Annotated in this window: 209 protein-coding genes, 1 tRNA gene and 1 riboswitch (1 of these 211 cut by a window edge); of the genes, 125 read left to right on the top strand and 85 right to left on the bottom strand. The window is 50.7% G+C overall.

The window, feature by feature from the left end; genetic code table 11:
• Both feoB and CAG64_RS01035 read left to right on the top strand, forming a co-directional pair.
• Positions 1–874: the end of a Fe(2+) transporter permease subunit FeoB gene (feoB, locus tag CAG64_RS01040; RefSeq protein ID WP_161488463.1), read on the top strand. It extends 1,400 nt beyond the left edge of the window; the window shows 874 of its 2,274 coding nt (coding positions 1,401–2,274); the start codon falls outside the window, past its left edge; the stop codon is at positions 872–874.
• Positions 871–1,101 (top strand): FeoC-like transcriptional regulator, encoded by a 231-nt coding sequence (locus tag CAG64_RS01035; RefSeq protein ID WP_161488464.1) that lies wholly within the window; start codon positions 871–873, stop codon positions 1,099–1,101. The genes feoB and CAG64_RS01035 overlap by 4 nt, the downstream gene beginning before the upstream one ends.
• A 53-nt stretch (positions 1,102–1,154) precedes the next feature.
• On the opposite strand, the gene CAG64_RS01030 is transcribed toward CAG64_RS01035, so the two are convergent.
• Both CAG64_RS01030 and argS read right to left on the bottom strand, forming a co-directional pair.
• The gene (locus CAG64_RS01030; RefSeq protein WP_161454673.1) at positions 1,155–1,583 is read right to left on the bottom strand and encodes an HIT family protein; all 429 of its coding nucleotides are present in this window, start codon (positions 1,581–1,583) and stop codon (positions 1,155–1,157) included.
• Between the two features lie 82 nt (positions 1,584–1,665).
• Positions 1,666–3,399, bottom strand: coding sequence for an arginine--tRNA ligase (gene argS, locus CAG64_RS01025; protein WP_161454672.1), 1,734 nt, complete (start codon positions 3,397–3,399; stop codon positions 1,666–1,668).
• A 207-nt stretch (positions 3,400–3,606) separates the two neighbouring features.
• Between argS and CAG64_RS01020 the strand changes: the two genes are divergently transcribed.
• On the top strand, positions 3,607–4,206 hold the full coding sequence (locus tag CAG64_RS01020) for a VOC family protein (protein WP_161488465.1): 600 nt from the start codon (positions 3,607–3,609) through the stop codon (positions 4,204–4,206).
• Here CAG64_RS01020 and CAG64_RS01015 read toward each other — a convergent pair.
• A complete protein-coding gene (locus CAG64_RS01015) occupies positions 4,203–6,980 on the bottom strand; it encodes an insulinase family protein (protein ID WP_161488466.1) in 2,778 nt (925 codons plus the stop codon). The two genes, CAG64_RS01020 and CAG64_RS01015, sit on opposite strands and share 4 nt — an antisense overlap.
• 255 nt (positions 6,981–7,235) lie before the next feature.
• On the opposite strand from CAG64_RS01015, the gene sixA reads away from it, so the two are divergent.
• From sixA to CAG64_RS00900, 23 genes are all read left to right on the top strand, one after another.
• Positions 7,236–7,700, top strand: coding sequence for a phosphohistidine phosphatase SixA (gene sixA / locus CAG64_RS01010; protein WP_021703880.1), 465 nt, complete (start codon positions 7,236–7,238; stop codon positions 7,698–7,700).
• Between the two features lie 201 nt (positions 7,701–7,901).
• Positions 7,902–9,995 (top strand): flagellar biosynthesis protein FlhA, encoded by a 2,094-nt coding sequence (flhA, locus tag CAG64_RS01005; protein WP_161454134.1) that lies wholly within the window; start codon positions 7,902–7,904, stop codon positions 9,993–9,995.
• A 46-nt stretch (positions 9,996–10,041) separates the two neighbouring features.
• On the top strand, positions 10,042–11,520 hold the full coding sequence (gene flhF, locus CAG64_RS01000) for a flagellar biosynthesis protein FlhF (protein ID WP_161454133.1): 1,479 nt from the start codon (positions 10,042–10,044) through the stop codon (positions 11,518–11,520).
• Positions 11,521–11,532: 12 nt separating this feature from the next.
• Complete coding sequence (locus tag CAG64_RS00995; protein ID WP_021703883.1) at positions 11,533–12,420, top strand: MinD/ParA family protein; 888 nt, start codon at positions 11,533–11,535, stop codon at positions 12,418–12,420.
• Entirely contained in the window at positions 12,413–13,144 is a 732-nt protein-coding gene (locus tag CAG64_RS00990; RefSeq protein WP_040902227.1) for an RNA polymerase sigma factor FliA, read from the top strand. The genes CAG64_RS00995 and CAG64_RS00990 overlap by 8 nt, the downstream gene beginning before the upstream one ends.
• Before the next feature lie 45 nt (positions 13,145–13,189).
• A complete protein-coding gene (cheY, locus tag CAG64_RS00985) occupies positions 13,190–13,558 on the top strand; it encodes a chemotaxis response regulator CheY (protein WP_040902228.1) in 369 nt (122 codons plus the stop codon).
• Between the two features lie 50 nt (positions 13,559–13,608).
• Positions 13,609–14,325, top strand: coding sequence for a protein phosphatase CheZ (locus tag CAG64_RS00980; protein ID WP_021703886.1), 717 nt, complete (start codon positions 13,609–13,611; stop codon positions 14,323–14,325).
• 9 nt (positions 14,326–14,334) lie between these two features.
• Positions 14,335–16,527 (top strand): chemotaxis protein CheA, encoded by a 2,193-nt coding sequence (locus CAG64_RS00975; protein ID WP_161457668.1) that lies wholly within the window; start codon positions 14,335–14,337, stop codon positions 16,525–16,527.
• Between the two features lie 24 nt (positions 16,528–16,551).
• Positions 16,552–17,658: a protein-glutamate methylesterase/protein-glutamine glutaminase gene (locus tag CAG64_RS00970; protein ID WP_021703888.1), complete on the top strand. Its 1,107-nt coding sequence runs from the start codon at positions 16,552–16,554 to the stop codon at positions 17,656–17,658.
• Between the two features lie 10 nt (positions 17,659–17,668).
• Positions 17,669–18,445 carry a ParA family protein gene (locus CAG64_RS00965; protein WP_021703889.1) on the top strand — a complete coding sequence of 259 codons (777 nt, stop codon included), beginning with the start codon at positions 17,669–17,671 and terminating at the stop codon, positions 18,443–18,445.
• Positions 18,438–19,505, top strand: a complete 1,068-nt coding sequence (locus CAG64_RS00960) for a chemotaxis protein CheW (RefSeq protein WP_161489084.1) — start codon at positions 18,438–18,440, stop codon at positions 19,503–19,505. The genes CAG64_RS00965 and CAG64_RS00960 overlap by 8 nt, the downstream gene beginning before the upstream one ends.
• 38 nt (positions 19,506–19,543) lie before the next feature.
• On the top strand, positions 19,544–20,038 hold the full coding sequence (locus CAG64_RS00955; protein ID WP_021703891.1) for a chemotaxis protein CheW: 495 nt from the start codon (positions 19,544–19,546) through the stop codon (positions 20,036–20,038).
• Positions 20,038–20,523, top strand: coding sequence for a DUF2802 domain-containing protein (locus CAG64_RS00950; RefSeq protein WP_021703892.1), 486 nt, complete (start codon positions 20,038–20,040; stop codon positions 20,521–20,523). The genes CAG64_RS00955 and CAG64_RS00950 overlap by 1 nt, the downstream gene beginning before the upstream one ends.
• 224 nt (positions 20,524–20,747) lie before the next feature.
• Entirely contained in the window at positions 20,748–21,368 is a 621-nt protein-coding gene (gene ccmA / locus CAG64_RS00945; RefSeq protein WP_161454404.1) for a cytochrome c biogenesis heme-transporting ATPase CcmA, read from the top strand.
• A 2-nt stretch (positions 21,369–21,370) separates the two neighbouring features.
• On the top strand, positions 21,371–22,039 hold the full coding sequence (gene ccmB, locus CAG64_RS00940; protein WP_161457670.1) for a heme exporter protein CcmB: 669 nt from the start codon (positions 21,371–21,373) through the stop codon (positions 22,037–22,039).
• A 127-nt stretch (positions 22,040–22,166) separates the two neighbouring features.
• A complete protein-coding gene (locus tag CAG64_RS00935; RefSeq protein ID WP_161457671.1) occupies positions 22,167–22,919 on the top strand; it encodes a heme ABC transporter permease in 753 nt (250 codons plus the stop codon).
• Position 22,920: 1 nt separating this feature from the next.
• The gene (gene ccmD, locus CAG64_RS00930) at positions 22,921–23,127 is read left to right on the top strand and encodes a heme exporter protein CcmD (protein ID WP_021703896.1); all 207 of its coding nucleotides are present in this window, start codon (positions 22,921–22,923) and stop codon (positions 23,125–23,127) included.
• Positions 23,124–23,609, top strand: coding sequence for a cytochrome c maturation protein CcmE (ccmE, locus tag CAG64_RS00925; protein ID WP_021703897.1), 486 nt, complete (start codon positions 23,124–23,126; stop codon positions 23,607–23,609). The genes ccmD and ccmE overlap by 4 nt, the downstream gene beginning before the upstream one ends.
• A complete protein-coding gene (locus CAG64_RS00920) occupies positions 23,606–25,564 on the top strand; it encodes a heme lyase CcmF/NrfE family subunit (protein ID WP_161454406.1) in 1,959 nt (652 codons plus the stop codon). The genes ccmE and CAG64_RS00920 overlap by 4 nt, the downstream gene beginning before the upstream one ends.
• The gene (locus CAG64_RS00915; RefSeq protein ID WP_161457672.1) at positions 25,565–26,119 is read left to right on the top strand and encodes a DsbE family thiol:disulfide interchange protein; all 555 of its coding nucleotides are present in this window, start codon (positions 25,565–25,567) and stop codon (positions 26,117–26,119) included.
• Entirely contained in the window at positions 26,116–26,601 is a 486-nt protein-coding gene (locus CAG64_RS00910) for a cytochrome c-type biogenesis protein (RefSeq protein ID WP_161457673.1), read from the top strand. The genes CAG64_RS00915 and CAG64_RS00910 overlap by 4 nt, the downstream gene beginning before the upstream one ends.
• Positions 26,598–27,815 carry a c-type cytochrome biogenesis protein CcmI gene (ccmI, locus tag CAG64_RS00905; protein WP_161457674.1) on the top strand — a complete coding sequence of 406 codons (1,218 nt, stop codon included), beginning with the start codon at positions 26,598–26,600 and terminating at the stop codon, positions 27,813–27,815. Before CAG64_RS00910 ends, ccmI begins: the two co-directional genes overlap by 4 nt.
• A 73-nt stretch (positions 27,816–27,888) precedes the next feature.
• Entirely contained in the window at positions 27,889–28,644 is a 756-nt protein-coding gene (locus CAG64_RS00900; RefSeq protein WP_161457675.1) for an MlaA family lipoprotein, read from the top strand.
• Positions 28,645–28,688: 44 nt separating this feature from the next.
• Here the strand turns inward: CAG64_RS00900 and CAG64_RS00895 are convergent, their stop codons facing one another.
• The 4 genes from CAG64_RS00895 to CAG64_RS00880 form a co-directional block, all read right to left on the bottom strand.
• A complete protein-coding gene (locus CAG64_RS00895; protein ID WP_161457676.1) occupies positions 28,689–29,987 on the bottom strand; it encodes an outer membrane protein transport protein in 1,299 nt (432 codons plus the stop codon).
• Between the two features lie 292 nt (positions 29,988–30,279).
• A complete protein-coding gene (locus tag CAG64_RS00890; RefSeq protein WP_161457677.1) occupies positions 30,280–31,575 on the bottom strand; it encodes an outer membrane protein transport protein in 1,296 nt (431 codons plus the stop codon).
• 244 nt (positions 31,576–31,819) lie between these two features.
• Positions 31,820–32,545, bottom strand: coding sequence for a DUF3379 domain-containing protein (locus CAG64_RS00885; RefSeq protein WP_161453952.1), 726 nt, complete (start codon positions 32,543–32,545; stop codon positions 31,820–31,822).
• Positions 32,538–33,101, bottom strand: a complete 564-nt coding sequence (locus CAG64_RS00880) for a sigma-70 family RNA polymerase sigma factor (protein WP_161457678.1) — start codon at positions 33,099–33,101, stop codon at positions 32,538–32,540. The genes CAG64_RS00885 and CAG64_RS00880 overlap by 8 nt, the downstream gene beginning before the upstream one ends.
• Before the next feature lie 516 nt (positions 33,102–33,617).
• Here CAG64_RS00880 and fadI point away from each other — a divergent pair.
• The 3 genes from fadI (at position 33,618) to CAG64_RS00865 (ending at position 37,730) form a co-directional block, all read left to right on the top strand.
• Positions 33,618–34,925 carry an acetyl-CoA C-acyltransferase FadI gene (gene fadI / locus CAG64_RS00875; RefSeq protein WP_021703907.1) on the top strand — a complete coding sequence of 436 codons (1,308 nt, stop codon included), beginning with the start codon at positions 33,618–33,620 and terminating at the stop codon, positions 34,923–34,925.
• Positions 34,925–37,039 carry a fatty acid oxidation complex subunit alpha FadJ gene (gene fadJ / locus CAG64_RS00870; RefSeq protein ID WP_161488706.1) on the top strand — a complete coding sequence of 705 codons (2,115 nt, stop codon included), beginning with the start codon at positions 34,925–34,927 and terminating at the stop codon, positions 37,037–37,039. The genes fadI and fadJ overlap by 1 nt, the downstream gene beginning before the upstream one ends.
• Positions 37,040–37,181: 142 nt before the next feature.
• Positions 37,182–37,730 carry an NAD(P)H nitroreductase gene (locus CAG64_RS00865; protein WP_161453949.1) on the top strand — a complete coding sequence of 183 codons (549 nt, stop codon included), beginning with the start codon at positions 37,182–37,184 and terminating at the stop codon, positions 37,728–37,730.
• A 49-nt stretch (positions 37,731–37,779) separates the two neighbouring features.
• Here CAG64_RS00865 and CAG64_RS00860 read toward each other — a convergent pair whose 3' ends face one another.
• Positions 37,780–38,655 (bottom strand): LysR family transcriptional regulator, encoded by an 876-nt coding sequence (locus tag CAG64_RS00860; protein WP_040902254.1) that lies wholly within the window; start codon positions 38,653–38,655, stop codon positions 37,780–37,782.
• A gap of 283 nt (positions 38,656–38,938) precedes the next feature.
• On the opposite strand from CAG64_RS00860, the gene CAG64_RS00855 reads away from it, so the two are divergent.
• The 7 genes from CAG64_RS00855 to recR all read left to right on the top strand — a co-directional run bounded on the left by CAG64_RS00855 (position 38,939) and on the right by recR (position 44,610).
• A complete protein-coding gene (locus tag CAG64_RS00855; protein WP_040902232.1) occupies positions 38,939–40,039 on the top strand; it encodes a response regulator in 1,101 nt (366 codons plus the stop codon).
• Between the two features lie 166 nt (positions 40,040–40,205).
• On the top strand, positions 40,206–40,337 hold the full coding sequence (locus CAG64_RS23955; protein WP_021703912.1) for a hypothetical protein: 132 nt from the start codon (positions 40,206–40,208) through the stop codon (positions 40,335–40,337).
• Between the two features lie 54 nt (positions 40,338–40,391).
• Positions 40,392–40,757: a YbaN family protein gene (locus CAG64_RS00850; RefSeq protein ID WP_052035725.1), complete on the top strand. Its 366-nt coding sequence runs from the start codon at positions 40,392–40,394 to the stop codon at positions 40,755–40,757.
• A 146-nt stretch (positions 40,758–40,903) separates the two neighbouring features.
• The gene (gene apt, locus CAG64_RS00845) at positions 40,904–41,449 is read left to right on the top strand and encodes an adenine phosphoribosyltransferase (protein WP_161453344.1); all 546 of its coding nucleotides are present in this window, start codon (positions 40,904–40,906) and stop codon (positions 41,447–41,449) included.
• A 7-nt stretch (positions 41,450–41,456) separates the two neighbouring features.
• Positions 41,457–43,589 (top strand): DNA polymerase III subunit gamma/tau, encoded by a 2,133-nt coding sequence (dnaX, locus tag CAG64_RS00840; protein WP_161488705.1) that lies wholly within the window; start codon positions 41,457–41,459, stop codon positions 43,587–43,589.
• Positions 43,590–43,665: 76 nt separating this feature from the next.
• A complete protein-coding gene (locus tag CAG64_RS00835; RefSeq protein ID WP_021703916.1) occupies positions 43,666–43,995 on the top strand; it encodes a YbaB/EbfC family nucleoid-associated protein in 330 nt (109 codons plus the stop codon).
• A gap of 15 nt (positions 43,996–44,010) precedes the next feature.
• On the top strand, positions 44,011–44,610 hold the full coding sequence (gene recR, locus CAG64_RS00830; RefSeq protein WP_161453346.1) for a recombination mediator RecR: 600 nt from the start codon (positions 44,011–44,013) through the stop codon (positions 44,608–44,610).
• Between the two features lie 65 nt (positions 44,611–44,675).
• Here recR and aqpZ read toward each other — a convergent pair whose 3' ends face one another.
• The 3 genes from aqpZ to CAG64_RS00815 all read right to left on the bottom strand — a co-directional run bounded on the left by aqpZ (position 44,676) and on the right by CAG64_RS00815 (position 46,190).
• A complete protein-coding gene (aqpZ, locus tag CAG64_RS00825; protein WP_161488704.1) occupies positions 44,676–45,371 on the bottom strand; it encodes an aquaporin Z in 696 nt (231 codons plus the stop codon).
• Between the two features lie 184 nt (positions 45,372–45,555).
• Complete coding sequence (locus CAG64_RS00820) at positions 45,556–45,804, bottom strand: YkgJ family cysteine cluster protein (protein ID WP_021703919.1); 249 nt, start codon at positions 45,802–45,804, stop codon at positions 45,556–45,558.
• 137 nt (positions 45,805–45,941) lie between these two features.
• Positions 45,942–46,190, bottom strand: a complete 249-nt coding sequence (locus CAG64_RS00815; protein WP_021703920.1) for a GlsB/YeaQ/YmgE family stress response membrane protein — start codon at positions 46,188–46,190, stop codon at positions 45,942–45,944.
• Between the two features lie 174 nt (positions 46,191–46,364).
• On the opposite strand from CAG64_RS00815, the gene CAG64_RS00810 reads away from it, so the two are divergent.
• Both CAG64_RS00810 and CAG64_RS00805 read left to right on the top strand, forming a co-directional pair.
• Positions 46,365–46,805, top strand: a complete 441-nt coding sequence (locus CAG64_RS00810) for a YcgN family cysteine cluster protein (protein WP_021703921.1) — start codon at positions 46,365–46,367, stop codon at positions 46,803–46,805.
• A 221-nt stretch (positions 46,806–47,026) separates the two neighbouring features.
• The gene (locus CAG64_RS00805; RefSeq protein WP_161488703.1) at positions 47,027–47,527 is read left to right on the top strand and encodes a GNAT family N-acetyltransferase; all 501 of its coding nucleotides are present in this window, start codon (positions 47,027–47,029) and stop codon (positions 47,525–47,527) included.
• Positions 47,528–47,656: 129 nt separating this feature from the next.
• Here CAG64_RS00805 and CAG64_RS00800 read toward each other — a convergent pair whose 3' ends face one another.
• Positions 47,657–49,132 (bottom strand): Na+/H+ antiporter NhaC family protein, encoded by a 1,476-nt coding sequence (locus CAG64_RS00800; protein ID WP_161453349.1) that lies wholly within the window; start codon positions 49,130–49,132, stop codon positions 47,657–47,659.
• 18 nt (positions 49,133–49,150) lie between these two features.
• On the bottom strand, positions 49,151–50,494 hold the full coding sequence (locus CAG64_RS00795) for a glutamine synthetase family protein (protein WP_021703924.1): 1,344 nt from the start codon (positions 50,492–50,494) through the stop codon (positions 49,151–49,153).
• A 339-nt stretch (positions 50,495–50,833) separates the two neighbouring features.
• On the opposite strand from CAG64_RS00795, the gene CAG64_RS00790 reads away from it, so the two are divergent.
• The 9 genes from CAG64_RS00790 (at position 50,834) to CAG64_RS00750 (ending at position 61,622) form a co-directional block, all read left to right on the top strand.
• The gene (locus tag CAG64_RS00790) at positions 50,834–51,580 is read left to right on the top strand and encodes a gamma-glutamyl-gamma-aminobutyrate hydrolase family protein (protein WP_021703925.1); all 747 of its coding nucleotides are present in this window, start codon (positions 50,834–50,836) and stop codon (positions 51,578–51,580) included.
• A gap of 17 nt (positions 51,581–51,597) precedes the next feature.
• Complete coding sequence (gene puuR, locus CAG64_RS00785; protein ID WP_021703926.1) at positions 51,598–52,152, top strand: HTH-type transcriptional regulator PuuR; 555 nt, start codon at positions 51,598–51,600, stop codon at positions 52,150–52,152.
• A gap of 28 nt (positions 52,153–52,180) precedes the next feature.
• Positions 52,181–53,665, top strand: coding sequence for an aldehyde dehydrogenase (locus tag CAG64_RS00780; RefSeq protein ID WP_021703927.1), 1,485 nt, complete (start codon positions 52,181–52,183; stop codon positions 53,663–53,665).
• Positions 53,666–53,696: 31 nt separating this feature from the next.
• On the top strand, positions 53,697–54,974 hold the full coding sequence (locus CAG64_RS00775; RefSeq protein WP_161453543.1) for an NAD(P)/FAD-dependent oxidoreductase: 1,278 nt from the start codon (positions 53,697–53,699) through the stop codon (positions 54,972–54,974).
• 37 nt (positions 54,975–55,011) lie between these two features.
• A complete protein-coding gene (gene aguB / locus CAG64_RS00770; protein ID WP_161453542.1) occupies positions 55,012–55,878 on the top strand; it encodes an N-carbamoylputrescine amidase in 867 nt (288 codons plus the stop codon).
• Between the two features lie 11 nt (positions 55,879–55,889).
• The gene (gene aguA / locus CAG64_RS00765) at positions 55,890–56,972 is read left to right on the top strand and encodes an agmatine deiminase (protein ID WP_161453541.1); all 1,083 of its coding nucleotides are present in this window, start codon (positions 55,890–55,892) and stop codon (positions 56,970–56,972) included.
• A gap of 84 nt (positions 56,973–57,056) precedes the next feature.
• Positions 57,057–58,484 carry an NAD-dependent succinate-semialdehyde dehydrogenase gene (locus CAG64_RS00760; RefSeq protein ID WP_021703931.1) on the top strand — a complete coding sequence of 476 codons (1,428 nt, stop codon included), beginning with the start codon at positions 57,057–57,059 and terminating at the stop codon, positions 58,482–58,484.
• Positions 58,485–58,499: 15 nt separating this feature from the next.
• Entirely contained in the window at positions 58,500–59,774 is a 1,275-nt protein-coding gene (gene gabT, locus CAG64_RS00755) for a 4-aminobutyrate--2-oxoglutarate transaminase (RefSeq protein WP_161488247.1), read from the top strand.
• A 174-nt stretch (positions 59,775–59,948) separates the two neighbouring features.
• On the top strand, positions 59,949–61,622 hold the full coding sequence (locus CAG64_RS00750; RefSeq protein WP_161488246.1) for a mechanosensitive ion channel domain-containing protein: 1,674 nt from the start codon (positions 59,949–59,951) through the stop codon (positions 61,620–61,622).
• A 46-nt stretch (positions 61,623–61,668) separates the two neighbouring features.
• Here CAG64_RS00750 and CAG64_RS00745 read toward each other — a convergent pair whose 3' ends face one another.
• The 11 genes from CAG64_RS00745 to gap form a co-directional block, all read right to left on the bottom strand.
• A complete protein-coding gene (locus CAG64_RS00745; protein ID WP_337247429.1) occupies positions 61,669–62,067 on the bottom strand; it encodes a glyoxalase superfamily protein in 399 nt (132 codons plus the stop codon).
• Between the two features lie 72 nt (positions 62,068–62,139).
• Positions 62,140–62,445 carry a ribbon-helix-helix domain-containing protein gene (locus tag CAG64_RS00740; protein WP_021703935.1) on the bottom strand — a complete coding sequence of 102 codons (306 nt, stop codon included), beginning with the start codon at positions 62,443–62,445 and terminating at the stop codon, positions 62,140–62,142.
• Positions 62,446–62,561: 116 nt separating this feature from the next.
• Positions 62,562–64,139 carry an alkaline phosphatase gene (locus CAG64_RS00735; RefSeq protein WP_021703936.1) on the bottom strand — a complete coding sequence of 526 codons (1,578 nt, stop codon included), beginning with the start codon at positions 64,137–64,139 and terminating at the stop codon, positions 62,562–62,564.
• A 211-nt stretch (positions 64,140–64,350) separates the two neighbouring features.
• Entirely contained in the window at positions 64,351–64,710 is a 360-nt protein-coding gene (locus CAG64_RS00730) for a hypothetical protein (RefSeq protein WP_161453536.1), read from the bottom strand.
• Between the two features lie 304 nt (positions 64,711–65,014).
• Positions 65,015–66,637 (bottom strand): ABC transporter ATP-binding protein, encoded by a 1,623-nt coding sequence (locus tag CAG64_RS00725; protein ID WP_161488245.1) that lies wholly within the window; start codon positions 66,635–66,637, stop codon positions 65,015–65,017.
• A 33-nt stretch (positions 66,638–66,670) separates the two neighbouring features.
• Positions 66,671–67,165, bottom strand: coding sequence for a hypothetical protein (locus tag CAG64_RS00720; protein WP_161488244.1), 495 nt, complete (start codon positions 67,163–67,165; stop codon positions 66,671–66,673).
• Between the two features lie 132 nt (positions 67,166–67,297).
• The gene (locus CAG64_RS00715; protein ID WP_021703940.1) at positions 67,298–68,224 is read right to left on the bottom strand and encodes a ChaN family lipoprotein; all 927 of its coding nucleotides are present in this window, start codon (positions 68,222–68,224) and stop codon (positions 67,298–67,300) included.
• Positions 68,225–68,298: 74 nt separating this feature from the next.
• Positions 68,299–69,120, bottom strand: coding sequence for a 23S rRNA (guanine(745)-N(1))-methyltransferase (gene rlmA, locus CAG64_RS00710; protein WP_021703941.1), 822 nt, complete (start codon positions 69,118–69,120; stop codon positions 68,299–68,301).
• A 93-nt stretch (positions 69,121–69,213) separates the two neighbouring features.
• Positions 69,214–71,250 (bottom strand): methyl-accepting chemotaxis protein, encoded by a 2,037-nt coding sequence (locus tag CAG64_RS00705; protein ID WP_161488243.1) that lies wholly within the window; start codon positions 71,248–71,250, stop codon positions 69,214–69,216.
• 226 nt (positions 71,251–71,476) lie between these two features.
• On the bottom strand, positions 71,477–72,361 hold the full coding sequence (locus CAG64_RS00700) for a D-hexose-6-phosphate mutarotase (protein ID WP_161488242.1): 885 nt from the start codon (positions 72,359–72,361) through the stop codon (positions 71,477–71,479).
• A gap of 129 nt (positions 72,362–72,490) precedes the next feature.
• Positions 72,491–73,486 carry a type I glyceraldehyde-3-phosphate dehydrogenase gene (gap, locus tag CAG64_RS00695; protein WP_021703944.1) on the bottom strand — a complete coding sequence of 332 codons (996 nt, stop codon included), beginning with the start codon at positions 73,484–73,486 and terminating at the stop codon, positions 72,491–72,493.
• 337 nt (positions 73,487–73,823) lie between these two features.
• On the opposite strand from gap, the gene msrB reads away from it, so the two are divergent.
• The gene (msrB, locus tag CAG64_RS00690) at positions 73,824–74,243 is read left to right on the top strand and encodes a peptide-methionine (R)-S-oxide reductase MsrB (protein ID WP_021703945.1); all 420 of its coding nucleotides are present in this window, start codon (positions 73,824–73,826) and stop codon (positions 74,241–74,243) included.
• A gap of 115 nt (positions 74,244–74,358) precedes the next feature.
• On the opposite strand, the gene CAG64_RS00685 is transcribed toward msrB, so the two are convergent.
• A complete protein-coding gene (locus CAG64_RS00685) occupies positions 74,359–75,177 on the bottom strand; it encodes a DUF2989 domain-containing protein (protein WP_161449036.1) in 819 nt (272 codons plus the stop codon).
• Between the two features lie 101 nt (positions 75,178–75,278).
• Between CAG64_RS00685 and CAG64_RS00680 the strand changes: the two genes are divergently transcribed.
• The gene (locus CAG64_RS00680; RefSeq protein WP_021703947.1) at positions 75,279–75,563 is read left to right on the top strand and encodes a YeaC family protein; all 285 of its coding nucleotides are present in this window, start codon (positions 75,279–75,281) and stop codon (positions 75,561–75,563) included.
• Between the two features lie 59 nt (positions 75,564–75,622).
• Here CAG64_RS00680 and ansA read toward each other — a convergent pair whose 3' ends face one another.
• Together ansA and sppA are read right to left on the bottom strand one after the other, a co-directional pair.
• A complete protein-coding gene (gene ansA / locus CAG64_RS00675) occupies positions 75,623–76,636 on the bottom strand; it encodes an asparaginase (protein WP_021703948.1) in 1,014 nt (337 codons plus the stop codon).
• Between the two features lie 117 nt (positions 76,637–76,753).
• Positions 76,754–78,604 (bottom strand): signal peptide peptidase SppA, encoded by a 1,851-nt coding sequence (gene sppA / locus CAG64_RS00670; protein ID WP_161449038.1) that lies wholly within the window; start codon positions 78,602–78,604, stop codon positions 76,754–76,756.
• A gap of 204 nt (positions 78,605–78,808) precedes the next feature.
• Between sppA and CAG64_RS00665 the strand changes: the two genes are divergently transcribed.
• On the top strand, positions 78,809–80,812 hold the full coding sequence (locus tag CAG64_RS00665; protein WP_040902255.1) for an NADPH-dependent 2,4-dienoyl-CoA reductase: 2,004 nt from the start codon (positions 78,809–78,811) through the stop codon (positions 80,810–80,812).
• A gap of 59 nt (positions 80,813–80,871) precedes the next feature.
• Here CAG64_RS00665 and purU read toward each other — a convergent pair whose 3' ends face one another.
• Entirely contained in the window at positions 80,872–81,705 is an 834-nt protein-coding gene (gene purU, locus CAG64_RS00660) for a formyltetrahydrofolate deformylase (RefSeq protein WP_021703951.1), read from the bottom strand.
• A 296-nt stretch (positions 81,706–82,001) separates the two neighbouring features.
• Here purU and CAG64_RS00655 point away from each other — a divergent pair, with 296 nt between their 5' ends.
• From CAG64_RS00655 to CAG64_RS00620, 8 genes are all read left to right on the top strand, one after another.
• Positions 82,002–83,930, top strand: a complete 1,929-nt coding sequence (locus tag CAG64_RS00655) for an ATP-dependent DNA helicase (protein WP_161449041.1) — start codon at positions 82,002–82,004, stop codon at positions 83,928–83,930.
• Between the two features lie 12 nt (positions 83,931–83,942).
• Positions 83,943–84,644 carry a tRNA (adenosine(37)-N6)-threonylcarbamoyltransferase complex dimerization subunit type 1 TsaB gene (gene tsaB / locus CAG64_RS00650; protein ID WP_161449044.1) on the top strand — a complete coding sequence of 234 codons (702 nt, stop codon included), beginning with the start codon at positions 83,943–83,945 and terminating at the stop codon, positions 84,642–84,644.
• 41 nt (positions 84,645–84,685) lie between these two features.
• Complete coding sequence (locus CAG64_RS00645) at positions 84,686–85,000, top strand: hypothetical protein (protein WP_021703954.1); 315 nt, start codon at positions 84,686–84,688, stop codon at positions 84,998–85,000.
• Positions 85,001–85,028: 28 nt separating this feature from the next.
• On the top strand, positions 85,029–85,589 hold the full coding sequence (locus CAG64_RS00640; RefSeq protein ID WP_161449047.1) for a Slp family lipoprotein: 561 nt from the start codon (positions 85,029–85,031) through the stop codon (positions 85,587–85,589).
• Positions 85,586–86,446: an alpha/beta hydrolase gene (locus CAG64_RS00635; RefSeq protein ID WP_161449050.1), complete on the top strand. Its 861-nt coding sequence runs from the start codon at positions 85,586–85,588 to the stop codon at positions 86,444–86,446. The genes CAG64_RS00640 and CAG64_RS00635 overlap by 4 nt, the downstream gene beginning before the upstream one ends.
• 155 nt (positions 86,447–86,601) lie before the next feature.
• Entirely contained in the window at positions 86,602–88,290 is a 1,689-nt protein-coding gene (gene fadD / locus CAG64_RS00630; RefSeq protein WP_021703957.1) for a long-chain-fatty-acid--CoA ligase FadD, read from the top strand.
• 92 nt (positions 88,291–88,382) lie between these two features.
• On the top strand, positions 88,383–89,498 hold the full coding sequence (rnd, locus tag CAG64_RS00625; RefSeq protein ID WP_021703958.1) for a ribonuclease D: 1,116 nt from the start codon (positions 88,383–88,385) through the stop codon (positions 89,496–89,498).
• Between the two features lie 107 nt (positions 89,499–89,605).
• Complete coding sequence (locus CAG64_RS00620) at positions 89,606–91,222, top strand: peptide ABC transporter substrate-binding protein (RefSeq protein ID WP_161449053.1); 1,617 nt, start codon at positions 89,606–89,608, stop codon at positions 91,220–91,222.
• A 96-nt stretch (positions 91,223–91,318) separates the two neighbouring features.
• On the opposite strand, the gene minE is transcribed toward CAG64_RS00620, so the two are convergent.
• Genes minE through minC form a run of 3 tightly spaced genes read right to left on the bottom strand, consistent with a single transcriptional unit; the run spans position 91,319 to position 93,082 of the window.
• The gene (minE, locus tag CAG64_RS00615) at positions 91,319–91,582 is read right to left on the bottom strand and encodes a cell division topological specificity factor MinE (RefSeq protein WP_021703960.1); all 264 of its coding nucleotides are present in this window, start codon (positions 91,580–91,582) and stop codon (positions 91,319–91,321) included.
• 4 nt (positions 91,583–91,586) lie between these two features.
• A complete protein-coding gene (gene minD / locus CAG64_RS00610; RefSeq protein WP_161488241.1) occupies positions 91,587–92,399 on the bottom strand; it encodes a septum site-determining protein MinD in 813 nt (270 codons plus the stop codon).
• Positions 92,400–92,419: 20 nt separating this feature from the next.
• The gene (gene minC / locus CAG64_RS00605) at positions 92,420–93,082 is read right to left on the bottom strand and encodes a septum site-determining protein MinC (RefSeq protein ID WP_021703962.1); all 663 of its coding nucleotides are present in this window, start codon (positions 93,080–93,082) and stop codon (positions 92,420–92,422) included.
• Positions 93,083–93,274: 192 nt separating this feature from the next.
• Between minC and CAG64_RS00600 the strand changes: the two genes are divergently transcribed.
• The 4 genes from CAG64_RS00600 to CAG64_RS00585 all read left to right on the top strand — a co-directional run bounded on the left by CAG64_RS00600 (position 93,275) and on the right by CAG64_RS00585 (position 96,972).
• Entirely contained in the window at positions 93,275–93,559 is a 285-nt protein-coding gene (locus CAG64_RS00600) for a YcgL domain-containing protein (protein WP_021703963.1), read from the top strand.
• A gap of 29 nt (positions 93,560–93,588) precedes the next feature.
• On the top strand, positions 93,589–94,560 hold the full coding sequence (locus tag CAG64_RS00595) for a lytic murein transglycosylase (protein WP_161455167.1): 972 nt from the start codon (positions 93,589–93,591) through the stop codon (positions 94,558–94,560).
• A 47-nt stretch (positions 94,561–94,607) separates the two neighbouring features.
• Positions 94,608–95,555, top strand: coding sequence for a LysR substrate-binding domain-containing protein (locus tag CAG64_RS00590; RefSeq protein ID WP_161455166.1), 948 nt, complete (start codon positions 94,608–94,610; stop codon positions 95,553–95,555).
• Positions 95,556–95,772: 217 nt separating this feature from the next.
• On the top strand, positions 95,773–96,972 hold the full coding sequence (locus CAG64_RS00585) for a NupC/NupG family nucleoside CNT transporter (RefSeq protein ID WP_161451682.1): 1,200 nt from the start codon (positions 95,773–95,775) through the stop codon (positions 96,970–96,972).
• 68 nt (positions 96,973–97,040) lie between these two features.
• Here the strand turns inward: CAG64_RS00585 and folD are convergent, their stop codons facing one another.
• Complete coding sequence (gene folD, locus CAG64_RS00580) at positions 97,041–97,901, bottom strand: bifunctional methylenetetrahydrofolate dehydrogenase/methenyltetrahydrofolate cyclohydrolase FolD (RefSeq protein ID WP_161451679.1); 861 nt, start codon at positions 97,899–97,901, stop codon at positions 97,041–97,043.
• 202 nt (positions 97,902–98,103) lie between these two features.
• Between folD and CAG64_RS00575 the strand changes: the two genes are divergently transcribed.
• Positions 98,104–98,180: transfer RNA gene (locus CAG64_RS00575), tRNA-Arg, on the top strand.
• Between the two features lie 294 nt (positions 98,181–98,474).
• A complete protein-coding gene (locus tag CAG64_RS00570; RefSeq protein WP_161455165.1) occupies positions 98,475–100,640 on the top strand; it encodes a M9 family metallopeptidase in 2,166 nt (721 codons plus the stop codon).
• A gap of 49 nt (positions 100,641–100,689) precedes the next feature.
• Here the strand turns inward: CAG64_RS00570 and CAG64_RS00565 are convergent, their stop codons facing one another.
• The 9 genes from CAG64_RS00565 to CAG64_RS00525 form a co-directional block, all read right to left on the bottom strand.
• Positions 100,690–102,432: a hemopexin repeat-containing protein gene (locus CAG64_RS00565; RefSeq protein WP_161455164.1), complete on the bottom strand. Its 1,743-nt coding sequence runs from the start codon at positions 102,430–102,432 to the stop codon at positions 100,690–100,692.
• Between the two features lie 226 nt (positions 102,433–102,658).
• Positions 102,659–104,443 (bottom strand): aminopeptidase P family protein, encoded by a 1,785-nt coding sequence (locus CAG64_RS00560; protein ID WP_161455163.1) that lies wholly within the window; start codon positions 104,441–104,443, stop codon positions 102,659–102,661.
• A 2-nt stretch (positions 104,444–104,445) separates the two neighbouring features.
• On the bottom strand, positions 104,446–105,438 hold the full coding sequence (locus CAG64_RS00555; protein ID WP_161455162.1) for an ABC transporter ATP-binding protein: 993 nt from the start codon (positions 105,436–105,438) through the stop codon (positions 104,446–104,448).
• 10 nt (positions 105,439–105,448) lie between these two features.
• Positions 105,449–106,438 (bottom strand): ABC transporter ATP-binding protein, encoded by a 990-nt coding sequence (locus CAG64_RS00550; protein ID WP_161455161.1) that lies wholly within the window; start codon positions 106,436–106,438, stop codon positions 105,449–105,451.
• A 9-nt stretch (positions 106,439–106,447) separates the two neighbouring features.
• Positions 106,448–107,380, bottom strand: a complete 933-nt coding sequence (locus CAG64_RS00545) for an ABC transporter permease subunit (protein WP_161455160.1) — start codon at positions 107,378–107,380, stop codon at positions 106,448–106,450.
• 8 nt (positions 107,381–107,388) lie between these two features.
• Positions 107,389–108,309 carry an oligopeptide ABC transporter permease OppB gene (gene oppB / locus CAG64_RS00540; protein ID WP_021703974.1) on the bottom strand — a complete coding sequence of 307 codons (921 nt, stop codon included), beginning with the start codon at positions 108,307–108,309 and terminating at the stop codon, positions 107,389–107,391.
• 83 nt (positions 108,310–108,392) lie between these two features.
• On the bottom strand, positions 108,393–110,003 hold the full coding sequence (locus CAG64_RS00535) for a peptide ABC transporter substrate-binding protein (protein ID WP_161455159.1): 1,611 nt from the start codon (positions 110,001–110,003) through the stop codon (positions 108,393–108,395).
• Positions 110,004–110,224: 221 nt separating this feature from the next.
• Positions 110,225–110,986 carry a transcriptional regulator gene (locus CAG64_RS00530; RefSeq protein ID WP_161454020.1) on the bottom strand — a complete coding sequence of 254 codons (762 nt, stop codon included), beginning with the start codon at positions 110,984–110,986 and terminating at the stop codon, positions 110,225–110,227.
• 36 nt (positions 110,987–111,022) lie between these two features.
• Positions 111,023–111,685, bottom strand: coding sequence for a GntR family transcriptional regulator (locus CAG64_RS00525; RefSeq protein ID WP_161454021.1), 663 nt, complete (start codon positions 111,683–111,685; stop codon positions 111,023–111,025).
• Positions 111,686–111,862: 177 nt separating this feature from the next.
• Between CAG64_RS00525 and CAG64_RS23950 the strand changes: the two genes are divergently transcribed.
• Positions 111,863–111,991: a hypothetical protein gene (locus CAG64_RS23950; RefSeq protein ID WP_272924741.1), complete on the top strand. Its 129-nt coding sequence runs from the start codon at positions 111,863–111,865 to the stop codon at positions 111,989–111,991.
• 70 nt (positions 111,992–112,061) lie between these two features.
• Here the strand turns inward: CAG64_RS23950 and CAG64_RS00520 are convergent, their stop codons facing one another.
• From CAG64_RS00520 to CAG64_RS00495, 6 genes are all read right to left on the bottom strand, one after another.
• On the bottom strand, positions 112,062–113,084 hold the full coding sequence (locus CAG64_RS00520; RefSeq protein ID WP_161454022.1) for an alpha/beta hydrolase family protein: 1,023 nt from the start codon (positions 113,082–113,084) through the stop codon (positions 112,062–112,064).
• Between the two features lie 102 nt (positions 113,085–113,186).
• Positions 113,187–113,882 carry an ion transporter gene (locus CAG64_RS00515; protein WP_161488248.1) on the bottom strand — a complete coding sequence of 232 codons (696 nt, stop codon included), beginning with the start codon at positions 113,880–113,882 and terminating at the stop codon, positions 113,187–113,189.
• A 177-nt stretch (positions 113,883–114,059) separates the two neighbouring features.
• Complete coding sequence (locus tag CAG64_RS00510) at positions 114,060–114,608, bottom strand: hypothetical protein (RefSeq protein ID WP_161455158.1); 549 nt, start codon at positions 114,606–114,608, stop codon at positions 114,060–114,062.
• Between the two features lie 110 nt (positions 114,609–114,718).
• Positions 114,719–115,090 carry a VOC family protein gene (locus CAG64_RS00505; protein ID WP_161455157.1) on the bottom strand — a complete coding sequence of 124 codons (372 nt, stop codon included), beginning with the start codon at positions 115,088–115,090 and terminating at the stop codon, positions 114,719–114,721.
• 500 nt (positions 115,091–115,590) lie between these two features.
• The gene (locus CAG64_RS00500; RefSeq protein ID WP_161455156.1) at positions 115,591–117,111 is read right to left on the bottom strand and encodes an aldehyde dehydrogenase (NADP(+)); all 1,521 of its coding nucleotides are present in this window, start codon (positions 117,109–117,111) and stop codon (positions 115,591–115,593) included.
• Between the two features lie 12 nt (positions 117,112–117,123).
• Positions 117,124–118,125 carry a 4-hydroxyproline epimerase gene (locus CAG64_RS00495; RefSeq protein WP_161455155.1) on the bottom strand — a complete coding sequence of 334 codons (1,002 nt, stop codon included), beginning with the start codon at positions 118,123–118,125 and terminating at the stop codon, positions 117,124–117,126.
• A 111-nt stretch (positions 118,126–118,236) separates the two neighbouring features.
• Between CAG64_RS00495 and CAG64_RS00490 the strand changes: the two genes are divergently transcribed.
• From CAG64_RS00490 to CAG64_RS00460, 7 genes are all read left to right on the top strand, one after another.
• On the top strand, positions 118,237–119,493 hold the full coding sequence (locus CAG64_RS00490; RefSeq protein ID WP_161455154.1) for an NAD(P)/FAD-dependent oxidoreductase: 1,257 nt from the start codon (positions 118,237–118,239) through the stop codon (positions 119,491–119,493).
• Positions 119,494–119,618: 125 nt separating this feature from the next.
• A complete protein-coding gene (locus CAG64_RS00485) occupies positions 119,619–120,695 on the top strand; it encodes an ABC transporter substrate-binding protein (RefSeq protein ID WP_161455153.1) in 1,077 nt (358 codons plus the stop codon).
• A 46-nt stretch (positions 120,696–120,741) separates the two neighbouring features.
• A complete protein-coding gene (locus CAG64_RS00480; RefSeq protein WP_161457764.1) occupies positions 120,742–121,716 on the top strand; it encodes an ornithine cyclodeaminase family protein in 975 nt (324 codons plus the stop codon).
• A gap of 60 nt (positions 121,717–121,776) precedes the next feature.
• Entirely contained in the window at positions 121,777–122,691 is a 915-nt protein-coding gene (locus CAG64_RS00475; RefSeq protein WP_161455152.1) for a dihydrodipicolinate synthase family protein, read from the top strand.
• A gap of 80 nt (positions 122,692–122,771) precedes the next feature.
• Positions 122,772–123,917, top strand: a complete 1,146-nt coding sequence (locus CAG64_RS00470) for an ABC transporter ATP-binding protein (protein ID WP_161455151.1) — start codon at positions 122,772–122,774, stop codon at positions 123,915–123,917.
• Complete coding sequence (locus tag CAG64_RS00465) at positions 123,914–125,194, top strand: ABC transporter permease (protein ID WP_161455150.1); 1,281 nt, start codon at positions 123,914–123,916, stop codon at positions 125,192–125,194. The genes CAG64_RS00470 and CAG64_RS00465 overlap by 4 nt, the downstream gene beginning before the upstream one ends.
• Before the next feature lie 3 nt (positions 125,195–125,197).
• The gene (locus tag CAG64_RS00460) at positions 125,198–126,046 is read left to right on the top strand and encodes an ABC transporter permease (RefSeq protein ID WP_161455149.1); all 849 of its coding nucleotides are present in this window, start codon (positions 125,198–125,200) and stop codon (positions 126,044–126,046) included.
• 98 nt (positions 126,047–126,144) lie between these two features.
• Here the strand turns inward: CAG64_RS00460 and CAG64_RS00455 are convergent, their stop codons facing one another.
• From CAG64_RS00455 to katG, 5 genes are all read right to left on the bottom strand, one after another.
• Entirely contained in the window at positions 126,145–127,239 is a 1,095-nt protein-coding gene (locus CAG64_RS00455; RefSeq protein ID WP_161455148.1) for a PKD domain-containing protein, read from the bottom strand.
• A gap of 122 nt (positions 127,240–127,361) precedes the next feature.
• Positions 127,362–128,360, bottom strand: coding sequence for a DUF2860 family protein (locus CAG64_RS00450; RefSeq protein WP_237668174.1), 999 nt, complete (start codon positions 128,358–128,360; stop codon positions 127,362–127,364).
• A 106-nt stretch (positions 128,361–128,466) separates the two neighbouring features.
• Positions 128,467–130,107 (bottom strand): ATP-binding protein, encoded by a 1,641-nt coding sequence (locus tag CAG64_RS00445; protein ID WP_161455147.1) that lies wholly within the window; start codon positions 130,105–130,107, stop codon positions 128,467–128,469.
• Positions 130,108–130,842 (bottom strand): response regulator transcription factor, encoded by a 735-nt coding sequence (locus CAG64_RS00440; protein WP_161454845.1) that lies wholly within the window; start codon positions 130,840–130,842, stop codon positions 130,108–130,110.
• A 336-nt stretch (positions 130,843–131,178) separates the two neighbouring features.
• Complete coding sequence (gene katG / locus CAG64_RS00435) at positions 131,179–133,353, bottom strand: catalase/peroxidase HPI (protein WP_161455146.1); 2,175 nt, start codon at positions 133,351–133,353, stop codon at positions 131,179–131,181.
• 797 nt (positions 133,354–134,150) lie between these two features.
• On the opposite strand from katG, the gene CAG64_RS00430 reads away from it, so the two are divergent.
• The 10 genes from CAG64_RS00430 (at position 134,151) to CAG64_RS00385 (ending at position 145,794) form a co-directional block, all read left to right on the top strand.
• The gene (locus tag CAG64_RS00430) at positions 134,151–135,626 is read left to right on the top strand and encodes a protein adenylyltransferase SelO (RefSeq protein ID WP_161455145.1); all 1,476 of its coding nucleotides are present in this window, start codon (positions 134,151–134,153) and stop codon (positions 135,624–135,626) included.
• Positions 135,627–135,783: 157 nt separating this feature from the next.
• A complete protein-coding gene (locus tag CAG64_RS00425; protein WP_161455144.1) occupies positions 135,784–136,512 on the top strand; it encodes a response regulator in 729 nt (242 codons plus the stop codon).
• A 2-nt stretch (positions 136,513–136,514) separates the two neighbouring features.
• Positions 136,515–137,957: an ATP-binding protein gene (locus tag CAG64_RS00420; RefSeq protein ID WP_161457762.1), complete on the top strand. Its 1,443-nt coding sequence runs from the start codon at positions 136,515–136,517 to the stop codon at positions 137,955–137,957.
• Between the two features lie 139 nt (positions 137,958–138,096).
• Complete coding sequence (locus CAG64_RS00415) at positions 138,097–139,344, top strand: ABC transporter substrate-binding protein (protein ID WP_161455143.1); 1,248 nt, start codon at positions 138,097–138,099, stop codon at positions 139,342–139,344.
• 87 nt (positions 139,345–139,431) lie between these two features.
• Positions 139,432–140,355: a carbohydrate ABC transporter permease gene (locus tag CAG64_RS00410; RefSeq protein WP_161455142.1), complete on the top strand. Its 924-nt coding sequence runs from the start codon at positions 139,432–139,434 to the stop codon at positions 140,353–140,355.
• A complete protein-coding gene (locus tag CAG64_RS00405; RefSeq protein ID WP_021704001.1) occupies positions 140,352–141,209 on the top strand; it encodes a carbohydrate ABC transporter permease in 858 nt (285 codons plus the stop codon). Before CAG64_RS00410 ends, CAG64_RS00405 begins: the two co-directional genes overlap by 4 nt.
• A 5-nt stretch (positions 141,210–141,214) precedes the next feature.
• The gene (locus CAG64_RS00400; RefSeq protein ID WP_021704002.1) at positions 141,215–142,330 is read left to right on the top strand and encodes an ABC transporter ATP-binding protein; all 1,116 of its coding nucleotides are present in this window, start codon (positions 141,215–141,217) and stop codon (positions 142,328–142,330) included.
• Between the two features lie 363 nt (positions 142,331–142,693).
• Entirely contained in the window at positions 142,694–143,692 is a 999-nt protein-coding gene (locus CAG64_RS00395; protein WP_161454840.1) for a TRAP transporter substrate-binding protein, read from the top strand.
• A gap of 65 nt (positions 143,693–143,757) precedes the next feature.
• A complete protein-coding gene (locus CAG64_RS00390) occupies positions 143,758–144,429 on the top strand; it encodes a TRAP transporter small permease (RefSeq protein WP_161454839.1) in 672 nt (223 codons plus the stop codon).
• 3 nt (positions 144,430–144,432) lie between these two features.
• Positions 144,433–145,794, top strand: coding sequence for a TRAP transporter large permease (locus tag CAG64_RS00385; RefSeq protein WP_161454838.1), 1,362 nt, complete (start codon positions 144,433–144,435; stop codon positions 145,792–145,794).
• A gap of 332 nt (positions 145,795–146,126) precedes the next feature.
• Here the strand turns inward: CAG64_RS00385 and CAG64_RS00380 are convergent, their stop codons facing one another.
• Positions 146,127–147,464 (bottom strand): sigma-54-dependent transcriptional regulator, encoded by a 1,338-nt coding sequence (locus CAG64_RS00380; protein WP_161455141.1) that lies wholly within the window; start codon positions 147,462–147,464, stop codon positions 146,127–146,129.
• Positions 147,465–147,468: 4 nt separating this feature from the next.
• The gene (locus CAG64_RS00375) at positions 147,469–149,250 is read right to left on the bottom strand and encodes a sensor histidine kinase (protein ID WP_161455140.1); all 1,782 of its coding nucleotides are present in this window, start codon (positions 149,248–149,250) and stop codon (positions 147,469–147,471) included.
• Positions 149,251–149,822: 572 nt separating this feature from the next.
• On the opposite strand from CAG64_RS00375, the gene tig reads away from it, so the two are divergent.
• The 13 genes from tig (at position 149,823) to pyrF (ending at position 164,141) form a co-directional block, all read left to right on the top strand.
• A complete protein-coding gene (tig, locus tag CAG64_RS00370; RefSeq protein ID WP_161455139.1) occupies positions 149,823–151,124 on the top strand; it encodes a trigger factor in 1,302 nt (433 codons plus the stop codon).
• 105 nt (positions 151,125–151,229) lie between these two features.
• Positions 151,230–151,856 (top strand): ATP-dependent Clp endopeptidase proteolytic subunit ClpP, encoded by a 627-nt coding sequence (clpP, locus tag CAG64_RS00365; RefSeq protein WP_021704010.1) that lies wholly within the window; start codon positions 151,230–151,232, stop codon positions 151,854–151,856.
• A gap of 84 nt (positions 151,857–151,940) precedes the next feature.
• Positions 151,941–153,221, top strand: coding sequence for an ATP-dependent protease ATP-binding subunit ClpX (gene clpX / locus CAG64_RS00360; protein ID WP_021704011.1), 1,281 nt, complete (start codon positions 151,941–151,943; stop codon positions 153,219–153,221).
• A 131-nt stretch (positions 153,222–153,352) separates the two neighbouring features.
• Entirely contained in the window at positions 153,353–155,704 is a 2,352-nt protein-coding gene (lon, locus tag CAG64_RS00355) for an endopeptidase La (protein ID WP_021704012.1), read from the top strand.
• Positions 155,705–155,890: 186 nt separating this feature from the next.
• On the top strand, positions 155,891–156,169 hold the full coding sequence (locus CAG64_RS00350) for an HU family DNA-binding protein (protein ID WP_281169117.1): 279 nt from the start codon (positions 155,891–155,893) through the stop codon (positions 156,167–156,169).
• A 154-nt stretch (positions 156,170–156,323) separates the two neighbouring features.
• Entirely contained in the window at positions 156,324–158,177 is a 1,854-nt protein-coding gene (gene ppiD / locus CAG64_RS00345; protein WP_161455138.1) for a peptidylprolyl isomerase, read from the top strand.
• Positions 158,178–158,315: 138 nt separating this feature from the next.
• On the top strand, positions 158,316–158,612 hold the full coding sequence (locus CAG64_RS00340) for a ComEA family DNA-binding protein (RefSeq protein ID WP_202599476.1): 297 nt from the start codon (positions 158,316–158,318) through the stop codon (positions 158,610–158,612).
• 153 nt (positions 158,613–158,765) lie between these two features.
• Positions 158,766–159,446, top strand: coding sequence for a (d)CMP kinase (cmk, locus tag CAG64_RS00335; RefSeq protein ID WP_021704016.1), 681 nt, complete (start codon positions 158,766–158,768; stop codon positions 159,444–159,446).
• Between the two features lie 108 nt (positions 159,447–159,554).
• Positions 159,555–161,225: a 30S ribosomal protein S1 gene (gene rpsA, locus CAG64_RS00330; protein ID WP_021704017.1), complete on the top strand. Its 1,671-nt coding sequence runs from the start codon at positions 159,555–159,557 to the stop codon at positions 161,223–161,225.
• Positions 161,226–161,459: 234 nt separating this feature from the next.
• Positions 161,460–161,744, top strand: a complete 285-nt coding sequence (gene ihfB, locus CAG64_RS00325) for an integration host factor subunit beta (protein WP_021704018.1) — start codon at positions 161,460–161,462, stop codon at positions 161,742–161,744.
• 139 nt (positions 161,745–161,883) lie between these two features.
• A complete protein-coding gene (locus tag CAG64_RS00320) occupies positions 161,884–162,168 on the top strand; it encodes a LapA family protein (RefSeq protein WP_021704019.1) in 285 nt (94 codons plus the stop codon).
• A 19-nt stretch (positions 162,169–162,187) separates the two neighbouring features.
• On the top strand, positions 162,188–163,357 hold the full coding sequence (gene lapB / locus CAG64_RS00315) for a lipopolysaccharide assembly protein LapB (protein WP_021704020.1): 1,170 nt from the start codon (positions 162,188–162,190) through the stop codon (positions 163,355–163,357).
• 88 nt (positions 163,358–163,445) lie between these two features.
• Complete coding sequence (gene pyrF / locus CAG64_RS00310) at positions 163,446–164,141, top strand: orotidine-5'-phosphate decarboxylase (protein WP_021704021.1); 696 nt, start codon at positions 163,446–163,448, stop codon at positions 164,139–164,141.
• Between the two features lie 57 nt (positions 164,142–164,198).
• Here pyrF and miaE read toward each other — a convergent pair whose 3' ends face one another.
• Together miaE and CAG64_RS00300 are read right to left on the bottom strand one after the other, a co-directional pair.
• Complete coding sequence (gene miaE / locus CAG64_RS00305; protein WP_021704022.1) at positions 164,199–164,975, bottom strand: tRNA isopentenyl-2-thiomethyl-A-37 hydroxylase MiaE; 777 nt, start codon at positions 164,973–164,975, stop codon at positions 164,199–164,201.
• Between the two features lie 70 nt (positions 164,976–165,045).
• On the bottom strand, positions 165,046–165,810 hold the full coding sequence (locus tag CAG64_RS00300) for a hypothetical protein (RefSeq protein ID WP_021704023.1): 765 nt from the start codon (positions 165,808–165,810) through the stop codon (positions 165,046–165,048).
• A 340-nt stretch (positions 165,811–166,150) separates the two neighbouring features.
• Between CAG64_RS00300 and cysB the strand changes: the two genes are divergently transcribed.
• The 6 genes from cysB (at position 166,151) to CAG64_RS00270 (ending at position 172,907) form a co-directional block, all read left to right on the top strand.
• Positions 166,151–167,125: an HTH-type transcriptional regulator CysB gene (gene cysB, locus CAG64_RS00295; RefSeq protein WP_021704024.1), complete on the top strand. Its 975-nt coding sequence runs from the start codon at positions 166,151–166,153 to the stop codon at positions 167,123–167,125.
• 53 nt (positions 167,126–167,178) lie between these two features.
• Positions 167,179–168,381, top strand: a complete 1,203-nt coding sequence (locus tag CAG64_RS00290) for a methyltransferase (protein ID WP_161448680.1) — start codon at positions 167,179–167,181, stop codon at positions 168,379–168,381.
• Between the two features lie 157 nt (positions 168,382–168,538).
• Positions 168,539–169,504, top strand: a complete 966-nt coding sequence (locus CAG64_RS00285) for an ABC transporter substrate-binding protein (RefSeq protein WP_161448682.1) — start codon at positions 168,539–168,541, stop codon at positions 169,502–169,504.
• A 63-nt stretch (positions 169,505–169,567) separates the two neighbouring features.
• Positions 169,568–170,512 carry an ABC transporter permease gene (locus CAG64_RS00280; protein WP_161448684.1) on the top strand — a complete coding sequence of 315 codons (945 nt, stop codon included), beginning with the start codon at positions 169,568–169,570 and terminating at the stop codon, positions 170,510–170,512.
• On the top strand, positions 170,509–171,303 hold the full coding sequence (locus CAG64_RS00275) for an ABC transporter ATP-binding protein (protein ID WP_021704028.1): 795 nt from the start codon (positions 170,509–170,511) through the stop codon (positions 171,301–171,303). Before CAG64_RS00280 ends, CAG64_RS00275 begins: the two co-directional genes overlap by 4 nt.
• A gap of 131 nt (positions 171,304–171,434) precedes the next feature.
• Positions 171,435–172,907 carry a GGDEF domain-containing protein gene (locus CAG64_RS00270; protein WP_161448686.1) on the top strand — a complete coding sequence of 491 codons (1,473 nt, stop codon included), beginning with the start codon at positions 171,435–171,437 and terminating at the stop codon, positions 172,905–172,907.
• Positions 172,908–172,915: 8 nt separating this feature from the next.
• Here CAG64_RS00270 and dusC read toward each other — a convergent pair whose 3' ends face one another.
• Positions 172,916–173,875: a tRNA dihydrouridine(16) synthase DusC gene (gene dusC, locus CAG64_RS00265; RefSeq protein WP_021704030.1), complete on the bottom strand. Its 960-nt coding sequence runs from the start codon at positions 173,873–173,875 to the stop codon at positions 172,916–172,918.
• 198 nt (positions 173,876–174,073) lie between these two features.
• Between dusC and CAG64_RS00260 the strand changes: the two genes are divergently transcribed.
• The 4 genes from CAG64_RS00260 to serS all read left to right on the top strand — a co-directional run bounded on the left by CAG64_RS00260 (position 174,074) and on the right by serS (position 178,220).
• Entirely contained in the window at positions 174,074–174,688 is a 615-nt protein-coding gene (locus CAG64_RS00260; protein ID WP_161448688.1) for an SEC-C metal-binding domain-containing protein, read from the top strand.
• Between the two features lie 184 nt (positions 174,689–174,872).
• Entirely contained in the window at positions 174,873–175,469 is a 597-nt protein-coding gene (lolA, locus tag CAG64_RS00255; RefSeq protein WP_021704032.1) for an outer membrane lipoprotein chaperone LolA, read from the top strand.
• 2 nt (positions 175,470–175,471) lie between these two features.
• Entirely contained in the window at positions 175,472–176,821 is a 1,350-nt protein-coding gene (locus CAG64_RS00250) for a replication-associated recombination protein A (protein ID WP_161448690.1), read from the top strand.
• A 91-nt stretch (positions 176,822–176,912) separates the two neighbouring features.
• Complete coding sequence (gene serS, locus CAG64_RS00245) at positions 176,913–178,220, top strand: serine--tRNA ligase (protein ID WP_021704034.1); 1,308 nt, start codon at positions 176,913–176,915, stop codon at positions 178,218–178,220.
• A gap of 68 nt (positions 178,221–178,288) precedes the next feature.
• Here serS and CAG64_RS00240 read toward each other — a convergent pair whose 3' ends face one another.
• The 4 genes from CAG64_RS00240 to CAG64_RS00225 all read right to left on the bottom strand — a co-directional run bounded on the left by CAG64_RS00240 (position 178,289) and on the right by CAG64_RS00225 (position 181,466).
• Complete coding sequence (locus tag CAG64_RS00240; RefSeq protein ID WP_161448692.1) at positions 178,289–178,792, bottom strand: YchJ family protein; 504 nt, start codon at positions 178,790–178,792, stop codon at positions 178,289–178,291.
• A 126-nt stretch (positions 178,793–178,918) separates the two neighbouring features.
• Entirely contained in the window at positions 178,919–180,133 is a 1,215-nt protein-coding gene (locus CAG64_RS00235; protein ID WP_161448694.1) for an EAL and HDOD domain-containing protein, read from the bottom strand.
• Positions 180,134–180,192: 59 nt separating this feature from the next.
• Positions 180,193–180,927, bottom strand: coding sequence for a UDP-2,3-diacylglucosamine diphosphatase (lpxH, locus tag CAG64_RS00230; RefSeq protein ID WP_161448696.1), 735 nt, complete (start codon positions 180,925–180,927; stop codon positions 180,193–180,195).
• A gap of 44 nt (positions 180,928–180,971) precedes the next feature.
• Positions 180,972–181,466: a peptidylprolyl isomerase gene (locus CAG64_RS00225; RefSeq protein WP_161448698.1), complete on the bottom strand. Its 495-nt coding sequence runs from the start codon at positions 181,464–181,466 to the stop codon at positions 180,972–180,974.
• A gap of 202 nt (positions 181,467–181,668) precedes the next feature.
• On the opposite strand from CAG64_RS00225, the gene cysS reads away from it, so the two are divergent.
• Both cysS and CAG64_RS00215 read left to right on the top strand, forming a co-directional pair.
• The gene (gene cysS / locus CAG64_RS00220; protein ID WP_161447351.1) at positions 181,669–183,051 is read left to right on the top strand and encodes a cysteine--tRNA ligase; all 1,383 of its coding nucleotides are present in this window, start codon (positions 181,669–181,671) and stop codon (positions 183,049–183,051) included.
• A gap of 72 nt (positions 183,052–183,123) precedes the next feature.
• Positions 183,124–183,702 carry a thymidine kinase gene (locus CAG64_RS00215; RefSeq protein WP_161447349.1) on the top strand — a complete coding sequence of 193 codons (579 nt, stop codon included), beginning with the start codon at positions 183,124–183,126 and terminating at the stop codon, positions 183,700–183,702.
• Between the two features lie 70 nt (positions 183,703–183,772).
• On the opposite strand, the gene infA is transcribed toward CAG64_RS00215, so the two are convergent.
• The 3 genes from infA to aat form a co-directional block, all read right to left on the bottom strand.
• Complete coding sequence (gene infA, locus CAG64_RS00210; protein WP_001040192.1) at positions 183,773–183,991, bottom strand: translation initiation factor IF-1; 219 nt, start codon at positions 183,989–183,991, stop codon at positions 183,773–183,775.
• Between the two features lie 82 nt (positions 183,992–184,073).
• A complete protein-coding gene (locus tag CAG64_RS00205) occupies positions 184,074–184,772 on the bottom strand; it encodes an arginyltransferase (protein ID WP_161447347.1) in 699 nt (232 codons plus the stop codon).
• Positions 184,769–185,491: a leucyl/phenylalanyl-tRNA--protein transferase gene (gene aat, locus CAG64_RS00200; protein WP_161447345.1), complete on the bottom strand. Its 723-nt coding sequence runs from the start codon at positions 185,489–185,491 to the stop codon at positions 184,769–184,771. Before aat ends, CAG64_RS00205 begins: the two co-directional genes overlap by 4 nt.
• A 26-nt stretch (positions 185,492–185,517) precedes the next feature.
• On the opposite strand from aat, the gene CAG64_RS00195 reads away from it, so the two are divergent.
• Positions 185,518–185,973, top strand: a complete 456-nt coding sequence (locus tag CAG64_RS00195; protein ID WP_161447343.1) for a glycine zipper 2TM domain-containing protein — start codon at positions 185,518–185,520, stop codon at positions 185,971–185,973.
• Between the two features lie 137 nt (positions 185,974–186,110).
• Positions 186,111–187,391, top strand: coding sequence for a 3-phosphoshikimate 1-carboxyvinyltransferase (gene aroA / locus CAG64_RS00190; protein ID WP_161447341.1), 1,281 nt, complete (start codon positions 186,111–186,113; stop codon positions 187,389–187,391).
• Positions 187,392–187,474: 83 nt separating this feature from the next.
• Here the strand turns inward: aroA and CAG64_RS00185 are convergent, their stop codons facing one another.
• Positions 187,475–187,720 (bottom strand): YciN family protein, encoded by a 246-nt coding sequence (locus CAG64_RS00185; protein ID WP_161447339.1) that lies wholly within the window; start codon positions 187,718–187,720, stop codon positions 187,475–187,477.
• Positions 187,721–188,048: 328 nt separating this feature from the next.
• On the opposite strand from CAG64_RS00185, the gene topA reads away from it, so the two are divergent.
• The 4 genes from topA to CAG64_RS00165 all read left to right on the top strand — a co-directional run bounded on the left by topA (position 188,049) and on the right by CAG64_RS00165 (position 195,070).
• On the top strand, positions 188,049–190,676 hold the full coding sequence (gene topA, locus CAG64_RS00180) for a type I DNA topoisomerase (RefSeq protein WP_161455137.1): 2,628 nt from the start codon (positions 188,049–188,051) through the stop codon (positions 190,674–190,676).
• Positions 190,677–191,414: 738 nt separating this feature from the next.
• Positions 191,415–192,632, top strand: a complete 1,218-nt coding sequence (gene glgC / locus CAG64_RS00175) for a glucose-1-phosphate adenylyltransferase (RefSeq protein ID WP_161455136.1) — start codon at positions 191,415–191,417, stop codon at positions 192,630–192,632.
• Positions 192,622–194,079 (top strand): glycogen synthase GlgA, encoded by a 1,458-nt coding sequence (gene glgA, locus CAG64_RS00170; protein WP_161455135.1) that lies wholly within the window; start codon positions 192,622–192,624, stop codon positions 194,077–194,079. Before glgC ends, glgA begins: the two co-directional genes overlap by 11 nt.
• Positions 194,080–194,272: 193 nt before the next feature.
• Positions 194,273–195,070 carry an alpha/beta fold hydrolase gene (locus CAG64_RS00165; protein ID WP_161455134.1) on the top strand — a complete coding sequence of 266 codons (798 nt, stop codon included), beginning with the start codon at positions 194,273–194,275 and terminating at the stop codon, positions 195,068–195,070.
• A 3-nt stretch (positions 195,071–195,073) separates the two neighbouring features.
• Here CAG64_RS00165 and CAG64_RS00160 read toward each other — a convergent pair whose 3' ends face one another.
• The 5 genes from CAG64_RS00160 to torD form a co-directional block, all read right to left on the bottom strand.
• Positions 195,074–195,394, bottom strand: coding sequence for a putative signal transducing protein (locus tag CAG64_RS00160; RefSeq protein WP_161455133.1), 321 nt, complete (start codon positions 195,392–195,394; stop codon positions 195,074–195,076).
• On the bottom strand, positions 195,391–196,083 hold the full coding sequence (locus CAG64_RS00155; RefSeq protein WP_161455132.1) for a TVP38/TMEM64 family protein: 693 nt from the start codon (positions 196,081–196,083) through the stop codon (positions 195,391–195,393). Before CAG64_RS00155 ends, CAG64_RS00160 begins: the two co-directional genes overlap by 4 nt.
• 151 nt (positions 196,084–196,234) lie before the next feature.
• Complete coding sequence (locus tag CAG64_RS00150; RefSeq protein WP_021704052.1) at positions 196,235–196,825, bottom strand: TfoX/Sxy family DNA transformation protein; 591 nt, start codon at positions 196,823–196,825, stop codon at positions 196,235–196,237.
• Positions 196,826–196,938: 113 nt separating this feature from the next.
• A riboswitch (cyclic di-GMP riboswitch) is annotated at positions 196,939–197,023 on the bottom strand.
• Between the two features lie 156 nt (positions 197,024–197,179).
• Positions 197,180–198,184, bottom strand: a complete 1,005-nt coding sequence (purR, locus tag CAG64_RS00145) for an HTH-type transcriptional repressor PurR (RefSeq protein ID WP_161455131.1) — start codon at positions 198,182–198,184, stop codon at positions 197,180–197,182.
• 232 nt (positions 198,185–198,416) lie between these two features.
• Entirely contained in the window at positions 198,417–199,064 is a 648-nt protein-coding gene (gene torD, locus CAG64_RS00140; RefSeq protein WP_021704054.1) for a molecular chaperone TorD, read from the bottom strand.
• Between the two features lie 237 nt (positions 199,065–199,301).
• Here torD and torR point away from each other — a divergent pair, with 237 nt between their 5' ends.
• Entirely contained in the window at positions 199,302–200,009 is a 708-nt protein-coding gene (torR, locus tag CAG64_RS00135; protein ID WP_021704055.1) for a two-component system response regulator TorR, read from the top strand.
• 60 nt (positions 200,010–200,069) lie between these two features.
• On the opposite strand, the gene elyC is transcribed toward torR, so the two are convergent.
• Positions 200,070–200,891 carry an envelope biogenesis factor ElyC gene (gene elyC, locus CAG64_RS00130; RefSeq protein ID WP_161453285.1) on the bottom strand — a complete coding sequence of 274 codons (822 nt, stop codon included), beginning with the start codon at positions 200,889–200,891 and terminating at the stop codon, positions 200,070–200,072.
• Between the two features lie 114 nt (positions 200,892–201,005).
• Between elyC and cmoM the strand changes: the two genes are divergently transcribed.
• From cmoM to CAG64_RS00105, 5 genes are all read left to right on the top strand, one after another.
• A complete protein-coding gene (cmoM, locus tag CAG64_RS00125) occupies positions 201,006–201,797 on the top strand; it encodes a tRNA uridine 5-oxyacetic acid(34) methyltransferase CmoM (RefSeq protein WP_161453284.1) in 792 nt (263 codons plus the stop codon).
• Positions 201,794–203,131 (top strand): chromosome partition protein MukF, encoded by a 1,338-nt coding sequence (mukF, locus tag CAG64_RS00120; protein ID WP_021704058.1) that lies wholly within the window; start codon positions 201,794–201,796, stop codon positions 203,129–203,131. The genes cmoM and mukF overlap by 4 nt, the downstream gene beginning before the upstream one ends.
• Positions 203,112–203,834 (top strand): chromosome partition protein MukE, encoded by a 723-nt coding sequence (gene mukE, locus CAG64_RS00115; protein ID WP_161453282.1) that lies wholly within the window; start codon positions 203,112–203,114, stop codon positions 203,832–203,834. The genes mukF and mukE overlap by 20 nt, the downstream gene beginning before the upstream one ends.
• Positions 203,831–208,288 (top strand): chromosome partition protein MukB, encoded by a 4,458-nt coding sequence (mukB, locus tag CAG64_RS00110; protein ID WP_161455130.1) that lies wholly within the window; start codon positions 203,831–203,833, stop codon positions 208,286–208,288. Before mukE ends, mukB begins: the two co-directional genes overlap by 4 nt.
• 249 nt (positions 208,289–208,537) lie before the next feature.
• The gene (locus CAG64_RS00105; protein ID WP_161455129.1) at positions 208,538–209,545 is read left to right on the top strand and encodes a tetratricopeptide repeat protein; all 1,008 of its coding nucleotides are present in this window, start codon (positions 208,538–208,540) and stop codon (positions 209,543–209,545) included.
• Between the two features lie 59 nt (positions 209,546–209,604).
• On the opposite strand, the gene CAG64_RS00100 is transcribed toward CAG64_RS00105, so the two are convergent.
• From CAG64_RS00100 to CAG64_RS00075, 6 genes are all read right to left on the bottom strand, one after another.
• Complete coding sequence (locus tag CAG64_RS00100) at positions 209,605–210,585, bottom strand: alpha-L-glutamate ligase-like protein (RefSeq protein ID WP_021704062.1); 981 nt, start codon at positions 210,583–210,585, stop codon at positions 209,605–209,607.
• 3 nt (positions 210,586–210,588) lie between these two features.
• Entirely contained in the window at positions 210,589–212,094 is a 1,506-nt protein-coding gene (locus CAG64_RS00095; RefSeq protein ID WP_021704063.1) for an inactive transglutaminase family protein, read from the bottom strand.
• 8 nt (positions 212,095–212,102) lie between these two features.
• A complete protein-coding gene (locus tag CAG64_RS00090) occupies positions 212,103–212,846 on the bottom strand; it encodes an ATP-dependent zinc protease family protein (protein ID WP_021704064.1) in 744 nt (247 codons plus the stop codon).
• A gap of 331 nt (positions 212,847–213,177) precedes the next feature.
• Positions 213,178–214,149 (bottom strand): tRNA 5-methoxyuridine(34)/uridine 5-oxyacetic acid(34) synthase CmoB, encoded by a 972-nt coding sequence (gene cmoB / locus CAG64_RS00085; RefSeq protein WP_161453278.1) that lies wholly within the window; start codon positions 214,147–214,149, stop codon positions 213,178–213,180.
• A gap of 96 nt (positions 214,150–214,245) precedes the next feature.
• On the bottom strand, positions 214,246–214,974 hold the full coding sequence (gene cmoA / locus CAG64_RS00080) for a carboxy-S-adenosyl-L-methionine synthase CmoA (RefSeq protein ID WP_021704066.1): 729 nt from the start codon (positions 214,972–214,974) through the stop codon (positions 214,246–214,248).
• A 103-nt stretch (positions 214,975–215,077) separates the two neighbouring features.
• The gene (locus CAG64_RS00075; RefSeq protein ID WP_161455128.1) at positions 215,078–215,944 is read right to left on the bottom strand and encodes a DUF72 domain-containing protein; all 867 of its coding nucleotides are present in this window, start codon (positions 215,942–215,944) and stop codon (positions 215,078–215,080) included.
• 302 nt (positions 215,945–216,246) lie between these two features.
• Here CAG64_RS00075 and aspS point away from each other — a divergent pair, with 302 nt between their 5' ends.
• Positions 216,247–218,025, top strand: coding sequence for an aspartate--tRNA ligase (gene aspS, locus CAG64_RS00070; protein WP_161453276.1), 1,779 nt, complete (start codon positions 216,247–216,249; stop codon positions 218,023–218,025).
• Positions 218,026–218,146: 121 nt separating this feature from the next.
• Here aspS and CAG64_RS00065 read toward each other — a convergent pair whose 3' ends face one another.
• The gene (locus tag CAG64_RS00065; protein WP_161455127.1) at positions 218,147–218,845 is read right to left on the bottom strand and encodes a pseudouridine synthase; all 699 of its coding nucleotides are present in this window, start codon (positions 218,843–218,845) and stop codon (positions 218,147–218,149) included.
• A gap of 304 nt (positions 218,846–219,149) precedes the next feature.
• Here CAG64_RS00065 and CAG64_RS00060 point away from each other — a divergent pair, with 304 nt between their 5' ends.
• Positions 219,150–221,372, top strand: coding sequence for an NADP-dependent isocitrate dehydrogenase (locus tag CAG64_RS00060; protein WP_161455126.1), 2,223 nt, complete (start codon positions 219,150–219,152; stop codon positions 221,370–221,372).
• 65 nt (positions 221,373–221,437) lie between these two features.
• On the opposite strand, the gene cspD is transcribed toward CAG64_RS00060, so the two are convergent.
• On the bottom strand, positions 221,438–221,659 hold the full coding sequence (gene cspD / locus CAG64_RS00055) for a cold shock domain-containing protein CspD (RefSeq protein ID WP_040902247.1): 222 nt from the start codon (positions 221,657–221,659) through the stop codon (positions 221,438–221,440).
• A gap of 471 nt (positions 221,660–222,130) precedes the next feature.
• Here cspD and clpS point away from each other — a divergent pair, with 471 nt between their 5' ends.
• Both clpS and clpA read left to right on the top strand, forming a co-directional pair.
• Complete coding sequence (gene clpS, locus CAG64_RS00050) at positions 222,131–222,451, top strand: ATP-dependent Clp protease adapter ClpS (protein WP_021704073.1); 321 nt, start codon at positions 222,131–222,133, stop codon at positions 222,449–222,451.
• A gap of 41 nt (positions 222,452–222,492) precedes the next feature.
• The gene (clpA, locus tag CAG64_RS00045) at positions 222,493–224,766 is read left to right on the top strand and encodes an ATP-dependent Clp protease ATP-binding subunit ClpA (RefSeq protein ID WP_021704074.1); all 2,274 of its coding nucleotides are present in this window, start codon (positions 222,493–222,495) and stop codon (positions 224,764–224,766) included.
• A gap of 92 nt (positions 224,767–224,858) precedes the next feature.
• On the opposite strand, the gene CAG64_RS00040 is transcribed toward clpA, so the two are convergent.
• From CAG64_RS00040 to CAG64_RS00030, 3 genes are read right to left on the bottom strand one after another with little or no spacing between them, the layout of a single operon-like run.
• Positions 224,859–225,494: a YdcF family protein gene (locus CAG64_RS00040; protein ID WP_161453273.1), complete on the bottom strand. Its 636-nt coding sequence runs from the start codon at positions 225,492–225,494 to the stop codon at positions 224,859–224,861.
• Positions 225,487–226,335 carry an NAD(P)H-binding protein gene (locus CAG64_RS00035; protein ID WP_161453272.1) on the bottom strand — a complete coding sequence of 283 codons (849 nt, stop codon included), beginning with the start codon at positions 226,333–226,335 and terminating at the stop codon, positions 225,487–225,489. The genes CAG64_RS00040 and CAG64_RS00035 overlap by 8 nt, the downstream gene beginning before the upstream one ends.
• 4 nt (positions 226,336–226,339) lie before the next feature.
• Positions 226,340–227,218, bottom strand: a complete 879-nt coding sequence (locus CAG64_RS00030) for a LysR family transcriptional regulator (protein ID WP_161455125.1) — start codon at positions 227,216–227,218, stop codon at positions 226,340–226,342.
• A gap of 90 nt (positions 227,219–227,308) precedes the next feature.
• On the opposite strand from CAG64_RS00030, the gene CAG64_RS00025 reads away from it, so the two are divergent.
• Positions 227,309–227,737, top strand: coding sequence for a PACE efflux transporter (locus CAG64_RS00025; RefSeq protein WP_021704078.1), 429 nt, complete (start codon positions 227,309–227,311; stop codon positions 227,735–227,737).
• Between the two features lie 24 nt (positions 227,738–227,761).
• Here the strand turns inward: CAG64_RS00025 and CAG64_RS00020 are convergent, their stop codons facing one another.
• Entirely contained in the window at positions 227,762–227,995 is a 234-nt protein-coding gene (locus CAG64_RS00020) for a TIGR02647 family protein (RefSeq protein WP_021704079.1), read from the bottom strand.
• A gap of 414 nt (positions 227,996–228,409) precedes the next feature.
• Between CAG64_RS00020 and focA the strand changes: the two genes are divergently transcribed.
• Positions 228,410–229,252, top strand: coding sequence for a formate transporter FocA (gene focA / locus CAG64_RS00015; RefSeq protein WP_161457275.1), 843 nt, complete (start codon positions 228,410–228,412; stop codon positions 229,250–229,252).
• A 49-nt stretch (positions 229,253–229,301) separates the two neighbouring features.
• On the opposite strand, the gene CAG64_RS00010 is transcribed toward focA, so the two are convergent.
• Both CAG64_RS00010 and CAG64_RS00005 read right to left on the bottom strand, forming a co-directional pair.
• Positions 229,302–229,445 carry a hypothetical protein gene (locus CAG64_RS00010; protein WP_156008758.1) on the bottom strand — a complete coding sequence of 48 codons (144 nt, stop codon included), beginning with the start codon at positions 229,443–229,445 and terminating at the stop codon, positions 229,302–229,304.
• Positions 229,446–229,641: 196 nt separating this feature from the next.
• Positions 229,642–230,433, bottom strand: a complete 792-nt coding sequence (locus CAG64_RS00005) for an ABC transporter permease (protein ID WP_021707125.1) — start codon at positions 230,431–230,433, stop codon at positions 229,642–229,644.
• Positions 230,434–230,686: the final 253 nt, after the last annotated feature.

Genomic DNA, 230,686 nt, shown 5'->3' with positions numbered 1-230,686 from the left:
CTGGGTTCTGAAAAAAACGCTTTATCCGGGGGACAGTGACAGTTTGTTGATGGAAATGCCAGATTACGAACTGCCGACTATGCAGAATGTGATGATCAAAACCTGGCAAAAACTGAAGCGGTTTGTTCTGGGAGCCGGCAAAACCATTGTGGTGGTAGTGACAATCCTCAGCTTCCTCAACTCTGTGGGTACCGATGGCACTTTTGGCAACCAGGACAGTGAAAATTCAATGCTGTCTAAAGCTGCTCAGGTGGTCACGCCTGTTTTTGCTCCAATAGGGGTCAACCATGACAACTGGCCAGCGACTGTCGGGATCATTACTGGTATTTTCGCCAAAGAAGCGGTCGTGGGAACACTGAACAACCTTTACAGCGCGCCGACAGATGAGGACGCTGAGTTCGATTTGGCTGCCAGCCTCAAAGAGGCGGCATGGTCGATTCCACAAAACCTGAGCGACCTGAGCTTCAGTGATCCGCTGGGTATTGAAGTTGGCGATTTGAGTGACAGTCAGAGTGTGGCACAGGATCAGGAAGTGGATGCGTCCATCTTCGGCAATCTTAAAGCGCACTTTGCCAGTGGTCATGCCGCGTTTGCGTATTTGATTTTCATTTTGCTTTACACGCCTTGTGTTGCGGCCATGGGGGCATACGTTCGTGAGTTTGGTCACAAGTATGCCCGCTTTATTGCCGTCTGGACCATGGGGTTGGCCTACGCTGGGGCGACCTTGTACTACCAGGCCTCAATGCTCACCGAAACACCGATGCAAAGTACCATTTGGATTACCATTGTTATCGGCGGCAGTGGATTGGTGTATGTCAGCCTGAAACGCCAAGGGCGTTCGCAGCAAGCGTTGACTGAGGTGCCTGTGGCATGATTTTGTCTGAGCTGAAGCGGTACATCGAACAGCAGGGTAGTGCATCGCGCAAAGAACTGGCCAAGTGTTTTGCGCTCAGCGAAGATGGTGTGGATGCCATGTTGACGGTCTGGATACGTAAGGGGATCATTTCACGCACGATCGATACGAATCGTGCGGAGCATGTTACCCGGGTCCGTTACTCGGTGAATCGACCAGACGGTTTATCTTTGACGGTCAAACTGTAATCCAATAAAAAAACGCTCCTCAACCGGAGCGTTTTTTATTGATGATGCGTGGATTACGCTTTGCTGAACATGGAGCTGAGTGACAACACGTTCTGGATTCGGATCAGCATCGCCTGTTGCTCTGCTTCGTCACGAAACTCACCCTGGGTGTTACCCCATAGCGGTCCAGGCCAGGCGATGTCGTTTTTAAAGCGCGCAATATGGTGGATGTGCAGTTGAGGCACCATATTCCCAAGGGCACCCAAGTTTAGTTTGTCCGGCTGGAAAATCGCTTCGAGCGCCTGGCTGACGGCCTGTGATTCAAGCAAGAACTGGTGTTGCTCTTGCATTGGAAGGTGGTGAAGTTCTTTTAACTGAGCGCGTTTAGGCACCAAAATAACCCAGGGTACTGCGCTGTCTTTGTGCAGCAGCGCCACGCAGAGAGGAAAATGGCCGATCACGGTCGTATCGTTGGCTAACTGGGGATGAAGTTCGAAACTCATGCTTAAGGTTCCTTACGGTTAGATAAAAGAAAGGTTGGCTTATACTGCCAACCTTTGTCTTATTGGTATTGCGGTGATCGGATTACATACGATCCAGCGTATTGATGCCCAGCAGTGCCAGACCTTGCTTGATGGTCTTCGCTGTCAGTGCCGCTAGTTTCAGACGGCTCTGCTTCACGCTCTCATCTTCGGCACTCAGGATCGGGCAGGCTTCGTAGAAGCTTGAGAACTGACCAGCCAGTTCAAACAGGTAGCTACACATAATGTGTGGCTGACCTTCACGAGCAACGGATTGAACCGCTTCTTCAAACTGAAGCAACTTCGCGATCAGCGCTTTTTCTTTCTCTTCACTGATGGTGATGTCGCCCTGCAGATCATCCATGGCAATGCCGGCTTTGGCAAAAATAGACGCCACGCGAGTGTAAGCATACTGCATGTATGGGGCAGTGTTGCCTTCAAATGCCAGCATGTGATCCCAATCGAAAATGTAGTCGGTGGTGCGGTGTTTCGAGAGATCCGCGTATTTGACTGCTGCCATAGCCACCGTGGTCGCAATGTTGTTTTTCTCTTCCGCATCCAGATCCGGATTTTTGCTTTCGATCAGCTTGATAGCACGCTCTTGGGCTTCATCTAGCAGATCCGCCAAACGGACGGTGCCGCCAGCACGCGTTTTGAAAGGACGGCCGTCTTTACCCAGCATCATACCGAATGCATGGTGTTCCAGCGTGACTTCATCAGGCACGTAACCCGCTTTACGAACGATAGTCCATGCTTGCATCAGGTGCTGATGCTGACGTGAGTCAATGAAGTACAACACGCGGTCAGCGCCCAGTGTTTCGTAGCGGTATTTCGCACAGGCGATGTCGGTGGTGGTGTAAAGGAAACCTCCGTCGCGCTTCTGGATGATCACACCCATTGGCTCGCCGTCTTTGTTTTTGTACTCGTCCAGGAACACGACTTGCGCGCCGTCGTCTTCTTGTGCCAGGCCTTTTTCTTTCAGGTCGGCAACGATACCTGGCAGCATGTCGTTGTACATGCTTTCGCCCATCACGTCGGCACGAGTCAGAGAAACGTTCAGACGGTCGTAGTTACGCTGGTTTTGTTCCATGGTGACATCAACCAGCTTTTTCCACATTTCAGCACAGTACGCATCGCCACTTTGCAGTTTGACTACGTAATTACGTGCTTTGGCGGCAAATGCTTCGTCTTCGTCATACAATTTCTTCGATTCACGGTAGAAGCCTTCCAGATCCGCCAGTTCCATCGAAACTTCGCCCGATTCCTGTTGCACACGTTCAAGGTTCGCGATCAACATACCGAACTGTGTGCCCCAGTCACCGATGTGGTTGGCACGAATGACTTTATGGCCCAAAAACTCAAGGGTACGAACAACCGCATCACCGATGATGGTTGAGCGCAGGTGACCCACGTGCATTTCTTTTGCAACGTTTGGTGCTGAGTAGTCCGCAACGATGGTTTTTTGTGCTTCTTTGGTGACACCAAGACGGCTGTCTGCCAGAGCGGCGTCCGCTTGCTTAGCCAGAAACTCTTCGCTGAGGAAAATGTTGATAAAACCAGGGCCGGCGATTTCTGTTTTGCTGGCAATACCGTCCAGATCCAGAACATCCAGTACTTTCTGTGCAAATTCTCGCGGGTTTGTGCCTAGCTTCTTCGCCACGCCCATCACGCCATTTGCCTGATAGTCACCGAATTGTGGCTTTGCTGATTGACGCACTGCTGCAGGACTGCCTGCCGGTGCACCAGCGGCTTCCAGAGCCTGAGATACTTTGTCATTAATAAGTGCTTGGATATTCACACGCGCTTCCTTCAATTCTTGGGAATTGGTAGGTATGCATTTTATTCACCGAAGTTGGCTGAATGCATATCTCAATAAAGTTCATAATTTGGCGCACATGATACCAAGATTATTGCGCCTCTTATAGAGAGTGAAATGGGAATTTTTCTACTTTTCAGCGATAACTTGATAGTATTGCGGAAAAATCAATATTTTGGACGGTAGAAAATGTCAGATTTACTGTTGGAAGCAGAGTTGATGCCTGAACAAATGAAGGCGAGCCTTGAAATTTTTATGCATAAAATTCAGCATCTAAGCGATATTTTGCATATAGATTTGAGCCCATTTCAGGCAGACCATATTGCTCTGCGTATCAACCACACTGAACTTGCTAAACTGGCGCATCAGGAGTGGAAAAAAGAGGGGAAAGTTATCTCTCAGGCTAAGATTAATGGCCGTCCGATCATCGTGATTGAATTTACTGCGCCACTGCAGGCGAAAAACTGGTCATTTGAATGTCTGGAATTGCCATATCCGGCCCCGGGGAAAATCTACCCTCAACAAAGCTGGGAGCATGTCGAGTTTGTGATTCCGTCCGATGCGCACACTGCGGAACAATACCTGGCCGATATCCAAAGCCAGTTTCCCCAATTGGCGGCACAATGGCCGCACTTGAGTGAGCATGGCATCAAAGTTAAGTTGTCCAGCCCAAAAAGCGACGGCGAACGTCTCAACAACCCGACCGTCGCGTTTAAGTGGAACGGCGTGTGTATCAAACTCCACCCGCACTCACTGAAAGCGATAGTGGCCTCAGAGCAAGAGGTTTAACCCAGTTCGACGTCTTTCGGTCTGAGCTGAAATTCTTCGATTGAGCCGATTTCCTGCCCCACAACCAGAGGGGCAGATTCACTGTGTGCATTGCCTTGGGTATGCATGATCAGACGATTCGCTGTGCGTGGTTTCAGCTCGTTGACCACAAAACGGATCATGTCGCTGCGACTCAGTTCTTTTAACTCATCCAATACTTTTTCACGCTGATCAAAGCCGCGATCTTTATTGCCGATCGCTACCCATAGCCGCTGAGCCCGGCCACGTAAAGTGGTGTCCGGTGTGGCGATTTGATTCCATAATCCGCGTTTACTGCTGTGCCATTGGTAGTCATTCAACTCCAGCAACACCATATAAAATGCATTGAGAAATTCATCCATGGCTTTTAACAACTCAGCCGGAGCGGCATTGGGCGACTGAACGTACAGCACGATCCCCGGATGACGGTTGAGTGGCATATTGCCGGTGCCGACCATGTAGCCGAGCTGCTGTTTGGTCCGGATTTCATGGAAGAAGGTGGCCGACATCAGATGATTGGCCAGCGAATAGAGCGCGATGCTATGCGGATCGGTGGTGTCACACTGATAGTAGAGTACGATGGCGGAATCTTCCTGATCGCACAGCACTTCTTTTTGATATGTTCCGGTATCGCCCAGCATCACCAGAGGGCGCAGAGCTTCCTGATAACGCTGGTTTTTGACTCGTAAAGCGTCTTTGAGGGTTTCTCCCAGCGCCAGAGCTTCCTGCTGGCGCCAGTCACCGTAAACGAACATCTCGACATGCAGATTTGCGAGAATGGAATCGACGAACGCTGGTAACTCGTCCACTTCGATGGTTTCCAGCTCATCCACCAGCACCGCGTACGGTGGATTATTAGGCTGGAGGATACCAGTCATGGCATTAAAAAGCTGGGATATGGGACGATCTTGGGCGGAGTTGCGCCAGTTGCGCAGCAACTGTTGTTTTATCGACTGGTAACGCTGGTGGCTGAATTCACGCTTGGCAAAGCGCTCTAAAATCATTTGCAGTAGCTGGGGCTGCTTTTCGCTGAAGCCGGAAATGGTCAGCGTCACGCCACCTTGGTGGGCGTACATGTTATAGCCCATCCCCGCGATTTCTGCCTGATACGTCTCTTTCGCTAACGAGTCGAGGAACATTTCCACACACAAGCGTGTCATTACAATGTTGCGCGCAGTGGCCACGGCGGTAGGGCTGTCGATGGCCACATACACGACGCCTTTGGGTACCCGGAAGGTCGCATCCTGAAGATGCCAGAGACGAAAGCCATCCTGCTCTTCAATGATGCTTGGTACCGACTGTTCGCCATCGAGTGATTTGGGGTCGAGATCGTAGCAAATAAACGGGTTTTTCGGGGGCAGCGCCAAGTCGAGTTGAGTCTGAGCGGCGTGATAGCGCTGTAACTGTACTGCAGTAAGGGAGCGGACGGAATACGGCGTAAAATACCACTCTGCATGTTGATCGCATGCTAAGCCCTTGCTTACCAGGGTGACGCGTAAGTTTTCTGGCGAGAAGTAGCTCGCCAGTTCGCGCAGAACTTCCGGCTGATAACCGGCCATCATGTAATCGCCGTAGATGGTGTCGTCAGCGGCGTAGTGTTGCATGTTGATCACAAGGTGGCTGGCCAGATCCAGAGGGCGAGTGGGCTCCTGAAAACGAAAAGCCGATTCCAGCACGGCTTGTTTCTCCCGATAACGCCATTCGTCAAAGCCCTGTTCTTTGATCAGTGCAATGTAAGCAAACACAGCTTCGATGATCTCGTCAGTATGCTGTAGCCCTGATGGGGTCAGCGCGCAACTGATATTGAATTCCCGGTAATTGCTGCCACTGGCTCCGCCACCAGCGGACAGCGCATTGATCCAGCCTTCGTTTTTCAGCGCCAGCATCAGGCTGCCTTCGCCTTCATAGCCGAGTAAATGTGCGAAGTAGGACAAGGGCTTGGTCTGATAATACTTATCCATGCCCGGGAAAGTGAAGGTGAGCACCAACTTACGCAGGTCTTTAAGTGGCTCAACGTTAATCCACAAGCGGTTTTGCTTATTTTTTAGGTAGGGCTGCTCAATCTGTTTGCTCTTTAGCTGGTTGTTAGCGATGGCGCAGAACTTCTCTTCTGCCCAGTGTTGTAGTTCATCAAGAGACTGCGGGCCTACCAGCGTGAGGGTCATCAGGTCAGCCGAATATTGACGGGCGTGGAAGCTGACGACTTCCTGGCGAATCGATTTCCCATTGCGGTCATCCAGAGTTTCGAGGTTGCCCACCGAGAATTTGCTGAACGGATGGTCCGGATTGACGGTGGCCTTTTGCACTTGATAAAGACGACGAGAGTCATCGTTCAACTTTAATTTGTATTCAGAGTCAACCGCCTGACGCTCTTTGTCGAGGGCTTCTTCGTTAAACAGCGGCGCGCTGAAAAACTGAGCAAAGCGATCCAGCCCTTTTTCGAAACCATTGGGTGTTATATCGAAAAAAAAGCACGTATGTTCAGTACCGGTCCAGGCGTTATTGCTACCACCGTGCTGGCTGATATAGCTTTGAAATTCGCCTACTTTGGGGTATTTTTCCGTGCCCAGAAACAGCATATGCTCCAGATAATGAGCCAGACCTTGCCGATCTGAGGGATCATCAAAATGGCCAACATTTACGGCCAGTGCAGCGGCAGACTTTTGTGCGTGTACGTCTTGGATCACAAGCACTCTTAGGCCATTCGCCAGAGTTAGGTAGCGATATTGATTGTTATCGTTGGGGCTAAGATGCACAGGTGCTCTCCAGAGTTGAAGCATTTAAGTAAGTATGACCCTGAATAAGTGTGCTGCAAACACTTGGTCAGAGAAAGTGGAGCACTTTTGGATTATTTATGCTTTGTCTGTGCTCTGTTTAAAAGATTGTTAAGAAAGTCGAAGTCTTTGGCAAGGCACTTGATATAATTATTTTTATAAGCGGCCAGTTAAGTCGTGAATGATAACAAATAACGCACAGTGCTGACTGCCTGTTGATAGTAGTAGGAATTGAGAGTGAAAATCTTCATTATGCGCCACGGCGAAGCAGAACATTTTGCCGCCAGTGACGCAGAAAGAGCGTTGACCACGCGCGGCATAAGCGAATCGGTCGCGGTAGCCAGAGCCTGCAATGAGCAGGGCATCACCGAGTTTGATAAGGTACTGATCAGTCCATATTTGCGCGCTCAGCAAACCTGGCAGCAAATTCAGCCGATGTTTAAAACGTCTGCCATTAGCACCAGTGAAGACATCACGCCATATGGTCAGTCGGATCTGGTCTTTGACTACTTGTGCGCCCTGATCGAAGTGGAGCAGCCGCAATCGGTGTTGCTGGTTTCTCATTTGCCGTTGGTCGGCTATCTGACGTCAGAATTCATTACCGATATGGCGCCGCCAATGTTCCCGACCTCAGGGTTGGTGTGCATAGAGTTTGATCCACAGTCACGCAAAAGCGAGCTGTTGTGGCATATCCATCCCTAATGGGGACGGCCGGTGTGTATAGCGAGCGGCGGTTGCCGTGAACCGGCCGATCGACAACCCGTTCACGCTCTGTTGTCAGTCAAAAACGCAACGCGACTGAACGTGCGATATTGACAGTAATTTGACATAAATGCTGGACTGAATTTTGCATCAGGCAGCTAACTGCTTAATCAAAATGCAAAAATTAAGACACCCGAATCTATGAAGTTCAGCCTGCCTTTTGCGGACAAAATTCCGCCGATTCCTCAACGCGCCATGCCAGCCATTGGCGCGCCCGTGATGGTGCTGGCCACTCTGGCCATGGTGGTATTGCCGATACCGGCGTTTCTGCTTGACCTGTTTTTTACGTTCAACATCGCGTTGTCGATGGTCGTCCTGCTGGTCACGGTCTACACCAAGCGTCCGCTGGATTTTGCCGCATTTCCGACAGTCTTGCTGATTGCCACCTTATTGCGTCTGGCGTTGAACGTTGCCTCAACCCGGGTGGTATTGCTGAACGGTCATGAAGGAGCCGGAGCGGCCGGTAACGTCATTGAAGCGTTTGGTAATGTGGTGATTGGCGGGAACTATGCCGTGGGTCTGGTGGTGTTCTTGATTCTGATGATCATCAACTTTATGGTCGTAACCAAGGGTGCTGGCCGGATCTCTGAAGTCAGTGCACGTTTTACCCTGGATGCCTTGCCTGGTAAGCAAATGGCGATCGACGCCGATTTGAACGCCGGACTGATTGATCAGGAGCAAGCACGCCTGCGACGCAGTGAAGTCACCAAAGAGGCGGATTTCTACGGTTCGATGGACGGTGCGTCTAAGTTCGTTAAAGGGGATGCCATCGCTGGTATCCTGATCCTGTTCATCAACATCATCGGTGGCCTGTCCATCGGGATGGCGCAGTACGATCTGAGTTTCCGTGAAGCGATTGAAATCTACACCCTGCTGACCATTGGTGATGGTCTGGTGGCGCAGATCCCATCGCTGTTGCTGTCTATCGGCGCTGCGATCATGGTGACGCGTCAGAATGCGGAAGAGGACATGGGACAACAAGTAGTGTTCCAGATGTTCGATAACCCGAAAGCGCTGATGATCACCGCCGCCATCCTCGGCGTGATGGGGATTGTCCCGGGCATGCCGCATTTTGCCTTTTTGCTTTTGGCTGTCATCGCTGGCGGCGCTGCGTATCTGATTCAACGCAAACAGAAAAGGGCCGCCGAAGCTCCGGCCACACCCGCTGTTAGTGATACCGACGCGCCTGCCCAGAAAGAACTTTCTTGGGATGACGTCCAACCTGTCGACATTATTGGTCTGGAAGTCGGCTATCGATTGATCCCACTGGTGGACCGAGATCAGGGTGGGGAGCTGCTGGAGCGGGTGAAAGGGGTGCGCAAAAAACTGTCGCAGGATTTTGGCTTCTTGATCCCGGCGGTACACATTCGCGATAACCTCGAGCTGACGCCTAATAGTTACCGTATTACCTTGATGGGCGTTGCGGTTGGGGAAGCGGAGATCCGCCCGGATCAAGAACTGGCCATCAACCCTGGTCAGGTGTACGGCATGATCGAAGGCGAAAAAACGATTGACCCGGCCTTTGGCCTTGAAGCGGTATGGATTCGTGAAGATCAGCGTGAACATGCCCAGGCGCTGGGATACACCGTGGTAGATTCTTCGACGGTGTTAGCGACACACCTCAGCCAGCTGCTGACCAATAATGCAGCACAACTGATTGGCCATGAAGAGGTACAAAATCTACTTGAGATGCTGGGCCGCAGTGCACCGAAGCTGGTGGAGAACTTTGTGCCGGATCAGTTGTCTCTGGGCGCCGTCGTGAAAGTACTGCAAAACCTGCTCAATGAAGCGATTCCTATCCGTGATATCCGGACCATCATTCAAACCCTGGCGGAGTACTCCGCGAAGAGTCAAGAACCTGACATTCTGACCGCGGCAGTGCGCATCGCACTAAAACGACTAATTGTTCAGGAAATCAATGGTATAGAGCCTGAACTGCCGGTCATTACGCTCATTCCTGAGCTGGAACAAATTTTGCATCAGACCATGCAGGCTTCTGGTGGTGAATCGGCGGGTATTGAGCCGGGGCTGGCTGAGCGACTTCAGTCATCCCTAAGTCAGGCCACGCAAGAACAGGAACTGAAAGGGGAGCCTGCGGTGTTGCTAACGTCCGGCGTGTTACGCTCAACGTTGGCCAAGTTTGTTAAAAACACCATTCCGTCACTCCGGGTGCTCTCCTATCAGGAAATTCCTGATGAGAAACAAATTCGAATCGTACAGGCGGTGGGCAACTGATACGGCTACGTGCCTGTACACAACTAGGTAAACACGGAAATCTGCTTTGAAAATAAAACGATTTTTTGCCAAGGACATGCGAGCAGCGCTTCTTCAGGTGAAGGAAGAGCTGGGTGCTGACGCGGTGATTATGTCCAACAAAAAAGTCGCGGGTGGCGTGGAAATCGTTGCAGCTGTCGATGGGGATCACTCGGCCGGACGTCAGATGTCGAACGATTACAGTTCCCGTCCGCGCCAAGCTCAGTATGCGCAGCCGCCGGCAGCACCGGCGGCCAGCTCTCGTCAGTTGGAAGACGACCGTGTCAGTTTACAGTCGAGCGCAGACAAGGGCCGCTCGATGACCCAGCGTTTTGCGAACATGCTCAAGCAGTACAGCCACCATGAGCAGGAAGACCAACCCCCGGCGGAGAGAGGCGAAGATTCCCTCACGGCGTTGTTACGCCGTCAGCAGGAAAAACGCAACGACGGATCCCTGTCCGGCATGTTGAAAGAAGACTCGCCGCTGGCCCGTTTGATTGCCGATGATCCTCGCATGCAGCAACAGCAGCCTCGCTTGGATCCAACCCGTTATGACCGTCAAACGGCCAAAGAACGTGAAGCCGATAAAGCCGAATTAGAAGATATGCGTGAAGAAATGTCTTCAATCCGTCGCCTATTAGAACATCAGGTGTCTGGATTAATGTGGCAGGAGGTGGAACGTCGTGAACCGTTACGGGCAATGTTGATTAAGCGGTTAGAACGAATGGGAGTGTCGGCAGAGCTGGCCGATCAGCTGGCGTGCTACATTCCCGAAGATACGCCGCCGAACAAAGCCTGGAAAGCTCTGTTGGCGTTGGTGGCTGATCAAATCCCGGTTACCAAACAAGATATTCTCAAACGTGGTGGTGTCGTGGCACTGCTTGGACCGACCGGTGTCGGAAAGACCACATCGGTTGCCAAGCTGGCGGCGCGTGCGGCTATGGAATACGGTGCGGACAATGTCGCGTTAGTGACCACCGATACCTATCGAATCGGTGCACATGAGCAACTGTCAATTTATGGCAGAATTATGGGTTGTCCGGTAAGAGTTGCTAAAGATTCTGACGAACTGGCCGATGTAATATACCAGTTAAGGAATCGCCGCCTGATTTTAGTAGATACGGCGGGCATGGGGCAGCGTGATGTACGCCTTTCTGAACAGTTAGATACGCTGATGCAGGAAAGTGGAGAAGTCATTAACAGCTACCTGGTGCTACCGGCAACCGCACAACGCAGAGTATTACAGGAAACCATAGAGCATTTCAGACGAATTCCGCTCTCTGGTTGTATTATGACCAAGCTCGATGAATCCCTGAGCCTGGGCGAATTTGTGAGTGTCGTAGTTCAAAATGCCTTGCCCGTGGCGTACATCGCCAATGGACAACGAGTACCGGAAGATATTGTGATTGCGCAACCCAAGTACATGGTAGCAAAGGCAAACGAATTACTGGAAAAGTCGACAGAAAATGAACCCCATTTCTGGAACAGCAGTACAGATGGGTTCTAGGCGGCGAACGATATGACAGAAGATATGATACAAGACCAAGCAAGCGGCCTGCGTCGCTTAACTAAACCCTCTTTGACCAAGGTTATTTCGGTAACCGGAGGCAAGGGTGGTGTTGGTAAATCAAATGTAACTCTGGGCCTGGCGATTTGTATGGCACGTCAGGGAAAGAAAGTCATGGTATTGGACGCTGACCTTGGTTTGGCAAATGTTGATGTAATGCTGGGTATTCGTCCCAAGCTCAACCTCGGTCACGTGCTGGCCGGTGAATGCGAGCTGAAAGACGCCATTGTGGAAGGACCGCATGGCATCCGCATCATTCCAGCAACGTCTGGTACTCAATCTATGACCGAGTTGTCCCATGCACAACATGCCGGATTAATCCGCGCATTTGGTAGCCTGGAAGACGAAATGGATGTCTTGCTGATAGACACTGCGGCCGGTATTTCGGACATGGTGGTCAGCTTTTCCCGGGCAGCTCAGGATGTGATTGTGGTGGTGTGTGATGAACCGACATCCATCACGGATGCCTATGCATTAATCAAACTGTTGAGTAAGGAACATCAGGTCCAACGGTTTAAAATCGTCGCGAATATGGTCAGAAGCTATCGCGAAGGGCGAGAATTGTTCGCAAAGTTGACCCTAGTCACAGAGCGATTCTTGAATGTGAGCCTCGAACTCGTAGCATGTATTCCATTGGATGATAAAGTTCGTCAGGCAGTGAAAAGACAGAAAATAGTCGTGGACGCGTTCCCGCGTTCTCCGGCATCACTGGCGATGGGCTCACTCGCGAACAAAGCATTGACTTGGCCTATACCGAAAACCCCGAGTGGCCACTTGGAGTTTTTCGTCGAGCGCCTGCTCAAGCGTGATGATTATGTAGGGGAACCGTTTGGTGAATAAAGCGCTGACTTATGACCAATATGCCAATCAGAATAGCCAGAAGGCGTTTCTGGAAAAGTACTCAGTATTGGTAAAGCGAATTGCTCACCACCTATTAGGCAGATTGCCACCCAGTGTTCAGGTTGAAGACCTGATTCAGGCCGGAATGATCGGCCTGCTGGAAGCCCAGAAAAATTATGATGGCAGTAAAGGTGCAAGTTTCGAAACCTACGCGGGTATCCGTATACGTGGGGCGATGCTGGATGATATTCGGCGCGGAGACTGGGTACCTCGTTCGGTTCACAAGCACAGCCGAGAGATTTCTCAGGCGATCGCTGTACTGGAGGGCGAGCTGAACCGAGACCCGAGTGACTCAGAAGTGGCCAAGTTTATGGGCCTGTCTCTCGATCAATATCATAGCGCACTGACTGACATCAATTGTTCACGGCTGGTCGGCATCGACGACTTGGGAATTTCCGATGATGCCATCGTACCCGCCGATGAAGAAGACGACTCTCCATTTAAAGGTGTTGCTGATGAATCTTTCCGCAAAGCGTTGATAGATTCAATAAAATCGCTGCCTGAACGAGAAGCTCTGGTACTTTCGTTGTATTATGATGAAGAGTTAAATTTAAAAGAAATTGGTGAAGTGATTGGCGTGAGCGAATCACGTGTGAGTCAAATTCTTAGTCAATCTATGCAACGTTTGCGCACCAAATTAAGCGCGTGGACAGAACATGAATAACAATCACTGATATTTCACTCAGTGGAGGCAATTTTGAATAAAAATATGAAAATCCTAATTGTTGATGACTTTTCAACAATGCGCCGAATCGTTAAAAACCTGCTTCGTGACCTGGGGTTCAATAACACTCAGGAAGCGGACGATGGTCTGACGGCATTGCCGATGCTGAAAAAAGGCGAATTCGATTTTGTCGTAACCGACTGGAATATGCCTGGTATGCAAGGCATTGATTTGCTTAAACACATCCGTGCGGATGATGAACTGAAACACCTTCCTGTATTGATGATCACCGCGGAAGCCAAACGCGAGCAGATTATCGAAGCCGCTCAAGCTGGGGTAAATGGTTATATTGTTAAGCCTTTCACCGCCGCAACATTAAAAGAAAAATTAGAAAAAATCTTTGAGCGTTTGTAAGTCAACTTTTTAACTTACATTTTTTTTGCCGACAAAAAGGCTTATTCAGGATGATTTCATTAGAACAGGCAAAGCAGCTGGTTGAGTTGCTTGAACATGAGCAGCAGAACGAAGCGAACTTACTCGTAAAGCAGATTTACGAGGGGTGTGACAACCCAATGCTTCAGGAAATCGGGTCTCTGACCAGAGACCTGCATGACTCACTTAAACAGTTCAATCTGGACGAACGTATGAGTGAAATTGCGAACGACGAAATTCCGGATGCCCGGGATCGTTTGCAGTACGTTATCGAGAAAACTGAAGTGGCAGCCAACCGCACAATGGATGCGGTTGATCGCTGCATGCCAATTGCTGATAACCTTCACGAGGGCCTGCTGCAAGTTCGCCCCCAGTGGAACGAGCTGATGCGCGGGCGTATCGAACTGTCTGAATTCAAAGCTCTGTGCCACCGGATTGACGGCCTGCTGGCTCAGGTTGAGGGTGACAGTACCGAGCTTCGTGGACAACTGACCGACATTTTAATGGCACAGGATTTTCAGGATTTAACCGGCCAGATCATTCGACGGGTGATTGCATTAGTAAACGAAGTCGAAGATCGACTGGTTGAAATCCTGACTGTATTCGGTGCAAGTCAGGCTGACTCATCAGAACAAGAGAAAAAAGCATCGACCGATCCCGAGGGGCCGATTATGAATCCTCATGAGCGCGCTGATGCAGTGTCTTCCCAGGATGAAGTCGACGACTTACTGTCGAGCCTAGGGTTTTAGGGGTAACGTATGAGCTATGAATTAGATGAAGACATTCTGCAGGACTTTCTAGTCGAAGCAGGGGAGATTCTGGAGCTGCTGTCTGAGCAACTTGTGGAACTGGAAAACAACCCTGAAGACAAAGATCTGTTGAATGCGATATTCCGTGGTTTCCACACCGTGAAAGGTGGGGCTGGCTTCTTGTCTTTGGCAGAACTGGTCGATACTTGTCACGGCGCTGAAAACGTGTTCGATATACTGAGAAACGGTCAGCGTACCGTCACTCCGGCTTTGATGGATACCATGCTTCGTGCGCTGGATACAGTCAATGAACAGTTCCGTGCGGTTCAGGACCGTGAACCTTTGACGCCGGCAGATCCTTCCCTTCTTGATGAGCTCCACCGTTTATGTAAGCCGGAATCCGAAGACGAGCCTGAGGTTGTCATCGCTGAGCCAGAGCCGGACATTCCGGTTGTGGAAGACCGCACTGAGCCAGAGGCGCAAGCGCCGCAAAGCACCGTGGGTTCGGTTGATGACATCACTCAGGATGAATTCGAAAAACTGCTGGATGAACTGCATGGCAAAGGCGGCGCGCCGGGTCAACAAAGTGAGCCGGTGGCCAGCACAGCATCGCCAGCAAACGTCTCTGACGATAGCGGTGACATCACCGACGATGAATTTGAACGTTTACTGGATGAACTGCATGGCTCCGGGAAAGGACCTTCTGCGGCGTCAGCGGATAAGTCGGCAGACAGCGTGCCAGTATCTAAAGCACCTGAAACTCCGAAGGCGCCTTCATCAGACGACGATCTGATGACAGACGAAGAGTTTGAGAAACTGCTGGATGAGTTGCACGGCGCTGGGAAAGGTCCTTCTCTTGAAGAACTGGAAGCCGCTACGAAACCCGCGGCAGCCAACCCGAAACCGGCCAGCCCGGTCAGTGCGCAGCCAGTGAAAGCAGCGCCGTCGGTTGCAGCCAAAGAACAGCCTAAACCACCAGCAACCAAAGAAAGTGCTCAGGCGGTTCAGATTAAAAAGCCTCAGGCTGAAGCGACAGTGCGGGTTGATACCTCAACACTGGACACCATCATGAACATGGTTGGTGAGCTGGTATTGGTGCGTAACCGCCTGCTGAGTCTGGGTCTTAATAGTAACGACGAAGAGATGTCCAAAGCGGTCTCCAATCTCGATGTTGTCACGGCGGACCTGCAAGGTGCGGTGATGAAAACCCGTATGCAGCCAATCAAGAAAGTATTTGGTCGCTTCCCTCGGGTGGTACGCGATCTGGCACGCAGCCTAAATAAAGACATTGCGCTGGAAATGCGCGGCGAAGAAACCGATCTGGATAAAAACCTGGTTGAGGCGTTGGCGGATCCATTGATCCACTTAGTGCGCAACTCAGTGGACCACGGTATTGAAATGCCGGATGTACGCGTGGCTGCAGGCAAACCGCGCACGGGTAAAGTGATTCTGTCGGCATCTCAGGAAGGTGATCACATTGAACTGGCGATCGTCGATGATGGTGGTGGTATGGACCCGGACAAGCTGCGCGCCATTGCGGTGAAACGCGGCATGATGGACGAAGACGCGGCTTCTCGCCTGACTGACAAAGAGTGCTTTAACCTTATCTTTATGCCGGGTTTCTCCAGTAAAGATAAAATTTCTGATATTTCAGGACGCGGTGTTGGTATGGACGTGGTGAAAACGGCCATCAATACACTCAACGGTTCAATTGACATCGACTCAGAGATGGGCAAAGGCACCAAAATTACGATTAAGGTGCCGTTAACGCTGGCGATCCTGCCAACGTTGATGGTAGGGATTGGCGGGCATCCGTTTGCTCTGCCACTGGCCAGCGTCAGTGAAATTTTCCACCTTGATCTGAGCAAGACCAACGTCGTGGACGGTCAGTTGACCATTATTGTCCGTGATAAGTCGATTCCGCTGTTTTATTTGCAGAACTGGCTGGCGCCTCAGGCAGGCCATATTGAACAGCGCAAAGGACATGGTCACGTCGTGATTGTGCAAATCGGTAACCAGCGTGTCGGCTTTGTGGTGGATACTCTGATTGGCCAGGAAGAAGTGGTCATTAAACCACTGGATAATCTGTTGCAGGGCACGCCGGGTATGGCGGGGGCGACGATCACCAGTGATGGCCATATCGCATTGATTTTGGATGTGCCTGATCTGCTGAAGCAGTATGCGTCGGCATCTCGCATCTAGCGCACCGGATGAAGAAGGAAAAGTATGGCGATTCGAGTATTAGTGGTAGATGACTCAAGTTTCTTCCGCCGCCGAGTAAGCGAAATTATTAATTCTGAACCTCGTCTTGAGGTGATTGATGTGGCAACCAACGGCCGAGAGGCCGTTGATAAAGCGATACAGCTTAAGCCGGACGTGATCACGATGGACATCGAAATGCCGGTAATGGACGGCATTTCTGCTGTACGTGAGATCATGGCGAAACAGCCGGTTCCTATTCTAATGTTCTCGTCCCTGACTCATGAAGGGGCGAAAGCGACGCTGGATGCACTTGATGCCGGTGCACTCGATTTTCTGCCGAAGAAGTTTGAAGACATTGCGCGCAATCGTGACGAAGCCGTTAGCCTGTTGCAGCAACGCGTCATCCAGATTTCTTCGCGCCGTACTATGATGCGTCGTCCGGTAGCCCCTCGTCCAACGGCTGCAACCACCGCCGCCAGACCGGGCAGCGCGCCATTAACACGTGGGGCACGACCAGCAGCGCCGGCCGCCGCACGTTTTAAAGCCTCCGGTAAGAAATATCAGCTGACGGCAATCGGTACCTCAACGGGAGGGCCAGTGGCCTTGCAGAAAATTCTGACCAAGTTGCCAGCCAGTTATCCGCATCCGATCGTATTGATCCAGCATATGCCGGCGACGTTTACGGCCGCATTTGCCAGCCGTTTGAACTCGTTGTGTAAAATTGAAGTCCGCGAAGCGCAAGACGGCGACGTGCTCAAACCGGGCGTTGCTTATCTGGCACCGGGCGGTAAACAGATGATGGTTGACGGTCGTCCGGGCGCATCGCGTTTGCGTATTCTGGATGGCGGTGAGCGCATGAATTACAAGCCTTGTGTCGATGTTACCTTCGGCTCCGCTGCCAAAATCTACGGTGATAAAGTCCTGTCGATGGTGTTGACCGGCATGGGCGCTGATGGCCGTGAAGGAGCACGTATGCTCAAGCAGGCCGGCGCGACCATTTGGGCTCAGGACGAAGAGAGCTGTGTGGTTTACGGCATGCCTCAGGCGGTCGCCAAAGCAGGTATCTCGAGTGAAGATCTGCCTCTGGAACGCATTGCGGAACGGATGCTGGTTGAAGTCGGACTAGCGTAGAGGTACTGGCATGATTGTATGGAGTGTCGCTAACCAGAAAGGTGGGGTGGGGAAAACCACCACGACCATCACGTTAGCCGGACTGCTGAGTCAGCAGGGGAAACGCGTTCTCCTGGTGGACACTGATCCGCACGCTTCGCTGACCACCTATCTGGGGCTTGACTCCGACAGTGTGCCAGCCAGCCTGTTTGACCTGTTCCAACTGAAAGAATTTACGGCCGACACTGTGGCGCCGATGATTTTGCAAACCAAAATCGACAACATCGATCTTATTCCGGCGCACATGTCTCTTGCGACGCTGGATCGGGTGATGGGCAATCGCAGTGGGATGGGGTTAATCTTGAAGCGTGCTCTGTTGGCATTGCGTAAACATTACGATTATGTGTTGATCGACTGTCCACCGATCCTTGGTGTGATGATGGTCAACGCATTGGCGGCCAGCGATCGAATACTGATCCCGGTTCAGACCGAATTTCTGGCAATGAAGGGTCTGGAACGCATGGTGCGCACGTTGAGCATTATGCAGAAGTCACGCAGCAAAGGGTTCCGGGTAACGATTGTACCGACGATGTACGACAAGCGTACCCGAGCCTCATTGCAGACGCTGACGCAGCTTAAGCAGGACTACCCGAATCAGGTTTGGACGTCAGCCGTGCCGATTGACACTAAGTTTCGAGATGCGAGCCTGAAGAACCTGCCGGTGTCTCATTTTGCATCGGGTAGCCGAGGTGTATTCGCCTACAAACAGTTGTTGTTGTATCTTGAGAGGTTAGCACTGGATGAGTAATCTGAATCAGCTCTCCAGTGAGCAGGCGTTAGAAGACTATTTCACCTCTCTGCTGGATGAGGAAACGGAGCTGCTTGACGAACCTGGTACGGTCGAGGCTACTCTTGCAGAGCCAGAGCCAGAGCCAGAGCCAGAGCCAGAGCCAGAGCCAGAGCCAGAGCCAGAGTCAGAGCCAGAGCCAGAGCCAGAGTCAGAGCCAGAGCCAGAGCCAGAATTGATGGTCCAGCAGGCGGTGGCCGCTGCAAGTTATCGACCTCAGCCAGAAGAACTGGAATTGCCGAATCTTGAGGATGTTGAGCGGCTGCTCAGACAGCTCGAAAATGCCAATCCAGTGGAAGAGTTGCATCTGGAAGAGGTACTGGAACAGAACACTCGCCAGATCGCGGAAGAGCGTGTCGCGGTGGCAGTGGCAGAAGAAGAAATCCAGGAATGGGACATTTCTGACGAGACGGTCATACCGGTTGCAGAACCAGAACCAGAACCAGAACTCGTAGAACGTGTTGACGCTGAGCCAGTCACAGAAATGCACTTGAGTACTGAACCCGAGGTGGTGCTAGAAACGCAAACCGGTGGGGCCGGAGCGGTGATTGACTGGGAAAGCACTCAGCGGGATCAGGATTTTCAGGTTCTTTATTTTGAGGTCAACGGTGTGACGTTCGCTGTGCCTCTGGATGAATTGGGTGGTATCCATCGGCTGAGTGACCTAAACCATTTAATAGGACGGCCGGAATGGTACCTTGGGTTGCAAACCAGCCGTGAGCATCAGATAGACGTAGTCGATACCGCCAAATGGGTGATGGCCGATAAACTGAAAGGCGATGACTACAAGAACGGTTATCAGTACGTTGTGATGCTGGGAGAGAGCATGTGGGGCCTGGCAGGCAACCAACTCCTGGGCACTGAGCTGCTGAATACAGATAAAGTACGCTGGCGAGAGCAGGCAGGCAAACGCCCCTGGCTGGCTGGTATGGTCAAAGAAAAAATGTGCGCTTTGATCCACGTTGCTGCGTTAACCTCAATGCTCAACGCGGGTTTGGATGTAAAAGCGCTGGAAAAATAAAGAGTTTTTTGTCGGTCACGACGCAGAGAGGATAAGGTATGTCTCAAGCAAATGAAATTGAAGTAAGAAAAGATCAGTCTAACGACGAAGTACTTCAGTGGGTAACATTCCAGTTAGAGGAAGAGACTTACGGCATCAACGTGATGCAGGTTCGTGAAGTCTTGCGTTATACAGAAATTGCACCAGTACCGGGCGCGCCAAACTACGTTCTGGGTATTATCAATCTGCGTGGTAACGTTGTGACAGTTATCGACACACGTTCTCGCTTTGGATTGATGGAAGGTGAAATCACCGATAACACCCGTATTATTGTGATCGAATCAGAGCGTCAGGTCATTGGTATTCTGGTGGACAGTGTGGCCGAAGTGGTTTACCTGAAATCGTCTGAAATCGACACGACCCCAAGTGTGGGCACGGATGAGAGCGCCAAGTTTATTCAAGGCGTTAGCAATCGTGACGGCAAACTGCTGATCCTGGTGGATCTGAATAAGCTTCTGACAGACGACGAATGGGATGAGATGGCTCATCTGTAATGAATGTTCTGTCGACTAACCTGCCCCTCGTCGTGATCGTGCTGGCGGTGCTGCTCCTGATCTTGGGGGGAGCCATGTTGAGCATGAAACGCGGCATGGTGCGAGCAGCGGATCAACACAGACAACAACAGCGAGCACTGGACAAAGAAGTTCAGAAAGCCAATAAGCAGTTGCTTGAAGTGCGTTCCGTCGTGGTCGGCCTAGGCCAACGAGTCAGTGAGCAACAAGACATCATTCAGCATCTCAACGAGCGCATCAGCGAACTGGAGAATGCCGACAATGACGCGCGGCTCTATTCGCGCGCCAGTAAAATGGTTCAGCTTGGTGCCGATGTGAACGAGCTGATTGAAGAGTGTGAGTTGCCCAAAGCCGAAGCTGAATTGATGTTGTCGTTGCAGAAAAAGCTCGCCGGTAAGGAGCGAGTGCCCCCGTTAGGCGGGGAGCAAGACGCTCAATTAACGCGCCGGCGCCCGGTACGCAAATAGAATGAATCAGAAGGAAGCCCAAGGGCTTCCTTTTTCTTTCCGCGCACTTGTACTACCGAGGTAAGGAAATATCAGAATGTAACCAAAAAGAGTTACATGGATAAAAAAGTGACTAATTATTAACAGATTCTTACGTAGTTTCGTGACTCGTAATGGTCTTATTCTGTTTAGTCTTAAGTTGGCTGTGTTAAACTTAGCGCTCTGATTTCGCACTTAATTAACGCATGCTGGAAGTAAAACAACTCACGGCCATCCGTGATGAAAGAATTCTCTTCGAATCCCTCTCTTTTACCATACAATCGGGCGAACTGGTTCAGATTGAAGGGCGTAATGGCACAGGGAAAACCACCTTACTGCGTATCATCGCGGGTCTGGGCGATCGTGATGATGGACAAGTGTGTTGGAATCAACAAACCATAGAAAACAGTCGTGATGAGTATCATCAGGATTTACTCTTTCTCGGTCATCAGACCGGGGTCAAGCGTGAGCTGACCGCGTACGAAAACCTGCGTTTTTATCAGTCACTGCATGCCACTAATCTGCTTACTCGAGATGACATTTACTTTGCTCTGGCGAAAGTTGGTTTGGCGGGGCGAGAAGACGTACCTGTGGCGCAGTTGTCCGCGGGCCAGCAACGCCGCGTTGCTCTGGCGCGTTTGTGGCTAAGTGAGCATAAGTTATGGATTCTGGACGAACCTTTGACGGCCATAGATAAACAAGGAGTCAAAGTGCTGGAAGCTTTGTTTCTACAACAAGCGGAAAAGGGAGGCATTGTTATTCTGACCACGCATCAGGACATGTTTGCTGACAATCCCAAACTGCGCAAAATTAAGTTGGGAGACTGAGCATGATCGCTACCATGACCACCATTGTCCGCCGTGAACTTCTTATCGCATTCCGTCGTCAGGCCGACATTTTTAACCCGCTGTGGTTTTTCATTATTGTTATTACCCTCTTTCCGCTTAGCATCGGCCCAGAGCCAAGCTTGCTCGCCCGCATTGCAGCGGGCATCGTATGGGTGGCTGCCTTGTTGTCCGCGCTGCTTTCGTTGGAACGTTTGTTCCGTGATGATTTTCAGGACGGATCACTGGAGCAAATGATGCTGATGCCGGTCCCGCTACCGATCGTGGTGATCTCCAAGGTCATGGCGCACTGGCTTTTGACGGGCTTGCCCCTAATCCTGATCAGTCCGCTGTTGGCGATCTTATTGTCACTCGATTTTAATACCTGGCTGGCTGTGGTATTGACCCTGCTGGTCGGTACGCCGACTCTGAGTTTCATCGGCGCCATTGGCGTTGCGCTGACGGTGGGCCTGCAAAAAGGCGGTGTGCTACTGAGCCTGTTGGTTTTACCGCTTTATATTCCAGTTTTAATCTTTGCCACTTCTGCGATTGATGCCGCGTCCCTTAACATGGCGTATAACGGGCAGTTAGCGATTTTGGGGGCGATGCTGGCAGGGACGACCACCTTGACGCCGTTTGCGATCAGCGCTGCTCTCCGGGTAAGTGTAAATTAGGTCGACTGGATCAAAGTTAAAGACAATAAAAGCAATTATAAAATGTGCCCGCGTTACATTAGTGTGAAGTTTGTCACCAAGCACTGGGGACGCGTTCAACAATACGAAGTAAGAGTGAGAACAAGCAATGTGGAAATGGCTTCATCCCTACGCCAAGCCCGAATCTGCGTATCAGCTGTGCGGTAAATTGTTACCCTGGTTTGCCGCATTAGCACTGGTGTGTTTAAGCATCGGTACGGTTCTGGGGCTGGCTTATGCACCCGCAGACTATCAACAGGGTGACAGTTTCCGGATCATCTATATCCATGTTCCCGCGGCGATTTGGTCGATGGGGGTCTACATGTCGATGGCCATTGCAGCCTTCATCGGTCTGGTGTGGCAAGTGAAGCTGTCTGATATGGCGGTATCAGCCATGGCGCCAATTGGTGCGGTATTTACCTTTATTGCGCTGCTAACGGGGGCTATCTGGGGTAAGCCGATGTGGGGCACCTGGTGGGTGTGGGATGCGCGTCTGACGTCTGAATTGATTCTGTTATTCCTATATCTGGGTGTTATTGCCCTGTCGCATGCATTTGATGACCAGAAGACTGCCGCGAAAGCAGCTGGCATTCTGGCGATTGTCGGTGTGGTTAATCTGCCGATCATTCACTTCTCTGTCGAGTGGTGGAATACCCTGCATCAGGGCGCCACCATTACTAAGTTTGAAAAACCGTCGATTTCCAGTCACATGCTGTGGCCACTGCTGCTGAATATTTTTGGCTTCGCGTTCTTTTTCGGCGCGGTCACCATGGTGCGTTTGAGAAATGAAATCATCAGTAAAGAAAGCCACCGCCCTTGGGTGGTGACTCTAGCAACCGCAAAAACCGGGCGAGGTGAGTAACATGCATTTTGAATCGCTGAGTGATTTTTTTGCCATGGGCGGCTACGCCGGCTATGTGTGGAGTGCGTTTGGCATTACTTTCCTGGCTCTGCTTATTCTGTTGCTGGTCAGTCTTCGTCGCGGCCAGCGCTTGCTGCGAGACGTTCAGGCAAAAGTGGAACGTCAGGCTCGAATTGATGCGGCTAAAAATATGGAGAACACCTTATGAACCCAAGACGTAAAAAGAGGCTCGGAATTGTTCTGGCGATCTTTGTTGGCATTGCGGCAACAGTGGGCCTTATCCTGTATGCACTCAATCAGAATATGGATCTGTTTTACACGCCGACTGAGCTGGTGAACGGAAAACCGGACGGCACGAAGCCAGAAGTCGGTCAGCGTTTGCGTATTGGTGGCATGGTCGTCAAAGGTTCCGTGAAACGCGATCCGGAGTCCCTACGGGTATCGTTCTTATTGCATGACGTTGGCCCGAAAGTCACGGTGGTTTACGACGGTATTCTGCCGGACCTGTTTCGTGAAGGGCAGGGGATTGTGGCGCAAGGCGTGTTAAAAGATGCCACGACGGTCGAAGCTTTCGAAGTGTTAGCGAAACACGATGAAGAATATATGCCACCGGAAATTGCAGAAGCGATGCAGAAAAACCATCAGCCTCTGAAGTACACCGAACAACAAAAACAAGGAAGCGGTCAATGATTGCTGAGATAGGCCATTTCGCCTTAATCGTGTCGCTGGCATTGGCAGTGTTGCTGAGCATTCTGCCATTGATGGGCGCATCGCGCAACAACACGATGCTGATGAATACCGCCCGCCCGCTGTCCTGGGGCATGTTCGTATTGTTGATGCTGTCATTCTGTGTTTTGCTGTGGGCCTTCTACACCAATGATTTCACGTTGCAGTATGTGGCCAGTAACTCAAACAGCCAACTGCCGTGGTATTACCGGCTAACGGCCGTTTGGGGGGCTCACGAAGGTTCCCTGTTACTCTGGGTCCTGATCCAGGCGGGCTGGACCGTGGCGGTGGCGACATTCAGCCGTGGCATGCCGCAGGAGTCGGTAGCCCGTGTTCTGGCGGTAATGGGCATGATCAGCGTTGGCTTTTTACTGTTCATTATAGTGACGTCTAACCCGTTTATCCGTACCTTACCTTTCTTCCCGATAGATGGTCGCGATCTGAACCCGCTACTGCAAGACCCCGGGCTGATCATTCACCCGCCGATGTTGTACATGGGGTACGTTGGTTTCTCGGTGGCGTTTTCGTTTGCCATTGCATCACTGATGACTGGTCGGCTTGATACAGCCTGGGCTCGTTGGTCGCGTCCGTGGACTACCGCTGCCTGGTTATTTCTGACATTGGGCATCGCTCTGGGATCATGGTGGGCCTACTACGAACTGGGCTGGGGCGGCTGGTGGTTCTGGGATCCGGTCGAGAACGCATCTTTCATGCCTTGGTTGGCGGGCACAGCGCTAATGCACTCATTGGCGGTGACAGAAAAGCGCGGCACGTTCAAAGCCTGGACGGTCTTACTGGCGATTTCGGCGTTCTCTTTGAGCCTGCTTGGCACATTCTTGGTGCGTTCGGGCATCTTGGTTTCGGTGCATGCGTTTGCATCCGATCCGTCTCGCGGTATGTTTATTCTGGGGTTCCTGGTATTTGTAATTGGGGGTTCGCTGCTTCTGTTCGCACTCAAAGGTGCGTCGGTACGTGTGCGAGGCAATTTTGAACTGGTGTCGCGTGAAAACGCGCTGCTGGCCAACAACGTCCTGCTGATTGCTGCCTTAGTGGTGGTGCTGGTAGGGACGCTGCTGCCACTGGTACACAAGCAAATTGGCTTAGGCTCTGTGTCTATTGGGGCTCCGTTCTTCAATATGTTGTTTGCTTGGTTGATGATTCCATTCGCCTTCCTGCTCGGGATTGGTCCGCTGCTGCGCTGGAAGCGCGATAATCTGACCAAGCTGGTCAAGCCGATGCTGGTGTGCGGCGCGATTTCTCTGGCTGCCGCCGCCGCGCTGGTCCAACTGCTGTCGCCTCACTTCAGTAACATGGCGTTCATTGGCTGGGTGATGGCATTCTGGATCATTCTGATGCACGGCGTGGAGCTGTATGAGCGAGCGACGCACCGTCATGATTTCTTCACCGGTCTGAAGAAACTGCAGCGCAGCCATTGGTCGATGATGCTGGCGCACATCGGATTGGCGGTGACGGTTATTGGTATTGCCATGGTGCAGAATTACAGCATCGAACGCGATGTACGCCTTGCTCCGGGTGAGCACTATCAGATTGAAGGTTACGACTTCTACTTTGCTGGGCTGCGTGACAAAGACGGCCCGAACTACGACGGTTATATTGCCGACTTCGAAGTCACTCGCGACGGACAATATGTTAATACGCTGCACGCCGAAAAACGTTTTTACCGTACGGCTCGTTCAATGATGACTGAAGCGGCCATCGATCGCGCCGTGACCCGTGATCTGTACATTGCGATGGGAGAGCGCTTGGATGACAACAAATCCTGGGCGGTGCGCATTTACTATAAACCGTTTGTGCGTTGGATCTGGGCCGGCGCCCTGTTGATGGCGCTGGGTGGTGCTCTGGCCATCAGTGATAAACGTTACCGTTTTCGTAAAACGGTAAAAACTCAGGAGGCGTAAATGAACAAGAAAATTCTTTTTATTCCATTGCTTGCTTTCCTGGGGTTGGTGGCAGTGTTTGCGACTCAACTGGTGAAAAATTCAGAAGGTGATGATCCAACGAAACTGGAGTCAGTACTGGTTGGTCAACCGGTACCCGATTTTCGTCTGGAAGATCTGGCTGAACCCGGCAAGTTGTACGATCAGTCGATTTTTAAAGGTGAGCCGCTGCTGCTGAACGTCTGGGCGACCTGGTGTCCGACTTGTTACGCCGAGCATCAGTACCTGAATCAACTGGCGGGCAACGGCGTTAAGATCATCGGTATGAATTACAAAGATCAGCGTGACAAAGCCGTGAAATGGCTGAACGAACTGGGCAATCCGTATCTGATTAGCCTGTTCGACGGCGACGGCATGCTGGGGCTGGATTTGGGCGTGTACGGTGCACCGGAAACCTTCTTGATCGATGCTAACGGTGTGATTCGTTATCGCCATGTGGGGGATGTGAATCCGCAAAACTGGAAGACTCAGTTGCAACCAATCTATCAGTCAATGCTTGAGGAGGCGCAGCAATGAAAAAATTCCTCCTAGCTCTCGTTGCCAGCCTGAGTATTTCAACACTGGCCATGGCTGCCATTCAGGTGTATGAATTTGATACACCAGAGCAAGAGCAGCAATTTAAAGAGTTGAGCCACACTCTGCGTTGCCCGAAATGTCAAAATAACAGCATCAGCGATTCCAACGCGGAACTGGCGCAGGATCTGCGTCAGAAAGTCTATGAGATGACCAAAGCTGGCAAATCTAAGCAGGAAATCGTGGATTACATGGTGGCACGCTACGGCAACTTTGTGACCTATAACCCCCCGTTTACAGCATCGACATCGATTTTATGGCTTGGCCCGCTGGTGGTGATCGTGATCGGTTTTGGGGTGATTGTCCTGCGCAGTCGACGTAGCAAAGTACGAGTGACTCAGACGGAAACCTGGGATGACGAAAAAGAATCGCGGCTAAAAGCCTTGCTGGATGAAGAGAAGAACGACGGAGATAAGCAGTCATGACACTATTTTGGATTTCCACGGTGGCGCTTGTCCTGATCGCGGTTTTCTTTATCGCGATGCCGATGATCAAGAAAAAAGTCAACAACGATGCCGCGCTGCGGGACGAACTCAACAAAGCGTTTTATAAAGACCGTCTGTCGGAACTGGAAGAAGAAACTGAGGAAGGGCTGGTAGATGATCAACAGGATTTGATTTCCGACCTCAAACAGTCGTTGCTGGATGATATTCCGGGTGGTGATAAACCGAACTCTGACAACACGGTATCGACTCGGGCCATTCTGATCCCGTCGATTCTGTTGGTGGTGGGCCTGTCCTACGCGATGTATTTCAAATTTGGTGGGAGTCAGCAGGTCGAGCATTGGCAACAGGTGAGTGAAAATCTGCCGGCATTATCAAAAAAACTGATGTCACCACAAGGCGTAGCCCTGACGGAAGACGAGATGAACGATCTGACGCTGGCGCTGCGTACCCGCTTACATTACCAACCCAACGATTCGACCGGTTGGTTACTGTTGGGACGGATTGGTCTGGCTAACCGTGACGTGGAAACCGCTACAGGTTCGATGAAACATGCGTATGATCTAGAGCCGGATAACGACGACGTCAAGCTGGGCTATGCACAGGCACTGATGTTGTCGCCGGATAAATTCGATCAAGACAAAGCTCGTGAGTTATTGGGCACCTTGCTCAAAAAAGACTATGTTGATATTCGGGTATTCTCACTTTTGGCCTTTGATGCATACGAGCAACAGGATTATGCTGGGGCAGTGAAATACTGGACCATCATGCAGCAGATGATTGGGCCGGACGACGAGCGTTATGAAATGCTGACCCGCAGCATTGCCAATGCGAAAAAGCAGATGGGGCAAACGGTAGGCGAAGGAAAATCGGTTTCGGTGACCATCTCATTGGCACAGGGTATCAGTGCTAACCCTGATGCGGCTTTGATTGTCTCGATTCACAGTGCCGATGGTGCGCCGATGCCAGTTGCGGCAGCACGCTATCCACTGGGATCTTTCCCGAGAACGGTTGTTCTTGATGACGGGAACAGCATGGTACAGGGGCGCAAGCTGTCGGATCTGGACAACATTATGGTGCGGGTCCGGATTGATGAAGACGGCAATGTCGCAACGCGTGATGGTGACTGGTATGGTGAGAGCCAAGCGGTGAAATTAGGCGAACCGGTTGCAGTTGAGATTAATAAACAGTATTAATAGCCAGCAATTGCATTTAATGAGCCAATAGGCCGGTGCATGCATCGGCCTTTTTGTATGGAATAGAATAATTATGATGACTAAAAAGTCACGATTTTTGTCAGCGGCAATGAGTTGTCTCCTGGTGGTGGGCTGTACCAGTGCACCTGAATACGCCGAGCCCAACCCTAAGGTGAATGACCCAATCGAAGGGTTTAACCGGACCATGTGGACGTTCAACTACGACTACCTGGATCCCTATTTTGTCCGACCGGTATCTCTTGGTTACGTCAATTACGTGCCGACACCGGTGCGCAGCAGTATTGCCAATTTTCTCTCTAACCTGGATGAACCATCCAGCGTAATCAATAACCTGATCATGGGAAACGGCAGCAAGGCCGTCGACCACTTCACCCGCTTTTTCCTCAACAGCACATTTGGTATTTTTGGTCTTTTTGATATCGCTTCTGAAGCCGGTATCACCAAATACGATGACAAAGCATTCAGTGATGCCGTCGGTCATTATGGGGTGGGTAATGGTCCTTACGTGATGGTGCCTGGCTATGGGCCATGGACGGTGCGTGAATCGACCGATGTGGTGGACGGTTTGTACCTGCCTCTGTCATACCTGAATATCTGGGCCGCAGCGGGTAAATGGGCGCTGGAAGGCATGGAGACTCGGGCCGCGTTAGTTTCTCAGGAAGCTGTATTAGAAAACTCACCGGATCCATACTCGCTGGCGCGTGATGTCTACCTGCAACGTCGTGATTTTACTGCGGAAGTGCAAAGCGATGAATACAGTGAAGACGAAGAGCAGTATCTGGATGAATATTTGGACGAAGAGTTCTGAATAAAAAAGGCTTGGTAAAACCAAGCCTTTTTATTGGATCGGGATCAGAAGCGGTAGTTTGCCTGAACACCCACCAACCAGACGCTGCCGGATATCTCACCGACAAACTGGCCGCCGACATCCTGAGCTGCGTCATCCGAAGGGTAGCCACGCGACTCAACAATGTCTGCGTCTTTAGCGATGATATAAGTAAAGCCCGCATCTAAGTTGAAGTTCTTCGTGACGTCGTATGAGGCGCCGACACTTAGCCAGGTGCGGTCGGTTTCCGGAATGGTGATGGTGCGGTTTTTATCGCTGACTGCCGATGTGTCGTACGCCACACCAGTACGCAGTGCCAGTTTGCTATCAAGCTGATACGTGGCCCCGATAGCGAAACGATAGTTGTCCCGCCAGTTTTCTTCTTTCACCATCTGCTTGCCAATCACATCCAGGTCCGCTTCCAGTTTTTCGAAAGCGCTCCAGTCGGTCCAGTTGATGCTGGCATGCATGGCCAGACGATCAGTCAGCTGGTGGAAACTGGCCAGTTCCGCGGTCGCAGGCATAGGTAGCTCCATAGAGCCACTCAGACGTTGGCCATTTTGCAGGCCAAAACCGATGCCTTCCGCGTGGCCTTCCAGATCCAGTTTGACTTCCGATTTATAGGCAAAGCCAATACGGTGGTTTGGGTTGATCTGCCATGCTGCCCCGGCCTGCCAACCCCATGCATCGGTATCACCTTCCATGTACTTCAGCGTCGTGCCTTGCTTGAGTATGCCTTGAGTGGCCAGTTCCGTCTGGGCTGGTACTGTTGCACCGAAATGACCTTCACCACGTACGTAGCGCAAACCGCCGCCCAGGCTCACCGCCGGAGTCACTTTGTATGCGATGTTGACGTTCGCTTCCATGGTTTTCACCATCGCTTCATTGCCAAAGTGGGAGCCGGAAAAGTCATTCGACAGTTCGGTTTCCATGCCGTAGTTGGTGTTTAGTGCTAAGCCGAGGAACAGGCGCTCACTCAGTTGGTGCGACAAGTAAAAGCTTGGGATGAAGGCATCGTGAGCAAAGTCATCTGAGGATGCCGGCAACTGCTGTCCGCTTGCGTTAATGTGGCCGTCGATATCGACGTTTGGATCCACATAAATCACACCGGCTGAAGTTTGTGTGCCTGGCAGGTAGGTCATCATGGCTGGGTTGCGCCATTGAGCACCGGCATTGTCGGCCATTGCTGCCTCACCGGCGTACGCGCGGCCTAGACCTGTTGCGGAGTATTCTGCTAGCTGAAAGCCAGCGGCCTGAGTGGTGGCGGTGAATGCGGTCAGGCCAAATGCCACGGCCAGTGACACAAGAGATTTATTTGTTTTCATTGTAAATGTTCGCTGAAACTGAATGCTATCAAGTCGAACGATCTTAAAGTTAGAGCGAAAGCTTTAAAAATAAAAATCACCTTAAGATTCTTTTTTAAGATAAAACACCTAAAACTGGTGTTTTATTAGATATAAATGTGGTTTGTTATTGAGCTGTATAAGATTTTGAGCGAACACCCGTGTTACGAAAACGCCCTTTATGCTCACAGATGTAAGCCAGAAAGTAATGAAGAGTTAAGCAAAAGGGCTGGAAAACCAGCCCTTTTGATTGGAATCAAACGTGGATTCTGAATTAGAACGTGTGGCTGTACTGTAGGCCAACCAAATAGGCATCAGCGTGAGTTGTGCCTGTAATTCTCGAAACTGTTTGCCCGCCGACTTCTGTTGATTCAGTGACATCAACATCATCGCCCATCAGGTAGGTAAAGCCAAAGTCGATGTTTGACGCTGAACTGATGTGGTAGGTAAAGCCAGCAGAGAACCACTGACGGTCCGAATCCGGAACGGAAATGGAGGTAACGTCATCCTGAGCGCTGGTGTCGTACATGTAACCTGCACGCAGTGTCCAGTCGTTGTTCAGGTAGTAGGTGCCACCCAGAGCAAAGTGCCAGCCGTCTTGCCACTCATAGGCCTTTTCACTGATGGCGACGTTATCAAACTCAATTTTGTCGAAATCTGACCAGCCAATCCATTGCACACTGTAGTGTACCGCAAACTTAGTGTCTGGAATTTTGTGGTAGCCGGAGAACTCTGCGATGTCCGGCAGGGGCAACGTGACTTTTTTCGAGCCATCTTTGGCCTCAATCTCTGGGCTGTAACGGTATGCCAGACCAAAGCGGTTGTCTTTGTCCAGTTCGTAAACCGTACCGATATTGAACCCGACACCCCAACCATCGGCATCTTCGACATCCAGGATGGATTGACCGTTAAGCGCGTTCAGCGTTGCAGTTTGGCCATTGTCTACGGCTGGTGGTAAAACCGGACCTTCATAAAATTTGTTGCTGAAGTTGCGTTTCAGTGTGCCTTGGCCGTAGATCAGATCCAGACCAGCACCAAAACTCCACTGTTCATTCAGGCGGTAAGAGCCTGCCAGGCCGAAGTTCAGACTGATGATTTCGGTTTCACCACCGTACTCACCCCCTACGTAACCGCTGCTGAAATCAGTTCGGGTACCAAAGTTTGAGTAGACATTAGCACCAACAGCGAACTTTTCGTTGAGCGGAACGATAAGGTGAATGTTCGGGGCAACAGACGTCGCGCCAGCGTCGTCGTAGTCAGCATCGACACCAGTGTAAGTTGGATCAACAGCGCCGGTCGCACCGTAGTAGGTGGCATCAGACACTTTAATTTTGGTGGTAATGGTTTCAAAACCCAGTGACAGAGAAGTTTTGTCAAACAGAGCCATTGCTGCTGGGTTACGTGCCATTACCGAAGCGTTGTCTGCGATGACAGCGTCACCGGCGAAAGCTCGGCCAAGGCCAGTTGCAGATTGTGCATTCAATTGGAAACCTGCAGCCATTGCTTGCTGCGTGGCGAGAGAGACAGTCACTGCTAGTAGCGACTTTTTAAACAGACGCGTCTTGTTCATTTATGCTTTTCCTTTTTATTTCGTCTCTAAGTGGACGTTATTTTTGAGCAAATGCTCAGTTGGTGGCTGATACTATGCTTTAGTGTAGATAATAGAAATCCGACCATTGTCTAATTGGGTGACAAAATTGTAGAAATGATGGTTATCTAGCAGGAAAATGCGCGATTTTGATATTTTTTAGAGTTAAGACTCTATTGGCAAGGTAAAAATATAGCCCAAACTTATCGTTCGGGCTATATTCATTTTAAGCGGCAGGTTTGATCATTTTGGCAATCTTTTCAGCGATTTTTGTTACATCTTCGCCTTTTTCTCCCACCAGTATCAAACTGGTGTTACCTATGGGTTCGATGACCCCTGACATGCCATCTTTTTCGAAGCTTTCCTGCTTCGGTGCTGGCAAACCAGTGAGGAAAAGAGTGACCTTCCCTTTGTCGCCCTGAAACACCATATGAACGGCGTTGGAATGACCAAAACCACAGTGGTTAAGGTAGTACACATGGTAAGGAAAAGCCGAATCCATGTGATAGGCGAAAGGTTGCATCTTTGCGTTAATTTGCGTCGAACTGACTTGCTCGTCGACATTATCGACAAAAGCGCTTTCGTCAATTACGTGCTTCACCGCCATATCAGCAAGGCTTGCCTGGGCAGGAGACACAACCAGGTTACCCCAGTTGATCTGCCCAACCAGCAGACCAAACACAAAGGCAATCGACGCCGCCATCGCCATGGCGCGTTTAGCAAAGTTGGGCCGTACGACATTATCCGGTGAGGACGACTGATTGAACAGAATGCGATCTGCCAGATCATCGGGAACGGGAACCGTCATCGCTTTCGCAAGTCTGGCATCCAAATCCAAAATGTCGTCAGCAAATTTCTTGTTGGCGTCGCTGCTTTTCATCGCGTCCTGGACTTGTTTATCGCGGTCTTTGGGATCCGACATAATCCGGCGGCGAAATTCTAAATCATCCATTCTGATGCCCCCTTAGTTTATCTTCAGAATCCAGCATCTCCTTGAGTTGATTGCGGGCTCTAAACAGGCGTGTCATTACCGTGTTCTTGTTGAGGTTAAGTATTTTACCGATCTCTTCTCCACTGAACCCTCCGACAACCTGAAGAAACAGCGGTTCGCGATAATCGACATCCAACTTCATTATTTGGGCTTGAACCCATTCCGTCTGATGATGAGCATCATCGCTGATTTTGGCGTCGTTACCGTGATCGTCAATGTCCACCAAGTCCAGCTGTTTGCGCTCAAAGCGCCGCGCGTTTTCCCGCCTTAAAATGGTAATCAGCCAGGATTTGGCCGCTTTGTCGTCTTGCAAGCTATCGAGCGATTTCCAGGCTCTGAGGCAGGTTTCCTGCACCAGATCTTCCGCCACGCTCTGATCCTTGCACAACCAGAACGCATAGCGGTATAAATCGCGATGATACGCTCTGACAAGCGCTTCATATTTTCTTTGTCTGTCCATATCCGAATTGACCGGGTCATCGGACTTTTTCTTTCCGAAAAATCTGATTATTGACACATGAGCCTCCGAATCGCCCTGTGAATCTTATAGTTATATACGTCGAACATATTTAAGTGTAAGTCAATCAAACGGCTGACAAGCGATTTGCAACCTTGTTTGAGTAAATCAACATAAAATTGATCTAATTCAAAATCTTATACCGAGTAGGGGTTATAGTACACCTTGTCATCTAGTTAGTCCTTGTGACTAACGTGTTGAGCAAGATGACACTTCCTTTTGAAGGCTGACTTTACTTTCTCCTAATCAGGAAACTGATTACTTTCAATTGGCGTAAGTTAATTGCTTTATATATTCCAACCACACAATTTTGTGTGGTTTTTTTTGCCCGCCGAATCACTCTTCCACTAAAATTTCCGAATTATTAACCTGTTACCAACGTTTGAATGATTGGTATCGACTACACTAACAGCGTGTTTCGATGCCAATATCACGTTTATTTAAACGGCCGTTTGATTGTTTTAACAATCTCGTTACAATGCATCAGGTCAGACCTCTTATCTTTAAGGAGAAATAATGGGCAAGCAGGAAGTAAAAACACGTTCAGGCGAACGTGTCGCTATCGTAGCGGGGCTGCGCACACCATTTGCACGTCAAAGTACTGAATTCAGTCAAGTTCCGGCCGTGGACCTTGGCAAAATGGTTGTCAGTGAAATGATGGCCCGAACCGACATCGATCCGACACTGATTGAGCAGGTGGTGTTTGGACAGGTGGTTCAGATGCCGGAAGCCCCCAACATTGCACGTGAAATCGTACTGGGCACCGGTATGAGCATCCATACCGATGCCTACAGCGTCACGCGTGCGTGTGCCACCAGTTTCCAGTCTGCGGTGAATGTCGCGGAAAGCATTATGGCCGGTACGATAGACATCGGGATTGCTGGCGGTGCGGATTCCTCTTCGGTTTTGCCTATTGGTGTCTCGAAAACGTTGGCGGCTAACCTGCTTGCTCTGAGCAAAACTAAAACGCTCAGTCAGAAGCTGGGTCTTTTGAAAAATCTCAGCCTTAAAGACCTGATGCCTGTGCCGCCGGCGGTTGCAGAGTATTCGACCGGGCTATCGATGGGGCAGACCGCAGAACAGATGGCCAAATCCCATGGCATCAGTCGCGCTGATCAGGACGCGTTAGCACATCGTTCTCATACATTGGCTTCACAAGCCTGGAAAGACGGCAAGATCGCCGGTGAAGTAATGACGGCTTTCCCTGAACCGTACAAAAAATGGTTGGCGGAAGACAACAATGTCCGTCATGACTCGACGCTGGAAGGTTACGCGAAGCTGCGTCCGGCCTTTGACCGTCAGTACGGCAGTGTCACGGCTGCGAACTCAACGCCCCTTACCGACGGTGCGGCTGCGGTCATGCTGATGCGAGAAGGTCGGGCGAAAGAACTGGGTCTGGAAATCATGGGCTACATTCGCTCCTATGCGTTTTCTGCCATCGGTGTTGAGACTGACATGCTGATGGGCCCCTCATACGCAACGCCGCTGGCGTTAGAACGTGCCGGCCTGTCCTTGTCTGATTTGACTTTGATCGATATGCACGAAGCCTTCGCTGCGCAGACACTGGCGAACGTCAAAATGTTCGCCAGTACTCAGTTTGCGCAGGAAAAGCTGGGTCGTTCTAAGGCGATTGGTGAGATCGATATGGAGAAGTTTAACGTTCTGGGCGGTTCCATTGCGTACGGTCACCCTTTTGCGGCAACCGGAGCGCGAATGATGACTCAGACTCTGCGAGAGCTGAAACGTCGCGGTGGTGGTCTGGCGCTGAATACCGCGTGTGCAGCGGGTGGTCTGGGCGCGGCAATGATTCTGGAGGTTGAATAATGAGTGATGCAAAGGCGTTTAACCTGACGGTTGACGAACAGAATATTGCCTGGCTGTCTATCGACGTCCCGGGCGAAAAAATGAATACTCTTCAGGCTGCGTTTGCTGATGAAATGAGCGATATTTTGACGCAGTTGAAAAATGAGAAAGGCATTAAAGGCCTGATTCTCCATTCTCTCAAACCAGACAACTTTGTGGCTGGTGCAGACGTGCGCATGCTGGAAGCGTGTAAGAGTGCGGCAGAAGCGGAAACGTTGGCCAAGCAAGGCCAACAGATGTTCCAGGCTTTGGTTGATTTGCCGTATCCGGTCGTGGCAGCCATTCATGGCCCATGTCTGGGTGGCGGCCTGGAGCTCGCATTGGCGTGTGATTATCGCGTTTGTAGTGATGCAGATGGCACCCGACTTGGGTTGCCTGAGGTTCAACTCGGTCTGCTGCCAGGCTCTGGTGGTACTCAGCGCTTACCGCGTCTGATTGGCTTACTGCCTGCACTGGATTTGATTCTGACAGGAAAACAGCTGCGCGCGAAGAAAGCGAAGAAACTGGGTGTGGTGGATGCCAGCGTGCCACAGACTGTCTTGCTTGATGTTGCGAAGAGCTTCCTTGAAAAGGGGAAAAAGAAACCGAACAAAAAAGTGTCGACCAAAGAGAAACTGATGTCTCAAACCGGGGTCGGACGCAAACTGATTTTTGAACAGGCAGCGAAGAAAACCCGCGAAAAAACCCGCGGCAATTATCCGGCCGCTGAGGCTATCCTGGATGTGATTCGTCATGGTTTAGAAAAGGGCATGACAGACGGTCTGGAGCTTGAAGCACGCCGCTTTGGTGAGTTGGTGATGACCGCTGAATCCAGGGCTCTGCGTTCGATATTCTTTGCCACAACCGAGATGAAAAAGGAACACGGCAGCGACTCCGAACCGCAAGCGGTTTCGCGTGTGGCTGTGCTAGGTGGCGGTCTGATGGGCGCAGGCATCAGCCATGTCAGCGTTGCCAAAGCCAACGTACCGGTACGCATCAAAGATGTCGCTAACGATGGTGTATTGAATGCACTGCAGTACAACTACAAATTGTTTGAGAAACAACGTAAGCGCCGCATTTTGTCCAAAGCTCAGCTTCAGGGCAAAATGATGCAGTTGTCGGGCGGAACCGATTTTACCACCTTCAATCATACGGATGTAGTGATTGAAGCGGTGTTTGAAGATTTACAGCTGAAGCAGCAGATGGTGGCGGACATTGAGGCCAATGCCAAACCGAGCACGATTTTTGCGACCAATACGTCGTCGTTGCCGATTCACCAGATTGCCGCACAAGCCAAGCGTCCGGAAAATGTGGTTGGTTTGCATTACTTCAGTCCGGTAGAGAAGATGCCGCTGGTGGAAGTGATTCCGCATGCGGGGACGTCTGATGAAACCGTATCGACCGTGGTAGCCCTGGCGAAGAAGCAGGGGAAAACGCCGATTGTCGTCAAAGACTGCGCGGGCTTTTATGTGAATCGGATTTTGGCGCCATACATGAATGAAGCCGCTCAGGTGCTGATGTCTGGTGAGCCGATTGACCATCTTGATACCGCGTTGTTGGATTTTGGTTTCCCGGTCGGCCCGATAACCCTGTTGGATGAAGTGGGCATCGATATTGGCGCTAAGATCATGCCGATTCTGATCAATGAACTGGGTGTTCGTTTCCGTGGGCCGGACGTTTTTGACACCTTGTTGAACGACGGACGCAAAGGTCGTAAGAGTGGCAAGGGCTTCTACACCTACAAAGGCAAGAAAAAAGACGTCGATAAGAGCATTTATAAGCTGCTGAAACTGACGCCGGAATCCAAACTGGGCGCGAACGACATTGCGATGCGTTGTGTATTGCCAATGCTCAATGAAGCGGTACGTTGTTTGGATGAGGGCATCATTCGTAGCCCACGTGACGGCGACATTGGGGCGATCTTTGGGATCGGATTCCCACCGTTTCTCGGTGGACCATTCCGTTACATGGATCAGATTGGCATCAAACGTCTGGTCGAGATCATGAACGATCACGCGAAGAAATACGGTGACCGTTTCGCACCGTGTGACGGGTTATTGACCCGAGCCGGGCTGGACAAGCCATTCTATGAATAAGTCATACATGCGTTGATGACAAGGCGGGCCACAGGCCCGCTTTTTTGTTTGTTAGCCTTAACGCAAATCGCTGTGCGATGCGCTGCAACTGTGGGGCGTGTTTGCTATGATGTGCGCATAATCAGTGAAGTAAGGATTCAAAATGGACGCTCTTGAACTGCTGTTGAACCGACGTTCAATCGCCAAGCTTTCGGCGCCAGCACCGGAAGGTAAAGCTTTGGAAAACATTATCCGCGCTGGGTTGCGTGCGCCCGATCATGCCGGCTTGACCCCGTGGCGTTTTGTGATTTGCCAGGGGTCGGGTTTGCAGAAACTGGCTGATATTCTGGTCAAGGCTGCTGAAATGGAAAACAGCGAAGATGCGGTGATCGATAAACTGAAAAATGCCCCGTTTCGCGCCCCAATGGTGATTGCGGTGATTGCCAGAGTAACGGAACATGAGAAAGTGCCGCCACTGGAACAGTACTTGTCCGCCGGTTGTGCTGCACAGGCGATGCAGATGGCCGCGGTGGCACAAGGGTTTCAGGGCTTCTGGCGTTCAGGCAAGTGGATGTTCCATCCGGAGGTGCACAAAGCGTTTGGCTTACAAGGTGAAGATCAGATCGTTGGCTTCCTGTATCTCGGCACTCCGGGCTGCTCACCAATGAAAGCGCCAGAGCGGGAGCTGGGCAAATTTGTCGAGTATCTGTAACTGGTAAGAGCGCTATCAGAAAGGCCTGTGATATTCACAGGCCTTTTTGTCAGTGGATGTTGTAGGCAATTACGAAATCGATAAACAGACGTACTTTCTCTGGCAGGTGATCTTTGTGGTTGTAGAGCATGTAAATATCACGCGGGTTGGCGCTCCAATCTTCTAATACGCGAACCAGGCTGCCGTCGTCGATATACTCACGCAACATCACGTCGGGCATTAGGGTGATCCCAAGCCCGTCAGACACCGCAGAACGCACGACATTCAGCGCGTTGGCCTGGAAACGACCATTATCGTTATTCACGACGGTTTCGCCCGATGAATTGGACAACTGCCATTTGATCAGTGGGTGGCCTTTCAACAACGAGTGATTTGCCAGCTCTTCGGCGTGTTTGGGGGCAGGGTTGTTTTTTAGGTAGTCTGGGCTGGCCACTAAAATGTCTTTGACTTCGCCAATTTTTCTGGCGATCAGGCTGGAGTCACGTTGCGGACCTACGCGGAAAATTACATCCCATTCGGTTGGATCCAACTGATCGGCGTGATTGCTGGTGGTCAGTTCGATATTGATCTCGGAGAACTGTCGCATGAACTCAATAAACATCGGCATCATCATGCGTTTAGTCAGGTTCGATGGGGCAGAAATCTTGATTTTCCCTGCGGCGCCACGGCATTCATCCGTCAATTCTTCTGCGGTCATAGACAAACGTTGTAGCAGCGGGGAACATTCCTGAAAAAAGCGTTCGCCTGCTTCGGTCAATGACAGCTTGCGCGCGTGACGATTGAGCAATCTCAGATTCAGAGCGTCTTCAAGCGCCTGAATGCGTCGGGTGATGGTCGCGACAGGAATCATTGTCTTGCGAGAAGTTGCGGTATAGCTCCCATTTTCGACAACCAGTCGAAATAGGTTGAGATCATCTAATTTCATCATTCCAGACACATCTTATTACGAATTGCGGTAATTTATAGGTATATCAGATGTTAAGGCTTGAGTCACATCAACAACTGGTGATTTTTACGATATTACGTACATATAGTATGTGCCACGAATGAAAAGTGGAACATTTGTATAAAAATAGATTCGCGACTACTTTTTAATAAACATCTAAACTTAAGACTGAAGGCAGCTCAACCCTTACGTGATGAGGGGAGCGCGCGTAATAACAATAATCACGACAGCTGTATTTATTGGAAGTGTGAGGCGAATGCTTATGTATAAAACGCATTATGCGGCTGCGGAGCCGCATCAACAGAGTGCTCACGACCAAAAATTGATTATGTTGGTCGATGACGACCCGATTTTTCGACGAGTGACCTCCGGGTACTTGTCTTCTATTGGTTATCAGGTGCTGGAAGCCGAAGACGGTTTGGACGGGCTGCGAAAGTTACGCAGTGCGGAGCCCGATTTGATTCTGTGTGACCTGTCGATGCCGGTGCTCAGTGGCATTGAATTTGTCGAAGAAGTGAGCCTGGAATATCCGTCGCTGCCGTTGATCGTGGTTTCGGGTACGGATGAAATGTCCGATGTGGCCAAAGCGTTACGCTACGGCATCAAAGATTTTCTGCCTAAACCGATCGGCAATCATGCCAATCTGGGGTGTGCGATAGAAAGTACGTTGGATGATGCTTTCAATCATCTGGCAGACCAGCGGGACTTCTCCAGCCAGTGGTTTCGGGTTGATGGCGGCGATCTACCGGAAGAGCAAGAACTGCATTGGCATCTGGAGTACCTCCAGCATCACCCGAGTGCAGCCAAAGACTTGTTGCATGCCTTGTTGCCAGAGAAAGATACCAGCCAGGGCGCGTGGAAATGCAGCTATCGTATGCTGCAATCAACCGATGTCATGCCGTTGGTGTTTGATTATGCCTGGTTAATGAACGGCCAGTTTGCCTTTTATTTAGTCGACTCCACGTCGAACGACGAGGCGGGGGTAGCAACCACTTTGATGGTCAGAGCGTTGTTCCACGATTATTTGCGCAACTTGAAAAGCTTCAATGCCGATCTGAAAGATCTGGCCTTCATGTTGGAAAAAGGGATCGAGTGCTCGGATTGTGCCGGACCGATTGAGGCGCTCTTTGGTATTGCTGACATGGCGGAAGGCACAATTGCTATCTTGCCTGCTGGTTTGGGCGCGCGTTGGTCCAATGGCTACCACACCCAGAACATTGCCGCTGGCGAATTGCTTGGGCACAACTGCGTGAAAAATTTCACTACCAAAGAATTGCCAATACATTCCGGGTGTCAATTGTCACTCAGCCGGCTTGGTTCGAGCAGTTTTAGCCTGGATATTTTCCAGGGCTCGGCGACCTGATTGGACGTGACGATAAAATCATCAATATAACCTTTCTTTTTGTCCGTGTTTGTGGCTTTTTGTTTGAGGTATAGTCTGCACCTCAAACAAAAAAGTCCCAAAACATTAACGTCGAGTTAACCTTGGGGCGACAACAGTCAAGTCACCTACACTAGAGAAGCTCCCAATGGCAGACAAAGATTTTAAAGAACCTTATAATATCTTTTACTTTCTTGGCTTTATCGCCGCACTGTTGATCCCGACGCTCCCAGCGACCTTAACCTGGATTCGTGTATTCAACGGCTACGCGGGATACTAAGCCGCCCGTTGTTTTCAGGAGCTCACCATCAGTATTCGTCGTCTTGGATTAAATATTGTTGGTGTCATCAGTTTATGCCTAGGTATTCTGGGCATAATCTTGCCTCTGTTGCCCACCACACCTTTTATTCTTCTCTCCAGCGCGTGTTTCATGCGCAGCAGTCCCCGTTTTCACCGTTGGTTGCATACTCACCCCACGTTTGGCCCTCTGCTGGACAACTGGCATCAGCATCGCGCTGTCACGCGTAAAGTGAAGCAGCGAGGTGCGTTGTTTATTCTCGCCAGTTTTTCTTTTTCAATCTGGTTTGTGCCCCATCTGTGGCTAAAAATGGGTCTGGTCATTTTTCTTGTGCTGCTGATCACCTGGTTTCTGCGTCTGCCAGTCCATGAGTCTGTTGCTAAGCAGGAAGAAAATCACTAGCATTGTGTGGAAGTGTGCCCGCTCTTCGAGTGGGCGTTTGTTTTTTAGGCGAAGTGGTCTTGGCACCGCTCAGTTCAGCTTTACAACTCCCGATAACGACAATTTTGAAAGTGGAGAAGCTCTCGCCCATTGAAGTAAATGAAATTATGACTACAGACACAATCTCTTTCATCAAATCAAGCATCAAATCTATCCAGGACTACCCAAAGCCAGGCATCCTATTCCGTGATGTCACCAGCTTGCTTGAAGATGCCAAGGCGTATCAGGCAACCATTCAATTGCTGGTAGACCGTTATAAAGATATGGGCTTCACTAAAGTGGTCGGGACAGAAGCCCGCGGCTTCTTGTTCGGTGCGCCTTTAGCACTGGAGCTGGGGGTCGGGTTTGTTCCGGTACGCAAACCGGGGAAACTTCCGCGTAAAACTGTTGCCCAATCTTATGAACTGGAATATGGCGTAGACACGCTGGAAATCCACGTTGATGCGATTGAAGCGGGTGATAAAGTGCTGGTGGTCGATGATTTGTTGGCGACGGGTGGCACCATTGAAGCCACAACTAAGTTGATTCGCCAGTTGGGTGGACACGTGGAGCATGCGGCGTTTGTGATCAACCTGCCTGAAATTGGCGGAGACAAACGCCTGGAAGACCTGGGCCTGAACGTCTACAGCATTTGTGAGTTTGAAGGACACTGAGTAATTCATGAGTTATCTTGCCTTAGCGCGAAAATGGCGTCCGACCCGCTTTAAAGAAGTGGTGGGACAGGCGCACGTATTGACGGCACTGGAAAATGCGTTAGCACAAAACCGTCTCCATCACGCGTACCTGTTCAGTGGGACGCGTGGTGTGGGAAAAACCACTATAGGTCGCTTGTTTGCCAAAGGCCTCAACTGTGAGACTGGTATAACGGCCACACCATGTGGCGAGTGCGCAACGTGTAAGGAGATTGACGAAGGGCGCTTTGTCGATCTGCTGGAAATTGATGCGGCTTCGCGTACCAAAGTAGAAGATACTCGTGAACTGCTCGACAACGTGCAATACAAACCGGCACGAGGTCGTTTTAAGGTCTATCTGATAGACGAAGTTCACATGCTCTCGCGTCACAGTTTTAATGCTCTGTTGAAAACCTTAGAAGAGCCGCCGGAGTATGTGAAATTCTTGCTCGCCACTACGGATCCGCAGAAATTGCCGGTGACCATTTTGTCACGCTGCTTGCAGTTTCACTTAAAGCCCATCAGTGTCGATAACATTCACCAGCAATTGGAACATATTCTCGATGCCGAAGGCGTAGAGGCCGATGCACGTGCGTTGGGTATGATCGCCCACGCGGCAGATGGCAGTATGCGAGATGCCCTCAGTCTGACCGACCAAGCGATCGCGTTGGGCAATGGCTTAGTGGAAGCCGACAGCGTCGCGCACATGCTGGGGACACTGGATACCGATCAGGCCATTCATCTGCTGGAAGCCATCAGCAGTAAGCAGGCGCAAACGGCGATGGATGCCATCCAGGTTTTGGCGCAAAACGGCGTAGAGTGGGATGGTTTGCTTCAGCAACTGGCCACACAGTTACACCGGATTGCGATGTACCAGGCGTTGCCATCCACGCTGGATAAAGCGCAGCCTGATGCGGAAAAGATCGAGTTGCTAAGCCGGACACTGTCTCCTCAGGATGTCCAGTTGTACTACCAAATTGCGCTGAAAGGCAGAGATGACCTGCCTCTGGCACCAACCGAGCGAATCGGGCTGGAAATGGTGGTGTTGCGGATGATGGCGTTTCGCCCGGCGTCCGGTGCGGTTGTAAACAGCATCAGTACAGCCATGCAAGCTGCCATTCCGAATTCAGGCCAGAGTCTGGCGGCGCCGGCCAAGCCTCAACCTGTCGCTGAGCAACCGGTACAGCCTAACCAACCGACGGCCGCCCCATATGCAGCGAATGTTGCACCGGAATACGATTTACCTCCAACCGATTACGCACCTTATGGTGAAAGTGAAGTGCCGCCGGCTTATGATGCGCCGCGTCAGATGACGCCCGTGTCCTCACCTGAACCGGTACAGTCGCCGACACCATCGACAGCGCCTCAGGAGCGATCTGGGTCTTCACTGAGCGGTTTACGGCATCAACTGCGTTCACAGCGTCAGGGACTCAAAGGCAATCAGCCTCATCCATCACCGGACACCAAAGCGGAGCCGGGCGTAAAAAAGTCTAGTGCGGCATCAGCCAAGAAAGAATCAGTCCTTGATCGTGTTGCGCAGAAACACGGCACGGTGCGGATGTCGCCAGCTCAACTCGCTCAGCACGCGGCGGTGCCGCAGGCTCCGGCCGAGGATGAACCTTATCAGTGGAAGCCGGCCAACCCGGTGGTGGAAGTGAAGAAACAGGAACTGACACCGACCGAGATCAAAAAGGCGCTTGAGCACGAGAAGACGCCGGAAATGGCGCAGAAACTGGTTGAGGAATCCATCCGTCAGGATGAATGGACTGCCTTGATTGAAAAACTGCACACCGCCAAGCTGGTTCAACAATTGGCGCTGAACTCGTCGTTTCGTAAAGACGGATCGACGATAGAGCTTGCACTGCGGCAGCATCAGGCTCATCTCAACACCGACAAAGCGCAGCAGGAGCTATTGGCAGCCCTGAACGCCGAGCTGGGTGAAGAGTGTCATCTGAGCGTTGTGATCAGTGAGGATGGAGAAACCCCGTTGGAAGTGCGCGATCGTCTGTACAAAGAAAAGCTTGAGCAGGCGTTTGTCAGTCTGGATAACGATCCGCACGTTCAGTTTATTGAGCGCCGATTTGCCGCACAATTAGATCGCGAGAGTGTCCGTCCGGTCTAGAATTAAAGCATAGGGTTGAAAACGCGAGTTTTCGGCCCCATAAACAGTGAAACATCGATTAACCAGAGAGATAAACATGTTTGGTAAAGGCGGTATGGGCAATCTAATGAAGCAAGCCCAGCAAATGCAAGAGCGCATGCAAAAGCTTCAAGAAGAAATCGCTAATATGGAAGTAACAGGTGAATCTGGTGCCGGTCTGGTAAAAGTGACCATCACCGGTAGCCACAGTGTGCGTCGCGTTGACATCGATGAAAGCTTGATGGAAGACGACAAAGAGATGCTGGAAGACCTGATTGCTGCTGCGTTTAACGATGCGGCTCGTCGCGTTGAAGAAACCCAGAAAGAAAAAATGGCGGGCGTGACTGGTGGAATGCAATTGCCACCAGGCATGAAAATGCCATTCTAAATAAGTGATTCGTTAATGCGTACCAGTCATATGCTGGAGCATTTGATGGAGGCCTTACGTTGTCTGCCTGGGGTAGGTCCCAAGTCGGCTCAACGTATGGCCTTTCATTTGTTACAGCGGGATAGAAAAGGTGGTTTACAGCTGGCTGATGCACTCAGTCAGGCCATGACTGAAATCGGTCACTGCTCTGAATGCCGCACGTTTACCGAAGAAGAAGTCTGCCATATCTGTACCAATCCCAAGCGTCAGGAGAATGGCCAGATCTGTGTGGTTGAGAGCCCGGCAGATATTGCGGCGGTGGAAGCCACTGGTCAGTATTCTGGACGTTACTTCGTGCTGATGGGGCATCTGTCTCCTTTGGATGGGATTGGACCAAGCGATATTGGTCTGGATGTTCTGGATTATCGTCTGCGTCGCGGAGACGTCACAGAAGTGATCCTGGCAACCAACCCGACGGTAGAAGGCGAAGCCACGGCACATTACATCGCTGAATTGTGTCATGAGCATGAAGTGGCGGCCAGCCGAATCGCGCACGGTGTACCAGTTGGTGGCGAGCTGGAGCTGGTGGACGGCACTACGTTGTCACACTCTTTGCTTGGACGTCAAAAGCTGTAAGCACTACCAGTGATATATAAAAAAGCCGCTGATTCATCAGCGGCTTTTTTGTGCGGGTTGTAACGTTATTTTTGCGTTTGACCTGCAATCGCCTTGTACGCAATCGCCCCCAGAACTGCACCGATAATTGGAGCAACCCAGAACAGCCACAATTGCGATGTCGCCCAATCGCCAACGTATAACGCAACACCTGTGCTTCGTGCAGGGTTAACGGAGGTGTTGGTGACCGGAATGCTGATAAGGTGGATCAGTGTCAGACACAAACCAATCGCGATGGGGGCGAAGCCCTGAGGCGCACGCTGGTCTGTCGCACCCAGAATCACCAACAGGAACATCATGGTCATGACGACTTCGGTAATCAGTGCGGCAACCATGGAGTAACCACCCGGAGAGTGTTCACCGTAACCGTTGGCCGCAAAACCGGAAGAGACAACATCAAAGCCAGGCTGGCCCGAAGCGATAAGGAACAGCACACCGCCGGCGATAAGACCACCGGCTACCTGTGCGATAATGTAAGGGGCTATTTCTTTGGCTGCAAAACGGCCGCCAGCCCACAAGCCAATGGTGACTGCCGGATTAAGATGGCAGCCTGAAATATGGCCAATCGCGTATGCCATGGTGAGAACGGTCAGGCCAAACGCGAGAGCAACGCCCAAAAAGCCAATACCGACATCCGGAAACCCCGCAGCCAGAACAGCGCTGCCGCAGCCACCAAGTACCAGCCAGAAGGTACCGAACATTTCGGCTAAATATTTGTTCATCAGTATTCCTAATCGTGTGTAGTGAAAGAACCCGGAGAACATAGTGGAGAAATGTCAGCGCAGTGTGAGGGAACCGCTACGAACGTCGGCGCAAGCCGCTTAAGTCGCGGAAGTCTTATTGTTGGAACACGAGTCAGTGAATGAGACAGGATCGCATGTATGGGATAGCTTGAGCCGACGCAATTCAGGTCAGCTGTTCCAGTTCGGTGATGTTGTTTAGCGCTTCTTGATTGGTCGTACCGCACACCACTGGGCATGGTTTGAATTCATGACAGACTTTTGGCCGCTCAGGCTGACCAAACAGCTTACACAGATTCTGTTCGTTCAGCTGCACGCAGCGCACACCCGCAGGCTTGCCATCTGGCATGCCGGGGATCGGGGAAGAGATGCTTGGAGCGATACAACAGGCGCCACAGCCCAAACGACAATCCATAACAATCCCCTTAAACGTCAAATAAGGGCGCTATTATCAGGATTTTTGCTTGAAATGGAAGTCTTGCCCGGGTCGGGAAAGGGAGCACACTGGCGCGCAAGCAAAGGCTTTGTGCGCCAGGTGACTGAATCAAAGGGCTATTTGATGAAGCGGTTGTAGACAAACAGCAAAATAAATGCACCCAATGTAGCGGTCACAATACTGCCAATGTTGACACCATCGGCTTTACCAAAGCCAAGCATTTGACCGACAAACCCACCGACAAACGCACCACCGATACCCAGTAGCATAGTGGCAATCCAGCCGCCACCATCTTTACCTGGCATCAGCCACTTTGCCAGTGCGCCTGCGATCAGACCAAGAATGATCCAAGAAATAATGCCCATGTGCACTCCTTTTATGCAGCTTATTAAGACTTTATAAGGATAGACTACAAGACAAAGGTAATGAGTCAGTTTTGTGAGACGCAGGGAACGAGTGGCGATTTTTTGTTCATGCTTGCACTTTTGTACTGAGAGCGGTATAAATCGCCCCCCGTTTAAAGATTAAGAAGTCGTCCTATGAACAGTCCATTCTGGCAAAGCAAATCCCTGGAACAAATGACCGAAGAGGAATGGGAATCCCTTTGTGATGGTTGTGGTAAATGTTGCCTGCACAAATTGATGGATGAAGACTCGGACGAAGTGTACTACACCAACGTGGCGTGCAGTTGGCTGAATGACAAAACGTGCTCTTGCAAAGATTATCCGAACCGTTTCAGCTCAGGCGAAGAGTGCCTGAAACTGACGCGTGAGAAGATTCATGAGTTTCACTGGTTGCCGGATACCTGTGCGTATCGTCTTTTATCGGAGCAACAGCCGCTTCCTGCCTGGCATCCGCTTATTACCGGTTCAAAATCCGCGATGCATGCCGCCGGAGAAAGCGTGCGCAATAAAGTCGTGTATGAAATCGATGTGGTGGACTGGGAAGATCACATCATCAATCATCCCGGTCGCAACTAGACAGGCAGGGTTTTCAGCTGACTGAAGATGCTGAAAACCCGGTCTATAACAGCCAAAAAACGCTTTCATGCGGCTTGGTCGCCATTACGGCGTGCCGTTGTCGTTTGGTTAAATGTACCCCAATGCCTGCTTTTTGAACATCTCTGCTGTTTATTAACAAAGGTTAATGATTCTGAACTCATCGATACGTAAATTTAGTTTCCCCATATAAGGAGAAATTAATGATCCATTGGAAAGTCAAAAAATTTCAAGATTTGACCGCTGATGAGCTTTACACGCTGTTGAGGCTGAGATGTGAAATTTTCATCGTTGAATTCAATACTCCATACAATGACTTAGACGGCAAAGACACCCATCCTGAAACCTTACATGTGATGGGGTATGATTCTGAAAAACTGGTCGCTTACAGTCGCATTATGCCTGAGCGCTTGGGTTACCCCGCCGAAGTGATGGATCAAATAAAGTCCGAGGACAACGATGTTTCGATTGGCAGGGTGGTGGTAGACAAACAATATCGCGGCCAAAAACTGGGGAATGTGTTGATGGATGTGAGTTTTGAAACCACCCGTGAACTCTACCCAGACAAATCAATTTTTATTTCCGCGCAAGCACACCTGAAAGACTACTACGGCCGGTTGGGGTTTGATGTCATCACTGACCGTTATCAGGAAGATGGATGCACCATGCTCGGACTTCGTTTTGAGGTCAATACGCAGGCCTAGCGAGCACTTGAGTGATTGGCGGGGGAGGGTTAACACCTGCATTTCCGAGAGGTGGGTCATCGCGCAATAAAAAAGGCGGCTGGGAAAGCCGCCAAAACCACAGAGTGAAAGGGTTAAGGGTTGGAAAACTCAGGCGACAACCAGGAAGAAGATGGCGGTCGCGACGATACCGATCAGCGCGTATGGGAACTGCGTGATCGCGTGTTGCATGGACGTACAGCCGGAACCTTGAGCCGACAGGACAGTGGAGTCACTGAAGAAGCATGAATGACTGCCAGCCGCCGACGCTGACAACAGCGCAGCAACGGTAAGATGCAGTGGCACGCCAAGTTGTTCGCCCAGAGGCAACACGATTGGCATGGCGACCGCAAACACGCCCCAGGAAGAGGCGGTAGAGAACACCAGTCCACCGGTGATCAGGAAGATGATGGCCGGGAAGTATTGCGCTGACAAATGTGGGCTGACGGTTTCGATCACAAACTGGGTCACCCCGAGAGAGTCATTGACACTTTTTAGCATAAAGCCGCCAATCACGGTCGCCAACGGCAGCAACATCACTTTAATACCGTCGTAAATGGCTTCAAACATGTCGTTCATCGACACCAGTTTCTGCAGGCCGTAGAAGCAGATAGTAAAGATGATTGCGGTGAAAACGCCTGCCAGCAGGTCAATACCGAAGTACCAGCTCGCGCCCACCAGAACCACCATTGGTAACAAGAAGTTCACCAGTCCCATGGTCGGATTCGAGTGTGCTTTGACTTCAGAACCAAAGTCAATGTCGGTGGCGCCATCCGGGCGAACCTGCCCTCCACGGGCGCGTTGTTCTGCACGCTTCATCGCCCCCAGATCTGGAATCTTTTCCAAGGCGACCAACAGGACAATCACCAGCGTGATCCAGCCGTAGGCCATATACGGGATCGCCTCGATGTAAGCGGTGATGCCTTTACCTGGTTCCGCGACGTCGTTGGCTTCCAGCAGGGAGCTGAAGAAAATCGCCCAGGTCGAAATTGGTACGATGATACAGATTGGAGCGGCGGTGGAGTCCACCAGATACGCCAGCTTCTCACGCGAAATTTTATAGCCATCAGTGACTTTCTTCATCGAGGAGGAGATGGCGATCGCGTTGAGGTAGTCATCGATAAAAATCACGATACCTAGAACGAACGTCATTACCATGGATTGTTTACGGCTTTTCACTTTAGTGACCAGAAGGTCGGAAAAACTCAGAATGCTGCCGCCTTTTTCCAAAATGGCAATCAGGCCGCCCATTAAGCCACACACCAGAATGATCCAGGCAATGGTTTCATTCATCATGACGTCCATCGAAATGGTCACGATTTGCTCAACGGCTTCGGCCGGGTTTAGCAGCAGCACGCCAGCTATGGTGCCACTGAACAAAGCTTCGACAGTACGGTGAGTGGTGAGTGCAAAGACCAGCACCAGGGCTGTTGGTAGCAGGCTAATCCAGCCGTAGGCTTCGCCATCAGTGTGGTTCAGGCCGAGGGTCGTGAACAGTACAAAGGTTGCAACCACCAACAGGCTGACGAGTAGATGCGAGGTGTTAAACTTAAGCGGCGTATCCAGCGCCTTGGTTTGCGTAGTCATAAAGCTGAGTTCCTTTCGTTAAGCCGAGTGCAACATCCAGTCGATTTCCAAAGGGGTGATCACCCGTTCAAAGTCGGCCAGTTCGCTGTTTTTGCATGCAAGATAGAGATCAATAAACGCGGAGGACAAATACTGAGTCAGTTCACTCTGAGCCAGTTGATCCAGAGCATCGGACATCCTTACCGGTAGCTCTGGAGCGTCATCGCTGAGCGGTGGAGGGCACTGCTCCGGTGTATATTTGTCGCTTGCCAGCACGGCAGACAGTACCACGGCTGCCAGAATGTAAGGGTTGACGTCTGCCCCCGCAATTCGGTGTTCAATCCGGCGGTTTTTGGCGTCGCTGACGGGCACCCGTAATGCCACACCTCGGTGGTTCTCGCCCCAGTCGGCGCGAGTTGGCACGTAGGCTCCGGGTACAAAGCGTCGGTATGAATTGACGTTGGGGCAGATGAGCGCCATTGCGCCGGCAGACTGGGCCAGCATGGCGGCGAGAGTTTGGTAGAACAGCGGACTGGCGGTGCCATCTGATGCGCTGAAATGATTGTTGCCGGCGGAATCGGTCAGGCTGAGATGAATGTGCATTCCATTGCCGGCTTCTTCATTAAAGGGTTTGGCCATAAAGGTGGCGTCAAACCCGTGCTTGTGTGCCATCTGGCGGATCAGGCGCTTCGCGAGAATGATTTCATCACAGGCGCGCAGCACGTCACCAGAGTGGTTAAAGTTGATTTCGAATTGACCCGGTGCCGATTCTGAAAGTGCGCCAGCGGTGTTCAGCCCTTGTGCATCGGCAGCGGCGTTCAAATCCCGCAAAAAGTCGGCATAGTCGTCCAGGCCATCAATGTCATACACTTCGGTGTCTTTTTCTCGCGTGTGCTTAGTTGGATTGATGGCAGTTTGCAGCTGCCCGTGCTCGCCGCGCTGTTTATCTATCAGATAAAACTCCAGCTCAAGCGCCACACAAGGGTACATATCGCGCTGCTGTAACTGACTGAGCATCTTCTCGACGATGTTACGGATAAACAGCGGGTTGGGTTGCTCGCCTGAGTCATCCATCATGGTCAACAACAGTTGGCCAGTGTGGGGTTTGGCGGTGGGTAACAGTGAACCCGCAATAGGCATACATAAATTATCCGGCTCGCCCAGATCTTCACCCAGTCCGGCAGATTCGACAACATTGCCTTTGGTATCCAGCGTAATTGTCGACACAGGAAGTGCGACGCCTTTCGCCAGTTTTTCCAGAGCCTCTACCGGAATGCGTTTGCCACGTGGTGTGGCATTAATGTCAGTGAATATCAGATCCACAAACTCAATGTCTGGCCAGGTTTGTCTAAAATTTTTAACTTCCTGTAAAAATGATTCCATGATTTCCGCTCCTGGTTTCGCTCGTGCGCCAACCGAAATTGAATGTTAACAAAAACACTACACTTCTAACCTTTTAAAATGAGAATTTATTTTAAATTGCTTATAAAACAAATGGATAAACTGTTATTTGTGTGTTTTGTTTCTTGATTTTCATTTCGTGTGTTAACTATTTTTTAACAGTTGATTTTATTTTGCTCAATATTTCGAGCGGTTTTTATGCTTTTTTTGACCAAAAAGGAGGTGCCTGTCACGCTTTTACGCATCATTTACGCTCTATCGTTGAAAATTTTGTACGTGACTTGTAGGTTTTTTGTTAAATAAATCGAACGTGGTGGAAAGATGTCTGACAAAAGAAAGCCAATCATCGGTCTGGTGAGTTGCAGTAAGGAACTGGCCGGTTATCAAATTCAGGCACTGAATGCCTTCTATCTGGACGCGGTCACCGATTTTGGTGGGATTCCGGTTATTTTGCCATCCGCTATCGCCGGTGACGATCTTGACGCTGCACTGGCACTGTGTGACGGACTGTTGTTTCCGGGTAGCCATTCGAACGTCGCACCACACCGCTATCAGGCCCAGCACCAAGAAAGCAAAACCGATGAAGCGCGTGATGAGCTGTCACTGCACCTGTTGCGTCTGGCAATAGACAAAAACATTCCTTGTCTGGGAATTTGCCGTGGTTTTCAGGAAATGAACGTCGCACTGGGTGGAAGCCTCAATCCGGCGGTTCATGAATCCGGATACGCCGATCATCGTGAGCGCCAGACCAGTGATTTTGCCGAGAAATACGCGCCGGCGCATGCAGTCCTGGTTCAGAAAGACAGCTTGTTTGAACAGTGGCTGGTGGACAATCGCTGGGAAAATGTCAGTTATTTTGAAGTGAATACTTTGCACAACCAGGGGGTCGATGCACTGGCTCCTGGTTTGCGCGTGGAAGCCAAAGCGCCTGACGGTCTGGTGGAAGCCTTCAGTTTACCGGAACACAAATTCTTTGTTGGCGTGCAGTGGCACCCAGAATGGCAAGCGAAAAGTAATCATTTCTCACAGATTTTATTCAAAGAATTTATCATGTCAGCTTCTCACTAAAAGTAGGAGTTGCATGAATGGACAATCAACTGGTTGGTAAAAATATTGTTCAACTACGTAAATCACATGGATTGTCACAGCGCGAGCTGGCCGAAAAAGCCGGGATTACACACAGTGCCATTTCGTCGATTGAAAATGGCAAAGTCAGCCCTTCGGTCAGTTCGCTGCAAAAAATAGTGAACGTGTTTTCACTGTCTCTGTCGGAGTTTTTCACTTTTGAGCAACACAATAAAGAAGCCAAAGTGGTACTGAAAGCAGAAGAGTTAATAGAGATGGGCAGTGAATCTGTCTCGATGAAGCTGGTAAGCAACGGAACCAAGGATCAGGTTATTGGTTTTCTGATTGAAGAGTATCAGCCTCACAGTACGACAGGTGCTGCAGAAATCAAACATGAGGGAGAAGAAGTCGGTACCGTACTAGAGGGTGAAATCACGCTTGAGTATAACGGTCAGATCTATCTTCTCACGCAAGGGGAGTCGTACGTCATTGACACGACGGTTCCGCATAAATTTACTAATCATACCGACAAGGCTTGCAGGATGATCAGCGCACATACGCCAACGACATTCTAGCTTCCTTGGCGGTGACCAAGGAGAGCGTATGAAATCGCAGGAGCAATGGATTGAACTGAGAGATCAACTGACAATCGAAAATCGGGCCTTCATCAATGGAGAATACTGCGCGGCGCTGAGCCAGCAGACACTGGCAGTGGTCAACCCTGCCACGGATGAAACACTGACGGAGATTGCCCGTTGTCAGGAAGAAGACGTAAATCTTGCGGTGACATACGCTCGTCAAGCCTTTCATGCTGGACTCTGGAGCCAGTGTGCCCCAGCGGAGCGTAAAGCCACACTGTACCGCTTTGCGGATCTGATTGATCAACACGTCGATGAGCTGGCGTTACTGGAAACGCTGGATACGGGAAAACCGATTGCTCATAGTGTTAGCACCGACATTCCCGGTGCCGCCAAATCTTTGCGTTGGTATGCAGAAGCCATCGACAAAGTGTACGGCGAAGTGGCGCCGACCGAAAAAGATGTTCACGCTTATATTTCTCATCAACCCATCGGGGTGGTAGCGGCCGTGGTTCCGTGGAACTTCCCGTTGTGGATTGCCTGCTGGAAGCTAGGGCCAGCGCTGGCGGCTGGTAACAGCGTGATCCTCAAACCATCAGAAAAATCGTCTTTAACCGCCATCTTTCTGGGCAAATTGGCCAAGCAGGCGGGGCTACCAGACGGTGTTTTCCAGGTGATCACAGGCTACGGACATGAAGCGGGTGAGGTGCTGGCGCGTCATACCGATGTCGACTGCATTGCGTTTACCGGTTCAACTCGTGTCGCTGGCCATCTTATGGTCTGCTCCGGTGAAACGAACCTCAAACGTGTGTGGGCCGAAGCCGGGGGGAAGAACGCCAACATCGTGTTCGAGGACTACGCTGACTTAGACAATGCGGCGGCGGAAACCGCAGCCGGATGCTTCTATAACCAGGGGGAAGTCTGTGTTGCTGCGACGCGTTTGCTGGTTCATGAAAGCATTAAAGACATGTTCATTGATAAAGTGATCACGGCCGCGCAGCGCTTTGCGCCTAAAGATCCACTTGATCCTACTTCCAGCATGGGCGCGCTGATCGATCAGGAACACAAAGCCAAAGTCCTCAGTTATGTCGAATTGGGCAAGCAAGCCGGAGCAGTCCAGCGCTGTGGCGGTGATACCGGACAGCGAGGTGCGTTTGTGGCACCGGTGATCCTGGATAACGTCGATAATCAGATGCAGGTCGCGCAAGAAGAAATTTTCGGCCCGGTACTGTGTGTGATTACCTTCAAAACTGAGCAGGAAGCGATTGCTATCGCCAATGACTCTCAATATGGGCTGGGTGCGGCGCTGTGGAGCGACAGCATCAATCGCGTTCACCGTGTGGCCAAGCAACTGCAAGCAGGCTCTGTCTGGGTCAACAACTACAACGAAGGCGATATGACCGTGCCTTTTGGTGGCTTCAAAATGAGCGGTAACGGCCGTGATAAATCACTGCACGCCATAGAGAAGTTTACCGAAACCAAAACCACCTGGATTCGTCTCCAACCTTAAGCCTGACGCCGATTAAACAAGGAAGACCACAATGAATAAACATACAGATTCATATTATGCTCATTCGATTGAGAATGTAAGTGAGTACCCACAACTGCGTGATGATATCGAGTGTGACGTGTGTATCGTTGGCGCTGGCTTTTCAGGGCTGTCCTCGGCGCTGCACTTGGCTGAGAAAGGCTTTAATGTCGTGGTGCTGGAAAGCGCAAAAGTCGGCTTTGGTGCCACAGGTCGTAATGGAGGCCAGATCGTCAACAGTTACAGCCGGGATGTGGATGTGATTGAAAGCCGCTACGAGCCTTCTCAGGCCAAAGCACTGTGCGACATGATATTTGAAGGCGGCGACATAATCCGCGGCTTGATTGATAAGTATGACATTGACTGCGACCTCAAACATGGCGGGCTATTTACCGCATTGAACCATAAGCAGCTCAAAGGGTTGGAAGAGCATAAAAAACACTGGGAGCGTTACGGCAATCATCAGTTGAGCATGCTGGACGCGTCGGAGCTGGAAGAGAAAGTCGGTACGCAGGCTTACGTGGGGGGCTTACTGGACATGCGTGGCGGTCATATTCACCCATTGAAACTGGCGCTGGGCGAAGCCGCTGCCGTGACGGCTCTGGGCGGTAAGATCTTCGAACAATCGGGTGTGACCTCGATAGAGAAAGGCCTCAACCCTGTGGCTCGGACAGAGCAAGGGAGCGTGAAATGCAAATATCTGGTGCTGGCAGGCAATGCGTACTTGGGCGGCCTGGCCCCGAATATCAGTAACAAAGCAATTCCATGTGGAACGCAAGTGGTGACCACAGAGCCGTTGTCCGACGCACAATTGAAAGACATTTTGCCCAGTGATTACTGTGTCGAAGACTGCAATTATCTTCTTGATTACTTCCGTCTCACCGCGGACAAACGCCTGTTGTTCGGCGGCGGTGTGGTATACGGTGCTCGCGATCCAAACAACGTCGAGGCTTTGATCCGCCCTAAACTGGAAAAAGTGTTCCCTCAGCTTAAGGGCATCGGGGTTGACTACGCCTGGACCGGCAACTTCTTGCTGACTTACTCCCGTATGCCGCAATTCGGTTCATTTGCAGACAATATTTACTACCTGCAAGGCTACAGTGGTCACGGTGTGACCTGTACTCACCTGGCAGGGAAGTTGTTGGCGGAAGCGTTGACAGGGCATGCAGAGCGTTTTGATGCATTTGCATCGCTGAAACATTACGCCTTCCCGGGCGGTCGTCATTTCCAAATCCCATTTACTGCCATCGGCGCGGCTTACTACAACTTGCGCGATAAGCTGGCGATCTAATCGGTTATTGAAACAAATACAGAGAAAGGAAAATCTCATGAGTCATGTCGTCAAATTTGCAGCCCTTCAGCTGACCAAAAGCTGGGATCTGGACAATAACCTTGCTAAAGCGAAGGCCGCCATCCGCGACGCGGCGGCCAATGGTGCCAATGTTATCGTGCCTCAGGAACTGTTCGCGGCACCCTATTTTTGTAAAAAGCAGGAAGCCAAATATTTTGAACTGGCGGAAGAGACGGAAAACTGCCGTCTTATCCAGGAGATGAGCGCTTTGGCGAAGGAGCTGGGCGTGGTGATTCCGGTTAGCTACTTTGAAAATGCCGGCAACACATTTTTTAACTCCCTGGTGATGATCGACGCAGACGGCCGTGTGCTGGAGAACTACCGCAAGTCACACATTCCGGATGGACCGGGTTACAGTGAAAAATACTACTTCAGCCCGGGCGATACCGGATTCAAAGTGTGGCAGACCCGCTTTGGTAAATTTGGTGTGGGCATCTGTTGGGACCAGTGGTTCCCAGAGCTGGCACGCAGTCTGGCGCTGAATGGCGCCGAAGCGATTTTTTACCCCACCGCCATTGGCAGTGAGCCTCAGGATCCAACGCTCGATTCACGTGATCACTGGCAACGAACCATGCAGGGGCATTCGGCGGCCAATCTGGTGCCAGTGATTGCGGCTAACCGAACGGGCGTTGAGGTCGATGACGGTATCGAAACGACGTTCTATGGCTCTTCGTTTATTACCGACCACACCGGCGCCAAGTTGGCAGAAGCGCCACGTAATGAAGAGGCAATCATCTATGCGGAAATTGACCTGCAGGCCACGGCCAAAGCGCGCCATGCGTGGGGATTGTTCCGTGACCGTCGACCGGATTTGTATACCAGTGTGGGCAAGCTGGCTGTGTAGTGGGGTGAGGTATGCAACTGACGACCACTCCTAAAGAAGATGGTTTCCGCTTTCCAGCCGAGTTTGACCTGGTCTGCCAGGTTTGGCTGGCCTGGCCGGAACGTACGGACAACTGGCGTGATGAGGCCAGACCCGCGCAGCAGACGTTTGCCCGCGTGGCGAACGCGATCGCAGAAGTGACGCGAGTTTATGTCGCGGTAAGTGCACGTCAGTTTGATCGCGCACGTCACTTATTGCATCCGTCAGTGCGTTTGGTGGAAATGCCGTATAACGATGCCTGGATGCGTGATATTGGTCCGACTGTTCTGGTGAATGGTCGCGGTGCACGTCGCGGTATCAGTTGGCAATTTAATGCCTGGGGCGGTGAATTTAATGGCCTGTATGACAACTGGCAGTTTGATGACCAGGTGGCGGCGAACGTGTGCGATATTGTCGGGATTGACTATTATCAGGCTCCGTTCGTGCTGGAAGGTGGGTCGATTCACACCGACGGCCAAGGCACATTATACACCACCGAAGAGTGCCTGCTTAGTCCGGGACGCAATCCGGATTTGAGCAAACCAGAGCTGGAATCACAGCTTGAAACCTATCTGGGCATTGAAAAAGTTATCTGGTTGCCACAGGGACTGTACAACGATGAAACGGACGGGCATGTGGATAATCTGATGCACGTGATTGCTCCGGGCAAAGTGGTACTCAGCTGGACCGACGATCCCTCCGATCCTCAATTTGAACTGTCGCGGGAAGCCGAACGCGTACTGAGCAGCGAACGCGACGCAAAGGGGAGGCAAATCGAGATCATCAAACTGCCGATCCCCGGGCCTCTCTACTACAGTGATGTGGAGGCGGGAGGCATTGATAACAGCGACGGTATGAACCGCAGCGCCGGTGAACGTCTCAGCGCGTCTTACGCCAATTTCCTAATGGTGAATGGGCATGTGTTTCTGCCTTTGCTGGACGAAGCGACAGATGCCGATGCGATGGCCATTTTGCAGCGTGCACTTCCGGATTATCAGATCATCGGTATCCCGACCCGGGAAGTGTTACTCGGCGGTGGCAACATACACTGTATCACCCAACAAATACCAGCCTGATGTACGCCGTTCGATCAGGCATCAATTCATCGGCTCTCTTGCATCGCGGGACAATCAAAGAGAGCGAGGTAAAAAGGAACTACCATGCAGCAGATTCACAATCAAAGCTTACTTTCGTTTCTGGTCAATAGCGACAACTCCTCGGTCGAGGTGACCAACCCGGCAACGGGTGAATCGATCGGTTATGCGCCCGTCTCATCGGATTCGGCGATCATTAATGGTATCGAGCGGGCACATCGCGCGCAAAAATCCTGGGCGAAACAGTCGGCTAAACAGCGTGCGGCCATTTTACAACGCTGGTACCAGTTGATCGTCGAGAATAAATCCGATCTGGCCAGGCTGATGACGCTGGAGCAGGGGAAGCCACTGGCAGAGGCGCAGGGTGAAGTACTGTATGGCGCGAGTTTTATCGAATGGTTTGCTGAGGAAGCCAAGCGCACTTACGGTGATGCGATTCCGGCGCCATCCGCCGACAAGCGTATTGTCACCATCAAGCAGCCCATTGGTGTGGCGTGTGCGATCACCCCGTGGAACTTTCCGATTGCGATGATCACTCGCAAGGCTGGTCCGGCGCTGGCGGCGGGCTGCACCTTTATGGTTAAGCCGTCCGAATCAACGCCACTGTCAGCGTTTGCTGTCGCTGAGCTGGCCTATCAGGCCGGGGTACCACGCGATGTGCTGCAAGTGGTGCTGGGCGAAAGTTCACGTCAGGTGGGAGCCATTTTTACTTCTCATCCGTTGATCCGTAAGTTGTCGTTCACCGGTTCGACTCAGGTCGGGCGTGTTCTGATGGAGCAAAGCGCCAAAGACATCAAACGCACGTCGATGGAACTGGGTGGGAATGCTCCGTTTATTGTTTTCGATGATGCGGATTTGGATGCTGCGGTGAAAGGCGCCATCGCGTCGAAATTTCGCAACGCCGGTCAGACATGTGTGTGCGCCAACCGTTTCTACGTACACAGCAAGGTTTACGACGAGTTTGTTGCCAAGTTTGATGCGGCGGTTCAACAACTCAAGATCGGGAATGGCCTGGAAACGGGAGTGAACATCGGCCCGGTGATCAGCGAATCGGCCAAACAGGGCATTCAGGCGTTACTGAACCGCGCCATTGAACAAGGCGCCGAACCCGTGACCGCGCCACAGGCGCTCGACGGGCTGTTCATGCAGCCGGTGGTACTGAAAAACGTGACGCATGACATGGAGATTGTTCAGGAAGAGATCTTTGGTCCGATTGCTCCGGTGATGCGATTTGACAGCGACGAGGCACTGATTGAAATGGCCAACGACACCATCTACGGCCTGGCCTCTTATTTCTACAGTCAGAACATTCACCGGGTTTGGCAGATTGCCGAAGCGCTTGAATACGGCATGGTCGGCATTAACGAAGGCATCATCTCGACCGAGGTCGCCCCGTTTGGCGGTGTGAAACAGTCCGGCATAGGCCGTGAAGGCGCCAAGCAAGGGATTGATGAATATATGGACGTGAAATACCTCTGCTTTGGCGGAAATTAATCAAGGAACCGAATCATGACAAATCAACAATGGCACCAAAGAAGAAACAACGTGATTGCTCAGGGGATGGGCGCGCTGTATCCGCTGTACGTCGAGCGAGCGGAAAACGCCTACGTGTGGGACATTGAAGGTAATCAGTACATTGATTTCGCGGCAGGGATCGCAGTGACCAACACCGGCCATAGCCACCAACGCATAACTGAAGCGGTGAAAGCGCAAATTGATCATTTCTCGCACACCTGTGCGATGGTCACGCCGTATGCCTCGTTTGTTGAACTGGCGGAAAAACTGACCGTTCTGGCCCCCGGAGACAGTGACAAAAAAGCGATCTTTCTGACAACCGGTGCTGAAGCGGTGGAAAATGCGGTGAAAATCGCTCGCGCGCATACCGGACGCAGCGGCGTAATTGCGTTCAAAGGTGGTTTTCATGGCCGGACCAATATGACCATGGGGTTGACCGGAAAAGTCACACCTTACAAAGCGGGTTTTGGTCCGTTCCCGAACGAGATTTACCACGCACCTTATCCGAACGTCTTGCATGGTATTAGTGTGGAAGACAGCCTGCAGGCGATCGAAGATCTGTTTGCCTGTGATATCGAACCTGGGCGTGTGGCGGCGATGATTTTTGAGCCGGTGCAGGGTGAAGGCGGCTTTTATCAGGCGCCAGCGGCGTTTGCTCAGGCGCTCCGGGCACTGTGTGATAAGCATGGGATTGTGCTGATTGCCGATGAGATTCAGACCGGTTTTGCCCGAACGGGGAAAATGTTTGCGACCGAGTACCTCGGCATTGAACCGGACTTAATGACCATGGCAAAAGGCATCGCGGGCGGCTTCCCGATTTCAGCAGTGGTGGGGAAAGCCCATGTTATGGACTCAGCGGCGCCTGGCGGTCTGGGGGGGACCTATGCGGGCTCTGCTCTGGGGTGCGTGGCGGGGTTGGAAGTATTGAACATCATTGCTGAAGAAGATCTGTGCAATAAAGCCGTCGGGATTGGTGAGGTGGTCAATGTCCGCCTTACGGCATTACAGGCATCGGTTCCGGCGATTGCCGACGTGCGCACGCTGGGCGCCATGATGGCGATTGAGTTCAGCGACCCCCAGACCGGCCAGCCGTTACCGGAAGTGACCAAAGCGGTGATCGCTCAAGCGCAGGAAAATGGTCTGATTCTGCTGTCGTGCGGGGTGAAAGGAAACGTGATCCGTCTGCTGCCCCCTCTGACGATTGAACCGGAAGTCTTGAGCGAAGGTCTCGATCGACTGGAAAACGTCCTCCTCCAGGTCGCCAAGTAATCGGAGTGTTCTTGGCTTTTCGCCCCGCGCTGTGTCGCGGGGCTTTTTTATGTAAACGGACACCCCGCTGACAATACGGCACAGAAAGACGTCTCATCTTGATATAAAATACAGAATACATTGAGACAGTTATGCGCCATCATTCCGACGGCCGTTGTACGATACGAGGTAAATATGACGACATTGTCTTGTCTGCGGCCAGGCCGCTCCCTGCTGGGTGGATGGTGGTTAGCGCTGCTACTGAGCCTGGTTGTTATCAGCAGCGCGTGGGCGACGGAAGAGCCCCTGCCCTCCAAAGCGCAAGTGGCGATTGAAGCGGTCAACACAGAAATTATTGCCCTGACTGATAGCCTCAGAACGGCCAGCGGCGATGAGAAAGACGCGATTCAGTTGCAGCTATTCCAGAAAAATGAAGAGTTGCGAGAGCGACTGGCTGATGCGATCAATAAGCAAGCTTTCGATAAAACTGAGTTGATTGCACAGGTCCGGCTACAGCAGAAATACGGCAACGATGCGACCGCGTATCTGGAAGCGAAAATTAAGTCGCTCAATGAATCACTCAACAGCGCTAAAGATGAAGAGAAACTGTCACTGCTCAATAACTACCGCGAGTTACAGCATTATCTGGATGTGGTGTATGAAGCCAACTGGCAAAACCTCAACTGGCTAAAAAAACTGGATGAGCAGGATGAGGCGGCTGAAGCGGCGCTGAAAGATCTGGTGAACAAGCGTTTACGGGTTCTGTCGGCGTCGGTTGAATATTTCAATCAACAGTTGGACGTGGTTGCCACGCAGCTCAGCTCCAGTCCTGAGTCAGAAAAGGCGTCATTGCAACTCAATCAACTGGTACTGAAACAGCGTCTCGACATTGCCACTGACAGTCTGCGTTCGCTGTTGAATATTGGCGACAATATCGGGTTGGAAACCTCGGAATATAAACGGATGATTTTTGAGGTGACGGGCAGTGTGACTCACGATCTGCTCGACTGGAACGTGGCCATGTCGATCGTTAGTCATTGGTCAAACAGTGCCTGGGACTGGCTCATCGTGAATGCGCCTCAGCATCTGTTTCAACTGTTTGTGTTCGTGCTGATTCTGCTTATCTCCGGAGCGCTGGCAAAAGTCACCCGTAAAGTCGTCAAGAAAACGGTCGGTTCACGTAACCTGAAGTTCTCGCAGTTAATGCAGGACTTTTTTATCTCGATGTCGGGTAAAGCGGTCTGGTTTATCGGTTTTATGGTCGGCCTGTCACAATTAGGCCTGAATTTGACGCCGGTGCTGACCGGTTTTGGTATCGCGGGTGTGATCATCGGTTTCGCATTGCAGGATACGCTGTCCAACTTTGCGGCGGGGATGATGCTGTTGATCTACCGCCCGTTTGATGTGGAAGATTTTGTCTACGCTGGTGGTGTGGAGGGGAAAGTGAGCCACATGAGCCTGGTGAACACCACCATTCGAACCTTTGATAATCAGATCATTATCCTGCCCAACAGTAAAATCTGGGGCGATGTGATTAAGAATGTGACGCATGAACGAGTGCGCCGGGTGGATATGGTGTTTGGCATCGGTTACGCCGATGATTTACTGAAAGCGGAACGGGTGCTAAAAGAGATTGTTACTGAGCATCCGGCTGTGCTGAAAGCGCCAGAGCCCAACATTCGTGTGCATACACTCAATACCTCGTCGGTGGATTTTATTGTCCGCCCATGGGTGAAAACGGACGATTACTGGGATGTGTACTGGGATGTTACCAGAGAAGTGAAGCTGCGTTTTGATCGCGAAGGTATCTCGATTCCGTTTCCACAGCAGGATGTGCATCTGCACATGGTCGACAAAGGCGACGCATAATCAATCAAGGCACTCCGTTGAGTGCCTTGTTGTTATCGCATGCCGCCTACAGGTAGCGTCCCTGACGCTGAAGAAACTCGATTTTGTAGCCGTCAGGGTCGGTGACGAAGAAAAACGTCGCCAGATGTTTCTGATGGTGGTCAAGCGCTTTGATGTCGGTGGTTTCCACACCTTGTGCCGTGATGTTCTGGTGCGCTTGCTCGATGTCTTCCACGCTGACCGCCAGGTGACCGTAGCCACTGCCATGAGTGTATGCGTCACGCTGATCGTGATTGTAGGTCAGTTCCAGTTCAAAGCCGCTTTCTTCATTGGCCAGATAGGCCAGCGTAAAGCCGTCAAACTGATACTGGTTTTGTACAGTCAAGCCAAGAACGTTACGGTAAAACTCAATGGATTTTTCCAGGTCGCTGACCCGGATCATGCTGTGAATTAATTTTGTCATGATTGCTCCTACTGCTGAGCAAACCAGACTAACGCCACGTGAAGCAAAAAGGGTAGTACCTGAGTACGACAAGCATTACAGGCTGTCGCACAGTTCGGCCTGAGCTGTCTTTATGGTTTGGCTGGGCTGGCGCAGATAGATCAGACAGGCACAGCGTAGCATAGAAGCAAAATTGGTGACGTCACCGTTCAATGCCAGCGCTTCCTGGTGAATGCGGCTGAGAAATTTAGGCATGCTCATCGCTTGGTGGGCGGCAATTTCTTCCAGTATGGTCCAGAAACTGGCTTCCAGCTTGACGCTGGTGACATGCCCGTCAATACGGATTGAACGAGTGATATACTGATAGGTTTCAGCGGGCTGATTGGCAAAAATCTGGCACATGGTCAAACAAGTTTGAATGAGGGAGTGGCATGATCCTGCCGCTAAATGTCATGAACGTCAATGGTATATGAGCTAAAAGGAAAAAGCGCCCCCAAGGGGCGCTTTGGTCTGTGGTGTTATTTGACCATCGACTTGATGTATTCACCCAATTCTGAATGGTGCATGATTTTCGACACCGGAAGAATGGTTTCTGCCGGTCCCCAGGCAAATACGTTAACCGGAGTGTGGGTGTGAGTACCGGTACCCCAGACCGTGTTCTGACCAGTGGCCTGCTCGCGGGCGATCAGGTTGGTACGGTCGTTATACGGGAAGAAAGCGTCAAAGTCGTGAATCGCCGGAACCTCTTTGGCGGACAGGTAACTGTGGCCGTCTTTATGGTAAGGGTTTGGCTTGTCCTGCAAAATGTTGGCGGCTTGAGCTTCGGTAATTGGGAAGTCACTGTTCGCGTTGATGATTTCAGCCAATTTGGCCGGAGTTTGCTGGCTCTTGTCCAGCTTGCCAAACGCGTCCAGCATGCCGTAGTAGCTCATTTTCTGGTTGTACAAGCCATCAAGGATTTCAAATTTGCCAAAGTTAAAATTCGGTGCGTAATCCTGCTGTTTAAATGCTTCGCCAGAGCGTTTTTGCGGTTCAGGTAAATTGGCTGAGGAGTAGCTAAAACCAAATGAACCGGTTTCATGGTCCGCCGTGACGATGATCAGAGTATCATCACGTCCTTTCGCCCACTGGTAAACCTCGTTGACGGCTTCATCAAACTTGACCATTTCGTGTAGCATGGTGCCCGCATCATTGCTGTGACCCGCCCAGTCAATTTGTCCACCTTCGACCATCAGGAAGAAGCCATCCTGATCTTTGGCCAGCACGTTCAGGGCTTTTGCCGTCATCTCTTTCAGCGTGGGTTGGGTACGCTTGGGATCGTCCTTGCTCTGACTGTAAGCGATGCCGTCATTCATACCTGAGCTGGCAAACAGCCCGAGAACTTTACTGCCTTGGGCGTCGTTCAGCATGGTTTTATTAAACGCCAATTGGTAACCATTTTTCTGTGCTTCGGTCAGAAGATTGCGCTCGTCTTTACGCTTCGACTTCAGTGCCACATCGCCGTGCGTCAGTGTTTCCAGTTGCTGGTAAGTGTCACCTTTATCGTTAGCAGATTGAGGGATCCAGTGGCGCAGTCCGCCGGATAACATCACGTCGACACCCGTTTTGAGCATGTCCGCGGCAATGTCATTTTCTAGAGAGCGATGCGGCTGATGGGCAGCAAACGCGGCGGGGGTTGCGTGCGTCATACGGGTATCCGACACCAGGCCCGTGGCTTTGCCTAAACGTTTGGCCTGCTCAAGGACGGTTTCAACGTGATGACCATCGGCATCAATACCAATCACTTCCGAGCCTGTGTAGATCCCGGTGGCCAGCATGGTTGCTGAACAGGCGGAATCCACGACAATCGCGTCTTCAGGGTGGGTGAGCGATGAACCGATCACGCCTTCATTGGCCAGTTTGTACAACGCGGTGGTGTTGCCCTGATAAATAGAATGAGGAGCGCGGCTGGCGTAGGTTTCCAAGAGGCCGACTTGTTGTGGTCCCATGCCATCACCAATCATCAGGATGACATTTTTAATTTCTGCTGAAAGTGCGTTGAAGGAGAGCACTGATGTCGCCACTGCCGTTACGACCGGCTTTATTATGTGTTTCATTTTATATCCTTATTTATTAGGTCGGCGACATTTCATCACTGAATTGTGACACTTAAGTGACAGACATAAAATGTTAATAAAATTGTAACTCTTTGAGCTTAATGAACAACTTCGCGTGGTCGAAGGTGGGGGGGAAGCGTGGCGAGAAGGCAAGAATACGCCAATGGCAACGCGGTTGCGTTGCCATCTGAGTGTCGTGTCGTTGAGCGACTTAAACTAAGGCGAGCAGCAGGCCGCCAATGGTTGCCGCAGCGGAAAGATATTGCCCCGCGGAATAGGAAACGTCTTCTTCTTGTTCCTCCGCTTTGTCTGGGTGTTCCATTCCCAAAGCACCACGGGTGAATGAGTTAACTTTATCTCCGACGGTTTTTTCGCCTTGTTCAGCTGCTTTTTCTTCTTTTTCGATGTCTTTCAGAGCGGCGAGCAATGCTTTGCCTTCGTCTGAGAGTGTCACCTTAGTCTGTTCGACTTTAAGAGGGGCAGAGGAAGTGTCCTGCTCTCCGGTTTTAGCCTGAGGAGAGACAGTCTGGCTTGGGGTCACTCTGACCGAATCCATTCCTACTGGCGTCATACTCTTCTCCTGAATCTATCCACATTAGCTATATCGGCCAGGCGATAAAAAACTTTTGCAGAAATCTTACTTATTTGTTCAAAAAATAACATAGCAAAAAGTGCGCCCGATTGCTGCCGGCTTTTCTCAGCTTATGAACGGCGTAATCGATCGGTAGAAAAACGTGAGCAACATCTGTGCCAGTTATGGGGGACGAGGGGGAAATGAAAACGCCGCATCCTTGCGGCGTAATCGGGTCGGCGGCCAAACCGATTTTTAGGATCGGTTACAGTTTAGGAGAAAAAGATGACAATTTCATGCAGGCTCATGCGGCAACCTCATCGCTCTCCTCAAGATCGAATGAGGCACGGATGAGTTTTTTAGTGTAATCGTGACGAGGTTGCTGGAAGATGGCTTCTGCGCTGCCTTGTTCCATGACTTCCCCTTTTTGCATCACGATCACCCTGTCTGACAGGGCCTTAACCACACTGAGGTCATGACTGATGAACAGGAAACCGATGTTGTGCTTTTTCTGGATATCCTTGAGCAAGTCGATAACCGTTAGCTGAACCGAACGATCTAAGGCCGATGTCGGTTCGTCCAATAAGATAAAAGACGGTTCAAGGATCAGCGCCCGGGCAATCGCAATCCGTTGGCGCTGACCGCCGGAAAATTCATGCGGATAGCGGTTAATTGAATGAGGATCCAGTCGCACCTCTTGCAGCGCTTTGCGTGCGCGCTGCAAACGCTCACTGCGGCTGAGATGAGGTTGGTGCACGGTCAGACCTTCAGTAATGATTTCGCCGATCGTCATTCGTGGCGATAGCGACCCATAAGGATCCTGAAACACCATCTGAATGTCTTTTTTCAGGTCGAAACGCTGCTTGTCGGTCAGTTGGCTAACATCCTGGCCTTTAAAGACAATTTGCCCGCTTGATGGCAACAGGCCAATCAATGCCCGGCCCAGAGTCGATTTCCCAGATCCGGATTCCCCCACGATGCCCAGAGTTTCCCCTTGTTTAAGTTCAAGCGAGATGCCTTTTACCGCTTCAAAGTATTGATTTCTGGCAGAAATAAAATGCGATTTAACCAGAAATTTGACCCGGATGTCTTGTGCGCTCAGCAGCGCTGGGGCGCTGTCTTCAATGGCGTCTTTACGCCCGTTTGGGATGGAGTTGATCAGCATCTTCGTGTATTCGTGTTGCGGTGAGGCAAACAGATCTCGGCATTGTCCCTCTTCGACCACGTCACCTTGACACATCACCAGCACTCGATCGGCCAGGTGTTTCACCACACCCAGATCGTGTGTGATGAACAAGATCGCCATGCCCATTTTCGTCTGAATCTCTTGAATCAGATTCAGCACTTCAGCCTGAACGGTAACGTCCAGTGCGGTGGTGGGTTCATCGGCGATCAGAATATCTGGTTCGTTGATCAGCGCCATGGCTATCATAATCCGTTGCAGCTGCCCGCCGGAAAACTCATGCGGGTACTTGTTGTAGGCTTGATCAGGTTCTGGCAGATGCACCAGTTCAAACAGTTCCAGTACGCGTTGTCTGGCTTGTTTCAATGAACGCCGACGGTGACACATCAGGGCTTCCGCCACCTGGATCCCGACCCTCATGTATGGGTTTAACGATGTCATCGGTTCTTGAAAAATCATCGCAATGCGGTCGCCGCGAACTTTGCGCATGGCATTTTCACTTTGCGTCAGCAGTTCCTGGCGTTCGAACACAATGCTGGAGTCCGGATGAACAATGGCATTGTTAGGCAACAATTGCATCAGCGCGTTGGTGGACACGGACTTACCGCTGCCGGACTCGCCGACGATTGCCAGCGTTTCGCCCGCATACAGGTCAAAGTTGATATTTTTTACCGCATCAACGATTCCGTCGTTGGTGGTAAAACTAACGGACAGGTTACGTACCGTAAGGATTGGATTGGACATTGTACTTCCTTATCAATGGGGAGTCAGACGGTGTCAGTTCACCACCTGAGGTGTGGTCATAAGCCCGTTCATCAGCTTAAGGTTGGTGAAATAATGGTGCGCCTTTTCTACTTGCTCATATTCCAGCATCCACTGCGCATTGCGCTGCGCGCTGCAAAACGCACCCAAATGACGCAGGAGATCCTCACTCTGTTTCTCCAGTACGCTATCGGTACTGCGTACAAGGGCGTTCGGTTCTATGGCGATAAACTGGAGTAAGGCGTAGGCTTGATTGAGCACGTCAAACGCGCGCTGGTGCTGGCCCATACTGTTGAGAATTTCGGACTGAGATACCGCGGCATCACGCAGGCCAGACAGTAAGCAGACAAACTGACAGGGCTTAGTCTCATCGGAGCTCAGCGCGGTTTGAATGTGTCCTGGCAGTGAAGAAAGCACGTCTTCATAGAGATAGTGTGCCTGAGGCCAATGGCCCTGATCCAGAAGTTGTTCCGCTTTGAGGTAGCTCGACCAGCATTGTTGTAGGTCCATGAATCTCTTCTCCGATGACGTCAAACAGTAGTATTTAAATGCAATTAATTATCAATTGCAAATAATAATTATTGTTATGTATGAGAGGGAAAGAGAAGTGCCGGGCTATTCGCCCGGCAGGTTGGTGTGGTGTTATTCGCAGATCAAATCGTCATTGCGTTGTGTCAGTGCATGGATCGCTTTGAGGCGATTATCACGTTGAACAAAACGTACCGGCGGCTCAAGCACGGCTAACTGGTAGTCGGCTTTCGCCTGTGTTGGCTTTGTCACGGGGGTGATCACAACCACCTTCAAGGTCGGGTTGCGCCGCAGAATCGACGCTTTGGTCCCCAGACCATCTTCTATATGGAATTTTCCCGCGATATGTAAGATTTGGGTCTCCGGATTGTCTTTGAGATAATTGACAATGCTTTCGGCCATGGTTTCGTCCCAGGTCACCTGTGCGGCATATTGGCGTTCGGTTTGTTCTGGCTTGCCGTGGTGCATCGATGCCATGAACTTGTCTTTGTAAGCAGAGGGACCGGTATTGATTTCGCTGGCCACTTGCTGACGACGCTCCGCAGACAGCTTGTCGAGATAGGTCAGGCCTTCACGACCGATGCAGCGCACCATAGGTTTGGGGGCGTTGGCAGCGAGCACGTCCATATCGTTGGCTTTGGCGAACTCGACCAGCGGCCTGTAGTCGCTTTCATAGTTTGGCCAGGCGTCGCCTTCTGACATCAGTGGCTGTTCACCAATGCGGCTATTGAGGTAGTCGTTGAGCACTTTTTGTGCTGGGCGGGCAAACTGTTCCATCGACAAGGTGATGGCCTTGGGAGTGCGGCTCAACGCTTGCAGCAAATCGGTCTGAAAACGGTGAACCCCGGCATGTGTGTGCCATTCGCCCACCAATACCACATCCGCATCCAGAATGTTTGCGGGCAAGTTATCGACGCTGAGTTGCTTTCCCTGAGGGGAATACAGTTGGTAGTCGTAATAAGTGGTGTTGAGTTCAGTTGTGCTACTGACGCAGCCGCTGAGCAATAATGCACTGAAAACAGAGGTAAAAAGGGTTCGCATTGATTGGCCTCCAAAAATGACCGGGGAATCTTACCGGAGGCCTGATTAGGATTCAATGAAAATGAAAACTATTATCAATTAACTTTTTGGTATACGCGCAGCATGAAATCGGCCTCACACTCAAACAGTGTAGATGACTTCAGCTTCTCGCGGAGTTCATCACTGGCTTTCCAGGCAAAAGGCGTCATTTGCAGCAGGTCAAAGGCGTCATTACCTGGTAGTTGCATGATGTAATTGAGTGTCTGCTGAGCGGCCAGCTCAAAGCCGTCTATCTGTTCTGGCTCTTCGTTGTGCAGGCGTACTTGTTGATATATGTGTTCACGCAACTGGTAGAGATGGCGAGCTGCGGGTGTCACGGTAATCACCACACCTTCTGGGCTGAGGGCGCGATTCAGCTCTTCGGCTTTACATGGCGCGTAAATACGCAGGATGGCGTCCAGGCTGCCGTCTGCGAAGGGTAAACGGTGGCTGGATGCCACGCTAAAGTGGCAGTTCGGGTAACGTTTTGAAGCGTAACGAATCGCGATTTTTGAGATATCGAGACCGAACGTGCATGCGGTTGGCGAGCATGCCGACAGTGTCCGTTCAACCTGATCAGTGTAGTAACCTTCGCCACAACCGATATCGAGCAACCGGGCCTGACCCTCTTCCAGGTATTCTGCGCACAACTGGGCGACAGCTTGACGCATTGGGTCGTAGTGACCGCCTTCCAGGAAGCGGCGGCGTGCCTGCATCATCTCTTTGTTGTCGCCTGGATCTTTGGAGCGCTTATGATGGGCCGGCATCAGATTGACATAACCTTCCTTTGCCATATCGAACTGGTGGTTGTTCTCACACTGGTAAGTCCGTTCGTTCAGGGACAGGGTTTGATGACAAAGGGGGCACTGGTAACTCATAACGACCTCAACGGTTAAGCAGGGCGGCAAGTCTACCAAAAACCGCCCGATCAGGCGAAATAAAAAGAGCCGGACAGACCGGCTCTGGTGGGATTAGTGGAAAAAGTCCACTTGTTGCTTGAGTGATTGAGCCTGACGTTGCAGCTCTGCTGCACTGTCGGTGGTTTTTGCACTGGTATCGCGACTTGCCCGGTTCAGGTCACTGATGGAATGGGCATTGGCAGCGATCTCCTGAGAGACCTGTGCCTGCTCTTCCGAAGTGGCGGCGATGGCCTCAGCCTGAGAGGCGATCGATTGCACCTGAACGGCTATCGCTTCCAGTGCCGTACCGGCATCCTGAGCTTTGTTAAGCACCTGATTGGCGCTGGTTTGGCTCTGGTTCATCAGATTGACGGCGTTATGGGTTGAGCCTTTGAGTTTTTCGATGATTTCGACCACATCCTGCACTGAGGTTTGAGTGCGGTGAGCCAAGGTGCGCACTTCATCGGCCACTACGGCGAAACCGCGTCCCTGTTCACCGGCGCGGGCTGCTTCAATCGCGGCGTTCAATGCCAGCAAGTTGGTCTGCTCGGCGATTTCATCAATCATCTTGGTGACGGTCTGAATGCTTTCGCTGTCACGGTTTACTTGTTCAATCGCGCTCGCCGAATTGTCGAGTTGATCGTTGAGCTGCGCGACATCAATACACACGCCTTCCACCATTTCCAGGCCGGACTGACTGTCGGTATTGGCCAGGCGAACGTTTTCCGCAATGCTTTCCACTTGCTGGGCGACGGACTGAGCGGACGAGGCCATTTCTTCAATGGCGGTAACCACCTGCTCGACCTGCTCTTGCTGACGATCAGACTGGGCGAGGTTTTGACGCGCATCCTGAGCGACACTGTTTGAACTGTGTTCCACTTCATCGCTTGTGGCGCGGATTTCACTCACCAGCTCATTCAGTTGACCGGCCATATTGGCCACCCCGTTATTCAGGTTGATGATTTCATTTTTGGAGCTGTGGTCCGAGGCAGGAATGCGAATACTCACTTCGCCTTTCGCCAACCGACCCATGTAGCCGTTGAGTATGGTCAAGGGTTTCAGGGTGCGGTTGAGCACCAGAGTCAGAATCACAAATGTAGCGAGCGCTACCAGCAGCGAGATAATGATGATCAGTTTAAGCAGTGTCTGACTGCCCTGAGTGACTTCGCTGATAAAGGTGCCACCGAGGAGTTTCCAGTTCCAGCCCGGAACCTCGGTAAACACCAGGTATTTCTCACCAATCGTGCCCTGACTCGCAAACGGGTAGAGAATAAGGCCACTTGGCTGAGTAAAGATTTGATGAAACGGCGTGTCGCCATTGTAGTCACGGACGTCTTGAATGGGCGCATCACTCTCTTTACGCACGGGATGAAGCAGGTAATGACCCTGATTGTCTTTGGCATTGTCGACAATGATGGTGTACCCCGTTTCGCCCCAACTGACGGTTTTCAGCGCAGTAAACAGTTCCTGAGTGGCATTTTCCACCGGCAGCCCAATGAACGACAGGCCATTGACTTTGCCATTGGCATCGGTAATCGGGGCGTAGTAGGTCACATAACGCTCACCAAACAAGGTTACTTGAGCATAGTAAGGCTGGCCGCTGACCAGTTGTTGATAGCCGGGGTGATCCGGTCCCAGCGTAGTGCCGATGGCGCGCTGGCCGCTCGGATCTTTCAGTGAAGTCGATACGCGGATAAAGTCGTTGCCCAGCGGCGCAAACAGCGTTGCGACCGCACCTGTGTCACGGGTAAAACTGTCGACCAGTTTGGTGTCATTGATCAAGCTTTCCCCGTACTGAGTCATGTTGGGGATTTGTTTGCCTTCAAAATCCACGGTGTAATTTTCAACGTAGACCCCTGCGAGATAGCCGTTTCGAAACGTGGACTCCAAGACTTCGGCCGTATGCAGATAAGCATCAAACTGACCGGCAATGGTTTTGGCCATGGCTTCGACTTTTGACTGATGTTCTTTCAGTGTGTTCTCCAGCAGAACCTGCGACGCGTTGCGATACACCAATACGGCAATGCTGGTAAAGGCGACCAGCAGGCAGAGTGTGATAACCAGCTTGAGCTGAAAACCGACACTTTGATTTTTATACTTTTCTATCATTCTTCGTGATTCCTGGTTGACGTGACACCTAGTAATGTAGGCGGTTAAATCCGTCTGACGCATAAATTTAACCCACGGATACTACAAAGTTCCCCCGAGTGTTTTTTTGATTCTTATTAATGAAACAGATGAAAAGCACCAAAATCCACCGGCTGGCTTTATCAAGACCCACGAGGATGAAAAAATGACAGGCAAAGAAGAGGCCAGCGAGTGCTGGCCTGAATGGTTAGGCTACTGATAAGAGGGTTGAGAGCTGGTAGTGCTCGCCAGGTTGCAATATTTTACCTTGCTCTAGGCTAGGTGCATGCAGGGTGGATTCTACGCACAGCATGGTCAGATAGCCGTCGTCGGCCATATCGGCCATCGCCTGCGCGCCTGCCGCCCAAGGATTCCACAGGACTGCGGCATTGTGACCGCTGTTTTCCACCACCAAAGTGCGTTCAAAACGGCTATCGGCCACCTTAATGTGTGCCTCTGGTTGCGTGTATACCCGATCGATGGTGTCGCTCAGTTGCAGGATATCGCCACCCTGACACGCTTTTTCATTCTGCAAACTGTCAATGTAATCACTGCCCATGCCACGAACAGAGACCTCGCGGATGTCAGCGACGTTGAGGTAAGTGTGCAGCGCGCCGGAGAAGGTCCAGGCGTGTTGAGCCGTGTTCACGACATCCAGGGTGACTTTCAGAGTATCACTGACTTCCATGATCAAACGTGCATCAAATTGGTGTGGCCACAGCGTGAGCGTTTGTTCGTTGGGGCGTAATCCTAACTCGATGATAACGCCTTGCTCGTTTTCACGATGTTCAAGCAGTGTCCATTCGCTGTTGCGTGCGAAGCCATGCGCCGGAGCAGCAATGCGACCAAACCAAGGCCAGCACACCGGGATGCCGCCGCGCAATGCCGCTTTACCGTCAAATACGGCTTGGTCGCTCATCCAGATAACATCGGGTTGTCCGGCCGGAGCAAATGACAGCACATGTGCGCCATGTAAGGCAATTCCAGCGGTGGCTTTTTCGTGCAGGACGCGCACGACTTTAACCCCGTCAAGTTCGACGATTGTCACGCTGTCTGACAGAACGGTTAAGGCGGGGAGGGTTTTCAAATCCATACTCTGAACTCCTGAAACTGTGCTCGGACCGAAGCATGCCCGAGAACGACAGATACTAAAAAGGCGACTCGAGAGCCGCCTTTCTTTACGTCTTATCTTTCAAAGACAAGCTTATCGCTAATGCCTACATTACTTAGAGATGTGAGCGATCAGGTCAAGAACTTTGTTTGAGTAACCGATTTCGTTGTCGTACCAAGATACAACTTTAACGAATTTGTCAGTCAGTGCGATACCTGCTTTAGCATCGAACACTGAAGTGCAAGTTTCGCCGATGAAATCTTGAGATACAACTGCGTCTTCAGTGTAGCCCAGAACGCCTTTCAGTTCGCCTTCAGACGCGTCTTTCATTGCTTTACAGATGTCTTCGTAAGAAGCACCGTTAACCAGGTTTACAGTCAGGTCAACAACAGAAACGTTAGCAGTTGGTACGCGGAAAGCCATACCAGTCAGTTTGCCGTTTACTTCTGGAAGTACAACGCCTACTGCTTTAGCTGCACCAGTTGAAGATGGGATGATGTTCTGAGAAGCACCACGACCACCGCGCCAGTCTTTCGCAGAAGGACCGTCTACAGTTTTCTGAGTTGCAGTTGTTGCGTGAACAGTTGTCATCAGGCCAGATTCGATACCGAACTTGTCGTTCAGTACTTTAGCGATAGGCGCCAGACAGTTAGTAGTACAAGAAGCGTTAGAAACGATGTCTTGGCCTGCGTAAGTGTCGAAGTTTACGCCGTTAACGAACATTGGAGTTGCGTCTTTAGAAGGACCAGTCAGAACAACTTTCTTCGCACCAGCAGTGATGTGCTTACGCGCAGTCTCGTCAGTCAGGAAGATACCAGTTGCTTCAGCAACAACGTCAACACCGATTGCGTCCCATTTCAGGTCTTCTGGGTTGCGTTCTGCAGTTACACGTACAGTTTTGCCGTTAACGATCAGGTTACCGCCTTCAACTTCAACAGTACCGTTGAAACGGCCGTGAGTTGAGTCGTATTTCAGCATGTAAGCCATGTATTCTACGTCGATCAGGTCGTTGATACCTACAACTTCGATGTCGTTACGCTCTTGCGCTGCACGGAATACGAAACGACCGATACGGCCAAAACCGTTAATACCTACTTTGATAGTCATTATAGTTGCTCCACAACTTAATTTCTGATTAAAGATAACTGGTAGTAAAATTACAGAATCCAGTAAACATCTGCAATAGATAATCGGACTTAACTTGTTTAAAGTCAAAAAAAAGCGTCGCTTTTTTTCACAATCAGCTACAAATGGTGGTTTTTTAAACTCAGCACTGGTTTATCTGTGCACCAGTTTCCGTAAAATACCTTAGACGGCGAAAGTATTACGGGGGATGGGTTGCCCACTTTTCATAACGAAAAAGTATGTGCTACAAACGTAATTGTAGACAAGTTTTTCGCCGAATCATTCCATACAACAATCGAGAATTAGGAGAAAGTGTTACGTGAAACCTGGTGTCGAGAAAATAGAGAAGCCTGATGAATACTGGCGTGAGACCCTGTCAGTAGAGGCATATAACGTGTGCCGCAAACAAGGCACCGAAGCCCCGTTCAGCGGTAAGCTACTCCACAACCGAGATACTGGCATCTACGAATGTACCTGTTGTCAGGCACCGCTGTTCCACTCCGAAAACAAGTACGATTCGGGATGCGGTTGGCCTAGTTTTGATGCGCCGATCGATCCGGATGCAATCCGATATCTGGAAGATCTGAGTCACGGAATGGTGCGAACTGAGATTCGCTGTGCGGCTTGCGACAGCCATCTGGGGCATGTTTTCCCTGATGGACCCAAGACGACAGGGGACCGATTTTGTGTAAATTCTGTGTCGTTAATTTTCAACAAAAGTGATCAAACCTGTCGCTGAATGACACCTTAGTGTTAAATCCTTTCATTTTATCGACGGGGTAGCGGGAGGAACTGACACTTCCGCTCGCAAGCCAACAAAAAGCCGCTTCCAAACAGAGCGGCTTTTTTAGACCTCAAAAGGTATTGGGGATAAGGCTTGAGCGATAATTGCCCTGTCTGATGGCATCTTCAACCTCGTTGGCCAGCATATCCAGACGAGTGTAAGTCGCCTGGTCGAACCCGTACAACAGTTGCAGTTCTGGCTGAGAGGCCACGTTGATATCAAACCGCTCGGCGACCCGAGTCCAGATATAAGCCTTCTCTTTCTGATTGAGCTTGTAGTAAGTACTGGCCAGCGATTTGAAAATCTCGGTGTTGACATCATCGGCACCGGACAACTCCAGCGAGCGATTGAGCAAGGTAACGGTTTTGGCGCTGTCGCGGCTGGTATAAAACGTCGCTAACGCGTACTGCAGATGGGCGGTTTCCAGTTCTGGTGAACCTTCCAACTGAAGAAACTGACGGCGTGCATTATTGTCACCAATCTGACTCCATAGGAAGTAGAGTGTTTCCGGTTCGGTGGAGTCACTCAGTTCCTGTACGATGCGTTCCTGTTCTTCACCGGAGTGCACGAGAGCTTCAAAACGCTTGCGCTTGAGAGCGCTCTGATCGATGGGTTGGATTTGTGCCGCCAGTTCAAGACAGCGGCGGTACTCCGTGACCATCTGGTATTCGGTGATTTTGTGGCTTTCCGTCGGATCTTTAAGGACGTCAAAACGGTGCCAAATCAGGTTAGTTCTGGGCACCCGACACTGGCCGTCATCCACATTCAGCTGTTCACATCGCAGCGCCGGGTAATCGTTACACAGCTGCTCCGTGTTTTTTCTGCTGTCAAAGCACCCGGTCAAGCCGGCACTTATCAGGGTAATAGAGACAATTCGATGAAGGTTCATATTTTTGCTTGTGATCAAATACGCTTATTTGCTCGTGCTACCTTGACTGACAAAGCCGAGACGTTATTTTCTGTGCAAGAATGATGATTTAAGGATACACCATGGACGCAGAACAGTTAATTAATGCCATCACACCTGAGGTTTATGAGCGGCTAACCTATGCGGTGGAGACAGGTAAGTGGCCTGAAGGTACACCACTTTCACAAGAGCAGCGAGACTCTTGTATGCAAGCTGTGATGTTGTATCAATCAAAACACAACACGGCAGCAGACCACATGTCTATTGCGGCCGGTGGAGAGATAAAATTTAAGTCAAAAGCAGAGCTTAAAAAAGAGTTTCAGCCGGGGCAAAGCGATATTGTCCGGGTGAACCCCAACGAAAACTGAGTGTAACTAAAAAGCCCCTGCATTCCTGCAGGGGCTTTGTTATCGGACGCGGGAAGCCGTTATAAGCTCATTTCACCGCGCAGGACTTGCTGCATTTTGGCTTTTACTTCCTCATAGCCGAGGTTCTGGCTTAGCAGGTAATGCAATTTAGCCAGAGCAGCTTCCGGAGTCATATCAAAGCCGCTGATCACGCCGGCATCCGCCAAAGCACAACCAGTAGCATACCCCCCCATGTTCACTTTTCCTGCCAGACACTGAGTCAGATTCACCACGATCACACCTCGTTCTGAAGCCTCTTGCAGATGGCTGAGTAGCTCCGGATTTTGCGGCGCGTTGCCCACACCAAAGGTCAGCAGAATCATGGCATTAACTGGCTGGAGCAGTGTGTTGCGGATCACTTCATGTGAAATGCCCGGGTACATAGTAATCACACCGATAGGTTGAGGCGTAATGTTATGTACTTTGAACTCACCGACAGGCTGAGCGCCAACGGTGACGTTGCTGCTGATCTGAATATTGATCCCTGCTTCCAATAGTGGCGGCAGGTTTGGAGATGTAAAGGCATTGAAACCGTCAGCGTGCGATTTGGTGCTGCGGTTGCCGCGCATCAGCTGGTTGTTGAAAAACAGCGTCACTTCATTGATCGGGTAATTAGCCGCAATGTGCAGTGCGTTCAACAAATTGGCCTGGCCGTCAGATCGCAGCTCGGCCAGAGGAATTTGTGAACCCGTCACGATGACCGGTTTGCCCAGATTCTCCAGCATGAATGACAGTGCGGATGCGGTGTACGCCATCGTGTCGGTACCGTGTAGAATGACAAACCCGTCGTATTTATCGTAGTTATCCCGGATATCATCCGCGATTTGTTGCCAGTCAGCCGGAGTCATATCCGAAGAATCGATCAGTGGCTCGTATTCGTGAATGGTGTATTCCGGCATTTCCGGACGGTGGAATTCCGGCATACTGGCCAGCTGTTTTTCCATAAAGCCAGCGACGGGCACGTAACCGTGATCCGACTTTTGCATGCCGATGGTGCCGCCGGTGTAGGCGATGTATATGTGTTTTCTTGCCATTGCTAGAAACCATAATTGTAGGGGGAACAGAGCGGGCGATTATAACCAATAATTGGTTAAGAAAAAGGGGCATCTCGCACAGAGATGCCCCTAATCGTACCAGTGCTTGCGTGGTATTTACTGGACGTCGCAGTTCAGGCAGAACGCATACTGACCTTTTGGATCATTGAAGCTGCTCAGCAAGTTCGCATCCTGGGTAATCTGACGGGCGACCGGTGCCAGAGAGGCCGGCAGTACCGAGCTGATATCCAGACCAAGATGCACTTTGGCCTGACCAACCAGATCCTGCAGGAACTGCTGTGCCGGAGAGAGCGGTTCTTCTACCCAGTACAGGTTGTATGATTCCATATTGGCCAGTTTGGCCGCCAGAATCACCGCATCGTCGAAGTCACCCATTTGATCAACCAGGCCACGCTGCATGGCATCCTGACCAGTCCACACACGCCCTTGAGCTATCTCATCCACTTGATCAACGCTCATCCCGCGGTGTTTGCCCACCAGACTGATGAAACGTTGGTAACCGTGTTCAATGCCCAGTTGCAGAGCTTGTGACGCGCCGTCATTCAAACCGGTTGTGAGGCCAACACCAGAGAAGGGTGAGGTACCAACACCGTCGGTGTACACCCCGAGCTTGTTCAGGCCTTTCTCAAACGTGGTGATCACGCTGAAAATACCAATTGAGCCGGTGAGGGTAGTCGGTTGGGCAACGATCTTGTCGGCGCTCATTGAGATCCAGTAGCCACCAGAGGCTGCCACACTCGACATGGAGACCACAACAGGTTTGCCTGCGGCTTTGAGCGCGTCGATTTCATTGCGGATCACTTCCGAAGCAAACGCACTGCCACCCGGGCTGTTTACCCGCAGCACAACGGCTTTGACTTTGTCATCATTGCGCGCCTCACGCAGCAGGGCTGCGGTGGTGTCGCCACCGACATTGCCACGAGGTTGTGAACCGTCCATGATGGCGCCGTTCGCCACAACAATAGCGATGTCGTCGTTGGCGGCGTTGAACGTTGGCTTGACGTTGGAAGCGTACTGGTAGTAATCCACGTAGTTGTAGCTGTCTTCACCATCGCTGCCAAATACATCAATCATCGCCTTGCGGGCTTGTTGGCGAGTGGCCAACTCATCCACCAGGCCGAGTTTCTTCGACAGCGCCGCCAGGTCACCCTGAGTGGATTTCAGTTCGGTCAGGAACTCGTCCATGCTCGGAGTGAGCGTCTTAGGCTCAATCTGGCGATTCGTTGAAACGTCTTCAACGTAGGCGCCCCATAACTGACCGAGCCAGCGAGAAGCTGATTCACGCGCGGCGTCTGACATATCATCACGAATGAAAGGTTCAATCGCGGACTTGTATGTCCCGACGCGGAAGACGTGAGTATTGACGTCCAGCTTCTCAAGCAGCGTTTTGTAGTACAGCGTGTATGCACTGTAGCCTTTGATCATCACGGCCCCGTCCGGTGCCAAAAAGATCTTATTGGCGTAGCTGGCGAGGTAGTACTGACTCTGGTTGTAAAAATCCCCCACGGCATAGATAGGTTTACCTGACGATTTAAACTCATTCAGCGCTTTGGCAATGTAACGCAGTTTGGTCAGGTTGGTTTCAGGTAACTCACTCAGGGCCAGCACGATACCGCTGATCTTCGGATCATTTTTCGCGTGGCGAATGGTATCGACAACATCAAACAGGACGTTTTCACGTGGTAAATCCTGCCCAAACAGCGACCCGGCAAAGGAGTCCATCGGGTTGACGTAACTGCTTTGCTCCACAATTGGACCAGACAGGTTCAGAACCAGAGCGGATTCCTGAGTGATGCCCGGTGTCGGTGCTTGGGAATGTACATAGATGAAGTAAATGATGGCAAGAGAGGCGAGGAAGAAAAGGTTGCTGATGGCGAGACGGAAAAAAGTGATGAGTTTCCAAATCCCTTTAAATATCAGGCCGATAAATTTAAAAATCTTTTTCATCGTATCCCCACAGTGGCTACGGCCACTCGTGTTAAACGGTAAATTTAGTATTATTAGTAGCTTACATCCTACGTTACTTATTATATGCGAACAACCGTAAGATTGATCGGTGTTACAAAAATGTAAACGCTTGTTTGATTTTTGTTTGACTCAGGCATATTGTGGTCAGACCACAAGGATATAATAATGAAAGTGATGTCTGCCATGTACCCAAATCTGTTACAGCCTCTCGACTTAGGCTTCACAACATTAAGAAACCGCGTGCTGATGGGATCCATGCACACGGGTCTGGAAGAACATAAAGAAGGGCTGCACAAACTTGCGGCTTTTTATGAAGAGCGTGCCAAAGGTGGCGTCGGACTGATCGTTACCGGCGGCTTTTCGCCCAATTTACGCGGGCGCCTGCATCCGCTCAGTGCCGAATTCAGCAAACCCAAACACGCGCAGTCACATAAAGTGGTGACAGAGGCCGTGCACCGCCATGGTGGTAAAATTGCGTTGCAGATTTTGCATGCCGGTCGGTATGCAATGCATCCGTTTGCTCAGAGCGCTTCCGCGATTAAAGCTCCGATTGCCCGTTTCGCGCCAAGTGAGATGAGTACACGTCAAATTCGCAAAACCATCGACGCGTTTGCCAACAGTGCATCGTTGGCACAACTGGCCGGCTATGACGGTGTCGAGGTCATGGGATCAGAAGGCTACCTGATCAACCAGTTTATCTGTAAGCGTACTAACATGCGCTACGACGAATGGGGTGGCAGCTATGAAAACCGAATGCGTCTGCCGCTGGAAATTGTCAAAGCGATTCGTAAAGCGGTTGGCGAGGAGTTCATCATCATCTTCCGTTTGTCGATGTTAGATCTGGTTGAAGAAGGCAGTACCTTCGAGGAAGTCCTGATGCTGGCCAAAGGGCTGGAAGAGGCGGGAGTGACGATCATCAATACGGGGATCGGCTGGCACGAAGCGCGTATTCCTACCATCGCGACGCAGGTGCCTCGGGCGGCATTCAGTTGGGTGACCGAAAAAATCCGGCCGCACCTCAATGTGCCGGTTGTCACTTGTAACCGGATCAATACGCCACAAGAAGCGGAAAAGATTCTCTCCTCCGGTCAGGCCGACATGGTGTCCATGGCGCGGCCATTCCTCGCGGACGCGTATTTTGTGGCGAAAGCCGAAAAGAACCAGTCCAATCTGATCAACACGTGTATCGGTTGTAATCAGGCGTGTTTGGACAATGTATTTAAAGGCCAGCGTGCCAGCTGTTTAGTCAACCCGATCGCGTGTCGTGAGACCGAGCTGGTGATCACGCCGAGTGACAATCCTAAAACCATCGCCGTGGTCGGCGCTGGTCCGGCTGGGCTGTCCTGCGCGACGACGCTGGCACGCCGCGGGCATAAGGTGGATTTGTTTGAACGCAATGATCGCATTGGCGGACAGTTCCGCTTGGCGATGCAAATTCCGGGCAAAGAAGAGTTTCGCGAAACCATTCGCTATTTTGCCAACCAGATCGACCTCACCGGAGTCAATCTGCACCTCAGTACGGACGCGACGTTTGATTTGTTGCAGGAGTACGATGAAGTGGTGATGGCGTCGGGCGTGGAGCCACGTAAAGTGACGATTGACGGCATAGACACACCGGAAAAAGTGGTCGATTACCAGACATTGATCAAAGAGAAAACCCCCGTTGGCGAGAAAGTCGCGATCGTGGGAGCCGGAGGTATTGGGGTCGATATTGCGACCATGCTAACGGAGCCGGCAGGTCACAACTTGGATGACTGGTTGCACGAATGGGGCATCGATAAGGAAATTACTCATCCGGGCGGTTTGTATCCGTACCCTCATTCACTCAGTGATAAAACCGTGTGGGTATTACAGCGGCGTAAAGGTCGGGTCGGCAAAGGGCCGGGTAAAACCACGGGCTGGATCCACAAACGTACTCTGGAAAACCGCGGGGTGAATCTGCTCGGTGGCGTCAGCTATGAAAAAATCGATCAGCAAGGGCTGCATATTTCGGTGGATGGTAAACCACAATTGCTTGAGGCCGATAAAGTGGTGATCTGTGCCGGTCAGGAATCGGTTCGTCCATTTGAGGACCAATGGGAACAGATGGGTGATAAACTGCACGTGATCGGCGGGGCGGATCACGCCGGGGAGCTCGATGCTGTGCGCGCCATTCGTCAGGGTGTTGAGCTGGCCATCAAGCTCTGAGTTGTTGGTATGCTGACCAAGAAAAAGGCGCTCTAATGAGCGCCTTTTTTCATCGTGGCTTACAGGATAACGGTTTTGTTGCCGTACACGAAGACATGATCGTTGATCACTTTCGTCAGTGCTTTGCTCAGCACCGTTTTCTCAACATCGCGGCCAGCCTGGGCCATGTCTGAGGCACTGAAGTTGTGATCGACCGGAATCACATCCTGCTTAATGATTGGACCTTCATCTAGATCGTTGGTCACAAAATGTGCCGTTGCACCGATGATCTTCACTCCGCGTTCGTACGCTTGCTGATACGGCTTCGCACCGATAAACGCAGGCAGGAAACTGTGGTGAATATTGAGAATACGATGGTGATAGCGCTCCACAAAGCCTGGCGTCAGTACCCGCATGTATTTCGCCAGCACCAGATAATCGGGCTGATATTGTTCGATCACCGCCAAAACCTGTTGCTCGTGTTGCTCGCGGGTCAGGCCATCGTGTGACACGCAGTGATACGGGATATCAAACTTTTCCGTCAGACTCTGGAGTTTGTCGTAGTTGCCGACCACTGCGGCGATGTCGACATCCAGGCTACCATCGTAACTTTTCATCAGGATGTCACCAAGGCAGTGAGCTTCTTTGGTCACTAAGATCACAATGCGTTTGCGTGATGAATCGATCAGTTTGCGCTTGGTGCCTTCAGGCAGCGCATGATCCAAATCGGCGAGGAAGGTTTGATCGTTAAAATAACCTTCCAGTTCAGTACGCATGAAAAAGTGGCCGCTGGTGTTATCCACGAACTCATTGTTATGGATGATGTTGAGTTGGTGTTTGTAACAGATGTTGGTGATTTTTGAGATCAGACCCGGGGCATCAGTGCAGTGGGTCAGCAAGGTTTTCTTTTCCATTGAGTACAACTTCCATGCATATCATTGTTATTTGTGGCCGCATGACAACGACAGTCATGCGGTGAGTTGATTTAATAAGTAATCGAATTTGGATTTGGTTTCAACAAAATATCCGTGCCAACCGTTTGCCTTGTGCCTGCGTGTGCCGGAGGCGACAACTCATACTCAGTCAACAGCGTATCATTTCGTCGGGTCGCAGTTTAGCCGGCGGCTTGGAGGCTTCGCTGATTGCAGGTCGCGCTGCCGGTGTAAAACTGCCATAATCGCTGCCAACTCGATTCACTGCACACTTTGTTATGATTTCAAAAGTCTTCTCCGCCACAGGCGCACTCGGCAAAGCCATTCCGGGCTTTCAACCCCGTCAGGCTCAGTTAGATATGGCCGAAGCCGTTGCCCAGACCATTAGTGGCGAAGGACAACTGGTCGTGGAAGCCGGAACTGGAACGGGTAAAACATTTGCCTATCTGGTCCCTGCTTTGCTGAGCGGCAAGAAGACCATCATCAGCACCGGCTCCAAGAACCTACAGGAACAGCTGTTCCATCGGGATTTGCCTCTGATGACTCAGGCGCTGGGATTTTATGGTCAGGTGTCCTTGCTAAAAGGCCGTGCCAACTATCTGTGTCTGGACCGCCTTAGCCGCCAGATGGTTGAAAGTCATACGCCTCAGTCGGATCCGACCTTGTTGTCCCAATTGGTCAAAGTGCGTGGCTGGGCGTCGGAAACCAAATCCGGCGATCTGGGGGAGTGTGAAGCGATTGCAGAAGACAGCCCGGTGATCCCAACGATCACGTCGACCAATGATAACTGCTTGGGCAAAGAGTGCCCGAGTTATCAAGATTGCTTTGTGCTCAAAGCGCGTAAGCGGGCGATGGACTCTGATGTGGTGGTGGTGAACCATCACCTGTTTCTGGCCGATTTGGCGATCAAAGAAACCGGGTTTGGTGAGTTGATTCCTGAGGCTGACGTTTTCATTTTTGATGAAGCGCATCAACTGCCCGATATTGCCAGTCAGTACTTCGGTCAATCGGTATCCAGCCGGCAAATTCAAGAGTTGGCGAAAGACATCGAAATCGGGTATCGCACCGAAGCGCGCGATATGCGTCAGTTACAGAAAGTGGGCGAGAAGCTGGTGCAGACGGCCGGTGACCTGCGAATTTTGCTGGGTGAGCCCGGATTTCGAGGCAACTGGCGTGAAGCCTTGAACTCCGCGCCGATTGTTCGTGAGTTAGAACGGTTGCAGGATGCGCTCGACTTTGCCCTCGATGTGCTCAAGTTAGCGCTTGGGCGCAGTCAACTGTTGGATACCGCCTACGAAAGAGCGACTCTGATCAAAGCGCGCATCGACCGGGTGTGTGATGTGTCGATCACCGGCTACTCTTACTGGTATGACACCACGCCGCGGCATTTCAGTCTGCACATTACTCCGTTGTCGGTCGCCGATAAATTTCATGAGCAGATTGAACTCAAGCAAGGTGCCTGGATATTCACCTCTGCAACGTTGGCGGTGAACGATGACTTTGGTCACTTTACTTCTCGGCTTGGCTTGCAACCGGCGCAGCAGTTTTCGCTGCCGAGTCCGTTTGACTATCAAAGTCAGGCGAGGCTGTGTGTGCCGCGTTATCTGCCGGAACCCAACAGCCCTGGGTTGGCAGACAAACTGGTGAACATGTTGGCCCCGTTGATTGAGCAAAACCGTGGGCGGTGTTTTTTCCTGTGCACCTCTCACAGTATGATGCGCGATTTGGGCGAACGTTTCCGGGAAACCTTGACCGTGCCCGTGTTGTTACAGGGGGAGACCAGTAAGCAGAAAACGTTGGCAGAGTTTATGGAACTTGGCAACGCGTTGCTGGTGGCCACGGGCGCCTTTTGGGAAGGGATTGATGTTAGAGGTGATGCGTTAAGCTGTGTTATCATCGACAAACTGCCTTTTACCGCTCCGGACGACCCGTTATTAAAGGCCCGGATTGAAGATTGCCGCCTCAAGGGTGGCGACCCGTTTGCTCAGGTGCAGTTGCCTGACGCGGTGATCACCCTGAAGCAGGGCGTCGGGCGGTTAATTCGTGATAAGAGAGACCAGGGCGCATTGATCATTTGCGACAATCGCCTGGTGACCAGAGACTACGGCGGGATCTTCCTGTCCAGTCTGCCACCGATTCCGCGGACCCGCGATCTCGAAGTGGTGAAAGAGTTTCTTATCCAGATTTCAGATACCAACGAAGTATAATCAGAGACATTAATGAGCACGAAAATTCTTGCCTTGGATACTGCAACCGAAAACTGTTCAGTTGCGCTTTTAGTCGGGGACCAACTTTACGTACGCAGTGAAGTTGCCCCGCGGGATCACACCAAAAAAATCCTGCCTATGGTGGACGAAGTGCTTAAAGAAGCCGGGCTGACATTGCACGAATTAGACGCGCTGGCGTTTGGCCGTGGGCCGGGCAGTTTTACCGGTGTGCGGATTGGCATCGGTATCGCGCAGGGGCTGGCCTTCGGAGCCGACTTACCTATGATAGGTATTTCCACGCTGGCGGCGATGGCCCAAGGGTCGTACCGGGTGCATGGCATGCAGCAGGTAGCCTGTGCGATTGATGCACGTATGAGTGAAGTCTACTGGGGACGTTTTAGCCGTCAGGCTGACGGAAGCTGGAATGAGATGGAGCCAGAATGTGTGATTCCACCATTGATGCTGGCAGAGCAAATTCAGGCAGATGAACGTATTTGGGGCACCGCTGGCACGGGATGGGATGCATACGTGCAAGAGCTGGCTGCGATTGAGTTGCAACGTACTCCGAGTGAAGTGTTATACCCGGATGCCCAGGATATCGCCTATCTGGCGACCTTTGAACTGGCGAAAGGCAACACGGTTGACGCAGAGCAAGCCAGTCCGGTGTATCTGCGCGACAACGTAGCCTGGAAAAAGCTTCCGGGCCGCGAATAATTCAGTAATGAGGCCACGTTGTGGCCTCGTAAAGGATTACCATGGTTTCAGTTAACGGTTTACCTCCTGCTTCCGTCCCCGGCAACCAACGGACCAATAAAGCGAAGAAAGCCGGTAAGAAAAATAACGTCAACCAGGCGCAGGGTAAAACACCGGCCGAGCAGACCAGTAAAGTTGCCGATGCCGTCTCTCACTCGATCCGCCAGGTTCAGCCGTCTGATGTTCACCAGGCGCGGTTGCAATACGATTTACCGGAAGGCAAAAGTCGGAAAGCCATGGAAGAGTACCTGAACGTTATGAATCAGGCCAAACGTGAGGAACTTGCCAGCCTGCTTGGGGTCGATATTTATATCTAACTGAATGATATTTTCGGGTGCGGCTGCCATGAAACTGTTTTCTCTGACCTCCATCTTTTCTTTCTCTGCCATCCTGTTACTGGCCGGGTGCGCTTCGTTACCCGAAACCCTCAAATCTGACTCGCCTCGGTTGATTTCTGATTATCAGGCGTGGTCGGTTCAAACAACGGCCGATGGTACACCTATTCGCCTTGGCGGCGTGATCGCCGCTGTCACGAACCTCGACAATAAAACCCGTATTGAAGTGGTGAACCTGCCAATCAGTGAATCCGGCAAGCCCGATATTGATAAAGAACCACATGGCCGTTTTGTAGGGTACATTGATGGGTTTATCGATCCAGTGACGTTTGCCAAAGGCCGGATGGTGACGTTGTTGGGGATCTCACAAGGCACTGAGCAAGAGAAAGTCGGCGATTACGACTATCGTTTTCCGGTGATGCAGATCTCAGGCTACCACTTATGGCGTGTCGAAGAGCGAGTTGTCACCTATGATGATCCTTTCTTCTATCCGTGCATCGGCATTTACTGTCGACACCTTTATTATGATTACGGCCCGCGTGAGGGTAAGGTCATCAAAACCGTCAAATGAATTTCAATCACACCCGCTATGCGCTGGACTCGCTGACATTGGCGGCAGTGGAGAGTGGCGATGCACAAACGGCCGAACTGTCGGTCGTTTTTTTGCATGGCTGGCTCGACAACGCGGCCAGTTTTCAGACCGTCATGAATCATCTGTCAGCGCTCAACCCGAGCCTGCACCTGTGCGCAATCGATTTACCGGGACATGGCCTGTCACAACATAAATCAGGTAGCAATTTCTACCCATTTCACGACTACATAGACGATGTTTACCAATTTCTGGCTAAGTTATCGCCAAACAGAACCTTGTTAGTAGGACATTCACTTGGTGCTTTGATTGCGAGTTGCTATAGTGCCGCCTTTCCTGAGCAAATCAGTGGATTGGTTCAGATAGAGGGCTTAGGTCCATTGGCGGAATCGCCCGACAACAGCGTCTCCCGACTGCGTAACGGGGTACTCGGTCGCCAGCGGATTCGACGCAAGCCACTCAGGACACTACAGAGTGTAGATGAAGCCGTTCGTCGGCGGGCCAGCGTAAATCAGATCGAGAAATCGTTGATTGCGCCGGTGGTAGAACGGAGCTTACACCAACAGGACGGGCGTCTTTGTTGGCGTCATGATACGCACTTACAGTGTGATTCTTTGTATCGCATGTCTCCGGAGCATGCTCGTGCAATCCAGGCTGAGGTCCTGTGTCCTCAACTGGTGATCTTAGGCGAGCAGGGGTTCCAGCACTTACGGGCAGAGTCTGCTCTAAACGCTTCTGAAAAGACCAAAATCGTGACCATATCTGGTGGTCATCATTGTCACTTACAGCAGCCTTCTAGAGTATCTGATCTAATTTTTGGCTTAGTTAACAAAATTTAAACAAGTGTTTGAGTGTTTCGTGCTCAAGCGCTTTGGCTGTGATGTAATAGCAGAATAATAAAATGATGCTGTTGCACTGGGTTTGTGCACCTCTGTCCGCGTGCCTTGAGTGGCCATCTGACGCAAACCCCAGCCTAATAACGAGGAGTATCACAGTGGAAAAACCTTGGCTATCACGTTACCCAAGTGATGTGCCGGAAACTATTGATCCGGATAAATACCCGTCTCTAGTTGAGATGTTCGAGCAATCCGTTCAGAAATACGCTGACCAGCCAGCCTTTATGAACATGGGCTCGGTGATGACGTTTCGGAAGCTTGAAGAGCGCAGCCGTGCGTTTGCTGCTTACCTGCAAAACGAACTGAAACTAAAAAAGGGCGATCGTGTTGCACTGATGATGCCGAACTTGCTGCAATATCCGGTGGCGTTGTTTGGTGTGCTGCGAGCCGGTTTGATTGCCGTAAATGTGAACCCGCTGTATACCCCGCGTGAGCTAGAACATCAATTGTGTGATGCTGACGCAAAAGCTATCGTGATCGTCTCCAATTTTGCGAATACTCTTGAGCAGATCGTCGATAAAACGCCGGTAAAACACGTGGTGCTCACCAGTTTAGGGCAGATGCTGCCTCGTGCCAAAGGCACCTTGGTCGACTTCGTGGTCAAATACGTTAAAGGTATGGTGCCAAAGTACGATTTGCCCGGGGCGATTTCCATGCGTAAGGCGCTGCGTCAAGGGCGTCGTCTGCAATATGTTAAACCGTTCATGAGCGGTGATGACATTGCATTCTTACAATACACCGGCGGTACAACCGGCGTGGCAAAAGGGGCGATTCTGACTCACCGGAATATGGTGGCCAACGTGCTGCAGGCCAAGGGCGCTTACGGTCCGGTTTTGTCGGAAGGTCGAGAATTGGTGGTGACCGCACTGCCGCTGTATCACGTGTTTGCGTTGACCGTAAACTGCCTGCTGTTTATCGAAATGGGTGGCCAGAACCTGTTGGTGACCAACCCTCGTGACATTCCGGGCTTTATCAAAGAGTTGCAGAAGCACCAATTTACCGCGATCACCGGCGTCAATACCTTATTTAACGCCTTGATCAACAATGAAGACTTCCATGAGCTGGATTTCAGTAATTTACGTCTGGCGGTCGGTGGCGGTATGGCGGTTCAGCGTGCGGTTGCCGAGCAGTGGAAGAAAACCACCGGTTGTTACCTGCTGGAAGGTTATGGCCTGACCGAATGCTCGCCGCTGGTGGCTGCGTATCCTCACGATCTGACCGCGTACAACGGCTCGATAGGTTTGCCGGTGCCGTCAACGGAAGTTCGTATTGTCGATGACGAAGGCAATGCCTTGGCAAACAGTGAAACCGGCGAACTTCAGGTACGTGGTCCGCAGGTGATGCAAGGGTATTGGCAGCGACCGGAAGCAACAAAAGACGTGATCAATCATGACGGTTGGTTATCGACCGGTGACATCGTGAAATTTGATGACGAAGGCTTCCTGCACATTGTTGACCGTAAAAAAGACATGATTCTGGTCTCTGGGTTCAATGTTTACCCGAACGAGATCGAAGATGTGGTGGCACTGCACGGCAAAGTGCTGGAAGTCGCGGCCATTGGTCAGCCACATGAAGTATCGGGTGAAGTGGTAAAACTGTACGTGGTGAAACGCGACCCAAGCCTGACCAAGGAAGAGGTGATTGCGCATTGTCGTCAGCATCTGACCGGTTACAAAGTACCGAAACTGGTTGAATTCCGTGAAGATCTGCCAAAGAGCAACGTAGGTAAGATACTGCGTCGGGTGCTGCGTGAAGAGAACGATGCGAAACTGGCTAAAGCCGAGTAATTTCCCGTCGTAATCGTTTTTAATGCTAGAATGCCGACTTAATATGTCGGCATTTTTCTTTTCTCCCGATGAGAAAACAGAGCGAGAAGTTTGTGAACTATCAGATTATTACCCAAGTCAGTGAACTGGAAACCGTATGTCAGCAAGCGCGTGAGCGTGATGTGGTCATGCTGGATACCGAATTTGTCCGTACCCGTACTTATTATCCGCAACTGGGCTTGATCCAATTGTTCGACGGGGACACGTTGTCGCTGATCGATCCTGTGGCTCTGGAAGAAATGACCGCATTTGTGGAACTGTTGAAAGACGCGTCAGTCATGAAGGTTCTGCACGCTTGTGGCGAAGATCTGGAGGTGTTCCAGAATGCCTTTGGCTGTACGCCGGTTCCGATGATTGACACCCAGATCATGGCGGCGTTTCTTGGTCATGGCTTGTCAACCGGCTTTGCGACGCTGGTGGCCGAGTATCAGGGGCTGGAGCTGGATAAAAGTGAGTCTCGTACTGACTGGGTAGCGCGTCCACTGAGTCAAAAACAGCTAGAGTACGCGGCTGCCGATGTTTACTACCTCTATCCGCTGTACGACAAACTGCTGGCCGAAGTTCAGCAGGCCGGTTGGTGGGAAGCCGCGCAGCAGGAGAGTGATCTGCTGGTCCAAAAGCGCATCCGTACCGCGAATATCGACAACGCCTATTTGGATATCAAAGGCGCCTGGCAACTGCGTCCGAGTGAATTGGCTATCCTCAAGCCTTTGGCAACATGGCGCATTGAGTACGCAATGAAAAACGATCTGGCGCTGAACTTTGTGTTTAAAGACACGGATCTGCTGACCATTGCGCGGCTTGGTATCCGTAGCCCGCAGCGAATGGAGCAGGAAGGCATGGATCCTCGCTCAGTGCGCCGTCATGGCGGGCGGATTGCCGGGATCGTGAAGCGAGCGCAGCAGACACCTGCCGAGCAGTATCCGGAAAAAATTGAGCGCCTGATGGACTTACCTGGGTACAAACAGCTGTTCAAAAAGCTCAAGGATGAAGTAAAACACGTGTCACAAAATACCGGGCTGGCGAGTGAGTTTCTTGCTTCCAAGAAGCAACTGAATCAGGTCATCAGCTGGGTGTGGCGTAAAGAGCGTGATTCGGTGCGTCTGCCGGATGTGATGCAAGGTTGGCGTAAACCACTGTTTGGTGAAAAATTAGACTCTTTAATCTAGTCTAATCTATTGTCTCTTATAGAAAATTTGACGAATCCTTATCGCAAGCCTCATTTGAGTATGGTAAAAATGGGGTGATGCATTACATATGATAAGGATATCGATAAATGAAAAAAAACAGACTTGCCGGAGCGGTTTACGCCGCTCTGCTCTTGTCGCCGCTGCCAGTCAGCGCTGCAACCTTATCCGAGGGCGACGTTTTAGCGAAAGAGCAGTTTCTGGTACGCGGCAATGGCGCAGAGCCAAGCACGCTTGATCCTGCATTTGTCGATTCTGGCTCGCCTGGGGATGTGATCGTTAACGACATGTTCGAAGGCTTGCTAATAGAAAATCTGCAAGGGGAAATTGTCGGTGGGCTGGCACAGTCCTGGCAAACATCCACAGACGGAAAGACCGTCACCTTCCACTTAAAACCTGCGACCTGGTCGGATGGCCAGCCGATCACCGCTGAGGATTTTGTGTTCGCCTGGCAAAGAGCGGTCGATCCGAGTACGGGAAACAGCACGGGCTTTAACCTGACGACAGCGAATGTGCTCAACGCTCAAGCGGTACTGAGCGGCGCGACTGACGTTAGCCAACTTGGGGTCGCAGCTCCGGATGCACACACCTTTGTTGTGACGCTCACACAACCAACGCCGCACTTTCTCAGTATGATGAGCATTAAAACGTTCGCACCGGTGCCCAAACACAAAGTCGAAAAGTTCGGTGAAAATTGGACTCGTCCGGAACACATTGTCACCAGCGGTGCCTACACTTTAAAACGCTGGGTGCCGAATGAGTATGTAGATGTCACCAAAAACCCACGCTATTACGATGCCGAACATACCTACATTGATGGGGTGCGCTATCTGGCGCTTTCTTCCCAGAATGCCGAGTTTGTCCGTTTTATGTCGGGTGAGATCGACATGACCAACCGGGTACAACTGGAATACTATCAGAAACTGAGCAAAGACAATCCGAACCTGATTCGTTCACTGCGTTTGCTCGGAGCGTACGTGTATGATTTTAATACGCAGCGGGCGCCGTTCGATAATCCGGATGTGCGTCGTGCCCTGAGTATGATGATCGACCGGGACACGTTGGTGGAGAAAGTTACTGGTCAGGGAGAGCCGCCAGCTTATTCGGTGGTGCCGGACATTATTCCGGATTACCGGGCGGCGCAGCCGGAATTTGCGAGTTGGGACACCACGCAGCGTATCGAGACTGCCCGGGCACTGTTGAAAGAGGCCGGCTACGATGATAAGCATCCGCTGAAGATAACGCTGACCTATAACACCAGTGAAAATCATAAACGCATTGCACTGGCGATTGCGTCAATGTGGAAGCCGCTGGGAGTGAAGGTTGAGCTGAATAATATGGAGTGGAATGCATACCTCAACGCCAAATCGAACGGCGATTTTACGGTAGCTCGCTCGTTTGCCTTTGGTGACTTCGCGGAGCCGTCTGCGGTATTGAACAGTTTTCGTTGTCATGACGTGAATAACAGCACCCAATACTGCAATGAACAGGTCGACAAGTTATTGCAAAGTGCAGCGAAAGCCAGCGATCAGCAACAACGTTACCAGTATTACGAGCAGGCAGAACGGCTGATCGTCAATGACGCCCCGATTATTCCGTTACACTTCTATAAACACACCCGGCTGGTGAACGCCAAGCTGAAGGGTTTCCCGGACAACAACCCGAAAGGCAATATCTACGCAAAAGACATGTATTTCGTTGAGTAATTAGGCGGGAATGACAGAGTGGCCAATAAAAAAGCAGGATGAATGACATCCTGCTTTTTCTTTTTCGTTGCTTGGTGCAGAGCACCACCGATACGATTATTTTTCGTCGTCTGGTAGCTTAACGTTCAGCTCGAGCACGGAAATATCGTCATCTTTATGCTCAAACGACAGGTCGACCATCGACGGATCAACCGCGACGTACTTACTGATCACCTTAAGAATGTCTTCTTTAAGTTGCGGCAGATAGTTCGGCGCCGGATCGTTCTGGCTGCGACGTTCTGCGACGATGATCTGCAGACGCTCTTTTGCGACATTCGCAGAAGATTTTTTCTGCGGTCTGAAAAACTCAAGTAATGACATGTCGCTAGCCTCCAAATAGTCGTTTAAAGATTCCTTTCTTCTGCTCCGTCAGGAAGCGGAAATCCACCTGGCTGCCTAACAAACGCTCGACCGTATCACTGTATGCCATACCGGCGTCTGACTGCTCGTCAAACACCACCGGCACGCCTTTGTTGGAGGCATTCAATACTGCCTGGCTTTCCGGGATAACCCCGAGCAGCGAAATATGCAGGATCTCTTCTACGTCTTCCACACTCAGCATATCACCCTGTGTGACGCGGGTAGGGTTGTAGCGCGTCAGCAGCAGGTGCTGTTTGACGGGCTCAAGGCCTTCTTCCGCGCGACGTGATTTCGAGTCCAGAATACCCAGAATACGGTCAGAGTCACGCACTGACGAAACTTCTGGGTTGGTTGTGACAATGGCTTCATCTGCAAAGTATAGCGCCATAAGCGCGCCTTGTTCGATACCCGCCGGTGAATCACAAATCACGAAATCAAAGCCCATTTCATCCAGTTCATCCAGAATGCGACGCACACCATCACGTGTCAGCGCATCTTTGTCCCGGGTTTGGGAAGCAGGAAGAATGAAAAGATTGTCGTTGCGCTTGTCTTTGATCAGTGCCTGATTCAGTGTTGCTTCGCCATTAATGACATTGACAAAGTCGTACACCACACGGCGCTCACACCCCATGATCAAATCCAGATTTCGCAGACCGATGTCAAAATCGATCACTGCGGTTTTTTTGCCTTTCATCGCGAGGCCAGATGCGATGGCCGCGCTGGACGTGGTTTTACCCACCCCACCTTTACCTGACGTAACAACGATAATGCGTGCCATTATGTGTTTTCCTTATTTTCTTAAATGGTGAGCGTTTCGATATGAAGAGAGTCATCCTGGGTGGACACCATGACTTTCTTCTGCCAGAACTCACGTTCAATTTTGTCGCTGAGCCAGTAACTGCCTGCGATAGACACCAGCTCGGCTTGTAAATCATGGCAAATGATCTTTGCGTCTTTCTGACCACTTGCCCCGGCAATCGCGCGGCCACGGAGCGTTCCGTGGATATGGATAGAACCGTCGGCAATAACTTCTGCACCGGCACTGACATGGTTCATGATCACCAAATCGCCGTCTTTCGCGTACACCTGCTGCCCGGAGCGGATAGGGGTACGAACTACTTTGGTAGGCGCCATTTTTGCTGGTGCCTTAGACGGTGATTTACTGGCAGACATGATGGCGAATCCGGAACGGGATGCCAAATTCTGCATGCGTTTGTCTTTACTGCCTGTGATCCCGACCGGGATCATGCCTGCATCGGTGATGCCTTGTTTTAATGCAGTGAAATCGATGTCTTCCTTCACCTGCTCAATATTGATCACCACTGGTGCTGAGGCGAAGAAGGCCGGTGCCTGCTCAACCTTCTCTTTGAGAAATTCAATGGTTTTTGGGACATCATTGTCAGAAAGATGCAAAACTGACAAAGTAAAGCTGCTACCTTTTAGGTCAGGGGAAGATGACATATGGCTACATTGACCTCAATAACTCATCGCCTCATAAGAAAGGGCGTTGCTTGGAACCTGGGTATTCATGTTATATTCCCCGCCATAGCACAGCAAGTTATGTTGCTGTCAAATGGTCGTTTTAGTTGCAATTTTAGCTAATTGTTTACGAAACTGAGACAAATACTCAGCCTTCGTGGCAAAAGGAACACTATGCTCTGTTCAATTTACAAAAGTTCGAAAAAAGAAGGTACCTATCTCTATCTCCCGAAAAAGGATGATTTTTCACAGGTTCCTGACACACTCATGCAGATGTTCGGCAAACCTGTTTTCGTGATGATGATTAAGATGGACGGGCGTCAGCTGGCCCAGGTTGATATCGAAAAAGTAAAAGCGTCTATGAACGAAGAGGGCTTTTTCCTGCAACTACCACCGCCACCAGAAAATCTGCTGGAACAATACAAAGAACGCAAAGCTCAGCAAAATAGCAAAGGTTGAGTGACCAATAATTGCTCAAGGAGGGCAATTTGAAAAAACTATTGTCAGTCGTATTAGGTTTAAGTTTGGCGACCAGCGCAGTGGCCAACGAGCAAAGCTTTGAGCAGTACGTCGAAGGTCTCAAACAAGAAGCACTCAAAAATGGCATTTCTCAGCAAGTGGTTGATGATGCGTTCAAAAACGTTACGTACAAGCCACGGGCAGTCAAAGCCGATCGTAATCAGCCCGAAAAAAAACTCACGCTGGATGAATACATCCCGCGTGCTGTTCCGGCGTGGAAAGTCAAGCAGGCTCGTAAGCTCTATCAGGAGCACTACGCGGCGCTTAAACGCATCGGTGAAGAGTACGGTGTCCAACCGCGTTACATTGTGGCGTTGTGGGGCGTTGAGAGCAATTTCGGTAAGTTCACCGGGGGTTACAGCGTGATCGATGCGCTGTCGACCATGGCTTATGACGGCCGCCGTGAAGCGTTTTTCCGCAAAGAAGCGATGGCGGCGCTGGAAATCATTCAGCAAGGTCATATTAAAGCGGATGACATGAAAGGCTCCTGGGCGGGCGCGATGGGGCAGTGTCAGTTTATGCCAAGCTCGTTTTTGTCGTTTGCGGCAGACGGTAACGGTGATGGCAAAAAAGACATCTGGGGAACGCAGGCAGATGTGTTTGCTTCCACGGCTAATTACCTCAGTCAGTCTGGCTGGGACGACAACTACACTTGGGGGCGCCAGGTCAAAGTACCGCACGGTATCGACAAAAGCCTGGAAGGGCGCGATGAAGCCAAAGGTAAGTATTTGCGGGAGTGGAGCAAGCTGGGCGTGACCCGTTACAACGGTCAACCACTGCCGACACTGGACAACGACATCAAGGCTTGGTTGATCATGCCGGACGATGAGAACGGCCGCACTTATCTGGTCTACAACAACTACAATGTGTTGATGAAGTGGAACCGGTCGTATTACTTTGCCTTAGCGGTCAGCCATCTGGCGGATGCCATCATCTACTGATTCTTAGGGGCTCACTAGAGCCCCTTCATCTTTCTGAGGATATTGCCGTGCTTTCTGAACGAGCCGCCCAAATGGTGATTTTTGCTGCGCTGGTGAAACACCAGAGTTTTACGGCGGCGGCGAAGAGCCTGGGGGTGTCTGTCTCTCATGTCAGCAAACAGCTGAATGTGTTGGAAGAGTCGCTGGGGCTCAAGTTGATACAGCGTACTACCCGGACATTCACCCCGACTGAAGCTGGGCTGCAATTTCATCAGCACTGTGCTCGTTTGGTTGAAACGATCAATGCGGCTCAGTATGAAATGGAGATTCAACGTGATGAAGTCTCCGGCCTGGTGCGGCTGGGAATGTCACAATCGTTCGGGACGTTACATATCATTCCCGCCATGGATGAGCTTCGCCAGCGTTACCCGAACCTGCAAGTGGAAGTCCATTTATTCGATTATCGCGTTGATATGCTCGAAGAGGGCTTAGATCTGTGGATTACCAATAACGAACACTTGCCGGAAGGGTACATCGCCCAGCGTCTGGCCGACTGTCAGTTTGTGGTGGCCGCATCGCCAGATTATCTGGTCCAGCACGACACGCCACAAACACCGGATGAGCTCGCGCAGCATAATTGTTTGATTTATCGCAGTTGGGAGCGTGATTACACCAGTTGGGCGTTTTCCCGCGCTGGTGAAGAACTGTTTGTCAAAGTCTCCGGAAACTATTCGGTCGATTTGGCCGAGGCGGTACGTGACGCTGCGGTTGCCGGATGGGGCGTGGGGTATCTGGCCACGTATCTGCTGCGCGATGAGTTTCGCAGCGGTAAACTGATTCAGTTGTTACCAGACTGGCGTGCCAGTCAGTCGATGCCGTTTTACGCTGTATACCCAAGCCGTAAGCATATGCCGAAAAAAACCTCAGCCGTGATCGAGTTTATCCGGCAGAAGATCGGTTCCCCCTGCCATTGGGATCAGAATCTCGCTGCTTATATCCGCACACCTAAAGTGTGATTTCTAGCACGATTATTTCCTGTTTCAGAAACATCTTTTCCATATGGAAATAGTCAAGGTGACGCAAACGTTCATCCTCATTAAATTCAAGTGGTTATGTTGCGTGGTTGAATTTTAATCGCCATCGAGTTTGATAGTCGTTAACATCCTTCGGTTGCGTTAATCGTTTGCCTGCATACAATCCGCGCCTTCCTGTTTCTTTTTTGGTTACCTTTTTATGAGTTCTCTCTTGGGTGTCGTGGCGATCTTCTTTATTGCCTGGTTACTTTCAACTGACAGAAAAAATATCCGTCTTAAAACCGTGTCGCTGGCGTTTCTGCTGCAAGTATTGTTTGCGCTGCTGGTGCTTTACATTCCGGCCGGTAAAGAGGCGTTGAATCGGGTGACGGAAGTGGTATCCGGTCTGATCAACTATGGTCAGGAAGGGATCACTTTCTTGTTTGGTGGCCTGGCAACGGGCGGCTTTACCTTTGCCATTAATGTATTAGGTATCATAGTGTTCTTCTCCGCGCTGATATCTGGTCTCTATCATCTGGGCATTATGCCAAAGGTGATCAACCTGATTGGTGGTGGATTACAGAAGTTTCTCGGCACGGGCCGCGCTGAGTCGCTCTCGGCGACTGCGAATATCTTCGTCGGTATGATTGAAGCGCCGTTGGTCGTCAAACCGTATCTGAAGCACATGAGCGATTCGCAGTTTTTCGCCGTGATGACCTGTGGTCTGGCTTCCGTCGCCGGAGGAACGCTGGTGGGTTACGCGTCACTGGGCGTCGAGCTTAACTATCTGATTGCGGCAGCCTTTATGTCAGCACCAGCGGGATTGATGATGGCCAAACTGCTGATGCCGGAAAACGGTGAGGGAGCCGTTGACTCTGAAGCCGACAATGTCGAGATGCCGCGTGCAACCAACGTGGTTGAAGCGATGGCAGATGGTGCGATGTCTGGCCTGCGCATTGCCGTGGCCGTTGGCGCAACGCTGCTGGCGTTTGTCAGTGTGATTGCGCTGTTAAACGGTATGCTGGGTTGGGTTGGCGACCTGTTTGGCATTCAGTTGAGTTTTGAGCTGATCATGGGTTACCTGTTTGCCCCTGTCGCCTGGTTGCTGGGGATCCCGTGGAGCGAAGCGATTACGGCGGGTTCGTTGATCGGCAACAAGATCGTCGTGAATGAGTTTGTGGCGTTTATTCAACTGATTGAAAACCGTGATCTGCTTAGTGAGCACTCTCAGGCGATCGTGACGTTTGCCCTGTGTGGTTTTGCCAATATCTCCACCATGGCAATGCTGATTGGTGGCCTGGGTAGTTTGGTCCCAGAGAAGCGCGCGTTTATCTCCCAATACGGTTTCCGTGCCATTGCGGCCGGTGTACTGGCAAACCTGATGAGCGCGTCGTTGGCTGGCGTGATTTTGTCTCTGTAAACCGCAGTTCAATATCGCAGTAATAAAAAAGGGTGACCGATGTCACCCCTTTGTTGTCTTTGTCACGATCACTTCTTGGTGTGGTATTGCTCACACGCCATCATGGTGTTTTCGATCAGCGTCGCGACCGTCATTGGGCCAACGCCACCAGGCACTGGTGTTATGAAGCTGGCTTTTTCACGTGCAACGTCGTACTCCACGTCGCCCACCAGTTTGCCAGACTCCAGACGGTTGATGCCCACATCGACCACAATCGCATCTTCTTTGATCCACGCACCCGGAATAAATGCCGGTTTACCGACTGCGACGACCAGAATGTCAGCCTGACGCACATGACCTTCCAGATCTTTGGTAAAGCGGTGACAGGTGGTGGTGGTGCAACCCGCCAACAGAAGTTCCAGTGTCATTGGACGGCCAACGATGTTAGACGCACCGACAATCACAGCGTGTTTGCCACGCAGAGGAATGTTGTATCGTTCCAGCAGGGTAACGATGCCCTTAGGCGTGCACGAACGCAATTTTGGAATACGCTGAGCCAGACGACCGACGTTGTAAGGGTGGAAACCGTCGACGTCTTTTTCCGGATGGATACGCTCAAGTACATGCGTGGTATCAATGCCGGCTGGCAGCGGGAGCTGGACCAGAATACCGTCAATCTCAGCGTCAGCATTGAGTTCGTCAACCAGAGACAACAGCTCTTCTTCTGTCGTGGTGGCCGGTAAGTCAAAGGATTTAGACACAAAGCCTACTTCTTCACAGGCGCGGCGCTTGCTGCCGACATACACCTGAGAGGCCGGATCTTCGCCGACCAGAACAACAGCTAAGCCAGGTGCGCGCAGACCGGCATTGGTGCGAGCTTTAACTCGCGCCGCGACTTCCGAGCGTACCGTTTGAGAGATTAGAGTTCCGTCGATATTTTGAGCTGTCATGACTTTCCTTCAAAAATTGGTGGCCAATATTTTTGCGCGCATTGTCGCAGATATCTTAATGAACATCTATAGGCAAACGTTTGCTTTGTTCTGTTTTTCGTCACTTGATGGTGGCGTGTGGCTTTTTTAGGCACTTGAATCAGAAAGTTAGACAAAGCCATTGATTTAAGAACTGCAGCTCGTATAATCCTGTCCCTGTAACGCGCCCTTAGCTCAGTTGGATAGAGCACGTGCCTTCTAAGCATGTGGTCACAGGTTCGAATCCTGTAGGGCGTGCCATATTCTAAGGCCTCAGCTTATGCTGGGGCCTTTTTGCTTTCCTGTCCTAGATCGGCCATTAAGATTTTATAAAATCGGCTAGTTCAAGCCTCTGAAAACACAATCCTCGTTTTACCAGTATCAGGTCTTGAGACCTAAAGTGTTGCTTTTTGGTACCTTTTATTGAGAATGTTAAAAATTTGTTTCTAATGCTTTTGTTGCAGTTTTACTGTGAGACGGCTGATTCGTTCTCCGCGTCAGTGCTTACTGGCCGTTCGGTAAGCGGGATTAATTTACGACAAAAGAAGAAACATAATGGAACTGAAAAAACTGACCATCGCCGTGGTAGCGATGTTGGCTGGGACGCACGCTTGGGCTGCGTCAGCGCCGACCCCACAACATAAACCACTGAACCTGGAACATCATCATGGCGTTGAAACCCATCAGGATGACCGTGCACCGACACGTCAGACAATGCAACCGCCTCAAAAAGCTCAATCCTTGCTGCGCAGCATGAGCGCTGAAGCGACGGTTGAATGCGATGTATCGGCGTTTGCCACTTCAGACACCAATCAACTTATCAGTGAAATTCGCACTCAGGGTTCGCAGTGTGTCAACGAACTGTTCGGTGCAGACAGTGCCACTCAAGTCAGCGCATTCGACTCGAACAATATGTATCAGGTGGCCAAGTACACCACACAACTGGCCAAAAATTACCCGGGTGGTGGCAGCAGCGAACTGGAAGCGCTGTTTCTCTATCTGCGGGCCGGGTTTTACGCTGAGTTCTATAACGATGGGGTGACGCTCGCCAGCTGGGTGACCACTGCGGTGAAAGAGTCGGTGGATGCGTTTGTTGCCAGTCCCCATTTTTACGATAGCAACGATGCGCATGGCAAAGTGTTGGGTGAAGTGATCATCACCATGGACAGCGCGGAGCTACAACATGAGTACCTGGATGTGGTGACACAGTGGCTGACGCGCTGGAACAGCGATTATGCCCAGCACTGGTATATGCGAAATGCCGTTAACGGCATATTCACCATTTTGTACCGTGGTCAGTGGAACAATCAGTTTGTGGCTCAGATTGGTAAACAAACGCAGTTGGTTGAGGCTTTGAGCCAGTTTGCCTTGAATCAGTCGATGGTGGGTAGTGACTCGGAGTTCATGTTGGCAAATGCAGGGAAAGAGCTGGGCCGTCTGACCATGTACAGCAACACCTCGATACAGCCTTTGGTGAAACAGAAACTGACCCAACTGTTTGATCAGTATCCGATGTATGGCAGTGGTGATGCGGTCTGGCTGGGAGCGGCGGACGTGGTATCTTACTATGCGGATTGCAGTGACTACGGGATTTGCGGTTTTGAAACGCAATTGAAAGCGCAGGTTTTAGCGCAGAGTTATACGTGTAGCCCGACGATCCGCATTTTGTCGCAAGATTTGACGGCGATTCAACAACAGGCCGCCTGTGACAAAATGGGCTTTGAAGAGGGGTATTTTCATACCACGCTTGAAACCGGCAGCCAGCCGGTTGCCGACGATCACAATACCCAGCTACAAGTAAATATCTTTAACTCCATCGAAGACTACGGTAAGTACGCCGGGCCGATTTTTGGCATAGACACCAACAACGGTGGTATGTACCTGGAAGGTGACCCGTCTCAGCCGGGGAATGTGCCGAACTTCATTGCGTATGAAGCCAGCTACGCCAATCCGGATCACTACATCTGGAACCTGGAACACGAATACGTCCATTATCTGGACGGGCGTTTTGATATGTACGGAGACTTTTCGGCACCGACGGAGAAAGTGGTATGGTGGAGCGAAGGGGTGGCTGAGTACGTGTCCAAAGAAAAGGACAACCAGGCTGCGCTGGATACCATCGAAGACGGTTCGGTGTACACCCTAAGTGAAATCTTTGACACCACCTACGATGGCTTTGATGTCGACCGTATCTACCGCTGGGGTTATCTGGCGGTGCGCTTCATGTTCGAACGTCATCCGGATGAGGTAAACCTGATGCTGGCGGAAACTCGGGCTGGTAACTGGAGCGGCTACAAAACCATCATTGATCAGTGGGCTGTGCAGTATCAGGGCGAGTTTGAGCAATGGACCACTCAATTGGTTAACGGCTCGTCACTGCCTGGCTGTGACGGTCAGCCAACGGTTTCCGGCGGGCGTGTTACCGTCGGCGAACCTGTGTGTCTTGCCAGTCAGGACGTGATTTGGCTGAGCATCGAAGCCGTCAATGCCGGACAGTCGATTGTCATCACGACTGGGCAGGGCAGTGGTGACCTTAAGCTGGAATACAGCAATCAGGGCTGGCCGGACGGCAGCAATGTGGACGCGTCGTCGGATAACAGCGGTAACCAGGAGTGTATTGTCGTCAATAGTCAGAGCAACTATTGGGGTTACCTCAAAATCTCCGGTGCGTTCAGCGGCGTGGCGCTGGCTGTTGATTTCGATGCGACGTCCTGTCGTTAATCTGGTAACTGCAAAAACCCGGCATAGGCCGGGTTTTTTATACTCAGGGTTACTGCAACCCGGGCCAGGTCGAACTGTTGATCGGTTTAGGATAACCGGCATCCACCTGGTCGGCCGAGATGCTGTATCTTAGGTACTGATTCCCTTCCACGAAAAAATACGCTCGAGCATCGTTCCATTTCAGCGCCGCGGTAATTTTTCCAGCGTATGCCCCCAGCCCCGGCCATGTCGAGTCATTGACTGGCTTTGGATAGCCGCTGTCGACACGATTCTCACTGAGGTTATAGCGTAGATACGTGCCGTCGCGGAGGAAGAAATACACCCGCTCTCCCTGCCATTTCAGCGCCGCCTGGATGCGGTCTGCGTAAGGTGCCAGCCCTGGCCAGTCACTGTCACTTACGGCTTTTGGGTAGCCGTCCCGAACTCGATCCGCCTGCACATCGTAGCTGAGGTAACGGCCATCGCTGAGAAAGTAATACACCGTGTTGGCATCTTTGTAGAACGCGGCATCGATCAGCTGTTTGTAATCGGCAAGCCCGGGCCAGTTGTAATCAGTCACTGGAGTCGGGTAGCCACTGTCGGTTTTATCCAAGACGGTATCGTAGCGCCAGTAGCGGCCGCTTTGACCAAAGAAGTAGCTCTTGGCATTGTGCCACTGGTGAGCGGCGGTTAGATCGAGCTGAGAGATCTGATAGCTGACCGACACGTCGTTTTGCATAAAACGGTAGTGATTGATTCCCTGGGGAGCGGTTGGATCCTGCCATTGGGTTTCGCCATTATTCAGAGTGTCGACCAGAGTGTTGTTACGGTACACCTCAACTTCGGCCGAGCTGCCATTGACCCAACTGAACGCACCGTTGTGGTACATCAGTTTGCGAACGCCAGGCTCACCGACCATCGGGGTACTGGCGAAATCGGTTTGAGTACCGGTATCCGCGGCCAAAAAGCGCACAATGGTCGGAGTAATGGCCGTTTGCGCGGCGTATCCGTACAAGCCACCAAAATCGGTGTTAACCGGATTCTGGGTCACTTGACTGAACTCGGTGTTCAACGACTGATTGGTGGCAATAAAAATGGTTTTTTCCTGACTGGTCTGATTGCCGTGGCCGCATCCGGTCACCGGTGTGCGACCATGGTCGGTGGTGACCAGAACCAGCCAGTCTTCACCTTGCTGTTCACGCTGCTCGACGGCGTCCAGTAATTGGCCCAGACGCTGGTCGGCCGCTTTAATGGAGGCATTGTACGCGGATCCAAAACACTGACTGTGGCCGACTTCATCCGGTTCATCCAAATGCAAAAAGATGAAATCCGGATCCTGACTGCTTAGCGTGGTCAGCGTCTGTTGTAAATTGCTGTCATCGGTGCCGCCTGAGGTATAACGGGTCATTAGCTCCAAATCGTTACTGAAAAACTGTGTGTGGATCGGTGCCCAGGTACTGAAACTGGAGATATCCGCCTGAGGGTTGGCTTCCGCAATGTAGCGATAAACGCTTTTCACATCACTGTTGGCAAGCCCGGAGTCATTGTTGGTCACCTGATGTCGGTCAACCCACACGCCTGTCAGAATCGTGGCCCAGCCGGGGCCGCTTTTGGTCAGTTGCTCGGTGGATGTACCGGCGATCCCGCCCGTATAAGCTTTGGTGATATTGAGACGGTCAAAGGCCGGGGTATCGACGCCAGCGAGTTTTTCGTATTGCAGCCCGTCGATGCCGATCAAAAGTACTTTATTGTCGGCCGCATGCAGCGATAGAGATAAGCCAGCTAAAGCCAGGCCAAGTAACGTTGTTTTCATTTTTCCTCCATGATGAGTGTGTAACTAACTATTTGGTATAGTCCAGTATTACTTTAGGTGAGCTATATGAATGTCGCTTGAATGATCAAAGACATATTTGTGTTGAATTGATGACATCGATTATTGGTGCGTCATTGCCCCAACAAACGACCAGCGAGCCATTGCCAACAAAAAAAGCCAGCAGAGCGCTGGCAAAAGGAGGATGAAACAGGGAATGTACAGTATGTTAAACGATGGCCTGGGTCGCGCTGAGCAGCCACTGTTTTTCGTCGGTATCCAGATGGGGTGCTAAGGTCTCGTAAACTCGACGGTGATAGTGATTCAGCCAGCTCAATTCGTGTGCATCAAGTAGGCTGGTATCCAGCGGTGCGGTGGCGATTGGCGCGAGTGTGATGGTGTCAAAGCCATAAAAGGTACCGAACGCATTGCGTTCCACCTCGATGACTTTCATGATGTTTTCGATGCGCACGCCGTATTCGCCTTCACGGTAAACACCGGGCTCGTTAGTGATCACCATACCAGGTTTGAGCGCCACTTCTTTCAGGTTCTGTGAGAAGTTTTGCGGTCCCTCATGGACGTTGAGACACACACCGACTCCGTGGCCGGTACCACATTTATAATCGATACCGTGTTGCCACAGGACGCCGCGTGCCAGTACATCCAGATTGGCGCCGGTCGATCCCTGAAGAAAGCGGGCCTGGGTCAGACGGATCACGGCTTTTAACACCAGGGTATAATCGCGGCGTTGTTGCTCAGTCGGCTGGCCAAAGTGAAATGTGCGTGTGATGTCGGTGGTACCGTTGAGGTATTGACCGCCGGAGTCGACCAGAAAAAATTGGCTTTCATCAACGATCACGTTGCTTTGCGCATCGGCGGCGTAGTGCATTTTGGCCCCATGGGCGGCGAATCCCGCGATGGTGCGAAAGCTTTCGCCGATGTAATTCGGATTCTGCTGACGCCAGGCGCGCAGCTGTGCTTCCGCAGACAACTCGGTTACTTGGCCACCGGGCACTTGTTGTTCCAGCCAGTGCATGAACCGCACCACGGCGACACCGTCCATCACCAGGGCTTTTTCCATATTGGCCATCTCAACCGGGTTCTTCTGAGCTTTCATGTCGGTGATGGGGCAAGGCTCGCCATGTACATCAATTTCTTTGGGGATTCGGCTGATCAACAAGCTGTCCGTGCTGGCAGGGTTGAGAGTCAGGCGGGAGCCTTGGCCGAGTGTGGCAAGCGTTTCACTGACTGCGCTGTATGGCTGCGCAGTCACGGACTGCTGCAACAGCGTAGCGGCGACATCGGCAGGCAGCTTGTCTGGTTCGATAAACAATTGGCATGTTTCTGTGGTGATCAGAAGGTAGGATTCTGACTGCGGGCAATACATAGTGTCGCCACCACGGATATTTAAGGTCCACATCACGTCATCCAGCGTCGAAACCAGCAACGCATCGCTCTTTCGCTGCGTCATCCAACTGCGGATTGCGGTCAGTTTGTCCGTGGTCTCAACCCCGGCGTATTCCAGATCATAGTTAAACACCCGGGTGTCTGGACGCGATGGCCTATCTGTCCAAATCGGGTCAATGAGATCATGCTCGAGCACCAATTCTATGCCTTTGTCAGCAAACGCCAGGGTTAACTGCTGATAGACATTCACATTGATTGTCCGCCCGTCCACGCCGACTCTTGCGCCGGGTGGTAGTGTATCGGTCAGCCATTCGGCAATGGTTGGGGTTTCCGCTTGTCTGGCTTTAAACAGGTTTAAGCCTGATCCAGTCAGTTGTTCTTCTGCCTGAATATAGTAGCGGCCATCGGTCCAGACACCACCGCCGTCTGCGGTGATCACGGCATCGCCAGCCGAGCCGGTAAAGCCGGAGATCCAGCTGCGAGCCAGCCAGTGATCGGCCGAGTATTCGCTGTTATGTGGATCGTTGTTGGTGACAATGTAGGCGGCCAGCGAGTGCTGACTCATGGCCTGGCGCAAAGCCGCCAGACGCTGACAGATCGAATTCATACTTACACAGTTCCTAATCGATTATGGGTACAGAAAAGATGGTGTTCATCGTTGCCACTCGGAGTTGGCGGCTGTTGGGCGCAGAGTTCGCTGGCCTGAGGACAGCGGGTGCGAAATACGCAGCCACTCGGTGGATTGAGGGGAGAGGGTAAATCGCCGGGCAGAAGCTGCACGTCACGCTGGCGTGCCAGTGTGGGATTGGCTATTGGCACGGCAGACAGCAACGCTTGAGTGTAGGGATGCTGAGCCTGGTCAAATACCTTGTCGTACCGGCCCATTTCCATGGGTTTACCGAGATACATCACCATCACCCGATCACTGATGTGGCGCACGACGCTGAGGTCGTGTGCAATCATCACTAAGGTCAGCCCCATTTCCTGCTTGAGGTCATCAAGCAGATTGATCACCTGGGCCTGAATGGAGACATCCAGTGCGCTGACTGGTTCGTCGCATACCACCAGATCCGGATTGAGGATCAAAGCACGGGCAATGCCCACCCGCTGGCACTGACCGCCGGAAAACTCATGCGGATAGCGGTTACGCTGGCTGGGCAAAAGGCCCACTTTGTCCATCATCGCCATGACACGTTGCTCAACCTGAGGGCGTTTGAGCTGTGGCTCATGGGTCAGCAGAGGCTCAGCAATGCATTCGGCGATGGTCAGACGCGGGTTGAGTGAGGCTGAGGGATCCTGAAATATCATCTGAAACTCACGGCGACGATGTGCCAGTGTGCGTTTATTAAAAGCGCGCATGTCGTCACCTTTCCAGTTGAGCGTACCGCTGGTGGGTTCAACCAGACGCAGCAGTGCACGTGCCAGTGTTGATTTACCACAGCCGGACTCGCCAACGATCCCCAGCGTTTCCCCGCGGTAGACATCAAGATCGATACCGTTGACGGCCTGAACAATTTTACGCCGGCTGGGAAGAAAGTGCTTACCCACCTGAAAGTGCACTTTCACTTCGCGAGCGGAGAGTAAAATATCGTGTTGTTCCATGACGTGTTCCTTATGCCGAGCGAACCAAAGGGGTGACGTTGTGTTGTCCCATCACGTGACAGGCAATGGCCTGACTCGGACTCAGTGGCAGAAATGCCGGTGTAACTGCACTGCAATCCGGTCGGTAGTGGCTGCAACGTTCTTTGAACGGGCAACCTTTGCTGTTGATCAGCGCACTGGGCGGATTACCCGGTATCGTCGGCAATCGCTGCATGTCTTCACTGATTGAGGGAATCGCTTTCAGCAACCCTTGGGTATACGGATGAGCGGGTTGGCGGAACAGGGTGTCGGTGTCCGCCTCTTCCATTTTCCGGCCGCCATACATCACCAGTACCCGATCGCACATTTCCGCGACCACGCCCATATCATGGGTGATCAGCAAAATGGCGGTGTTGAATTCGTGTTGCAGATCGCGCAGCAGAGCCAGAATTTGAGCTTGTACCGTAACGTCCAGCGCTGTCGTGGGTTCGTCTGCAATCAGCAATTCCGGGCGACACAGCAATGCCATGGCGATCATAACCCGTTGACGCATCCCGCCGGAAAGCTCGTGAGGATATTGAGTCAATCGCGTTTCAGGGGACGGAATGCGCACGGCATCCAGCATGCGGATGGACTCGCGGCGAGCTTCGGCTTTGCTCATCCCTTTGTGTACCATCAGCACTTCACACAACTGCTTGCCGATTTTCATAAACGGATTGAGCGAGGTCATCGGATCCTGAAAGATCATGCCGATTTTCTCCGCCCTCACGCGATTGAGCTGGCGTTTGGACATGGTGAGCAGGTTTTCACCATGAAAGTTGGCCTCACCGTTGACCAGACCGTTCTCGGCGGTCAGGCCCATCAGGGCAAACACCGACTGACTTTTCCCCGAGCCCGATTCTCCGACGATCCCCAGCGTCTCACTCGCGGCAATCTGATACGAGAGGTCACTGACTGCCTGAACCTGACCGTCTGGGGTGACAAAGCGTACGTTCATATTCTGAATCGATAAAATGGTCATATCGGCTCCTTAGCGATCTTTCGGGTCGAGGGCATCACGCAGGCCATCGCCGATGAAGTTAAAGCAAAACAGAGTGGCCACCAGAAACAACGAAGGGAACAGCAGCAACCACAGGGCGACATCGATCGTTTTGGCGCCTTCGGCGATCAGGATGCCCCAACTGGTGTCTGGTGGTTGGACGCCGAGTCCGAGAAAGCTGAGAAAAGATTCGAACATAATGAATCCCGGCACCATGAGTGAGGAATACACCATGACGATGCCAAGGACATTGGGCAGAATGTGTCGGCGGACGATGGTGAATTTAGACACGCCAATTGAATGTGCGGCTTCGATGAATTCGCGCTTCTTGATACTGAAGGTGACCCCACGTACCACCCGGGCAATACCAAGCCAGGAGACCATGCCGATGACCACGAAAATTAGATAAATATTGTTGCCGAACAGGGTTACAAACAGGATCACCATGAACATGAATGGCACCGAATCCAGCACTTCAATGATGCGCATCATGGCACTGTCGACCATACCGCCTACGTAGCCGGAAATACTGCCCCAGATGGTGCCGATCACCACCGCGACCAGCGCCCCCATAAAGCCGACCATGATGGACAAACGACCGCCTTTCATGGTGCGCGCAAACAAATCCTGACCAAGATCATCGGTACCGAAGTAGTGTCCGCTCTCAAGAGATGGCTTGCCCAGCTCATAAGGTTCAGCAACTACGTTCCAGTCGATCTCATCATGGTTGTAGGGAGAGAGGCTGGGGCCAAAGGTGATGCACAAAATAATAAGCAGCAGTACGTAGACCGACGCCATGGCCGCGCGATTTTTACGAAAGCGGGCCCAGGCGTCCTGCCACAGGCTGCGGCCTTCGACGGCCTCCACTTGAGCTACCATGCGTTCAGACAGCAAGGTACTATCGAGTTTTTTTGTCGTCAGCATCCTGCCTCCTAAATGCGGATACGCGGGTCGATCACGGTGTAGAGTAAATCGACGATCAGGTTGAAGAAGATGGTGAGCGAGGCGACGATCAGCGTAATGCCCATTACCAGGCCGTAGTCGCGATTGAGCGCTCCGGATACGAAGTGCTGCCCCATGCCGCCAGTGCCAAAAAAGATGTCGATGATCACCGACCCGGTCACAACGGCGACAAAAGCCGGGCCGAGCATGGCAACCACTGGGATCAGAGAAGGGCGCAGTGCGTGGTGGAACAGAATGTAACGGGTAGACAGGCCCTTGGCTTTGGCGGTACGGATATAAGGCTGATTGAGGGTTTCTATCATGGCTCCGCGCATCACTCGGGCGATACTGGCAATAGAACCTATCGCCAGGCTTAACACCGGCAGGATCAAAAACGCCAACTTGCCGCCTTCCCAGCCACCGGCCGGCAGCAGGTTGAGCTGGACAGAAAAAATGGTCACCAGAACTGGCGCCAGCACAAACGCAGGGATCACCACTCCGGTCATCGATAGCGACATCAGCAAATAGTCCAAGCGACTGTTGCGTTTGAGTGCCGCGACCGTGCCAAGCAACATGCCGCAAGGCACTGAAATGCAAAACGACAGCACACCCAGTATGGCCGAGACTGGCCAGGACTGTGCGACCAACTGAGTAACGCTAAAATCCTGATAAACAAAGCTGGGGCCGAGATCGCCACGAACGAAGTTGCCAATGTAGATAAAGAACTGAACCAGAAATGGTTCATCCAGGTGGAATTTGGCTTCGATATTAGCGCGCACCACTTCTGGCATCGGACGCTCCATATCAAACGGACCGCCGGGTGCGATGTGCATCAGCCAAAAGGAAACCAGCGCGATGAACAGCAGCGTCGGAACCGCGATGAGCAGACGACGCAGAATGTAGAGCAACATAATGATTCTCCGAGTAACCGCGAAAAAGGGAGCCGGGTGCGTTCATGCCGAACCGCAGACACCCGGCCCCAAATACGGCCCGGTTAATGGGCTTTCACGTACACGTTTTTGCGGTAGTAAGAGGATTCTGGGTTGGTGCGCTCGTAGCCCCCAATGTAGGGTTGGCGCAGATACTGATCGTTACCCGGACGGTAGACCGGAATGATCGCCATATCGTCCAGCAGTAAGGCTTCGGCTTGCAGGTACTCTTGGGACGGATCATCGAGCACTTTCGAGTCGGCCATGAGCTGGTCATATTTCGGGTTGTTATAGCGCGAGTCGTTGTACTCACCCGTGGAGACAAACAGATCTAACCAGGTCGATGCTTCGTTGTAGTCTGCGGTCCAGCCACCGCGGCTGATGTTGCCTGGATCTTTCAGGGCGTAAAATACTTTCGGCTCCAGCTGTTTGATCTCCACCTGAGCGCCGAGCACGCTTTTCCACATGCCTACCATAGCCGTTGCCACTTTCACATCGGTGGAAAAGGTCGGTAAGGTGAACGTCAGCTTCAGCTGTTTGTCTTTGCCGTAGCCTGCTTCGGCCAGCAGCGCTTTGGCTTTGTCGTTACGCTGTTTCTGATTCCAGTTGGCAAACTCAGGTGTCTGGGAAGTAAATCCATCGGTTTGCGGAGGCACCAGGGTATACATAGGAATGCCACCGTTTTTCAAAATGGCTTTGGTGAGAATGTTGCGATCAATGGCGTAAGACAGCGCTTTGCGAACCCTTACATCCTGAGTCGGACCTTTTTGAGTGTTGAGATAATAGAATCTGGAGCCAAGTGACGCGCTGGTGTTGGCGACTTGTTGCGGGTATTCCTTCAGCAGCTTTTTCTTTTGCGCCGCTGGAATGGATAAGGCTTCGTCGATGTCTCCGGCCAGGTAACGATTGAGTGAAACATTGGCGTCACCGATAGGCAACCAGGTGATCTTTTCCAACACGACGTTCTCGTAATCCCAGTAGTGCGGGTTTTTCACCATCACCAATTTTTCGTTCACTTTCCATTCGGAAAGCGTAAAAGCGCCGTTGGTCACTATGTATTGTGGCTGGGTCCACTCGCTCGCGTACTTTTCCACGGTTGCCTGATGTACGGGCGCCAACACCGGATGGCTGAGCAATTTGATGAAAAACGGCACCGATTGCTCGAGCGTGACTTCAAAAGTGTGCGCATCGATCGCCCTTACGCCCATAGTCTGCGGGCTGGCTTCGCCTTTCATGATTTTGTCCGAGTTTTTGATTTTGGGAATGGCGGCAAACCAGGCGTAAGGCGAGGCGGTTTTCGGATCCAGCAGGCGTTGCCAACTGTAGACAAAATCCTGCGCGGTTACCGGATCGCCATTGGACCAGTGGGCGTTACGCAGGGAGAACGTGTACACGGTGTTGTCGTCATTTACGGTCCAACTGCTGGCTATTCCGGGAATGGTTTTCCCGGTTTTGTCCTGAATGGTGAGTCCTTCAAACAGGTCTCGACCGAGGTTAAACGCTGGCTCCGCGGCCTGTTTTGCTGGGTCAATCGACGTGACTTCCGCGCCGTTATTGAGGGTGATTTCCTGTGTTGTTGCGAGTTGCGTTCCTGCAGGGTAAGGCTTGGCGATAGCCCCGGCTGAAAAAGCACCGGCAATCGCGGCACTCAGCATCAGTAGTTTGCTTATCTTCATGACTTCCTCGTTGTGTTTTTGTCGTTATGCAACAAGGAAAAGGTATATTGTATAAAATTTATTCTCAATTTGTATTTAACATATTAGTAACAAAGGTTCGGATCCAGAGCTTTCCGGGCTCAGAAAATGAGACCAGAGAAATTTCAGCCACACGGGTTCGCGCTTTGCCTTGTTCAGGCTTGATCCGAGTGGAAGAGGAATAGATGAATAAATTCAGATGGTTACTTAGGAAAAGACTCAGAGACGTGTTTAAGCAGAGCACCATCGATATTGGGCAGGCCATCAGAGAACAGGATCTGTTTTCCGGGCGTACAGCGCATCATAATGTTGGTTTCTTCGCCTTCGTCATTGGAACAGTTGATCGCATTCAGCTCAATCAGTTTTACGTAGAGATCGTCTTCAAGCTGAGCCCGTTGGGTTGGGGTCAGGCGAATTCGTCCAACGCACACGCCGGGGTTAACTGGGTGAGAAAGGGATTCTTTCTGGAAACGGTGGCGAAATAGGGTGTCGATGTCGGATCCTTCCTTGAGCAGAAAGCGTCGTCCGGAACGATAGAACAGCCCATCGCCAAAGTCCTCAATGTAGCCGAGAATTTCGGCAATACGCAGGTAAAAGCGCAAACTGGTATCGGACAGATTGTATTCTTCGGCGATTGCTTCCGGTGCCAGATTGCGCGAGGTGACCATATAGATGAAGTCCATCAGATACGGGTGTTCAAGAAACAGCTTGCCTTGATCCTCGGTCACAAACTGTTCGTTCTCATGCTGGATCTGATTGGCCAGTTTGGTTAACTCAATCAGGTTGGTATTGAGGTAATTGACGTACATCAGAATCTTATCAAGCCCCAGGGATGGGTTATGCAGATGACGCTTAATACTTGAAAGAGGAATGCCGGTTTTTTCCGATAAGGAGCTGTAACACAGCCCCTCGTCTTTGATTTTTTTTCTGATCGCTGCAAGCAAAAATTTCGGTCCGATGTGCATCCGTTCTCTCCGAGCCGTGGTTTAACTGAGGTGGTGTTATTGCCTTTCCAGTAGTAAGTCGCGGATGGCGCTGCCAGCTTCGAGTATGTGTTTTTTCAGCAGATACTTAGCGCCCTCGATGTCGCGGTTCTGGCACATCTCAAACAGCGCCAGATGTTCGTTTTCGGCTTTCTCAATGCCTGTGGTGAACAGCAGTTGCAGACGAATATAACGGTCACATTTGGTGTTGAGGTTATATATCACGTCCATGGTTTCGGGCATGTTGGCTGGCGCGTAGAGGGCTTTGTGGAACTCATAGTTATAGTTGCTCCATTCTTCCACTTCGTCGCCGCTGTTAACAATACTTTCAAAGCGCTCACGTACCTGGCGGGCACGCTCCAAATCCGCGTCGGTCATGTTTTGAATGGCGCGCTCAAGGATGTGGCATTCAACCACGGCGCGCAGCTCAAACAGCTCGTCAATTTTATCGGGCGACAGCTCGGTAACGGTGGCCCCTTTGTGCGGCTCAAAGCTGACCAGCCCCTGAGCTTCGAGTTGTACCAAGGCTTCACGAACAGGGATCCGGCTGACGTTAAACTCTTTGGCCAGTGCGTCCTGACGCAGCGGCTGGCCGGTTTTCAGCTCACCCTTGAGGATCTGAGCGCGAATTGCTTCCTCGACCAATTGGGTCCGCGTTTTAAAAACGGGTTTCTGTGACATCCTCGTCTCCAGCATTCTGAAATATTTTATCCAATATACACTAGTGTAGTGATTTTGAATCCTGAGCCGACTATATGTCCCGGTTTTTGAGAGCTGAGCGCAACAAAAAGGCACCGGTTGGTGGCTTTTTAACCGTGCCAAGAGTAACCTCCTCAGTGAGCTTTACACGTTATTTCCATGTCGATACTACAAAAAGGTGCGCATATGGGCTTTATTCTGCACACCATGGATCCGGCGATGAAGGAAGATTGGCAGGGGGCAGGCGGAACAATTCACCCGGTGTCGGTAACGTCAAATCCTTTTTGATTGATATTCCGAACGGATAAGAAAAAGGCCCTGCTGTCCGGTTGGGAGCGACAGGGCACGAGTTAAACAGTTAACCTAAGCGACCGAAAGCCTCTGCAACCATATCGATCAACCGTGTATGAATCTCGCTTCGTGAACCTTGGTCGCCATCTTTACAAATAGGTTCATCGATGCCTTCTTCCTTAGCGATTTCCGAAGCATTCGGCTTACACAATCCAAACATCGAAAAATGGCTGGCATTCTCTATTATTTTGTAGGTACTGTCGGGGATAACGGCCGCGACCTTTGACGCCTGTGCCGTTTTAGGAATGTCTTCCTTTTTGCCAAGATTTACCAGCATGACCGGAATGGTAATTTCTGAAAATGTATTTACTGCAAAAATGTCAGAGGGCACAGGATCAATCGCCATGGCGAATTTAATTCGATTATCTTGGTTATCTCGGCTGGCCGACTCCGGATTTATCTTACGCAAGTCAACACCACTCAAGCGCACCCAGTCACACAGTGATGCATTGAGATCCATCGTGTCACAATAGCTCATCAACAACTCGGGGGCGATTCGAGCACCTGCAATCGATAACGCAGTACCACCGCCCATCGACATACCTAAAACGCCTATTTTGTCGAAGTTAATATGCGCTCTGAACGCTGTATTTTTCTCAATAGCGTTAAGCGTCTCCGAAAGGTCAGATGCTCTCAGCCATAACTTCATGGTTTCTAATGCCGAGCGGTCAGGGCCTGTATTGCCAGTGTGAGTCGGAGCCACTACGATAAACCCTTTTTCAGCAAGCGGTGTTGCAAGCCAACTCATGGCCTCAGCCCGCCCTCCTAAGCCAGCGCCATGGGAAAGAAGAATAAGAGGGAACCGGCTGTTTGCGATAGGCGCATCCCGCATCGCTGGCGTGCCTTCAAAAAAGATGTTTTCACCGAGGATTACCTTCTTACCTCCCGGTAATGCAGGATACCAAACCGTGACTTGAAGATTCGCTGCTCGTTCTTGAGAAGCAATCTGAAGTTGTTGCACACCGATGTCATACGCAAAAGCATTTGTTTGTAGCAGAATGAGCATCAATACAGTATTCAAAAATTTCATTACTAGAGGATTCCTTTTATGTTCTCACTTCTTGCGTAACGCCCGGTTAAAAGGGGGAGCAACGCTAATCAACAAACCTAAAACGCTTTGTTAAGTTAACTTTTAGTCGTCCATCTCTCTGGCTTTTGACAACGCAGATGCCACTAATCCAGCGGGAATTGAAACGATACCAAGCCCTACAATTAGGACAAAGAATGTGAAGACCTTCCCTCCAGGTGTAATCGGGTAAATGTCCCCATAGCCAACGGTCGTTAGCGTCGCAACTGCCCACCATAAGCTGTGAAAAATAGAGCTAAAGACCTCTGGTTGAACCGGATTTTCAAAATAATAAATACCCACACTGGCCAGATAGAGAACGATTAATGAAACAGCTAGAAAAAGAGCCAGCTCTTCTTTCGCAATTTTAAAAGCTTGATGAAATCGACGAACTGCTGCGTTATATCGAGCCAATTTCAATATCCTTACTAACCTAAGCAGTCTGAACGCTCTTAAGGACCGTAAATCAACCCCGGTCGATAGATAAAAAGGTAAAATTGCCAATAAATCTACTAAACCAAAAAATGAGAATATGAACTTCACTTTATTGTCGGCACAATAAACTCGTACAAGATACTCTATAGTAAAAACAATAACCGTAGTTACTTCAATGAATCTCAAATACCGACGAGCAGAAAAGCTCAGATTTGGTAAGGTTTCCAATGTAAAGCTAATGAGGGAAAGCACTATTAACGCCTGAATCGAGAAAGCAAAGACTTTACCAACCCGGGTTGATGGATCATCAATTACTTGCTTAATCATTTCGTTCAAACCTGCTTCCTTACTACATGGACTTAACGCCGCGTGAAGTAGTGAGCAGCGCGATCATCTAACCTAATCCATTGTGCTGTCAACACTAAAGCCGATTCGAACCCAAAATACCAAGCGTTGCGAATCGGCCTTAAATGCTTTGTTATGCAGCGATTCAAAGTAAACGCTTTATTCCCAAGAAATTACGCTGTCATAGAGCTGACAATTAACCACTGAACTGCCTGAATCTACTATGAATAGTTGTTGAACTTCAGATACCGGGTAGGTTAAATACGCCGAACATTCAGCACTTTGACCATTACCTACGACAACTTTAGTCCCTGCTTTCAATGTGCATTTCGAAAGCTTATCCAACGGTGACCATTGATAGCAAATCTCATAGTTTTTCCTATACTCCGCTGTCTTCCCTGAGGGAAGTTCAAGTGCCCACCATTGACCGAATTGACTGTTAGGGTTTGTACTATTCCATGCTCGATAGATAGTCACATCTTGCGTATTTTGATATACAGCACCTTGGCACAATTTGCCTTGTAACGGCTCTCCGAGTGATTGAGCAAGCAGCGATGGGTCTGGGATTGGTTTAAATTTGTTACTTAGTTCACCACTGATACCCGTAGTACCTATACACGACTCTCCCACTGACGTTTCTGTAACTGCTGATTTGTTCGTACAGCCTTGAATCACAGCTATCAGCGCGAAACCTAAAATCCTTTTCATATTCAACTCCTGAAAATCAATACTTATCGTTTAGCTGCATAACACCGTAATCACTAAATCCAACGCATACTGAAAATGCCACGCGTGCCACATCCCTCATAAACGCCTTGTTAGCCCTCTCCCTCGTGACACACCATTTCGATGTTGTGTCCGTCTGGGCCAATAACGAACGCCGCATAATATGTACCACTATAGTTTGGGCGCAAACCTGGTGCCCCATTGTCCTGGGCTCCGAATTCCAGTGCGACACGATGAAAGCTATCAACCTGCTCCCGATTTTCAGCAACAAATGCCAAATGTAGATGAGATGGGGCTTCGACCGGTTGGAGACGGATACACAGTGATGTTTTACCATCAGCGCTAAGTTCAATACCGAGTTCTCCTTCAGACACGACCTCTATGCCAATCGGCTCTAAAACCTTAAGAAAGAACGCCTTGCTCTTTTCATAATCGCGAACGCCAAATACGACGTGATCAAACATATTTTCTCCTTAATTAATATCTATTGGTGTCGGGCTAACACTCACTAGTCGGCTAAACTCCGTCTTTAATCATCCTATAATGTAGTGTTCTTTAACGAGGATTAATTGATGATCAAGAGGCTACTGAAAACAATAGGATATTAGATTGAAAAATACCGAATAATTTTCATTGTTATAATTTCTTGGCTCCTTAGGTTCAGCTTTTGTATTACAAATTAAACCGTAATTGGGTCAGTTTCTTCACACAATCACAAGAAAGCACATGGAGCGTTTTATTCTCGCGCTGACTTGTTTTTATTGTTGTGCGCCGGCCACCACATTCAGGGCGGGTGGGTTTAAACATTTTCATAAGTCGCCCTTGTTGGGCATTTCTTCAACATTATAAGTTTTAAAGCGAAATCGTTTGAAATGCTTAAAAGGCAAACAATGAAAAGCCCGCAATGTATGCGGGCTTAGTGATGTGTGGTGAATTGCACCCAACTAGTGCCTGTTTGTTCGGCTTAATCGAAGTGGCCGTCAACCTGACGAACGAGCGCCAGCGGATTGTCACTTTGCAGTGCCTCAGGCAGCAGAGCGTCCGGCAGCGATTGATAAGCGACCGGTCGCAACCAGCGATGGATGGCTTCGGCGCCCACGGATGTCGAGGCCGATTGCGTCGAGGCCGGGTAGGGGCCGCCGTGAACCATGGCGTAACCGACTTCGACACCAGTTGGCCAACCGTTGAAGACGATGCGTCCGGCCAGCTCTTCCAGCCTGGGCAGCAATTGTGCCGCCAACGGAAAATCGGCTTCAGCAGCGTGCAGTGTCGCGGTCAGCGATCCGGTCAGTGATTGAGCCAGCGTCAGCATTTCCTTGGTAGAATCACAGACGACAATCATCGACTGCGGACCGAAGATCTCCTCTTCCCATTGCGGGTTTTGCTGCCATTGTTGGGCGGAGGTGACAAACAGCATAGGCACAATATCAGTGGCGGCTGCCGGTGTGGTGCATACTCTCAGACCGGGATCGGCTGCGCGCTGGGTCGTGTATTGGCGGTAGCTGTCAGCAATCCCTTGGGTGAGCAGGGTGACACTGGATTGCCGACGGATCAGGGTTTGCGCGGTTTCAATAAAGGCCTGTGCCTGCGGGCTGTTGAGGACAAAAACCACGCCGGGCTTGGTGCAGAACTGACCACAGCCGAGAGTCATCGACTGGACGAACTGCTGCGCCAGCTCCGGGTTGGACTCAAGCGCTGCTGGCAGAAGAAACGTTGGATTAATCGCCCCCAGTTCACCATAGAAGGGAATCGGCTCCGGGCGTTGCTGAGCGAGGTTGAACAGCGCGCGGCCACCCGCGACAGAGCCGGTAAACCCGACCGCTTTAATGGCCGGATGGCTGACCAGAGACTGGCCCAGTTCACGCTCCACACCTTGTAGCAGAGTGAAAATCTCGTGGGGGAGGTTTTTTTCTTCCAGTGCCCGGTGGATACATTCCGCGACCATCGCGCTGGTCCCGGGATGTGCCGTGTGTCCTTTGACAATCACCGGGCATCCGGCTGCCAGCGCCGACGCGGTATCACCACCAGCGGTGGAAAAGGCCAGCGGGAAGTTGGAAGCACCGAATACCGCAACCGGACCGAGCGCAACCTGTTGTCGGCGGATATCGGGCTTGGGCTGTGGTTGGCGTTGGCTATCCGGCGTATCCATGATGACCTGATGCCAGTGGCCTGCGATCACGACCTCTGCAAATAAGCGGAGTTGGTGAGTTGTCCGCGCGAGCTCGCCGTTCAGGCGTGCATGCGGCAGGGCGGTTTCCAAATGAGCCCGCTCAACAATCGCGTCTTGCTGTAATTCAAGTTGGGCAGCGATACAGCGCAATAGCTCAGCACGGCTATGATCACTGGTCTGGCGGAAAAAACGGGCGACACCGGCCGCCGCCTTCGCCGCCTGATCAACATCGCTCTTACCGTGCACCGGAAAATCGCCGGGCAGGAGTGTGCCGTCAAATGCATTGACGGCCTGAAAATGGGTCTTAGTGGTCATGGTCAATCCTTGTTATTTCACTTCAAAGCCATAGGCGTATGGGTCATCGTCGTCGACCCAGATGGTGTTGTGTCCGTAGACCTGTGCCCAGCCTTCGATGCTTGGCAGAATGGCCGGTTGATCGCCGACTTGCGTGGTGCCTTCGATGCGGCCATGGAACAGGCTGCCGATAATGCTCTCGTGAATGAAATTGTTTCCCTCAGCCAGTCGCCCTTTGGCATGCCATTGCGCCATGCGAGCACTGGTGCCCGTACCGCACGGTGAACGGTCGAGGGCTTTGTCGCCGTAGAACACCGCGTTGCGCGCGGTGGCATTTTCCTGAGTTGGGGCGCCGGTCCACAGCACATGGGAGACGCCACACACGGTGGGATCGTCTGGGTGTACGCATTGCACCGTTTCAGAGACGGCCAGACGAACTTTCGGGCTGAGCATCAGGATTTCGTCCGGCGAGTAGTGTTCAAGACCGGGAAAGTTAGATTGCGGATCCACGATGGCGTAGTAGTTACCGCCGTAGGCCACATCGACACTGATCTCACCCAGTCCCTCGACATAGACTTTGACATCGCGGTGGGCCAGATAAGCCGGGACATTAAAGATTTTCACTGAGGTGACCTTGTCACCTTGTGTCTGATAGTGAACCTCAATCTGACCGGCCGGGACATCAAGGATCAGGCGTCCAGGTTGTCTGGGATGAATCAGTTTATGCTCAAGTGCGGCGGTGACCGTGCCGATGGTGCCGTGGCCGCACATCGGCAGGCAGCCACTGGTTTCAATGAACAAAATGGCGGCATCGGCATTGTCGCTGCAAGGAGGGAGCACCACAGAACCTGACATCATCGAATGGCCGCGGGGTTCAAACATCAGTGCCTGGCGAATCCAGTCGTAATGCTCAAGGAAGTACTGGCGCTTTTCGCTCATGGTGTTGCCTTGCAAAGGCGGAACGCCGCCCGCGACCAAACGTACCGGATTGCCACAGGTATGGGCATCGATACAGAAAAAGGTCCCCTGTCTCATTTTCAGCTCCTTGAATAAGAAATCGATTGAACTACACCTTATCAATGTTATCGTAATGTTAAATATATTTTATACAATTTATTTTATGAAGTGTGATGCGGAGCAAAACTCATGATGAATCAGGGTGAGACGAAAAAAGGCACCATAGGTGTAGTCGGGGCTGGCGTGATTGGTCTGGCCATTGGTCTGAAACTGCAACAACAAGGTTATCAGGTGACCTTGTTTGACCCTCATGGCGCGGGCAATGGTTGTTCAAAAGGCAATGCTGGACACATTGCCACTGAGCAGATCTTTCCTCTGGCGACTCCGGGCTTGCTGCCGCAACTGCCTAAGATGCTGTGGGCTTCTGATGGACCGGTGTCTGTCCGTTGGCAGGACTTGCCGAAAACCCTGGGCTGGATGCTGCGCTTTTTGTTCCAGGCGAGACCCACGGCGACGGCGCGCGCAACTCAGGCGTTGATCGGCCTGAATCAGAAAGCGGTGGCAAGCTGGCACACGTTGCTCGATTCCATCGGTAGGCGCGAGCTGCTCAAAATGGACGGTTCGCTGCTCACGTTTGAAAGTGAACGACTCTTTCATCGTTATCAAACCACGCTCAAAGCGTTGCGTGCGGCGGGTGTCGCGTGCGAAATCTGGTCGGCTGAGCACATTCGGGTACGGGCCCCAGCGCTCAGTCATCAGGTGCATGCGGGGGTGTTTTTCCCTCAAACCGGTCATAGCATTGAGCCTTACCACTTGTGTAAAACACTGGAACGGGCGTTGCTCCAATTGGGAGGGAGCGTGGAAGCGTGTGAAGTGATGAAGATTCGCCCCGGCGGCACGCTTTTGACAGAACGTGGCCAGGTTACCTGCGACAAGGTGATCATCGCCGCCGGCGCTTACTCAGCGCCTTTGGTGCGGGATTTAACAGGGGTTCGGGTGCCGCTGCAAGCCGAGCGCGGCTATCACCTGATGGTGTCTAGCCCCGCGCCGGCATTGCCGTTTCCGGTCAGCTCTGCCGATCGAAAATTTATTATGACCCCGATGACCGGCGGTTTGCGTTTGGCTGGTACGGTCGAGTATGCCGATATCAATGCGCCAGCCAATATGCGCCGTGCCGATATGCTGCTTTCGATGGCGGATACGCTGCTGGAGCAAGGCCTCAGCCCAGAGCAAAAAGGCGATACCTGGATGGGTAACCGGCCGTCGACCTGTGACTCTCTGCCGGTTATCGATCAGTGTTTTGACGGCCGGATTTTACTGGCGTTTGGCCATCAACATCTGGGGTTGACTCAGGCGGCGATTACCGCTGATTTGATTGCAGCGATGGTAAATGATGACACTCCTGCGTTGGATGTGGCGCCGTTCACACTCCAACGGTTTGTTTAGAAAATCTTAAAATTAAATATTGTATAAAATATATTTGGTGTTTATGTTAAGAAAAGGTTAACGAGTAAGCGCGTCTGACAGCGGTAACAAGATGCCTCTCTGAACAACACGAAAAGGAGCAAAACATGTCACGAATGACTCTGGCACCGGTTGCCATGTTGATTTCAGGTATGCTGTTGGGCGCTGGTAGCGTATCGGCGGAAGAGAAACTGACGGTGGTTTCCTGGGGCGGGGCGTTTACCAAAAGCCAGGTCGAGGCTTACCATAAGCCGTTTATCGAACACACTGGTGTGGAGATTGTCTCGGAAGATTTCAGTGGCGGTTTAGCCGAGATCAAAGCGCAGGTCGAAGCCAATAATGTTCGCTGGGATTTGGTGTCGCTCGACAAGCCGGATATTGTTCGCGGCTGTGCTGAAGGTCTGCTTGAGCCAGTTGATCCGTCCATCCTGCCTGCGGGAGCTGATGGCACCCCAGCCGAGCAAGATTTTATTCCCGGCGCGATCCATGAATGTGCCGTCAATACCATCGTGGTCTCGACCGTACTAGCGGTCAATGAAGACGCTTTCAAAGGCAAAACTATGCCATCCAAACTCACCGACCTGTTTGATATTGACGGCTTCCCGGGGCGCCGGGCATTGCAAAAGCAGCCGCAGGGAAATCTGGAATGGGCGTTACTGGCGGATGGTGTCGCCCCGGATAAGGTGTATCCGTTGCTGGAGACACCGGAGGGCCGGGCCCGCGCGTTTGCCAAACTCGATACCATCAAACCTTACGTGTTGTGGTGGACCACTGGCGCACAGCCACCACAAATGCTGGCGGATAAAGAGGTGGTGATGGCGTCGGCATTTAACGGCCGAATTCACAATGCACGTCAGGATGAAGGCCAGCCATTTCGCATTATCTGGGATCACCAGATGGGGTACATGAACGGTTGGGCGATTCCCAAAGGCAGCCGTCATGCCAAATTGGCACGCGACTTTATTGCGTTTTCGTCCGGGACGCAGCCGTTGGCAGAGCAAGCGAAGTACGTGGCATACGGACCCACTCGAAAATCGTCAGCGGCTTATGTCAGCCCGGCCATTTTAGCCAATCTGCCGACCGCACCAGACAATTTTGCCACCGCGTTTCTGATGAACGACGAATGGTGGTCGGATTATGCCGATGAACTGAATGAAGAATTCAACACCTGGTTGCTCAATTAACCCCAAAACCATCAATGGCGCTGCGATGCAGCGCCCGGGAGGACACATGATAACCATTGATGCCAGACAAGTGGCAGACAGCCTGACCATGACTTCACTGATTGAGGTTATGCGTGCGACCTACGCCCGGCCGGCAACCATTCCACAGCGTCGGGTAATGCCGCTGGAAGAGGGCGGCTATGACGCCTTTGCATTATTACCAGCGTGGAATGAGGAGTTAATTACCGTCAAAGCCTTTACCTATCTGCCGCAAAATCCGGCGCAGGGTAAGGATGTATTGTCATCCAAGTTGTTGGTGTTTCGGCGCGACAATGGGGAACCGCTGGCGCTGGTGGACGGGAAAGTGCTCACGTACTGGCGCACTGCGGCCGCGTCAGCGCTCGCGGCCGATTACCTGGCCCGCCAGGATGCGGAGCGGCTGTTGATCTGTGGCACTGGAAACCTGACTGCTTACGTGGCCTGGGCCTATGCTGCGGTTCGTCCGCTGAAACAGGTACAGGTGTGGGGACGGGATCGGCACAAGGCTCTGGCTGCCGTAGACCGTATCTTGTCCGGCGATGAATATCGTGCTTTGCCACCGGAGCGCCAATTCAGCGTCAGCATGGTTGAAGACATTACGGCTGCGGTGCAGGAAGCCGACATCATATCCTGTGTCACAGGGGCTGCTGATCCTCTGTTTGATGGGGCGTGTGTTCGGGCCGGCACCCACATGGACCTGATCGGCAATCACGACCGGGATAAGCGTGAGTGCGATACTCAGGCAGTGATTCGTTCCCGAGTTTACGTGGACAGCCGGATCAACGTATTGGCTGAGGCTGGTGATCTGCTGATCCCCATCGATGAAGGCGTGTTTGATGCTGGTGATATCTGCGGCGAGCTGCCCGAGTTGTGCGCCGGTACTGTAAATGGTCGTCAGACCACGCAGGAAGTGACGTTATACAAATCCGTCGGCAGTGCGCTGGCTGACCTGGCCGCGGTGAAGGCGGTATTAAAACATTCGTCCGGTTTGAACGCCGGATAACTCTGAGCATTTTCGCTCGCCTTGCAAAATTGCATATAATATACATATGGAAGAAAGCTAATGAACGTAGATTGGAAAGGTGTGTACCCCGCTGTCAGTACTCAGTTTCGTCAGGATCAGTCGATTGACCTCGATGCTACCCAAACCGTGATCGACAATCAGATCAACGATGGTGTGAACGGCATTATTTGTCTTGGCACCGTGGGAGAGAATTGCGCTCTTTACCCGGAAGAGAAACGCCAGGTTCTACAGGCCGCTAAAGAAGTGGTGAACGGCCGGGTTCCTTTGATTGCTGGAACCGCAGAATCGATCACCGGAGCCTCAGTGAAATACATGCAGGATGCACTGAATATTGGTATTGACGGTTGCATGGTGATGCCTGCCATGGTGTACCGCACATCAGACAGTGAAACGCTGGCGTACTATCGCACGCTCGCGCAGGCGACGCCGGAGATGCCGATCATGATTTACAACAACCCAGTGGCTTACGGGGTGGATGTGAATCTCGACATCATGGCTCAGTTGGCTGAGCTGGATAACATCGTCGCCGTGAAAGAGTCGACAACGGATACGCGTCGTATTACCGAGCTGTACAACCGTTTTGACGATCGTTTCACAGTGTTCAGCGGCGTTGATGATATTGCTCTGGAGTCGCTTATGCTGGGCGCTACCGGCTGGATTTCCGGTCTGACCAACGCCTTCCCGGAAGAGTCCGTAGCGATCTATAAGCTTGCCAGCCAGGGGCGCTATGCCGAGGCGCTGGAAATCTATCGTTGGTTCCTGCCATTGCTGAAACTGGACACCATTCCGACTTTGGTTCAGTGCATCAAACTGGCCGAGCAAGTGTGTGGCCGTGGCTCGGAGCAAGTCCGCGCGCCGCGACAACTTCTTCAGGGGGTTGAGCGCCAACAAGTGATTGCCTTAGTGGAACAGGCTATCGCCACACGTCCGGATCTTTCCAAGTACAACCTATAAGGCGAAATGCCAATGAATGGGGTGCCGCTGGCGCCCCTTTCAGAAAGTCCGACGGTACTGACAACAGGAAGGAAGACGACATGAACACAACCCAACAAAATTACGTGTGTTTTCAGCACGTACAAAAGACCTACGATGGCAAAAACCTGGTGGTCAAAGATTTTAATCTGGATATCACGCCCGGCGAGTTTGTCACCATGCTGGGGCCGTCCGGGTCCGGAAAAACCACTTGTCTGATGATGTTAGCGGGGTTTGAAACCGCCACCGGTGGTGAAATCTACATTGATGGTGTGGCGGTCAATCACCTGGCACCGCACAAACGTGATATCGGTATGGTGTTTCAAAACTATGCGCTGTTTCCTCACATGACCATTGCGGAAAACCTGGCCTTTCCGCTCAAAGTGCGCAAACTCAGTTCTTCGCAGGTGCATGTAAAAGTGACGCAAGCACTGGACATGGTGGAGCTGGCACATGTCGCTAACCGCTATCCCAAACAGTTATCTGGGGGTCAGCAGCAACGCGTTGCCCTTGCGCGTGCATTGGTGTTTGAACCCAAACTGGTATTAATGGATGAGCCACTGGGCGCGTTGGATAAGCAGTTGCGAGAACAGATGCAGATGGAAATCAAACATCTGCATGAAAAACTCGGCATCACGATTTTATACGTGACCCACGATCAGACTGAAGCGCTCACCATGTCTGATCGGATTGCGGTCTTTAATGACGGTGCCGTGCAGCAACTGGCCACACCCACCGAGCTGTATGAATCACCGAGCAACGCGTTTGTCGCGCAGTTCATTGGTGAAAATAATCAGCTGTGTGCGACGGTCGAGCAGCTTCAGGGCGATGTATGCACGGTGTCTGCGGGGGATTACCGGCTTCGTGCGCGTCGGGTGTGCGTTGACACTCCGGGGCAGGAGACCGTTTTGTCAGTCCGGCCGGAAAAAATTTCCATTCAGCCAGAGCGTGATGGTTGTGACAATCTGGTCGAAGGATGTCTGCGCGAGCAGATCTATCATGGGGATCACTACCGGTTGGTGGTTGAAGTCGCTTCGCTGGGTGTGCTGGTGTTGAAAGTGCCCAATAATACCCGTGATACGCAGCCGCTTATCCCCGGACACATTTGCCGTATTGGCTGGCACAGTCAGGACTGTCACGCGCTGGATTGCGCCAGTCTGGATAAACCTCAACAGGTACGAAGTCTGGCTCAGGAGGTGGCGGCATGAGCCGGGAGTTGACCACGCTAAGATCGGTAGCGGCCATCGGCCAGCCTATCTCTGAACATCAGCCTGATCTGGGCCACCAGTTGCAACGTGCTGAACGTCGCAAGAAGATCCGCTCTCTTCTTCTGACCCTCCCTTTGGTCTGCTTTATTCTGGTGACGTTTGCGTTTCCGATTGTGGAAATGCTGTATCGCAGCGTCGACAATCAGGAACTTCCCGGTGCATTCCCGCAGACCATGACGTCTTTACAACACTGGTCCTATCAAGGGCTACCGCAAGACACAACGGCCGTCGCACTGGCGAACGAGTTGCGGGCACATTATCAGGATAAAACCTTGCCCAAGCTGGCTAACCGGATGAACGTCGAAGTGTCCGGCATGCGTTCTTTGTTGATGAAAACCGGAAGAAAGCTCTCTGCCGCTAGTGACTTGCCCGCATCTGTCGCTGAGCTGGCCGCTGTGGATAGGCGGTGGTCCCAGCCTCGTTACTGGTCGGCATTCAAGAACCTCAGCTCAGTGTATACCGCCAACCATTACCTGGCAGCGCTCGATCACAAGGTTGACGCTCAAGGGAACGTGGTCGCCCAGCCGCCTTCGCGTCAGATTTATCTGGAACTGTTCTACAAAACCTTCTGGATGTCGCTGACGATCACCGTGATTTGCTTATTGCTGGCCTACCCACTGGCCTACCTACTCGCCAATCTGCCGGATCGGAAAGCCAACCTGTTGATGATTGTGGTGCTGTTGCCATTTTGGACCTCTTTGCTGGTGCGCACGACCTCCTGGATCGTGCTATTGCAAAATCAGGGAGTGATCAATGATTTGCTGATTTGGAGTGGCCTCACCAGCGAACGGATTCAGATGATCCACAACACCTTCGGTACCATAGTATCCATGGTGCATATTTTGTTGCCGTTCATGATTTTGCCACTGTATAGCGTAATGAAAGGCATCAGCCCGAGCTATTTTCGCGCGGCTCGTTCGCTGGGCGCAACACCGCTGCTGGCGTTTGTTCGTGTCTACATGCCACTGACGCTGCCTGGTATTGGTGCAGGCGCTCTGTTGACCTTTATTTTGTCTATCGGCTTTTACATCACACCGGCGTTGGTGGGGGGGCGCAGTGGCCAGATGATTTCCAATATGATTGCTTACCATATGCAGACTTCACTCAACTGGGGAATGGCCGCGGCTTTGGGCGGTTTACTACTGTTGGTGGTGTTGCTGCTTTTTTATCTGTTTAACCGTTTGGTCGGGATAAACACTCTTAAAGTGGGAGGCTAAGAGATGACGTTACCTACCTATGCCAGCGCCACGGAGCGCGTTGTCTATTACATCTATTTGCTGTTTTGTGCCGCAGTGTTGCTGTTTTTGGTTGCGCCGATTTTGATCATTGTGCCGCTGTCGTTCAATGCCACACCTTACTTTACGTTTACCGAGGGGATGCTGAATTTAGATCCCGACGCCTACTCATTGCGCTGGTACCAGGCCATGTTGACCAGTGAGCAGTGGTTGCTGGCGCTGAAAAACAGCACTTTCATTGCCTTGGCGGCTACCTTGATTGCAACGGTACTGGGCACTCTGGCGGCCATGGGTCTGGCCAACAGCCGTCTGCCACTGCGTAATACCATAATGGCGTTGTTGATTTCTCCCATGATTGTGCCGCTCATTATCTCCGCCGCAGCGATGTACTTCTTTTATACCCGGCTGGGTATTTCTCAGACATTCGTCGGAATTATTCTGGCGCATGCCGCGCTCGGTACGCCATTTGTGGTCATCACGGTGACCGCGACCTTAAGTGGCTTTGACCACACACTGGTCAAAGCCGGATACAGCCTGGGAGCTGGGCCGGTATACACCTTCCGTCACGTGACGTTACCCCTGATTCGGCCGGGAATGATATCCGGTGCTCTGTTTGCGTTTGGTACGTCGTTTGATGAAGTGGTGGTGGCCCTGTTTCTCACTGGTGCTGAGCAGAAAACGGTGCCACGACAAATGTGGTCAGGGATCCGGGAACAGATCAGCCCAACCATTCTGGCGGTGGCCAGTATGTTGATTCTGATGTCGGTATTATTGCTGGTTACCCTGGAATTGCTGCGTCGGCGCAACGCCAGAATACGGGGGGTTGCGGAATAATTTCGGGGTCGTCAGCATAAGGTGACCACGTCCAGGATACCCACAATGCTTTGCTTGGCCTCAAGCGCCCCTGGTGACTCGGGGCGCTTTTTCTATATTTAATGTCGCTGGTTGATCCACTCGTAGGCAGCACGATGCGGCGACGGCTCATCGGCTAAATCCAGATAAGGGGTGATGCCCGATTGGCCCAGACGCTCTCCGTTGAGGTTAAGTAGCCAGTAGTCCGGTGTGGTGCCGGACGCTACCGGTTCAAGGTAGCGTCCTCGTGTAGTCTCGCCAAGATGCACAACCTGTGGCAACAAGGTCATGGCCAGCGTTAATGCTTCTGCGGCGCCAGCAGTATTGCCGTTTGTAATCAGGTAAATGTTGGTCTGTTCGAGACGAGACGCTGCCGGCGTGACGTTCACGGTGTACACGTTACCTTGGCCGCTTTCCAGGCTGAATACCGGCAATGTGGTATCAAAAAAGCGCTCAGCCACGCGTTGTGCAGTCAGATATGAGCCACCTTGACTACCGCTCAGATCGACTACAATGGCATCGCTGTCGGACAGCGCATTCACCATACTGTCTAGCTGTTGATTGATGTGATCCCGGCTTTGCTGATCAAGATGATGCACCTGAACAATACCAAGATTTTGTTCAGTTTTTCCCCATGAAAGCATAGGCGCATCGCTTGCCGCTGGCGTTAAGGTGTGATTGAGAAGATAGGATTCAACCACGGCTTGCGAGGCTACTGTGTCGGACAGGAACACGGACGACGAACGGGGTTGATGACGGGCCGTGGCTGCAGACGAGGCATTCTCTGTCGCTGCGTTGACCACTACTTTGACGGTGTCTGAATTGTCACGGCCGGCTGAATCTTCGGCCCATAGCTTGAAGATGTAGGTGCCCGCCATAGTGACATTGAGTACGGTGGCATCTTCGCGATCGTTGTCAAGAATAGTGACGGGCTGAGGGCCGGAATCAAGACTCCAGCGAATTTTTTCAATGTCGAACGCTTCCAGGTGACTTTTGACTTTCCCATCAAGGGCTATCTGCTCGAGGGGGAGAGTCAACAGTTGATCACGTCCGGCGTTCACGGTCGGTTTGGTCAGTTTTTTCGCATCACTGGAGCCGGAATTGCAACCAGAGAGCAGTGCCAGAGCCAGTACGGTTCCGGCCATCAACTGACGCTGAAAAGGAATAGATGTCATAAGTGCCTCGTTAATAGTTTGTTGTATTGACTACAGGGTCAGGGAGCGCCCAAGAACACACTGTGGTGATAGTTTGACCGTATGTGACGCTTTGTGACCACCTCACACACGGTCTGTGATGCTCAGAAGCGATAACCGATCCCGGCAGACAGGTAATAGCCCTGACTTTGGTAGAAACGAATATCGCTGTCGGTTTGCTCTGCTGAGCTGAGCAGGTTGAGGTAGGCATTTTTCCAGCCAAATGGTGCGTGATAGAGATAGAGCAAACTGGCGCTCCATTGGGTCGCATCGCGTTCCTGACCGAACACGGGATGGTGGTTTTGATAGTCCTGATCGGAGTAGCGGAGTACGGTATTGAGGCTGTGGCGACCGAAGTCCATATTGAGACCGAGCTGATAGCCCCAGGCGTTGAAGTCATTTGCATCCCCCTCGGCCTGACGGAATGTGTAGTTGAGCCTTGGCAGCAGAGTTATCTGACGACTGAGCGGGATCGGGAACTCAATCGCTGCCTGATGATAGTCGCTGTCACGCACCAGGGCTTTACTTTCAGATGACGAAATCAACAGGCTGTTTCCTGAGTCCTCGTCATCCAGTTGGTAGTCGACATAGGCGTAACGGAAAGTGAGTGGAATAAACGCCGGCGAAAACGCGATGCGGCCACCGTGCGTGGAAACATCCGTGGCGTCACGCTCTGCGTTGGTGAGAAACGGATCGCGCCAGGTTTCACTGACTCCGGGGAGTTTGGGAAAGTACGCTACTGTCAGCGTACCGAAACGGCCAAGGCGTTGAGTGATCCCTGCTTCTGCCTGCAACTGACCCTCAATGACCTGATCTTTACTCTGGCCAATAAAAAACTGGGTGCTACCACTGGCGGTGGTGTAGTGCAGCCGCCCTAACGGAATAGCTTGGTACTGCGTTACCGCCTGACCGCGATTGTTCAGATCTTTCGTAATGGCGTTGTCATCATCGGTGTTAAACTGAGAGCGTTGATGGATCACAAAGCCGTTGGCACTGATGGTGCCGCCCCAGCCTGGTGTCATGTCTTCTTCGGGGGAAGGGCGGGCGTTAACACCCGCGCAGAGCAGCCCAAGGGTCGGGGCCAGCCAAAGTGCAACTTTCATGGTTTTCCTCACAAGTTAGTGTGTCAGGTACCATGCTAAGCGGCTGAGTGGGAATCAACAGACCAACTGTGGGACACATTGTGACCAAGTTGGACACCACCATATATCAGGGCTGTTGAATTGACGTTGCCGTTTTGTGGTCGCCGGAGGTGGATTGTGGCGATAGAGCCGCAGGCCAGCGGAGTGTAAAACGGGCCCCTCCCAACGGAGAACGATCCAGCGTGACATCGCCCTGATGAAGCAGGACGATCTGGCGTACGATCGCCAGGCCAAGGCCGTGTCCCTGTCGGGTATCACGCTGTTGATTGTCCACCTGGGTAAAGGGGTCAAATATACGTGCGTGCATGCTCTCCGGAATCCCGGGGCCGTCATCTTCGACCACCAATATCCAATGGGTATCCTGTCGATATAAACGCACCCTGATTTGACTGCGGGCGAAGCGACTGGCGTTGTTCAGCAGGTTATTCAGCGCCCGCAACATCGCTCGCTGATCAACGGCGATGGTCTGATCCGGTGGGCTGTCGGGGCAGGTAAGATTGACGTCCAGCTCTGGCCATTCATCCGCGAACATGGACAGCTCTCTTTTTAATAAGGCGGGCAGCGGGCAGTGCTGGATCTGGCTGGTTTGGCTGTTCATGCTGTAGCGTGATAGAACCAGAGTCTGGTTAATCAGATGGTCGAGGTCATCAATGCTGTTGTTGATGATTTTCTGGTAATTTTCTTTTTGATCGTGGCTAATGCCGTCATTGGACAGCATTTCAAATGCGAATCTCAGGCGATAAAGCGGCGTACGCAAGTCGTGAGCAATTGCATTGGTAAGCTCCCGATGTCCATTGATCAGCTTTTCGATGTTGTCTGCCATGGTGTTAAACGCGCTGCCGAGCTGAGCGACGACCGACAGACGGGACAGTTTGCCCCGCTGGTTCAATCGCCCTTCGCCAAACTCACCGGCGGTTTTAGCCAGACGACGTAAATCGCGCCACAACGGGAATAGCCACAGCAACAAGGCGCCGGAAATAGTGACAACAAACAGACCAATCAAGGTGGTTTGTAACTGCTGTTGAGAATGCTGACTGTGCACATCGAGAATACCGACCAGATACTGATCATTGAGTCGGGTGTACAGCAGCATCCCGCCATTTTGCTGCACGTGACCGACCACTTTATCGTTATTGAGGCGCCTGAGTTCTTGATTGGTCAGAGGCACATCGTTGATTTCGACCAAACGGGCATCAAAGGGGCGATTTTCTGATACTGAGCTGAGGTAGGCCGCCCACTGCTCTGGCGGCAATCTCAGTAGTGAGCGCCTTAAAATATACAGTGCACCCTGCGACTGAGTTGCAACCAGCTCTGCCTGCGACAGGTTCATCGCGTAATACAGCACCCAGTCGCTGTGTTCGATCCGTTTAAGCAGTGCGACCGGATCATTGTAATCCATGGCTAGCTCACCGGCGGCCAGCAAGGCCTGCGCCTCACTGTCGTGTTGGTAGTCGCCCATGCTCACCAGTTTGAGTTGAGAGCCAAAGTGTTCACTCAACTGGTCAATGTGGCCGGGCCAGTGGGCTTGAGGTAGCTCAGTCAGCTCTTGATGAATAATCCGCAGGGTATCGTCGTAGACTTGGGTGTAGAAGCGGTACATCATCCGCTCGCTCAGGTAGCTCACCGGACCAAACCCGGTTGGCATCACCAGAAAAATCAACGGAATAAAAATCGCTAACCAGAGGATCGAAAAGGCTTTTAACATCATTCACCTCGCTTGAGCCATCGCAGAGACGCACAATTGATAGCCGACGCCGCGAATGGTTTTGATCAACTGCGGATAAGTTGAATCGTCGCACAGCGAACGCCTAAGTCGCGATATCCGTCGGTCGATCGACCGGTCGAGGCCGTCATACTCGAAGCCGCGGATATGCTGCATGATCGCTTCACGCGACACTACTTCCCCCGCATGCTGGGCAAGCAGATACAATAGCTCAAATTCGGCGGTCGTGAGATCCACCGCCTGCTGCTCAAAACGTACCGTACGGCGCTGAATATCGATTTCCAATTGATCCACCACCAACTTGTCTTGTCTTTCATCGTCAGGTGCTCGATTCATCCGGCGCAGCAGCGCGCGGATACGTGACAGCAGCAGACGAGGCTGAACTTGTTTAATGATGTAATCATCCGCGCCGAGCTCTAGTCCCATCACCTGATCAATATCGTCGTCCAGAGCGGTTTGCATCAGTATCATGCCTTTGTAGCGGTTACGTATCTGCCGACACACATCCATCCCGGATAAACCAGGCAGCATAATATCGAGAATCACCAAATCCGGATGGCGAGTAAGAATATACTCGACAGCGTTTAAGCCATCACTGATGACCTCAACACAAAACTCATGGGCCTGAAGAAATTCACTGATGAGACCCGCCAATTCCAGATCATCCTCGATCAGAGCGATGGTGTATTTCGTTTCGGCGCTACCATTTTCTGGCTGCATACTTTTTCCTTAAATACCTTTGCCACCAACGTATCGTATCTCAGCACGGTATCCTATCCTGTGACGGTTTGTGACCATTTATGCCAGTCAGGGGGCATCGCTGTGGTTCGCATATGAGCCACGTGCTCAATGTGCAGAATGATGTCTGGATGGGGTGTGAACTGATGCTAATGGTTTCTTATAAAAATCATAATACATTTCGCTTGATTGTGTGGAAAATATAATAATAAGCAATGGGTTAGGCTGGTTTCACTCAGGACGGCTAGTAAAGGGTATGGGCGGTGCCATAAAAAAGCCCCGGCCAAAAGGCCGGGGCGAAGTTTCTGGATGACGATGTTAAACCAAATCGAAACGGTCGGCGTTCATCACTTTGGTCCAGGCGGCAACAAAGTCTGCGACAAACTTGCCTTTACTGTCATCCTGAGCGTACAGCTCGGCGTACGAACGGAGGATCGAGTTGGAACCAAAGACCAGATCCGTGCGAGTGGCCGTCCATTTCACCTGGCCGTCTTTGCGGTCACAAATGTCATAGGTAGTGCGGCCAGTCGGTTTCCAGGTGTAACGCATGTCGGTCAGGTTGACGAAAAAGTCATTAGTCAGCGCGCCAACATGGTCAGTAAAGACACCGTGTGCCGTACCGCCGTGGTTGGTACCGAGTACACGCATACCACCGATCAGAACCGTCATTTCCGGTGCCGTCAGGCCCATCAGTTGCGCGCGGTCGAGCAGCATTTCTTCTGGATTGACGATGAAGTCCTTTTTCTGCCAGTTACGGAAACCGTCAGCCAGTGGCTCCAGTACATCGAACGACTCTACATCGGTTTGCTCTTGTGTGGCGTCGCCTCGTCCCGGTGCGAATGGCACGGCTACATCAAAACCAGCTGCTTTGGCGGCCTGTTCAACGCCCAGGTTACCAGCAAGTACGATGGTGTCGGCAATGCTGGCTCCGGTCTCGGCAGCGATGCTTCCAAGTGTGTTCAGAACCTTGGCCAGACGAGCAGGCTCATTACCTTGCCAGTCTTTCTGTGGGGCCAGACGGATACGCGCGCCGTTGGCACCGCCACGTTTGTCTGATCCACGGAACGTTCGTGCACTGTCCCAGGCGGTGGAAACCATCTCTGAGATGCTCAGGCCACTGGCCGCGATTTTGGCTTTGACTACATCCACATCGTAGTCGCTACGACCCGCTGGGACCGGATCTTGCCAGATCAGATCTTCTGCCGGGACATCCGGACCGATGTAACGTGCTTTCGGCCCCATGTCACGGTGAGTCAGCTTAAACCATGCACGTGCAAACGTGTCCTCGAAGTAGGCCGGATCATTGCGGAAACGTTCGGCAATTTTGCGGTACTCCGGATCGACTTTCAGTGCCATGTCCGCATCGGTCATAATTGGGTTGTAGCGGATGCTGGGATCTTCTACGTCTACCGGTTTGTCTTCCTCTTTAATATCAACCGGTTCCCATTGCCACGCGCCTGCCGGGCTCTTCGATAATTCCCATTCATGGTTGAACAGCATTTCGAAATAGCCGTTATCCCATTGAGTCGGATGTGTTGTCCACGCGCCTTCGATACCACTGGTCACGGCATTGCGGCCAATACCACGAGAAACCTTGTTGTTCCAGCCGAGACCTTGTTCTTCCACTTCAGCGCCTTCAGGCTCAGCGCCAAGGTTCGCGGCATCGCCGTTACCGTGACATTTACCCACAGTATGGCCGCCGGCGGTCAGAGCCACGGTTTCTTCATCATTCATCGCCATCCGGGAGAAGGTAACGCGCATGTCTTTGGCGGTTTTCAGCGGGTCTGGGTTGCCGTCCACCCCTTCAGGGTTGACATAGATCAGGCCCATCATTACAGCGGCGAGAGGGTTTTCCAGATCGCGCTCGCCGGAGTATCGGCTGTTTTCTGCATCACTGGTCGCCAGCCACTCTTTCTCTGAGCCCCAGTAAGTGTCTTTTTCCGGGTGCCAAATGTCTTCACGACCGAAACCGAAGCCGAAAGTTTTAAAGCCCATCGATTCATACGCCATGTTACCGGCAAGAATGATCAAATCCGCCCAGCTGATTTGGTTACCGTATTTGCGTTTGATTGGCCAGAGTAAACGACGCGCTTTGTCAAGGTTGGCGTTGTCCGGCCAGGAGTTGAGGGGAGCGAAACGCTGGTTACCTGTGGCACCGCCCCCACGGCCATCGGCGGTACGGTAAGAGCCTGCGGCGTGCCATGCCATCCGTATCATCAGGCCGCCGTAGTGACCCCAGTCTGCCGGCCACCACTCCTGACTGTCTGTCATAAGTGCTTTCAGATCGTGTTTGAGTGCCGTTACATCCAGTTTTTTCAGTTCTTCACGATAGCTGAAATCCGCTCCCAGAGGGTCGGTTTTCGTATCGTGCTGGCTGAGAATGTCGAGATTTAATGCTTTTGGCCACCAGTCCATTACCGACTTATCTGTCGAGGTAAGTGCCCCGTGCATCACCGGACATTTACCGCCTTGACCCGTACCTTTATTGTTCATTTTTATCTCCTTAAGAGTGACATGCTGCACAACTCACAGCGTCGAGCTTTTTGATATTCTGCGTCCCTTTAGGTCTGAATAAACGCATTGCGACACAAAAGAGTGTGGTTAATCTTCACCTGAATATCATCAGACAAATGTGCTGTTTTTCACGATTCTCTACGAGAAAAAAGAATAAATGTAATCGTTTATTTCTCGTGTCATGAAAACGTTTTTTATTTGTTATGAAAAACTTAAGTCACATATGGGATAAAAACAAATTCGATTTATCTATACTATCGATAGGCAAAATCGAAGTCGGGTAAAGAACCGTGTGATAACGTGTATTAACCGTTGATTGGTTCAGCCTGTGCGCCAGCTTGTCTTAAAAACTAAACAAAAAGTCAGATTAGACTGTGGTTGACTTTAGGTAGGGTGCATACTCACTAACGAGCTATGCTCCACATTTTGGTGAAGTTTTTTACCTGATGTCATAAAAATTTAATCTTAGTGTGTCTTGAGCTGCGGATAAAAATTCATCATAGTGTCATTAAGGTGTCACAATAAATATAACGAGGAGATAGTATGCAGCATCAAGAAATGATCCAACCGAGCGAATTTGGAGTAATCAGCCGTACGTGCCTATTCTCCTTGTTGACCATCGTCGGTGTCTTCGCTCTGATTTAACACCCGCAACGAAAGCCTTACACTATTAGTGGTTACTTACTGTGTAACTCCTTATTGGTAAGGCTTTTCTGGTTATCTTTGCCTAAAATGTGCTAGCGTTTATATTAACTGTTGTTGTTAATGGAAACGCCATGTCGTTGTTTAGTGCACTGCCTTTTTCCCATCGTTTTGCGGACCTTCCCCGCAGCTTTTACACGCCCGTCGATCCACAACCTTTGACCGATACACACTGGGTGGTGTGGAACGACCAATTTGCTGCGCAGTTTGGCTTGCCCTCCGATCCGAATTACACGCCGGAACTGCTGCATGCCTTCTCCGGAGAAGCGATGCCGGAGGCGTTTTTTCCGTTGGCGATGAAGTACGCCGGGCATCAGTTTGGCGTCTATAACCCAGATCTGGGCGATGGACGGGGACTACTGCTGGCGGAGATCACCAGTAAATCCGGACGGGTGTTTGATATTCATCTGAAAGGGGCAGGCCTAACGCCGTATTCTCGTATGGGGGATGGACGGGCTGTGTTGCGCTCCACCATTCGGGAATATTTGTGCAGTGAGGCGATGGCCGGGCTGGGAATTGCGACCACGCGCGCGCTGGGGATGATGGCAAGTGAAACACCGGTCTATCGCGAGAAAAGTGAACCGGGTGCACTGCTGATCCGCATGGCGGAGAGCCACATTCGATTTGGTCATTTCGAACATTTCTTTTATACCAATCAACTTGAAGAACAACGGTTGCTGGCGGATAAAGTAATCGAATGGTACTGGCCGCAATGTCGTGAAGACGACAAACCGTACGTCAGTATGTTCAACATCATTGTCGACAGAACGGCGGAAATGATCGCAGACTGGCAATCCGTCGGGTTTGCACATGGTGTGATGAATACCGATAACATGTCGATCATCGGCCAGACATTTGATTATGGGCCGTTTGGGTTTCTGGACGACTACGAGCCGGGCTACATCTGCAACCATTCTGATTATCAGGGGCGTTATGCGTTTGACCAGCAACCACGTATCGCCTTGTGGAATTTGTCTGCGTTGGCGCATGCTTTGTCACCGCTGATAGAGCGAGAGGAGCTCGACCACGCGCTCAGCCAGTTCGAACCTCAGCTTAATCACTATTTCAGCCATAAAATGCGTGCCAAACTCGGGTTGTTCAATAAACGGGATGGTGACAGCCAACTGTTCAACGGTCTGTTTGAGTTAATGACTCAGACCAAGGTGGATTACACGCGTTTCTTTCGTCAACTATCGGAATTGGATCAGGCAGAGCCTCAAAGCGTGATTGATCTGTTTATTGACCGTGAAGCCGCGCGACACTGGCTGGATACCTATCTGGCGCGCTGCGCAGCAGAAACGGATGAACAAGGTGATGTGGTGACGATCCAGCAACGTTGTACCCAGATGCGCAGCGTCAATCCTAAATACATTTTGCGTAACTACCTGGCACAACAGGCTATCGACAAAGCGGAAGACGGTGATTACAGCGAAGTAAACCGTTTGGCGAGGCTGCTGCGACATCCTTTCGACGCTCAGCCTGAGTGTGAACATTATGCTCAGTTGCCTCCTGAATGGGGCAAGAAAATGGAAATCAGCTGTTCATCGTAAATGTCTCGAAAGGGGATGTGCGTCGGCGCGCCGTGAGGAGTATGAAGAAATTGTGAAGCCGCGCGAGATGCAATTCAAACTTTACTGAAATATCAATAATCAAGTCGCATCGTCATCTATACACTGTGTAAATAAGTTGTAACAACGGAATTCAACCATGCACAACCAGAGTCGTATTTTGGTAGTCGATGACGATGCTGATATTCGAGAATTACTGGAAGAGTACTTGAGTAAGGCTGGCTTTGAAGTCGGCAGTGTCGCTGATGGTGATGGGTTACTGACACATATCAACACGAACGATTACCCGGATCTCATTTTGCTCGACGTTATGCTACCGGGCAGCGATGGCTTTACGCTGTGTCAGCAATTGCGGCGTCAGTCAGATGTTCCTATTATTATGCTGACAGCCGTGTCGGATGAAACCGACCAGATTATCGGGTTGGAAATTGGTGCGGACGATTACATCGCAAAGCCGTTTAATCCCCGTCAGTTGACTGCCCGGATAAAAGCCGTGCTGCGTCGGGTTCAGAGTCAGGATGACAAGGTTGCGCATACGTTGCCGAAGTCGATCGTCTTCGGTGACTGGCGTTTGGATACGCTGGCTCATAAGATCACGCACTTGGACAATCATAAGGTGCATGACCTTTCCGGCAGTGATTTTTCGTTGTTGATGCTGTTTCTCAGCCGGCCTAATGAGGTACTCGACCGGGACACCATTTCCTACGCCACGCGTGGCCGGGAAGCCTTACCGTTTGAACGTGGCATTGATGTTCAACTGAGTCGCCTGCGTCATCGCCTTGGGGACAGTGGTAAATACCCGCAATACATCAAAACCATGCGTGGTAACGGCTACATACTCTCGGTGCCTGTCAATTACGAGCACTGATGATGCGCTGGCCGACCTTAAAACCCAACTCTTTGGTGGCACGAACTCTGTTGCTGACCTTGCTGGCGGTGGTGATCGCGCAGGGCATCGCCACCGCCATCTGGTATAGTGAGTCAAAACACAAAGAACTGGCGGGTATCCGCTCAGCGTCATCGAGTATGGCGAACATGTTTGCTTCCACGGTGAACTTTTTTCAGTCTCTGCCAATTCGTTATCGCCACATTGTGCTCGATCAGATCCGCAATATGGGCGGAACACGTTTTTTTGTCTCGTTCAATAAAGAAAAACTGCTTGTTGAACCGATCGGCGATACGAGGCTAAAACGGGCATCGGTCGATGCCATCAGGACGGTGCTGAATGAGAAACTCAATCATGTCCAGTCGGTGTCGGTAGACTTCTCTCGTCCGGAAACCTTGCGTTTGCTGAAAAACGACATCTATCTGAGCGACTTACCTAAATCCTGGGCCCACCATACGCTGACGCTGGCACCCATTAACCCGCCAGTGCTGGTGGTTCAGATCGAGCTTAAAGATCATGAATGGTTGTACATTGCAGCGCTGTTGCCCGCACCTTATATCACACTGGACGACACCATTTTGGGTCGGGAGCAAGTGTTGTTCTTGTTCTTTTCCACCAGCTTGCTGTTGGGATTGACCTATTTGCTGGTGCGTCGTCAAGTGAAACCGCTTAAGCGGTTGGCGAAGGCGGCCAATGAGATGAGCATGGACATCCAGCAACGCCCCTTGGTGGAAGAGGGGGCAAGTGAACTGGTCATGGCGACTCGCGCCTTCAACCGGATGCAGCAGCGTATCCGGCGTTATGTGGCCGACCGGGATCACCTGTTTTCTGCCATTTCACATGACTTAAAAACCCCGATCACCCGTTTGCGGCTGCGAGCCGAACTACTGGAAAGTGATCACAAACGAGAGAAGTTCAACAAAGATCTTGATGAGCTGGAGATCATGGTGAAATCGGCATTGCAGTGTGTTCGAGATACGGATCTGCACGAAAACAATGCGTATGTTGACCTGAATGAGGTTATACAGTCGGTGATTGAGCCGCTCAATCATCAGCAAATCCGGGTTGAATTTCATCCGGCTGAAATCGAGCCTATCGTTGCGAAGCCGCTGGCCATTAAGCGGGTTCTGGCCAATTTGATTGACAATGCGGTCAAATACGGACTGCGCGCCAGTATTCAGGTGGACGAGACACCAGATTGGGTGACCGTCACCATTATTGACCAGGGGCCTGGTATTCCTGACAGTAAACTCGAAGCGGTGTTTGAACCGTATTTTCGTCTGTCTGAGGATGACAACGGCCACGGCCTTGGACTGGGCATTTGCCGCAATATTCTGCATGGACACGGCGGAGATCTCATTATCGACAATCTGCCTCAAGGCGGGCTTCGCGCTCGAGTCTTTATCCCACCTAGCCTGGAAGTGTAATGTAACAATATTGTTACCTGTGGGTTACGGTTTGTTTCAGTGTTTGTTTTTGAGTTGGATAGACTTGCGGATGAACGGGCATGAAAGCCTGTGCCCGGCAAGGACCGGGAGTGTCTAATCCGATACATGGAAGATAACAATGAAAATGACCAAAACCCTACTGACCTTATCTCTTTTATCTGCTACCTCATTCGCACAAGCCGGTGAAGTGGAAGTGCTGCACTGGTGGACATCCGGTGGCGAAGCGAAATCCATTTCAGTGTTAAAACAGATGCTCGAAGAGCAGGGCCACAGCTGGAAAGACTTTGCGGTTGCCGGTGGTGGCGGTGAAAGTGCGATGACCGTACTGAAAACCCGCGCAGTCTCAGGAAACCCGCCTTCTGCGGCGCAGATCAAAGGCCATGATATTCAAGAATGGGGTGGATTAGGCTTTCTGACTAATCTGGATGATGTTGCCAAAGAAGGCCACTGGGATGAGGTTGTGCCTTCCATGATCACCGACATCATGAAATGGAACGGTGAATATGTGGCGGTACCGGTGAACGTGCATCGGGTGAACTGGCTTTGGGCCAACCCTGCGATGTTTGAAAAAGCCGGCGCTAAAATCCCGACCACTATGGACGAATTCTTTGCAGCTGGTGATAAGCTGAAAGCGGCGGGCTTCGTGCCACTGGCTCATGGTGGCCAGCCTTGGCAGGATGCCACGGTTTTTGAAGCGGTTGCGCTGGGTGTGCTTGGCAGTGATGATTACAAGAAGGCGTTTGTCGATCTCGATATGGACACGCTGTCTGGCGACAAGATGGTAGAGGTGTTTACCAAGTTCCAGAAAATGCATGACTACATTGACGCTAACTCGCCGGGACGTGACTGGAACGTTGCAACGTCGATGGTCATCAATGGTGATGCTGCGATGCAAATCATGGGTGACTGGGCCAAAGGCGAATTCAGTGCTGCGGGCAAAATGCCGGGCAAAGACTACGTTTGTGTGCCAGCACCAGGCACATCCGGTCAGTTTACCCACAATGTCGACAGCTTTGCGTTTTTTGAGCTGAGCGATGCTGAGAACAAGAAAGCCCAGAAAGCACTGGCAAAAACCATCCTTGAACCTGCGTTTCAGGAAGTGTTCAATCTGAACAAAGGATCGATTCCGGTTCGTCTGGATATGGATATGTCGAAATTCGACAGCTGTGCACTGGACTCAATGGCGGCGTTCAAAGCCACGGCGAAGTCAGGTGATCTGGTGCCGAGTATGGCACATGGCATGTCGACCACCAGTTACGCACAAGGCGCGATTTTTGATGTGGTGACAAACTTCTTTAACGATCCTGACGCGGATCCGAAAGAGGCTGCACAGAAGCTGGCGAAAGCAGTGAAAGCGGCTATCTAAAGCGTAGGGAATCGGGTTTATGGGGAACCCGGTTTGCTGTTGCTCCGGGAGTGGGGGCTCCCGGAGCATTTGCAACAAGGAATCGTTATGGAGCATGTTTTGACTCGGTCTACGACGAAGTCGGCACCGAAACCCGGTTTCGCCGACAGACTTCAACACTGGCTGCCAAAGATTGTACTTGCACCGACCATGCTGGTCACCGTGGTGTGCATTTACGGCTATATCTTCTGGACGGCTGCACTTTCAATGACCAACTCACGTTTTCTGCCCAGTTTTAATTTTGTTGGTTTTATCCAGTATGAAAAACTGATGGAAAACGACCGCTGGATCACTTCTATCACCAACCTTGGTTTGTTTGGTGTGCTGTTTATGTTCATCGCGATTGCGCTCGGGGTTGGGCTGGCTATTCTACTGGATCAGAATATTCGTCAGGAAGGCGCGATCCGCACCATCTATCTCTACCCGATGGCATTGTCCTTTATCGTGACGGGTACCGCGTGGAAATGGATTCTTAACCCGGGGCTTGGCCTGGAGAAACTGATGCATGACTGGGGATTCCAACATTTCAGTTTCAACTGGCTGGTGGACTCTGACATGGCGGTCTACACCTTAGTGATTGCGGCGGTGTGGCAGTCTTCCGGCTTTGTTATGGCGATGTTTCTGGCTGGGCTGCGTGGTATTGACTCATCCATTATTCAGGCGGCCAAGATTGATGGCGCCAGCCTGCCGACCATCTACTGGAAAATTATTCTGCCGTGTTTGCGTCCGGTATTTTTCAGCGCAGTGATCATCACCTCTCACATTGCGATTAAGAGCTTCGATCTGGTGACGGCAATGACCGCCGGTGGTCCCGGCTATTCGTCCGATTTACCGGCGTTGTTCATGTACGCACACTCATTCACCCGCGGCCAGGTTGGTCTGGGGGCGGCCAGTGCCATGATGATGTTGGCGGGGATTCTGGCCATTCTGGTGCCTTATCTGTATTCGGAACTGAGGGAGAAAAAATCATGAATTCCACAATGAACCTCTCCCGGGCGTTGATTTACACGGCGCTGGTATTCTTTTGTCTGGTGTATCTGATGCCACTGTTTGTCATGGTGATCACCTCGTTTAAGACCCTGCCGGATATTCGTGCCGGAAACTTGATGAGTTTGCCTCAAGAGTGGGTGTTTGATGCCTGGTACAAAGCCTGGGACAGCGCCTGTACCGGTGTGAAATGTGAAGGGGTGAAGGGTTACTTCTGGAACTCGTTCCAAATGGTGATCCCGGCGGTGGCCTTGTCTACGTTGCTGGGCGCTTTCAACGGTTACGTGGTGACCAAATGGCAATTTCGTGGTTCCAACCTGTTTTTCAGCTTGTTGCTGTTCGGCTGCTTTATTCCGTTTCAGGTTATTTTGTTGCCGATGGCGGCGGTGCTGGGTAAGTTGGGGTTGGCGAATACCACAGCAGGTCTGGTCACCGTGCACGTGATTTACGGTATGGCTTTTACCACGTTGTTCTTCCGTAATTTTTATATCGGGGTACCGGATGAGCTGATCAAAGCGGCTAAGCTGGACGGGGCAGGCTTTTTTACTATTTTCTTCAAAATTCTGCTGCCGCTGTCGACGCCGATCATCATGGTGACGGTGATCTGGCAGTTTACCTCCATCTGGAATGATTTCCTGTTTGGGGTGGTTTACTCCGGGTCCGATACGCAGCCCATTACGGTGGCATTGAATAACCTGGTCAACACCAGCACCGGGGTGAAGGAGTATAACGTGGATATGGCGGCGGCGATCATCGCGGCATTGCCAACGCTGGTTGTGTATGTACTGGCAGGAAAGTATTTTGTTCGTGGCCTGACCGCGGGATCAGTAAAAGGATAATTAACATGGCAACACTGGAACTGAAACAGATCCGTAAAACGTACCCGAAAGCGGAGCAGGAAACCCTCAAAGGCATCGACATCAGCATTGATTCCGGGGAGTTTCTGATCCTGGTTGGCCCGTCTGGGTGTGGTAAGTCGACGCTGATGAATACCATTGCGGGGCTGGAAAACATCAGCTCAGGTGAGATTGTGATTGATGGTATCGATGTTGCGAGTGTCGAGCCAAAAGATCGTGATATTGCGATGGTCTTCCAGTCTTACGCGCTGTATCCGAACATGACCGTGCGAGGCAATATTGAATTTGGCCTTAAGATCCGTAAATTGCCTCAGGCAAAAATTGATGCGGAAGTCGAACGGGTTGCAAAGATGCTGCAAATTGATCAATTGCTGGAACGCAAACCCTCTCAGCTGTCCGGCGGACAGCGTCAGCGGGTGGCGATGGGACGTGCGCTGGCTCGTCGGCCAAAACTGTTCTTGTTTGATGAGCCGTTGTCGAATCTGGACGCTAAGCTCAGAGTTGAAATGCGTCATCAGATCAAACGTCTTCACCAGCAGTTGAGTACCACGATCGTGTACGTAACCCACGACCAGATTGAAGCCATGACGCTGGCTGACCGGATTGCCGTGATGAAAGACGGTATTTTGCAGCAACTTGGCACGCCGCAAGAAATCTATAACCGACCGAACAACATGTTTGTTGCCGGTTTTATGGGGTCTCCGTCGATGAACTTTATTCACACCATGGTGGATCTGGACGAGCATGACAAACCTGTGATTAAAGTGACCGGTGGTAATGGCCAGGAGCATCACATCAGATTACCAGACTCCATGCGTGCTCAGGACGGTAAGGAGATCGTGATTGGTCTAAGGCCGGAACACATCACGGAGTCGGCCAACCCGGACTCTGTGGCGTCAACGGAACTGACGTTGCAGCTTGAGGTGCTTGAGCCAACCGGACCGGATACCATCGCGATGATCAAGGTGAATGATCAGGAAGTGGCGTGCCGCTTGTCGCCTGAGTTTGACGCCAGTGTAGGTCAGGTTGCCCCTCTGCATTTTGATTTGTCCAAAGCGGTATTTTTTGACGCCCAGTCGGAGCAGCGCATCGACTTCCATTAAACCAGGTTAAGTGTGTCCCCACATCAATGTCCACGGGGGAGGGCGCTGAGCGGTGCTTGCAGTTCAGCGTGGGGATGCACTTCCTGCCAACTCGCCGCTTTTATTCCTTCGCCTCTTTCTGATCATTCCCAAATTCAATGAGTCACTTTTGACTCATTCATCAATTTCGATGGGTCATTTCCCACCCATTTTATCATTCTGTTGGGTGAACTCTGCTGCTTTCTCGGATGCATTTTCACATCTAACTTATTGTAACTTAAAGGTTGTAGCAAAAATGTTAAAGGTTGGCCTGTAAGTTGCCTTTACTAAAGGGTATCAGTGCCCATAGATGGGGCTGTGATTATCCACAAGGAGAAGAACAACATGTTAAAGCCTTTAACTCTACTATCTGCCTCTATTCTTGCTGTCACCAGTTTCAACGCCGCGGCGAACTGTGACCCTGGTGAAATCGTGATTAAGTTCAGTCACGTAACCAATACCGACAAGCACCCGAAAGGGATTGCGGCGTCGCTGTTGGAAAAGCGGGTCAATGAAGAGATGAATGGTAAAGCCTGTATGCAGGTATTCCCAAACTCAACACTGTACGATGATGACAAAGTTCTGGAAGCGATGCTAAATGGTGATGTTCAACTGGCAGCACCGTCTTTGTCTAAATTCGAAAAATTCACCAAAAAGTTCCGTATTTTCGATCTCCCTTTCCTTTTTGATGATGTAGATGCGGTGGACCGCTTCCAGAGTTCTGATGCTGGTGAGAAGCTAAAAAATGCCATGAACCGCCGTGGCGTTCGCGGTCTGGAGTTTTGGCATAACGGCATGAAGCAAATCTCCGCCAACAAGCCCTTGATTCACCCTGAAGACGCGAAAGGTCTGAAATTCCGTGTTCAGGCTTCAGACGTGCTGGTGGCTCAGTTCGAGCAGCTTGGTGCAAATCCACAGAAAATGTCATTTGCGGAAGTGTACGGCGGCCTGCAGACCAAAGTTATCGATGGTCAGGAAAATACCTGGTCGAACATCTACGGTAAGAAGTTCTTCGAAGTACAAGACGGTATCACTGAAACCAACCACGGTATCTTGGATTACCTGGTGGTGACGTCGACCAAATGGTGGGACGGACTCCCGGCCGATGTGCGTGATCAGTTCGCAACGATCCTGAAAGAAGTCACAGATACCCGTAATGCCGAATCCAACAAAGTGGAGCAGCAGAACAAGCAGTATGTGATTGAAGCGGGCGGTGTCGTACGTGAACTGACACCGGAGCAGCGTCAGGAATGGGTAACAGCGCTGAAGCCGGTCTGGAAGAAATTTGAAAAAGACATCGGTTCTGATCTGATCGATGCGGCACTGGCTGCCAATCAGAAATAACTCATCACTATAACAGGCTCCCGCGCGTCGGGAGCCATCTCTACCTGATTCGAGCGATGTATCACATGGAACAGTCATTTTTTGCGAAAGTCGGTCAGTTCACCGACAAGGTAGAAGAGACATTGATTGCCTTCTTCCTCGGCGCGATGACGATGCTGACATTCATTAACGTCATCATGCGTTATCTCTTTAACGACAATATTCTTTGGGCACTGGAGCTGACCGTGTTCATGTTTGCCTGGATGGTGCTGGTCGGGGCGTCTTATGGCGTCAAAAAGCACTTTCACATTGGGGTGGATGTGGTCATCAATCTGGCCCCAGAAGGGGGGCGTAAAGTACTGGCGCTATTAGCGGTAGGCTGCTGCCTGGTATTTTCTGTACTGCTGCTGATTGGCTCGTGGAACTACTGGTATCCGTTTATTTCAGAACGTGCCTGGTATGAAACCGACGATATTCCCATGCCGGACATGTTTCAGTTTCTGGCTGACTGGTTGAATGAAGGTGAACGCTACGAAAAACTACCACGCTTTATTCCTTATATGGCATTGCCACTGGGTATGGCACTTTTAACTTTCCGTTTCGCTCAGTTGGCCGTCCAGATCATGACCGGTAAGCTGGATCGTTTGATCGCCGGACATGAAGCAGAGGAAGAGCTGGAGGCGCTCAAAGAGGAGCTGGCTGAAGAAGCGGGCGACGTGATGACGCCAAAAAGCAAACACGACAACAAGGAGAACTAAGTCATGGATATTTTGCTGTTATTTCTTCTTGTTATCGGCTTTATGCTGGTTGGGGTGCCCATCGCGGTCTCACTGGGCTTGTCGAGCATCCTGTTTTTAATGTGGCATTCGGAAGCGTCTCTGGCTTCTGTGGCACAGACGCTGTTCAACGCGTTTGAAGGTCACTATACCCTGCTGGCGATTCCGTTCTTTATTCTGGCATCGAGCTTTATGTCGACCGGTGGTGTGGCGAAGCGGATCATCCGTTTTGCGATTGCCATGGTGGGCTGGTTCCGTGGTGGTCTGGCCATGGCGTCCGTGGTGGCTTGTATGATGTTTGCGGCGCTGTCTGGCTCATCGCCCGCCACCGTGGTTGCTATTGGTAGTATCGTGATCGCCGGGATGATCAAAAACGGTTATTCCAAAGAGTTTGCCGCGGGTGTGATTTGTAATGCGGGGACCTTGGGGATCTTGATCCCGCCTTCCATCGTTATGGTGGTGTATGCGGCGGCAACGGATGTCTCGGTTGGCCGGATGTTTTTAGGCGGCGTGATCCCGGGACTGCTGGCCGGTGTCATGCTGATGATTGCTATTTACATAGCTGCCCGGGTGAAAAATCTGCCCAAGCAGCCGTTTGTTGGCTGGGGCGAGGCGTTAAAGGCGGCCAAAGATGCGAGCTGGGGTTTGCTGCTGGTAGTGATCATCTTGGGCGGTATTTACGGTGGTATTTTCACGCCGACAGAAGCGGCGGCCGTCGCAGCTGTCTACGCGTTCCTGATTGCCAACTTTGTGTACCGCGATATGGGGCCGTTTGCAGACAAGCAAAACCGCAAGCCAGCAGTGGTGAAAATCCTGCAAGCCTTTGTCCACAAGGACACCAAGCATACGCTGTTTGAAGCGGGCAAGCTGACCATTATGTTGTTGTTTATCATTGCCAACGCTTTGATTCTGAAACACGTTCTGACCGAAGAACGTATTCCACAAATGATCACAGAGTCCATGTTGTCTGCGGGTTTGGGACCGATCACCTTCCTGATTGTTGTCAACGTCTTGCTGTTGATCGGCGGTCAGTTTATGGAGCCGTCTGGCTTGCTGATCATCGTGGCACCGTTGGTGTTCCCGATAGCGATTGCACTCGGTATCGATCCGATTCACCTCGGTATCATCATGGTGGTGAACATGGAAATCGGAATGATCACACCGCCTGTGGGATTAAACCTGTTTGTGACCGCCGGGGTGGCGAAAATGTCGATGATGAGTGTGGTGAAGGCGGCGTTGCCATGGGTGGCGGTGATGTTCCTGTTCCTGATCATCGTGACGTATGTGCCTTGGGTTTCAACTTGGTTACCGACTTCTCTGATGGGACCGGAAATCATCACTAAATAACATCAGGCAAAAAAACGAGGAGGGTTAAACCTCCTCGTTTATTTTTGTACCTGAGCCTGCGCGTGGGTCACGGGTGAATCTGCGCTCGTAAAATTGATACTTACGCTTGTTCCTCCGCCTGTCCTGGCCAGAACGTTGTTCGCAGCGATACACTCCGTCAATCAGCACCGTGTCGCTGATGTTCGGCACTTTTACTTTTTCGCCCATACGCATCCGATAAACCCAATAACCTGCGCTTAGTATGGCTAAGCAGGCGATGGGTGTCACAGTACAAAGAGGTAAAATGTATCTTGTCTCAAAAATGAAACGTGTGGGTGCATGGTTTTGTCTGGTTAGTTTTTGTACGCCTCTTTTTCGATTTGATACTTTTGCATTTTGTCGTAGAGCGTTTTTCGTGGGATGTTCAGTTTTTCCATCGTCTGCTTGATACTGCCACCACACTCGATCAGTGCGCGCTCAATTGCCGCCTTTTCAAATTCCGCGACCTGCTCTGCCAGGCTCGACGATGGTACTGAAGCAGGTACATCACCCAATTGCGTCAGTTTGCCTAAAAGTACGAATCGTTCGGCGGCGTTGCGCAGCTCACGGACATTACCCGGCCAGTCGTGACTGAGCAACTGCTGCAAATCATGCTCGGGCAAAGCATTGGCGGCCTTGCCGTATCGGGCGGCAGCAACCAGTAAAAAATGATGGAACAAGGCGGGAATATCATCTTTGCGTTCACGAAGTGGCGGCAAGTCGAGTGTGACGATGTTCAAGCGGTAATACAGATCCTGCCGGAACGTACCGTCTGCGGCGGCCTGTCTGAGATCAACCTTTGTCGCCGCAATGACGCGAATATTGAGTGGCAGCAGTGTGTTAGAGCCGATGCGCTCAAAAACGCGCTCTTGCAACACGCGCAGCAGACGGATTTGTGCCTGCATTGGCATCGATTCAATTTCATCCAGAAATAGTGTGCCATTTTGCGCATGTTCAAATTTACCAATGCGCTGGGCATCCGCGCCAGTGAACGCCCCTTTTTCATGGCCAAACAGCTCGCTTTCAATCAGGTTTTCCGGGACGGCGCCACAGTTGACGGCCACAAAGTTCTGTTCGCGTCGCACACTCTGTTCATGTAAGGAGCGGGCAATCAGCTCTTTGCCGGTGCCGGTTTCCCCAAACAACAGAATATCGGCATCGGTATCGGCTATCTGCGTGATGGTGTCACGCAGATCACGGATACACTGGGTGTCGCCGATGATGCGTGGCCCCAGCGTCTGACTGGCTTTTAAGCTGCGCTTCAGCGCTTGGTTTTCTAGGGTTAGGTTGCGCTTATCGATGGCGCGCCGCACTGTTTCTACCAGCCGATCCGGTGAAAACGGTTTTTCGATGAAATCATACGCGCCGTTATGCATCGCGCTGACGGCCATGGAAATGTCGCCGTGACCGGTGATCAGAATCACTGGCACTTCCGGATCCTGATTGAGGACTGTTTGAAGCAGGTTTTCGCCCGACAAGCCCGGTAGGCAAATATCGGTCACGACCACTTTAGGCAGCGTATCGGCTTTGGCGGCCAGCAATGCCTCTTCGGCACTGGCAAAAAACTGCGCCTCAATCTCTTCCAGTTCGAAGCTTTGTGCGATGGCTTCGCGAATGTCATGTTCGTCATCAATGAAAAATACATCGTGCATTGATTCATCCTTGTATAGGCAGCGGCAGTTGAATGGTAAAGCGGGCTCCGTTTAATGGCGACCGAGAGACCGTGAGCTGACCGTTCATGGCTTTGATAATTTGTTGTGAAATCGACAGCCCTAAACCGAGGCCGTTCTTTTTCGTGGTATAAAACGGTTCAAACAGCTGATTTTGTTGTTCTTGACTCAGCCCGGGCCCGTTATCATCAATATGGATCAGAAGGCAGTCTGCGTGAACGTTGACCGAAAGGCGAATCAAACGTTGCGGCTGCTCTTCTAATGCCTGAACCGAGTTGGTCAGCAGATTAATCAAGACCTGTTCAAGCTGGATAGGGTTGATTTCCACTTCGACGAGATCGTCGCTGTTGATCTCCAGCGTGACCTGGTGAGCCTTAAGTTGTGCTTCTAGCAACTCGCGAGTGGACTGAATAACCGGATGCAGGCGGGTTACGATCCGTTCACTGCTGTCAGATTTGCGAGCGAATGATTTTAACTGCTCACTGATCTTAGCCATGCGCTCGGTCAGAGACGCGATCCGTGCCAGATTGTCATCCACCTTCGGGTAGTTTTCTTTGTTCAGGTAGCGTCGTCCATTGTCAGCAAAGCTGCGAATGGCTGCCAACGGGTTATTCAGTTCGTGGCTGATACTGGCTGACATCTGTCCCAGCACGGCGAGCTTAGCGGCTTGAATCAGTTCGGCCTGTGTCTGGCACAGCGCTTCCTCAGTTCGGCTGCGTTCATCAATTTCTGCGTGCAGCTTGGCGGTGCGCTCCATCACCAGGTACTCCAGCTTCTGTTTGGCTTCAGACTGAATCTGCTCCAATTGACGGTGTTTCAGTTGCCGGTTGTGGATCAGCAGCATGACCAGATAGATGATCGCAAACACCAGACTGAGAATCACCACAAAGCCGAGACTTTGCCAGAATAGCGTGACTTTGGGTGACAGAACTCGGATATTGAGTGACAGCTGGCTCAGGGGGCGTGATGAAACGATAAAGTCTCCCGCCAGTCCGCCGCGCCTTGGGTTTTTCAGTTCTGTCGGGGAGTGACTCAGATCGCCATTCAGGCCAAGCGAACGGATAGGCGTATCCAGGTACTGGCGGCTGTTGGTGATCGTCGAGCGCTGGGCTTCAGATAACGTAATGAGGCTTTTGAACAGCCACTTCGGGTTACTGGACATGAAAACGACTTGATTGGGGTCGGTGGCAACGAAGGTGCTGTCTTTGCTTTCCCAGTTTTCTTCAATGGCGGACAAGTCCATTTTAACCACTACCACGCCAATAATTTCCGCTGCATACACCACAGGGTAAGAGTAGTAGTATCCCCGTTGTCCCGAAGTCGAACCCAAAGCGAAATACTGGCTACGAGTGCCCTGCATGGCGATATTGAAGTAGGGCCGCCAGGCGAAGTTACGTCCCAGAAAGGAGCGGTCGAGATTCCAATTACTGGCTGCGATGGTGGTTCCGTTTGCGTCGAGCAGATAGCTATCTGAAGCTTGAATGACATCATTGACTTGTTCCAGATAACGGTTGGTCACTTCGATCTGAGCGGGGTTGTCCGGTTGCAACAATGCGTCGACCAGTTCTTTGTCTTTCGACAACAACCGGGGTAAGTGAGCGTATTTGTCGAGCTTGGTGGCAATATGGCTGGCAAAACGATCCAGCTGAGCCTGATGTTCGGCCAGCAGATTCTGGTAACTGTAGCGCCACACGAGTTGGGCGCCGCTGGTGGCCAGCAGGAGAAATACAACCAGCAATATCAGGCTGGCTCGTCGAATTCGCAGCATGACTTCCTTTCCTGAAACAACGAAATCCATTCAGCAGGCCTGGTGAATTGCTCGTGCAAGAATGACGCGAAATCAACCGCAGGCCCTTGGTATATAAGGTAAAGCGAATTGCGAATGAGGTGTTCAAAAAGATAGCGATTCTGCGGGGTAAAACAGGAGCGAGATCTCTTTTTAAGTTATTTAACGAAAAAAAGCCTCGATTCCCTTGAAAAAGCCATTATTGTCCCCATTTCAAACGAAGATTTTCAGCGTTTGTTCGATTTTAGGGCAAATGTGCGGGAATTTAGAACAATGGCGTAACGATATCAGGGATTAGCTCGACAGGCCTGTTTATGGTCGTTAGAATGCTGCGTCTAAAAATCGTTTTGTCCTGAGACTAATCGGAGATACCTTTTTCTCCTGGCAAGGCCGGCAGAAATAGAAAGATATCGCTGATTAGTCCGGCGTCAGCTCCGGCTGACACCGATTCTCAAGTTTAAATGAGTGCCAAGCGGCACTTGACAAGGATGCAGTTGGTGAGTCACCAACTCATACGCTCAGCCTGGCTGGGCCTGTTTTGAGGTTTATATATAATGCAAGTTACTGTTGAAACGCTAGAAGGCCTAGAGCGCCGTCTGAATATTACTGTTCCTGCTGCAAACATCGAAGATGCAGTGACAGCTGAACTACGCAACATCGCGAAAAACCGTCGTTTCGATGGTTTCCGCAAAGGCAAAGTGCCAATGAAAATGGTTGCGAAGATGTACGGCAAAGCAGTACGTCAAGACGTGATGGGTGAAGTTATGCAACGTCACTTCATCGAAGCGATCGTGAAAGAGAAAATCAACCCAGCTGGCGCTCCAACTTTCGCACCGGTAGAAAACGAAGAAGGTAAAGACCTGGTTTTCGCTGCGACTTTCGAAGTTTACCCAGAAGTGGAACTGAAAGGTCTGGAAAGCATCACGGTTGAAAAGCCAGTAACAGAAGTTAACGATGCAGATGTCGATGAGATGATCGAAACTCTGCGTAAGCAACAGGCAACTTGGAAAGAAGTTGACACAGCGGCTGAAGAAGGCACTCGTGCAACGATCGATTTCGTTGGTTCTATCGGCGGTGAAGAATTCGAAGGCGGTAAAGCTGAGAACTTCCCTCTGGAAATGGGCGCAGGTCGCATGATTCCTGGTTTTGAAGACGGTATCACAGGTAAAACTGCGGGTATGGAATTCGAAATCGACGTGACTTTCCCAGAAGATTACCACGCTGAAAACCTGAAAGGTAAAGCAGCGAAGTTCGCCATCAAAGTGAACAAAGTTGAAGCTCGCGAGCTACCAGAACTGAACGATGAGTTCGTGTCTAAGTTCGGTGTTGCAGAAGGCGGCATTGACGCGCTTAAAGCGGAAGTTCGTAAGAACATGGAGCGCGAACTGAAGCAAGCTGTGAAGAACCGCATCAAAGAACAGGCTATCGACGGTCTAGTTAAAGAAAACGAAATCGACGTACCAGCAGCACTGATCGACCAGGAAATCAACGTCCTTCGTCAACAGGCAGCTCAGCGTTTCGGTGGCAACGTAGAAGCAGCAAACCAGCTTCCACGTGAGCTGTTCGAAGAGCAAGCAAAACGTCGCGTTGTTGTGGGTCTGCTACTGGGTGAAGTGATCAAGTCTGAAGAGCTGAAAGCTGACGAAGACAAAGTGAAAGCACTGATCGAAGAGATGGCAACAGCGTACGAAGATCCATCAGAAGTGATCTCTTACTACGAGCAGAACGAGCAAATGATGAACAACATGCGCAACGTTGCTCTGGAAGAGCAAGCAATTGACGCTATCATCGCTAAAGCACAGGTGACTGAAAAACAAGTTGGCTTTAACGAGCTGATGAATCAACCTGCTGCTTAATAGGCAATATCTTGCGTAGAAGGTTGACTATGAGTTAACTATTCTGCTAACAATGGTCCGTATGATATACATCATCCGGGCCATTTATTTTAGGGACATAAGAATATGAGCTACCAAGAAAAAAATGCAATGTCGCCAATTCTGGACGCACTGGTACCTATGGTGGTTGAACAGACTTCCCGCGGCGAGCGCTCTTACGATATCTATTCTCGTCTGCTGAAAGATCGCGTGATTTTCCTTACGGGTCAGGTAGAAGACCACATGGCTAACCTTGTCGTGGCTCAGCTGCTTTTCCTGGAGTCGGAGAATCCTGACAAAGATATCTTCCTGTACATCAACTCACCTGGTGGCAGTGTGACTGCAGGCATGTCTATCTACGACACCATGCAGTTCATCAAACCAAACGTCAGCACCCTGTGTATCGGTCAGGCCTGCTCAATGGGCGCGTTCTTGCTGGCTGGCGGTGCGCCAGGTAAACGTTATGTGCTGCCGAACTCGCGTGTTATGATTCACCAACCGCTGGGTGGCTTCCAGGGGCAGGCATCGGATATTCAGATCCATGCGCAAGAAATCCTGAGCATTAAACAGAAGCTGAATACGCTGCTGGCTGACCACACTGGTCAACCACTGGAAGTGATTGAGCGTGATACCGATCGTGATAACTTTATGTCAGCTCAGCAAGCGGTTGACTATGGTCTGGTTGACGCAGTGCTAACCCATCGTGGCGAGTAACACACAAGCGGCGATTGAGTAACGCAATTCGGCTTAATTTGATATACACTCAAACATTATGAGTAAAGGCTAAGAGGTTAGCGAATGACAGACAAAAGCAAAGAGAGCGGTAGTAGTAAACTGCTTTACTGTTCTTTCTGTGGCAAAAGCCAGCACGAAGTTCGCAAGCTAATCGCAGGCCCATCGGTTTACATTTGTGACGAGTGTGTCGATCTTTGTAACGACATTATTCGTGAAGAAATCAAAGATGTTCTGCCTAAGAAACAGTCGGAGGCGTTACCTACGCCAAAGCAGATTCGTGAACACCTTGATGATTATGTGATTGGCCAAGATTACGCGAAGAAAGTGCTCGCTGTTGCGGTATATAACCACTACAAGCGTTTACGTAACGGTGACACCACCAGTGAAGGGGTGGAACTGGGTAAAAGTAACATCCTGTTGATTGGTCCGACAGGTAGCGGTAAAACGCTGCTTGCAGAAACGCTGGCGCGTTTCCTGGATGTACCATTTACTATGGCGGACGCAACCACGCTGACTGAAGCGGGGTATGTGGGTGAAGATGTTGAAAACATCATCCAAAAGCTGCTGCAAAAATGCGATTACGATGTAGCAAAAGCTGAACGTGGCATTGTTTACATCGACGAAATCGATAAGATTTCCCGTAAAGCAGAAAATCCATCTATCACACGCGACGTTTCGGGTGAAGGTGTGCAGCAGGCGCTGCTGAAATTGATCGAAGGTACGGTTGCTTCTGTTCCTCCTCAGGGCGGGCGCAAACATCCTCAGCAGGAGTTCCTGCAAGTGGACACGTCCAAGATCCTGTTCATCTGTGGCGGCGCATTTGCCGGCTTGGATAAGGTGATTGAACAACGTGTTGCCAAAGGAACCGGTATCGGGTTTGGTGCGGAAGTGCGCTCGAAAGACGAAAGCAAAACTGTCGGTGAGCTGTTCACTCAGGTAGAACCTGAAGACCTGGTGAAATACGGTTTGATTCCTGAGTTCATCGGTCGTCTGCCAGTGACAACAACACTGACAGAGTTGGACGAAGACGCGCTAATCCAAATCCTGCGTGAACCAAAGAATGCACTGACGAAACAGTATGCTGCCTTGTTCGATCTGGAAGAGGTTGAGCTTGAGTTCCGTGAAGATGCGCTCAGTGCGATCGCGAAGAAAGCGATGGAGCGTAAAACGGGTGCTCGTGGTCTGCGTTCTATTCTGGAAAGCGTGCTGCTGGAAACCATGTACGAGCTACCGTCTTCTACTGACGTGAGCAAAGTCGTGATTGATGAATCGGTGATCAATGGCGAGTCTGAACCGCTGTTGATTTACACCAACTCAGACAACCAAGCTGCTGGCGCTGAGTAACAAAACAGCAAAATAAAACAGGAGGCAATTATTGCCTCCTTTTTTTTATTCTTTCATTGAATCCAACAAATTAGGCCCCATATACTGCATAACAGTCAGAGTTAAAACGTGATAGCGGAAGAGAGAATTATATGAACTTGGAACGTTCCGAGCGTATCGAGATCCCCGTGCTGCCACTGCGCGATGTGGTCGTTTACCCGCATATGGTTATTCCTTTGTTTGTTGGCCGTGAAAAATCAATCAGCTGCCTGGAAGCAGCGATGGATAACAACAAGCAAGTGTTACTGGTTGCACAAAAGCAGGCAGAAACCGATGAGCCAACAGTTGAGGACCTATTTGAAGTAGGGACAGTGGCGACCATTCTGCAGTTACTGAAACTGCCAGACGGTACTGTAAAAGTGCTGGTTGAAGGCCAGCAGCGTGCCAAGATCCACTCCATTACCCAAGACGATTTCTTTCTTGCCGATGCAGAATACCTGCAGACGCCTGAATTAGACGAGAAAGAACAAGAAGTCATCGTTCGTAGCGCAATCAATCAGTTTGAAGGTTTCATCAAACTGAACAAAAAGATTCCACCTGAGGTACTGACGTCGCTGAATGGCATCGATGAAGCGGCTCGCCTGGCAGACACTATTGCCGCTCATATGCCGCTGAAACTGAACGACAAGCAGCAAGTATTGGAAATTCTGGATGTGACTGAGCGTCTTGAATTTTTGATGGGGCAGATGGAGTCAGAAATCGACCTGCTGCAAGTCGAAAAGCGCATTCGCAGCCGCGTTAAAAAGCAGATGGAAAAATCTCAGCGCGAGTACTACCTCAACGAGCAGATGAAAGCCATCCAGAAAGAACTGGGTGAAATGGATGACGCGCCGGACGAGTTTGAAGCGCTGAAGCAAAAGATTGAAGAGGCAAAAATGCCTCAGGAAGCGCGCGAAAAAACTGAGCAGGAACTGCAAAAGCTGAAGATGATGTCCCCGATGTCAGCGGAGGCCACTGTGGTACGCAGCTACATCGATTGGATGGTCAGCGTGCCGTGGAATAAACGTTCTAAGGTGAAAAAGAATCTGGCGAAAGCGGAAGAGATCCTGAACGAAGACCACTACGGCCTGGAGCGCGTGAAAGAACGTATCCTTGAGTATCTCGCCGTGCAGAACCGGATCAACAAACTGAAAGGTCCAATTCTGTGCCTGGTAGGGCCTCCGGGGGTGGGTAAAACCTCATTAGGTCGTTCGATTGCAGCTGCTACTGGGCGCAAATATGTGCGCATGGCTCTGGGTGGGGTTCGTGATGAAGCGGAGATCCGTGGTCACCGCCGCACTTACATTGGTTCTCTGCCAGGTAAACTGATTCAGAAAATGTCCAAAGTAGGGGTTCGGAACCCGTTGTTCCTGCTGGATGAAATCGACAAGATGTCATCAGACATGCGTGGCGACCCGGCTTCGGCCTTACTTGAGGTACTGGATCCAGAACAGAACAACTCGTTCAACGACCATTATCTGGAAGTTGATTACGATCTGTCGGATGTGATGTTTGTTGCGACATCGAACTCAATGAACATTCCAGGGCCGCTGCTAGACCGTATGGAAGTGATTCGTCTGTCGGGGTATACCGAAGATGAAAAACTCAATATCGCTAAGCGTCACTTGGTTGAAAAGCAGGTGAAGCGCAACGGCCTGAAACCGCACGAAATTGAAATTGCTGATTCGGCGATCATCGGTATCATCCGTTACTACACCCGTGAAGCGGGCGTGCGTAACCTGGAGCGTGAAATCTCCAAGATCTGTCGCAAAGCGGTGAAGAATATTTTGCTGGACAACGACATCAAGTCGGTGACCGTCACGATGGACAACCTGAAAGATTATTTGGGTGTGCAACGTCATGACTACGGCAAAGCCGATGATATGAACCGTATTGGTCAGGTGATTGGTCTGGCATGGACGGAAGTTGGTGGCGATCTGCTGACGATTGAAACTCAGTCAATGCCGGGTAAAGGTAAGCTGACGCAAACCGGCTCCCTGGGTGATGTGATGCAGGAGTCGATTCAGGCTGCAATGACAGTGGTTCGCTCTCGTGCTGATGCGCTGGGCATCAATAACGACTTCTATGAGAAGAAAGACATCCACGTGCACGTTCCGGAAGGGGCGACACCAAAAGACGGGCCAAGTGCGGGTATCGCCATGTGCACCGCTCTGGTCTCCAGCTTGACAGGCAACCCGGTCAAAGCGGACGTTGCGATGACAGGTGAGATCACATTGCGTGGTGAAGTGCTGCCTATCGGTGGTTTGAAAGAAAAACTGTTGGCAGCACACCGTGGTGGCATTAAAACGGTGCTGATTCCTAAGGATAACGAACGCGATCTGGAAGAAATTCCGGACAACGTGATTGCTGACCTGACCGTGATCCCTGTCCAGTGGATTGATGAAGTTCTCAAAGTTGCGCTAGAGCGAGACCCGTCAGGTGTCGAATTTAACGTTAAAAAATAGTGATGTGCAGCAAAAATAAGTAAAAGATTGCGCTGATAGGCCGAAAAAGGCTTGTCAGCGTTTTTTTTGGACGCTAACGTTACCAACATAGCTGGAAAGCCTTTTGGAACGGGGCCTCCGGCTAAATTTGAAACTTAATGGAACGAATATGCTACCCATAAAAATACTAAGGTAGCGCAAAGGGGAATCACAGTGAATAAAACACAATTAGTAGAAAAAATCGCTTCAAGTGCAGATATCTCAAAAGCATCAGCAGGCCGTGCGCTGGATGCATTCATTGATGCAGTAAGCGATACGCTGCAGACTGGCGATCAAGTGGCTCTGGTTGGCTTCGGTACTTTCAGTGTTCGCACTCGTGCTGCACGTACTGGTCGTAACCCAAAAACTGGCGAAGAAATCCAAATCGCAGAAGCTAAAGTACCTGGCTTCAAAGCAGGCAAAGCTCTGAAAGACGCTTGTAACTAAGCCTGATTTCGAAATTTGCGGCTAACTGCAAATTAATTCGAACCTTTTTAATTTATGCGCATCCTACTGATGCGCATTTCTTTTTCTGATATCATCGCGCTATTAAATTTTGACGTTGAAGTAGCAAACTTCATTTCTGGAGAGCAGATAGACTATGATGGAGCGATTACGCGAAGGCGTGAATAGCATCGCGGTAAAAATTATACTTGGACTAATCATCCTTTCCTTTGTTTTCGCGGGTGTAGGTAGCTACCTGGTCAGCGGTAGCAGTAATGCAGCAGCCAAAGTCGGCAGTACCGAAATTGGTCGCGGCGAGTTCGAGCAAGCTTATCAAAACGAGCGTAATCGTATGCAGGCTCAACTGGGTGATTACTTCTCAACCCTTTTATCTGATCCAGGTTATGTTCAGTCATTCCGTAAATCTGTACTGGATCGCATGATCAACGACGTGCTGTTGGAACAGCACGCAGAGTCGTTGGGTCTGCGCGTTAGCGACGATCAAGTCCGTCAGATGATCCTGGAAATGCCTCAGTTTCAGAGTGATGGTCAATTTGATCAGGAAATTTATCAGGCTGCATTGCGCCGCGCAGGTTTCTCGCCAGATAGCTTTGCTGAGTACCTGCGTCGTGATCTTGTCCGTAACCAGTTACTAACGGCAATTCAGGGCAGTGATTTCTCTCTCAAAGGTGAAGTGGAAGCGCAGAGCAAATTGATCACTCAGACGCGTGATATTCGTAAACTGACATTGTCTTTGAGCGACTTTGCAGACAAAGTACAACTGACGGATGAAGAAATTCAGGAATATTACCAACAAAACCCTGAGCGTTTCACGCGTCCGGAACAGTACAAAATTGCCTACATTGAACTGTCAGCTCAACAAATGAAAGACAAGCTGAAGGTTTCAGATGAGGAAGCGCATAGCTACTACAACGAGCATTTAGATAAATACTCTTCGCAGGCTCAGCGTAAAGTCAGCCATATTCTGATCAAAGATGAGAAAAAGGCTGACGCTGTTCTGGCTGAGCTGAAAGGTGGTGCGGATTTCTCTGAGGTAGCAAAGGAACAATCGGAAGACATCGGCAGTGCGGAATCTGGCGGCTCATTGGGGTGGATTGAACAAGGCGTCATGGATCCTGCATTTGAACTGGCGGCATTTGGTCTTAAGAATCCTGGTGATATGAGTGGCGTGGTTAAATCAGACTTTGGTTTCCACATCATCAAGCTGGATGATGTGAAAGACGCCGTCGCCAAACCATACTCGGAAGTCGCGGCATCAATAAAACAAGAGTTGAAAGATCAGATAGCGGTCAATGAATTCTATGACCTGCAGACCACGCTTGAGAAAGTGGCGTTTGAATCTTCCGATTCTTTGGATGATGCGGCGAAAGCGGTGGGTCAAACGGTTCACACCACGGACTTTATTTCTCAGCAAGACGCACCTGATGTACTGAAAAATCAGTCGGTAATGCAGGCAATCACGTCGCCTGAAGTGAAAGAAGACGGCATGAACTCTGAAGTCATCGAAGTGGCACCTGAACACGTTGTTGTGGTACGAGTCGACGACTCTCGTCCTGAAACGGTTCTGCCTTTGGAAGACGTGAAAGAGCAGGTCGTGACCCAACTGTCTAAGGTGAAAGGCGAGCAACAAGCGCTTGAACTGGCTGAGCAGTTGGTGGCTGAGCTGAAAGTCGGTAAGCAGGAGTTGTTGTCTCAGAACAATCTGGCGTTTGGTGAACTAGAGAAAATTGACCGCAGTTCGCCGCTGGCCAACACGGTTTATGCGATGGCCAAACCTCAGGACGGTAAGCCAGTGTATGCACAGGCAAAAGAGATGAACGGTGACATTGCGGTTGTGCAGCTTGAGAAGGTTGAAGCGGACATTGATCCTCAGTACAACCAACAAATCGGTACTCAACTGACGCAGTTGAACTCGCAAAAAGATTTGTCGGGTGTGCTGAGTATCTTGCGCGCCAACACCGACATTGAGTACTACTCTGTGAGTCAGTAAGCAGTTTTCATGCAACTGACAATGAGACAAAGACGGGCTGCATTTGCAGCCCGTTTTATTTTTCCTTAGTCCGCAATGCGATGCGATACAGGATACTTTAGTTTGTGTCTTCGGTTAACAATCAAACGAGGAACTCTCATGTCAGTGAAAAAATGGATGGCAACAGCGTTATTTGCCTTGCTGTTGCCTGTTGCATCGGTGCAGGCCGCAGATTCGGTGGAAAAGTATGAAGGGATTGAAATTACGGTGAATGTAAACACCGCCAGTGCGGAAGAACTGGCGACGTTGCTCAGTGGTGTCGGTCTGAAGAAAGCACAGGCCATTGTCGACTACCGGGAACAAAATGGAGGCTTTCAGTCAGCCGAACAGTTGGCAGAAGTGAAAGGCATTGGCCCGGCCTTAGTGGAAAAAAATCGCGCACGAATTCAGCTGTAAAAGTATGGACACGGTCAAGTGTGACTCGTGTCCGTTAAAAAATGGGCTTTTGTCCGATCCCGGCTAGCACCTCTTAGGTAATCCCTTTATAATTCTGTGCCGTCAAAAACCAAGAGTTTTCTGACTTGGTTTAGAATCAAAATGGAGTAAGACATGTCCTCTCAAACACCGGTTATTACCGTTGATGGACCAAGTGGTGCTGGTAAAGGCACGCTTTGTATGCAGTTGGCTGATAAGCTGGGTTTTCACCTTCTTGATTCCGGGGCGATCTATCGGGTTCTCGCACTGGCAGCCATTCACCATGGCGTGGACACAGAATCAGAGGACGCGCTCGTGCCCCTGGCGACACATCTGGATGTCCAGTTCATTGCCGAAGGAGATTTGGTCAGAGTGATTCTGGAAGGCGAGGACGTTTCCAGAGAGCTGCGCAAAGAAGAAACGGGGATGGCCGCGTCGAAAGTGGCAGCGTTGCCACGAGTGCGTGAAGCTTTGTTGCGTCGTCAACGCGCGTTTGCAGACGGCAAAGGTCTGGTGGCTGATGGCAGAGATATGGGGACCGTCGTCTTCCCGCAAGCTGAAGTCAAAATCTTTTTAGATGCCAGTGCCGAAGAGCGTGCCCAGCGCCGCCTGAAACAGTTGCAAGGCAAGGGCTTAGATGTTAGATTTGACGACCTTTTGAGCGAGATCCAAGAGCGTGACGATCGCGATCGTAACCGCCCGGTGGCGCCATTGCGCCCTGCAGAGGATGCGCTTTTGCTGGATTCTACTGCAATGAGTATCGACGAAGTGGTAGAAAAGGCACTAAACTATATCGAATCAAAGCTTGCTGAATAACGAGTTCATCAAGCTGAGAGCGTCGGTCGCATGGATGATGACTGGCGAAGTTAATAACCCCATGAGGTAGGATACCCGTGGACGTTTACTTTATTGAAGATTAATTAAATGACTGAATCTTTTGCTCAACTCTTTGAAGAGTTTCTAAACGAAACAGAATTCCAACAAGGCAGCATCGTTAAAGGTACTGTAGTAGCTATCGAGAACGGTTTCGTTCTTGTTGATGCTGGTCTTAAGTCTGAATCTGCTATCCCTGCTGAACAGTTCAAGAACGCTGCTGGCGAGCTTGAAGTTGAAGTTGGTGCTGAAGTAGACGTAGCTCTAGACGCTGTTGAAGATGGTTTCGGTGAAACTCAACTTTCTCGTGAGAAAGCTAAGCGTCACGAAGCTTGGATCGTTCTTGAGAAAGCTTACGAAGAAGCTGAAACTGTTGTTGGTATCATCAACGGTAAAGTTAAAGGCGGTTTCACTGTTGAACTAAACGGTATCCGTGCTTTCCTTCCTGGCTCTCTGGTAGACGTACGTCCAATCCGCGACACTGCTCACCTGGAAAACAAAGAGCTAGAGTTCAAAGTAATCAAGCTAGACCAGAAGCGTAACAACGTAGTTGTTTCTCGCCGCGCAGTTATCGAATCTGAAAACAGCGTTGAGCGTGATGAGCTGTTGGAAACTCTACAAGAAGGTAGCGAAGTTAAAGGTATCGTTAAGAACCTGACTGACTACGGTGCGTTCGTAGACCTAGGTGGTGTAGACGGTCTTCTGCACATCACTGACATGGCTTGGAAACGCGTTAAGCACCCATCAGAAATCGTTAACGTTGGTGATGAAATCACTGTTAAAGTTCTGAAGTTCGACCGTGAGCGTACTCGTGTATCTCTAGGTCTGAAACAACTGGGTGAAGATCCATGGGTAGCAATCGCTAAGCGTTACCCAGAAGGTCACAAACTGACTGGCCGCGTAACTAACCTGACTGACTACGGCTGCTTCGTTGAAATCGAAGAAGGCGTTGAAGGTCTGGTACACGTTTCTGAAATGGACTGGACTAACAAGAACATTCACCCATCTAAAGTTGTTAATGTAGGCGACGAAGTTGAGGTTATGGTTCTTGAAATCGACGAAGAACGTCGTCGTATTTCTCTAGGCCTGAAACAGTGTAAAGCTAACCCATGGCAGTCTTTCGCTGAAGCGCAAGCTAAAGGCGATAAAGTAACTGGTAAGATCAAGTCTATCACTGACTTCGGTATCTTCATCGGTCTTGACGGCGGCATCGACGGTCTGGTTCACCTGTCTGATATCTCTTGGAACGTTCCAGGTGAAGAAGCAGTACGTGAATACAAGAAAGGCGACGAAATCTCTGCAGTTGTTCTAGCTGTAGATGCAGAGCGTGAGCGCATTTCTCTGGGCGTTAAGCAAATGGAAAATGACCCATTCAACGCTTACGTTGCAGACAACAAGAAAGGCACTCTAGTTAACGGTACTGTTACAGCCGTTGACGCTAAAGGCGCTACTGTTGAGCTGGAAGAAGGCGTAGAAGGTTACATCCGCGCTTCTGAAGTTGCTCGTGACCGCGTAGAAGACGCATCTCTGATCCTGAGCGCTGGTGACAGTGTTGAAGCGAAGTTCACCGGTGTTGACCGTAAGAACCGCGTAATCAACTTGTCTATCAAAGCTAAAGACGAAGCTGAAGAGCAAGAAGCAATGGCATCTATCAACAAGCAAGATGAAGGTGCATTCGGTAACGCTATGGCTGACGCGTTCAAAGCTGCTAAAGGCGAATAATTCTCGTCTTATAAAAAAGGAGCCCATTGGGCTCCTTTTTTTTTGTCCGTAAAAAGTGCAATTTGTCTTGCGTCGTTATAAGTCAACCTATCATCTGCCACAGGAACTTAGTCTATAGTTTATTTAACCGCTAAGTAGATGTGTGAATTTTCAGCTATAATCTAAGCAAGTGTTTGTTGGAACTGAAATTCCTGACTATAATGACTGAAAAATTGATGCGAGAAGAGGGGAACTATGACTAAGTCTGAACTGATTGAAAGGTTGTGCGCAGAGCAGACACATCTTTCGGCAAAAGAGGTTGAAGATGCTGTAAAAGACATTCTGGAGCATATGGCTACGACTCTGGAAAATGGCGATCGCATCGAGATCCGTGGTTTTGGCAGTTTCTCACTGCACTACCGTGAGCCTCGTGTTGGCCGTAACCCGAAAACCGGCGAAAAAGTGGAGCTGGAAGGTAAATACGTTCCTCACTTTAAACCAGGTAAAGAATTGCGCGAGCGTGTCAACTCAGACCTGTAATTCCCCGGCAGACTATAAAAAAGCGGCATACGTCTACGTATGCCGCTTTTTTATAAGCACATTATTAAGCATAACCATGGAGTGTTGGCGGGATTTACTGCATAATCAGACATGCCCAAATCCAATACGGTGAAGGAATATGAAAATTATAAAAATCATTGTTGTACTCCTACTATTTATTATTGCTCTCGCGCTAGGCTCTCAAAATCAGGAAGTCGTGACTTTCAATTATCTGGTCGCGCAGGGTGAATTCCATCTTTCAACCTTACTGGGTGTTGTCTTTGTCGTTGGTTTTGCGCTTGCAGGTGCTATTTTTGGCAGTATGCAGTTCAAAACTCAGTTACAGCTGAGAAAACTGAACAGACAGCTGAAAAAAACCAGTAAAGACAACGATACGTCGGTTGAAAACAAACCCCAAGCGTAAGTGAGTAGGTTGTTTATTAATGCTTGAAATACTGTTCTTGTTGCTGCCGATTGCCGCTGCCTACGGGTGGTATATGGGGAATCGCAGTGCTCAACAAGATAAGCAAAAACAATCCAATCAAATTTCTCGCCAGTATGTTACTGGTCTGAATTTGCTGCTGTCTGATCAATCGGATAAGGCAGTCGATCACTTTATCGAACTGCTCCAGGTTGATAACGAAACCATCGATACCCACCTGGCATTGGGGAATCTGTTCCGCTCTCGCGGGGAGGTTGACCGTGCCATCCGGATACACCAGAACTTAATTTCCCGCTCTGGGCTGACCGTTGATCAGAAGAACATCGCCCTTCAGCAGCTGGCCAAAGACTATATGGTGTCAGGTTTTCTGGATCGCGCAGAAAAAATCTTCGAACAATTAGTGGATGAACCGGATCATCGTGAAGCCGCTTTGCATCAATTAGTGGCCATTTATCAACAGACCAGAGAATGGACCAAAGCTATCCATTACGCGCACCTATTGGTCAAAATGGGTCGCAAGCGCATGCGAAGTACCATCGCGCATTTCTGGTGTGAACTGGCGATGATTGAAAAAGCGGACGGCAACAATGCCAAAGCAATCCAGAACTTCAAACGTGCCCTCACCGAAGATCCTAAATGTGTTCGGGCGAGTATCGCTCTGGGCAAGTTGTATCTGGAAAACGAAGATTACCAGAAAACCATCGACTACATGGAACAGGTGATCGATCAGGATATCGATTTTATCGGTGAGGTTTTACCGACGCTGGCGGAATGCTATCACCATATTGGTCAGGAAGATGGCTTAGTTGAGTTTCTGCGTCAGTGTATTGCCAACAAGGCTGGCGTCTCGGCTGAGCTGATGTTAGCTCAGCTAGTGGCTCAGCATGATGGGGTTGGCGCCGCTCAGGAGCTGCTGACAAGGCAACTGGTGAAGAACCCGACCATGAAAGGCTTCTACCGTCTGATGGACTACCATTTGGCGGAGGCCGAAGAGGGTCGTGCGAAAGAAAGTCTGAGTACATTGCAGAAGCTGGTTGGTGAGCAGTTGAAAGTCAAACCGCATTACCGCTGCCGTAAGTGTGGCTTCTCGACGCATTCGATGTACTGGCATTGTCCGTCTTGTAAAGGGTGGGGCAGTATCAAACCGATTCGTGGTTTGGACGGTGAATAGATTTGGAACGATTGGACATCCAATCACAAATGGCAGCGATGATCCCGCTGCCTTTTTTTAGGCTCAATAAAGAGAAATAGGAGATGAAATGATCGACCAGAAAGTTATCGTTGCACTGGATTATGACAATCAGGCTGATGCATTGGCATTCGTTGACCGAATCGATCCAAGCACTTGTCGTCTGAAGGTTGGCAAAGAGATGTTTACGTTGTTTGGTCCTGATTTCGTCCAAGAGCTGCACCGCAGAGGCTTTTCTGTGTTCCTGGACCTCAAGTTCCACGATATCCCGAACACGTGTTCTAAGGCTGTTCGCGCAGCGGCAGAATTGGGAGTATGGATGGTCAACGTGCATGCCAGCGGTGGCGAACGCATGATGACGGCGTCCAGAGAAATCCTTGAGCCTTATGGAAAAGACCGGCCTCTTTTGATTGGTGTGACGGTTCTGACCAGTATGGAGCAATCGGATCTAAGAGGGATTGGTTTGGATGTGGCACCCCAGGAGCAGGTTATGCGTCTGGCGACACTGACCAAAAACGCTGGTTTGGACGGGGTTGTATGCTCGGCGCAGGAATCCAGCATGCTGAAATCCTCTCTGGGTCAGACGTTTAAATTGGTGACGCCTGGTATTCGTCCTGCAGGTACAGAAGCTGCGGATCAGCGTAGAGTGATGACACCAGTGGAAGCCGTAGCGGCGGGTTCCGATTATTTGGTGATTGGTCGCCCGATCACTCAGGCTGCCAACCCGGCAGACGTACTGGCTCAAATCAACGCATCATTGGTTTGAGTTAGCACCACACAAAGGCCAGCGATATGCTGGCCTCTATCGTGATGTTTTGATCACTCAGGCTGCTGTCGGCACACCACTGTGAAACTTAAAATCATCATCTTTGGACAAGATGAGCTGTGCTTCTATCTCACCAAAGAATGTCACTCGTTCACGGATGTCTTTTCCTGCAATTTCTTCGGCCAGCGTCAGATAATCCTGATAATGGCGTGCCTCTGAACGTAGCAATGACACGTAAAAGCGGCCAATGTCCTCATCCATATGCGGTGCCAGTTTGGCAAAGCGTTCACAAGATCGAGCCTCAATGTAAGCACCAATGATCAATTTATCGACCAGCGTTTGTGGCTCGTGTGTGGCCATGTGTGACAAGAGACCTTTCGCATAGCGACTGGCTGTCACTGGTTCATAAACGATACCGCGTTCTGCCATGATCTCAAGAACCTGATAAAAGTGATGCAGCTCTTCTTTGATCAACAGCACCATCTTATCAATCAGTTCCTGACTGTATGGCGAGTCTGACTTCGCCATGATGGTTTTGGATACAGTACTTTTGCCTTTCAACGTCGCCAAAGAACCACTTTTACGGTAAGCGAAATCCTCATAAGGCTTGAACCAGTCCAACAGCGTGTGAGCACTGGTTTTGTCCACTGCGTATTTGCGGATCAGGTACATGGCTGACTGACCGGCTTTTAACTCACACAAGAGGTGGTCGATCAGAACGGTTTTGAGGTTTTCTGCTTTTTTGGCTTCGTTCACCCAGGCATCGGGTGTTTCGCAATGCAGAAACTGAGAGATGGGGGCCAGTAAGTTCTGGATGGCTTGTGTATTTATCATAATTCGGGCTAACAATAATAAAAAAGACCGCAATCAAGCGGTCTTTGTGACACTTCTGGTGGAGAGTATATTACCACTTTTTCTTTTCGCCAAAGAGCGCTTCCATATCGTCTTCGCGTTCTTTCTCTTCCATCATTTGCAATTCAGCGGCACTTTTCGTCTGACGACGTTGCTCCAGTTCATCGTGCATGGCCTGAAGTTTTTCGCGTGCCTGAGTTGAATAGTTGTCATTTTTGGTACTGAGCACATCCAGACCTTTACGCAACAGTTGCAAAGCGGTACCGGGCTGGCCTCTCACCATTGCGTCGTTGGCGCGTTTGACCACATTTTCAATATTGATGCGCACTTGGATGGTTTCCAGACGCGCATTCTCATTCACGTATGCCTGCGTTTCGAAACGCCCTTTATTGTGCTCGGAGCGAATGGTGTCGCGCAGACGTTTCACCAGCTTCAACATCACAATCGCCTGCTTGTCACTGCTTGGTACTTTGAATGATGCGGACTCATTGCCTTGATAGTTGTCTTTAAGCTGCTGTATTTGCTGCTTCATGTTATCGATGCGCTGCGCCAGCTGTTTGTTCTTCGGATCCAGCTCGTACATGGCGACAAGCGCATCCAGAATGCGGTTGTTAAGACACACCAGCAGATCTTTGCTGAATGGCAGGATGTGCGCGTTTCCGATCAGGTCTTCTGTTGCATCAATGATAGCAACGTATCGTGCGCTCTCTTGTTTGCGTGCGGTTTCCACTTTGAGCTTGTACTGCAGCATGATGTTATAACCCAGCACCAGAACCAGCAAAATGGCGATGAGAGCAATGATTAAACCTATATTCATAAACTTGGTATCTTTATTGTGTTCAAAGGCCTGTGTTTAAGGATACAAGATTCCGCGTATACTCTGCACCCTAAATACAACAAATTAGTATTATCGCTGTTGGTACTTTGAATATTAATGAAAATTTCAATAAAGAACACCAATATGAGTTATGGATTGCAAAAAATGCTCTCAGCGTAGAAAATCCCGGCGCTTAATTACCTTTCTGGTCCGAATTCTACTATCAATTTGAAGCGTTAAGCGTTATAACTAATAATTATAAACTATGTGGCTTATGTTATGTCGCATAGCAGTGTTTTGAGCAATGGCTGGGGCCGATGAAGGGGTTACGAGGTCAATAATGAAATTACAACAACTGAAGTATATTGTTGAAGTAGTCAATCACAATCTCAATGTATCAGCGACGGCGGAAAGCCTGTACACCTCTCAGCCTGGGATCAGTAAGCAAGTTCGCCTGCTTGAAGATGAGTTGGGTATTCAGATTTTTGAACGCAGTGGCAAGCATTTGACTCAGGTGACCTCGGCAGGCGAAGATATTATCCGTATTTCTCAGGAAATCCTCTCCCGGGTTGAAAGTATCAAAGCGGTAGCGGGTGAGCACACACATCCAGAGATGGGTACGCTGAATATCTCTACTACGCATACTCAGGCGCGCTATGCTCTGCCTGAAGTGATCAAAGGGTTTACGGCCCGCTATCCGAAAGTGTCTTTACACATGCATCAGGGCACTCCAAGCCAGATGTCTGAAGCCATAGCCAAAGGAACGGCCAATTTCGCGATTGCCACCGAAGCGTTGCACCTGTACCAGGATGCGATCATGTTGCCTTGCTATCACTGGAATCGTTCGATTGTGGTGCCAAAAGATCACGCACTGGCGCAGAAAGAGAAGGTCACCATTCAGGATCTGGCGGCGTACCCCTTAGTCACTTATGTGTTTGGTTTTACCGGACGCTCGGAGCTGGATACGGCCTTTAATCGAGTCGGCCTGACGCCACGCGTGGTGTTTACCGCGACCGATGCCGATGTGATCAAGACTTACGTCCGAATGGGAATCGGTGTCGGCGTGATTGCCAGCATGGCGATTGATCAGCAGCACGATTCTGATCTGGTTGCAATTGATGCCAGTCATATCTTTGGGGCCAGTACCACCAGTATTGGCTTTCGCCGCGGGACTTTCCTGCGTTCTTACATGTTCGATTTTATGGAGCGTTTTGCGCCGCATTTGACCCGACCAGTGGTCGAACAGGCGATCTCTCTCAAATCAAACGCCGAAATCGAAGAGATGTTCCGCGACATCGAACTGCCAGTCCGATAACACTTCCACTTCTTCATGCTTCCCCCTACAATGCAGCGCACTCAGGGGGAAGTATGCTATCCAGATTTCACGTTCTAGATCAACTACTGACAGACTACCAGCTACTGTGGCGCTTCGAGCCATTTCATCACAGCCGACAGGCAGAGCCTGCATGGCAAACGCAATACCCTCAATTGTCTGAGTGGTTGGGTCAGTTGAGCCCGGCTGATGTCGAGTATTATAAATCGTCACCACAGGCATTGCAGGCCAAGGTGACCCAGTGCCTCCCTGAACTTCACGTTCTTACGGAAGCGGTCGCGCTAGAACCAGCAGATGTCTCCACGTTGTCACTCGATCGCGGTATCGACAGCGGTATTCCGGGCCGTAAGCTGACCCAAATTTTAGCGATGGGTCAGGCGGCACTGAAGGCGCATTCCGGCAGCGAATGGCTGGAGTGGTGTGCGGGGAAAGGGTTCCTCGGCCGCATATTAGCCAGTCAGAGTCGCCAGAATGTCACCAGTTTCGAGTTCCAGACTTGTCTGTGTGAATCTGGGCAACGTGACGCAGACAAGCGCGCCTTGCCAATGCAGTTTGTTCAGGGGGATGCTTTTGGTGTTGAGTCGGACGATGTGTTCAATGCGAGACAACATGCCGTCGCACTGCATGCTTGCGGTGATTTACACGTTGCTTTGATGCATAAATCGGTGCGCTTTGGTCTGCCGGCGATCACCCTATCACCGTGTTGCTACCATCTGATTGAGGGGGAGTCGTATCGGCCTTTATCCTCGCTGGGACAGAATTCATCACTGGCTTTGACCCGCCAGGAATTGAGAATCCCCCTTCAGGAAACCGTTACCGGAGGCGAGCGGGTCAGACGTCATCGCTTTCAGGAGATGGTGTATCGACTTGGTTTCGATTTGCTGTTGCGCTCTGAGCTGTCTTTGCAACAATACCTTCCCATACCCAGTATTCGTAAGTCGATGCTTGCCGACGGATTTGAAGTATTTTGCCGCTGGGCAGCGGAGCAGAAACAGATGATTTTGCCAGACTGCGATTGGGCGTATTATCACGAGCAAGCTGAGCGGCGCTTCTGGCATATGGAACGCTTAAGCTTAATCCAGGACATATTCCGTCGCCCTCTGGAAATGTGGCTGGTGATGGACAAAGCCAGTTATCTGAGTGAGCAGGGATACAGGGTGAACATCAGCGAGTTTTGTCGTCGTGACATCACACCAAGGAACATTCTGATTCACGCTGAACGCGGCTTCGGGCAATAAAAAATCACCCACCTCTCTTTTTTGTTAATTTGGTGTTAAAACTTGCTTTCCATTCTCCTAAGTTATTGGTAATAATGTTGGTTAAACGCACACAAAGTGTGCAGATAACAAAAACAACACAACATCTACTATCACATGCTTAAATCAAGGAGTTCAGATGAAGGCAGGCAAAGTCATCGCTACCGCCGTTCTGGCAAGCGCCGCATTACTCTCATCCACCAGTATCATGGCAAAAACCGCGAAAGTGGCGGTTTCGCAGATTGTTGAACACCCGGCCCTGGACGCCGCCCGGCAGGGGTTACTCGATGGTCTGAAAGCGAAAGGTTATGAAGAAGGAAAAAACCTGGAGTTTGATTATAAGACCGCTCAAGGCAACCCGGCGATAGCTGTGCAGATCGCTCGTCAATTTGTCGGAGAAAACCCGGACGTATTGGTGGGGATCGCTACGCCGACCGCTCAGGCTCTGGTCTCTGCCACGCGTGATATCCCGGTGGTATTCACTGCGGTAACCGACCCCGTCGGTGCCAAATTGGTGAAGCAACTTGAGCAACCTGGCAAGAACGTCACCGGATTGTCGGATTTGTCTCCAATCGCTCAGCACGTGGAGCTGATTAAAGAATTGTTGCCTAACGTGAAATCAATCGGCGTGGTTTTTAATCCGGGTGAAGCCAATGCAGTGACTCTGGTTGAACTCCTGAAGGAAAGCGCCAAAGCGCAGGGTATCGATGTGGTGGAGGCTACGGCGCTGAAAAGTGCCGACGTACAGTCGGCTACTCAGGCCATCTCTGCTAAATCAGACATCATTTATGCTCCAACAGACAACACGGTTGCCAGTGCGATTGAAGGGATGATCGTCGCGGCGAATCAGGCAAAAACGCCGGTATTTGGTGGCGCAACCTCGTACGTTGAGAAAGGGGCTATCGCTGGTCTGGGGTTTGACTACTACCAGGTCGGTGTACAAACAGCGGATTACGTCGCTGCGATCTTGGAAGGCCAGAAACCGGGCCAGTTGGACGTGAAAGTGGCCAAGGGTTCGGATCTGGTTGTCAATCCGAAAGCCGCGGAAATGTTGGGCATTACTCTGCCGGAATCGGTTGTAGCGCGCGCGACCAGCGTTAAGTAATCCTGTTTGAAACCAGTAGGCGTGGGCTTACTGGTTTCTTTGTCTCTGAAAAAGGAGTTGCCTATGTCTGCTTTTGCGTTTTTTGGTGCGCTTGAGATAGGTCTTTTGTATGGATTAGTTGCGCTGGGTGTGTATTTGACTTTCCGCGTACTGGATTTTCCTGATTTGAGTGTTGACGGCAGTTTCCCAATGGGAGCCGCGGTGGCCGCGACGGCGATCGTTGCCGGGATCAACCCCTGGGTAGCGACAGGAATGGCGATCCTTGCTGGTGGGGCAACCGGTTTGGTGACCGCGTTTCTTGCGGTTCGGTGTGGGATATTACATCTGCTGGCATCAATTCTCACCATGATCGCTGCGTTCTCGATCAATATTCGGATCATGGGTAGGCCGAATATGGCGTTGCTCGGTGAAGACACCATTTTGACCCCATTTGAATCACTGGGAGATTCGATGCTGGTACGTCCGATTGTGGTGGGCGTCTTGGTGCTGATTTCTGCCTGGTTGGTGGTGCGTCTGCTGAACAGTGATTTTGGCCTTGGCCTGAGAGCCACAGGGGTGAATGCTCGTATGGTGTCTGCCCAAGGGGCGAGTACCGCGTTTTATACCTATTTTGGTTTGGCGCTCTCTAACGCCTTTGTCGGCTTTGCTGGCGCTCTGTTTGCACAAACCAACAGCTTTGCTGACGTCACTTCCGGCGTCGGCACCATCGTGGTCGGTCTGGCGGCGGTGATACTGGGCCAAACGCTGATCCCGGGGCGCAAGATTTGGGTGGCGGTTCTGGCGGTCATCGTAGGCTCAGTGCTGTACCGCCTGGCGGTTGCGTTTGCACTTAGCACCGGAATGTTCGGTTTACAGGCATCAGACCTGAACTTAGTTACCGCGGTTCTGGTGGCCGTAGCGTTGATCGCACCAAGGATAAAAGGAAACCTCAAGGCAAAAAAGCGCGGTAAGCCTGATTTTCAGGCTGGTGTTGTCAAACAGGGAAAAGAATCAGGAGAAGTTGCATGATTCAGTTGGAAAATATTGAGGTCACTTTTAACCCGGGTACCATATTGGAAAACCGGGCGTTACGTGGTGTCTCACTTAACGTACCTGAACACCAGTTTTTAACCGTGATTGGCTCAAACGGAGCGGGTAAATCGACCCTGCTGGGTGCGGTAACGGGTGAAACGCCAATGATTGGCGGCAAAGTGGTGATTGATGAACTGGATGTGACATCAAAAACAGTTGCCCAGCGTGCAACACAATGTGCGCGGGTGTTTCAGGATCCGCTGGCGGGGACGTGCGGGGAGCTGACCATCGAAGAGAATATGGCTTTGGCCTATATGCGTGGCAAGCGCCGTGGCTGGAATCTCTCGTTGTCCTCCAAACGACGCAAACTCTTCCAGGAGCGCATCAGTATCCTTGGGCTAGGGCTTGAGGATCGCTTGGGTGACAGTATCGGTTTGTTGTCGGGTGGCCAGCGTCAGGCGGTAAGCCTGGTGATGGCGACGCTGTCAGAAAGTAAACTGCTGCTGCTGGATGAGCATACTGCGGCCCTCGATCCTCGTATGGCGGCGTTCATCATTGATTTGACCAAAACGATTGTCAGTGAATTCAACCTGACGGTAATGATGGTGACACACTCGATGAAAGATGCGTTGGCGTGTGGCGATCGCACCGTCATGCTGCATCAGGGGGAAATTGTGCTGGATGTTGCTGGTGACCAGCGCGCCAATATGACGGTGCCGGATTTGCTGGAAATGTTCTCGAAAGTTCGGGGAGAGGAATTAGCGGACGACAGTTTGCTGCTCAACTAAGCCGGAGCTTACTTAACTCTGACAGAGTTCACATTTTGCCTATGCCATAATCCAGCGCATAGAAACCTAAAGCCCATCACGTGTAATCTTGCGATGGGCTTTTTCTATTATATTGATAAGGTTAGAATTTCATGAAGGGCAAGAGGCATTTCAGCCACAGGTTTGTCGTTGTCGCACCACTGACTCTGGCGATGACGGTACTCGTTCTGGCTATCAATGCTTATTTGAATGCGATCAATCGCGAAATAGACTCAGAATACGACCGCATAGACCGTTCACTTCAGCGCACCACGCGTTTGCTGACCGCCATCGATTACGCGTTCAACCACTATCTGGTCGCCCGGCCGGATCTGCTGCTCAGCCACAATCGTAAAGTGGAAGACGGCGTCTGTCGGATGTGGCCGATTGACCCGCTGCTCAACCTTGATGAATCAAGGGATGTCCCGATTCCGTCTATTGATTTTAGCTACATGATTACTGCGGATGCGTCGCTGTGCGATCCGAGCAGCAGAATGTATCAAAGAGTGGCCAGTCGTGTCATTCTGGCACCGAGTTTGTCCTTCTTGCATGATCTTGATGATGAGATTTTTGGTATTCGCTACATTGACGAGAGTGGCTTTGTTATGTCATCTCCGGCATCGCGTGCGGCGAAAATCGACCGGGACTTCGTGTCTATCATCAAGACGCGTCCATACTGGCGCGATACAGCCCAGAACAAAGATAAAATCACGGTCTCCCGTCTGAGTTCGACTTCCCTGCTGATTGACGGGCAGAAGAGACAGGTGTTTGCAATGACATTGCCGGTTGTCATTGACGGCGATTACCGCGGCATGGTGGAACTGGATGTCAACACTGAGGTTCTGCTGAGTAAAGACAGTGATTTACCCAATCCGATTAAGCTGATTGATTTGCGGACATCCGGCATACCGGACAATGCAGTACATGTTAAACATCTCAATATTCCCGGCGTCGAATTTCATCACGCCGTATACTACGACCTGGATATCCGCAACGAAATCGCCTTTTTCTTTAGTTTCAAGGTCTACTCATTACTGGGCATAGTGTTCATTTACGTGCTTTCCACTGTGGTTTTGATTTACTTTAACAGCGATGCCGAAAAAACCTATTTCAAAGATCTGGCCGCGCGTGACCCCATGACTGGCTTGTTAAACCGGCGTGGTTTCCAGTCATTGCTGCAACGCACACCCCATCAGCAATATATTGCGCTGGCGATTTTGGATATCGATGATTTTAAACACATCAACGATACCCATGGTCATGATGTAGGGGACAACGTTATCTGTTACGTCGCCGATCAAATCCTGTGCAGTATCCGTCAGGTAGATATTGCAGCCCGCTTCGGTGGAGAAGAGTTTGTTATCTATCTGACGGGTGACAGTGAGCAAAAACTGCAGCAGATTCTGCTCAGGGTCAGAGCCGCTCTGGCCGAGTATGCCAGTCGCTTACTCGAACGCGGATTTACTGTGTCTGGCGGTGTGGATATCACCAAAGCCGGCCAATTCGAGTTTGAGACGGCATTTAAGCGTGCAGATGACAAGCTGTATCAGGCTAAGACCAATGGCAAAGACAAGTTGATATTCTGAGGTAATGGCTAGCTGGCATCGGCCAACAGGTTGTCGCGATAGTATTCGATCCGCTCCACTATCGGGGCGGCTTTGCTGAAGGTTCGAATATCGCGGAATAACTCTTGGGCCTGAGGGTACTCTTGGCGCAGGTATGAGAACCATTGCTTGACCCGGTTGGGATAATAGAGGCCTTTATCACCTTTCATTTCATAACGAGAGTACACCAGCAGCAGATCGACCACGTCTTGCCAGGCCATTTTGCTGTGGTTGTGTTTTACCACGTTGCCAAGGTTCGGCACATTGAATGCGCCACGGCACACCATCAAAGAGTCAACCCCTGTGGTCGCGATACAGGCTTGCCCGTCGTCATAATTCCAGATCTCACCATTTGCAATCAGTGGAAGTGTTGTTTTGCCACGAATTTGGTCGATGTATTCCCAGCGAATCTCACTGGCTTTGTAGCCACCGGATTTCGTTCTTGCATGCACGGTCAGTTCATTGGCGCCGGCTTGCTCAATCGCATCGACGATCTCGAAACAGTCGTTTGGGTCTTCCCAGCCGAGGCGAATTTTGGCAGACACCGGTATATGAGTTGGCACGGCGTCACGGCAGGCTTTGACCACCTGGTGGATCAATTCCGGATGCTGAAGCAGAGCAGCGCCGCCTTTACTTTTGTTTACCATCTTGGCCGGACAGCCGAAGTTGATATCAATGCCTTTTGCGCCAAGGTCGGCGGCGCGAACGGCATTCTCTGCCATCCAGCCCGGCTCCTGACCAAGTAACTGAAGATGAACCGGTACGCCGGATTTGGTCTGTGAACCTTGTTCCAGCTCAGGACAGAGGCGGTAGAACACATGATCTGGCAGCAACTGATCGACCACGCGCACAAATTCTGTGACGCACAGATCGTAGTCATTGATGTCGGTTAGGATCTCTCGCATCAGATGATCCAACACGCCCTCCATCGGGCCCAGAATTACTCGCATACCATTTTGCCTCCGTTTGGGAGGCGAGATTGTAGAGGTATTGGTTGATATTGTCACTAAGGGGGAACGCATCACCTGAGCCAATACGCTGATTTTTACGCTGAGATGGTGGTGAATTGGGCGTCTGTCCGCACTATGGTTAGCAAGCGCTGCCCACAGTGATATACTCGGTTTTTTGTTCTGTTCAGAAAGCACGTTATGACTTATCAGCTCATCTCACTGGAGAGCTCCGACGTACAGGAATCTCCGTTTTTTATTGAAGGCGCCGTTTTGGCGGCCAATTTTGCCACGCAGCCTCTGGCGCCCGAAGCCTGGCTGGGTGAATTGCTGGGAGCGGCCGCCAGTGACGCTCAGCCAGTGATTGTTGAACAGATTCACAAACAATACGCGCAATTGAAACGAAATGAGTATTCCTTATTGGCCTTGGTGGACGGGGCTGATAAACGTGAACAACTCGCAGACCTGGCTGAAGGCTTTATGCAGGTATGGCCGACTGTCGAAGCACAGTGGATGGAGACGCAGGTCGGGGATGGAACGCTGCGCATGTTACAGGCGTTACTGACCAGCTTTATGTTGGCGATCGATGAAGAGCAGACACAGCAACAAATGCGAAAGGCGGGTGTCGAATCGCCACCGTCGCTGGAGGAGTTTATTGAACAGTTGGATTTGATGGTGGCGGAAGTGGCGATGGCGGCAGACGAGGCCATGGTCGGGGCGCAGTCACAAAGTGTCAACCCATATAAAGGTATTGGTCGCAATGATCTATGTCCTTGTGGCAGCGGGAAAAAGTTCAAACAGTGTTGCGGTCAGTAAGTGGAATTATCTCAGGTTTTGCGTGTCTGACTGGTATCGATACGCTTCGCGTGATTCAGACGGATGTCTGACCTTATTCGGTCATAACCTGGCTGCGGCGATTTATAATCAACGTTAGGACTGGAAATCGGGTTAGCCCGTCACCATATAGATTTTATCGCTCATTTAGTGAGGAGCTTTTTGAATGAAGAAACTGTTAGCCTTGTTATTGGTAAGTTGCTCTGCCTTGGCCGCGCCAAAAGATGAACTCAGCGCTCGTCTGGCAAAAAACGACGGATTCAGTGCTGATTTCACTCAGCAGGTGACAAGCCCAGAGGGGGACGTTGTTATGGAAGGTGAGGGGACCGTCGAAATTGCGCGCCCAAGCCTGTTCCGCTGGACAACCAACACACCAGATGAGAACGTTTTAGTTTCAGATGGTCAGTCGGTCTGGTACTACAGCCCGTTTATTGAACAGGTGACGATTTATCGTCAGGAGCAAGCTACGGAGCAAACCCCGTTTGTTCTTCTCACTCGCAATCGCAACAGTGACTGGGATAATTACGCCGTCGTGCAAAAAGGCGATCTGTTTACGCTGACCCCGACCGCCGTGGATTCCAATCAGGGCAAGTTTCAAATCGATATCAACACGAAAGGTGTGGTGAAAGGGTTCAATGTGATTGAACAGGATGGTCAGAAGAGCCAGTTCACTTTCAGTAAGGTAAACCTCAGTAAGCCGAAGGCAGACCGTTTTACGTTTGTGGTGCCTCAAGGTGTCGAGGTCGATGACCAAAGGAAGTAGTCTTGAGTAATTACAGTTTAGACTTTGCAGGGGACGAAGATTTTCGTCCCCTTGCTGCTCGTATGCGCCCAGAAACACTGGATCAGTATATCGGGCAGCAGCATATTCTAGGTCCGGGAAAGCCGTTACGGCGAGCACTGGAAGCGGGGCATATCCATTCAATGATCTTGTGGGGCCCGCCTGGCACAGGGAAAACCACACTGGCGGAGGTCGCGGCGAATTACGCCAACGCGGAAGTCGAGCGTGTATCGGCGGTTACCTCTGGCGTAAAAGAGATACGCGCGGCAATTGAAAAAGCGCGAGAAAATAAAATGGCGGGGCGTCGCACCATCTTATTTGTCGATGAGGTGCACCGTTTCAACAAATCGCAGCAAGATGCCTTTCTGCCCCACATTGAAGATGGCACGGTTACTTTCATTGGTGCCACCACGGAAAACCCTTCGTTTGAACTGAATAACGCTTTGTTGTCACGGGCCCGAGTGTACAAGCTCACCTCTCTCAACCAAGAGGAAATCCTGCTGGCGCTTCATCAGGCGATTGAAGACGCGCCCCGGGGGCAAGGCCGCATTGAGGCCCATTTTTCTGATAACGTTCTGGAACGCCTGGCTGAGCTGGTCAACGGTGACGCGCGCATGTCGCTCAACTATCTTGAGATTTTGTACGACATGGCGCAGGACGATGCCCAAGGCGTCAAACAGATCACGCTACAGTTGCTGGCGGAGGTGGCCGGTGAGAAAGTGTCGCGCTTCGATAACAAAGGCGACATCTGGTACGACTTGATATCCGCCGTGCACAAGTCTATCCGTGGCTCCAACCCGGATGCGGCGCTGTACTGGGCCGCGAGAATGATGTCTGCGGGCTGTGATCCGCTGTATATTGCCCGCCGCCTGCTGGCGATCGCGTCAGAAGACGTTGGTAATGCGGATCCGCGCGCAATGCAAGTGGCACTGTCAGCCTGGGATTGTTTTACCCGGGTTGGGCCAGCGGAAGGGGAGCGCGCGATTGCTCAGGCGATCGTCTATCTGGCCTGTGCGCCGAAAAGCAATGCGGTGTACAGCGCTTGGAAGCAGGCGCTCAGCGATGCGCATAACCTGCCGGAATATGAGGTTCCCCATCACCTGCGTAATGCCCCGACCAGTCTGATGAAAGACATGGGCTATGGCGAGGAATACCGTTACGCCCATGATGAGCCTGGTGCGTACGCTGCGGGTGAAAAATACCTCCCGCCGGAAATGGGAGAAAAACGCTACTATTTTCCGACAAATCGAGGTCTTGAGACCAAAATTGGCGAGAAGTTGGATTACTTGGCTAGTTTAGACGCAAAAAGCCCGCAAAAGCGCTATGAAAAGTAATGTCTTTTGGGTATCTTTGTCAGGTTAGACTATTCAATAACACGTGAAAGGTTTCACGTGTTTTTTCATCACTAAAAGCATAGGATTAACAATGCTGGATTCTAAATTACTTCGTACAGAGCTGGATGAAACAGCTGCTAAACTGGCACGTCGTGGCTTTGCCCTCGACGTTGAGACCATTCGTAAACTTGAAGAACAACGCAAGTCCATTCAAGTAGAAGTTGAAAATTTACAATCCACGCGTAACTCCATCTCCAAGCAGATCGGTCAGAAAATGGCGGCTGGTGATAAAGAAGGTGCTGAAGAGATCAAAAAGCAAATTGGTACTCTGGGTAGCGATCTGGACGCGAAAAAAGTCGAACTTGACCAAGTAATGGCGAAACTAGATGAAATTACGCTGTCAGTGCCTAACCTGCCAGCAGACGATGTGCCAGATGGTAAAGACGAGAATGAGAACGTTGAAATCTCTCGTTGGGGTGAGCCGAAATCTTATGACTTCGAAGTGAAAGATCACGTAGATCTGGGTGAAATGGGCGGCGGTCTGGACTTTGCGAGTGCAACCAAAATCACCGGTGCACGCTTTATCGTTATGAAAGGTCAGTTTGCGCGTTTGCATCGTGCAATTGCTCAGTTTATGCTGGACCTGCACACCGATGAACATGGCTACACAGAGATGTACATGCCGTATCTGGTCAACTCGGACAGCCTGTTTGGCACCGGTCAGTTACCGAAGTTTGGTAAGGATCTGTTCCACACTGAACCGCTGGCAGAGAAAGTCAATGACGAAGAACCACGTAAACTGTCGTTGATCCCAACTGCAGAAGTGCCGGTAACCAACATGGTGCGCGATACCATTTCGGAAGAGGCCGATCTGCCGTTGAAAATGACCGCTCACACGCCATGTTTCCGCTCGGAAGCGGGGTCTTACGGTCGCGATACTCGTGGTTTGATCCGCATGCACCAGTTCGATAAAGTGGAACTGGTGCAAATCACCAAGCCAGAAGACTCAATGGATGCACTTGAAGAGCTGACGGGCCATGCCGAGAAGGTTCTGCAACTGCTTGAGCTACCGTACCGTAAAGTCGTACTGTGTACGGGGGATATGGGCTTTGGCGCTCGCAAGACTTACGATTTGGAAGTGTGGGTACCTGCACAGCAGACCTACCGTGAGATTTCATCTTGCTCAAACATGTGGGACTTCCAGGCACGTCGCATGCAAGCGCGTTTCCGTCGTAAAGGCGAGAAAAAGCCTGAATTGGTGCACACCTTGAACGGTTCAGGTCTGGCTGTTGGTCGTACCATGGTCGCGATCCTGGAAAACAATCAACAAGCCGACGGCCGCGTTGCGATTCCAGCTGTGCTGCAAAAGTACATGGGTGGCGTAACGCACATCGGTTAATCGGTGGCGATAAAAAAGAAAAACCGACCAGTCAGGTCGGTTTTTTTATGTCTGCAATTGCGCGATGGTTAGCCACAACACTTTTTGAATTTATTACCACTGCCACAAATACACGGATCGTTACGGCCGACTTTGAGCTCTTTAACGGTCTGATTCAGTCTTGGATCCGAATTGGTCTCTTCTTGCGAGGGAAACTCGCCGTCGATGTAATACCAAAGGCCATCTTGACGAAGAAAGCGTGAACGTTCGGTCATGCAGTACTCTGCACCTTGATCGACAAAGTGCGCGCTAAAGGTGACATACCCTTCATCCTTATCGCTGCCGTCTTCGCTACCGATGACATCGAGCTTCTTCCACTCTGAATGGACTGATTCCTGAATCCCTTCACGTTGGTCTTCTGCGTGGCAACTCGGGTGATATGTTTCGATGACGAAATCGACTAACCCAAGTACATGCGCACTATAGCGGGCGCGCATCAGTTGTTCCGGTTGTTGTGCATGAGCATGCTGCTGATGAACGGGTTCGCAGCAGGCAGTGTAATCGGATTGGCTTCCACAAGGGCAGGCAGTCATAAATGTCTCTTTCGTTGGTGTGGCTGACACGCCAGATAAACAGGGCGTTAAGTTTAGAAGGCTTTGCTTACGAGGTAAATAGCCAGACTTTTAGTCGCAAAAACACTCACGACAGGCATGAGGTAATTACGGCTTGAGGTTCAGCAGATCGGCGGTCCACTGCACTGCGCTGTCGTAACATTGGCTGAGGGTGTCTGCTGGCAGTCCCAGTCGTTGGTTGACAAGTGCGACCTGGTCCCAATCGCCTTTTTCGTACGCACGCGTGACGGCAAGAATATCCCCAAGGAGTCCATCGCCATTTTTCAATGCGACTTTGACTGCATTGTCGATCGGCATCTTTTCCATCAGCAGATCCATCGGTTGATCGAGCAGGCTGTCAAGCAGGGAAAACATCCCGGTCAGAAAGGCCGAGCCGGGTTCGACGTCGCTGTCACAATAGCTAAACAACAGCTCACAGTATCGTGCACGCTGGATGGACAGTCCGTACAAATAATCGGGTTTGGATTCATGAGTTGAGGCGATGGCGACCAGAGAGATGAACTTTCTCAGGCGCTCTTCACCGAGATACACCAAGGCTTGGCGGAAAGACTGAATCTTCGCGCTGATCAACGCGGAAGAATTGACAAAAGCGAGCAGTTTAAACGATAGCGTGACGTCTTTACTGACCAACTCTTCGAGCGTGGTGTAATCGATCTGTGGTTTGGCAATCTCTTTGATCAGATGCACGATAGTGAGAAAGGCGGGCTCCAGCGCGCGACGTTGGATCATCTCCGGCTTGCTGAAAAAGTAGCCCTGAAACAGGTCAAATCCGGCTTGTTTGGCTTGCTCAAATTCCTGATGTGTTTCCACTTTCTCGGCCAGAAAGTCGATTTTTGTGTGTTTTAGCTTGGCGATAAATTTGGCCGCCTTATCGATTGGAAACTGCTGAATATCAAATTTGATGATGGACACAAACGGCAGAAACGCTTTCCACTCGACCGACGGAACAAAATCGTCCAGAGCAATCCGGTAGCCTTTGGCGGCCATTTCCCGGATGGCGTGCAATAATTCCTGCGTTGGAGCGCAATCTTCAAGCACTTCGATGACCAGGTTATCGGCGGGAAACAATGTGGGTACTCGGTTGATCAGACTCTGATAGGGAAAATTAACAAAGCCGAGTTTGTTACCCAGCGTCGAATAGTGGGTCGAAAGGAAGTGATCGGACAACAAACGGCTGGTGGCCAAATCGGGATCGATCTCCGGAAAGGTATTTTTAGGCCCCTCACGAAACAACAATTCGTAACCGACGGTTCGTTTGTGGCTGTCAAGAATAGGCTGTCTGGCAATATATGAGTATTTCAAAGGACACTTCTTATATTATCGATTGGCTCTTATACGCCGGACAACATGCCCGGCCAACCTCATTCCACTGGGTGAAAAGGGCGAGACTGCAAATCAAATCCGTCTTTATCATAGACTAAAACAGAGCCCTGAGTGTACCAGTCTCCCAGCACAATTCGAGTTTTATCACCCTGTAATGTGCGGAAAGTATGAATATCGGGACGGTGAGTGTGACCGTGGATCATCAAATCGACGTGATGGCGGTCCATCACCCGTGCGACTTCACTTTGAGTGACATCCATAATCTGCATGGATTTATGCTGTTTTTGTTCCCGGATATCGCCCTGGACTTTGCCAACAACTTTTTGTTTTACGGCAAACGGCAGACGATTGAATAGCCACTGCAACCAGGGCTGGTGAACTTTTTTCCTATAATTTTGATACTTAATATCATCTATGCACAGGGTATCACCGTGCAGGATGACCGCCTGACGACCGTAGAGGTCAATCACGCATTCTTCGTCCAACAACGTGATTCCAGTGTCACGGGCAAAGCGCCGACCCAGCAGAAAATCGCGATTTCCCTGAATGAAATAACACGGAACGCCTTTGGTGGTTAGCGCGCGGAACTCGGCTTTAATCAGCGTGGCAAAATCGCTTTTGTCATCGTCACCTATCCAGAATTCAAACAGGTCGCCGAGCACATACAGAGCATCTGCATGGACAGCTTCCTCGCGCATGAAACGAATAAAACAGGTCGTGATGTCGGAAACGGAAGGAGTCAGGTGGAGATCGGAAATAAACAGTGTGGTCATAGTCGGTCATTTAAGAGAGCGCCGTCAGCGCTCTCTGTCATTGATTATGCTTCGATGCTTGTGCCAGTGATGATCACTTCATCCAGAGGGACATCCTGATGCATACCGTAAGAACCGGTGCTCACACCTTTGATCTTGTTCACGATATCCATACCTTCAACGACTTCGCCGAATACACAGTAACCCCAGCCATCCATGCTTTCAGAGCGGAAATCCAGGAAGGTGTTATCATTGACGTTAATGAAAAACTGCGAGCTGGCTGAGTGTGGTTCCATCGTACGTGCCATAGCGATGGTACCAGTCTTGTTGCTCAGACCGTTGTTCGCTTCGTTTTTGATCGATGCACGGGTTGCCTTTTCACGCAGGCCAGACTCCATACCGCCACCCTGAATCATGAAACCGTCGATAACACGGTGAAACAGCGTGTTGTCGTAGAAACCATCACGGCAGTACTGCAGGAAGTTTGCACTTGTTTCAGGTGCTTTCTCTTCGTTGAGCTGAATTTTGATGTCACCAAAATTAGTGTGAAGGGTGATCATGATTATTACCTTTGCTGATGTTTTTTGATTTGAAACTGAGATTCTATCTCAACTTCCCGAACATTAATACGCGAAAAACCGGAGAAATCGTTTAAGAAGTTTAGCTTATGCTTTCTTTTTGCTCGAATCGGGGATTACGTAACACAGCCCAAGTTGTTATACTGAGCCACTATTTTGTTTAACTTAATATCAGATAGAGCTCATGTTAAAAATATATAACACACTCACAAGACAGAAAGAGGAATTCAAGCCAATTAATGCCGGTAAAATCGGCATGTATGTGTGTGGGGTTACTATTTACGATCTCTGTCATATCGGTCATGGCCGTACGTTCGTATCGTTTGATGTGGTATCGCGTTACCTGCGCTTTCTGGGCTATGACCTGACGTTTGTCCGTAACATCACTGACATTGATGACAAGATCATCAAACGTGCGGCGGAAAATGGTGAGTCGTGTGACTCTCTGACTGAGCGCCTGATCGCTGAAATGTACGCCGACTTCGATGCATTGAACATGAAGCGTCCAGATGTTGAGCCTCGTGCCACCCAATACATCGATGAGATCATCGCGTTAGTGGAAAAACTGATCGAACGTGGTTTCGCTTATGTGGCAGACAATGGCGACGTTATGTTCGAAGTCAGCCAATTCGATGAGTACGGCAAACTGTCTAAACAGGATTTGGATCAGCTGCAGGCCGGTGCTCGTGTTGACGTCGAAAGCGCGAAACGCAGTCCGCTGGATTTCGTGCTGTGGAAAATGTCGAAACCGGGGGAGCCGACGTGGGAGTCTCCGTGGGGAGCCGGTCGTCCGGGTTGGCATATTGAATGTTCCGCAATGAACTCGTCCATTCTCGGCAACCATTTCGATATTCACGGTGGTGGTTCGGATCTGCAATTCCCGCACCATGAGAATGAGATTGCTCAGTCGTGCTGCGCGCACGGTACTCAGTATGTGAATACCTGGATGCACAGTGGCATGGTGATGGTCGACAAAGAAAAAATGTCTAAGTCTTTGGGCAACTTCTTCACCATCCGTGACGTACTGAAGCATTACGATGCGGAAACGGTGCGTTACTTCCTGATGTCGGGTCACTACCGTAGCCAGCTAAACTACAGCGAAGAAAATCTTAATCAGGCGCGCGCCTCTCTGGAGCGTCTGTACACATCGCTGCGTGGCCTGGACATGACGGCTCAGGCTGACGGGGGGGAAGAGTACGTGCAGCGATTCACTGAGGCGATGAACGACGATTTCAACACGCCGGAAGCATACTCCGTGTTGTTTGACATGACTCGCGAGATCAACCGTCTGAAAGGCGACAATCTGGATGCGGCCAGCGCGTTGGGTGCGCGTATGCGTGAACTGGCGGATGTAATTGGCATTTTGTATCAGGACGCCGATGCATTCCTAAAAGGCGATGCCGGCAATGATGATGAAGTGGCTGAAATCGAAGCACTGATTAAACTGCGCAATGATTCCCGAGCCGCAAAAGATTGGGCCAACGCCGATATGGCGCGTGATAAGCTGACCGAAATGGGTATCGTTCTGGAAGATGGGCCGGATGGCACGACCTGGCGTCGTAAATAATTGAATTTCAATTTAAAGGGCTGTGAATTCAGCCCTTTTTTCTGTCATTAACATGATTATGGGAATCCCTTAGTGGCTCAGATGTATTTCTATTACTCGGCAATGAATGCGGGTAAATCCACCACGCTTCTTCAGTCTTCGTTTAACTATCAGGAGCGCGGTATGAATCCTGTGGTTTATACCGCAGCCATCGATGACCGTTATGGCATCGGCAAAGTTGCGTCACGCATTGGGTTACAATCCGATGCCTATCTGTTCCGTGAAGATACGAATCTGTATCAGGACATCGACACGCTGCACCTCAAAGAGAAAGTGGACTGTATTTTGATTGATGAGTGCCAGTTTTTGTCCAAACAGCAGGTTTATCAATTGACTGAAGTGGTCGACAAGCTGGATATCCCGGTGCTGTGTTACGGTCTGCGTACCGACTTTATGGGCGAGTTGTTTGAAGGTAGCCAGTATCTGTTAGCCTGGGCAGATAAGCTGATTGAGCTGAAGACGGTGTGTCACTGTGGTCGCAAAGCCAATATGGTGATTCGCACAGATGAACATGGTACGCCAATCAAAGAGGGTGATCAGGTCGCCATTGGTGGTAATGATAAGTACGTATCTGTATGTCGTTATCACTACAAAACGGCTCTGGATAAATAACTGCCTGTCGAACAGCATCAAAAAACGGAGCCATCGGGCTCCGTTTTTTGATGTATTCGATAATCAGAGATTAACGAGCACGGAAGACGATGCGGCCTTTAGAAAGGTCGTATGGAGTCATCTCTACAGTTACTTTGTCACCAGTAAGAATACGGATGTAGTTCTTACGCATTTTACCAGAGATGTGAGCAGTAACTACGTGACCGTTTTCTAGCTCAACACGGAACATTGTGTTTGGAAGAGTATCAAGGACCGTGCCTTGCATCTCAATTACGTCTTCTTTAGCCATTTAATCCTCTTTAATAAAATGGGCGTTTTCAACGGCCGAAATAATGCCGTTAAAAGGGATATAAGTAAAGTTGTGGCGTATTCTACCCTTGCCAACGCTGATTTACTAGCCTTTGATGGCGATGAAAGCGGACTTTGTAATTCATCGCTGGGCATTCGTCTATCTGATAACCGAGGTACAGCCAGTGTTTTTTCTCCTGGCGGCAGTATTCGAGTTGCAGCAGCACCCCAAGGGTACCAAGGGACAGTGGGTAATCCGGATCGTAGAAGGTATAGAACGCGCTGGCACTGCGGGGCATGACATCGGTGACCGCGACACCAACCAATTGTCCTCGGTCATAGATGTGCAAAAATTGCGTATCGAGCCATTCACACTTAGCGAATTGGTAGAAGTCCTGTTTTTGCGGCGGGTACATCGAGCCGTTTTTGTGACGCGCTTCGATGTAACGGGCATATAGGGAAAACCAGTTGGGATCCAGATTCGACTTAAGGCACCAGTCAAGGTGACGGGCTTTGTTCAATAGGCGTTTCTGGCTTTTTGACATGGTAAAATCAGGCACCGCCACACGTAAAGCCTGACATGCCTGACAATGGTCACAATGCGGCTTGTATATTGTATCGCCACTGCGACGGAATCCGTTGGCGAGCAGCACTTCATAGCTTTCGTTGCTGTGCATCTGGTTATCCAGTGCGACGGCGACCCGTTCTTCACGACCTGCCAAGTAGCTGCAGGCATGGCTGTCGGTTAATCCAATGCGGATATGTTGAATGTCAGAGCTCATTCTTCACCCTCTGAACTACGCGTTAACCACTGAGAATCGAAGCATCCCGACGAGGTGGTTTTCTCCCTAAAGGATAGCAAGGAATGTATAAAATCGTCGCGTTCCAGTGACGTGGCGCCGAGCGATTCAAGATGTGGATTCATCACCTGACAATCAATCATCTGACCTTGATGGCGAGCAAAGTGGCGGCAGAAATACCACAAGGCGACTTTGGATGCATTGGTCGACAGACTGAACATGGACTCGCCACAGAACAGTTGGCCGACACTCACGCCGTACAGCCCGCCCACTAATGTGTCACCCTGCCACACTTCCACCGAATGACAGTGGCCTTGTTGAGCTAAACTGAGATAAGAGCGGCGCATATCGGTATTCAGCCAGGTTTCCTCCTCGCGGCGTGTTGCCGCGCACAAGCGGATGACCTCCTCAGTCGCACGATTGAGACTGACACGATATTGTTGTTTGCGCTGAAACTTTTTAAGACTTTTTGCTGGTTTAAATGTCTTAGGATTGAAGACGGCGCGAGGTGAGGGGCTCCACCACAGAATGGGCTCTCCCGGACCATACCATGGGAAAATACCATGTTGGTAAGCTGAGTAGATGCGCTCAGGGTGCAGATCTCCGCCGAACGCCAGCAGTCCGTTTGGGTCACTCAGTGCTTCATAGGGCGACGGGAAAGAGAAGTCGTCAGGGCTGAGTTCGGTAAGATAGATCGTCATACAGATGTTTTAAAGGAGTCATTCAGGTGAAAAAGTGGTTTTGGATCTTATTAATTTTTCCCTTCGTTGCCAATGCCGCATACGACAGAAATACGGCGCGTCCAGTCAATCAGGTTGTATTTGGCCAGGTTGATTCGGTGCGCTACATCTCGCAACAAGATATTGTTCAATCCAAAGCCAACGGATGGGAAACCCTGCTGGGCGCGGTGATTGGCGGGGTGGTCGGTAACCAGTTTGGTGGTGGGACCGGTAAACAGGTTGCTACCGCTGTCGGAGCGGTAGCAGGGGCGGGTATTGCCCGTAGTCACGCGCAGCAGGAATACCGGGTTGAATACAAACTTGTGGAGCTGTTGATTCGCACCAAAGACGACAAGTTGATCGACGTTATTCAGAACATCGATAACAACATGCTGTTTGAGCGTGGTGATGAGGTCCGCATTCTGTACTTCGACAATGGCGTGAGAGTGGATAAAACCTATTGAATATGAGGGACGAAATAAAGCGTCGTTTAGGCCAAATTTGGGGTGGTGCTGGGGCGCGAATTTAGATAGGCTGCAAGTACGAAGAATTTTTATTCACTGCCTTGGGGTATGGCAGTGACCAAGGATAATCAACTTTAATGGAAAGCCTTACGTTACAACCTATCAACAAAGTTAACGGCGAAGTCAATTTGCCGGGATCAAAAAGTGTTTCTAACCGCGCTCTTTTGCTGGCGGCCTTGGCTAAAGGCACCACCCGCCTGACCAATCTGCTCGACAGTGATGACATCAGACATATGCTCAATGCACTGTCAAAACTCGGCGTATCCTATCGTTTGTCGGACGACAAAACCGTCTGTGAAGTCGAGGGACTGGGCCGACCATTTTCGGTGACGGAGTCCGTCGAGCTGTTTTTGGGCAACGCTGGCACAGCAATGCGTCCACTGGCGGCGGCGCTGTGCTTAGGACAAGGTGACTACGTACTGACTGGTGAACCGCGGATGAAAGAGCGTCCGATTGGTCACCTGGTGGATGCGCTGCGTCAGGCTGGCGCGGATATTGAGTATCTGGAGAGCGAGCATTTCCCGCCACTGAAGATTCATGGCACGGGGCTGCAAGGTGGTACGGTCGAAATTGATGGCTCGATCTCAAGTCAGTTTCTGACGGCGTTTTTGATGGCGGCGCCACTGGCACAAGACAACGTTACTATCAAGATCGTGGGTGAACTGGTTTCAAAGCCTTACATTGACATCACGCTGCACATAATGGCGCAGTTTGGTGTTCAAGTGATCAACCGTGACTATCAGGAGTTTGTCGTCGAAGCGGGTCAGACCTATCAGGCACCGGGGGATTTTCTGGTGGAAGGTGACGCGTCGTCGGCTTCGTATTTTCTGGCGGCAGCCGCCATCAAAGGCGGGCAAATCAAAGTCACCGGGATTGGTAAACACAGTATTCAGGGCGATATTCAATTCGCTGATGCACTCGAGAAAATGGGCGCGGAGATTGAATGGGGGGCGGACTACGTGATTGCGCGCGCTGGTGAGCTCAATGCCGTGGACATGGACTTCAACCACATTCCGGATGCAGCCATGACCATCGCAACGACCGCGCTGTTTGCCAAAGGGACGACGGCGATTCGTAACGTGTACAACTGGCGGGTCAAAGAAACCGATCGTTTGGCGGCGATGGCCACTGAGCTGCGTAAAGTCGGCGCTGAGGTCGAAGAGGGGGAAGATTACCTGATTGTGACACCGCCAGCCAAACTGATCCACGCGGCGATTGATACCTACGACGATCATCGTATCGCAATGTGCTTTTCACTGGTGGCATTGAGTGATACGCCTGTGACCATCAATGATCCTGGTTGTACGTCAAAAACGTTTCCGGATTACTTTGATAAATTAGCCACTCTAAGCCAGTAATACATACGGTTAAAACAAAGCCTTGGTTGTTCGCCAAGGCTTTTTTGTTGCCGCCATGACCCTAAGTTCGGCCTGATGTGGACTTACACCAGTGTAAATTCTTTTGACAGATGATGCGCCAGGTATTTGAACATGTTAAATACGGCCGTGGTTTTAGGGGTTGGCAGGCCGTTTTCGTCGAGAAAATATTCGCCTTTGAACACCAATACGTCGTCTTTTTCCTCGACGGAGTCGGCGCGCATGCCCTCTATATAATCGTCATGATCCTGAATAATCTGATTGGCAATCAGCAACAAATCAAAAGATGAAATCGGTTTTCTGTCGTCCATAATGACATCCTACTGCTATGAAATGAAACCTGACTCAGTGTAGGGGCATGCCGGGGAATTGCAACACTGTTGTTTTTGTGACTCCTAACAAATATTTGTTCCAAGCACTGGTGAGCGTTACATTGTCGCGTTTAGTATGTGGCACTTTCCAACTGGTATGGTGATTTTGGAGTAGATCATAACCGTTGAATTGTCGAGCAATTGGATTTTATTTTTCGAAAAAGATATTGATCTTCTTTTAATCTCGCTCAATAGTAAAAAAGAAGTAATAGTTTAAGTACGTCATGCGATAATTTTCGCACCGTGATTAAGGGCATTTGAGTCAGTTATGGGTAAATCACTCGTCATCGTGGAGTCGCCAGCCAAGGCCAAAACTATCAACAAATACCTTGGTAAGGACTTTATTGTTAAGTCCAGTGTTGGTCACGTCCGCGATCTTCCGACTGCGGGCCAGAGTACAGGGAATGGCAAGAAAGCCGCCGCTGTATCGACCAAAGGCCTGAGCGCAGAAGAAAAAGCGCGCATCAAGAAAGAAAAAGATCGCAAAGCACTGATCAAAAAGATGGGTATCGACCCATTCCATGGCTGGGACGCGAATTATCAAATCCTGCCGGGTAAAGAGAAAGTGGTTGCCGAGCTACAGAAGCTGGCAAAAGACGCCGACAGCGTCTATCTCGCAACCGATTTGGACCGCGAAGGAGAAGCCATCGCTTGGCACCTTCGTGAGATCATCGGTGGCGATGAAGAGCGATACAAACGTGTAGTCTTTAATGAGATTACCAAAAACGCCATCCAACAAGCGTTCCAGGATCCTGGTGAGCTGAATATGGATGGTGTGAATGCCCAGCAAGCGCGCCGTTTTATGGACCGCGTCGTGGGCTTTATGGTGTCACCACTGCTATGGAAGAAAGTGGCACGGGGTTTGTCTGCTGGCCGTGTTCAGTCGGTCGCTGTGAAACTGTTGGTTGAGCGCGAGCGCGAAATCAAAGCGTTTGTGCCGGAAGAGTTCTGGGACATTCACGCAGACACCAAAACTACAGATAAAACTGATTTCCGCCTTCAGGTCGCGCAGAAAGATGGTGTTGCCTTTAAACCGGTGAATGAAGCGGAAACTCAATCAGCGATAGCAGTGCTGGAAAACGCTCGTTACGAAGTCTGCAAACGTGAAGATCGCCCGACCAGCAGTAAGCCATCGGCACCGTTCATTACCTCCACGTTGCAACAGGCGGCAAGCACGCGTCTGGGCTATGGGGTGAAAAAGACCATGATGTTGGCTCAGCGTCTCTATGAGGCGGGTTACATCACTTACATGCGTACTGACTCAACTAACTTGAGTTCAGAAGCTGTAGACGCGGTACGGAGCTATATCGGTAGTGAGTTTGGCGATGCATATTTGCCAGCCGCACCGCTGAAATACGGCAGTAAAGGTAACGCACAAGAAGCGCACGAAGCGATTCGTCCTTCCAGTGTGGATGTCAAAGCGGACGATCTTGAAGGCATGGATCCGGACGCGCACAAACTGTATGCGCTGATCTGGAACCAGTTTGTCGCATGTCAGATGACGCCGGCAAAATACGATTCAACGACCGTCAGCGTTAAGGCGGCGGAATACACGCTCAAAGCGAAAGGCCGTATTCTGAAATTTGACGGTTGGACACGAGTGCAGCGCCCTCTGGGCAAGAATGAAGACCAGATTCTGCCAGCGGTTCAAGTTGGCGATACGCTGGATCTGATTGCACTCGACCCGAAGCAGCACTTTACCAAGCCACCTGCGCGTTACACCGAAGCGGCATTGGTCAAAGAGCTGGAAAAACGTGGCATCGGCCGTCCGTCAACATATGCCTCGATCATCTCGACGATTCAGGATCGCGGTTACGTCAAAGTGGACCAGCGTCGTTTTTATGCTGAGAAAATGGGTGAAATCGTTACCGATCGTCTGGATGACAGCTTCCAGGATCTGATGAACTACGACTTCACGGCGCGAATGGAAGAGAAACTCGACCAAATCGCAGAAGGTGACGCGAGCTGGAAAGGCGTGCTGGACAACTTCTTCAAAGACTTCTCTGGTGATCTGGAGAAGGCGGAGCAGGACGAAGAGCACGGCGGTATGAAGCCGAATCACATCGTCATGACGGACATTCAGTGTCCGACGTGTTCGCGTCCGATGGGGATTCGTACTGCATCGACGGGTGTTTTCCTGGGCTGTTCCGGTTACGCTCTGCCGCCAAAAGAGCGTTGTAAAACCACCATTAACTTAGGTGATGAAGAAGGCATCATCAACGTACTGGAAGAAGACGTTGAAACCGCCGCTCTGCGCGCTAAGAAACGCTGCCCGATCTGTGAAACTGCGATGGACGCGTATCTGATCGACGATAAGCGTAAACTGCACGTTTGTGGTAACAACCCGAACTGTGACGGTTACCTGGTCGAGCATGGCGAGTACAAGGTGAAAGGTTACGACGGCCCTGTGGTTGAGTGTGATAAGTGTGGCTCAGACATGGTGCTTAAAAACGGTCGCTTTGGTAAGTACATGGACTGCACCAGCGAGTCATGTAAAAACACGCGTAAGATCTTGAGAAACGGTGAAGTCGCGCCACCTAAAGAAGATCCGGTACACTTCCCTGAACTGCCGTGTGAAAATTCAGATGCGTACTTTGTGTTGCGCGATGGTGCTTCTGGCTTGTTTATGGCCGCGCACAACTTCCCGAAATCGCGTGAGACACGTGCTCCGCTGGTGGAAGAACTGGCGCGTTTTGCCGACCGTATTCCGGAGAAGTACCAGTATCTGACTACGGCGCCAACGCACGATCCAGACGGTCGTCCGGCGGTGGTGCGTTTCAGCCGCAAGTCAAAAGAAAACTACATCCGTTCTGAAGTCGAAGGTAAACCTTCCGGTTGGACTGGTTTGTACATCGATGGTAAGTGGGAAATTACCGACAAGCGCAAGAAGAAATAACGCTTGCCTCTCTCCTCTAAAAACGCAGCAAGATTGCTGCGTTTTTTTATTTTCTGCCCTAAACCACCTACTTCAGTAGGTGGTTATCATTCGCTTCGGCTTTGCCTAATATCAAAATTACGTATTTTTGCTTTGTATCCACCTAAAGTAAATTCAAGCGCTTAAGTTCAACACCTTCAACAAACTCAGTAGTTTTGTTTAGTTACACCTTTTAAGCGACGCCATAAATTTAGTGTTGGATAGGTGAAGTAATACGGTGGGGCTATAGCTTGGTTCTGGTCTAGGCCCCCTTTTAGGGGGCTCACACAAAGCCACCTTCTTTAGAAGGTGGTAATTTACTTCCTCCATTGTCATATCAGTGACAAAAGCGTCGGTTACTCTGACCCGTTACAAATAATCACATTTAAAGTGTGGAAAAGAATTGCTCAAATCTGATGCCAACTTCACTATATCTACACGGATGTTCGGTGTGATGACCGAGTATGCTCACTGTTAATCTGCTGTATTAGTCTCAGAAAAATGTGTGATTGGGTTCAGACTCGACACAAGTAACGCGCTCTAACCCTAAAGTACGAGGTGTTTTAAATTGCAATATGCATATAGTTCGATACCTTGTTAGGTATTTTCTGGTCAGCGGTTTAACCGGAAACGCTAAGATGTTGGATATGGAATGTGGATAAGTCCCCCAAAAATTTCAAATGCTTATCTGCAATTATAAAAATGATATGGAGATAGAAAATGGCTGGTGTTTTAGGAATGATTCTCGCAGGTGGTGAAGGCTCACGTCTTAGGCCTTTGACCGAATCGCGCAGCAAGCCCTCGGTCCCGTTTGGTGGCAGTTATCGTCTTATCGACTTTGCCCTGAATAACTTTATTAATGCCGACCTGATGAGAATTTATGTTCTGACACAGTTCAAGTCACAATCCTTGTTTCACCACCTCAAAAAAGGCTGGAACATTAATGGAATTACTGATCGTTTCATCGATCCGATTCCGGCGCAGATGCGTACCGGCAAGCGATGGTATGAAGGGACAGCGGACGCCATTTATCAGAATCTACGTTTCATGGAGCTGGCGGAGCCGGATCAGGTCTGTATTTTTGGTTCTGATCATATCTACAAAATGGACATCAAGCAGATGCTTGAATTCCACAAACAGAAGCAGGCTGCGCTCACGGTGTCGGCGCTGCGCGTGCCGGTTGCAGAAGCCTCTCAGTTTGGGGTGATCGAAGTGGATGCTCAGGGACGCATGGTGGGTTTTGAAGAGAAGCCGGCACAACCCAAAGCCATTCCGGGTGATCCGGAACATGCGCTGGTGTTGATGGGGAACTACGTTTTTGAGGCTCAGGTTCTGTTTGCAGAATTAATTGAAGATGCAGCCAACCAAGCGTCATCACACGATTTTGGTAAAGACATCATCCCCAAAATGTTCCCTCGTGGTGATGTCTACGTGTATGACTTCAGCACCAACACCATTGCGGGAGAGAAGAACAAAGTCTACTGGCGAGACGTCGGTACCATTGACGCTTACTGGCAGGCTCATATGGATCTGTTGGAAAACGACGCGCCGTTTTCTCTCTACAATCGCAAGTGGCCCCTGCATACCTATTATCCGCCACTGCCGCCAGCCACGTTTACCGATTCAGATAATGGCCGGGTGCAGATTATTGACAGTTTGGTGTGTAATGGCTGCTATGTGCGAGGGTCGCGAATTGAAAAATCTGTACTTGGATTTCGCAGTAATATTGCATCTGCCTGTGATATCAGTGAAAGTATCCTTCTAGGAGATGTCAAAATCGGTGATGGATGTGTGCTGCGCCGGGTCATTATCGACAAAGATGTCGAAATTGCACCGGGTACTGAGATAGGCGTGAACCTGTCACAGGATAAAAAGCGCTTCCATGTTTCTGATGAGGGCATTGTGGTCATTCCAAAAGGAGCAAGAATTGGCTACTGAGAAGTTGTCTGTCCTGTTTGTTGCATCAGAAGTTGAAGGGTTAATCAAGAGCGGCGGTTTAGCGGATGTGGCTAAAGCGCTGCCTGTGGCATTGCGTGAGTTGGGTCAGGACGTGCGCATTGCAATGCCCGCTTACAGTAACATCGGCGATGTGGAGACGTCGGAAGTTCTGCTCGATACTGAGCTGGAGCATTGGCCTTACACGCCATATCGGGTACGTAAACTCGACGTCTCATCGGTGCCTGTGTATGCCATCGAATGTCCGCAGTATTTTGAGCGCGCTGAAATGTATGCAGAAAATAATCAGGCGTACCGTGATAACGGGGAGCGCTTTGCGTTTTTCAGTGCTGCTTGTCTGGATATGCTTCCCAAACTGACTTTTAAACCAGACATTGTGCATGCCAATGACTGGCACACGGGATTAGTGCCATTCCTGCTCAAGAAACGCTATAGCGCCAATGATTTTTTCCGCGGTATGAAAAGCGTTCTTTCGGTACACAATGCGGTGTTTAAAGGCGTCTTCAGCTACGATGAGCTGGAGTCGGTGCCGGAACTGCACTCGCGTTATGTGCCTGAGGCGGCAGTCAGCCCGACACACATTACCATGCTAAAAGCCGGAGTGATGTCAGCGGACAAGATTAATGCTGTTAGCCCGACGTACGCTGAAGAGTTGAAAACGGAGCTGGGTAGCCACGGTATGGCAAAAGAGTTCCTCAGCCGGGCGAGCGACTTGGTGGGGATCCTCAATGGTTGTGATTATTCGTCATGGAACCCTGAGACGGATCCGCACCTGCCACTGCCTTATGACGCTGAGGCGAGCAGTATGCTGGCGGGAAAACAGGCCGCGAAACAGGCACTGCAGCAGGAACTCGGGTTGCCCCTGCGTGAAGTCGCTATGTATGGCATGGTCTGTCGTCTGACCCATCAAAAAGGCGTCCACTACTTGTTGCCGATCCTCGAAGCGTTTTTGCGCCACGATCTACAGCTCGTGATGGTTGGAACTGGCGACCCGATATTGGCCTCTCAGCTTAAGGACATCGCTGCGCAGCACGGGCACAAATTTGTCTTTGTCGAGGCGTACAGTGAACGCCTGGCGCATTTGGTGGAAGCCAGCTCGGACTTTTTTCTTATGCCTTCTGAGTTTGAGCCATGTGGTCTCAATCAAATCTATAGCATGGCGTATGGTGCAGTGCCGATTGTACGCGGTGTGGGTGGACTTAAAGACAGTGTCACCGACTACGACTCGGATCCGGATAACGCAACCGGGTTGATTTTCAATGAGCCAGATCCGCAGGTTCTGTTGCTGATGTTGCAGCGCTCTCTGCTGCTGTATGTTCAGAATCCGGCGGAGATGCAACGCATCCAGCTTAACGGAATGCGTGAAAACTTTTGCTGGTCTCAGGCTGCGAAGCAGTATCTGAGTCTTTATCAGGCCGCACTTCAGTAGCTCGGGTTCAGACTGGGTCAGTCGGGGGACTTGGATAAACAGGTGGCCAGATACGAGTAAAAACTCGACCAAATAATGGTCAGATGAAGGCATGTTCTCCGATAATTTGACATGAGGTCAGTAGTGACCGGTGAAATTTGTGGTAGGCTTCAACTCCTGTTGACGAATAACCCAGTTTGAGACGCTTTGCCTGATGAGTGACGCTTTACTGTTTCATAAAACATATTCGCATCCGACCAGTAAGGAATGGGTGGTGTTTGTGCATGGCGCCGGCGGCAGTTCCTCAATCTGGTTCAAGCAGATCAAGGCCTATAAAGCGCATTTTAACTTGTTGCTGGTGGATCTGCGCGGGCATGGTAAGTCCAACCAGCTACTCAAAGAGCTGATCGCCAATCATTATACGTTTAAGTCAGTGACCTTGGACGTGTTAAAGGTACTGGACCACCTTAAGATCCAGTCAGCTCACTTCGTAGGGATGTCGCTCGGCACGATCATTGTACGTAATCTGGCCGAGATGGCAGGCCACCGGGTCAGGACGATGGTGCTCGGCGGCGCAATTACCCGGTTGAACACGCGTTCTCAACTGCTGGTTAAACTGGGCAATCTGAGCAAGCATATTTTGCCCTATATGTGGCTCTACAGCTTGTTTGCCTACATTGTGATGCCTCAGCGCAGTCAGAAAGAATCACGCCATCTGTTCATCCGTGAGGCCAAACGCCTTTGTCAGAAAGAGTTCAAGCGCTGGTTTGTGTTGGCGGCTGAAGTCAACCCGCTGATGCGTTATTTCAAGGAAAAAGACCTGCCAATCCCCACGCTTTACCTGATGGGCGCTCGTGACTATATGTTTATCCAGCCGGTGAAAGAAATGGTTGCTGTGCACCGAACCAGTGAGCTGCGAGAAATTCCTGATTGTGGCCATGTGTGCAACGTTGAACAGCCGGATGTCTTTAATCAACATTCGATAGAATTCATTAAACGCCACACCCACTAAGGGTTACTCTGTTGGGTGAGAGGCACCACACTGCCAGCAGGCGCCGAATTGTGGCTCGTTTTCTTCCCCGCATCGCTGGCAGCGCCATAAGGTGCCGGCTTCCGTATTCGATTGTTGATGATAGGCATCGATGATGCTCTGCGCCAACATCTTTTGCATTGGATTCAATAACCAGATGTACGGATCGGTGTCCTCCCCAAATGGCAATTCGCCTTTGAGGCCAAATAACCCTTCTCCGCGGACCTCGCACTGGATCCGCTCGGCTTTAAGCAACTCGCAAACGATATGCGCCTCTGTTGGGTTATTGGCGACAAAAATTTTCATCCGGCATTTCCGTTGACGTTAGGGGAGAGGCGAAGCTTCACCATAATCCATTTCACCACGATAGGAAACAGACCTAGCAACACAAATGAAGCCAGGACCGCCGAGGACACAATCCCAGACAGGCTGTCTATCTGCGCCAGTTGCGTTCCCGCGTTAAGGTAGACCGCGGTTCCGGGCAGCATTCCCAACTGACTCACGAGATAGAAGCGCAGGACAGAAATAGGGGTCAGCCCCATCAGTAAGTTGATCAGAAAAAACGGAAAGACGGGAATCAGTCTTAACGAAAACAGATAAAACGCGCCGTCGCGTTCCACCCCTTGATTGATGGTGGTCATTTTGTCGCTGAATTTGCTCTGAACCCAGTCACGTAAAAGATAGCGAGAGCTGAGAAACGCCAGGGTAGCACCGATAGTGCTGGCGAAGGACACTAGAATCAAGCTGGTCCAGAAGCCGAATAGAGCCGCTCCGAGCAAGGTTACGACCGCCGCTCCTGGGATGGAAAACGCGGCAATTGCCACGTAGGCGACGAAATAACTCAACGCCGCCACAGCGAAGTGATCGCTGATGAACTCTCCCAGTGCGGCTTGTTGGGTCTTGGCATTGTCCAGAGTCAGATACTGGCCGAAATTAATACCAAGGAAAATGATCAGTCCAACCAGCAGTACGCCAACCAGCAATTTCTTATTCATCGTGAGTCCTCTTTGAAAACGATTGGCCAATCACTGATTAGGTGTTGCCCGGTTACTATAGCAAGACAGGCAACCGACAGAAAAAATTTCATCTCCCGTTTTGGTAAGCAGTACCAATAAGAAAAAAGCCAGCATAATGCTGGCTTCGGGGTTAGCTTAGGCGATTGATCAGTTCGTCTCGCCTGGATTGAGGGATCACCGACCAGTGAGTGCCGTTAATGGCGCCCTCCAGTGCCCACAGTAGCTCCAGACCGACATCGGCGGAGTGGGTATCGCAAATCGCTTTATAGGCGGCCACAGAGCCGTGGCGCTCCAGATCTTCAACAGAAGAGATACCTGCCTTTTTCAGCATGCGCTCAGTGGCAAGTCGAAGGTTGGGGAGATCTTTCAACCGGTTAGGTTTCGCGGTTGCCTGAGAGGCTTTTTCTTTTTTTGCTGACTCTAGCGCAGATTTCGCTTCATTCAGGGTTGCTTCATGATCGTCGTTCCAGCTATCTGGCAGTGCAAAATACTTTGTCACAACGGGAAAGCCGCGCTTCTTATAAACGTAAGGTTCATATCCTTGTTGCTTAAACTTTGCAGTAGTCTGCTCGTTAGCGCGGATGTGAAGCTTTTCGTTTACTACCAAAGCAAACATTGTGTCGTCGACAAAAATACCAAAACCACCAAACATTGAACGAGATTTGACGCGTCCTAGTTGCTCAAAAAGTCGCATTGAATCTTTAAGTACTGGTTTATCCATGTTTTTATTTCTCGGTGTATGTGAATACGCCACCAAATCAGGTCCGAGAGGTTAGCAAAAACATGCAATCGGTGTGTCAAATAGCAGTAAACTTGCTGAATGCATTTTTTGCCATCGGCAACCCCGCTACCTACCAGGTTCTGGTTTAGGCCGGAGGCTTTGCGTCCCACCCTTTCAGATGGTTTGCCCTGTGCGTGGCTAATGTAACCAATTTAAGCATAAATAAATTTTGCCCAGAGCTTCACAAAGCGTGGTTATAAATGTGATCTTGCTTCAGGAAATCGATGATGTGAAATGCGTTTAGTAAATAGTAAGTCACTAATACTAAACGCATTTTTATCAATAAGTGAGAGGTTAGTTCAGTTTTTTGACTGTACAGCGTTCGACAATTTCAGGGTGCATTTCGAAGACACGTTTCTCGTGTTCTTTGTCTTTTATACGCTCCAGCAGGATCTCAAATGCGTTCTTTCCGACCCGGCGCTTCGGCTGGTGAACGGTCGTTAGTGGTGGTGAGAAGTACTCTGCCAACTCTATGTTGTCATAACCAATGACGGACATATCTTCCGGAACCCGGATGCCTTTTTGCTGCAGACGACTCATCAGACCCAGGGCCATGGTATCGTTAAAGCAGAAAATCGCCGTCGGGCGTTTGTCCATCGCGGCAATTTTGTCTGCCGCTAATACAGCGGTGTCGCACTCGAAGTTGCCTTCCAGGATCCAGTCTTCATTTACCGGTAGCTTGGCTTCTCCCATGGCGCGGCGGAAACCCAGAATTCGTTCCTGACAGGCTGCTTTTTCAAAGTGGCCGCTCAGGCAGGCGATGTTGGTGTGGCCGTGATCGATCAGGTATTTCGTCGCCAGGTAGCCGCCTTCTTCTGAGTTATCGATGATCTTGTCTGCCTGGGAGCTTGCCGGGCCCCAGTCCATAATGACTTTCGGAATGTCTGCGTGACGCTCAAGCATTTCCGACAGCTCTTCGGTCAGATCAGAGCACATTACCAGGATACCGTCGACGCGCTTCTCAGCCAGCATGCGGATGTAGTCCCGTTGCTTTTCGTAGATACCGCCGGTGTTACACAGGATCAGCGTATAGCCTTGACGGTAACAGTAGCTTTCTACCCCATCGATCACTTCCGAGAAAAACAGGTTGGTTGATTGAGTGACCAGCATACCGATGGTGCGCGTGGTATTGCATTTCAGGCTACGCGCAACGGCACTCGGGGCATAGTTCAGCTCTTTCACCGCTTCCATCACTTTTTCTTGGGTGGCTTCAGCAACAAAGCGGGTTTTGTTAATCACATGGGATACAGTCGTCGTTGAAACGCCGGCTAAGCGTGCGACATCTTTAATGGTAGCCATAAGGTTCTGTCCTGTTGTCACCTGCCAGGTCAACCGGATTCCCCCGGCCTGAGGCAGTAAGTATCAGAAACACAAAAACCGCTTAAAGACAGCGGTTTGCATTCATCATCATATTTTTATCGTTTGCGATCACGATTTTAGACTGCTCTGCCGCAAGTGGCAATTAAAAAACCATCGCCTGGATAAGGCGATGGTCACAAAATGTTAATCTTGTCAGAGAGGGGCTTCGCGCTTATTCACCAACCAGATATTGGCAATCAAGCTCGAGAAATGCTTCCAACAGTGCAGCAACCGCTGCATAAAACCCAAACTGATCATACTGCTGACAACGTTGACTGAACTGAGGAACCCAGGACAGCAGATGTTGACGGATAAAAACTTCCTGATCCAGCAGCGCCTGATCGAGGTGCTTTTCCTGTTCCAGTTCGTTAGAGCGGATAATCATGTTGCCAAGGAAATCGAGTTCTATCGCCAGATGATCGGCTGGCTCGTTGAGGGATTTGTCGACAGCCACACCGTGATGTGCCATCACGGCTTCCATTTCAATGGCTGGCTCGTCATTGAGCAGACCCGATTTACCGATATAAATGGAGGCGTAAGGTAAAGCGGCGTCTTTGTCTGATTTCAGGAACAGATCGCAAAAATCCGCAGCCAGTTCAAGTGGCGCGTCTGTTCGGTCCATCAGGCGATTTAAGGCATCCACCAGTTGGTCAGAGGCCGGTTTCAGCGTACTATTTTCGCCAAGCCCGCTCAGAAAAGCGCGGATCTGAGGGGAGTGATACTGCTCAATGTCGGCCTCGGTCAGCTCTTTGGCAAACAAGCTGGATAACCACCAGTAAATTTCAGCTCGTTTTTCATTGAACGCTTTGGTTTCTTGCATGGATTAAGCTCCGGAAATTCTGATACTTCTAAGTTTAATGGATAAAGATGAATAGCGGTAACGCCATGTATGACAAATTATCGCGGCTTATGACGAAATATGAATGGAGTGATGAAGGTTGTCTTGAATCAATAAAAAGCCAGCTTTCTTCGAATTCGCGCCGCGGAGACTAGAATTGTGACTAGTTATGAATAGAATAATTATCGTAAACCATTCCAATGATTCAAAGTGGTGTAAATGAGCTATCACGTATTAGTAGTAGAAGATGATGCGGTGACTCGCAGTAAACTGGCGGGCTATTTTCAGAGTGAAGGTTACCAGGTCAGTGAAGCGGAGAATGGCGATCAGATGCGCGATATGCTTCAGGCTCACGCGGTCGATTTAGTGATGCTGGACATCAACCTTCCTGGCGGCGATGGCCTGATGTTAACGCGTGAACTGCGCAGTCAATCTGATATTGGAATTATCCTGGTGACAGGGCGCACGGATAGCATCGACAAAATCGTCGGCCTGGAGATGGGCGCGGATGACTACGTTACCAAACCGTTTGAGTTACGCGAGCTGCTGGTTCGGGTCAAAAATCTCTTGTGGCGTATTTCACTTGCCCGTCGTGGCGGACAAATCTGTGAGGAGCAGGATGGCAACGTGATTCGTTTTAGCGACTGGACGTTTGATGTGCAGCGCCGCGCCTTAAGTCGCAACGGTGAACCGGTGAAGCTGACGAAGGCGGAATATGAATTATTGGTGGCGCTTTCTTCCTACCCGAATCAGGTACTGAGTCGCGAACGAATCCTGAACATGATCAGCCACCGGGTTGATGCGCCGAACGATCGCACCATTGACGTGTTGATCCGCCGGATGAGAGCGAAAATGGAATTCGATCCCAAGAACCCGCAAATTTTCGTAACGGTGCATGGCGAAGGCTACATGTTTGCCGGCGATTGATCGTATACGGAAACAAAAAAACCGAAGCGTTGGCTTCGGTTTTTTATCGCTGAAATTGCTCTACTGCGCCTCACTGTTGCTCAACTGGCTTTGTTCGGCTTCGATCGCTTGCTGCTCGTAATCCGAAACCCAATTGCGCATAGACTGCCAAATCCTGCCTAACGTTTCATGCCAGTAGCGCTCAGTTTGTTCAAGATACACGGCTTTTGGGGTGTACTTATCCCAAGCCTGAGCAATGTTGGATTGCGCCAGATAATTGGTCGGCGCAGCAATTGGTGACAGACCCGCGGAGTTAAACTCATTCATTGCACGTTGCATATGGCTGGCGGAAGTCACCAACACTAATTTACGTTGTTGTACAAACGCCGCCGCCTGACGCGCTTCTTCCCAGGTGTCTTTGGCGGTTTCAAGCAGAATAATATCTGATTTAGATACTCCAAGCGCCAACGCGACTTTCGCCATCATGCGCGCATTGCTCATCTCCGAGCCACCCGCATAACCGGACAGAATCAACTTTGCGCCCGGATACATACGCACAATCCGAATGCCTTCGGTAAGGCGCATCAGACTGGCACGGCTCAGTTCTGAGGTGGGCGGAATACGGTCATCCACCACATGTGAGTTGCCCAGAACCATCACGTAGTCAATGGATTCATCCACAGGCAGAAAAGCAGAATACTGACGCTCCAAAGGCATCAACAGACGAGTGGATACTGGCTGGAAGGCGATCAGAAAAATGCCCATTAAGGAGAAAAGCACCACAAAGCAGCCAGACTTTCTTTTGGTGGTAAACATTATCAGCATCAGACCGATAAAGCCGATGATTAACATCGCTGGAAGCGGCATCAGAAGAGATGCGACAACTTTTTTCAGCTCAAACATACTTAAATAGTCCGAAAAAACATCACTTGATTGAAAAAAGGGCATAAAGCCTCTTTAATCCTGCCATTCCTATGACAGAATAGCAGCACGATTCGTTATCATAACCTAACCGCAGTGACTCAAGACCGTAATTTCGACGATATTGCCCACAAATTTGCAAAAAATATTTACGGCTCCGATAAGGGAGAGATTCGCCAAATTATTGTTTGGGAAGATCTTCTTAACCTGTTGTCGCAATTTTCTCAGCCCTCACTTCACGTTCTTGATGCCGGGGGCGGGCTGGCTCAAATGTCACAGAAGCTGGCTAAATTAGGCCACAGGATTACGTTGTGTGATCTATCTTGCGAAATGCTACAGCTAGCTGAGCAGGATATTGCAAATAACGGGCTGCTTGAGCAGTATCGCCTGATTCATTCTCCGGTCCAGTCGATTGACGAACATCTGGATGAACCTGTGGACGTGGTGATGTTCCATGCGGTCATGGAGTGGCTGGCCGATCCGAAAAGTGCGTTGGATAAAGTGCTGGCGCAGGTCAGGCCGGGAGGAATGGCATCGGTGATGTTCTATAACCATCACGGTCTGGTATTTAAGAATGCAATTTGTGGCAATATTCCCCATGTGCTGAAAGGCATGCCACATCGCAAACGATTTAAGTTACAGCCGCAGCAAGGGCTCAAACCGGAAGAGGTCTACCAGTGGATGGAAGACGCTGGATTTGACATTTGCGGTAAATCCGGAATTCGCTCCTTCAGTGATTACATTGGCAACATGAAGAATATGGGCGACTACGAATTTGACGATGTACTGGCTCTGGAAAAACAACTATGTAGACAAGAGCCGTACCTCTCATTAGGTCGATACATTCACGTATGGGCCAAAAAGAAACAAGAACAGGAACAACAATGAGTGAGATGACTCTCGATGCTGCGGAGCAACCAATTGATGAATTGGTCGGCTGGGTAAAGCAGCAAGATTTCTCATTGAACCTGACAACAGAGCGACTGGCGTTTTTGATTGCTGTCGCTGTATTAAGCAACGAAAGGTTTGATGAAGAGCTAGGTGAAGGAGAACTGCATGATGCGTTTACCATCGTCACCCGCATGTTTGCGGAGACGGGGGAAGCATCCGCATTCCGCGCCAACAACGCGATCAATGAAATGGTGAACCAGCGCTTGCTGAGTCGGTTCACCAGTGAAGTCAATGATGGCGCAAGTATTTACCGCCTGTCGCCGCTGGCGATTGGTATCACCGATTATTACGTGCGTCACCGCGAGTTTTCTAAGCTCAAGCTGTCGATTCAACTGTCGATGGTGGCGGATGAAATGGCGAAAGCCAAAGAGGCGGCGCTGAAAGGCGGAACCCCAGGTCATTGGAAGAAAAATGTCTACGGCGTATTGCGCTACTCCGTTGGTGAGATTTTTGATCAAATTGACCTCAACCAACGCGTTATGGATGAACAGCAGCGCTCAGTCAAAGAACAAATTGCAGAGCTGCTGAACAAAGACTGGCGCGATGCTATTAACAACTGTGAAGCGCTGCTGTCTGAAACCTCTTCGACGTTGAAAGAGCTTCAGGATACCCTGCAAGCCGCCGGAGACGAGCTCCAGACTCAGATCCTCGATATTCAGGAAAAGGTGTACGGTGACCCAGAGCTGGAGTTTGTCGAGGAAACGCTGTTTGGCCTGCAAATGAAACTGGATCGAATCACCAGTTGGGGTCAGCAGGCGATTGATCTGTGGATTGGCTATGACCGCCACGTGCATAAGTTTATCCGTACTGCGATCGACATGGACAAAAACCGGGCGTTCAGTACCCGTTTGCGCCAGTCGGTCAAAGACTATTTCGACATGCCTTGGTATCTCACTTATGCAGATGCCGAGCGTCTTACTGATTTACGTGATGAAGCTTTGGTGCTTCGTGATGATGAGGTAACCGGCCAGGTTCCTCTCGATATGGAGTTTGAAGAGTTTCAGCAAGTCAATGATGAGTTATCTGAGCGCATCGGCGCCATGTTACAGGTACACAAAGACAGCGGTTCGCCGATTGATCTCGGCAGTGTTCTGCGCGACTACCTGTCAGCACACCCACACACTCATCATTTTGATTTAGCCCGTATTGTTGTCGACCAGGCCGTGAGACTCGGTTATTCAGAGTCCGACTATCAGGCTGTTCAGCCTGACTGGCAAGCGATCAACGATTACGGTGCAAAGGTACAAGCAAATGTCATCGACCGATACTAATGAATACATGCCAGACAATCTGGTAAAAGCGATTTCCAACCCGTTGTTTCCTCAATTGGATAGTATGCTGCGCGCCGGGCGCCATATTTCCAGCGAAGATCTGGATAACCACGCGTTGCTGTGTGATTTCGAAGTTGAGCTGGCGTCGTTCTACCAGCGTTACAACACTGAGCTGATAAAAGCACCTGAAGGCTTTTTCTATCTACGTCCACGTTCGACCTCATTGATTGGCCGTAGTGTGCTTTCGGAGCTGGATATGCTGGTGGGTAAGGTACTGTGTTTCCTCTACCTTAGCCCGGAGCGTCTGGCCCACGAAGGGATTTTCACCAATCAAGAGCTGTACGAAGAGCTACTGGCCCTGGCGGATGAGAAGAAACTGATGAAGCTGGTCACCAATCGGGCGACTGGCTCTGATCTGGATAAAGAGAAGCTGTTTGAAAAAGTGCGTACGTCGCTGCGCCGTCTGCGCCGTCTGGGCATGATCATTAACATCGGTGAAACCGGTAAATTCAGTATCAGTGAGTCGGTGTTCCGCTTTGGCGCTGATGTGCGTGTTGGCGACGATATGCGCGAAGCACAGCTGCGACTCATTCGTGATGGTGAGGCGGTGGTGCATACACAGGAGCCAAGTCAGGGCAGCCTGCTAAATGACGACGACAATGAAGAAGACAACAACGAGCAAGAGTTAGAAGGTGAAGCATGATTGAACGAGGTAAATATCAATCGCTGACCATGGTCAACTGGAACGGCTTTTTTGCTCGTACATTTGATATCGATGGTTTGGTAACCACTTTGTCCGGTGGTAACGGTGCGGGTAAATCAACCACCATGGCCGCCTTCATTACGGCATTGATTCCGGATCAAACGCTGCTGCATTTTCGTAACACCACGGAGGCGGGTAGCAATCAGTCGTCTCGTGACAAAGGTTTGTACGGTAAGCTCAAACCCGGTGCATGTTACGCCGCACTGGATGTTCTGAACTCTCGTCATCAGCGCTTGACGTTTGTTGTTAAGCTGCAGCAGGTCGCCGGCCGTGACAAGAAAGTCGATATCAAGCCGTTTGTTATTCAAGGCTTACCGAGCCATCTCAAACCGACTGATGTGCTGGTGGAAACGGTCTCTAGCAGCCATGCGCGTGTGCGCCAGATTAATGAAGTCAAAGACGCGCTGGGTGAATACGAAGGCGTTCAGTTTAAAACCTTTGCGTCCATCGTCGATTACCATGCTCAGATGTTTGAGTTTGGGGTAATACCTAAGAAGCTGCGCAACTCCAGCGACCGCTCTAAGTTTTATCGTCTGATTGAAGCATCTCTGTATGGTGGTATCTCAAGTGCGATTACCCGCTCATTGCGTGACTACTTACTGCCTCAAAATGGCGGGGTGAAGAAAGCGTTCCAGGACATGGAATCGGCGCTGCGTGAAAACCGCATGACACTGGAAGCGATCAAAACCACTCAGGCGGATCGTGATCTGTTTAAGCATTTGATCACGGAATCGACCAACTATGTGGCCGCAGATTACATGCGCCATGCCAACGATCGCCGTAATAAGCTGGAACAAACGCTGTCGCTGCGCAGTGAACTGTTCGGCTCGCGTGAAACCTTGGTACAACAAAACGAACTGCTTAACCGTGTTCAGGAAGAGCTGGAGATGTTGGTTGAGCAGGAGTCGGCACTGGAAATGGATTACCGCGCCGCTTCAGATCACCTCCAACTGGTGCAGAATGCATTGCGCCAGCAGGAAAAGATCGAACGCTATCAGGAAGATCTGGAAGAGCTCAATGAGCGTCTGGAAGAGCAAATGATGGTGGTTGAGGAAGCGCAAGAGCGTGTGATGATGGCCGAAGAGCAGGCTACCGTTACAGAAGAAGAGGTCGACAGCCTCAAGACGCAACTGGCCGATTACCAGCAAGCGCTCGATGTTCAGCAAACCCGTGCCCTGCAATATCAACAAGCGATTCAGGCACTGGATAAAGCCCGTCAATTGCTGGGTGATAACACTTTGACGGCAGAAGGTGCACAAGCGTTAGTGGCACAGTTGAAGGCTCAGGAAAGCGCGAACACCAATACCTTGTTGTCGGTTAAGCACAAGCTGGATATGTCGTCAGCCGCCGCTCAACAGTTTGATACTGCATTGAAGCTGATTACCGGAATAGTCGGCCAGATCGAACGCAGTGATGCAGCTGATAAAGCCCGGGAAGTGATTCGCAAAGCCCGAGACGCTGAACAAACGATCCAGAATGAGCAGCAGTGGCGCGCGCAGCATCGTGATTTAGAGCGCAGCATCAATCAACAGCGTCAAGTCCGCGAACTGACAAGCGAATATCAGAAGCAGTTTCATGTCTCGCTGGACGACGAACTGACGCTGGAGCAAGAGCGCGAACGCCACGCATTGCAGTTGGAGTCACTGGATCTGGCTCAAGAAGAAGTGCGTGAGCAGCGCAGCGAACTGCGTCGGAAAGAGCAGGATCATTCGGCTGAAATTAAGCGTCTTGAATCCATCGCACCGGCTTGGATCAGTGCGAACGATGCACTGCAAACGTTGCAGGAGCAAAGTGGCGCTGAATTGTATGACAGCCAGGCTGTCATGACGCAGATGCAACAGGCACTGGAGCAGGAAAAGCAGCAATCCATTGCGAAAGACAAGCTGGCGGATCGTCGTGCGACGCTGGAAAACGAAATCGAGCGTTTAGCGTCACCGGGTGGCTCAAACGATCCACGTCTGAAAGGGTTAGCTGATACCTTGGGCGGCGTGCTGCTGTCTGAAATCTACGACGACATCACGATTGACGATGCACCGTACTTTAGTGCCATGTATGGTCCTGCCCGTCATGCGATTGTGGTATCGGATCTCAGTGACATTGAAGAAAAACTGGTCGAGCTGGACGACTGTCCGGACGATCTTTACATCATTGAAGGTGATGTGGATGCGTTCGATGACAGCTCGTTTGATGCGGAAGAACTCGAAGGTGCGGTGTGCGTGCGCATGAACGCGCGTCAGTTACGTTATTCCCGTTTGCCTGAAATTCCATTGTTTGGTCGGGCGGCGCGTGAACAGCGTCTTGAGCTGTTGCGTAATGAGCGCGAAGAGGTGGTTGAACAACACGCTAAAGCGGCGTTCGATTCCCAGAAACTGCAACGTCTGTATCAGGCATTCAACAGCTTTGTGGCAAAGCACCTGCAGGTTGCCTTTGAAGCGGATCCGGAACAGGCGCTACAAGCTTTGCGTGATAAGCGCAATCAGGCTGCGCGTCAGTTGGCGGATCTGGATACCAAAGAACAACAGTTGCGCAGTCAGCTGACGAGCAGCAAACAGGCGCTGGCTGCGCTGGACAAGATTGCGCCGAATATGGTGTTGATCGAAGACGACACACTGCAAGCCCGCTATGAAGAAATCGAAGCAAAGATTGCTCAGTTAAGTGACGCGAAAGTGTTCATCAATCAGCATGGTAAAGCCATTGCGGAGCTGGAAACCGTGGTGACGGCGCTGGACGCAGACCCCGAGCAATTTGATGCTCTCGAAGCTGAGTACCAGCGCGCCGATGAAGCACTGCAGTCGCTGAAGAAGCAGATTTTCGCATTGTCTGATCTGGTCGAGCGTCGCCACTACTTTGCTTACTCAGATTCCGTTGACCTGCTTAACCAGAGCAGTGAACTCAGTGAACAGCTGAAAGCCAAACTGGTGGAAGCAGAACGTGCCCGAACTCGATCCCGTGAAGAGCTCAAGCAAGCTCAGGGTCAAATGAACCAGTACAATCAGGTATTGGCGTCTCTGAAAAGCTCGCATCAAGCCAAGTTGGAAACCGTGCAGGAGTTCAAACAGGAACTGCAAGAGTACGGCGTGAATGCCGATGAAGGCGCGGAAGAGCGAGCACTGCGCCGCCGTGACGAGTTGCACGAGCGTTTGCATGCTTCGCGTGGTCGCAAGAGTGAATACGAACGGACGATTACCTCAACGGAACTGGAAATGAAGACGTTGGCCAAACGTCTGAAAAAAGTCCAGAAAGATTATGTTGAGCTGCGCACCTTTGTCGTTGCAGCCAAAGCCGGCTGGTGCTCGGTGCTGCGCCTGGCGCGTGAAAACGATGTTGAACGTCGTCTGCACAAGCGTGAACTGGCGTACATGAGTGCCGATGAACTGCGTTCGATGTCGGACAAATCGCTGGGTGCGCTGCGTCTTGCGGTTGCAGATAATGAGGACTTGCGCGATGCGTTGCGCCTGTCTGAGGACAATGCACGTCCAGAGCGTAAAGTGTTGTTCTACATCGCTGTTTACCAACATCTGCGCGAGCGAATCCGTCAGGATATCATTCGTACTGATGATCCTGTGGAAGCGATTGAAGAGATGGAAGTGGAACTGGCGCGCCTGACAGAAGAACTGACACAGCGTGAGAATCGTCTTGCGATCAGCTCTGAGTCGGTCGCAAGTATCATCAAGAAGACGATTCAGCGTGAGCAGAACCGTATCCGTATGCTCAACCAAGGCTTGTCGAACATTGCCTTTGGTCAGGTAAAAGGGGTGCGTCTCAACGTGAAAATCCGTGAGAGCCACGAAGTGCTGCTGGAAAGTCTGGCGGCTCAACAGGAGCAGCACAAAGATCTGTTTGAAAGCACCCGCTTTACGTTCTCTGAAGCGATGGCGAAGCTTTTCCAGCGAGTGAACCCGCATATCGATATGGGGCAACGTTCGCCACAAGTATTGGGTGAAGAGCTGCTGGATTACCGGAACTACCTTGAACTGAGCGTCGAAGTAAACCGGGGTTCGGATGGTTGGTTGCAGGCGGAGTCGGGCGCATTGTCGACCGGTGAAGCGATTGGTACGGGTCAGTCAATCCTGCTGATGGTGGTCCAAAGTTGGGAAGAGGAGTCTCGCCGTCTGCGAAGCAAAGACATCATGCCGTGTCGATTGCTCTTCCTGGATGAGGCGGCGCGTTTGGATGCCAAATCGATCTCAACGCTGTTTGAACTGTGTGATCGTCTGGATATGCAGCTGCTGATCGCGGCCCCAGAAAACATCAGCCCGGAAAAAGGCACCACCTATAAACTGGTGCGTAAAGTCTTTAAAGACCATGAGCATGTTCATGTGGTTGGATTGCGCGGGTTTGGTCAGGTGGACAAACCGAAGAGCGAAGCCCAGGAATTGGTCGAAGAGCTCTAACTCTTACTAAACGTTTGAATACAACGCCCGCTTTTGCGGGCGTTTTTTCTAGGCCTGACTACCTATGCGCTTAATGTACGCAATGCATTCCATGAAGCGAACTCAACCATGCAAGGTTTCATGCTACCCGGGATAAGAAACCGTTATGGATCACATCACTTTCAAAATGTTAATTAATGACTCTGTTGCATAAAAGAAAGCGGCTACAATACTGACCCTCTAATAATAACAACCTTGAGAACACTAACGATGTTATTGAGCCGTAAACTTCTATGCACTTCACTTGCTTTGGGTTTTTCAACCTCAGCACTGGCCTACGACATCAGTCTGGAGTCGTATGATCCTGATGAGTTACAGGTGCTTCAAGCTGCGGAAAAATCGGATAACCCTGTTCAGTTAATGGAGGCTGCGTCAGTCCTGCTCTACGAGTCCATGTTGCAGGAAAATGTCGATCAGGGCTTGGTTTACCTGAAAAAGGCCGCTCAGAAGGGAAGTCATGAAGCAGAATCCGAACTGGCGGACTACTACTATTACCAGCAAGAGGATTATGCCGAGGCGTTAAAATGGTATCACCAGGCGGAAAAAGGCCAGGATGCTTATGTGCTTTACAGTTTAGGTGTCATGTACTTTGATGGTGAGGGTACTCAAGTCGACCTAAAGAAAGCCAATGAGTATTATCTGGCAGCGGCGAAGCTCGGCTATTCGGACGCCATGTACGAACTGGCGTTTTCTTATAACGATGGCAAAGGCGTAGAGAAAGATTTTGTTCAGGCAGCCCATTGGTTCAAACAGGCGGCCGATCTGGGCGATGCCAGCGCGATGTATAACCTGGGTATCGCTTACCTGAATGGGGAAGGGGTTGAGAAAAGCTGTCCTACCGCGATGAAACTGTTTAACCAGGCCATTGATGCGGATGAACATGTGTTGTCTTACGCGACGCTGGGCAATCTGTACTACTACCCGGAATATAAGCGCCCGTGTGGGTTTAAAACGACCGATGATAAAAAGTCGTTCAGCTACTTTAGCGAAGCGGCGATGTGGGGTGATGAATACAGTCAGTACATGGTGGGGTATTCGTACCGTAATGGCCATGGCGTATACAGCGATTTCGTTAAAGCGCTTGCCTGGCTGAGTATCGCGGCTGACAACGGTTATGCAAAATCGGCCGAGGCGGTCAAAGAAGTCAAACGTCATATGTCGCGTGCAGACATTGAAAAAGCCGGTGAATTGCAAGCGTCGCTGGAAGAGGAAATCTAGCCCGGACATTAGCCATAAAAATGCCCGCTATGAGCGGGCATTGTTGTATCTGGTCAGGATCAGTCGGTAATTTCTTTGGCAAACACCCCAAACTGTCGCGCAGCGTACGCCACGCGTTCAGCAGGCTTAGGGTATTCTGCAGGTCGGCCGATACTTTCAATATGATGCAGTCGAGGAAGCAGACCACAGCCGTTGGCGATCTGGATTGCCAGTCCAGGTCGAGCATTGAGCTCCAGTACCATTGGACCTTCTTCTTTGTCCAGAACCATATCGGTGCCCATGTAGCCAAGTCCTGTCATTTCCCAGGCACTGGATGCGAGTGTCAGCAGACGCTCCCAGTGGGGGACTTTGAGCGTTGACAGCTCTTTTCCTGTGTCCGGATGATGAGTTACTGGTTGATCAAACTGGACGGCTCGTACTGCACGTCCGGTTGCAATACAGATACCGACGCCGACCGCACCCTGGTGCAGGTTGGCTTTGCCGTCAGATGCCGAAGTCGAGCAGCGCATCATCGCCATCACCGGGTAGCCTTTGAAAACGATGATGCGCACATCGGGCACACCTTCGTAGCTGAAGCCATCAAAGCAGTCATCAAACTTAATCAGGTTCTCGACCACGGCAACGTCATTCTTGCCGCCCAAAGAAAACAGTCCTGCCAGTGCGTTACTGATGTGGCGCTCAACGTCCTCTTTGTTTATGGTCGCCCCAGATGGTTTGGTGTACACCCCATCTTTGTGCGAGATCACGACGAGAATGCCTTTACCACCACTGCCTTGAGCCGGTTTGATGACAAACCCTGGCCAATCTTTCACCATCTCGTGGATGGTTCTCACTTCGGCTTGGTTCGCGATCACACCAATCAGTTTCGGTACCGTCGCGCCCGCTGCCTGAGCAATGATTTTGGTTTTCAGCTTGTCGTCCACCAAAGGGTATTTGGAGCGGTCGTTGTAGCGACCAATGTAACTGTGGTTACGTTGGTTCATGCCCATGATCCCTTTGTGCTTTAACTTGCTCGGGGAGGTATAACGAGAAAAAAACATCGTTTAGTCCTCCACAAGTGGTTTGAAGCGACGCAGTTCGGTCAGGCGGTAACCCGTATAGGTACCCAGCAACAAAATGCCTGCTAGAACGATCAGTTGCAGACCGATGAAGTTAAAGGTCAGGTGTTGGATGTAGCTGTTGGTCATTGCCAAATAGATCAAAACAGCGGTCAGGAGTGAGCCACCGCCTTGCATAGCCACTTCTTTCGGACCTTCTTCTTCCCACAGGATGGACATCCGTTCAATGGTCCACGACAGGATGATCATCGGGAAGAAGGTAATCGTCAGCCCTTCTGTCAAACCGATTTTGAAAGCGATCACGGTAAACAGCGAGATAATCATGATCACGGTAATAATTACCGCCGATATCCTCGCCACCAACAGCAAGTTAAGTTTGGACAGGTAACTGCGGATGATAAGGCCGGTCCCGACAATCAATAGGAAGCCGACAATACCGGTCAACAACTGAGTTTGGACGAAAGCGACTGCAATCAGTACCGGCATGAACGTACCGGATGTTTTCAATCCGACAATCACACGCAGGAACACAACAATTAACGCGCCGATTGGAATCAGCATGATGGTTTTAAACATCGCCTGTTCTTCCAGTGGCAAACTGTGAATTGAGAAGTTCAGCAAGCCGTCCGCTTCAATTTTATCGCTGGTTGCCTGTTGTGGTGTCACGTCCTGAGCGATCATTGAGAACGTCACCTGACTATTCTGACCACCAATCAGGTCAAGCAGAGAAACGTTGGACTCATCCCACACCAACAGGTTTGGCTGAATTTCCTGACTGATATTGTCCGGGTTGAACAAGATCCATTTTTTGCCACTCCATACCTGGTTCATCTGTTGAATGCTTTGACGGCGGCGGCCATCTTCCAACTGAATCACACCGACGACTTTACTCTGGATACCTGCGTATGCCAGCAACTTATCAATCGCCTGGACTTTGCTCATGCTGTTCAGGATCAAGGCGGCATTCTGACTGTCGCCATCATTGAGGGCTTTGATCAGTTCACGGGTAAAGGTGACGTCATCAGCGGAACGCTCATTGGCTTGTTGGATCAGAGCAACTGCTGCTGCCTCACTGGGGCCATCAAATGTCGGTTTGAGTACTTCGCCGCTCGGTGGAATCGGATCGACTTTGGCTTGAGAGTCCACCAAAAACTGAGCTTTGTAGTAAATAGTCTGTGCGCCACGGGCATTGCGGACCGACCATTCTACGCGGCGACCGGAATCCGAGTTGATGTAAGAGACACCATAGCCTGGCGAGGAGGCTGATTCATTGACAAGAGTGAAACCGTCTTGAGTATGTGGGGCTGCCAGAGAGGCTTTGACGGGTTTATTCTGGGCGGTAAATTCAATCCGGGCTTCTAAATCCCATACTTGGCGTGTTTCGCCCGGCGTCCAAGGGACGCCATAACTATTGTGTCTGAAAATGCTAAGAGCGATCCCAGCAACTATCAGTAACAGAACTGACAGGTAAAATGGTACTTTGGACGTCATAAACTACCTTATTGTTTTTGTTTGTCTTCCGTATGAATATATTTTCGGCTGACATCAACCACGGCGATGTCACGAATGAACTCCCTGCCCAGTAGAACAGGATGGCTCATTTGCGAACGGTCTGCCAAAGTAAATTGCGCTTTTTCATGAATTTTTCCGACTCTGACCCACAATTCAATCACGGCGCGGCGTTCGACATCTTCAGAGGTCGATTGGCGGATTTTGACAAAACGAATAATAGGCGCTTCGATCCAATTGTCGGCATCAAGCGTTTTTTCACCATCGGAGAGGTGGAAACGCACCCAATTTTTACCATTGCGCTCGAATTGCTCAATATCCACAGCGTTGAGTGAGGAAGTCGCTGCCCCGGTATCAACACGGGCATCAAACGTCTGCTTGATAGAGTCAATGGTCACTTTTTCGATTTCACCCAGAATGATGTTATCTGGCATCGGGGTAGGGAGCGGCACAGGGGCTGGCTCTACTGGCTCTGGCTTTTCATTCAGCTTTTCCAGGGTTACTTTCTTAAACGAAGCAATCTGCTTGCTGAGCGCTTTTATGTCACCTTCCAAACTATCAATGTAATCGGATTGATTACTCATTTGGAGTTCCAGGTTGGTAATTTTGTTAGTCAGTTCCGCTTCAGACGTGTTGATCGCCGTCAGCGTTTCCTGGTGGTATTGTTCGGAATTGGTCAGTGCGCATCCTGAAAGCAAACTAACTGCAATAACGGGTGCCAGTCGAGTAAACATTGAAAACCTTAAAAATAGCGTTAAGTGTTTGTATTTTGCGAGTTTAGCTTATCTCCACAAACGACGACAAGGCCAGAAACTTCACCTTTATCACGCTGTGGTTATAGTTATCTGCTCAGGTAACAGTGAGGGCGAGTTTAGTGATAGACTTCTCGTTTTCTGCCGCGTCTGGCAACGGAAAACCGGATGGCTTGACATTAGAAAGTGGTCGTACACAGAGCCCTGCACCTCGGGGGTTACCTGCTTCCAGCGATAAAGGCGAAAACTGCCCCTTTATCGCTCGGCATTAGGGTATCTTCCGCGTGCATTATACACGTTAAAACTGTGTCAATTATGGTTTATTGGCAATTAAAATTGCGCGGCGTGGTGCCGGGTAACCTTCAACGGTTTTTGTCGGGTCCGTCGGATCGATGTAATCCGGCAGCGAGTTGTGTGTCATCCAGGAGGTGGTGCGTTGCTCACCAAGGGATGTGACGTTTTCATCCACGATGCGTACGTTGATAAATCCGCTCTGCTCCAGCCACACTTTCAGTGCTTTTGCAGAAGGGAAAAAATAGACATTGCGCATTTGGGCGTAACGGTCAACAGGCACCAGCACGGCATTTTCGTCGCCTTCAATCACCAGTGTTTCGAGGATCAACTCGCCGCCTGATACCAGTTGGTTTTTCAACTGCAACAGGTGATCAAGCGGTGAACGGCGATGATAGAGTACTCCCATGCTGAATACGGTGTCGAACGCTTCCAGCTCTGGCAGTTGCTCAATACCGAGCGGCAGCAGGTGGATGCGTTGATCGTCGCCCATCAGCTTGCGAATGGCTTCAAATTGGATAAGGAACAAGTGAGACGGGTCGATGCCGACACACAAACGTGCCTCTTCGCCCAGCATACGCCACATGTGATAACCATTACCACAGCCAACGTCCAGCACAGTGCGGTTTTTCAGTGGTGTGATGTGAGGGAGCAAGCGATCCCACTTCCAGTCGCTTCGCCATTCGGTATCAATATGAATGCCATGAAGATCATACGGACCTTTACGCCACGGGTGAAAGGTTTTCAGCAGGTTTTCCAGTTTTTTGAATTCGCCTTCGGGCAACGCGTTTTCATTACGCACGCTGACGGCATTTTTTATATCGATGTGATCCGGCATGCCTTGCGGGATTTTTTTCAGCGCACGCAGCCAGCGCTCGAAATCGCCGTGCTGAGCGTTCTGCCAGTCCGTCAGCTGTTGTGGAAGGGTATTCAGCCAATGCTGCAGGCGAGTATCCTGAGCGATCAACTGGTAGAAGTTACCAAAACTAAACATGGAAAAGTTCCTGGTTTAAAAGCCATTCCCCGGTTTGCATACGGTTTGGACGCGTGTTCCTCCGGGGGAGTCGAAACACCATCACCTGAAGGCCATCTATTTAATGGCAAACATCGAGCCGAAGTTGAAGCACTGGAACCACACATCGTAACTGGCGAAGCCAATTTTGCTAAAACGTTCCTTGTGAGCGGTGATCGAATCAGGACGCATAACATTTTCGATCGCACTGCGTTTCTGGCTGATCTCCAGTTCGCTGTAGCCATTGGCGCGTTTGAAGTCATGGTGAAGGTCAATCAGAAGTTCGTGTGAGACTTCATCTTCAAACACAAATTTTTCCGACAGGATCAAAATACCGCCCGGACGCAGGCCGGCGTAGATTTTTTCCAGCAACGCGTATCGGTCTTCAGGCTTAAGAAATTGCAAGGTGAAGTTGAGCACCACGACTGACGCATCGTCGATTTCGACATCGCGGATATCGGCTTCGAGCACTTCGACAGGAGTATCGCTGCGGTAAGCGTTGACGTGCAGCTTACAACGTTCGACCATCGCTGAAGAATTATCGACAGCAATGATGCGGCAACCTTCCTGATTGATGTGGCGACGCATAGACAGAGTCGCGGCACCGAGCGAGCAACCCAGGTCGTAGATGGTGGAATGCGGCTTGACGAAGCGCTCCGCCAGCATACCGATGGCCGAGATGATGTTGCTGTATCCGGGTACTGAACGCTGGATCATATCGGGAAAGACTTCAGCGACGCGTTCGTCGAAGGTAAAGTCGCCGATTTTATCAATCGGAGCGGAAAAGATGATGTCTTTATTGCTCATAGTTTATCTCGCACTACCAACAGACCAGCACAGTGCTGGCTCGGAAAAAGGCGCGTATTTTAGGGGAAAATTACGCCTGTGTCATTACAGACAGCGGCTTGACTCAGAACATCTGGAGCTGAGTATCGCCATCTTTAGCCGGGAAGGGCGCTAAATCCGGCAGCGTCATTAGCTGTTGCAACTGCTGATACAGCCTCAATGCCAACTGTGGTGCTTCGACATTGTCCGGGGTATGGATCATCACGTAAGGTTGTTTACCTTGCGCGATCCAAGCGGGCAGTTTCTTCAGCCACGGCGCAAAGAAACCCAGGTTTTCCTCCAAATCGGGGTGACCGATAAATCGAATCATTGGGTGGGCAGCGGTTGAAATCGCATGCACGGGGACGCGAGGTTTCTTCTGATGGGCATCGATCACGGCTTCGGTGTTTGGTGGTGCCGCGAAGACGGGGCGGCTGTCCATGATAATGCGGTCAATTCCGGTTTCCAGTAGCCATTGATTAAGGGCTTTTTCTTCATCACCTTTGGCAAAGAAAGCCGGATGACGGACTTCGACCCCTAACGGAAAATGCTGAGGAAACTGGCGACAAAATACCTTGAGGTGATCCAGATGCTCGGGGCCGAACGCCGCAGGTAATTGAATCGTCCATTGGCCAACGCGTTCATGCAGCGGTGCCATGACATTCATAAATTCGCGCAGCAGCTCCTGGGAGTTTTTCAATAACTGCTGATGAGTGATGGCTTTGGGCAGTTTGAACGTGAAACGGAAGTCATCGTGGGTGGCGCTGCGCCAGTTTTGCACCGTTATGGGGGAAGGTGTCGCATAGAAGGTGGTATTGCCCTCAACGGTATGAAACACGCGGGCATAGCGCTCCAGTCTGTCTGCCGGCTTGGTTCCGCTGCCGTAAAAACTGGCTTGCCATTGAGCGTGGGACCACATCGTCAGGCCCAGACGTATTGGTAGAGTGTCCATGAAGTTTTATCGGTTAATGGTGACCCTATTCGAGCTAAGATGCACAGTGTAAGCGAGATTAGATCAATTGTGTAATTTGGTGGACCGAGCGTATATAATCGCCCTCATTTCAGCCTTGGAATCACAATTTGGTTGCTTTTTGTGCGAATGGCGGCTGAAGCGGCGAAAAAGCCTGTAAATTGTCCGCTTGAATGTCGATTTTACTCGTCTTTAAGCGTATAAATGAAATCTTGCGCTACGGCTAGGTTAGCTCTGTAGCATGGAAATTGATAACTGATTAATTAGAGATTGGGAAATTCACTATGCGTACCCATTACTGTGGTCACCTGAACAAGTCCCTGGCAGGACAAACTGTAGAACTTTGCGGCTGGGTTAACCGTCGTCGCGATTTAGGCGGTCTGATTTTCATTGATATGCGAGATCGTGAAGGCATCGTTCAGGTAGTTGTTGATCCAGATATGGCAGATGCGTATGAAGTGGCGAACCAACTTCGTAATGAATTCTGTATCAAACTGACGGGTGAAGTACGTGCGCGTCCAGACAGTCAGGTCAATGCTGACATGGCAACCGGTGAAGTTGAGATTCTGGCCAAAGGCTTGGAAATCATCAACCGTTCGGACGTTCTTCCACTGGATTTCAACCAAAAGAACACTGAAGAGCAGCGTCTGAAATACCGTTATCTGGATCTGCGTCGCCCGGAAATGAGTGATCGCATCAAACTGCGCGCGAAAGCCTCTAGCTTCGTACGTCGTTTTCTGGATGACAACGGTTTCCTTGACATCGAAACGCCAGTGTTGACCAAAGCGACCCCAGAAGGTGCGCGTGACTATCTGGTACCAAGCCGTGTCCATAAAGGCAGCTTCTATGCGCTTCCTCAATCGCCTCAGCTATTCAAACAGTTGTTGATGATGTCGGGCTTTGATCGTTACTACCAAATCGTTAAATGTTTCCGTGACGAAGACTTGCGTGCAGACCGTCAGCCAGAATTCACTCAGATCGATATCGAAACGTCATTCATGACGTCTGATCAAGTACGTGCGACTACGGAAAAAATGGTGCGCGAAATGTGGCAAGAGCTGCTAAACGTCGACCTGGGCCAGTTCCCGGTAATGCCGTTTAGTGAAGCGATCCGCCGTTTTGGCTCTGACAAGCCTGACCTGCGTAACCCGCTGGAGCTTGTTGACGTTGCTGATCTCGTTAAAGATGTTGAGTTCAAAGTATTCTCAGGCCCGGCAAATGATGAAAAAGGCCGTGTTGCGGTTATTCGCGTCCCGGGTGGCGCAGAACTGACCCGCAAACAGATTGACGGTTACGGGGAATTTGTTGGTATCTACGGCGCGAAAGGTCTGGCGTGGATGAAGGTCAACGATCGTGCTGCTGGCATGGAAGGTATCCAGTCGCCAGTGGCGAAGTTCCTGAGCGAAGATGTGATCAACGCCATTTTGGATCGCACACACGCAGAATCTGGTGACATCATTCTGTTTGGTGCAGACAAAGCCGGTATCGTGGCAGAAGCTCTGGGTGCACTGCGTCTGAAGCTGGGCAAAGACCTGCAACTGACTGACGAGTCTGCATGGGCACCATTGTGGGTCGTGGATTTCCCAATGTTTGAAGAAGACGACGAAGGTAATCTGCACGCAATGCATCACCCATTTACAGCCCCTCTGGGTGTGAGTGCGCAGGAGCTGAAAGCTAACCCGGCAGCAGCAAACTCAAACGCTTACGATATGGTTATCAATGGCTACGAAGTGGGCGGTGGCTCTGTTCGTATCCATAACGCAGACATGCAAGCTGCGGTGTTCGATATCCTGGGTATTGATGCGGACGAACAACGCTTGAAATTTGGCTTCCTGCTGGATGCATTGAAATTCGGTACACCACCACATGCGGGTCTGGCGTTTGGTTTGGACCGTCTGGTGATGCTGCTGTGTGGGACAGAGAACATCCGCGATGTGATTGCATTCCCGAAAACAACTGCAGCAGCGTGTCTGTTGACCGATGCTCCAAGCCTGGCAAATCCAGCCGCGTTGGAAGAACTGGCGATTGCCGTTACGGTAGCAAAAGAAAAAGAAGCAGAATAAGTACTCTCCTGACTCGCTTATTTGGTTTTAAACAAAAAACGCCACTTCAGTTGAAGTGGCGTTTTTTTGTTGTAGGTGTGCGGCTTGATGCCCGGCGAAATGGCGATAGAAAAGAGGAAGACTAGCGGCCCAGTTGGATACGTTTCCATTCCCCAGGCTGGAGATTGTCCAGCGTAATATCACCCATGGAATAGCGGATCAGGCGCAGCGTCGGAAAGCCGATATGAGCGGTCATGCGCCGAACCTGTCGGTTACGGCCTTCAATAATCGTGATGGCCAGCCAGGTGGTGGGAATGTTGGCACGAAAGCGCACTGGTGGAATGCGCTCCCAGATCTCAGGGGCTTCCATCATCTCGACTTTCGCCGGTAGTGTCATGCCGTCTTTCAACTCAACGCCTTGGCGTAATTTCTCCAAGTCGGCCTCTTGCGGGGCACCGTCAACCTGAACCCAGTAGGTTTTCGGGGACTTAGATTTTGGCTGAGTGAGTCTGGCTTGCAATACACCGTCATTGGTCAGTACCATCAGACCTTCACTGTCTCGATCGAGTCGCCCTGCGGCGTAGACATCTTTCACCGGGATGTAGTCCGCGAGTGTTTTACGTCCATCGCCATCCGTAAACTGGCTGAGGGTGTCGTACGGTTTGTTAAACACGATCACTTGTCGGTCTTGTGGCGCGACTCGGGCTTTTTGTGCCGGCCGGCTCTGGCGATGTTTGCCATTGGCTGACGCTGCTTTGTGCTGGGTCGCACGACGTTTAAAACCGTTTTTGCGAGAATCAGAAGATTTTCGCGGCGACTCACGATGTGAGCTTGGTGACATGTTAACTACCTTGCAAAAATGTAAATGAACTGTGGTGGAAAGTTTTCTGCAAGCCTGAAATAGGCTATCATTTGCGCGCCCAAAAACAGGATTGGCGAACAAGATAATAGACTATTATCTTGGTTTTGTTTAATTATAACTAACAAGCTCTCACGGACTGTGCTCCTGAAGAGGAGATACAGAGAACATTAAAGAGACAGACAATCGCATGCAAGTATTGAGGGGATGAAGTACCAACTTGTAAGCGGACATTCACACAGCGTCATTCATCCGATGACGACTGTTAGAACAATAGGGAAATTTCATGCCTACAGAAAAACCTACAATTATTTACACCATCACTGATGAAGCACCAGCACTAGCCACGTATTCACTGCTACCGATCATTCAATCCTTCACTGCTTCATCGGGTATCAACGTCGAAACACGCGATATCTCTCTGGCTGGGCGCATCATTGCGAACTTCCCTGAACATCTGAAAGAAGGCCAGCGTATTGGTGACGCTCTGGCTGAGCTGGGCGAATTAGCGAAAACCCCTGAAGCGAACATCATCAAACTTCCGAACATCTCGGCATCTGTCCCTCAGCTAAGAGCGGCCATCAAAGAGCTTCAGGCCAAAGGTTACGACCTACCGAACTACCCGGATGAGCCAAGCACGTACGAAGAAGAAGCGATCAAAGCAACCTACGACAAGATCAAAGGCAGTGCGGTAAACCCGGTATTGCGTGAAGGTAACTCTGATCGTCGTGCGCCTACGTCTGTGAAGAACTACGCGAAGAAGAACCCACATTCCATGGGGGCGTGGTCTGCAGACTCTAAATCTCATGTCTCAAGCATGTCAGACAAAGACTTCTTCGGTAGTGAGAAGTCGCTGACGTTAGACGGCGCCACTGACGTAAAAATTGAATTTGTCGGCCAAGACGGTTCAGTGAAGGAACTGAAAGCGGCATTTCCGCTGCTGGACAAAGAGATCATTGACAGCTCGGTGATGAGCAAAAAAGCCTTGGTTGCGTTTTTTGAGCAAGAAATCGCCGATGCAAAACAGAAAGACGTTCTGCTGTCACTGCACATGAAAGCCACCATGATGAAGGTGTCTGATCCAGTGATTTTCGGACATGCGGTGAAAGTCTACTACAAAGACGTATTCGACAAGTACGGTGAGCTATTCACTAAACTGGGTGTGGATGTCAACAACGGCATTGGCGATGTTTATGCGAAGATTCAGGCTCTGCCAGAAGCGCAGAAAGCAGAAATCGAAGCCGCGCTGCAAGCCGTGTACGAAACACAACCACCACTGGCGATGGTTGACTCCGATCGTGGTATCACCAACCTGCACGTGCCGAGTGACATCATTGTGGATGCCTCTATGCCGGCAATGCTGCGTGCGTCAGGCCAAATGTGGGGCCCTGATGGTAAGCAACAAGACACCAAAGCGATGATTCCGGACCGCAGTTACGCGGGCATTTACCAGGCAGTGATCGACTTCTGTAAAGAGCACGGCGCTTTCGATCCGACGACAATGGGTAGCGTACCAAACGTTGGTTTGATGGCGCAGAAAGCGGAAGAGTACGGTTCGCACGATAAGACGTTCATTCTGGATGCGGCGGGCAGTGTACGTATCGTTGATGCGTCAGGCACCGTGTTGCTGGAGCAAGCCGTAGAGGAAGGCGATATCTTCCGTATGTGTCAGGTCAAGGATGCACCTATCCAGGATTGGGTGAAACTGGCAGTGACGCGTGCACGTGCCACCGGCGCACCAGCGGTATTCTGGCTTGATGAACACCGCGCCCATGATGCGGAACTGATCAAGAAAGTGAATGCCTACTTGCCAGAGCACGACACAAACGGTCTGGACATTAAGATCCTGGCACCGCTGGAAGCATGTATGTTCTCGCTTGACCGCATCAAAGAAGGTCTGGACACTATTTCAGTCACAGGTAACGTACTGCGTGACTACCTGACCGACCTGTTCCCGATTCTGGAACTGGGTACGTCAGCTAAGATGTTGTCTATTGTACCGCTGATGAACGGTGGTGGCTTGTTTGAAACCGGGGCAGGCGGCTCTGCGCCGAAGCACGTTCAACAGGTTGAGAAAGAAAACCATCTGCGTTGGGATTCCCTGGGTGAGTTCCTGGCTTTGGCGGCGTCGCTTGAACATCTAAGTACTGTGGCTGGCAATGCTAAGGCCCAAGTGCTGGCTGATGCTTTGGACAAAGCAACGGGTCAGTTTCTGGACAACAACAAGTCGCCATCACGTAAAGTGGGTGAACTGGATAACCGTGGCAGCCATTACTATCTGGCGACTTACTGGGCTCAGGCGCTGGTTGAGCAAGCGGATGATGCGGAACTGGCGGCGCAGTTTGCCCCAATCGCAAAAGCTCTGGCTGAGAATGAAGCTGCGATCGTGGCTGAGCTCAATGGCGCTCAGGGCACGCCGGGTGATTTAGGTGGTTATTACCTGCCTGAATTCGACAAAGCGTCGGCGCTGATGCGTCCAAGCACGATTCTGAATAAGATCATCGGCTAAGTCGATGACCAATAAAAAACCCGCTAGCAGGCGGGTTTTTTGTTACTACAACACTTGGCAGCGAACTATTTTAACGAATGACCCTCGATAGGGGTCACTGAGCTTGCGTGAAATCCTTTTGGACCACGTTCAACTTCATAACTTACTTGTTGGCCAGCTTTTAGGGTACGATAACCGTCCATCTGAATGGTTGAATAGTGCGCGAAAATATCGCCGTCCTCACCTTCCGGACAGATAAAACCAAATCCCTTGGCATTGTTAAACCATTTTACTGTACCTGTAGCCATGCTATACATCCCTCATGCATTTTGTTACTGATGTTGTTTGTGCGACGACCTGTTACTTCCTATGTCGTCTTTGATACAAAAGTGAATATCAATTCAGCCGCTGCCAAATTTTTAGTCACTCATCCCCAATGTAGTCAATGATTGAGCACAGTCAATAGTAAAAACGTATTAACACCTGCATATTTGCAAACAAATCACTATTGATGTTTACATTGCTGTAACCTTGCAAATCCTCATTAGTGCTTTGCTGAGACAAAACGCGACTTTTGTCTGTATTCTGTGCAAACAAACCGTGTACGCTGTGCAATAGAAATCTTTTATTTGCAGCGATACAATTGCTGCATTAGTCTCTAAGTAAGAGGTCTTTTCGACAGGTCAATTTCCTGTCCCTACTTGGAGACTCACGACACAAAAAATTGCCACAATTCAGTGGTAAACTTGTTAGAAAGGGCACTCTGAATCCAATAAACCATGAGCAAACATTTTGAATGGGTGTCTCCAGACTCAGACCTACTGGAGAAAGAGAAAACCAAAGTCCAGCCACCGGCTATGTATAACGTAATCCTCAATAACGACGATTACACACCTATGGACTTTGTGATTGAAATCCTTGAGCGTTTTTTCTCGATGGACATTGATAAAGCGACGCAGGTCATGCTCAAGGTACACTACGAAGGTAGAGCGGTTTGCGGCACGTTTACGGCCGAAGTCGCGGAGACGAAAGTAGCACAAGTGACGATGTACTCAAGGGAAAATGAGCATCCGCTACTTTGTACGATGGAACAAGCGTAGAACTTGTTCGAACAACATTGTTGTTCCTTAAGGAGGTACTTATGCTGAATAAAGAATTAGAGTCAAGTCTGAACGGTGCGTTCGCTCGTGCCAGAGACAAACGACATGAGTTTATGACCGTCGAGCACCTCCTGTTGGCATTGTTGGACAATGATGCCGCCAGAGAAGCCCTACTTGCCTGTCAGGCCGACCTGGACGCCTTGCGCCAGGAACTGGATATTTTTATCGATCAAACCACGCCGCTCATTCCAGAAAATGATGAGACGCGTGAAACTCAACCCACGCTCAGTTTCCAGCGGGTACTTCAACGCGCCGTATTCCACGTTCAGTCATCCGGACGCAATGAAGTGACTGGCGCAAACGTGTTGGTTGCCATTTTTAGTGAGCAGGAATCCCATGCTGCTTACCTGCTGAAAAAGAACGACATCAGTCGACTGGATATCGTTAACTTTATTTCTCACGGCATTACTAAAGCGTCAAATACCGGAGACGACGCTTCCTCTTCTTCTGACTCGTTCAGTAGTGAAAGTACCGATGATTCCGGTTCAGAAGAGCGCCTGGAAAGTTTTGCAACCAACCTCAACCAGATGGCGAAAGAAGGCAATATCGATCCGCTGATTGGTCGTGACAAAGAACTGGAGCGCACCATTCAGGTATTGTGTCGCCGTCGTAAAAATAACCCGTTGCTCGTCGGGGAAGCCGGGGTGGGTAAAACCGCCATTGCCGAAGGTCTTGCGTGGAGAATTGTTGAAGGAAATGTGCCGGAAGTGATTCAGAACAGCGTCATTTATTCGCTGGACATTGGTTCACTGCTTGCGGGCACTAAGTACCGCGGTGACTTTGAGAAGCGTTTTAAAACGATTCTCAAACAGCTGGAAAAAGAACAGGATGCGATCCTGTTCATTGACGAGATTCACACTATTATCGGTGCCGGTGCGGCGTCAGGTGGTCAGGTGGACGCGGCCAATCTGATCAAGCCGTTACTGAGCAGCGGTAAGTTACGCTGTATTGGTTCGACAACCTACCAAGAGTACAGCAACATTTTTGAGAAAGAGCGTGCCTTGTCACGTCGATTCCAGAAAATCGATATCGTAGAACCGTCGCTCGACGATACGACCAAGATTTTGATGGGGCTAAAACCGAAATACGAAGCGCACCATGAAGTGCGTTACACCAACAAAGCGCTGCGTGCGGCAGTGGAGTTGTCGGCGAAGTACATCAATGAGCGTCATCTGCCCGATAAGGCGATCGATGTTATTGATGAAGCGGGTGCCCGCAGCCGTCTGGCTCCGGCCAGCCGTCGTAAGAAAACCGTCGGCGTGGCAGATATTGAAGCCATGGTTGCGAAAATGGCGCGCATTCCTGAGAAATCCGTCTCTTCTTCAGACAAAGACATTCTGCAGAATTTGGATGAGAAGATGAAGATGTTGGTGTTCGGACAGGATGCGGCTATCGATGCATTGTCGGAAGCCATCAAGCTGTCTCGTGCTGGTTTGGGCGCGGACAACAAACCTGTGGGCTCTTTCCTGTTTGCCGGTCCTACTGGTGTAGGTAAAACAGAGGTGACGGTGCAGTTATCTAAATTGCTGGGAATAGAACTGCTGCGTTTCGACATGTCGGAATACGGTGAGCGTCATTCCATCAGCCGTTTGATTGGTGCGCCCCCTGGCTACGTTGGTTATGACCAGGGCGGCTTGCTCACCGATGCGGTGATCAAGCATCCTCACTCTGTTGTGTTGCTCGACGAGATTGAAAAAGCGCACCCGGACATCTTTAACCTGCTACTACAGGTCATGGACAACGGGACATTGACCGACAACAACGGCCGCAAAGCGGACTTCCGTAATGTGATTCTGGTGATGACCACCAATGCTGGCGTTCAGGAAACCGTGAAACAGTCTATCGGCCTGATCCAGCAGGATCACAGCCATGATGCGATGTCGGAAATTAAAAAGGTATTCACACCGGAATTCCGCAACCGTCTGGACAACATCATCTGGTTCAATAGCCTGGATGAAGCGGTGATTCATCAGGTGGTCGATAAGTTCATTGTTGAGCTTCAGGCGCAACTGGACGCTCGCGGCGTGTCACTGGAAGTGTCCGAAGATGCCCGTCATTGGTTGGCAAACAAGGGTTACGACAAATCCATGGGCGCGCGTCCAATGGGGCGTGTGATTCAGGAACAACTGAAAAAACCTCTTGCCAATGAATTGTTGTTTGGTGAGCTGGTGGACGGCGGTACGGTAAAAGTGACGTTGGACAACGATAAACTCAAGTTCCATTACCTGAGTGAGCGTGAAGCGGCAGTACACTAACGCGGTTATCCTCAACATGAAAAAGCCCGGTTTATCCGGGCTTTTGTTTGATTTGCACTTGCTCTACGTCCTTACAGCCTGCGTGTAGGGCATCACAGCGGATACTGTTTGAGCACTTGTTGGTAGGCATGTTCCACATGGGCGGGGATGTCCTGCGCAGTCTGAAAGCCTTTCTCCGGATAGGTTTTTATTCGCTCAAAGTCACCCAGCATTGCGGTCACCACCAGATCCAAATCAATGTCTTCATTAATGTAATCCAGCAGAGAGCCGGCCTGAGAGGTTACCGCGACACGTTCATACTCCTCAGGCCACTGTTTTTCAAACGTCGCTATTGCGCGCCTTTCCATATAGGGTTTTTGCACCAGCAGTAATTGTTTGGCGTCTATACCTCGGGTTTTGAGCTGACGGTGGGAAAAAACAATGTTTTCTCCCGTGTTGGACGCTTCCGTTTCGAGGATGATGGCATGTGCTGGTACGCCACAATCACGTGCTACTTCCGCGAAGGTTTCCGCTTCGCTTTTATCAAACAGCCCTTCGGTTAAGCGGCCAGCGCCACCAGAGAAGACAATTATTGGGGCCAGATTCTGGTGATATAACTGGGCCGCCACTTCCGCCACCCGAACATCGTTGCTACCCAGCACAACCAGACAGTCCGCGGCCTGCGGGGGGTGGTTAAGCTGCATGTAATTCCACAAAGTCTCTAAGTGCTGGTAGAGGTGTTCAGCCATGTTCGTGCTCCGCTATGTGATTGAGTGCTTCCAGCGTATGAGTAAAGTGGAAGCGATATCCGAGAGATTCAATGCGATCCGCCACAATGCGTTTGTCCGCTTGGTCTACGATAGGGGGCAGCGCAATATCATTACCTGACAAGTCGATAGCCTGCTGATAGAACTCTGCTTTGCTGACAGTAAACGGCGTGGTGGCATTCACAGTTTGGTTGCCTTCTTTCAGCGCACAAAAACTGACGATGCCAACGGCATCCAATTGATGAATCATGTTGGCTGGTGCGGTCGTGCTGACCGTCTTTAATCTGGCCGCAAAACGGGCAGGATTGCGATCCGGACCGATCAAGCCGCTTGGGCGGACAATAGCAAACTTGAGCCCTGAGTCGATCACGGTTTGTTCCGCGGTCAGCATGATTCGTGCGTTGTCGGAAAACAGCTCATTGTGCATTGCCAGAGTCAGGTTAGCTTTGTCTTCGGTCATGTCTTCGGCAATGGACGGATAAACCGTGGTTGAACTTATCATCACGATTTTGTGTACTTTTGCTGCTTGGCAGGCGCTGACCAGATGTTGCCATTGTTGGACGTAGCTATCGCCATGGCCACGGCGAAAGCCGGGAGGGAAGCAGCCAATCACGATCTCGCTTTGCTGGCGAATCAGCTCTTCAGTCAACGGCTCAATATCGTGGTTAAGATCCGCGATAAACGCCTGCATGCCTTCTTCTTGTAATGCCTGGCATCCTTTTGCCGTCGTACGGCTGACCGTGACCTGATGCCCGATGGTAGAAAGGAACTTGGCGAGCGGCTTACCCAGCCACCCGGCACCGATGATGGTGATGTTTTGCATATGGCTATCCTATTTGCTCTCTGAGTAGAAATCTGAGTTGCTGATAGATTGGCAGGCTACTGTGACGCTGATGTTGAATTACATCGATATTCGCTAGCCAGCCTAACCGTTCGAACTCTGTCGGGACTCTGACTAACTTACCAGATTTCACCGCAGATTCAGCAATATGTTCGGGTAGCAGGCACCAGCCGTAGCCTTCAACAGCGAGCTCCAATAAAATGTAATAGTTGTCTGCGTACCAAATATCTGGGCTGATTGCTTGCTGAAAGCTGCTGGTCGCCACATTGCGCGAGCGAATCAATAGCTGGCGATGAAGGCGTAGCATATCCATGTGGGCTGCGACACTCGCTCCGAGCGGATGTGTTGCGGCAACAAAGATATCGAACTTCACTGCACCGATGCATTCAAAATCAATCCCGTGCGGGATATCCAATTCGCTGAACACCAATCCCGTGGTGGCCCGGCCGCTCTCAACCATATCGATAATGTCTTTGCTGGAGGCACTTAGCAGTTCCAACTGAATATCCGGAAACTGCTGCGCTAGTTGCTGCATGGTCGGCAAAATATTGTGAACGGGAATGCCTTCGTCCAGCGCGATGCATATTTCCGAGGGTTGGTTTAGAAACAAGGTCGAGGCCGTATGCTGTAATCGTTTGTGCTGCAACAGCGTAGCACGGGCGTGCGACAGCAGTTTCGTCCCATGTTCTGTCAGGACAGGGTAACGTCCGTGGCGGTCAAACAGTTCGACACCGCAATCGATCTCCAAATTCATGATGTGTTGACTGACAACCGACTGGGCTTTACCCAAAGCTCTTGCTGCACTGGAAAATGAGCCCGCGTCAACGGTGGCGACGAAGGCCTCAAGTTGTTCTATACCAAACATATCGTTTTTACCGATGGTATCTAATTATTACTTATCCCTATATTAGATGAAAATCTTCCTATCGATACAACAATAATGTGAGTAGATTCCATGACAAACAAAGAACGCCTTTTTCATGCCGCTGTGTTTGAGCTTTTAGCGCTGATCATGATTATTCCTGTTTCCGCTCTGCTGACGGGTAAAGGCACCGGACAACTGGCCATGGTGGGGGTTGGGCTGAGCCTGTTTACCGTGGTTTGGAATTATGTGTACAACCTGGGTTTTGACCGTTTTGCCGGAGCGGATCGCTCCACGAGATCACTGGCGGTACGTTTAGTCCATACAACAGGATTTGAAGGAGGGCTGCTGTTTATTACCATTCCGACCGTGGCCTGGTTTCTCAACATCAGCCTGATGGCAGCAATCGTACTTGAGGCCGGGTTTCTGGTGTTCTTCTTTATCTACACCATGGTGTTCAACTGGGGCTACGACAAATATCAGCCTTATCAGTGGTTGTTCCGTCGGGTGGGAGAGCAGTAAAAAGGGGCCGTTCGGCCCCTTTCTTTATGAACAGAGAACACGCAGAATTTTGTCGGCATGCTCTGCGACTTCTATCCCTTCATCCGTCAGATAGCCGCCATCGGGTAGGGTACATAGCCCTCTTTCATGCAGACGTTTGATGGCCGCCTGACTCTCTTCTGACGCCTGATGGTGAACCTTGATGCCAGTGGCTGCGCTACTCAAATCAAACTGGAGCAACAGGTTTAGTTCCGCGATGTGTTCATCGGTATATTTCATCCGCATATCCTTTTTCTCGGTCTTTGTTCAACAGTATGACCCCACTAGCTAACGGGCAATCACCAGCGACCAGAAATGTTAGCTAAAGCGCGTAAATTTAATTTTTTGCGTCGATATGCATATAAAGTAATAAAAATGCTTTTTAATATGAGAAATTAAGCTAAAGCGAAATTAAAACGGGTTTATATACAATTGTTTAAGCGCATTTTTTACTAAATTCATAGAGTTAATGCTGCAAATGATTTCCTGACCCACAGCTTGATCACGCTGATTGATAAACTCGATTAATGTGTTGCTACTCTCGATTACAACATTTTCTGTAAGCATAAAAAATTGCTCTTGAATTCCCTTTTGATTGGGGGGATCATCCGCCGCTCCGAATAACCTGTTTCAAAATGTAACTGCATTATGACTATGAACGTAAACCCTTTTGATTCGCTGTTACCGCCACAAATGGCAGAGCGAGCCGCGGAAGTCGGCGTGGGTAAGGTCAATAAAAAACTCTACAAGTCGTTTTTACTGGCAATGTCAGCGGGCATTCACATCGGAATTGCCTTCGTATTTTATACTGTCGTGACCACCGGGACGCAGGATGTCGCTTATGGTCTGAGTAAGTTTGCTGGTGGTCTTGCCTTTAGCTTGGGGTTGATTCTGGTTGTAATTACCGGCGGAGAACTGTTTACCAGTTCGGTGCTAACATTAGTGGCCAAAGCCAGTGGCAAAATATCCTGGACCGATCTGCTGAAAAACTGGTTAGTGGTGTACCTTGGCAACATGGCGGGTTCAATCTGTCTGGTGGTGATCATGCTGGCGACCCGCCAGTACATGGAAGACGGCGGTCAACTTGGCCTCAATGCGATGGCCATTTCACAACATAAACTCCATCACAGTTTCATTCAGGCGGTCGCACTTGGCATTATGTGTAACGTTCTGGTGTGTCTGGCAGTCTGGATGACGTTCAGTGCCCGGTCTTTGACGGATAAAGTGATGGTGCTGATCCTGCCGGTGGCAATGTTTGTTGCGTCGGGCTTTGAGCACTGCATTGCGAATATGTTCCAGGTGCCTATGGCGATCGGAATCAAGTTGTTTGCTCCGGCAGAATTCTGGCAGATGACCGGGGCGGACATCAGCCAATATGCGGATTTGAATCTAGCGGGGTTTATCTTGAATAATTTGATTCCGGTGACACTGGGTAATATTATCGGCGGTGGTCTGTTTGTTGGTATGTGGTACTGGTTGATCTACCTGAGAGACTGAGTTCCCAGCACGGTTGAAGTAAAAAAGCGGCTCATTAAGAGCCGCTTTTTTAATGTATCCATTGCTCCGTAACGTCAGTGTCTAACGTTTCGGATTCCACCAGCTCATCGGGCGTGGTGACCAACCAGTTTTTCAGATCATCCTGATCAAACTCTGAGTACTCATGATGTCTGGTGACCATTGACTCAATCATCGGCATTCCTTGTCTGAGATGAGAAGCAAGTTGAATAATAATTAACCAGTATGACGGTGTCGTGTCAACTCAAATACACCTCTGTGACGTGCGGATCTCATTTTGTGGATAACTGATGTAAAAAGGTTATCCACATTTTCTGTGGATAACGTGTTTTAAAGTCGGTGTGCAATTTAATTTCAAGGATTTGTGAGCTTTATCGTTTGAGGAACGAAACACTAACGCGCCCCTCTTTTGTTAGAATTTTTCTCTGAGTAAATTGGATACACAGCGTGAGAGAGATGCTCATCATGGTGAAAATCGCGATCATGATCATCAATTGGTATTTGATCGCTACCATTGGCGACGCGCCTGACAGTATCTGACCTGTCATCATGCCCGGTAGAGTGACTAACCCCATAGTGGTCATCGATGCCAGGATCGGAGCCAGCGCTTTTTGCATGGCGTTTTGCACAAACGGTCTGGATGCATAATAAGGCGAAGCGCCAAGAGAAATTGCTGCTTCGTACTCCATTTTTCGCTCTTCGTACGCGCTGAACAGATTCTGCAGTGCAACGATATTACCACTCAGGCTATTCCCAAGGAGCATACCCGATAAAGGGATCACATATTGTGCGCTATAGAGTGGAGTGGGTTGGACTACAGCTAAACAAAGGATAAGCAGGAGCGGAGCCAGGCCGATCATTAATCCAGCGCTTACTGGCCCCATCAGGACACGTTTGGGTAGCCGAGATTTACTCAGAATGGCACTGGCACCGACCATGACCATCAGCACTAGCCAGAGCAGGTTGATGGTCAGACTGTTGAGGCTGAACAAATACTCAAGGTAGACACCGACAAGACATAATTGAATTGTCATCCTGCCGACACCCAGTACGATGTCGCGTCCCAGATTAAGCTGATAATAATGGTTGATAGTAAGAGGAACCACCAGGATCAGCCCAAACACTCCTAGCTGACCCCAACCGATATCGATAATCTCCTGCACAGTGAACCTCTTTGTGGGTGTATGACTCTGTTATTTTATCTCTTTTTACCGCTTTGCTCGCGGCCTGTCGCTGAGTTGTGAAAAATCGCTGCCAATCAGGGCTACTATCTGAGATGTGTGGGGCGCAAATGATGCTGTCTTACTGCGATGAAATCCACTCAGTCAAATAAAAAATCGCAACACTTCTTTAATTTTCTGTTTTCAATACAACCTGAATAAATTTAACAATGCCATTATTTTCAGAGTCAATATG

This window comes from Vibrio sp. V38_P2S17PM301, assembly GCF_009904845.1.
Lineage (GTDB): Bacteria > Pseudomonadota > Gammaproteobacteria > Enterobacterales > Vibrionaceae > Vibrio > Vibrio proteolyticus.
This window is presented reverse-complemented; position numbering and strand designations above follow the sequence as displayed.

Excerpts from the sequence above, each read along its gene's own strand:
- glgC (WP_161455136.1), top strand. The coding sequence starts at position 191,415 with ATGGCTGGTGTTTTAGGAATGATTCTCGCAGGTGGTGAAGGCTCACGT.
- CAG64_RS00150 (WP_021704052.1), bottom strand. The coding sequence starts at position 196,825 with ATGGATAAACCAGTACTTAAAGATTCAATGCGACTTTTTGAGCAACTA.
- CAG64_RS00010 (WP_156008758.1), bottom strand. The coding sequence starts at position 229,445 with ATGATTGAGTCAATGGTCACCAGACATCATGAGTACTCAGAGTTTGAT.
- CAG64_RS00725 (WP_161488245.1), bottom strand. The coding sequence starts at position 66,637 with ATGTCCAATCCAATCCTTACGGTACGTAACCTGTCCGTTAGTTTTACC.
- rlmA (WP_021703941.1), bottom strand. The coding sequence starts at position 69,120 with ATGAGTTACCAGTGCCCCCTTTGTCATCAAACCCTGTCCCTGAACGAA.
- CAG64_RS00900 (WP_161457675.1), top strand. The coding sequence starts at position 27,889 with ATGATGACTAAAAAGTCACGATTTTTGTCAGCGGCAATGAGTTGTCTC.
- CAG64_RS00795 (WP_021703924.1), bottom strand. The coding sequence starts at position 50,494 with ATGGAATCATTTTTACAGGAAGTTAAAAATTTTAGACAAACCTGGCCA.
- cysS (WP_161447351.1), top strand. The coding sequence starts at position 181,669 with ATGTTAAAAATATATAACACACTCACAAGACAGAAAGAGGAATTCAAG.
- CAG64_RS00185 (WP_161447339.1), bottom strand. The coding sequence starts at position 187,720 with ATGGACGACAGAAAACCGATTTCATCTTTTGATTTGTTGCTGATTGCC.
- CAG64_RS00835 (WP_021703916.1), top strand. The coding sequence starts at position 43,666 with ATGTTTGGTAAAGGCGGTATGGGCAATCTAATGAAGCAAGCCCAGCAA.
- aspS (WP_161453276.1), top strand. The coding sequence starts at position 216,247 with ATGCGTACCCATTACTGTGGTCACCTGAACAAGTCCCTGGCAGGACAA.
- CAG64_RS00290 (WP_161448680.1), top strand. The coding sequence starts at position 167,179 with ATGCTATCCAGATTTCACGTTCTAGATCAACTACTGACAGACTACCAG.
- lpxH (WP_161448696.1), bottom strand. The coding sequence starts at position 180,927 with ATGACCACACTGTTTATTTCCGATCTCCACCTGACTCCTTCCGTTTCC.
- clpA (WP_021704074.1), top strand. The coding sequence starts at position 222,493 with ATGCTGAATAAAGAATTAGAGTCAAGTCTGAACGGTGCGTTCGCTCGT.
- CAG64_RS00285 (WP_161448682.1), top strand. The coding sequence starts at position 168,539 with ATGAAGGCAGGCAAAGTCATCGCTACCGCCGTTCTGGCAAGCGCCGCA.
- CAG64_RS00260 (WP_161448688.1), top strand. The coding sequence starts at position 174,074 with ATGACTTATCAGCTCATCTCACTGGAGAGCTCCGACGTACAGGAATCT.
- flhA (WP_161454134.1), top strand. The coding sequence starts at position 7,902 with ATGAAGTTCAGCCTGCCTTTTGCGGACAAAATTCCGCCGATTCCTCAA.
- CAG64_RS00520 (WP_161454022.1), bottom strand. The coding sequence starts at position 113,084 with ATGAAATTTTTGAATACTGTATTGATGCTCATTCTGCTACAAACAAAT.
- CAG64_RS00270 (WP_161448686.1), top strand. The coding sequence starts at position 171,435 with ATGAAGGGCAAGAGGCATTTCAGCCACAGGTTTGTCGTTGTCGCACCA.
- CAG64_RS00600 (WP_021703963.1), top strand. The coding sequence starts at position 93,275 with ATGCTCTGTTCAATTTACAAAAGTTCGAAAAAAGAAGGTACCTATCTC.
- CAG64_RS00655 (WP_161449041.1), top strand. The coding sequence starts at position 82,002 with ATGATTTCAAAAGTCTTCTCCGCCACAGGCGCACTCGGCAAAGCCATT.
- ccmE (WP_021703897.1), top strand. The coding sequence starts at position 23,124 with ATGAACCCAAGACGTAAAAAGAGGCTCGGAATTGTTCTGGCGATCTTT.
- CAG64_RS00960 (WP_161489084.1), top strand. The coding sequence starts at position 18,438 with ATGAGTAATCTGAATCAGCTCTCCAGTGAGCAGGCGTTAGAAGACTAT.
- CAG64_RS00890 (WP_161457677.1), bottom strand. The coding sequence starts at position 31,575 with ATGAACAAGACGCGTCTGTTTAAAAAGTCGCTACTAGCAGTGACTGTC.
- CAG64_RS00815 (WP_021703920.1), bottom strand. The coding sequence starts at position 46,190 with ATGGGCATTATTTCTTGGATCATTCTTGGTCTGATCGCAGGCGCACTG.
- ansA (WP_021703948.1), bottom strand. The coding sequence starts at position 76,636 with ATGGCAAGAAAACACATATACATCGCCTACACCGGCGGCACCATCGGC.
- CAG64_RS00430 (WP_161455145.1), top strand. The coding sequence starts at position 134,151 with ATGTCGTTGTTTAGTGCACTGCCTTTTTCCCATCGTTTTGCGGACCTT.
- CAG64_RS00970 (WP_021703888.1), top strand. The coding sequence starts at position 16,552 with ATGGCGATTCGAGTATTAGTGGTAGATGACTCAAGTTTCTTCCGCCGC.
- cspD (WP_040902247.1), bottom strand. The coding sequence starts at position 221,659 with ATGGCTACAGGTACAGTAAAATGGTTTAACAATGCCAAGGGATTTGGT.
- CAG64_RS01035 (WP_161488464.1), top strand. The coding sequence starts at position 871 with ATGATTTTGTCTGAGCTGAAGCGGTACATCGAACAGCAGGGTAGTGCA.
- CAG64_RS00915 (WP_161457672.1), top strand. The coding sequence starts at position 25,565 with ATGAACAAGAAAATTCTTTTTATTCCATTGCTTGCTTTCCTGGGGTTG.
- CAG64_RS00090 (WP_021704064.1), bottom strand. The coding sequence starts at position 212,846 with ATGTTTACTCGACTGGCACCCGTTATTGCAGTTAGTTTGCTTTCAGGA.
- CAG64_RS00405 (WP_021704001.1), top strand. The coding sequence starts at position 140,352 with ATGAATTCCACAATGAACCTCTCCCGGGCGTTGATTTACACGGCGCTG.
- cheY (WP_040902228.1), top strand. The coding sequence starts at position 13,190 with ATGAAAATCCTAATTGTTGATGACTTTTCAACAATGCGCCGAATCGTT.
- CAG64_RS00955 (WP_021703891.1), top strand. The coding sequence starts at position 19,544 with ATGTCTCAAGCAAATGAAATTGAAGTAAGAAAAGATCAGTCTAACGAC.
- CAG64_RS01030 (WP_161454673.1), bottom strand. The coding sequence starts at position 1,583 with ATGAGTTTCGAACTTCATCCCCAGTTAGCCAACGATACGACCGTGATC.
- ppiD (WP_161455138.1), top strand. The coding sequence starts at position 156,324 with ATGATGGAGCGATTACGCGAAGGCGTGAATAGCATCGCGGTAAAAATT.
- CAG64_RS00340 (WP_202599476.1), top strand. The coding sequence starts at position 158,316 with ATGTCAGTGAAAAAATGGATGGCAACAGCGTTATTTGCCTTGCTGTTG.
- ihfB (WP_021704018.1), top strand. The coding sequence starts at position 161,460 with ATGACTAAGTCTGAACTGATTGAAAGGTTGTGCGCAGAGCAGACACAT.
- miaE (WP_021704022.1), bottom strand. The coding sequence starts at position 164,975 with ATGATAAATACACAAGCCATCCAGAACTTACTGGCCCCCATCTCTCAG.
- ccmA (WP_161454404.1), top strand. The coding sequence starts at position 20,748 with ATGCTGGAAGTAAAACAACTCACGGCCATCCGTGATGAAAGAATTCTC.
- CAG64_RS00280 (WP_161448684.1), top strand. The coding sequence starts at position 169,568 with ATGTCTGCTTTTGCGTTTTTTGGTGCGCTTGAGATAGGTCTTTTGTAT.
- CAG64_RS00300 (WP_021704023.1), bottom strand. The coding sequence starts at position 165,810 with ATGAATATAGGTTTAATCATTGCTCTCATCGCCATTTTGCTGGTTCTG.
- CAG64_RS00535 (WP_161455159.1), bottom strand. The coding sequence starts at position 110,003 with ATGAAGATAAGCAAACTACTGATGCTGAGTGCCGCGATTGCCGGTGCT.
- CAG64_RS00400 (WP_021704002.1), top strand. The coding sequence starts at position 141,215 with ATGGCAACACTGGAACTGAAACAGATCCGTAAAACGTACCCGAAAGCG.
- aguB (WP_161453542.1), top strand. The coding sequence starts at position 55,012 with ATGAGTCATGTCGTCAAATTTGCAGCCCTTCAGCTGACCAAAAGCTGG.
- CAG64_RS00645 (WP_021703954.1), top strand. The coding sequence starts at position 84,686 with ATGGTTTCAGTTAACGGTTTACCTCCTGCTTCCGTCCCCGGCAACCAA.
- CAG64_RS00480 (WP_161457764.1), top strand. The coding sequence starts at position 120,742 with ATGATAACCATTGATGCCAGACAAGTGGCAGACAGCCTGACCATGACT.
- focA (WP_161457275.1), top strand. The coding sequence starts at position 228,410 with ATGAACGTAAACCCTTTTGATTCGCTGTTACCGCCACAAATGGCAGAG.
- CAG64_RS00385 (WP_161454838.1), top strand. The coding sequence starts at position 144,433 with ATGGATATTTTGCTGTTATTTCTTCTTGTTATCGGCTTTATGCTGGTT.
- CAG64_RS00705 (WP_161488243.1), bottom strand. The coding sequence starts at position 71,250 with ATGATAGAAAAGTATAAAAATCAAAGTGTCGGTTTTCAGCTCAAGCTG.
- CAG64_RS00205 (WP_161447347.1), bottom strand. The coding sequence starts at position 184,772 with ATGAGCTCTGACATTCAACATATCCGCATTGGATTAACCGACAGCCAT.
- CAG64_RS00155 (WP_161455132.1), bottom strand. The coding sequence starts at position 196,083 with ATGAATAAGAAATTGCTGGTTGGCGTACTGCTGGTTGGACTGATCATT.
- CAG64_RS00555 (WP_161455162.1), bottom strand. The coding sequence starts at position 105,438 with ATGGAACAACACGATATTTTACTCTCCGCTCGCGAAGTGAAAGTGCAC.
- CAG64_RS00495 (WP_161455155.1), bottom strand. The coding sequence starts at position 118,125 with ATGAGACAGGGGACCTTTTTCTGTATCGATGCCCATACCTGTGGCAAT.
- CAG64_RS00165 (WP_161455134.1), top strand. The coding sequence starts at position 194,273 with ATGAGTGACGCTTTACTGTTTCATAAAACATATTCGCATCCGACCAGT.
- CAG64_RS00750 (WP_161488246.1), top strand. The coding sequence starts at position 59,949 with ATGACGACATTGTCTTGTCTGCGGCCAGGCCGCTCCCTGCTGGGTGGA.
- aroA (WP_161447341.1), top strand. The coding sequence starts at position 186,111 with ATGGAAAGCCTTACGTTACAACCTATCAACAAAGTTAACGGCGAAGTC.
- CAG64_RS00020 (WP_021704079.1), bottom strand. The coding sequence starts at position 227,995 with ATGAAATATACCGATGAACACATCGCGGAACTAAACCTGTTGCTCCAG.
- CAG64_RS00095 (WP_021704063.1), bottom strand. The coding sequence starts at position 212,094 with ATGACGTCCAAAGTACCATTTTACCTGTCAGTTCTGTTACTGATAGTT.
- CAG64_RS00965 (WP_021703889.1), top strand. The coding sequence starts at position 17,669 with ATGATTGTATGGAGTGTCGCTAACCAGAAAGGTGGGGTGGGGAAAACC.
- CAG64_RS00665 (WP_040902255.1), top strand. The coding sequence starts at position 78,809 with ATGTACCCAAATCTGTTACAGCCTCTCGACTTAGGCTTCACAACATTA.
- CAG64_RS00060 (WP_161455126.1), top strand. The coding sequence starts at position 219,150 with ATGCCTACAGAAAAACCTACAATTATTTACACCATCACTGATGAAGCA.
- CAG64_RS00460 (WP_161455149.1), top strand. The coding sequence starts at position 125,198 with ATGACGTTACCTACCTATGCCAGCGCCACGGAGCGCGTTGTCTATTAC.
- recR (WP_161453346.1), top strand. The coding sequence starts at position 44,011 with ATGCGTACCAGTCATATGCTGGAGCATTTGATGGAGGCCTTACGTTGT.
- CAG64_RS00390 (WP_161454839.1), top strand. The coding sequence starts at position 143,758 with ATGGAACAGTCATTTTTTGCGAAAGTCGGTCAGTTCACCGACAAGGTA.
- CAG64_RS00895 (WP_161457676.1), bottom strand. The coding sequence starts at position 29,987 with ATGAAAACAAATAAATCTCTTGTGTCACTGGCCGTGGCATTTGGCCTG.
- gabT (WP_161488247.1), top strand. The coding sequence starts at position 58,500 with ATGACAAATCAACAATGGCACCAAAGAAGAAACAACGTGATTGCTCAG.
- torD (WP_021704054.1), bottom strand. The coding sequence starts at position 199,064 with ATGCAAGAAACCAAAGCGTTCAATGAAAAACGAGCTGAAATTTACTGG.
- CAG64_RS00065 (WP_161455127.1), bottom strand. The coding sequence starts at position 218,845 with ATGTCACCAAGCTCACATCGTGAGTCGCCGCGAAAATCTTCTGATTCT.
- CAG64_RS00455 (WP_161455148.1), bottom strand. The coding sequence starts at position 127,239 with ATGACATCTATTCCTTTTCAGCGTCAGTTGATGGCCGGAACCGTACTG.
- CAG64_RS00410 (WP_161455142.1), top strand. The coding sequence starts at position 139,432 with ATGGAGCATGTTTTGACTCGGTCTACGACGAAGTCGGCACCGAAACCC.
- aat (WP_161447345.1), bottom strand. The coding sequence starts at position 185,491 with ATGACGATCTATCTTACCGAACTCAGCCCTGACGACTTCTCTTTCCCG.
- lolA (WP_021704032.1), top strand. The coding sequence starts at position 174,873 with ATGAAGAAACTGTTAGCCTTGTTATTGGTAAGTTGCTCTGCCTTGGCC.
- CAG64_RS00225 (WP_161448698.1), bottom strand. The coding sequence starts at position 181,466 with ATGATCACCCTTCACACTAATTTTGGTGACATCAAAATTCAGCTCAAC.
- CAG64_RS00720 (WP_161488244.1), bottom strand. The coding sequence starts at position 67,165 with ATGGACCTACAACAATGCTGGTCGAGCTACCTCAAAGCGGAACAACTT.
- purR (WP_161455131.1), bottom strand. The coding sequence starts at position 198,184 with ATGGCTACCATTAAAGATGTCGCACGCTTAGCCGGCGTTTCAACGACG.
- cmoA (WP_021704066.1), bottom strand. The coding sequence starts at position 214,974 with ATGAGCAATAAAGACATCATCTTTTCCGCTCCGATTGATAAAATCGGC.
- cysB (WP_021704024.1), top strand. The coding sequence starts at position 166,151 with ATGAAATTACAACAACTGAAGTATATTGTTGAAGTAGTCAATCACAAT.
- CAG64_RS00640 (WP_161449047.1), top strand. The coding sequence starts at position 85,029 with ATGAAACTGTTTTCTCTGACCTCCATCTTTTCTTTCTCTGCCATCCTG.
- CAG64_RS00860 (WP_040902254.1), bottom strand. The coding sequence starts at position 38,655 with ATGAAATTAGATGATCTCAACCTATTTCGACTGGTTGTCGAAAATGGG.
- CAG64_RS00320 (WP_021704019.1), top strand. The coding sequence starts at position 161,884 with ATGAAAATTATAAAAATCATTGTTGTACTCCTACTATTTATTATTGCT.
- purU (WP_021703951.1), bottom strand. The coding sequence starts at position 81,705 with ATGGAAAAGAAAACCTTGCTGACCCACTGCACTGATGCCCCGGGTCTG.
- CAG64_RS00440 (WP_161454845.1), bottom strand. The coding sequence starts at position 130,842 with ATGCAGCCAGAAAATGGTAGCGCCGAAACGAAATACACCATCGCTCTG.
- cmk (WP_021704016.1), top strand. The coding sequence starts at position 158,766 with ATGTCCTCTCAAACACCGGTTATTACCGTTGATGGACCAAGTGGTGCT.
- CAG64_RS00550 (WP_161455161.1), bottom strand. The coding sequence starts at position 106,438 with ATGACCATTTTATCGATTCAGAATATGAACGTACGCTTTGTCACCCCA.
- CAG64_RS00810 (WP_021703921.1), top strand. The coding sequence starts at position 46,365 with ATGAACAGTCCATTCTGGCAAAGCAAATCCCTGGAACAAATGACCGAA.
- puuR (WP_021703926.1), top strand. The coding sequence starts at position 51,598 with ATGGACAATCAACTGGTTGGTAAAAATATTGTTCAACTACGTAAATCA.
- aguA (WP_161453541.1), top strand. The coding sequence starts at position 55,890 with ATGCAACTGACGACCACTCCTAAAGAAGATGGTTTCCGCTTTCCAGCC.
- dnaX (WP_161488705.1), top strand. The coding sequence starts at position 41,457 with ATGAGTTATCTTGCCTTAGCGCGAAAATGGCGTCCGACCCGCTTTAAA.
- fadI (WP_021703907.1), top strand. The coding sequence starts at position 33,618 with ATGGGCAAGCAGGAAGTAAAAACACGTTCAGGCGAACGTGTCGCTATC.
- ccmB (WP_161457670.1), top strand. The coding sequence starts at position 21,371 with ATGATCGCTACCATGACCACCATTGTCCGCCGTGAACTTCTTATCGCA.
- CAG64_RS00560 (WP_161455163.1), bottom strand. The coding sequence starts at position 104,443 with ATGAATTCGATCTGTCAGCGTCTGGCGGCTTTGCGCCAGGCCATGAGT.
- tsaB (WP_161449044.1), top strand. The coding sequence starts at position 83,943 with ATGAGCACGAAAATTCTTGCCTTGGATACTGCAACCGAAAACTGTTCA.
- aqpZ (WP_161488704.1), bottom strand. The coding sequence starts at position 45,371 with ATGAACAAATATTTAGCCGAAATGTTCGGTACCTTCTGGCTGGTACTT.
- pyrF (WP_021704021.1), top strand. The coding sequence starts at position 163,446 with ATGATCGACCAGAAAGTTATCGTTGCACTGGATTATGACAATCAGGCT.
- CAG64_RS00800 (WP_161453349.1), bottom strand. The coding sequence starts at position 49,132 with ATGACTACGCAAACCAAGGCGCTGGATACGCCGCTTAAGTTTAACACC.
- CAG64_RS00525 (WP_161454021.1), bottom strand. The coding sequence starts at position 111,685 with ATGTCACAGAAACCCGTTTTTAAAACGCGGACCCAATTGGTCGAGGAA.
- CAG64_RS00760 (WP_021703931.1), top strand. The coding sequence starts at position 57,057 with ATGCAGCAGATTCACAATCAAAGCTTACTTTCGTTTCTGGTCAATAGC.
- CAG64_RS00545 (WP_161455160.1), bottom strand. The coding sequence starts at position 107,380 with ATGCTGACGACAAAAAAACTCGATAGTACCTTGCTGTCTGAACGCATG.
- CAG64_RS00375 (WP_161455140.1), bottom strand. The coding sequence starts at position 149,250 with ATGCTGCGAATTCGACGAGCCAGCCTGATATTGCTGGTTGTATTTCTC.
- cmoB (WP_161453278.1), bottom strand. The coding sequence starts at position 214,149 with ATGTTTAGTTTTGGTAACTTCTACCAGTTGATCGCTCAGGATACTCGC.
- CAG64_RS23950 (WP_272924741.1), top strand. The coding sequence starts at position 111,863 with ATGTCGATACTACAAAAAGGTGCGCATATGGGCTTTATTCTGCACACC.
- CAG64_RS00105 (WP_161455129.1), top strand. The coding sequence starts at position 208,538 with ATGTTATTGAGCCGTAAACTTCTATGCACTTCACTTGCTTTGGGTTTT.
- CAG64_RS00515 (WP_161488248.1), bottom strand. The coding sequence starts at position 113,882 with ATGATTAAGCAAGTAATTGATGATCCATCAACCCGGGTTGGTAAAGTC.
- lon (WP_021704012.1), top strand. The coding sequence starts at position 153,353 with ATGAACTTGGAACGTTCCGAGCGTATCGAGATCCCCGTGCTGCCACTG.
- infA (WP_001040192.1), bottom strand. The coding sequence starts at position 183,991 with ATGGCTAAAGAAGACGTAATTGAGATGCAAGGCACGGTCCTTGATACT.
- CAG64_RS00980 (WP_021703886.1), top strand. The coding sequence starts at position 13,609 with ATGATTTCATTAGAACAGGCAAAGCAGCTGGTTGAGTTGCTTGAACAT.
- CAG64_RS00380 (WP_161455141.1), bottom strand. The coding sequence starts at position 147,464 with ATGCACGATGTATTTTTCATTGATGACGAACATGACATTCGCGAAGCC.
- katG (WP_161455146.1), bottom strand. The coding sequence starts at position 133,353 with ATGAACAATAAAGGTACGGGTCAAGGCGGTAAATGTCCGGTGATGCAC.
- CAG64_RS00075 (WP_161455128.1), bottom strand. The coding sequence starts at position 215,944 with ATGGACACTCTACCAATACGTCTGGGCCTGACGATGTGGTCCCACGCT.
- CAG64_RS00040 (WP_161453273.1), bottom strand. The coding sequence starts at position 225,494 with ATGGCTGAACACCTCTACCAGCACTTAGAGACTTTGTGGAATTACATG.
- CAG64_RS00780 (WP_021703927.1), top strand. The coding sequence starts at position 52,181 with ATGAAATCGCAGGAGCAATGGATTGAACTGAGAGATCAACTGACAATC.
- CAG64_RS00820 (WP_021703919.1), bottom strand. The coding sequence starts at position 45,804 with ATGGATTGTCGTTTGGGCTGTGGCGCCTGTTGTATCGCTCCAAGCATC.
- CAG64_RS23955 (WP_021703912.1), top strand. The coding sequence starts at position 40,206 with ATGGCAGACAAAGATTTTAAAGAACCTTATAATATCTTTTACTTTCTT.
- minE (WP_021703960.1), bottom strand. The coding sequence starts at position 91,582 with ATGTCATTACTTGAGTTTTTCAGACCGCAGAAAAAATCTTCTGCGAAT.
- CAG64_RS00415 (WP_161455143.1), top strand. The coding sequence starts at position 138,097 with ATGAAAATGACCAAAACCCTACTGACCTTATCTCTTTTATCTGCTACC.
- CAG64_RS00275 (WP_021704028.1), top strand. The coding sequence starts at position 170,509 with ATGATTCAGTTGGAAAATATTGAGGTCACTTTTAACCCGGGTACCATA.
- rpsA (WP_021704017.1), top strand. The coding sequence starts at position 159,555 with ATGACTGAATCTTTTGCTCAACTCTTTGAAGAGTTTCTAAACGAAACA.
- CAG64_RS00740 (WP_021703935.1), bottom strand. The coding sequence starts at position 62,445 with ATGTGCCAGATTTTTGCCAATCAGCCCGCTGAAACCTATCAGTATATC.
- lapB (WP_021704020.1), top strand. The coding sequence starts at position 162,188 with ATGCTTGAAATACTGTTCTTGTTGCTGCCGATTGCCGCTGCCTACGGG.
- elyC (WP_161453285.1), bottom strand. The coding sequence starts at position 200,891 with ATGTTTGAGCTGAAAAAAGTTGTCGCATCTCTTCTGATGCCGCTTCCA.
- tig (WP_161455139.1), top strand. The coding sequence starts at position 149,823 with ATGCAAGTTACTGTTGAAACGCTAGAAGGCCTAGAGCGCCGTCTGAAT.
- CAG64_RS00450 (WP_237668174.1), bottom strand. The coding sequence starts at position 128,360 with ATGAAAGTTGCACTTTGGCTGGCCCCGACCCTTGGGCTGCTCTGCGCG.
- mukE (WP_161453282.1), top strand. The coding sequence starts at position 203,112 with ATGTCATCGACCGATACTAATGAATACATGCCAGACAATCTGGTAAAA.
- mukF (WP_021704058.1), top strand. The coding sequence starts at position 201,794 with ATGAGTGAGATGACTCTCGATGCTGCGGAGCAACCAATTGATGAATTG.
- CAG64_RS00680 (WP_021703947.1), top strand. The coding sequence starts at position 75,279 with ATGGACGCAGAACAGTTAATTAATGCCATCACACCTGAGGTTTATGAG.
- mukB (WP_161455130.1), top strand. The coding sequence starts at position 203,831 with ATGATTGAACGAGGTAAATATCAATCGCTGACCATGGTCAACTGGAAC.
- CAG64_RS00865 (WP_161453949.1), top strand. The coding sequence starts at position 37,182 with ATGGACGCTCTTGAACTGCTGTTGAACCGACGTTCAATCGCCAAGCTT.
- CAG64_RS00715 (WP_021703940.1), bottom strand. The coding sequence starts at position 68,224 with ATGCGAACCCTTTTTACCTCTGTTTTCAGTGCATTATTGCTCAGCGGC.
- CAG64_RS00445 (WP_161455147.1), bottom strand. The coding sequence starts at position 130,107 with ATGATGTTAAAAGCCTTTTCGATCCTCTGGTTAGCGATTTTTATTCCG.
- CAG64_RS00920 (WP_161454406.1), top strand. The coding sequence starts at position 23,606 with ATGATTGCTGAGATAGGCCATTTCGCCTTAATCGTGTCGCTGGCATTG.
- CAG64_RS00910 (WP_161457673.1), top strand. The coding sequence starts at position 26,116 with ATGAAAAAATTCCTCCTAGCTCTCGTTGCCAGCCTGAGTATTTCAACA.
- ccmI (WP_161457674.1), top strand. The coding sequence starts at position 26,598 with ATGACACTATTTTGGATTTCCACGGTGGCGCTTGTCCTGATCGCGGTT.
- clpP (WP_021704010.1), top strand. The coding sequence starts at position 151,230 with ATGAGCTACCAAGAAAAAAATGCAATGTCGCCAATTCTGGACGCACTG.
- clpX (WP_021704011.1), top strand. The coding sequence starts at position 151,941 with ATGACAGACAAAAGCAAAGAGAGCGGTAGTAGTAAACTGCTTTACTGT.
- CAG64_RS00730 (WP_161453536.1), bottom strand. The coding sequence starts at position 64,710 with ATGACGCCAGTAGGAATGGATTCGGTCAGAGTGACCCCAAGCCAGACT.
- sppA (WP_161449038.1), bottom strand. The coding sequence starts at position 78,604 with ATGAAAAAGATTTTTAAATTTATCGGCCTGATATTTAAAGGGATTTGG.
- CAG64_RS00935 (WP_161457671.1), top strand. The coding sequence starts at position 22,167 with ATGTGGAAATGGCTTCATCCCTACGCCAAGCCCGAATCTGCGTATCAG.
- CAG64_RS00995 (WP_021703883.1), top strand. The coding sequence starts at position 11,533 with ATGACAGAAGATATGATACAAGACCAAGCAAGCGGCCTGCGTCGCTTA.
- CAG64_RS00425 (WP_161455144.1), top strand. The coding sequence starts at position 135,784 with ATGCACAACCAGAGTCGTATTTTGGTAGTCGATGACGATGCTGATATT.
- CAG64_RS00685 (WP_161449036.1), bottom strand. The coding sequence starts at position 75,177 with ATGAACCTTCATCGAATTGTCTCTATTACCCTGATAAGTGCCGGCTTG.
- CAG64_RS00035 (WP_161453272.1), bottom strand. The coding sequence starts at position 226,335 with ATGCAAAACATCACCATCATCGGTGCCGGGTGGCTGGGTAAGCCGCTC.
- CAG64_RS00775 (WP_161453543.1), top strand. The coding sequence starts at position 53,697 with ATGAATAAACATACAGATTCATATTATGCTCATTCGATTGAGAATGTA.
- CAG64_RS00475 (WP_161455152.1), top strand. The coding sequence starts at position 121,777 with ATGAACGTAGATTGGAAAGGTGTGTACCCCGCTGTCAGTACTCAGTTT.
- CAG64_RS00855 (WP_040902232.1), top strand. The coding sequence starts at position 38,939 with ATGTATAAAACGCATTATGCGGCTGCGGAGCCGCATCAACAGAGTGCT.
- CAG64_RS01020 (WP_161488465.1), top strand. The coding sequence starts at position 3,607 with ATGTCAGATTTACTGTTGGAAGCAGAGTTGATGCCTGAACAAATGAAG.
- CAG64_RS00975 (WP_161457668.1), top strand. The coding sequence starts at position 14,335 with ATGAGCTATGAATTAGATGAAGACATTCTGCAGGACTTTCTAGTCGAA.
- CAG64_RS00160 (WP_161455133.1), bottom strand. The coding sequence starts at position 195,394 with ATGAAAATTTTTGTCGCCAATAACCCAACAGAGGCGCATATCGTTTGC.
- CAG64_RS00950 (WP_021703892.1), top strand. The coding sequence starts at position 20,038 with ATGAATGTTCTGTCGACTAACCTGCCCCTCGTCGTGATCGTGCTGGCG.
- CAG64_RS00490 (WP_161455154.1), top strand. The coding sequence starts at position 118,237 with ATGATGAATCAGGGTGAGACGAAAAAAGGCACCATAGGTGTAGTCGGG.
- CAG64_RS00570 (WP_161455165.1), top strand. The coding sequence starts at position 98,475 with ATGGAACTGAAAAAACTGACCATCGCCGTGGTAGCGATGTTGGCTGGG.
- CAG64_RS00240 (WP_161448692.1), bottom strand. The coding sequence starts at position 178,792 with ATGACTGCCTGCCCTTGTGGAAGCCAATCCGATTACACTGCCTGCTGC.
- CAG64_RS00700 (WP_161488242.1), bottom strand. The coding sequence starts at position 72,361 with ATGGATTTGAAAACCCTCCCCGCCTTAACCGTTCTGTCAGACAGCGTG.
- CAG64_RS00805 (WP_161488703.1), top strand. The coding sequence starts at position 47,027 with ATGATCCATTGGAAAGTCAAAAAATTTCAAGATTTGACCGCTGATGAG.
- gap (WP_021703944.1), bottom strand. The coding sequence starts at position 73,486 with ATGACTATCAAAGTAGGTATTAACGGTTTTGGCCGTATCGGTCGTTTC.
- oppB (WP_021703974.1), bottom strand. The coding sequence starts at position 108,309 with ATGTTGCTCTACATTCTGCGTCGTCTGCTCATCGCGGTTCCGACGCTG.
- CAG64_RS00500 (WP_161455156.1), bottom strand. The coding sequence starts at position 117,111 with ATGACCACTAAGACCCATTTTCAGGCCGTCAATGCATTTGACGGCACA.
- CAG64_RS00395 (WP_161454840.1), top strand. The coding sequence starts at position 142,694 with ATGTTAAAGCCTTTAACTCTACTATCTGCCTCTATTCTTGCTGTCACC.
- clpS (WP_021704073.1), top strand. The coding sequence starts at position 222,131 with ATGAGCAAACATTTTGAATGGGTGTCTCCAGACTCAGACCTACTGGAG.
- apt (WP_161453344.1), top strand. The coding sequence starts at position 40,904 with ATGACTACAGACACAATCTCTTTCATCAAATCAAGCATCAAATCTATC.
- minC (WP_021703962.1), bottom strand. The coding sequence starts at position 93,082 with ATGTCATCTTCCCCTGACCTAAAAGGTAGCAGCTTTACTTTGTCAGTT.
- CAG64_RS00635 (WP_161449050.1), top strand. The coding sequence starts at position 85,586 with ATGAATTTCAATCACACCCGCTATGCGCTGGACTCGCTGACATTGGCG.
- torR (WP_021704055.1), top strand. The coding sequence starts at position 199,302 with ATGAGCTATCACGTATTAGTAGTAGAAGATGATGCGGTGACTCGCAGT.
- CAG64_RS00485 (WP_161455153.1), top strand. The coding sequence starts at position 119,619 with ATGTCACGAATGACTCTGGCACCGGTTGCCATGTTGATTTCAGGTATG.
- CAG64_RS00100 (WP_021704062.1), bottom strand. The coding sequence starts at position 210,585 with ATGTTTTTTTCTCGTTATACCTCCCCGAGCAAGTTAAAGCACAAAGGG.
- CAG64_RS00510 (WP_161455158.1), bottom strand. The coding sequence starts at position 114,608 with ATGAAAAGGATTTTAGGTTTCGCGCTGATAGCTGTGATTCAAGGCTGT.
- CAG64_RS00470 (WP_161455151.1), top strand. The coding sequence starts at position 122,772 with ATGAACACAACCCAACAAAATTACGTGTGTTTTCAGCACGTACAAAAG.
- CAG64_RS00025 (WP_021704078.1), top strand. The coding sequence starts at position 227,309 with ATGACAAACAAAGAACGCCTTTTTCATGCCGCTGTGTTTGAGCTTTTA.
- dusC (WP_021704030.1), bottom strand. The coding sequence starts at position 173,875 with ATGCGAGTAATTCTGGGCCCGATGGAGGGCGTGTTGGATCATCTGATG.
- CAG64_RS00565 (WP_161455164.1), bottom strand. The coding sequence starts at position 102,432 with ATGAAAACAACGTTACTTGGCCTGGCTTTAGCTGGCTTATCTCTATCG.
- CAG64_RS00885 (WP_161453952.1), bottom strand. The coding sequence starts at position 32,545 with ATGGATGATTTAGAATTTCGCCGCCGGATTATGTCGGATCCCAAAGAC.
- CAG64_RS00030 (WP_161455125.1), bottom strand. The coding sequence starts at position 227,218 with ATGTTTGGTATAGAACAACTTGAGGCCTTCGTCGCCACCGTTGACGCG.
- CAG64_RS00505 (WP_161455157.1), bottom strand. The coding sequence starts at position 115,090 with ATGTTTGATCACGTCGTATTTGGCGTTCGCGATTATGAAAAGAGCAAG.
- ccmD (WP_021703896.1), top strand. The coding sequence starts at position 22,921 with ATGCATTTTGAATCGCTGAGTGATTTTTTTGCCATGGGCGGCTACGCC.
- CAG64_RS00465 (WP_161455150.1), top strand. The coding sequence starts at position 123,914 with ATGAGCCGGGAGTTGACCACGCTAAGATCGGTAGCGGCCATCGGCCAG.
- topA (WP_161455137.1), top strand. The coding sequence starts at position 188,049 with ATGGGTAAATCACTCGTCATCGTGGAGTCGCCAGCCAAGGCCAAAACT.
- CAG64_RS00530 (WP_161454020.1), bottom strand. The coding sequence starts at position 110,986 with ATGCACATCGGACCGAAATTTTTGCTTGCAGCGATCAGAAAAAAAATC.
- CAG64_RS00790 (WP_021703925.1), top strand. The coding sequence starts at position 50,834 with ATGTCTGACAAAAGAAAGCCAATCATCGGTCTGGTGAGTTGCAGTAAG.
- CAG64_RS00735 (WP_021703936.1), bottom strand. The coding sequence starts at position 64,139 with ATGAAACACATAATAAAGCCGGTCGTAACGGCAGTGGCGACATCAGTG.
- CAG64_RS00585 (WP_161451682.1), top strand. The coding sequence starts at position 95,773 with ATGAGTTCTCTCTTGGGTGTCGTGGCGATCTTCTTTATTGCCTGGTTA.
- serS (WP_021704034.1), top strand. The coding sequence starts at position 176,913 with ATGCTGGATTCTAAATTACTTCGTACAGAGCTGGATGAAACAGCTGCT.
- fadJ (WP_161488706.1), top strand. The coding sequence starts at position 34,925 with ATGAGTGATGCAAAGGCGTTTAACCTGACGGTTGACGAACAGAATATT.
- CAG64_RS00420 (WP_161457762.1), top strand. The coding sequence starts at position 136,515 with ATGCGCTGGCCGACCTTAAAACCCAACTCTTTGGTGGCACGAACTCTG.
- CAG64_RS00620 (WP_161449053.1), top strand. The coding sequence starts at position 89,606 with ATGAAAAAAAACAGACTTGCCGGAGCGGTTTACGCCGCTCTGCTCTTG.
- minD (WP_161488241.1), bottom strand. The coding sequence starts at position 92,399 with ATGGCACGCATTATCGTTGTTACGTCAGGTAAAGGTGGGGTGGGTAAA.
- folD (WP_161451679.1), bottom strand. The coding sequence starts at position 97,901 with ATGACAGCTCAAAATATCGACGGAACTCTAATCTCTCAAACGGTACGC.